This window comes from Janthinobacterium sp. LS2A (assembly GCF_036543145.1).
In the GTDB taxonomy this organism is placed as follows: domain Bacteria; phylum Pseudomonadota; class Gammaproteobacteria; order Burkholderiales; family Burkholderiaceae_D; genus Janthinobacterium; species Janthinobacterium aestuarii.
The window spans coordinates 1-227074 of sequence record NZ_JAZHPB010000009.1 but is presented as its reverse complement, the minus strand read 5'-3'; the positions used below and the strand labels follow the sequence as shown (position 1 = coordinate 227074).

At 62.6% G+C, this 227074-nt stretch carries 215 protein-coding genes, 1 other RNA gene and 2 riboswitches (1 of these 218 cut by a window edge); of the genes, 134 read left to right on the top strand and 82 right to left on the bottom strand.

Annotated features, from left to right (window positions below; genetic code table 11):
• From V3C40_RS23595 to V3C40_RS23570, 6 genes are all read left to right on the top strand, one after another.
• A protein-coding gene (locus V3C40_RS23595) for a sensor histidine kinase (RefSeq protein ID WP_070301613.1) crosses the window boundary here: on the top strand, positions 1–2041 show its 3' portion. The gene continues 257 nt to the left of window position 1, outside the view; 2041 of the gene's 2298 nt are visible here — the last part of the coding sequence; its start codon lies beyond the left edge, outside the window; the stop codon is at positions 2039–2041.
• Between the two features lie 98 nt (positions 2042–2139).
• Positions 2140–2859: a response regulator gene (locus V3C40_RS23590; protein WP_034749318.1), complete on the top strand. Its 720-nt coding sequence runs from the start codon at positions 2140–2142 to the stop codon at positions 2857–2859.
• Positions 2856–3263, top strand: coding sequence for a GTPase (locus V3C40_RS23585; RefSeq protein WP_331778669.1), 408 nt, complete (start codon positions 2856–2858; stop codon positions 3261–3263). Before V3C40_RS23590 ends, V3C40_RS23585 begins: the two co-directional genes overlap by 4 nt.
• Before the next feature lie 150 nt (positions 3264–3413).
• On the top strand, positions 3414–3671 hold the full coding sequence (locus tag V3C40_RS23580; protein WP_034749313.1) for a BTH_I0359 family protein: 258 nt from the start codon (positions 3414–3416) through the stop codon (positions 3669–3671).
• A gap of 77 nt (positions 3672–3748) precedes the next feature.
• The gene (locus V3C40_RS23575; RefSeq protein ID WP_080698502.1) at positions 3749–4528 is read left to right on the top strand and encodes a class II glutamine amidotransferase; all 780 of its coding nucleotides are present in this window, start codon (positions 3749–3751) and stop codon (positions 4526–4528) included.
• Between the two features lie 137 nt (positions 4529–4665).
• The gene (locus V3C40_RS23570; protein ID WP_034749309.1) at positions 4666–5946 is read left to right on the top strand and encodes an EAL and HDOD domain-containing protein; all 1281 of its coding nucleotides are present in this window, start codon (positions 4666–4668) and stop codon (positions 5944–5946) included.
• A 96-nt stretch (positions 5947–6042) separates the two neighbouring features.
• Here the strand turns inward: V3C40_RS23570 and V3C40_RS23565 are convergent, their stop codons facing one another.
• Both V3C40_RS23565 and metH read right to left on the bottom strand, forming a co-directional pair.
• Entirely contained in the window at positions 6043–6414 is a 372-nt protein-coding gene (locus tag V3C40_RS23565) for an SPW repeat protein (protein ID WP_051990989.1), read from the bottom strand.
• A gap of 114 nt (positions 6415–6528) precedes the next feature.
• Complete coding sequence (gene metH, locus V3C40_RS23560; protein WP_331778668.1) at positions 6529–10323, bottom strand: methionine synthase; 3795 nt, start codon at positions 10321–10323, stop codon at positions 6529–6531.
• A gap of 650 nt (positions 10324–10973) precedes the next feature.
• Here metH and V3C40_RS23555 point away from each other — a divergent pair.
• Entirely contained in the window at positions 10974–13451 is a 2478-nt protein-coding gene (locus tag V3C40_RS23555; RefSeq protein WP_219330026.1) for an IPT/TIG domain-containing protein, read from the top strand.
• 159 nt (positions 13452–13610) lie between these two features.
• The gene (locus tag V3C40_RS23550; protein ID WP_072456698.1) at positions 13611–14018 is read left to right on the top strand and encodes a tautomerase family protein; all 408 of its coding nucleotides are present in this window, start codon (positions 13611–13613) and stop codon (positions 14016–14018) included.
• On the opposite strand, the gene V3C40_RS23545 is transcribed toward V3C40_RS23550, so the two are convergent.
• From V3C40_RS23545 to def, 3 genes are all read right to left on the bottom strand, one after another.
• Complete coding sequence (locus V3C40_RS23545) at positions 14019–14921, bottom strand: LysR family transcriptional regulator (RefSeq protein ID WP_072456701.1); 903 nt, start codon at positions 14919–14921, stop codon at positions 14019–14021.
• Between the two features lie 14 nt (positions 14922–14935).
• Positions 14936–15895, bottom strand: coding sequence for a methionyl-tRNA formyltransferase (gene fmt / locus V3C40_RS23540; RefSeq protein WP_219330024.1), 960 nt, complete (start codon positions 15893–15895; stop codon positions 14936–14938).
• 228 nt (positions 15896–16123) lie between these two features.
• Complete coding sequence (def, locus tag V3C40_RS23535; protein WP_034749294.1) at positions 16124–16666, bottom strand: peptide deformylase; 543 nt, start codon at positions 16664–16666, stop codon at positions 16124–16126.
• 306 nt (positions 16667–16972) lie between these two features.
• Between def and dprA the strand changes: the two genes are divergently transcribed.
• The 3 genes from dprA to V3C40_RS23520 all read left to right on the top strand — a co-directional run bounded on the left by dprA (position 16973) and on the right by V3C40_RS23520 (position 21585).
• Complete coding sequence (gene dprA / locus V3C40_RS23530; protein WP_331778667.1) at positions 16973–18076, top strand: DNA-processing protein DprA; 1104 nt, start codon at positions 16973–16975, stop codon at positions 18074–18076.
• A 94-nt stretch (positions 18077–18170) separates the two neighbouring features.
• Positions 18171–18635, top strand: coding sequence for a DUF494 family protein (locus tag V3C40_RS23525; protein ID WP_034749287.1), 465 nt, complete (start codon positions 18171–18173; stop codon positions 18633–18635).
• 283 nt (positions 18636–18918) lie between these two features.
• Complete coding sequence (locus tag V3C40_RS23520; protein WP_072456710.1) at positions 18919–21585, top strand: DNA topoisomerase III; 2667 nt, start codon at positions 18919–18921, stop codon at positions 21583–21585.
• A 78-nt stretch (positions 21586–21663) separates the two neighbouring features.
• On the opposite strand, the gene V3C40_RS23515 is transcribed toward V3C40_RS23520, so the two are convergent.
• The 4 genes from V3C40_RS23515 to V3C40_RS23500 form a co-directional block, all read right to left on the bottom strand.
• On the bottom strand, positions 21664–22383 hold the full coding sequence (locus V3C40_RS23515; RefSeq protein WP_331778666.1) for a hypothetical protein: 720 nt from the start codon (positions 22381–22383) through the stop codon (positions 21664–21666).
• A gap of 74 nt (positions 22384–22457) precedes the next feature.
• The gene (locus V3C40_RS23510) at positions 22458–23855 is read right to left on the bottom strand and encodes an alkaline phosphatase (protein WP_331778665.1); all 1398 of its coding nucleotides are present in this window, start codon (positions 23853–23855) and stop codon (positions 22458–22460) included.
• Between the two features lie 29 nt (positions 23856–23884).
• Entirely contained in the window at positions 23885–25336 is a 1452-nt protein-coding gene (locus V3C40_RS23505) for an alkaline phosphatase (RefSeq protein WP_080698501.1), read from the bottom strand.
• Positions 25337–25449: 113 nt separating this feature from the next.
• Positions 25450–26139, bottom strand: coding sequence for a hypothetical protein (locus V3C40_RS23500; protein ID WP_080698496.1), 690 nt, complete (start codon positions 26137–26139; stop codon positions 25450–25452).
• A gap of 99 nt (positions 26140–26238) precedes the next feature.
• Here V3C40_RS23500 and V3C40_RS23495 point away from each other — a divergent pair, with 99 nt between their 5' ends.
• From V3C40_RS23495 to V3C40_RS23475, 5 genes are all read left to right on the top strand, one after another.
• On the top strand, positions 26239–27156 hold the full coding sequence (locus V3C40_RS23495; protein ID WP_072456983.1) for a LysR family transcriptional regulator: 918 nt from the start codon (positions 26239–26241) through the stop codon (positions 27154–27156).
• A gap of 88 nt (positions 27157–27244) precedes the next feature.
• On the top strand, positions 27245–28114 hold the full coding sequence (locus V3C40_RS23490; protein WP_034749273.1) for an MBL fold metallo-hydrolase: 870 nt from the start codon (positions 27245–27247) through the stop codon (positions 28112–28114).
• 20 nt (positions 28115–28134) lie between these two features.
• Positions 28135–28791, top strand: a complete 657-nt coding sequence (locus tag V3C40_RS23485) for a DsbA family protein (RefSeq protein ID WP_034749270.1) — start codon at positions 28135–28137, stop codon at positions 28789–28791.
• A 93-nt stretch (positions 28792–28884) separates the two neighbouring features.
• Entirely contained in the window at positions 28885–30348 is a 1464-nt protein-coding gene (locus tag V3C40_RS23480) for a catalase (RefSeq protein ID WP_331778664.1), read from the top strand.
• Positions 30349–30490: 142 nt separating this feature from the next.
• A complete protein-coding gene (locus tag V3C40_RS23475) occupies positions 30491–30874 on the top strand; it encodes a hypothetical protein (protein ID WP_072456723.1) in 384 nt (127 codons plus the stop codon).
• A gap of 53 nt (positions 30875–30927) precedes the next feature.
• On the opposite strand, the gene V3C40_RS23470 is transcribed toward V3C40_RS23475, so the two are convergent.
• From V3C40_RS23470 to V3C40_RS23455, 4 genes are all read right to left on the bottom strand, one after another.
• Positions 30928–34506 carry an ABC transporter permease/M1 family aminopeptidase gene (locus V3C40_RS23470; RefSeq protein WP_331778663.1) on the bottom strand — a complete coding sequence of 1193 codons (3579 nt, stop codon included), beginning with the start codon at positions 34504–34506 and terminating at the stop codon, positions 30928–30930.
• Positions 34507–34516: 10 nt separating this feature from the next.
• Positions 34517–35410 (bottom strand): ABC transporter ATP-binding protein, encoded by an 894-nt coding sequence (locus V3C40_RS23465; RefSeq protein WP_034749256.1) that lies wholly within the window; start codon positions 35408–35410, stop codon positions 34517–34519.
• A gap of 170 nt (positions 35411–35580) precedes the next feature.
• Positions 35581–36777 (bottom strand): ABC transporter permease, encoded by a 1197-nt coding sequence (locus tag V3C40_RS23460; protein WP_070301628.1) that lies wholly within the window; start codon positions 36775–36777, stop codon positions 35581–35583.
• A 3-nt stretch (positions 36778–36780) separates the two neighbouring features.
• Complete coding sequence (locus V3C40_RS23455) at positions 36781–37560, bottom strand: ABC transporter ATP-binding protein (RefSeq protein ID WP_331778662.1); 780 nt, start codon at positions 37558–37560, stop codon at positions 36781–36783.
• Between the two features lie 148 nt (positions 37561–37708).
• On the opposite strand from V3C40_RS23455, the gene V3C40_RS23450 reads away from it, so the two are divergent.
• Together V3C40_RS23450 and coq7 are read left to right on the top strand one after the other, a co-directional pair.
• On the top strand, positions 37709–38140 hold the full coding sequence (locus V3C40_RS23450) for a hypothetical protein (protein WP_331778661.1): 432 nt from the start codon (positions 37709–37711) through the stop codon (positions 38138–38140).
• 85 nt (positions 38141–38225) lie between these two features.
• Positions 38226–38870, top strand: coding sequence for a 2-polyprenyl-3-methyl-6-methoxy-1,4-benzoquinone monooxygenase (coq7, locus tag V3C40_RS23445; protein WP_077399524.1), 645 nt, complete (start codon positions 38226–38228; stop codon positions 38868–38870).
• Positions 38871–38987: 117 nt separating this feature from the next.
• On the opposite strand, the gene V3C40_RS23440 is transcribed toward coq7, so the two are convergent.
• Positions 38988–39410, bottom strand: a complete 423-nt coding sequence (locus V3C40_RS23440; protein WP_034749235.1) for an OsmC family protein — start codon at positions 39408–39410, stop codon at positions 38988–38990.
• A 225-nt stretch (positions 39411–39635) separates the two neighbouring features.
• Between V3C40_RS23440 and rplM the strand changes: the two genes are divergently transcribed.
• The 5 genes from rplM (at position 39636) to erpA (ending at position 42615) form a co-directional block, all read left to right on the top strand.
• Positions 39636–40064 carry a 50S ribosomal protein L13 gene (rplM, locus tag V3C40_RS23435; protein ID WP_010393282.1) on the top strand — a complete coding sequence of 143 codons (429 nt, stop codon included), beginning with the start codon at positions 39636–39638 and terminating at the stop codon, positions 40062–40064.
• A gap of 9 nt (positions 40065–40073) precedes the next feature.
• Positions 40074–40466, top strand: a complete 393-nt coding sequence (gene rpsI, locus V3C40_RS23430) for a 30S ribosomal protein S9 (RefSeq protein ID WP_010393285.1) — start codon at positions 40074–40076, stop codon at positions 40464–40466.
• Between the two features lie 170 nt (positions 40467–40636).
• Positions 40637–41674: an N-acetyl-gamma-glutamyl-phosphate reductase gene (argC, locus tag V3C40_RS23425; protein WP_331778660.1), complete on the top strand. Its 1038-nt coding sequence runs from the start codon at positions 40637–40639 to the stop codon at positions 41672–41674.
• 90 nt (positions 41675–41764) lie between these two features.
• Positions 41765–42154 (top strand): bactofilin family protein, encoded by a 390-nt coding sequence (locus V3C40_RS23420; protein WP_034749532.1) that lies wholly within the window; start codon positions 41765–41767, stop codon positions 42152–42154.
• 98 nt (positions 42155–42252) lie between these two features.
• Positions 42253–42615, top strand: a complete 363-nt coding sequence (gene erpA / locus V3C40_RS23415) for an iron-sulfur cluster insertion protein ErpA (RefSeq protein WP_029496047.1) — start codon at positions 42253–42255, stop codon at positions 42613–42615.
• 64 nt (positions 42616–42679) lie between these two features.
• Here erpA and V3C40_RS23410 read toward each other — a convergent pair whose 3' ends face one another.
• Together V3C40_RS23410 and V3C40_RS23405 are read right to left on the bottom strand one after the other, a co-directional pair.
• Positions 42680–43774, bottom strand: a complete 1095-nt coding sequence (locus tag V3C40_RS23410; protein ID WP_331778659.1) for an anhydro-N-acetylmuramic acid kinase — start codon at positions 43772–43774, stop codon at positions 42680–42682.
• 121 nt (positions 43775–43895) lie between these two features.
• Positions 43896–45263: a M23 family metallopeptidase gene (locus V3C40_RS23405; RefSeq protein ID WP_034749221.1), complete on the bottom strand. Its 1368-nt coding sequence runs from the start codon at positions 45261–45263 to the stop codon at positions 43896–43898.
• Between the two features lie 154 nt (positions 45264–45417).
• Between V3C40_RS23405 and tyrS the strand changes: the two genes are divergently transcribed.
• The 11 genes from tyrS (at position 45418) to V3C40_RS23350 (ending at position 54605) form a co-directional block, all read left to right on the top strand.
• Positions 45418–46683, top strand: a complete 1266-nt coding sequence (gene tyrS, locus V3C40_RS23400; RefSeq protein WP_034749219.1) for a tyrosine--tRNA ligase — start codon at positions 45418–45420, stop codon at positions 46681–46683.
• Entirely contained in the window at positions 46680–47129 is a 450-nt protein-coding gene (gene dtd, locus V3C40_RS23395) for a D-aminoacyl-tRNA deacylase (RefSeq protein WP_070301632.1), read from the top strand. Before tyrS ends, dtd begins: the two co-directional genes overlap by 4 nt.
• Before the next feature lie 19 nt (positions 47130–47148).
• On the top strand, positions 47149–47781 hold the full coding sequence (locus V3C40_RS23390; protein ID WP_070301633.1) for a YbhB/YbcL family Raf kinase inhibitor-like protein: 633 nt from the start codon (positions 47149–47151) through the stop codon (positions 47779–47781).
• A gap of 3 nt (positions 47782–47784) precedes the next feature.
• A complete protein-coding gene (locus V3C40_RS23385) occupies positions 47785–48429 on the top strand; it encodes a histidine phosphatase family protein (protein WP_331778658.1) in 645 nt (214 codons plus the stop codon).
• 106 nt (positions 48430–48535) lie between these two features.
• A complete protein-coding gene (gene dusB / locus V3C40_RS23380; RefSeq protein ID WP_072456748.1) occupies positions 48536–49576 on the top strand; it encodes a tRNA dihydrouridine synthase DusB in 1041 nt (346 codons plus the stop codon).
• Between the two features lie 191 nt (positions 49577–49767).
• A complete protein-coding gene (locus tag V3C40_RS23375; RefSeq protein WP_008445162.1) occupies positions 49768–50001 on the top strand; it encodes a helix-turn-helix domain-containing protein in 234 nt (77 codons plus the stop codon).
• Positions 50002–50108: 107 nt separating this feature from the next.
• Entirely contained in the window at positions 50109–51695 is a 1587-nt protein-coding gene (purH, locus tag V3C40_RS23370; protein ID WP_070301635.1) for a bifunctional phosphoribosylaminoimidazolecarboxamide formyltransferase/IMP cyclohydrolase, read from the top strand.
• 184 nt (positions 51696–51879) lie between these two features.
• A complete protein-coding gene (ruvC, locus tag V3C40_RS23365) occupies positions 51880–52419 on the top strand; it encodes a crossover junction endodeoxyribonuclease RuvC (RefSeq protein ID WP_034749205.1) in 540 nt (179 codons plus the stop codon).
• Between the two features lie 54 nt (positions 52420–52473).
• Positions 52474–53052, top strand: coding sequence for a Holliday junction branch migration protein RuvA (gene ruvA, locus V3C40_RS23360; RefSeq protein ID WP_034749203.1), 579 nt, complete (start codon positions 52474–52476; stop codon positions 53050–53052).
• A gap of 6 nt (positions 53053–53058) precedes the next feature.
• Positions 53059–54114, top strand: coding sequence for a Holliday junction branch migration DNA helicase RuvB (gene ruvB, locus V3C40_RS23355; RefSeq protein WP_034749202.1), 1056 nt, complete (start codon positions 53059–53061; stop codon positions 54112–54114).
• Between the two features lie 23 nt (positions 54115–54137).
• Positions 54138–54605 carry a YaiI/YqxD family protein gene (locus tag V3C40_RS23350; RefSeq protein ID WP_034749529.1) on the top strand — a complete coding sequence of 156 codons (468 nt, stop codon included), beginning with the start codon at positions 54138–54140 and terminating at the stop codon, positions 54603–54605.
• 51 nt (positions 54606–54656) lie between these two features.
• Here V3C40_RS23350 and V3C40_RS23345 read toward each other — a convergent pair whose 3' ends face one another.
• From V3C40_RS23345 to V3C40_RS23330, 4 genes are all read right to left on the bottom strand, one after another.
• A complete protein-coding gene (locus V3C40_RS23345) occupies positions 54657–55796 on the bottom strand; it encodes an OmpA family protein (RefSeq protein WP_331778657.1) in 1140 nt (379 codons plus the stop codon).
• A gap of 13 nt (positions 55797–55809) precedes the next feature.
• Positions 55810–57585 carry an ice-binding family protein gene (locus tag V3C40_RS23340; RefSeq protein ID WP_331778656.1) on the bottom strand — a complete coding sequence of 592 codons (1776 nt, stop codon included), beginning with the start codon at positions 57583–57585 and terminating at the stop codon, positions 55810–55812.
• Positions 57586–57858: 273 nt separating this feature from the next.
• On the bottom strand, positions 57859–58314 hold the full coding sequence (locus tag V3C40_RS23335; protein ID WP_331778655.1) for a DUF2147 domain-containing protein: 456 nt from the start codon (positions 58312–58314) through the stop codon (positions 57859–57861).
• Between the two features lie 112 nt (positions 58315–58426).
• Entirely contained in the window at positions 58427–61234 is a 2808-nt protein-coding gene (locus V3C40_RS23330) for a valine--tRNA ligase (protein ID WP_331778654.1), read from the bottom strand.
• A 170-nt stretch (positions 61235–61404) separates the two neighbouring features.
• On the opposite strand from V3C40_RS23330, the gene V3C40_RS23325 reads away from it, so the two are divergent.
• Both V3C40_RS23325 and V3C40_RS23320 read left to right on the top strand, forming a co-directional pair.
• Positions 61405–65226, top strand: a complete 3822-nt coding sequence (locus tag V3C40_RS23325) for a hypothetical protein (protein WP_331778653.1) — start codon at positions 61405–61407, stop codon at positions 65224–65226.
• Positions 65227–65667: 441 nt separating this feature from the next.
• On the top strand, positions 65668–66735 hold the full coding sequence (locus tag V3C40_RS23320; RefSeq protein ID WP_331778652.1) for a porin: 1068 nt from the start codon (positions 65668–65670) through the stop codon (positions 66733–66735).
• Positions 66736–66744: 9 nt separating this feature from the next.
• Here the strand turns inward: V3C40_RS23320 and V3C40_RS23315 are convergent, their stop codons facing one another.
• Positions 66745–68829 carry a putative bifunctional diguanylate cyclase/phosphodiesterase gene (locus V3C40_RS23315; RefSeq protein ID WP_331778651.1) on the bottom strand — a complete coding sequence of 695 codons (2085 nt, stop codon included), beginning with the start codon at positions 68827–68829 and terminating at the stop codon, positions 66745–66747.
• A gap of 235 nt (positions 68830–69064) precedes the next feature.
• On the opposite strand from V3C40_RS23315, the gene V3C40_RS23310 reads away from it, so the two are divergent.
• The 12 genes from V3C40_RS23310 (at position 69065) to V3C40_RS23255 (ending at position 80459) form a co-directional block, all read left to right on the top strand.
• Positions 69065–69805 (top strand): Crp/Fnr family transcriptional regulator, encoded by a 741-nt coding sequence (locus tag V3C40_RS23310; RefSeq protein WP_070305805.1) that lies wholly within the window; start codon positions 69065–69067, stop codon positions 69803–69805.
• A gap of 45 nt (positions 69806–69850) precedes the next feature.
• Positions 69851–71755: a PAS domain-containing hybrid sensor histidine kinase/response regulator gene (locus V3C40_RS23305; RefSeq protein ID WP_331778650.1), complete on the top strand. Its 1905-nt coding sequence runs from the start codon at positions 69851–69853 to the stop codon at positions 71753–71755.
• Positions 71756–71783: 28 nt separating this feature from the next.
• Positions 71784–72590 carry a response regulator gene (locus V3C40_RS23300; protein ID WP_034749183.1) on the top strand — a complete coding sequence of 269 codons (807 nt, stop codon included), beginning with the start codon at positions 71784–71786 and terminating at the stop codon, positions 72588–72590.
• Between the two features lie 38 nt (positions 72591–72628).
• Positions 72629–72886, top strand: a complete 258-nt coding sequence (locus tag V3C40_RS23295; RefSeq protein ID WP_034749180.1) for a hypothetical protein — start codon at positions 72629–72631, stop codon at positions 72884–72886.
• A gap of 83 nt (positions 72887–72969) precedes the next feature.
• Positions 72970–73085, top strand: a riboswitch (TPP riboswitch).
• A gap of 79 nt (positions 73086–73164) precedes the next feature.
• Positions 73165–75078: a phosphomethylpyrimidine synthase ThiC gene (gene thiC, locus V3C40_RS23290; RefSeq protein ID WP_331778649.1), complete on the top strand. Its 1914-nt coding sequence runs from the start codon at positions 73165–73167 to the stop codon at positions 75076–75078.
• 20 nt (positions 75079–75098) lie between these two features.
• On the top strand, positions 75099–75302 hold the full coding sequence (thiS, locus tag V3C40_RS23285) for a sulfur carrier protein ThiS (protein WP_331778693.1): 204 nt from the start codon (positions 75099–75101) through the stop codon (positions 75300–75302).
• Between the two features lie 25 nt (positions 75303–75327).
• Positions 75328–76122: a thiazole synthase gene (locus V3C40_RS23280; protein WP_331778648.1), complete on the top strand. Its 795-nt coding sequence runs from the start codon at positions 75328–75330 to the stop codon at positions 76120–76122.
• Between the two features lie 8 nt (positions 76123–76130).
• Positions 76131–76886 carry a bifunctional hydroxymethylpyrimidine kinase/phosphomethylpyrimidine kinase gene (thiD, locus tag V3C40_RS23275; RefSeq protein WP_331778647.1) on the top strand — a complete coding sequence of 252 codons (756 nt, stop codon included), beginning with the start codon at positions 76131–76133 and terminating at the stop codon, positions 76884–76886.
• Positions 76887–76896: 10 nt separating this feature from the next.
• On the top strand, positions 76897–77508 hold the full coding sequence (gene thiE / locus V3C40_RS23270) for a thiamine phosphate synthase (RefSeq protein ID WP_331778646.1): 612 nt from the start codon (positions 76897–76899) through the stop codon (positions 77506–77508).
• 78 nt (positions 77509–77586) lie between these two features.
• The gene (locus V3C40_RS23265) at positions 77587–78219 is read left to right on the top strand and encodes an ANTAR domain-containing response regulator (RefSeq protein ID WP_034749164.1); all 633 of its coding nucleotides are present in this window, start codon (positions 77587–77589) and stop codon (positions 78217–78219) included.
• Positions 78220–78312: 93 nt separating this feature from the next.
• A complete protein-coding gene (locus V3C40_RS23260) occupies positions 78313–79419 on the top strand; it encodes an S-(hydroxymethyl)glutathione dehydrogenase/class III alcohol dehydrogenase (protein ID WP_034749160.1) in 1107 nt (368 codons plus the stop codon).
• A 185-nt stretch (positions 79420–79604) separates the two neighbouring features.
• A complete protein-coding gene (locus V3C40_RS23255) occupies positions 79605–80459 on the top strand; it encodes a hypothetical protein (protein ID WP_331778645.1) in 855 nt (284 codons plus the stop codon).
• Here V3C40_RS23255 and V3C40_RS23250 read toward each other — a convergent pair.
• Positions 80456–80731 carry a hypothetical protein gene (locus tag V3C40_RS23250; protein WP_070305793.1) on the bottom strand — a complete coding sequence of 92 codons (276 nt, stop codon included), beginning with the start codon at positions 80729–80731 and terminating at the stop codon, positions 80456–80458. The two genes, V3C40_RS23255 and V3C40_RS23250, sit on opposite strands and share 4 nt — an antisense overlap.
• 108 nt (positions 80732–80839) lie before the next feature.
• Between V3C40_RS23250 and V3C40_RS23245 the strand changes: the two genes are divergently transcribed.
• Positions 80840–83143, top strand: coding sequence for a UvrD-helicase domain-containing protein (locus tag V3C40_RS23245; RefSeq protein WP_331778644.1), 2304 nt, complete (start codon positions 80840–80842; stop codon positions 83141–83143).
• Positions 83144–83314: 171 nt separating this feature from the next.
• Here V3C40_RS23245 and V3C40_RS23240 read toward each other — a convergent pair whose 3' ends face one another.
• The 3 genes from V3C40_RS23240 to V3C40_RS23230 all read right to left on the bottom strand — a co-directional run bounded on the left by V3C40_RS23240 (position 83315) and on the right by V3C40_RS23230 (position 85544).
• Entirely contained in the window at positions 83315–84106 is a 792-nt protein-coding gene (locus V3C40_RS23240) for a BPSS1780 family membrane protein (protein WP_331778643.1), read from the bottom strand.
• Between the two features lie 2 nt (positions 84107–84108).
• On the bottom strand, positions 84109–85065 hold the full coding sequence (locus V3C40_RS23235) for a homoserine kinase (protein WP_070305787.1): 957 nt from the start codon (positions 85063–85065) through the stop codon (positions 84109–84111).
• Positions 85066–85148: 83 nt separating this feature from the next.
• On the bottom strand, positions 85149–85544 hold the full coding sequence (locus tag V3C40_RS23230) for a hypothetical protein (protein WP_034749142.1): 396 nt from the start codon (positions 85542–85544) through the stop codon (positions 85149–85151).
• Positions 85545–85835: 291 nt separating this feature from the next.
• Here V3C40_RS23230 and polA point away from each other — a divergent pair, with 291 nt between their 5' ends.
• From polA to V3C40_RS23210, 4 genes are all read left to right on the top strand, one after another.
• On the top strand, positions 85836–88598 hold the full coding sequence (gene polA / locus V3C40_RS23225; RefSeq protein WP_331778642.1) for a DNA polymerase I: 2763 nt from the start codon (positions 85836–85838) through the stop codon (positions 88596–88598).
• Between the two features lie 91 nt (positions 88599–88689).
• Positions 88690–89574, top strand: coding sequence for a dienelactone hydrolase family protein (locus V3C40_RS23220; protein ID WP_219329995.1), 885 nt, complete (start codon positions 88690–88692; stop codon positions 89572–89574).
• Between the two features lie 246 nt (positions 89575–89820).
• Positions 89821–90579, top strand: coding sequence for a ZIP family metal transporter (locus tag V3C40_RS23215; protein ID WP_046683425.1), 759 nt, complete (start codon positions 89821–89823; stop codon positions 90577–90579).
• Positions 90580–90836: 257 nt separating this feature from the next.
• The gene (locus V3C40_RS23210) at positions 90837–92573 is read left to right on the top strand and encodes an ABC-F family ATP-binding cassette domain-containing protein (protein ID WP_331778641.1); all 1737 of its coding nucleotides are present in this window, start codon (positions 90837–90839) and stop codon (positions 92571–92573) included.
• A 45-nt stretch (positions 92574–92618) separates the two neighbouring features.
• Here the strand turns inward: V3C40_RS23210 and V3C40_RS23205 are convergent, their stop codons facing one another.
• From V3C40_RS23205 to V3C40_RS23195, 3 genes are read right to left on the bottom strand one after another with little or no spacing between them, the layout of a single operon-like run.
• Positions 92619–93473: a sulfurtransferase gene (locus tag V3C40_RS23205; protein WP_331778640.1), complete on the bottom strand. Its 855-nt coding sequence runs from the start codon at positions 93471–93473 to the stop codon at positions 92619–92621.
• 13 nt (positions 93474–93486) lie between these two features.
• Entirely contained in the window at positions 93487–94410 is a 924-nt protein-coding gene (locus V3C40_RS23200; protein WP_139091716.1) for a DMT family transporter, read from the bottom strand.
• 54 nt (positions 94411–94464) lie between these two features.
• Positions 94465–95565, bottom strand: a complete 1101-nt coding sequence (locus V3C40_RS23195) for an aromatic ring-hydroxylating oxygenase subunit alpha (protein WP_331778639.1) — start codon at positions 95563–95565, stop codon at positions 94465–94467.
• A gap of 406 nt (positions 95566–95971) precedes the next feature.
• Between V3C40_RS23195 and V3C40_RS23190 the strand changes: the two genes are divergently transcribed.
• Genes V3C40_RS23190 through dxs form a run of 3 tightly spaced genes read left to right on the top strand, consistent with a single transcriptional unit; the run spans position 95972 to position 99000 of the window.
• A complete protein-coding gene (locus V3C40_RS23190) occupies positions 95972–96223 on the top strand; it encodes an exodeoxyribonuclease VII small subunit (RefSeq protein ID WP_046683420.1) in 252 nt (83 codons plus the stop codon).
• Between the two features lie 41 nt (positions 96224–96264).
• Positions 96265–97131, top strand: coding sequence for a polyprenyl synthetase family protein (locus tag V3C40_RS23185; RefSeq protein ID WP_331778692.1), 867 nt, complete (start codon positions 96265–96267; stop codon positions 97129–97131).
• Positions 97132–99000, top strand: a complete 1869-nt coding sequence (gene dxs / locus V3C40_RS23180; RefSeq protein ID WP_219329991.1) for a 1-deoxy-D-xylulose-5-phosphate synthase — start codon at positions 97132–97134, stop codon at positions 98998–99000.
• Between the two features lie 48 nt (positions 99001–99048).
• On the opposite strand, the gene V3C40_RS23175 is transcribed toward dxs, so the two are convergent.
• Positions 99049–100017, bottom strand: coding sequence for an IS1595 family transposase (locus V3C40_RS23175; protein ID WP_331778638.1), 969 nt, complete (start codon positions 100015–100017; stop codon positions 99049–99051).
• 241 nt (positions 100018–100258) lie between these two features.
• Between V3C40_RS23175 and V3C40_RS23170 the strand changes: the two genes are divergently transcribed.
• From V3C40_RS23170 to V3C40_RS23140, 7 genes are all read left to right on the top strand, one after another.
• A complete protein-coding gene (locus V3C40_RS23170; protein WP_319993397.1) occupies positions 100259–102325 on the top strand; it encodes an FUSC family protein in 2067 nt (688 codons plus the stop codon).
• Between the two features lie 293 nt (positions 102326–102618).
• On the top strand, positions 102619–102804 hold the full coding sequence (locus tag V3C40_RS23165; protein WP_219329988.1) for a hypothetical protein: 186 nt from the start codon (positions 102619–102621) through the stop codon (positions 102802–102804).
• 83 nt (positions 102805–102887) lie between these two features.
• The gene (locus V3C40_RS23160; RefSeq protein WP_034749103.1) at positions 102888–103268 is read left to right on the top strand and encodes a glutaredoxin family protein; all 381 of its coding nucleotides are present in this window, start codon (positions 102888–102890) and stop codon (positions 103266–103268) included.
• A 31-nt stretch (positions 103269–103299) separates the two neighbouring features.
• Positions 103300–103479: a hypothetical protein gene (locus V3C40_RS23155; RefSeq protein WP_034749100.1), complete on the top strand. Its 180-nt coding sequence runs from the start codon at positions 103300–103302 to the stop codon at positions 103477–103479.
• A gap of 86 nt (positions 103480–103565) precedes the next feature.
• Complete coding sequence (locus V3C40_RS23150) at positions 103566–103766, top strand: hypothetical protein (protein WP_034749098.1); 201 nt, start codon at positions 103566–103568, stop codon at positions 103764–103766.
• Positions 103767–103867: 101 nt separating this feature from the next.
• Positions 103868–104056: a hypothetical protein gene (locus V3C40_RS23145; RefSeq protein WP_034749095.1), complete on the top strand. Its 189-nt coding sequence runs from the start codon at positions 103868–103870 to the stop codon at positions 104054–104056.
• A gap of 128 nt (positions 104057–104184) precedes the next feature.
• Complete coding sequence (locus V3C40_RS23140) at positions 104185–104397, top strand: hypothetical protein (RefSeq protein ID WP_331778637.1); 213 nt, start codon at positions 104185–104187, stop codon at positions 104395–104397.
• A gap of 20 nt (positions 104398–104417) precedes the next feature.
• On the opposite strand, the gene V3C40_RS23135 is transcribed toward V3C40_RS23140, so the two are convergent.
• Complete coding sequence (locus tag V3C40_RS23135; RefSeq protein WP_331778636.1) at positions 104418–104969, bottom strand: cob(I)yrinic acid a,c-diamide adenosyltransferase; 552 nt, start codon at positions 104967–104969, stop codon at positions 104418–104420.
• A 150-nt stretch (positions 104970–105119) separates the two neighbouring features.
• Here V3C40_RS23135 and V3C40_RS23130 point away from each other — a divergent pair, with 150 nt between their 5' ends.
• From V3C40_RS23130 to glcF, 3 genes are read left to right on the top strand one after another with little or no spacing between them, the layout of a single operon-like run.
• On the top strand, positions 105120–106610 hold the full coding sequence (locus V3C40_RS23130) for an FAD-linked oxidase C-terminal domain-containing protein (RefSeq protein ID WP_331778635.1): 1491 nt from the start codon (positions 105120–105122) through the stop codon (positions 106608–106610).
• A 16-nt stretch (positions 106611–106626) separates the two neighbouring features.
• A complete protein-coding gene (gene glcE, locus V3C40_RS23125; RefSeq protein WP_331778634.1) occupies positions 106627–107697 on the top strand; it encodes a glycolate oxidase subunit GlcE in 1071 nt (356 codons plus the stop codon).
• Between the two features lie 6 nt (positions 107698–107703).
• Positions 107704–108939, top strand: a complete 1236-nt coding sequence (gene glcF / locus V3C40_RS23120; RefSeq protein WP_331778633.1) for a glycolate oxidase subunit GlcF — start codon at positions 107704–107706, stop codon at positions 108937–108939.
• Here the strand turns inward: glcF and V3C40_RS23115 are convergent.
• The 4 genes from V3C40_RS23115 to V3C40_RS23100 all read right to left on the bottom strand — a co-directional run bounded on the left by V3C40_RS23115 (position 108932) and on the right by V3C40_RS23100 (position 113898).
• On the bottom strand, positions 108932–111040 hold the full coding sequence (locus tag V3C40_RS23115; protein WP_331778632.1) for a putative bifunctional diguanylate cyclase/phosphodiesterase: 2109 nt from the start codon (positions 111038–111040) through the stop codon (positions 108932–108934). The genes glcF and V3C40_RS23115 overlap by 8 nt on opposite strands.
• A gap of 184 nt (positions 111041–111224) precedes the next feature.
• The gene (locus tag V3C40_RS23110; protein ID WP_331778631.1) at positions 111225–111710 is read right to left on the bottom strand and encodes a glutathione peroxidase; all 486 of its coding nucleotides are present in this window, start codon (positions 111708–111710) and stop codon (positions 111225–111227) included.
• 1 nt (position 111711) lies between these two features.
• Positions 111712–112851: a PilT/PilU family type 4a pilus ATPase gene (locus V3C40_RS23105; RefSeq protein ID WP_331778630.1), complete on the bottom strand. Its 1140-nt coding sequence runs from the start codon at positions 112849–112851 to the stop codon at positions 111712–111714.
• 3 nt (positions 112852–112854) lie between these two features.
• Complete coding sequence (locus tag V3C40_RS23100; protein WP_139091709.1) at positions 112855–113898, bottom strand: type IV pilus twitching motility protein PilT; 1044 nt, start codon at positions 113896–113898, stop codon at positions 112855–112857.
• 69 nt (positions 113899–113967) lie between these two features.
• Between V3C40_RS23100 and V3C40_RS23095 the strand changes: the two genes are divergently transcribed.
• Both V3C40_RS23095 and proC read left to right on the top strand, forming a co-directional pair.
• Positions 113968–114669 carry a YggS family pyridoxal phosphate-dependent enzyme gene (locus tag V3C40_RS23095; RefSeq protein ID WP_331778629.1) on the top strand — a complete coding sequence of 234 codons (702 nt, stop codon included), beginning with the start codon at positions 113968–113970 and terminating at the stop codon, positions 114667–114669.
• 16 nt (positions 114670–114685) lie between these two features.
• A complete protein-coding gene (proC, locus tag V3C40_RS23090) occupies positions 114686–115516 on the top strand; it encodes a pyrroline-5-carboxylate reductase (protein WP_331778628.1) in 831 nt (276 codons plus the stop codon).
• A gap of 3 nt (positions 115517–115519) precedes the next feature.
• Here the strand turns inward: proC and V3C40_RS23085 are convergent, their stop codons facing one another.
• From V3C40_RS23085 to V3C40_RS23050, 8 genes are all read right to left on the bottom strand, one after another.
• Entirely contained in the window at positions 115520–116236 is a 717-nt protein-coding gene (locus V3C40_RS23085; RefSeq protein ID WP_319993390.1) for an anti-sigma factor, read from the bottom strand.
• Positions 116233–116802: a sigma-70 family RNA polymerase sigma factor gene (locus tag V3C40_RS23080; RefSeq protein WP_374106884.1), complete on the bottom strand. Its 570-nt coding sequence runs from the start codon at positions 116800–116802 to the stop codon at positions 116233–116235. The genes V3C40_RS23085 and V3C40_RS23080 overlap by 4 nt, the downstream gene beginning before the upstream one ends.
• 204 nt (positions 116803–117006) lie before the next feature.
• Positions 117007–117564, bottom strand: coding sequence for a DUF3455 domain-containing protein (locus V3C40_RS23075; protein WP_219329978.1), 558 nt, complete (start codon positions 117562–117564; stop codon positions 117007–117009).
• Positions 117565–117654: 90 nt separating this feature from the next.
• On the bottom strand, positions 117655–118002 hold the full coding sequence (locus V3C40_RS23070; protein WP_070305746.1) for a hypothetical protein: 348 nt from the start codon (positions 118000–118002) through the stop codon (positions 117655–117657).
• Positions 117999–118376 (bottom strand): phage holin family protein, encoded by a 378-nt coding sequence (locus V3C40_RS23065; RefSeq protein ID WP_331778627.1) that lies wholly within the window; start codon positions 118374–118376, stop codon positions 117999–118001. The genes V3C40_RS23070 and V3C40_RS23065 overlap by 4 nt, the downstream gene beginning before the upstream one ends.
• Positions 118377–118441: 65 nt before the next feature.
• Entirely contained in the window at positions 118442–118798 is a 357-nt protein-coding gene (locus V3C40_RS23060; RefSeq protein ID WP_046683402.1) for a glycine zipper domain-containing protein, read from the bottom strand.
• 108 nt (positions 118799–118906) lie between these two features.
• Complete coding sequence (gene ubiA / locus V3C40_RS23055; RefSeq protein ID WP_070305742.1) at positions 118907–119761, bottom strand: 4-hydroxybenzoate octaprenyltransferase; 855 nt, start codon at positions 119759–119761, stop codon at positions 118907–118909.
• 58 nt (positions 119762–119819) lie between these two features.
• Positions 119820–120758, bottom strand: a complete 939-nt coding sequence (locus tag V3C40_RS23050; RefSeq protein WP_034749044.1) for a hydrogen peroxide-inducible genes activator — start codon at positions 120756–120758, stop codon at positions 119820–119822.
• 134 nt (positions 120759–120892) lie between these two features.
• Here V3C40_RS23050 and V3C40_RS23045 point away from each other — a divergent pair, with 134 nt between their 5' ends.
• The 8 genes from V3C40_RS23045 to V3C40_RS23010 all read left to right on the top strand — a co-directional run bounded on the left by V3C40_RS23045 (position 120893) and on the right by V3C40_RS23010 (position 130989).
• The gene (locus V3C40_RS23045; protein ID WP_331778626.1) at positions 120893–121132 is read left to right on the top strand and encodes a DUF3717 domain-containing protein; all 240 of its coding nucleotides are present in this window, start codon (positions 120893–120895) and stop codon (positions 121130–121132) included.
• Positions 121133–121165: 33 nt separating this feature from the next.
• Positions 121166–121648: a D-glycero-beta-D-manno-heptose 1-phosphate adenylyltransferase gene (gene rfaE2, locus V3C40_RS23040; protein ID WP_219329976.1), complete on the top strand. Its 483-nt coding sequence runs from the start codon at positions 121166–121168 to the stop codon at positions 121646–121648.
• 127 nt (positions 121649–121775) lie between these two features.
• The gene (locus tag V3C40_RS23035; RefSeq protein WP_331778625.1) at positions 121776–123260 is read left to right on the top strand and encodes a hypothetical protein; all 1485 of its coding nucleotides are present in this window, start codon (positions 121776–121778) and stop codon (positions 123258–123260) included.
• Entirely contained in the window at positions 123257–124726 is a 1470-nt protein-coding gene (locus V3C40_RS23030; RefSeq protein ID WP_331778624.1) for a hypothetical protein, read from the top strand. The genes V3C40_RS23035 and V3C40_RS23030 overlap by 4 nt, the downstream gene beginning before the upstream one ends.
• A gap of 45 nt (positions 124727–124771) precedes the next feature.
• Positions 124772–125221, top strand: a complete 450-nt coding sequence (locus V3C40_RS23025; RefSeq protein WP_331778623.1) for a hypothetical protein — start codon at positions 124772–124774, stop codon at positions 125219–125221.
• 34 nt (positions 125222–125255) lie between these two features.
• Positions 125256–128954: a tubulin-like doman-containing protein gene (locus V3C40_RS23020; protein WP_331778622.1), complete on the top strand. Its 3699-nt coding sequence runs from the start codon at positions 125256–125258 to the stop codon at positions 128952–128954.
• Between the two features lie 33 nt (positions 128955–128987).
• Positions 128988–130223, top strand: coding sequence for a hypothetical protein (locus V3C40_RS23015; protein WP_331778621.1), 1236 nt, complete (start codon positions 128988–128990; stop codon positions 130221–130223).
• Positions 130224–130239: 16 nt separating this feature from the next.
• Positions 130240–130989: a hypothetical protein gene (locus V3C40_RS23010; protein ID WP_331778620.1), complete on the top strand. Its 750-nt coding sequence runs from the start codon at positions 130240–130242 to the stop codon at positions 130987–130989.
• Positions 130990–131102: 113 nt separating this feature from the next.
• Here V3C40_RS23010 and trmL read toward each other — a convergent pair whose 3' ends face one another.
• Both trmL and V3C40_RS23000 read right to left on the bottom strand, forming a co-directional pair.
• Positions 131103–131573, bottom strand: a complete 471-nt coding sequence (trmL, locus tag V3C40_RS23005; protein ID WP_092716941.1) for a tRNA (uridine(34)/cytosine(34)/5-carboxymethylaminomethyluridine(34)-2'-O)-methyltransferase TrmL — start codon at positions 131571–131573, stop codon at positions 131103–131105.
• A gap of 24 nt (positions 131574–131597) precedes the next feature.
• The gene (locus V3C40_RS23000) at positions 131598–132347 is read right to left on the bottom strand and encodes a ComF family protein (RefSeq protein ID WP_070305725.1); all 750 of its coding nucleotides are present in this window, start codon (positions 132345–132347) and stop codon (positions 131598–131600) included.
• Positions 132348–132404: 57 nt separating this feature from the next.
• Between V3C40_RS23000 and V3C40_RS22995 the strand changes: the two genes are divergently transcribed.
• Positions 132405–133328, top strand: coding sequence for a methyltransferase domain-containing protein (locus V3C40_RS22995; RefSeq protein WP_331778619.1), 924 nt, complete (start codon positions 132405–132407; stop codon positions 133326–133328).
• Positions 133329–133487: 159 nt separating this feature from the next.
• Here the strand turns inward: V3C40_RS22995 and V3C40_RS22990 are convergent, their stop codons facing one another.
• Positions 133488–133715, bottom strand: coding sequence for a hypothetical protein (locus V3C40_RS22990; protein ID WP_128141319.1), 228 nt, complete (start codon positions 133713–133715; stop codon positions 133488–133490).
• Between the two features lie 79 nt (positions 133716–133794).
• Here V3C40_RS22990 and coxB point away from each other — a divergent pair, with 79 nt between their 5' ends.
• From coxB to V3C40_RS22960, 6 genes are read left to right on the top strand one after another with little or no spacing between them, the layout of a single operon-like run.
• A complete protein-coding gene (gene coxB, locus V3C40_RS22985) occupies positions 133795–135003 on the top strand; it encodes a cytochrome c oxidase subunit II (protein WP_034749012.1) in 1209 nt (402 codons plus the stop codon).
• A 13-nt stretch (positions 135004–135016) separates the two neighbouring features.
• A complete protein-coding gene (gene ctaD / locus V3C40_RS22980; protein ID WP_034749009.1) occupies positions 135017–136615 on the top strand; it encodes a cytochrome c oxidase subunit I in 1599 nt (532 codons plus the stop codon).
• 51 nt (positions 136616–136666) lie between these two features.
• Positions 136667–136783 (top strand): cytochrome oxidase small assembly protein, encoded by a 117-nt coding sequence (locus tag V3C40_RS22975; RefSeq protein ID WP_217494662.1) that lies wholly within the window; start codon positions 136667–136669, stop codon positions 136781–136783.
• Position 136784: 1 nt separating this feature from the next.
• Positions 136785–137354 carry a cytochrome c oxidase assembly protein gene (locus V3C40_RS22970; RefSeq protein WP_034749005.1) on the top strand — a complete coding sequence of 190 codons (570 nt, stop codon included), beginning with the start codon at positions 136785–136787 and terminating at the stop codon, positions 137352–137354.
• A 9-nt stretch (positions 137355–137363) separates the two neighbouring features.
• Complete coding sequence (locus V3C40_RS22965) at positions 137364–137570, top strand: DUF2970 domain-containing protein (protein WP_034749002.1); 207 nt, start codon at positions 137364–137366, stop codon at positions 137568–137570.
• Between the two features lie 40 nt (positions 137571–137610).
• Positions 137611–138471 (top strand): cytochrome c oxidase subunit 3, encoded by an 861-nt coding sequence (locus V3C40_RS22960; protein WP_070305721.1) that lies wholly within the window; start codon positions 137611–137613, stop codon positions 138469–138471.
• A 197-nt stretch (positions 138472–138668) separates the two neighbouring features.
• Here the strand turns inward: V3C40_RS22960 and V3C40_RS22955 are convergent, their stop codons facing one another.
• Positions 138669–138869 (bottom strand): twin transmembrane helix small protein, encoded by a 201-nt coding sequence (locus tag V3C40_RS22955; protein ID WP_331778618.1) that lies wholly within the window; start codon positions 138867–138869, stop codon positions 138669–138671.
• Positions 138870–138947: 78 nt separating this feature from the next.
• Between V3C40_RS22955 and V3C40_RS22950 the strand changes: the two genes are divergently transcribed.
• The 6 genes from V3C40_RS22950 to V3C40_RS22925 are packed head-to-tail and all read left to right on the top strand — an operon-like array spanning position 138948 to position 144059.
• Positions 138948–139652 carry an SURF1 family protein gene (locus V3C40_RS22950; RefSeq protein ID WP_331778617.1) on the top strand — a complete coding sequence of 235 codons (705 nt, stop codon included), beginning with the start codon at positions 138948–138950 and terminating at the stop codon, positions 139650–139652.
• The gene (locus V3C40_RS22945; protein WP_331778616.1) at positions 139633–140262 is read left to right on the top strand and encodes an SCO family protein; all 630 of its coding nucleotides are present in this window, start codon (positions 139633–139635) and stop codon (positions 140260–140262) included. The genes V3C40_RS22950 and V3C40_RS22945 overlap by 20 nt, the downstream gene beginning before the upstream one ends.
• A gap of 18 nt (positions 140263–140280) precedes the next feature.
• Positions 140281–141450 (top strand): COX15/CtaA family protein, encoded by a 1170-nt coding sequence (locus tag V3C40_RS22940; RefSeq protein ID WP_331778691.1) that lies wholly within the window; start codon positions 140281–140283, stop codon positions 141448–141450.
• Positions 141451–142350, top strand: coding sequence for a heme o synthase (gene cyoE, locus V3C40_RS22935; protein WP_331778615.1), 900 nt, complete (start codon positions 141451–141453; stop codon positions 142348–142350). It abuts the gene before it with no gap.
• On the top strand, positions 142347–142940 hold the full coding sequence (locus V3C40_RS22930) for an SCO family protein (RefSeq protein ID WP_331778614.1): 594 nt from the start codon (positions 142347–142349) through the stop codon (positions 142938–142940). Before cyoE ends, V3C40_RS22930 begins: the two co-directional genes overlap by 4 nt.
• 42 nt (positions 142941–142982) lie before the next feature.
• Positions 142983–144059 (top strand): AI-2E family transporter, encoded by a 1077-nt coding sequence (locus V3C40_RS22925; protein ID WP_034748981.1) that lies wholly within the window; start codon positions 142983–142985, stop codon positions 144057–144059.
• Here V3C40_RS22925 and V3C40_RS22920 read toward each other — a convergent pair whose 3' ends face one another.
• The 4 genes from V3C40_RS22920 to nhaR form a co-directional block, all read right to left on the bottom strand.
• The gene (locus V3C40_RS22920) at positions 144060–145400 is read right to left on the bottom strand and encodes a hemolysin family protein (protein ID WP_331778613.1); all 1341 of its coding nucleotides are present in this window, start codon (positions 145398–145400) and stop codon (positions 144060–144062) included.
• 87 nt (positions 145401–145487) lie between these two features.
• Entirely contained in the window at positions 145488–146165 is a 678-nt protein-coding gene (locus V3C40_RS22915; protein WP_331778612.1) for a suppressor of fused domain protein, read from the bottom strand.
• 86 nt (positions 146166–146251) lie between these two features.
• Positions 146252–147595 (bottom strand): MFS transporter, encoded by a 1344-nt coding sequence (locus V3C40_RS22910; RefSeq protein WP_331778611.1) that lies wholly within the window; start codon positions 147593–147595, stop codon positions 146252–146254.
• 123 nt (positions 147596–147718) lie between these two features.
• On the bottom strand, positions 147719–148633 hold the full coding sequence (gene nhaR / locus V3C40_RS22905) for a transcriptional activator NhaR (RefSeq protein ID WP_319993375.1): 915 nt from the start codon (positions 148631–148633) through the stop codon (positions 147719–147721).
• 117 nt (positions 148634–148750) lie between these two features.
• Between nhaR and V3C40_RS22900 the strand changes: the two genes are divergently transcribed.
• From V3C40_RS22900 to V3C40_RS22880, 5 genes are all read left to right on the top strand, one after another.
• Positions 148751–149833, top strand: coding sequence for a DUF475 domain-containing protein (locus tag V3C40_RS22900; protein WP_034748969.1), 1083 nt, complete (start codon positions 148751–148753; stop codon positions 149831–149833).
• Between the two features lie 147 nt (positions 149834–149980).
• On the top strand, positions 149981–150556 hold the full coding sequence (locus V3C40_RS22895) for a TerD family protein (protein WP_034748966.1): 576 nt from the start codon (positions 149981–149983) through the stop codon (positions 150554–150556).
• Positions 150557–150711: 155 nt separating this feature from the next.
• Positions 150712–151407 (top strand): TIGR00266 family protein, encoded by a 696-nt coding sequence (locus V3C40_RS22890; RefSeq protein ID WP_070305705.1) that lies wholly within the window; start codon positions 150712–150714, stop codon positions 151405–151407.
• Positions 151408–151446: 39 nt separating this feature from the next.
• Positions 151447–152028, top strand: a complete 582-nt coding sequence (locus V3C40_RS22885; protein WP_034748960.1) for a TerD family protein — start codon at positions 151447–151449, stop codon at positions 152026–152028.
• 80 nt (positions 152029–152108) lie between these two features.
• Positions 152109–152327, top strand: coding sequence for a YqaE/Pmp3 family membrane protein (locus V3C40_RS22880; RefSeq protein ID WP_331778690.1), 219 nt, complete (start codon positions 152109–152111; stop codon positions 152325–152327).
• Positions 152328–152397: 70 nt separating this feature from the next.
• Here the strand turns inward: V3C40_RS22880 and V3C40_RS22875 are convergent, their stop codons facing one another.
• The 4 genes from V3C40_RS22875 to V3C40_RS22860 all read right to left on the bottom strand — a co-directional run bounded on the left by V3C40_RS22875 (position 152398) and on the right by V3C40_RS22860 (position 157882).
• A complete protein-coding gene (locus V3C40_RS22875) occupies positions 152398–154050 on the bottom strand; it encodes a patatin-like phospholipase family protein (protein WP_070305703.1) in 1653 nt (550 codons plus the stop codon).
• 79 nt (positions 154051–154129) lie between these two features.
• Positions 154130–156451 (bottom strand): CPBP family intramembrane glutamic endopeptidase, encoded by a 2322-nt coding sequence (locus V3C40_RS22870; protein ID WP_331778610.1) that lies wholly within the window; start codon positions 156449–156451, stop codon positions 154130–154132.
• On the bottom strand, positions 156448–157179 hold the full coding sequence (locus V3C40_RS22865) for an ABC transporter ATP-binding protein (protein ID WP_331778609.1): 732 nt from the start codon (positions 157177–157179) through the stop codon (positions 156448–156450). The genes V3C40_RS22870 and V3C40_RS22865 overlap by 4 nt, the downstream gene beginning before the upstream one ends.
• 10 nt (positions 157180–157189) lie before the next feature.
• Positions 157190–157882: an ArsR/SmtB family transcription factor gene (locus tag V3C40_RS22860; RefSeq protein WP_331778608.1), complete on the bottom strand. Its 693-nt coding sequence runs from the start codon at positions 157880–157882 to the stop codon at positions 157190–157192.
• Between the two features lie 76 nt (positions 157883–157958).
• Here V3C40_RS22860 and V3C40_RS22855 point away from each other — a divergent pair, with 76 nt between their 5' ends.
• Both V3C40_RS22855 and V3C40_RS22850 read left to right on the top strand, forming a co-directional pair.
• A complete protein-coding gene (locus tag V3C40_RS22855; protein WP_331778607.1) occupies positions 157959–159062 on the top strand; it encodes a cytochrome P450 in 1104 nt (367 codons plus the stop codon).
• Positions 159059–159406: an antibiotic biosynthesis monooxygenase family protein gene (locus V3C40_RS22850; RefSeq protein ID WP_331778606.1), complete on the top strand. Its 348-nt coding sequence runs from the start codon at positions 159059–159061 to the stop codon at positions 159404–159406. Before V3C40_RS22855 ends, V3C40_RS22850 begins: the two co-directional genes overlap by 4 nt.
• Positions 159407–159409: 3 nt before the next feature.
• Here V3C40_RS22850 and V3C40_RS22845 read toward each other — a convergent pair whose 3' ends face one another.
• Complete coding sequence (locus V3C40_RS22845) at positions 159410–159862, bottom strand: hypothetical protein (RefSeq protein WP_331778605.1); 453 nt, start codon at positions 159860–159862, stop codon at positions 159410–159412.
• A gap of 178 nt (positions 159863–160040) precedes the next feature.
• On the opposite strand from V3C40_RS22845, the gene V3C40_RS22840 reads away from it, so the two are divergent.
• The gene (locus V3C40_RS22840; protein WP_034748940.1) at positions 160041–160307 is read left to right on the top strand and encodes a hypothetical protein; all 267 of its coding nucleotides are present in this window, start codon (positions 160041–160043) and stop codon (positions 160305–160307) included.
• A gap of 90 nt (positions 160308–160397) precedes the next feature.
• On the opposite strand, the gene rpoH is transcribed toward V3C40_RS22840, so the two are convergent.
• The 5 genes from rpoH to V3C40_RS22815 all read right to left on the bottom strand — a co-directional run bounded on the left by rpoH (position 160398) and on the right by V3C40_RS22815 (position 165534).
• Positions 160398–161291 (bottom strand): RNA polymerase sigma factor RpoH, encoded by an 894-nt coding sequence (gene rpoH, locus V3C40_RS22835; protein WP_034748938.1) that lies wholly within the window; start codon positions 161289–161291, stop codon positions 160398–160400.
• A gap of 398 nt (positions 161292–161689) precedes the next feature.
• Complete coding sequence (gene ftsX, locus V3C40_RS22830) at positions 161690–162610, bottom strand: permease-like cell division protein FtsX (RefSeq protein WP_034748937.1); 921 nt, start codon at positions 162608–162610, stop codon at positions 161690–161692.
• Entirely contained in the window at positions 162607–163350 is a 744-nt protein-coding gene (locus V3C40_RS22825) for a cell division ATP-binding protein FtsE (RefSeq protein ID WP_319993368.1), read from the bottom strand. Before V3C40_RS22825 ends, ftsX begins: the two co-directional genes overlap by 4 nt.
• Before the next feature lie 10 nt (positions 163351–163360).
• Positions 163361–164428, bottom strand: coding sequence for a signal recognition particle-docking protein FtsY (ftsY, locus tag V3C40_RS22820; RefSeq protein ID WP_331778604.1), 1068 nt, complete (start codon positions 164426–164428; stop codon positions 163361–163363).
• A 164-nt stretch (positions 164429–164592) separates the two neighbouring features.
• Entirely contained in the window at positions 164593–165534 is a 942-nt protein-coding gene (locus tag V3C40_RS22815) for a MerR family transcriptional regulator (protein ID WP_331778603.1), read from the bottom strand.
• Positions 165535–165737: 203 nt separating this feature from the next.
• Here V3C40_RS22815 and V3C40_RS22810 point away from each other — a divergent pair, with 203 nt between their 5' ends.
• The 10 genes from V3C40_RS22810 to V3C40_RS22765 all read left to right on the top strand — a co-directional run bounded on the left by V3C40_RS22810 (position 165738) and on the right by V3C40_RS22765 (position 175410).
• Positions 165738–167048, top strand: a complete 1311-nt coding sequence (locus tag V3C40_RS22810) for an NAD(P)/FAD-dependent oxidoreductase (protein WP_070305684.1) — start codon at positions 165738–165740, stop codon at positions 167046–167048.
• A complete protein-coding gene (locus V3C40_RS22805; RefSeq protein ID WP_331778602.1) occupies positions 167038–167835 on the top strand; it encodes a DUF1365 domain-containing protein in 798 nt (265 codons plus the stop codon). The genes V3C40_RS22810 and V3C40_RS22805 overlap by 11 nt, the downstream gene beginning before the upstream one ends.
• The gene (locus tag V3C40_RS22800) at positions 167832–169079 is read left to right on the top strand and encodes a cyclopropane-fatty-acyl-phospholipid synthase family protein (protein WP_331778601.1); all 1248 of its coding nucleotides are present in this window, start codon (positions 167832–167834) and stop codon (positions 169077–169079) included. Before V3C40_RS22805 ends, V3C40_RS22800 begins: the two co-directional genes overlap by 4 nt.
• Positions 169080–169081: 2 nt before the next feature.
• Positions 169082–169630 carry a chalcone isomerase family protein gene (locus V3C40_RS22795; protein ID WP_128141344.1) on the top strand — a complete coding sequence of 183 codons (549 nt, stop codon included), beginning with the start codon at positions 169082–169084 and terminating at the stop codon, positions 169628–169630.
• Complete coding sequence (locus V3C40_RS22790; protein ID WP_331778600.1) at positions 169627–170907, top strand: MFS transporter; 1281 nt, start codon at positions 169627–169629, stop codon at positions 170905–170907. The genes V3C40_RS22795 and V3C40_RS22790 overlap by 4 nt, the downstream gene beginning before the upstream one ends.
• Positions 170898–171458 carry a DUF3833 domain-containing protein gene (locus V3C40_RS22785; RefSeq protein WP_319993364.1) on the top strand — a complete coding sequence of 187 codons (561 nt, stop codon included), beginning with the start codon at positions 170898–170900 and terminating at the stop codon, positions 171456–171458. The genes V3C40_RS22790 and V3C40_RS22785 overlap by 10 nt, the downstream gene beginning before the upstream one ends.
• Complete coding sequence (locus tag V3C40_RS22780) at positions 171455–172222, top strand: SDR family NAD(P)-dependent oxidoreductase (RefSeq protein ID WP_034748911.1); 768 nt, start codon at positions 171455–171457, stop codon at positions 172220–172222. The genes V3C40_RS22785 and V3C40_RS22780 overlap by 4 nt, the downstream gene beginning before the upstream one ends.
• On the top strand, positions 172219–172677 hold the full coding sequence (locus tag V3C40_RS22775; protein ID WP_331778599.1) for a nuclear transport factor 2 family protein: 459 nt from the start codon (positions 172219–172221) through the stop codon (positions 172675–172677). Before V3C40_RS22780 ends, V3C40_RS22775 begins: the two co-directional genes overlap by 4 nt.
• A gap of 974 nt (positions 172678–173651) precedes the next feature.
• The gene (locus V3C40_RS22770) at positions 173652–174716 is read left to right on the top strand and encodes a porin (protein WP_034748905.1); all 1065 of its coding nucleotides are present in this window, start codon (positions 173652–173654) and stop codon (positions 174714–174716) included.
• Positions 174717–174867: 151 nt separating this feature from the next.
• The gene (locus V3C40_RS22765) at positions 174868–175410 is read left to right on the top strand and encodes a hypothetical protein (protein WP_034748904.1); all 543 of its coding nucleotides are present in this window, start codon (positions 174868–174870) and stop codon (positions 175408–175410) included.
• A gap of 73 nt (positions 175411–175483) precedes the next feature.
• Here the strand turns inward: V3C40_RS22765 and V3C40_RS22760 are convergent, their stop codons facing one another.
• A complete protein-coding gene (locus V3C40_RS22760; RefSeq protein ID WP_331778598.1) occupies positions 175484–177187 on the bottom strand; it encodes a thiamine pyrophosphate-binding protein in 1704 nt (567 codons plus the stop codon).
• A 198-nt stretch (positions 177188–177385) separates the two neighbouring features.
• Between V3C40_RS22760 and rnpB the strand changes: the two genes are divergently transcribed.
• From rnpB to V3C40_RS22675, 17 genes are all read left to right on the top strand, one after another.
• An RNA gene (gene rnpB, locus V3C40_RS22755) (RNase P RNA component class A) lies at positions 177386–177747 on the top strand.
• Between the two features lie 662 nt (positions 177748–178409).
• Positions 178410–178838, top strand: coding sequence for a division/cell wall cluster transcriptional repressor MraZ (gene mraZ, locus V3C40_RS22750; RefSeq protein ID WP_034748899.1), 429 nt, complete (start codon positions 178410–178412; stop codon positions 178836–178838).
• A gap of 9 nt (positions 178839–178847) precedes the next feature.
• Positions 178848–179825 carry a 16S rRNA (cytosine(1402)-N(4))-methyltransferase RsmH gene (gene rsmH, locus V3C40_RS22745; protein WP_331778597.1) on the top strand — a complete coding sequence of 326 codons (978 nt, stop codon included), beginning with the start codon at positions 178848–178850 and terminating at the stop codon, positions 179823–179825.
• The gene (ftsL, locus tag V3C40_RS22740; RefSeq protein WP_034748894.1) at positions 179822–180091 is read left to right on the top strand and encodes a cell division protein FtsL; all 270 of its coding nucleotides are present in this window, start codon (positions 179822–179824) and stop codon (positions 180089–180091) included. Before rsmH ends, ftsL begins: the two co-directional genes overlap by 4 nt.
• On the top strand, positions 180091–181869 hold the full coding sequence (locus tag V3C40_RS22735; protein ID WP_034748891.1) for a peptidoglycan D,D-transpeptidase FtsI family protein: 1779 nt from the start codon (positions 180091–180093) through the stop codon (positions 181867–181869). The genes ftsL and V3C40_RS22735 overlap by 1 nt, the downstream gene beginning before the upstream one ends.
• 8 nt (positions 181870–181877) lie before the next feature.
• Positions 181878–183389 (top strand): UDP-N-acetylmuramoyl-L-alanyl-D-glutamate--2,6-diaminopimelate ligase, encoded by a 1512-nt coding sequence (locus V3C40_RS22730; protein ID WP_070305669.1) that lies wholly within the window; start codon positions 181878–181880, stop codon positions 183387–183389.
• Positions 183390–183400: 11 nt separating this feature from the next.
• Positions 183401–184831: a UDP-N-acetylmuramoyl-tripeptide--D-alanyl-D-alanine ligase gene (locus V3C40_RS22725; protein WP_331778689.1), complete on the top strand. Its 1431-nt coding sequence runs from the start codon at positions 183401–183403 to the stop codon at positions 184829–184831.
• A gap of 2 nt (positions 184832–184833) precedes the next feature.
• Positions 184834–186009, top strand: coding sequence for a phospho-N-acetylmuramoyl-pentapeptide-transferase (gene mraY, locus V3C40_RS22720; protein WP_034748886.1), 1176 nt, complete (start codon positions 184834–184836; stop codon positions 186007–186009).
• Entirely contained in the window at positions 186009–187565 is a 1557-nt protein-coding gene (murD, locus tag V3C40_RS22715; protein WP_331778596.1) for a UDP-N-acetylmuramoyl-L-alanine--D-glutamate ligase, read from the top strand. Before mraY ends, murD begins: the two co-directional genes overlap by 1 nt.
• Complete coding sequence (gene ftsW, locus V3C40_RS22710) at positions 187565–188776, top strand: putative lipid II flippase FtsW (RefSeq protein ID WP_034748882.1); 1212 nt, start codon at positions 187565–187567, stop codon at positions 188774–188776. The genes murD and ftsW overlap by 1 nt, the downstream gene beginning before the upstream one ends.
• Positions 188773–189867 (top strand): undecaprenyldiphospho-muramoylpentapeptide beta-N-acetylglucosaminyltransferase, encoded by a 1095-nt coding sequence (gene murG / locus V3C40_RS22705; protein ID WP_331778595.1) that lies wholly within the window; start codon positions 188773–188775, stop codon positions 189865–189867. Before ftsW ends, murG begins: the two co-directional genes overlap by 4 nt.
• A gap of 10 nt (positions 189868–189877) precedes the next feature.
• Positions 189878–191281, top strand: coding sequence for a UDP-N-acetylmuramate--L-alanine ligase (gene murC, locus V3C40_RS22700; protein WP_058050719.1), 1404 nt, complete (start codon positions 189878–189880; stop codon positions 191279–191281).
• A gap of 1 nt (position 191282) precedes the next feature.
• The gene (locus tag V3C40_RS22695) at positions 191283–192251 is read left to right on the top strand and encodes a D-alanine--D-alanine ligase (RefSeq protein ID WP_331778594.1); all 969 of its coding nucleotides are present in this window, start codon (positions 191283–191285) and stop codon (positions 192249–192251) included.
• Position 192252: 1 nt separating this feature from the next.
• Positions 192253–193065, top strand: coding sequence for a cell division protein FtsQ/DivIB (locus tag V3C40_RS22690; protein ID WP_128141357.1), 813 nt, complete (start codon positions 192253–192255; stop codon positions 193063–193065).
• Positions 193066–193110: 45 nt separating this feature from the next.
• Positions 193111–194343, top strand: a complete 1233-nt coding sequence (gene ftsA, locus V3C40_RS22685; RefSeq protein WP_010394955.1) for a cell division protein FtsA — start codon at positions 193111–193113, stop codon at positions 194341–194343.
• Between the two features lie 154 nt (positions 194344–194497).
• Positions 194498–195706 carry a cell division protein FtsZ gene (gene ftsZ, locus V3C40_RS22680; protein WP_034748865.1) on the top strand — a complete coding sequence of 403 codons (1209 nt, stop codon included), beginning with the start codon at positions 194498–194500 and terminating at the stop codon, positions 195704–195706.
• A gap of 183 nt (positions 195707–195889) precedes the next feature.
• Positions 195890–196396 carry a peroxiredoxin gene (locus V3C40_RS22675; RefSeq protein ID WP_331778593.1) on the top strand — a complete coding sequence of 169 codons (507 nt, stop codon included), beginning with the start codon at positions 195890–195892 and terminating at the stop codon, positions 196394–196396.
• A gap of 139 nt (positions 196397–196535) precedes the next feature.
• Here the strand turns inward: V3C40_RS22675 and V3C40_RS22670 are convergent, their stop codons facing one another.
• The gene (locus tag V3C40_RS22670) at positions 196536–197303 is read right to left on the bottom strand and encodes a class I SAM-dependent methyltransferase (protein ID WP_331778592.1); all 768 of its coding nucleotides are present in this window, start codon (positions 197301–197303) and stop codon (positions 196536–196538) included.
• Positions 197304–197407: 104 nt separating this feature from the next.
• Between V3C40_RS22670 and V3C40_RS22665 the strand changes: the two genes are divergently transcribed.
• The 3 genes from V3C40_RS22665 to lpxC all read left to right on the top strand — a co-directional run bounded on the left by V3C40_RS22665 (position 197408) and on the right by lpxC (position 200197).
• Positions 197408–198178: a helix-turn-helix transcriptional regulator gene (locus tag V3C40_RS22665; RefSeq protein WP_331778591.1), complete on the top strand. Its 771-nt coding sequence runs from the start codon at positions 197408–197410 to the stop codon at positions 198176–198178.
• Between the two features lie 165 nt (positions 198179–198343).
• Positions 198344–199186: a DMT family transporter gene (locus tag V3C40_RS22660; protein ID WP_331778688.1), complete on the top strand. Its 843-nt coding sequence runs from the start codon at positions 198344–198346 to the stop codon at positions 199184–199186.
• A gap of 75 nt (positions 199187–199261) precedes the next feature.
• Positions 199262–200197 carry a UDP-3-O-acyl-N-acetylglucosamine deacetylase gene (gene lpxC, locus V3C40_RS22655; RefSeq protein WP_072456936.1) on the top strand — a complete coding sequence of 312 codons (936 nt, stop codon included), beginning with the start codon at positions 199262–199264 and terminating at the stop codon, positions 200195–200197.
• 70 nt (positions 200198–200267) lie between these two features.
• Here lpxC and V3C40_RS22650 read toward each other — a convergent pair whose 3' ends face one another.
• Positions 200268–200777: a DciA family protein gene (locus V3C40_RS22650; RefSeq protein WP_034748833.1), complete on the bottom strand. Its 510-nt coding sequence runs from the start codon at positions 200775–200777 to the stop codon at positions 200268–200270.
• A gap of 279 nt (positions 200778–201056) precedes the next feature.
• Between V3C40_RS22650 and secA the strand changes: the two genes are divergently transcribed.
• From secA to V3C40_RS22620, 6 genes are all read left to right on the top strand, one after another.
• A complete protein-coding gene (secA, locus tag V3C40_RS22645) occupies positions 201057–203825 on the top strand; it encodes a preprotein translocase subunit SecA (protein ID WP_072456940.1) in 2769 nt (922 codons plus the stop codon).
• A 154-nt stretch (positions 203826–203979) separates the two neighbouring features.
• The gene (argJ, locus tag V3C40_RS22640) at positions 203980–205218 is read left to right on the top strand and encodes a bifunctional glutamate N-acetyltransferase/amino-acid acetyltransferase ArgJ (protein WP_034784989.1); all 1239 of its coding nucleotides are present in this window, start codon (positions 203980–203982) and stop codon (positions 205216–205218) included.
• The gene (locus tag V3C40_RS22635; RefSeq protein ID WP_070305647.1) at positions 205215–206096 is read left to right on the top strand and encodes an ATP-binding protein; all 882 of its coding nucleotides are present in this window, start codon (positions 205215–205217) and stop codon (positions 206094–206096) included. Before argJ ends, V3C40_RS22635 begins: the two co-directional genes overlap by 4 nt.
• A complete protein-coding gene (locus V3C40_RS22630) occupies positions 206093–206515 on the top strand; it encodes an NUDIX domain-containing protein (protein ID WP_070305645.1) in 423 nt (140 codons plus the stop codon). The genes V3C40_RS22635 and V3C40_RS22630 overlap by 4 nt, the downstream gene beginning before the upstream one ends.
• 119 nt (positions 206516–206634) lie before the next feature.
• Positions 206635–206844, top strand: a complete 210-nt coding sequence (locus V3C40_RS22625) for a FitA-like ribbon-helix-helix domain-containing protein (RefSeq protein WP_070305643.1) — start codon at positions 206635–206637, stop codon at positions 206842–206844.
• Positions 206845–206847: 3 nt separating this feature from the next.
• Positions 206848–207264 carry a hypothetical protein gene (locus V3C40_RS22620; RefSeq protein ID WP_070305640.1) on the top strand — a complete coding sequence of 139 codons (417 nt, stop codon included), beginning with the start codon at positions 206848–206850 and terminating at the stop codon, positions 207262–207264.
• A 13-nt stretch (positions 207265–207277) separates the two neighbouring features.
• On the opposite strand, the gene yacG is transcribed toward V3C40_RS22620, so the two are convergent.
• The 6 genes from yacG to V3C40_RS22590 form a co-directional block, all read right to left on the bottom strand.
• On the bottom strand, positions 207278–207469 hold the full coding sequence (gene yacG, locus V3C40_RS22615; protein ID WP_034748814.1) for a DNA gyrase inhibitor YacG: 192 nt from the start codon (positions 207467–207469) through the stop codon (positions 207278–207280).
• Positions 207470–207487: 18 nt separating this feature from the next.
• Positions 207488–208243 carry a cell division protein ZapD gene (gene zapD / locus V3C40_RS22610; protein WP_034748811.1) on the bottom strand — a complete coding sequence of 252 codons (756 nt, stop codon included), beginning with the start codon at positions 208241–208243 and terminating at the stop codon, positions 207488–207490.
• A gap of 62 nt (positions 208244–208305) precedes the next feature.
• Complete coding sequence (gene coaE / locus V3C40_RS22605; RefSeq protein ID WP_331778590.1) at positions 208306–208953, bottom strand: dephospho-CoA kinase; 648 nt, start codon at positions 208951–208953, stop codon at positions 208306–208308.
• 33 nt (positions 208954–208986) lie between these two features.
• Positions 208987–209856 (bottom strand): prepilin peptidase, encoded by an 870-nt coding sequence (locus V3C40_RS22600; RefSeq protein WP_331778687.1) that lies wholly within the window; start codon positions 209854–209856, stop codon positions 208987–208989.
• Between the two features lie 105 nt (positions 209857–209961).
• A complete protein-coding gene (locus V3C40_RS22595) occupies positions 209962–211158 on the bottom strand; it encodes a type II secretion system F family protein (RefSeq protein ID WP_331778589.1) in 1197 nt (398 codons plus the stop codon).
• A gap of 73 nt (positions 211159–211231) precedes the next feature.
• Positions 211232–212704, bottom strand: a complete 1473-nt coding sequence (locus tag V3C40_RS22590) for a DHA2 family efflux MFS transporter permease subunit (protein WP_331778588.1) — start codon at positions 212702–212704, stop codon at positions 211232–211234.
• A gap of 204 nt (positions 212705–212908) precedes the next feature.
• Here V3C40_RS22590 and V3C40_RS22585 point away from each other — a divergent pair, with 204 nt between their 5' ends.
• A complete protein-coding gene (locus V3C40_RS22585) occupies positions 212909–214051 on the top strand; it encodes a hypothetical protein (RefSeq protein WP_331778587.1) in 1143 nt (380 codons plus the stop codon).
• 66 nt (positions 214052–214117) lie between these two features.
• On the opposite strand, the gene V3C40_RS22580 is transcribed toward V3C40_RS22585, so the two are convergent.
• The 13 genes from V3C40_RS22580 to cobT all read right to left on the bottom strand — a co-directional run bounded on the left by V3C40_RS22580 (position 214118) and on the right by cobT (position 226980).
• On the bottom strand, positions 214118–215572 hold the full coding sequence (locus tag V3C40_RS22580; RefSeq protein ID WP_331778586.1) for a cobyric acid synthase: 1455 nt from the start codon (positions 215570–215572) through the stop codon (positions 214118–214120).
• Positions 215569–216366, bottom strand: a complete 798-nt coding sequence (locus V3C40_RS22575) for an ABC transporter substrate-binding protein (RefSeq protein WP_331778585.1) — start codon at positions 216364–216366, stop codon at positions 215569–215571. The genes V3C40_RS22580 and V3C40_RS22575 overlap by 4 nt, the downstream gene beginning before the upstream one ends.
• Positions 216363–217262, bottom strand: a complete 900-nt coding sequence (locus V3C40_RS22570; protein ID WP_034748791.1) for a cobalamin-binding protein — start codon at positions 217260–217262, stop codon at positions 216363–216365. The genes V3C40_RS22575 and V3C40_RS22570 overlap by 4 nt, the downstream gene beginning before the upstream one ends.
• Entirely contained in the window at positions 217259–218245 is a 987-nt protein-coding gene (cobD, locus tag V3C40_RS22565; protein ID WP_331778584.1) for a threonine-phosphate decarboxylase CobD, read from the bottom strand. Before cobD ends, V3C40_RS22570 begins: the two co-directional genes overlap by 4 nt.
• Entirely contained in the window at positions 218238–219191 is a 954-nt protein-coding gene (gene cbiB, locus V3C40_RS22560; protein ID WP_034748785.1) for an adenosylcobinamide-phosphate synthase CbiB, read from the bottom strand. The genes cobD and cbiB overlap by 8 nt, the downstream gene beginning before the upstream one ends.
• Positions 219185–219751 (bottom strand): bifunctional adenosylcobinamide kinase/adenosylcobinamide-phosphate guanylyltransferase, encoded by a 567-nt coding sequence (gene cobU, locus V3C40_RS22555; protein WP_034748782.1) that lies wholly within the window; start codon positions 219749–219751, stop codon positions 219185–219187. Before cobU ends, cbiB begins: the two co-directional genes overlap by 7 nt.
• Before the next feature lie 7 nt (positions 219752–219758).
• Positions 219759–220391, bottom strand: a complete 633-nt coding sequence (cobO, locus tag V3C40_RS22550; protein WP_331778583.1) for a cob(I)yrinic acid a,c-diamide adenosyltransferase — start codon at positions 220389–220391, stop codon at positions 219759–219761.
• A gap of 1 nt (position 220392) precedes the next feature.
• On the bottom strand, positions 220393–221160 hold the full coding sequence (locus V3C40_RS22545; RefSeq protein WP_331778582.1) for an ABC transporter ATP-binding protein: 768 nt from the start codon (positions 221158–221160) through the stop codon (positions 220393–220395).
• Between the two features lie 7 nt (positions 221161–221167).
• Complete coding sequence (locus V3C40_RS22540; RefSeq protein WP_331778581.1) at positions 221168–222193, bottom strand: FecCD family ABC transporter permease; 1026 nt, start codon at positions 222191–222193, stop codon at positions 221168–221170.
• A gap of 89 nt (positions 222194–222282) precedes the next feature.
• The gene (locus V3C40_RS22535; protein WP_331778580.1) at positions 222283–224154 is read right to left on the bottom strand and encodes a TonB-dependent receptor domain-containing protein; all 1872 of its coding nucleotides are present in this window, start codon (positions 224152–224154) and stop codon (positions 222283–222285) included.
• Positions 224155–224281: 127 nt separating this feature from the next.
• Positions 224282–224523: riboswitch (cobalamin riboswitch) on the bottom strand.
• Positions 224524–224567: 44 nt separating this feature from the next.
• The gene (locus V3C40_RS22530) at positions 224568–225122 is read right to left on the bottom strand and encodes a histidine phosphatase family protein (protein WP_034748770.1); all 555 of its coding nucleotides are present in this window, start codon (positions 225120–225122) and stop codon (positions 224568–224570) included.
• 6 nt (positions 225123–225128) lie between these two features.
• On the bottom strand, positions 225129–225935 hold the full coding sequence (locus V3C40_RS22525) for an adenosylcobinamide-GDP ribazoletransferase (RefSeq protein WP_219330145.1): 807 nt from the start codon (positions 225933–225935) through the stop codon (positions 225129–225131).
• A 4-nt stretch (positions 225936–225939) separates the two neighbouring features.
• Positions 225940–226980: a nicotinate-nucleotide--dimethylbenzimidazole phosphoribosyltransferase gene (cobT, locus tag V3C40_RS22520; RefSeq protein WP_331778579.1), complete on the bottom strand. Its 1041-nt coding sequence runs from the start codon at positions 226978–226980 to the stop codon at positions 225940–225942.
• Positions 226981–227074: the final 94 nt, after the last annotated feature.

The window sequence follows — 227074 nt, the reverse complement described above, 5'->3', positions numbered from 1 at the left end:
CGGCATCCTGCCGGGCCTCGTGATTTTCCTTGTCTCCGTGCAATTCGTCTCCCACTCCATCGAATCCTGGTTCAACGTCAAGATCGAAGCGGCGCTGGAATCGGGGATTGAGCTGGGCCGTGCCGGCCTCGATGCGGCCCTGGTCGAGCTCGACCACCGGGGCCACAAGGCCGTCGAAGAAATGGGCGCCGACCCGGTGGCCGGTCCGGCCGTGCTGACCAGCCTGTTGCGCGAGGAGGGCATGCAAAACGCCATGCTCGTCAGCGGCGACGGCGTGTTGCTGGCCAGTGCCGGGCCGCACAGCGCGGCCGACTTGCCGACGCCGGCCATGCTGGTGCAGGCGGCCTCGCCGGCCGGCTATGCCTCGGCCGAAGGGGGCTTGGAATTGCACGATGATGGCACGGAGTCGGGCGGCGGCGGTTTCCGCTCGGGCCTGCCGGCGTCGCTGGAAACGGCGGCCAGCCTGCGCCTGCGCGTGCTGGTGGCCGTGCCGGGCCCCTCCGTCTCGCCCCGCTACCTGCAACTGCTGCAGGCGGTGCCGCCCAAGCTGGCGACGAATGGCGAAGTGCTGCGCGCCGCCTACAGCGAATACAAGGAACGTTTCGTCGCGCGCGTGGGTCTGCGCAAGATGTACATGGAAATCCTCACTTTGACCTTGCTGCTGGCCATCTTTGGCGCCATCGGCAGCGCTTTCCTGATCGCGGGCAACCTGGCCCAGCCCCTGCTGCTGCTGGCCGAAGGCACGCGCGCCGTGGCCGAGGGCGACCTGTCGCCGCGCCCCATCGTCGCCACCAAGGATGAACTGGGCACCCTGACGCAGTCGTTCAACATCATGACGCGCCAGTTGCTCGATGCGCGCACGGCCGTGGAAAGCAACCGCGCCGCGCTGCAAAACGCCAAGGCCCACCTGGAATCGGTGCTGGCGAACATGTCGGCCGGCGTGATGGTGCTCGACGGCGACTTCAAGCTGGTGACCTGCAATGAATCGGTCGAGCGCATCCTCCAGCATTCGGGCACGAGCATGGTGGGCCAGCCGCTGGCGCATATTGCTGGAATGGAAGAATTTGGCGGCGCCATCATCAGCGCCTTCACGGCGCAAAGCGCGCAATCGGCGTCGGGCCGCAACCAGCAGCGTCTGCACTGGCAGCGGCAGATCGAGATTCCACGCCGCCTGGGCAGCAGTGCCGACGAGCATGACATCACCTTGCTGGCGCGCGGTTCGCGCCTGCCGCTGGAGTCCGGCAGCGGCTACATCGTCGTGTTCGATGATATTTCCGACGTCATTTCCGCACAGCGCTCGATCGCCTGGGGCGAGGTGGCACGCCGCCTCGCGCATGAAATCAAGAATCCGCTCACGCCGATCCAGCTGTCGGCCGAGCGCCTGCAGATGAAGCTCGAAGGCAAGCTGGAGCAGCCCGATGCGGATTTGCTCAGCCGCGCCACCACCACCATCGTCAAGCAGGTCGATGCGATGAAGCGCATGGTCGACGACTTCCGCGACTATGCGCGCACGCCGCCGGCCGTGCTCACGCCGCTGCGCCTGAACGAGCTGATCGAAGAGATACTGAACCTGTACCTGCGCGGCGACGATGGCGACATCATCCACCCGCTGCTGGCGCCGAATCTGCCGATGGTGATGGGCGATCCGACCCAGTTGCGCCAGGTGATTCACAACCTGCTGCAGAACGCGCAGGACGCCATGGCCGACCTGCCGCCGGACTCGCCGCATCCGCGGATTGACGTGAGGACGGAAGCAATTCATTATCGCAGTGCGGACGGCGGCGTGAATATCGCCGTGCGGCTGGCCATCACGGACAATGGTCCTGGTTTTGCACCCAAAATCCTGGCGCGCGCGTTCGAGCCGTATGTGACCTCGAAGGCCCGCGGCACGGGATTGGGCCTGGCGATGGTAAAGAAAATTATCGATGAACACGGCGGACGCATCGATATCGAGAACCGGGTCGACGGCAATGGCGCTTCGGTGGTCATTTTGCTGTTAAAGTTAGCTCCCGACGCTCCTGCCCAGGAATTCCTGGCGTGAGGGTCTGGTTTAGTATTTAAAACACTAATAAAATCATAGTTGTCCGCCGCGTGCATCTTGTGCGCGACGGCCGGCGAAATGAGGAAGGCAAGACACGAATGGCAAACATACTCGTAGTGGATGATGAAATGGGTATCCGTGAGTTGCTCTCGGAAATTTTGGGCGACGAAGGACATGCTATCCAGCTGGCCGAAAATGCGCAGCAGGCGCGCGAAGCGCGTGCCGCCGGTGCGCCGGATCTGGTATTGCTGGATATCTGGATGCCCGACACCGATGGCGTCACCTTGCTCAAGGAGTGGCAGCGCGATGGCTTGCTGACCATGCCGGTGATCATGATGTCGGGCCACGCCACCATCGATACGGCGGTCGAGGCGACGCGCATCGGCGCCATGAACTTCCTGGAAAAACCGATTGCCCTGCAAAAACTGCTGAAGGCGGTCCAGCAAGGCTTGACGCGGGCCCAGGAAACCGTGCGCGCGCCGAGCGTGGCGCCGCGTCCCGTGGCGCCCGTGGTGGCCGAGGAAAGCAGCCATCCCGTGCCCAGCTTTGGCGGCAGCGCGCCGCAACAGCTGATGGTGCGCCCAGGCATCGCCGTACCGGCGGTGGCCGAAGGCCATGGCTACAACCTGTCGTTCGACTTGCCGCTGCGCGAGGCGCGCGATGCGTTCGAGCGCATGTATTTCGAACACCACCTGGGCCGCGAAGGCGGCAGCATGACCCGCGTGGCGGAAAAAACGGGCCTGGAACGCACCCATCTGTATCGCAAGCTGAAACAGCTGGGCGTCGAACCGGGCAAGCTGGCCAAGAAAGGCCTGTGACGTCAGCCGTACGGCGTCCGACGCCGCTGACCCTGGTCAGCGGTGGTCGCGCCGCCGAGCGCGAGGCGGCCATCGCGCAGGCCTTGCAGCCTGGCCACGCGACTGCCGTGATCCTCGAGGGGCTCTCCGACGGCAACGCCATCCTGGCCGACCTGGCCGAAGAAATTTCCCCTTCCTCATCGTTTCCATTGCAACTGTTGCGCATCGCGCCCGGTTGCCTGTGCTGCAGCGGCAATCTCGTATTGCGTGTAACATTAAATCGTCTGCTGCGCCATCCACCCGCGCGCCTGTTCATCAGCCTGGCCGACGCCTCGCATATCGAACAGCTGCGCACCTGGCTGACCGCCAGTCCCTACGATGTCCTGCTGGCGCTGGAAGCAGACTTGATTGTTTCTTCAACGTAGCTTCCTGATCGCCTTACCGCAGTCGCAGTTTGCATCTCGTTACAACTCTGTAGCCCGCAGGGTGGCATTGCCGCTTGAAATGGCGGCGTGGGAACCCCACCTCTGTCCTGAAACCGCAAGAGTTTCTCTTGCTTGAGCGAAGGATGCAAAATGAACCTGATCTATAACAGCGAACAATATAGCGTTGTGGAATTCGGCGTCGATGGCGACCTGGAAGCCCTGCGCTTTGGCGGTTATGAAATCGTCGACAAGGGGGGCAAGCGGGAAACGTTTATCGCCGGTATCCTTGCGCAAAACTTCCGCCGCGACGTCACGGAATTGATCGCCAGCGAACCGAGCATGGAAGAGATCGATGAATTCTTGGGTAGCTACGATTCCCTCATGAGCCAGCCCGTCCTGTTGCACTGATGTGATAGCCATCGCCGCCATACCAATCCGCCAGACGGCGTGGTATGGTGGCCGTGTTATCCAGCTGCAAACAGACCATGTGCCAACTTCTCGGAATGAATTGCAATGTCCCCACGGACATTGTCTTTAGTTTTACCGGCTTCGCCATGCGCGGCGGCCATACCGATACCCACCATGATGGCTGGGGCATCGCCTTTTTCGAGGGCGCCGGCGTGCGCCATTTTGTCGACCACCAGGCGGCCATCGCCTCGCCTGTGGCCGAACTGATCAAACGCTACCCGATCAAGTCGCGCAATGTCATCGCGCATATCCGCAAGGCCACGCAAGGCCAGGTGGCGCTGGAAAACTGCCACCCCTTCGTGCGCGAACTGTGGGGCCGCTACTGGGTCTTTGCCCACAATGGCGATTTGAAGGATTTCAACCCCGTGCTGACGGGCAGTTACCGTCCCGTCGGCTGCACCGACAGCGAGCGGGCTTTCTGCTACTTGCTGCAGGAATTGCACGCGCGCTTTGGCGACGCCCCGCCGGCTTTGCCACAACTGCATGCGGCGCTGGCGGACTTGTTGCCCAGCATCGCGGCCCACGGCACGTTCAACATGATGCTGTCGAGCGGCGAGGCGCTGTTTGCCCATTGCTCGACCAGCTTGCACTATCTGGTGCGACAACATCCGTTTCCAACTGCTAAACTCTCCGATGAAGACCTGAGCGTGGACTTTTCCCAGGTGACGACGCCCCAGGACAGAGTGGCCGTGATCGTTACCCAGCCGCTGACGACGAATGAACAATGGACGGCGTTTGTGCCCGGCGAATTGAAATTATTTGTCGACGGGATGGTGCAAGACACGCCAGTGGCCTAATTTGTTGACGACAATACGCTGGATTGCTGCCAAAATACCCACAGCGCGGGCGGAATTCAGCTAAAGTATTGTCAATAGTGAACCTTGATGCGGGCGCGGCGCGGCCGGTGTCACTCGACGTGATTGATGAAGAGTTAATGATCGATATTTCCAGCAACGACATCACCCCGAAACCCTTGCGCGTGCGCGAGTTTTATCTGGGTCGACAACCTATCCTCGACCGCAACCAGGCCCTGTTCGGCTATGAGTTGCTATTCCGCAACGCTCCGGTCGGCCCCGCCAACATTACCAGCGACCTGTCCGCCACGGCGTCCGTCATCGCCCACGCTTCCCAACTGGGCATGGAAAAGGTCATCGGCGACGCGCTCGGTTTCGTCAACGTCGATGCCGACGTGATCATGAGCGACATCTTCGTCTTCCTGCCGCGTGAAAAAGTCGTGCTGGAAATCGTCGAATCGATGCCCGTCACGCCGGAAGTGCGCGCGCGCATCAGCGAACTGGTGGGCCATGGCTTCACCTTCGCGCTGGAAAACGTCGTCTCCGATACGGCGCAAGTGCAGGAACTGTTGCCGCTGGTGCAGTACGTCAAGATGGACATGAGCACGGTCGACCCGAAAGTGCTGGCGGCGCTGGCGCCCCGTTTCAAGCGGGAAAACAAGAAACTGGTGGCGGAAAAGGTCGAGACGCGCGAAGAATTCAAGTCGGGCCTGGACCTGGGCTTCGATTACTTCCAGGGTTATTACTTTGCCAAGCCGGCCATCATGACGGGCAAGAAGTTGTCGCCGTCGCAACTGGCCGTCATGGAACTGATGACCTTGGTGACGTCGGACGCCGACAACATGGACATCGAGCGCGCCATCAAGCGCGACGTGTCCCTGGCCCTGAACCTGCTGCGCCTGGTCAATACGCCGGCCGTGGGCGCGCGCCAGCGCATCGATTCGCTGAGCCAGGCCGTCACCGTATTGGGCCGCCGCCAATTGCAGCGCTGGCTGCAAATCATGCTGTACGCGGAGCCAAGCAAGCGCGGCCATAGCATGACGCCGCTGCTGATGCTGGCCACCACGCGCGGCCGTTTGCTCGAATTGCTCGCACATAAACTGCGCCCGAACCACGCCCACTCGGCCGATATCGCCTTTACGGTCGGCATCATGTCACTGATGGATACCCTGTTCGGCGTGCCGATGTCGGAAATCCTCAGCCAGATCGAAGTGATCGACGAAGTGGCTGAAGCGCTGCTGTCGCGCGAGGGATTCTACGGCGACCTGCTGCGCCTGGCTGAATGTATCGAGCGCATCGAAGACATGGAAGGCGAGATCGTGCCGACCCTGCGCGACCTGGCCATGTCGCCGGACGACCTGGTGGAGCTGGAAATGGCCGCCTACGAATGGAGCGATAACGTCGTCCGCTACGCACTGTAGGTCGGATTAGGCCCAAAGGGCCGTAATCCGACAACATTGTTGGCGCGTTCTCAAAAGCCCTGCACGGCGTCGCCGTAGCAGGGCTTTTTTACGCCATCACGCCGCCGCGCCGGGCCAGTGCTTGTGCAGCTCGGGGTCGGTGCGCAGTTCCCACAGGGCCAGCACGACGACGGCGATACCGACGAGCAGTTCGTTCCACATGACGACGGGCTGATCGGCCAGGCGCAGGATCCACGGCGAGGCGGCGACCCACACGCCGACGAGCAGGTTGACGACGACGGCCCAGAAATAGGTCTTGTACAGGTCGAAGGCGGCCAGCACGGCGATCACCAGGCCCGAGACAAGGGCGTTGATCATCTGCGGCGAGCCTTCGGGATAGGAAAAGGCCCAGGGCGAGACGACCAGCCATAAGCCCAGCAACAGGATCACTTGGTCCTGCCAGCGTTTCAGTTTGAAGTTGGTTGCCATATATCCTCCTTAGCCAGTCAGGGAACGGGCCGGAGCGGGCATGCAGCATGCCGGCCGGCATACTGCGTTAGTGCGCTGCGGCGCGCGGAAAGTTCCGCGCGCCTTGTGCTTAAATTATGACAGATTGGGCGCCAGCCAGCGTTCCACGTCCTCGATATTGGCGCCACGGCGCTTGGCCATGTCTTCCACCTGGTCCATGCCGATCTTGCCGACGACGAAGTATTTCGACTCCGGGTGGGCAAAGTAAAAGCCGGACACGGCCGCGCCGGGGAACATGGCATACGATTCCGTCAGCTGCATGCCGATTTCCTCGGCCTGCATGACCTCGAACATCTGTTTCTTGACCGTGTGCTCGGGGCAGGCCGGGTAGCCGGGCGCCGGGCGGATGCCGACATATTTCTCGGCGATCATGTCGTCGTTGCCCAGGTGCTCGTCCGGCACATAGCCCCACAAATCCTTGCGCACGCGCTCGTGCAGGTATTCGGCAAACGCCTCGGCCAGGCGGTCCGCCAGCGATTTCAACATGATGGACGAGTAATCGTCGTGCGCATCCTCGAAGCGCTTTTCGTACTTTTCAATGCCCAGGCCGGACGTGACGGCGAACATGCCGATGTAATCCTTCACGCCCGATGCTTTCGGCGCAATGAAGTCGGCCAGGCACTGGTTTGGACGCTGCACGCCGTCGACCACGGGTTTGACGCCTTGCTGGCGCATGCCGTAGTACGTAAATGCCACGGTACTGCGCGTATCGTCCGTGTACACCTCGATATCGTCGTCATTGACGCTGTTCGCTGGCAGCAAGGACACGACGCCGTTGGCCGTCAGCCAGCGCCCATCGATGAGTTTTTTCAGCAAGGCCTGGCCTTCCGCGTACACCTTGGTGGCCGCGTCGCCCACCACTTCATCGGTCAAAATGGCGGGGAAGGGGCCGGCCAGGTCCCAGGTCTGGAAGAACGGGCCCCAGTCGATATAGTTGGCCAGGGTGGCCAGGTCGACATTTTTAAAGACGCGCCGGCCGATGAACTTCGGTTTCACGGGTGTGCAGGCGCCGTCGAACGGCACGACCATGCGGTTGGCGCGCGCTTGCGCCAGCGGCAGGATGGGCAGCGCCTTCTTGTTGGCGTGCTGCTCGCGGATGCGTGCATAGTCGAGTTCGATGTCTTCCACGTATTTTTCGCGCTGCTCCGGCGTCAGCAACGATTGCGCGACGGACACGGAACGCGAGGCGTCCGGCACGTAGATCACGGGGCCTTCGTAGTTGTGCGCGATTTTCACGGCCGTGTGGGCGCGGCTGGTGGTAGCGCCGCCGATCAGCAGGGGAATCTTGAGCATGCGGAAATGTTCGTCACGCTGCATTTCCTTGGCGACGTACGCCATTTCTTCCAGCGATGGCGTGATCAGTCCCGAGAGACCGATGATGTCCGCGTTTTCCACCTTGGCGCGAGCGAGGATTTCCGAGCACGGCACCATCACGCCCATGTTCACCACTTCGAAGTTATTGCACTGCAGAACGACGGTGACGATGTTCTTGCCGATGTCATGCACATCGCCTTTGACGGTCGCCATGATGATCTTGCCTTTCGGCTTGGCGACGATGCCCGTGCGTTTTTCTTCCAGCAGCTTTTCTTCCTCGATGAACGGAATCAAGTGGGCCACGGCCTGTTTCATCACGCGCGCCGATTTCACCACTTGCGGCAGGAACATCTTGCCTTGGCCAAACAGGTCGCCGACCACGTCCATGCCGGCCATCAAGGGGCCCTCGATCACGTGGATGGGGCGCCCGCCATTGTGCAGCAGTTCCTGGCGCGCTTCTTCCGTGTCTTCCACGATGAATTGCGTGATGCCGTGCACCAGCGCGTGCGACAGGCGCGCCTGCACCGTGCCTTCGCGCCAGGCCAGGGTTTGCGCTTCGGCCTTGCCGCCCGCCTTCAGGGTGCCGGCAAATTCGATCATGCGTTCAGTTGAGTCTTCGCGGCGGTTCAGCACCACGTCTTCCACGCGCTCGCGCAGTTCCGGGTCGAGGTTGTCGTACACGCCCACCATGCCGGCGTTGACGATGCCCATGGTCATGCCCGCCTTTATGGCGTGGTACAGGAAAACGGTATGGATGGCTTCGCGGGCTGGATCGTTGCCGCGGAAACTGAACGACACGTTTGACACGCCGCCTGAGATCTTCGCGTACGGCAAGTTTTCCTTGATCCAGCGCGTGGCGTTGATGAAGTCGACGGCGTAGTTGTTGTGCTCTTCGATACCGGTGGCGACGGCAAAGATGTTCGGATCGAAAATGATGTCTTCGGGCGGGAAGTCCAGCGCATCGATCAGCAGGTGATACGCGCGCGCGCAAATTTCGATCTTGCGCTCGAAGGTGTCGGCTTGCCCCTTCTCATCGAAAGCCATGACGATGACGGCCGCGCCGTAGCGGCGGCACAGTTTCGCCTGGCGCAGGAATTCCTCTTCGCCTTCCTTCATGGAGATCGAATTGACGATGGCCTTGCCCTGCACGCATTTGAGGCCCGCTTCGATGACCGACCATTTCGACGAGTCGACCATGATGGGCACGCGCGAAATGTCGGGTTCCGAGGCGATCAGGTTCAAAAAGCGCGTCATGGCGGCCAGCGAATCGAGCATCGCTTCGTCCATGTTGATGTCGATCACTTGTGCGCCATTTTCTACCTGCTGGCGGGCAACGGACAGCGCTTCGTCGTATTGCTCGTTGAGGATCATGCGCGCGAACGCTTTCGAGCCCGTGACGTTGGTGCGCTCGCCGACGTTGACGAACAGCGACGCGTCATTGACGACGAACGGTTCCAGGCCGGCCAGGCGCAAGTCGTGCGATGGGGCTGGCACGGCGCGCGGCGTGTTTTTCGACAGCAATTGGCCGATGGCGGCGATGTGCTCGGGCGTGGTGCCGCAGCAGCCGCCCGCCATGTTCAAGAATCCCGCGTCGGCAAATTCACGCAGCAGGGCGGACGTGTCGGCTGGCAACTCGTCGAAACCCGTGTCGCTCATGGGGTTGGGCAAGCCCGCGTTCGGGTAGATGCACACAAAGGTGTCGGCGATCTTGGCCAGCTCTTCCGCGTATGGACGCATCAGGGCGGCGCCCAGTGCGCAGTTCAGGCCGATGGTCAGCGGTTTCGCGTGGCGCACGGAATTCCAGAAGGCGGGCACGGTCTGGCCCGACAAAATGCGGCCCGAGGCGTCCGTGACGGTGCCCGAAATCATCAAAGGCAGGCGCACGACAGTCGGGTTTTGCTCGTAGAACAGGTCGATGGCGAACAGGGCCGCCTTGCAGTTCAAGGTATCGAAAATGGTTTCCACCAGCAGCACGTCGGCGCCGCCTTCCACCAGGCCCTGCGTCTGCTGCAGGTAGGCGGCCACCAGCTGGTCGAAGGTGACGTTGCGCGCGGCCGGGTCGTTCACGTCGGGCGAGATCGACGCCGTCTTTGGCGTCGGTCCCAGGGCACCGGCGACGAAGCGCGGCTTGTCCGGCGTGGAATACTTGTCGCAGGCGGCGCGCGCCAGCTTGGCCGCCTGCACGTTCATTTCATAGGCCAGGTGGGCCATGTGGTAATCGTCTTGCGCGATCGTCGTGGCGCCGAAGGTATTCGTTTCGATCAGGTCGGCGCCGGCCGCCAGGTAGCGCTCGTGGATTTCCTGGATGATGTGCGGCTGCGTCAGGGTCAGCAGCTCATTGTTGCCCTTGACGAACAGTTCGCGCGCGCCACTGTCGGCCGGCGCGGCGAAATCGATGAAGCGGCCGGTGGGACCGCCACGGTACGCTTCTTCGTCGAGCTTGTATTGCTGGATGATCGTGCCCATGGCGCCGTCGAGGATCATGATCCGCTGCGCCAGGATGGCGCGCAAGGTGGCTTCGGTCGGGGACATGGCGGGGATCACGGTATCGTTCATTTCATGCTTTCAATAGGCAAACGGGCGGCGGCGCGGCGACAAGACTGTATGAGGCGGTTGCGGGTCAGCAGGATCAGCTGACGGAGTGTGCCGGCCGGGTAGGGCTGGCAGAAGGTGGCAATCGCCTGATTTCACCGGGTCTAAAATTATACGGCATCAGGCTGCTTTGGTTTTAAGCAAAAGCGGCTGTTCGCCCCACAGCAGGCCAGGTTGCAACACATTGCAACACATCGGCTTGCGCCGCGCCTGCTTCTGAAAATTACATTCCTGAAAATCTTACTCAAAACGTTAATTCTTCCGCCAAACTTGGCAGGAAGGCACGGCGTCTAGGCTGTGGAAAAATTTCCACATTATTTGCGCACTGTCAGAATCTTTTTAATGAATTGAATGGCAATAGCTGCAAAGGAAAATAATTTTGATTTAAGACAAGACAGAGTGAAGCGAATAATTCTTAGAATAAATCTTTCCAAGTCGATACTTTAACTATTATCAAAACCAATTGAATCAAAAGCATTAATAGTTGTCCTTGGGAATCGAATTAACCCATAATATGGGTTCTTCGAAATTACATTCTCACCAAAAGTCACCAATATGTCACATTTCTCCCGTGTCCTCCCCGGCATCGCGCTGCATCAACATGGTTGCCAGCCATGAAAAACCATCTGCTTGTAGCATTGTTTGTCGTGCTGGGCCTGTCCGCTTGCGGCGGAGGCGGCGGTGGCGGTGGTGACACGGTGGTGGCGACCACCTCGGGTACGCCAGTGCTGGTTCCTGCCGTGACGGCCGTCTCGGCGGCGAATGTCGCCGTGGGTGGCAGCTTGGTGGTGACGGGCACGAATCTGAGCCGCGTGACGGCTTTTCAGGTGGGCGGCGTGAACGTTGCCGCCAGCGCCAGCAGCGACAGCAGCGTAACCCTGGCCATGCCGGGCGTGCCCGTTACGGGCGCCTTGAGCCTGGTCAGCGCCAGCGGCACGGCGACCACCAGCTATAACGTGAACGTGTACCTGCCGCTGAGCGTGAGCAGTGTCGCACCGGCAACGGGCGGCGTCGGTTCCAGCGTGACGATCGCGGGCGGCGGCATGGGCGCCGTGACGGCGGTGCAGTTCGGCAATGGCGCGGCGGCAACGCCGCAAAGCCAGACGGCCGGCAGCGTGACGGTGGTGGTGCCTGCGGGCGCGGCGACAGGTGCGCTGACGGTGCGCGGTCCCTACAACGATGTGGCCAGCAGCGACACGTATACAGTCTTGGCAAACGTGGCAGTGACGTCGATCGCGTCGGCCGTCAACGGCGCGACCTTGTCGGTGACGCTGCAGGGCAGCAATCTCGACCAGGTCAGTTCGGCCACGGTGGGCAGTACGCCAGCCGCCATCGTCAGCGCCAGTGCCAGCCAGCTGGTGCTGTCCGCGCCAGCGTCGGCAACGGGCAGCGTGATGCTGTCGGCCGCTTCGCGCATCGCCGTGAATGCGGGCACGGTGTCGGCCTTTACCTTGGGCAGCATTGATTTCGCGCAGGTACTGAATTTGAATGCCAGCGATGCAGCCTTGCGCCTGACGCGCGGCAAGCCGGCCGCCGTGCGCGTGTCCGTGCTGGCCACGCAAACAGGCCAGGCCAGCCCGGCCGTGACCTTGAATGCTACGGCTGCCAATGGCAGCAACCTGGGCAGCATCACCATGAGCGGCCCGTCGGTCTTGCCGACGTCGAAAAGCGATTACAGTTTCAACGGCAATTTCAGCGCCATCCTGCCGTCCGGCTGGGTTCTGCCTGGCGTGCGCGTGCGCGTGACGGCCGTGGGCAATGACGGCGTGCAAGTGAGTCAGGAAGCGGCGCCCGTGGTGGCCAGCCTGGCCAGGATCCGTCTGGTGCTGGTACCGTTGAGCACCGATGATGGCGTGGCGCAACTGCCTGACGCCGAGGTGATCCGTGCCGCGCTGCTGCGCGTGTATCCGTATGCGGCGGAAAATATCAGCATCACCACGCGCGCGGCGCTGAGCATGCCTGGCAGCAGCACGGCCGACAGCTGGTGGAGCGATACCCTGGGCAAGCTGGAAAACCAGCGCGCACTGGAAGACCGCGGCGCCTATTATTATGGTTTCGTGCCGAAAATGTCCTCCACGCGCGCCGCCGGCCTGGCCTACATCAACCAGCGCAGCAGCGGCAACGACTTCACGTCGGCCATCGGCCTGGACGCCCGGTTCAACAGCATTGCCTCCGTCGATCCATTCGGCAATCAATGGCCTGAATGGCTGACTACGCTGGTGCATGAGCTGGGTCACAACCACTCGTTGCAGCACGTTGCCTGTGGCGGTCCGTCCGGTGCCGCTGCCGACTACCCGTATGCGAATGGCGATCTGGGTCCGCAACCGCTGTACAACAGCAGCTATGCGGGCAGCATTGGCCAGTTGAGCAAGGCAGTCTATGGCAGCACGCCGATGAAAGACGTGATGAGCTATTGCAGCGGCGCCTGGTTCTCCGACTACAGCTATGTGCGCGTACAGCAATTCCTGGAGAAGCGCAGCACGCAGGTTACTGGCAGCAATGTGGTGGCCGCCAGCATGTCCGTGGCCGAGAATGGCTATCTGACGATTTCCGGCCGTATCACGCCATCTGGCGTGGGGCTGCGTCCCGCCGTTGCCTCGTCGGTGCGCATCGGCGCAGCGGCCAGCGGCAGCGGCCATGCTTATACCTTGCGCGTGCTGACGGCGTTGGGACAGACTATCGACTTGCCCTTCGATGCCGTCTCCGTGGCCGACCATGGCGGCAACGCCATGAGCCATTTCCGCGTCAGCTTCGCCAACCCGGGCGACATCAGCGACGTGCAAGTGCTGGCAAATGGCAAGGCTTTGGCCAAGTTGGAGCGCCCGGCGCGCCGCAGCAAGGTCGCCGCCAACGATGCCACGTTCGATGCGGTACAAAGCGGCGGCAAGCTGGCGCTGGTCTGGAATGCCGAGGCGGAACCGTACGCCGCCGTGCTGCACGTCGCCGCCGATGGCCGCAAGACGGTGGTCGCCAGTGACTTGACCGGTGGCAAAGCCAGCGTCGACGTCAGCGCCTTGCCGGCCGGTGGCCGCTTCGAGGTCAGCCTGTCGTCGTCCGTGGGCGCACGCCTGATGAAGGTGCAGCGCCGCTAAGCAAGGGCGGTCGATGCAACAAGGGCTTGCCGCGGCAAGCCCTTTTTTTATGCGCGCAGGCATTGGTGCATAAACTGCACAGATCCTGTGCCTGGCGGGGGCTGCCGTTTTATCTCCCGCCTGCCTAGAATGGGGCTTCATCCACTTGCGGAGCATCCCATGCCCATCCTGAACCTGCGTTTATCCACGCCACCCAAGGCGGGCCAGTCGGCCGCCATCGCCGCCACCCTGAGTCAATTGACGGCGCAACTGTTGCACAAGGCGCCCGAGCTGACGTCGGTGGCGATCAGCCATCTTGACGCAGCGCACTGGTTTGTCGGCGGGCCCTCGTTGCAAGCGCAAGGCAAGGCCAGCTTTTTCCTCGATATCCTGATCAGCGATGAAACGAATACGGCGGCGGAAAAGGCCGCGTATATCGCCGCCGTGTTTGCCGCCATGCACGAGTATCTCGGCGCCTTGCACGACGTCAGCTACATCCATGTGCACGATGCGCGCCAGGCGGCCTGGGGCTACGGCGGCTTGACGCAGCAATTCCGCGCCGTGCGCAAGGCGCTGCAGCAGGCCTGATCAATCCCAGCGGCGATTTTGATAGTGTTGCACGGCGAAATCGATGAAGGCCCTGACCTTCGGCGACAACTGTCTGCTGTGCGGATACAGCGCGTACAAGGTGCGTGGACGCAAGGTGTAGCCGGGCAAGACTTCCACCAGCTGGCCGCTGCGCAGCGCATCGCGCACGATGAAGCCGGCCGCGGCGGCAATCCCCATGCCGCCCACGGCCGCTTCACGCAGGGCCACGCTCGTATTGGCTTGCAGGCTGCCGCGTACGGCCACCTTGTGGGCGGCGCCGTCACCATCGGTGAACGACCACTCCGCCGGCTTCTCGCCAGAGGTGTACATCAGGCAATTGTGCTGGACCAGGTCTTGCGGCGTGGCCGGATGGCCATGGCGGGCCAGGTAGGCGGGCGAGGCGACGGCCACCGTGCGGCTGCTGGCCAGCTGGCGCGCCACCAGGGTGGAGTCGGGCAAGCCGCGCGCCAGGCGCAGCGCCACGTCGAAGCCATCGTCGATCAGGTCGACGATGCGGTCATTGCAGACGAGATCGATGTGGATATGCGGATATTGGCGGCTGAAATCGGGCAGCCAGGCGGCCAGCTCCAGGGTGCCGAAAGCCATCGGCGCATTGATGCGCAAGCTGCCGGACGGTTGCGCCTGGTGCATGGCGACGGCGCGGTCGGCCGCGTCAAGGGCGTCGAGGATATCGCGGCTGGCCAAGTAGTATTCCTGGCCGGCGGCCGTCAGGGCGAAGCGGCGCGTGGTGCGGTTGAGTAACTGGGCGCCCAGCTGGCTTTCCAGCTGGCGCACCTGGCGCGAGACGATGGAGTGGGAAATGCCCAGCGCGGCGCCGGCGGCCGTGAAGCTGCCCAGTTCCACGACGCGGCGCAGGGCGCGCAGGGCGGTCAGCTGGTCCATGGGCGCGTGCCGGTTTAAACGAAGCGCTTGCCTTCGAGGGGGAAGCCCTTGATGAACTCGGCCGCAGGCAGGCGCTTGCCGCCCGGCTTTTGCAGTTCCGTCAGGCGCAGCGAGCCATTGCCGCAAGCCACGACGATGCCGTGCTGGGCGTCGGCCGCCAGCACCTGGCCAGGCGCCTCCTTGCTGTCCGCCTCGATTACCTCGGCGGCCCAGATCTTGATGGTGACGCCATCGACCTGGCCGCAGGCGCCGGGAAACGGATTGAAGGCGCGGATTTTCAGGCCCAGTTCCAGCGCCGGCAGGCTGAAATCGAGTGCCGCTTCTTCCTTGGCGATTTTCGCCGCGTAGGTGACGCCCGCTTCCGGCTGAGGCACGGCTTCGAGCGGCTGCTGCTGCTGCATCTTGCGCAGGGTTTCGACGATCATCTTGCCGCCCAGGGTGGCCAGCTTGTCGTGCAAGGTGGCGGTGGAGTCGCCCGCCTCGATGGGCGTGCGCTCGATGGCCAGCATGGGGCCCGTATCGAGGCCTTCTTCCATCTGCATGATGGTCACGCCCGTTTCATCGTCGCCCGCTTCGATGGCGCGGTGAATCGGTGCGGCACCGCGCCAGCGCGGCAGCAGGGAACCATGGATATTGATGCAGGGTTTGATGTCGAGCGTGCTGCGCGGCAAGATCAAGCCGTAGGCCGCCACCACCATGACGTCGTAGTCGGTCGCCAGCAGGCGTTCGTGGGCCGCTTTCGCTTCGGCGGCGCGCTGCGGGTCCTTGCTGTCCATGCGCAAGGACAACGGTTGCAGCACCTCGATGCCGTGCTGCTGGGCATACTGTTTGACGGCCGAGGCGTGCAATTGCATGCCGCGTCCGGCGGGGCGGTCGGGCTGGGTCAGCACCAGCGGAATCTCGAATCCCGCTTCGTGCAAGTCTTTCAGGGCCGTGGCGGCGAATTCAGGCGTGCCTGCGAAGATCACTTTCATATGGTTCCTTGACGTGAGGTGCGCAGGCCCGCGCCGAAGGCGCCAGGCTGGCGTGGTGTAACGACTACTGTTGCTTAGTTTATCAGCTGTACTGCAAAAACTCCTTGAACACCTTACAAAACCGTAGCGAGCGGAAGCGAATTGTGGCTGAGAAGCGGAACTGTGCTTGAGCACAGTGAGCATCGCAGGCCGCAAGTCGCGACGCGCAGTAGGTTTGGTCAGGTGTTTTCAGAAACGGCGGTTCTGCGCGCGCAAGCTCGCTTCGCGCTCGAGACCACGGATTTCCTTGATCATCTTGGTCTTGATGCGGTTGCGCTTGAGCGGCGACAGGTATTCGACGAATACCTTGCCCAGCAAGTGATCCATCTCATGTTGGATGCAGACGGCCAGCAAGCCATCGGCTTCCAGTTCGTACTGCTTGCCGTGGCGGTCCAGGGCGCGCACCTTGATGCGGGCCGGGCGCTCGACGCCATCGTAGACGCCAGGCACGGACAGACAGCCTTCGTCGTAGACCTGCTTTTCTTCGCTGGCCCAGGTGATTTCCGGGTTGATGAAGACTTGCAACTGGTTTTTCTCTTCGGTGGTGTCGATCACCATCATCTGGATATGCTCGTCCACTTGCGACGCGGCCAGGCCGACGCCAGGGGCGTCGTACATGGTTTCGGCCATGTCGTCGATCAGGGTTTGCAGGCGCGCGTCAAATTCGGTGACGGGCTTGGCGATCGTGTGCAGGCGAGGATCGGGGTAACGCAGGATATTTAATATGGACATACGGATTCGACTGGTTAAGGTGGGCGCCGGTGCGCCGGATTATTCATGCCTGGGCCATGCGAACGATGGCAGGGCTATTTTATTTTTGAGTACGCTACGGTTGGGCGCGTGTGGCGCAACGGCGCGGCAGATGCGTTTGCCAGTGCGCTATTCGTTTGCTGCAAAGGGAAATTTTATCACAGACACCCATGGCCCTGTGGGCGGCGGGCCGTTTTGCAGCGCCATTGCACGCATTGTTGCGCGCGTCGGTATCGCGTCCGTGCCATGGCGCTAGCATGGGATGGCACAGTACACAGCGAGGTTGTCATGCATGCAATTGCAACGGCGGCAGACACGGCCACGGACCTGGCGGGCTGGCTGCGCCTGCAGCATCTGCCCGGCGTGGGGCCGGTGGCGGCGCGCGCCTTGCTGGCCCGCTTCGGCTTGCCGCCGCAAATCTTTGCCACGTCGTTCGAGGCCTTGCGCGAAGTGGTGCCGGCCAGCGTGGCGCGCGCCATCGTGCAGCCGCCCAAGCCGGTGGCCAACAGCCAGCTCGCGCTCACCCTGCAGTGGCTGGAGCGGCCCGGCAATGCCGTGCTGACCCTGGCCGATGCCGCGTATCCGCCGCTGCTGCTGGAAATCGCCGATCCGCCGCTCTTGTTATATGTGCGGGGACGGGCGGAACTGCTGTCGCGTCCCGGCGTGGCCATCATCGGCAGCCGCAATGCCAGCGCGCAAGGCATGCAGAATGCGGCTGCCTTCGCGCAAGCCCTCAGCGCGGCAGGCCTGACCATCATTTCCGGGCTGGCGCTGGGCATCGACACGCACGCGCACGAGGGCGGCTTGCGCGGCGAAGGCGCCACCGTCGCCGTGATCGGCACGGGGGCCGATCTGGTGTATCCACGTCGCAACCTTGATCTGGCGCAAAGAATCGCCGAGCAAGGCTGCATCGTCAGCGAGTACGCGCTGGGCTTGCCGGCCATGCCCGGTAACTTTCCGCGCCGCAACCGCCTGATCAGCGGCCTGGCGCGCGGCGTGCTGGTGATCGAGGCGGCGGCCCAGTCGGGCTCATTGATCACGGCGCGCCTGGCCGGCGAGCAGGGGCGCGACGTGTATGCCTTGCCCGGCTCCATCCACGCCACGCTGGCCAAGGGCTGCCATGCGCTGATCAAGCAGGGCGCCAAGCTGGTCGAGTCTGCCGATGACGTGCTGCAAGAGCTGCAGTGGCTGGGCGGCATTCCCAGCGCGCCGGCGGCGGTGGAAGATGAGACGCCGCTGCTGGCCGCGCTGGGCCACGACCCTCTCGATGCCGATACCCTGGCCGCGCGCAGCGGCCTGGCCATGGGCGTGCTGATGGCCGAATTGCTGGCGCTGGAGCTGGCGGGCCGGGTCGAACGCTTGCCGGGAGGACTGTTTCAACGCTGCAAATGACAGCTTGTCACTTGTGTGGCGGCCTTGCCGCACGGGCGCGCTTTGTCTGTGCGCACCCTTGTGTCTTAGCGAGCTTAGCTGCTAGAGTAGAGCCATGTTCGATATCCTGGTGTACCTCTACGAGACTTACTATCGCCCCGATGCCTGCCCCGAGCCGGCAGTCCTGGCGCGCAAACTGTCGGCCGTCGGTTTCGACGACGTGGAGATTTCCGAAGCGCTCGTGTGGCTGACGGACTTGAACGCCATGGCCGGCGTCGAACAAACCCTGACGGCCAGTTCCACGGGCACGCGCTTCTATGTGCAGCAGGAAAGCGACGTGCTGGGCACGGCCGCCATCGGTTTCATCCAGTTCCTCGAAAGCGCCAAGGTGCTTTCGCCGCTGCAGCGCGAAATCGTCATCGAACGGGCGCTGGCGCTCGACGAGGCTCCCGTTTCGCTGGGCAAGCTGAAAGTCATCGTGCTGATGCTGCTGTGGAGCCAGGGCAAGGAACCGGACGCCCTGATGTTCGACGACCTGTTCGTCGACGATGAAGACCTCCCGCCGCGCTTGCTGCACTAATATATACCCATATTCTTCGCTGCCTGTCCGACCCTGGCGCCGCCGCCGCGCCATCCCCTTTACTATGTGCTGCGGCACCGCACACGCCAGGCCCATGTGTTTGCGCCTGCGCATTCTTGCTTGCAGATAACTTGCCGAATTCTTCAATAGGCGCTTATCATTGGCCGCTTGACAAGACCACAAGTCACTGTGCCTTGCGCAGACAAAAGCGTCGGCGCCTGGCAATGCACTGTATGATGCGCATGCTGAAACTATCCTAGAGCATTTTTCGAGACTAAAAAATATGACAAAAACCCTCATCATCGCCGAGAAGCCTTCTGTCGCGAACGATATCGCGAAGACGCTTGGCGGCTTTACCAAGCACGATGAGTACTTTGAATCGGATGAATACGTCCTGTCGTCGGCGGTCGGCCACTTGCTGGAGATCGCCGTACCGGAAGAATTCGACGTGAAGCGCGGCAAATGGAGTTTCGCGCACTTGCCGATGATTCCACCGTATTTCGCGCTGAACCCGATCGCCAAGACGGAAGCGCGCCTCAAAGTATTAAACAAGCTGATCAAACGCAAAGACGTCACCACCCTCATCAACGCATGCGATGCGGGGCGCGAAGGCGAGCTGATTTTCCGCCTGATCGCGCAAAACGCGAAAGCCAAGCAACCGGTCAAGCGTTTGTGGCTGCAGTCGATGACGCCGGGCGCCATCCGCGACGGTTTTTCGCACCTGCGCAGCGACGAAGAAATGCTGCCGCTGGCCGATGCTGCCCGCTGCCGTTCGGAAGCCGATTGGCTGATCGGTATCAATGGCACGCGCGCCATGACGGCGTTCAATTCGAAAGAAGGCGGCTTCTACCTGACGACCGTGGGCCGCGTGCAAACGCCAACCCTGTCCATCGTCGTCGAACGCGAAGACAAGATCAAAAAATTCGTGCCGCGCGACTTCTGGGAAGTGCGCGCCGAATTCGTCTGCGCGGCCGGTATCTATGAAGGCCGCTGGCTCGACACGAAGTTCAAGAAGGACGAGAACGACCCCGAGAAGCGCGCCGAGCGCCTGTGGAGCAAGACGGCTGCCGACTCGATCGCCACCGCCTGCCGCGGCCGCCAAGGCATCGTCACGGAAGAATCGAAGCCGACTACCTCGATGGCGCCGGGCCTGTTCGACCTGACCAGCCTGCAGCGCGAAGCAAACTCGCGTTTCGGTTTCTCCGCTAAAAATACCCTGGGCCTGGCCCAGGCGCTGTACGAAAAGCACAAGGTGCTCACGTATCCGCGTACCGATTCGCGCCACCTGCCGGAAGACTACATGCCGACCGTGCTGCAGGCGCTGGAAACGGTCAAGGAAAACAGCAACTACCACCAGTTCGCCAAGCAGATCATCGACAAGGGCTGGGTCAAGCCGAACAAGCGCATCTTCGACAACACGAAGATCTCGGATCACTTCGCGATCATCCCGACGACGATCGCGCCAAAGAATCTGTCCGAGCCGGAACAAAAATTGTACGACCTCGTCACGCGCCGCTTCATGGCCGTGTTCTTCCCGCCTGCGGAATTCCAGGTCACCACGCGCTACACGGAAGTGTCCGGCCATCAGTTCAAGACTGAAGGCAAGGTCATGACCAATCCGGGCTGGCTGGCCATCTACGGCAAGGAAGCATCGACGGACGCCGACAAGGAAAGCAATGGCAACGGCAACCTGGTGCCCGTCGCCAAGGGCGAGAAAGTGCAGACGGAAAGCGTCAATGCCAACGGCCTGGTGACGAAACCGCCCGCGCGCTTCACGGAGGCGACGTTGCTGTCGGCCATGGAGGGCGCCGGCAAGCTGATCGACGACGACGAGCTGCGCGACGCGATGGCTGGCAAGGGCCTGGGCACGCCAGCGACGCGCGCGGCCACCATCGAGGGCTTGCTGACGGAACGCTATCTGATCCGCGAAGGCCGCGAACTGATTCCAACGGCCAAGGCGTCGCAGCTGATGACTTTGCTCAAAGGCCTGGGCGTCAATGAATTGACGGCGCCGGAGCTGACGGGCGAGTGGGAATACAAGCTGTCGCAGATGGAAAAAGGCAAGATTTCGCGTGAAGAGTTCATGCGCGAAATCGCGCAGATGACGCAAATCATCGTCAAGCGCGCCAAGGAATACGACAACGACACGATCCCCGGCGACTACGCGACGCTGGAAACGCCATGCCCGAATTGCGGCGGCGTGGTGAAGGAAAACTACCGCCGTTTCGCCTGTACCAAGTGCGAATTTTCGATGAGCAAGACGCCGGGCTCGCGCCAGTTTGAAATCGCCGAAGTGGAGCAATTGCTGAAGGACCGCACCATCGGCCCGCTGCAAGGCTTCCGTTCGAAGATGGGCCGTCCGTTCGCCGCCATCCTGCGCATTGTGCGCGATGAAGAGATCAAGAATTTCAAGCTGGAATTCGATTTCGGCCAGAACGACGAGAGCGAAGATGGCGAAGGCGTCGATTTCACGGGCCAGACGCCCGTGGGACCGTGCCCCAAGTGCAACGCCGGCGTGTACGAAATGGGCCTGGCCTATGTGTGCGAACACAGCGTGGCCAAGCCGAAGACGTGCGACTTCCGTAGCGGCCGCATCATCTTGCAGCAGGAAATCTTGCCGGAACAAATGGCAAAACTGCTCAACGATGGCAAGACGGACTTGCTGCCGGGCTTTGTTTCCCAGCGCACGCGTCGTCCGTTCAAGGCATTCCTCGTACGCGGCAAGGATGGCAAGGTGAGCTTCGAGTTTGAAGAGCGCAAGGCCAAGCCGGGCGCCAAGACCAAGGCGGCAGCCGCCGAGGTCGAAGGCGAAGAAGGCGCGGCGCCAGCGAAGAAAACGGCCGTCAAGAAAGCGGCAGCCGTGAAAAAGGCGCCAGCGAAGAAAGCTGCGGCCGTGAAAAAGCCAGCCGCCAAGAAGGCGCCGGCGAAGAAAGCGGCAGCGGCCGAGTAATCGGGCGCCAGCCAAACAAAAGCCAGGGATGTCCCTGGCTTTTTTTACGTCCCGATTTTCTTGGCCTTAGTCTGACGCTTAGTCGAGGTAGTCGGAATACTCGCGCTGCGCATAGTTCTGCAAATTCGCCCATGGCTGCGCCTTGCTGACGGTTGGCTGCAGCTTGACGTCGACCCGGCGGTAGAAGGTATTTGCGCGGTCGCCGCTTTCGATGATCAGCGGAATCTGCTTTTGCTCATCCCATAGAATGCGCTGGAACACGCCATTCTTTTCCACTTCGCGCCAGCGCGCGCCCGTCACGTTCGACGCCTGTTTCGACAGCGGCATGGCGGCCACCAGTTTCGGGTCCAGCAGATAAAAACTGTTTTCCCAGGAGCCGTCGAAATTGACGTTTTCGTACTCGGCTTTCGGGATGGAAACGACGATCTTGTCATGCGCATCAATGTATTCCACGCGCACGGTGTTCTTTTCCAGCATCACGTGGCGGGGGATCAGCACGGGATTGAAGTGCTTGTGCTCATGCTGCGTGGCCTTCAGTGCTACTTTCTTGTTCTCGCCGTGGTTGTGGCCCGCATGCGCGTCCGTCGATGGCGCCAGTACGCGCTCGACCCACACGTGGCCGGGGCGGCGCAGCATCTTTTCTTCGTAGCGGCTCTCGCGCGTCACGCCTTCGGGCGTCAGGACGCGGCTGTAATAGGTGATGCCCAGGTCCAGGTCGGCAGGAGCGGAAAGAGGAGCGGCTTGCGCGCTGGCGGCAAAGCCGGCGGCGAGGAGGACGGCGATCAGGGATGATTTCATGGTGTTGCCTTTACGTGCAGAGGGGCGGAGGGCCTACGCCATCCGCCCCGGTGGGGTTACCGTGTTGATGTGGATCAGAAGCCGAACGCCGCCTTCAGCAAGTCAAACACCTTGGTGTTGTCCAGGGTGCCCTTGAAGGTCTTCGCGCCGGCGCCCGTGGCCAGCAGCTTGACGTCGCCGCCGCCGTGGGTTTCGCTGGCCAGGCGCACACCCGTTTCTTGCAGGTAGTTGTCTTTCAGGGCCGTGGCGCTGTCGACGTTGCTGCGCAGGGCAGGGCGGTTCGGGCCATTGCCGAACACCAGGGTGGTGTAGGTATTGCCATCGGCATCCTTGCTCGGCTGGTTATCCTTGTAGCCGCGATTGATGTCGAGGATATTGTTGCCGCGCTTGCCATAGCCGTTGAAGGCCAGGGTGTGGTCATGGTCGGCCGTGACGACGATCAGGGTATTGGCCAGGGTCGGATCGGTTTCCTTGATCTTGGCGATGGCGGCCTTGATGGCGTCGTCGAAGGCGATGGTGTCCGTCAGCGCGCGCTTGGCGTTGATGCCGTGCAAGGCGTGATCGATGCGGCCGCCTTCGACCATCAGGAAGTAGCCGTTCGTGTTTTTCGACAGCAAGTCGATGGCCTTGAGCGTCATTTCCGACAGGCTAGGCTGGGTCGCGCCTTCACCCAGCGGTGGCGTGGCCGTACGGTCCAGTTCATATTCCAGGTGGCTGCGGGTGCTGTACAGGCCGATGAATTTCTTGCCGCTCGGCGCCGCCGCCATTTCCGCTTTCGTCGCGGCCACGGTGTAGCCCTTGGCGGCAAATTCCGTCAACAGGTTGCGGCCGTCGGCGCGGCCGTATTTGTTGCTGGTCGACCAAGGGGTGAAGTGGTTGCGGCCGCCACCCATCAGCACGTCGACGCCATCGCCCAGCGCCGCGTTGTAGCCCGCGCCGCCTGGCGTCGCTTGCGCGGCGATCGCGTATTGCGCATTGCGGTTGCAGATGTGCGAGAACGTCGTCGCCGGTGTGGCGTGCGTCAGTTCCGTGGTGGTGATGGCACCCACGGCCTTGCCCTTGGCTTTCGCCAATTCCAGGATGGTCGGCACGCTCTTGCCGCCGGCCGGGCAATTGTCCACGCCCAGGTTGCCATTGGCGTCGCGGCCGGGTTCCTTGGCGATCGTGTCCTGGGCCATCGAGATGACTTCATTGTTCATCTTGACGCCGGTCATGTAGGCGGCCATTGATGGCGCGCTGTCCGTCGTCTGCGCATCGTTCGAGAACGTTTTGATGCGCGCCGTGCGCTCCAGCGTGTCCATCGTCAGGCTGCCGTCTTCGCCGTATTTGTAGATGCGCGACGCCGTCACGACGGACGGGCCCATGCCGTCGCCGAGGAAGAAGATGACGTTCTTGGCGTCGGCGGCGTAGGCGCTGGCAACGCTGGCGGCCACGAGCGTGGTCAGCAAGGAGAGTTTAAATGCAAGTTTCATGTGCTTGTCCAATGTTGATGTCTTGGGGATTACAGACCGCCGGCCGTCTTGACCAGGCCGAATACTTTGGTGTTGTCGATGGTGCCCAGGAAGGTTTCCGAACCCTTGCCGATGGCGCCCAGGAAGACGTCGGTGCCGCCGTGGGTTTCATTGCCGGCCGCCGTGCGGATTACCGCCTCCTGGTGGTAGGTGTTGGCGCTGGTGACGGTTTCATCGAGGCTGGCCATGGCGGCGCGGCTCGACTGGGTGCGGTTTTCGCCATTGCCGAAGCCGATGATCGAATACGGTGCGCCATCCAGGTCTTTCTCGACAGCGCCGGTCACGTAGTTCTTCACCACGCCCAGCACGCCAGGGTTGCCGGCAGCCGTCTTGCCCGTGCGCTTGGCGTAGCCGTTCAGCACCAGGGTGTGGTCATGGTCGGCCGTGACGACGATCAGGGTATTGGCCAGGGTCGGATCGGTGAGCTTGGCTTTGTCGATGGCGGCCTTGATGGCGTTGTCGAACGCGACGGTGTCTTGCAGCGCTTTCTTGGCCGTCGTTTCGTGCAGCGCATGGTCGATGCGGCCGCCTTCGACCATCAGGAAGTAACCTTTCTTGTTCTTGGCCAGCACGTCCATGGCCTTGGTGGTCATGTCCGCCAGGCTAGGTTCCTTGGCCGCATCGCGGTCCAGGTCGTAGCTCATGTGGCTGGACGTGAACACGCCGAACAGGCGCTCCGTCTTGGCCGCATCGACGGCCTTGAAGTCGGTGGCGGTGTTGGCGACGGTGTAGCTTTTCGCTTTCAGTTCGGCCAGCAGGTCGCGCCCGTCGGAGCGCTTGCCGCCATCCTTGAACGGCTTGAAGAATTGCGCGCCGCCGCCGAGGACGACGTCCAGGCCAGCCGTGCCCAGCGCGCTGTTGTAGCCCGTGCCACCCGGCACCAGGGCCGCGGCGATATCGTTTTCCAGATCGCGGTGGCAGATGTGCGAATAGGTCGCGGCCGGCGTGGCGTGCGTCACGCGCGCCGTGCTGACGACGCCGGCGGCAAAGCCCTTGGCCTTGGCCAGTTCCAGCAATGTGGTGGCGGGCGTGCCGTTGCCGGTGCCGCATTTGTTGACCAGCTTGTTGCCGTTCGCATCCGTACCCGGATCGATGGCGACCGTGTTGGCCGACATCGAGATGACTTCATTGTTCATCTTTACGCCGGTCATGTAGGCGGCCATCGATGGTGCGCTGTCGGTCACTTGCGCGTCGTTCGAGAACGTCTTGACGAAGGCCGTTTCCGGCAGGGTGTCCATGGTCAGCGCACCTTCTTCGCCCACGGAATAGATGCGCGCGGCCGTCATGGTGGTCAGGCCCATGCCATCGCCGAGGAAGAAGATGACGTTTTTCGGCGGGGCTTCAGCCACTACCTCTTCTTTTTTTGCATCGCTGCCGCAGGCGGCCAGCATCAGGGTGATGGCGACGCTGCAGCCAGCGACGGAAATTTTTCTGCGTGTCATGTGGTTCATCCGGCTAGGTTTGAAAGAGCTAGCAAGATAACAATCCAATGTGACGCCATCATGACGCTGTGACACATTTGACACGTGGATGCGTGTCTGCCCGGCGTGTTGTTTTAGCGCACGTCCTCGGTGGAAAAGTACACCGTGCCGCGCAAGCGGGCCGTTTTTCCCGGTTGTGCGCGCAAGGCAGCTTGCAAGCTGGCGGCAGGAGTTTCCTGCACGCCGGTTTTCGCCACGACGACGTCGTCGTGCGGCGCATCCTGGGGGCTGGTCCAGGCGACGATATGCTCGAAATCGGGGCGGCTGTCGATACGCTTGACGAGGAAGCGCTGCGTGCCGTCGCCCACCTGCAGGTAGCGCGCGCTGGCGTGCGTGGCGGGGGCCGGCGACAGCTGGCGCATCAGCAGGACGCGCTCGACGATGATGGCGGCAGCGCCGTAGCCGGGTTCGGCTTTTCCATCCTTCTCGAAGTGTCCGCGCACCACCGTCGCCTGGAACTGGCGCAGCGGCAGCGGCGCGGCCGGCAGCAAGCGCGCCAGCTCGAAGTGTTCCGGTTCGAGGGTCCATAGCGCCGTATGGCCATCGAGCTGCTGGCGCAGCCGCGCATCGAGGACGGGGTCGGCCAGCCGCACTTGCAGCACCGCCTGGTAATCGTGCGGCGCATGGAACATCGGCAGGTGCGAGGCATACAGCCCTTGCTTGCCGCCAAACAGCACCATGCCGTGCAGGCCCCAGGTCAGGGGCGCGGCGTGGGCGAGGCCGGAGGCGAGCAGGAACAGAGAAAGGAAGAGGGTGCGCAGCATGGGTTTCATCGATGAGTTGGAATGCCAGGATGATAGGGCCGGTATCATGGACAGTACAGCAACCATTTTTCACTTTTTGTGTCCTGTCTGGAAATCATCATGAACATGAGCCTTGCCGACCTGCGCGTGTTTTGCAGCGCCGCGCGCCAGCCAACCCTGGGCGCGGCGGCGCTGGAACTGCACCTGACGCCATCGGCCGTGTCGAAAGCCTTGCGCCGTCTGGAGGGGGACATGGGCGCGCCCCTGTTTGACCGGAGCGGCAAGCAATTGCTGCTCAACGATAGCGGCCGTTTGCTGCTCGAGCGTGCGCGCACCTTGCTGGCGCTGGCCGAACAGGCGCGCCTGGACGTGATGGGCGAGCGGGGCGCCATCGATGGCCGCATCGCCGGCCCCGCCCTGCTGCTGTGGCGCCACGCGGATACCCTGGCGGCGGCGCTGGACGCCTATCCGCAGGCCAGCGTGCGTTTGCAACCGGCTTTCGAGGATGCGGCGCTGGCGGCCCTGGCGCGTGGCGATTGCCATGCGGCACTGGTAACGCAGGACGCCATCGCCCAGCGCGGCGCCGACTGGCCCGCCACCTGGCACAGCACGGCGCTGGGCAGCATGCGCATGCTGCTGGCGGCCGGGCGCGGCCATGTGCTGGCGCGCGGCGTGCCGGCAGCCTGCGCCTCCGTGCGCTGCGGCATGCGGGACGTCTTGCCGCACGCCTTCGCCAGCCCGACGCACTCTTTGCTGTGCGGCGAGGAGCGTGGCCGCCATGCCGATGGCTGGCGCGGCGTGGCCGGGCGCACCATCCGCTACTGGAGCGACGATGTGCAGTTGCTGTTGGGCTATGTGCAGTCCGGCCGGGCGCTGGCCTACCTGCCCGACTTCGCCGTGCGTGCGCACGATTTGCTGCAGGTCGAACTGGCTGGCAGCGTCGATTGCAGCGAACAAATCCTGCTCGTGTGGGATGGTGCGCTGGCAGGGCAGTGGCTGCACGCCTTGGCGCGGCAGTTGTCAATTCATCCGAATTGAGCAACAAACTATTGCGCTTTAACGGGTTTTTCTACCGAATCAAGCAACGTAAGATGCAGTCATCCCAATCATCTTGTGAAGGCAGATCATGTTCTCCAAAACCATCAGCAGCGTTCTTGTTTCCACCGTGTTTGCCGCCGGTGCCGCCTCGGCCGCCGCCAGCGCACCCCTGACCCTGGAAGTATTCAACCCGGGTGAAGAGGCCATCTTCCCCGTCGCTTCCGTGCTGGTCGCGGGCAAGCATGACGCCGTGCTGATCGATGCGCAATTCTCGCGCGCCGAAGCGCAAAAGCTGGTGGAGAAGATCCGCGCCAGCGGCAAGAAACTGACGACCGTGTACATCAGCCACAGCGATCCCGATTTCTACTTTGGCCTCGACGTGATCAAGGCCGCGTTCCCGCAGGCGAAAATCGTTGCCACGCCGGAAACGGTCGCCGAGATCCGCCGCAAGGCTGACGCCAAGGTCGCCTACTGGGGCCCGATCCTGAAGGACAATGCGCCGAAAAGCATCGTCATTCCGGAAGCGTTGAAAGGCAAGCACATCGCCCTGGAAGGCCAGTCGCTGGACATCGCCGGCCCGACGCCAGCGCGCACCTATGTGTGGATTCCATCGATCAAGGCCGTCGTCGGCGGCGTAGTGCTGTTTGGTAACTTGCACGTGTGGACGGCCGATACGCAAAGCGCGCAATCGCGCCAGGACTGGCTCAAGACCCTGGACGGCATCGCCGCCCTGAAACCGGTGACCGTCGTGCCTGGCCACTTCAAGGTCGGCTCGCCCCTGACGCCGGACAGCATCGGTTTTACGCGCGACTACCTGGTAACGTTTGAAGAAGAAACGGCCAAGGCCGCCAATTCGGCCGCCCTGATCGAGGCGATGAAAATGCGCTATCCGAAGCTGGGCCTCGATGGCGCTTTAGAAACCAGCGCGAAGGTAGCCAAAGGCGAAATGAAATGGTAAGCGGCAACAAGGAGGCTCTCATGCCCACACTGCACTACATTTTCGACCCGCTGTGCGGCTGGTGCTACGGCGCCGCGCCGCTGGTCGAGGCGGCGCGCGCCGTGCCTGGCCTGACGGTGGCGTTCCACGGCGGCGGCATGATGACGGGTAGCAATCGCCGCCAGATCACGCCCGAATGGCGTGGCTATGTGCTGCCGCATGACCGGCGCATCGAGCAAATGTCTGGCCAGCCCTTCGGCGACGCTTATATCAACGGCTTGCTGAACGACACGACGGCCATGATGGATTCCGAACCGCCGATCACGGCCATCCTGGCGGCTGAAGTCCTGGCCGGCAAGGGCCTGGACATGCTGCAGCGCGTGCAGCGCGCCCATTACGTGGACGGCTTGCGCATCGCCGACGTCCCCGTGCTGGTGACCTTGGCGCAAGAGCTGGGCATGGACGGGGCGGCATTCCAGGCCGAGTATGCGCGGCAGGCGGGCGCCGCCACGCAGCGGCACATCGACGCCAGCCGCGCCTTGCTGGCGCAGGTGGGCGGCCAGGGTTTTCCTACCTTCGTGCTCGACGATGGCAGCGGCAAGCTGTCCGTGATCGATATCGGCGGCTTCCTTGGCCAGCCGGAGAAATTGCAGGCGCAACTGGGCGGCGTGTGCGATGCACAAGGGTGTGCATTGTAAATAGCTATCGATTCGATAAAATCAATTAGCTTTTCCTTTGTTGTTGACCTCGTTACACTGCTTCCATTAGTCAACAACGAAGGAAAAGCAGCCATGAGCCAACAGCCGCCATTCAGTACCGCCTCGGGCATCCCCGTCGCCGACAACCAGAATTCCATCAGCGCCGGCCCCCGCGGCCCGCTGCTGCTGCAAGACTTCCACCTGATCGAAAAACTCCAGCATTTCAACCGCGAGCGCATTCCCGAGCGCGTCGTGCACGCGAAAGGCTCGGGCGCCTACGGCACCTTTACCGTCACGCACGACATCTCGCGCTACACCAAGGCCAAATTGTTTGCCGAAGTAGGCAAGCAGACGGCGACCTTCGCGCGCTTTTCCACGGTCGGCGGCGAACGCGGCAGTGCAGACACGGAACGCGACCCGCGCGGTTTCGCCGTACGTTTCTACACGGAAGAAGGTAACTGGGATTTGGTTGGCAACAACACGCCGATGTTCTTCATCAAGGACCCGATCAAGTTCCCCGATTTCGTCCACACGCAAAAGCGCGATCCGCAAAGCAATCTGAAATCGGCCGAAATGATGTTCGATTTCTGGAGCCATGCGCCGGAAAGCTTGCACCAGGTCACCATGCTGTTCTCGGACCGGGGCACGCCGGACGGCTACCGCCACATGGATGGCTTCGGCAGTCACACGTATAGCCTGATCAATGCCGACGGCCAGCGCGTGTACGTGAAATGGCACTTCAAGACGCGCCAGGGCATCAAGAATCTGCCTGCCGCGGAAGCGGGCCGCCTGGCCGGCGCTGACCCCGACTACGCGCAGCGCGACCTGTTCGGCGCCATCGCACGCGGCGATTTTCCACAGTGGGAAGTCAAGCTGCAGGTGGCGACGCAGGAGCAACTCGATGCATGGGAACAGCGCACGGGCTGGAACCCGTTCGATCTGACGAAAGTGTGGCCGCACGCGGACTTCCCGCTGCTGCCGGTCGGTATTTTCGAGCTGAACCGCAACCCGGACAATTACCATGCGGAAGTCGAGCAGGCCGCGTTTTCGCCGGCCAACGCCGTGCCCGGCATGGGTTACTCGCCGGACAAGATGCTGCAAGGCCGATTGTTCGCCTACCACGACGCCCAGCTGTACCGGGTCGGCACGAACCACCAGCATCTACCCGTGAATGCGGCCCGCTGCCCCTTCCACAACCAGCAGCGCGACGGTGGCATGGCGATCCACAATGGCGGCGCGGCACAGAATTACGCGAACGTGGCGGCGGCAGGCAGCGCGCCGCAAGGGCTGGGCCATGGCGAGGGGGCGCTGGCGCTCGACGGCGGTGCGGCGCGCTACGATGGGCGCGGCGTGGAAGACGACTTTACGCAAGCCGGCAATCTGTTCCGCCTGATGTCAGCGCAGGCGAAGCAAAACCTGTTCGACAACCTGGCCGGTCCCTTGAGTCTGGTGCGGCCGGAAACCTTGCAGCGTCAACTCGGTCACTTCGACCGGGCCGATGCCGCCTACGGCGCCGGCGTGCGGGCCGCCTTGCAGGCGCGCGGCGCGGCGTTGTAAGCGTGTGGCAGGCGGAACAAGCTTGTTCCGCCTGTTGTTGATGCAGCACAAATTAGAGACGGATACTAAATATTGCCGTATGGACATACTTGCCGTCCATGCGTAGACTTGTCGGTCTGATCTGACTAGAAAGTCTTGCAATATGAATATCGCGAAGCTGTCGGTGCATGGGGACGACCCCACGCTCAAATCCATCCTCGAAGTCTTGCCCACCGATCCTGAACGGCAATGGCGCAAGGGCGAGGCGAAGGGCGCGAATCGCGTGCATCTCGATTCCGGCTTTGAAGTGCTGATCGCGCAGGCGCCCAAATCGCAAGTGTTGCCCTCGCGCATACGCAGCTATCTGGCCGAATGCCGTTCGCGTGGCGTCACGTTCACGATGCCGCGCATCGTGGCCGAGCTGCAACTGGAGCTGAACGGCGATGACACGGTCGATGCGCCGCTCGACCTGTCGTTGGCCGACATGCAGCACCTGACGGAAATGGGTATCAGCCTGAGCCTGGTGACGCGTTCCGCCGCAGCCTGACTCCCCAGTGATACCGAAGTGGCCGCCCTGAACGCACGGGCGGCCATTGTTCGTCACGGCTCTTCGAGCTCGACGGTGACCATATTGTCGTCCGGCTTGCGGTCAATCAGCTTGTTGTCGGGATCGATGCCCGCCTTGCCGGGCCGGCTGCCGACGATGACGGTGTAGCTCGCCTGACGGGCCGTCATGCGCAGGCGCTCGCGCAGCAGCGGATGGCCATTTGCATCGTCGACGCCGATCTCGATCCAGTCGTGCAGCGGCGCGTCGTGTTCCTCTCCCTGTTCGCCAGCCGTCAATTTGCCCGCCTGCACCTTGATGGTGACGGCGTACTTGCCATCGCCGCGCCTGGTGGCCGTGGCTGACAGGGCGCGGTTGTCGAACAGCACGATTTTCTCGAACAGGTCGTCGATCAGATAAGCCTGCTCGGGCGGCGTGACCTGGCGCAAGCCGGCAATCAGGGCCGTCACGCTCGCATACGGCGGGCCTTTCTGGCCATGGGTTCTGAGCAGGTCGCGCAGCACGCCGTTGACCTTGTCTTCGCCGATGATATCTTGCAGCAAGTACATGGCCAGGCTGCCCTTGTGGTAGTGGATGTAGGCCTGGTTTTCATTCTCGGCCAGCGGCAATTCCTTCTTGCGCTCTTCGCTGCGTCCCATCAGGTATTGATTCAGGTCATAGCGCAGGAAGCGGCGCATCTTGGCCGGCCCCGCGGTTTTCTTCATCACCATCAGCGCCGAGTATTCGGCCAGGGTTTCGCTGAGCACGGTGGCGCCGCGCGTGTTGCCACCCACCAATTGATGCGCCCACCACTGGTGCGCCACTTCATGCGCCGTGACGTAGAACGGATAGTCGATGTCTTTCGGGTTCTTGTCGTCCACCTTGGCGATGAAACCGAGGCCTTCCGAGTACGGAATCGTGTTCGGGAACGATTGCGCGAACGTGGCGTAGCGGGGGAACTCGACGATGCGCAGGATCTTGTGCTGGTAGGGGCCGAAGTTCTTCGTGTAGTACTCGAGCGCTTCCTTGCTGCCGCGCACGAAACGATCGAGGTTGTATTCATGTCCCGGCTGGTAATACACGTCGATGGCCACATCTTGCCAGCGCTCGTGCTTGACGGCGTAGCGGGCCGACTGGAACGCGTAGAAATTCAGGATGGGCTGGTCCATCGTGTAGTGGAAGTAATGGCGGCCCTTGGCGATCCAGTCGTTGTCCAGCATGCCCGGCGCGATGGCCGTCTGGCCGTCGACGGTGCTGACGGTGGCGTCAAAGTTGATGCGGTCGGCGTCGTTGCTGACGTAATTGTCGGCCAAGCCCTTCGCATCGTCGCGCGGCAAGGCCCGTTCGCGCGCCGGCAAGCCGTGTTTCTTGCGGTCGCGCGGGTCCGTCAATTCCTGCTGCGGCTGGTAGCCGATGTGCGGCAGCACGGCGTTCGTGAAGAAGGTGCCGTTGGCGACCACGGGCGTGTCCTGGCCCAGGCCGAAGATGCCGCGCGGCGCATAGCGGATGTCGAAATCGAGGCCCAAGGTGGCGCCCGGCGCCAGCGGCGCGGCCAGGCGGTAGCTGTAGAAGCCCAGCTTGCCGTCGTCGAGGCCGGGATGCACGCGCGCGTCAAAACGCAGGCGCATGGTGGCGGTCGGGTCTTGCTGCACAAAAATGTGGCTGATCGGCAGGCTGGTCTTGTTTTGCAACAGATAGCGGCCCGTGACGATGAGGCTGCGCTGTGCCGGGTAGATGGCCACGTCGAGTTTCACGTCGGTGATTCTCGGCTGCGGCGTGGCGGCAAACTTGCGGTACTGGCGCTCGATGCTGGCGCGGTCCGCATCGCGGGAAAACTCGGATTGGTAATCGTTGGCCACGTGGAAAACATAGAACAGCACGCCGCCGGCGAAGACGAAGATCAGGGCGCCGCCGGCAAAGCTGGCCAGCACGCCATGCGTGAGGCCATGGCGGGCCAGGCGCAGGCGGATGCGCCAGCTGTCCTGTGCGCCGCGGGGCCAGAACAGCAGCGACAGCACCGTCAGCATGACGGCCGCGCCGCTCCAGTACAGCAAGTACCAGCGCTCGCGCAACACAAAGTGGCCGGCGCCGTTCATGGCCGAATACACGACTTCCGGCGTGCTGCCGTACAGCAGCAGCGGGTCGCCCAGGCCCAGCGAAGAAAAACTGATGCTGGCGATGTGGTACAGAATCATGGCGAAATACGCGAGGTATTTCTGATTGATTAGCACCTGCACGAAGATGGCCAGCACGGCCACCAGCGCATAGTAGGGCAGGTGCGACAGGAACAGCGATTCCAGGTACAGGCCGGGGTCGAGGCGGTAATAGCCTTTGAAGACCTGGATCGACATGCCGCACAGCATGATGACCAGGCTCAGCAAGGCTTGCAGGCCGACCAGCGCCAACAGCTTCGACAGTAGGGGCAGCCAGTTCGGCACGGGCAGGGCGTCGAGCATCAGATACGTGCCCGCTTCCCGTTCACGCCACACCAGCTCGCCCGCGTAGAAGGTGGTAATGATCAGCATGAACAGGGCGAACGAGGCGCTGACCATGTCCAGCACCTTTTCCGTCACGGGATAGGTATTCGTGCCGTACATGGAACCCATGTCCAGCGCGCCCGCGTACATGGTCAGCACGCCGGCCAGCACGATGACGACAAAATAGATATTCTTGATGGTTTCGCGCAGGTTCAGCCAGCTCATCTTGAGAAGCAGGGCGGCCAGGTTGCGTTGCGCGAAGTCGGGCGTTTCCTGCGTGGACAGCGAGGCGTTCGACAGGCGCTGCGGCGCCTCGCCCTCGCTGCGGCGCCTGGCGGCGCCCGCGTCCGTTGTCGCATGGAACTGGAAGCGCCAGTAGCCGAGCAGCAAGGCCACGAGGGCGAAGCCGGACCAGATGGCGCGGTTCAGCAGGTACACGCCTTCCAGGGTCACCAGGCGCGTGTTGCGCTCCGCGTTCGGCCAGTATTCCGTCAGGCGTATCAGCGCCGTGGTGCCGAAGGGGTCGATCAGGGCGGCCAGGGTCTTGTAGTCGAGGTCGCGCGCCAGCGACGGCGCCACCAGGTAGCCGATCAGCATCACCACCGAGCTGATGTACACCGGCAGCATGCGCCGCGTGAGTGCCGCGATGACGAAGAAGATGGCGCCGAAGATGAACAGGTTCGGCAGCAGGGTAAATACATACGGCATCAGGTAGGCGAGCGCCCGTTGCGGCCCCAGCCGTTCCGGGTCGATGCCGGGCAGCCAGGCGCCCAGCCAGGCACCGATGACGATGCTGGAAAACACCACGGCCAGCACCAGATAGGCGCCGAGGAAGCGGCCGAATACGTACTGGTATTTCTTGATCGGCGCGCTGAAGAAGAAATGCTGCATGCCGTATTCGAAATCCTGCTGCACCGAGCGGCCCATCATGGCGGCCACCACCACGGCGCCGAAGCAGCCGAGCAGGCTGCACGTGAACGCCAGCGAGCGCGGCGCGTTGATCAGGAACTTGCCGCCGAAACTGATGCTCGCTTCTTTGAAGACGCCGCCGGCCGCCGCCATCCACAGCATGGCCAGCGCCAGGAACATGGCGAAATACACCCAGGTGGACAGCAGCTTGAGCCGCTGTCGCGCTTCAAAGCGGGCGATGGCAAACATGGCCGTCCCCTCAGTCGCACTGCTGGGCGACGCGGTGGCGCCCGGCAATGGTGGCGAAATACAGGTCTTCGAGGTCGCCGATGGCTTCCTCGAAGCCGTCGCCCGGGTCGTCGTCGCTGTAGACGTGGATCAGGGTACGGCCCGACAGCAAGCGCGTGGAAATGACGGCGTGGCGCTGCTGGAAGCTGGCTAGCTCTTTCTTGTCGACAAAGCGCGCCCAGATCTTGCAGCTGACTTCGTCGATCAGTTCCTGGGTCTTGCCGCACAGCAGCAAATGGCCCTTGTTGATGATGGCCATGTTGGCGCACAGGTCGGCCACGTCGGACACGATGTGGGTCGACAGGATCACCGTCTTGTCTTCGCCGATGTCGGACAGCAAGTTGTGGAAGCGCACGCGCTCCTGCGGGTCGAGGCCGGCCGTCGGCTCGTCGACGATGATCAGCTTCGGGTCGCCCAGCAGCGCTTGCGCGATGCCGAAGCGCTGGCGCATGCCGCCGGAAAAGCCGCCCAGGCGCTGGTGGCGCACGTCGAACAGATTGGTTTGCTGCAACAGCCCGTCGACGACTTCGCGCCGGCGCGCCCGCTGCGACAAGCCTTTTAACATGGCGAAGTGGTCGAGCAGCTCATAGGCCGTCACTTTCGGGTACAGGCCGAAGTCTTGCGGCAGGTAGCCGAGCATGCGGCGGATCTCGTCCTTGTCGTCGAGCACGTCGTAGTCGCCGAAGAAGATCGAGCCGGAATCGCATTCCTGCAAGGTGGCCAGGGTGCGCATCAGGGTCGACTTGCCGGCGCCGTTCGGGCCCAGCAAGCCGAACATGCCCGGCGGTATCGTCAGCGAAACATTGTCCAGCGCCACCACGCCATTCGCGTAGGTCTTCGACAATTTGCGGATCTGCAATTCCATACAACTCCTAACTCATGCGTTGCTGCCCGATGCGACAGGGCTACTCTATGCTGGCATTGTATTGAATTTAAGACGTACTGGGCAGTTGCATGCGATACACGGCATTTTCGCGTGCCCAGAGTGCAGCCGGGCGGGGCGGATGGCGCCCCGCCGCGAGTCACATGGCAAGTTTAATTGCGGAATAACACCGATTCGCGATTGAACCACCAGCGGCACAGGGCCAGCAGCGCACCCGCGATCACCGTGGTCGAGGCCAGGATCACGCCGAACATGCGGTAATCCATGGTGCCCTTGACCAGTTCCTTCATGGCCAGCGACACATTCGTCAGCGGCACCATGGCCCACATCCAGTTCAGTTCGACGCCGGGCAGCATGGCCGCCACCGTGGGCAGGATGACGAACAGCATCAATGGCGTGATCATGCCGGCCGCTTCCTTGTAGCTTTTCGCGTAGATCGAGATCGACAGCAGCAGCGAGGCGAAGATGGCGGCCGTCGGCACCAGCATCAGGGTCACCATGGCCAGGTCGGGCAAGCCGATGCTGCGTACCATGACGGCCATGTTGCCTTCGAGCGAACTGCCGAAGATGGCCAGCAGGGCGCCCATGCTGCCCACCATCAGCACGGCCGAGGTCATGCCGACGGTAAACAGCACGAGGAACTTGGCCACCACGATGGCGCTGCGCGGCACGGGCGCCAGCAGCAGGGTTTCCAGGGTGCCCCGTTCCTTTTCGCCCGCGCCCAGGTCGATGGCCGGATACATGGCCGCCGTCAGGCACACCATCAGCAGCAGATACGGCAGCATGCCGCCGACGATGGCGCCCATCTGCTCGCGCTCGTTGGCCGTCGATTGCTTGTCGAGCACGATGGGGTGCAGGGCAAAGGCCAGCTGGGCCGGGCTCAGATTCAGGGCCGACAGCGCGCTTTCGCGCAGGCTGGCGTTGTAGGCCTCGACGATCTCGCGCACCCGCTGCTGGGTCACGTCGACCGTGCTGGCGCTGTTGTAGTGCAGGGTGACCTTGGCTTGCTGCTGTTGCTGCAGCGTCTCTTCAAACCGGGGCGGGATGACGACGGCGAACTTGATGCTGTCGTCGCCGATGGCGCGGCGAATGTCTCCCTCGCTGGCCAGCGGCACTTCGCGCAGGTTGTGCTGCTGCGCAAAACGCGCGCTCAAGCCCGGTGAATGGTCCTTGCCGAACAGCGCGTAGCGCATTTCCGCCGTTTTCGCGTTCTTGAACATATTGCTGGAAACATAAGCGAAGCCGCCAAAGATCAGCGGCATGGCAAAGATGGGGATGAGGATGGTGAAGATCAGCGTCTTGCGGTCGCGCGTGAGTTCCAGCAACTCTTTCAGATAAATGGTCCACATGGCTCAGGCTCCCTGGTTGATGACGCTGACAAAGGCGTCGTACAAGTCCGCGCTGCCGCCCAGGTGGCGCAGTTCGTTGACCGTGCCATTGAAGGCGGTGGTGCCGCGGTTGATGATGCAGACGCGGTCGCACAGCTTTTCCACCTCGTGCAGGTGGTGCGTGGAAAAGATCAGCGGCACGCGCAGCGCCTTGTAGCTGGCGATGAAGTCGAGCAGGATCTTGGCCGACATTACGTCGAGGCCCGTCGTCGGCTCGTCAAGGATCACCACCTGCGGCTCGTGCACGACGGTGCGGGCGATCGCGCACTTCTGTTTCATGCCCGTCGACAGCTGATCGGCCCGCTTGCCGCCGTACTCTTCCATTTGCAGCAGGGCAAACAGCTCGTCGCAGCGGCGTTTCAGCTTGTCGGCCGGCATGCCATGCAGGCGGCCAAAGTACTCGACGTTTTCGCGCGCCGTCAAGCGGCCGTACAATCCCGTCGAACCGGACAGGAAGCCGATGCTCTGGCGCGCCACCAGCGGTTGCTGCAAGACATCGACGCCGTTGACGAGGGCGCTGCCCGCGTCCGCCTGCAAGGCCGTCGACAGCAGGCGCAGGGTGGTCGTCTTGCCAGCCCCATTCGGGCCCAGCAGGCCCAGCACTTCGCCGGGAGCGCAACTGAAACTGACGTCGCGCACGGCGTGGAACCAGCCCTCATGTTCGCGCGGATCGCTAACGTGCACGCCCTTACCCTTGTGGGGCGGCATGCGGAAACGTTTTGCCAGGTGTTTGACCTCAATCATGTGCTTCATCCATTCAATGGTGAAGAACGAGAGTAGCATGCAAAAAATGTAACTTGCAAGGTGGAAATATCGTTTGGTCTATTGAAAAAAACAGCATCTTCATGCAAGCTGGCCCGGTGGGCGCCGGCGGACGGCGCGGGAGAGCGCAATGCAAACGATCGATCAGGCGATGCAGGACAAGGTACTGGCCGTGGCCCGTGCCGGCATGACCAGTGCCGAAGCCATCGGTTTCTTCCGCGTCAGCCTGGGGCTGTACTACCTGGCCGGCCTGATGACGGAGGAAACCCTCGATTTCAAGCAGATCGACGCGAAGTACAACCGTTTTATCTACCACTCCATAGGTGGCGGCCACAGCATCGCCAGCGTGCTGCAGTTCATGAGCGGCGAGAAAGTCTTGCGCGTGCTGCAATCGGAGCGTTTTCGCGCCGCGTTCGCCCAGCACTGCCTGGATATTCCCGTCGACAGTATTTCTTTCTTGATTTCATTGAACCTGGGCGTGGCGAAAAGCCTGTCCGGCCTGGACGCCGTCGGCCCCGTGGTGGACTGGATCGAGCAGGAAAAAGCGCGCACAAGTCAATAAAGCCCCGATCCCCCTGCGCGCGGCGTGGGGACGGCTGGCCGCTATCGTCCTATAATTCATGTTTTCCCTGACATGAATAGCCACGATGACCGCAAACCGCCATTTTGACCCCCTGGATCGTTTGATTGTTGGCGCCGACAAGGCCTTGCGCGTCATGGCGGGCGTGGCCTCGGCCTCGCGCCCCACGCCAGCCGCGCATGCGCCCGATGCGGAGCTAAGCCCGGCCGAACAGCGCCACAGCGCCGGCTTGATGCGCGTCAACCATGTGGGCGAAGTGTGCGCGCAAGCCCTGTACAACTCGCAGGCGCGCTATGCGCACAGCCCGGCCATCCGCGCCCAGTTCGACGAAGCGGGACGCGAAGAGGAAGACCACCTGGCCTGGACGGCCCAGCGCCTGACGGAGCTGGGCTCGCGTCTGAGCCTGCTCAATCCCCTGTGGTACGCCGGTTCGTTTGCGCTGGGCACCATTGCCGCGCGCATGGGCGACGGCCGCAGCCTGGGTTTTGTAGTGGAAACGGAACGCCAGGTGGAAGCGCATTTGGCTAGCCACTTGCAGGAATTACCGCCGCAGGACGCCAAGTCGCGCGCCATCGTCAAGCAAATGGCCATCGACGAAGTGGAACACGGCGCCGCCGCCCAGAGACTGGGCGCCATCGATACCCCGGCGCCCGTGAAGGCGCTGATGGGGTTGATGGGTAAAGTGATGACAAAAACAGCGTATTACATCTGATACTTCTGCGTAGGTCGGGTAGGTCGGCTTAGCGCGCAGCGCGTAAGCCGACAACATTGTTGGCGTCGGTAGTGTCGTCGGATTACGCGGGGCCTTGCCCCGCTAATCCGACCTACATCATTCCTCGATGATTTCGAAGGAATGCGTAATCTCGGCCGTCTTGGCCAGCATGATCGACGCCGAGCAATATTTGTCATGCGACAAGGCCACGGCCCGTTCCACAGCCGTCGGTTTCAGGGCCTTGCCCCGCACCGTGAAATGGAAGTGGATCTTGGTGAATACTTTCGGATCGGTGTCGGCGCGGTCGGCCTTCAGGGTCACTTCGCAGCCACTGACGGCTTCGCGTCCCCGCTTCAGGATCAGCACCACGTCATAGGCGGTGCAGCCGCCTGTGCCCAGCAAGACCATTTCCATGGGGCGCGGCGCCAGGTTGTGGCCGCCGCCATCGGGCGCGCCATCCATGGTCACCAGGTGGCCGGAACCCGTTTCTGCCCGAAAACTCATGCCCGACGGGCCATTCCAGCTGACTTTGCATTCCATCGTACTCTCCGAAAATTGTAAGCGTTTTGTATTGTAATAGAGGAATGCCCATCCATGTGCCGGCCGCCGGGCCGCAGCCGGCCTCGATTGCGGCTTGACGCGGCAAGGCAAAGCCGCTTATACTTGTCGGCTTTCCGTTCGCTCAGGAAAAGTAAATAAGGCAGAGTCCGAACGGCAACATCGTCGGAACCACCATTTGAGCGTGTAATCTATTAGGAAGTCAACATGAAAACATTTTCCGCTAAAGGACATGAAGTCCAGCGCGATTGGTTCGTGGTTGACGCGACGGACAAAGTCCTCGGACGTGTTGCCAGCGAAGTGGCACTCCGACTGCGCGGCAAACACAAACCAGAATTTACTCCTCACGTCGATACCGGCGACTTTATCGTCGTCATCAACGCAGGCAAACTGCGTGTGACCGGTACCAAAGCTACTGAGAAAATTTACTACCGTCACTCTGGCTATCCAGGCGGCATCTACGAAACCAACTTCCAGAAAATGCAACAGCGTTTTCCAGGTCGCGCGCTTGAGAAAGCGGTCAAAGGCATGCTGCCTAAAGGCCCACTCGGCTACGCAATGATCAAGAAGCTGAAAGTGTACGCGGAAGGTTCCCATCCGCACGCTGCTCAGCAACCTAAAGCACTTGTTCTCTAAGGAACTGACATGATCGGTAATTACAATTATGGAACCGGCCGTCGCAAAAGTGCAGTGGCTCGGGTTTTTATCAAAGTTGGCACAGGCTTGATCGTTGTTAACGGCAAACCAGCAAACGAATACTTTTCGCGCGAAACGGGTCTGATGGTCATCCGTCAACCACTGGAACTGACCGGCAATGTCGAGCGTTTCGACATCAAAGTCAACGTCCATGGCGGCGGTGAGTCGGGCCAGGCTGGTGCAGTTCGTCACGGCATCACCCGCGCTCTGATCGACTACGATGCAGCGTTGAAACCGGAACTGGCGAAAGCCGGCTTCGTTACCCGCGATGCACGTGAAGTCGAGCGTAAAAAAGTTGGTCTGCGCAAAGCACGTCGCGCAAAGCAATTCTCGAAGCGTTAATTTCTACGCTACAGCACCTTCCGGGGTGCTGGTCGAAAAGCCGCTGGACTTCGGTCCCGCGGCTTTTTTGCATTTCAGCGTGACTCGGCGTTGCGCTGTAAAATACGCGGAAAACCCGCAGGGGTAGCGTTTCCCCTCATCTTTATGCAATCTATACACAAGGAAAGAACATGATCAAAGTTGGCATCGTCGGCGGCACTGGATACACGGGCGTGGAATTGCTGCGCTTGCTCGCTACCCATCCAGATGTCGAGTTGACGGCGATTACCTCGCGCAAGGAAGATGGCTTGCCCGTTGCTGACATGTATCCTTCCCTGCGCGGCCATGTCAAACTGGCGTTTTCCTCGCCGGACAAGGCGAACCTGGAACAGTGCGACGTGGTCTTCTTTGCGACCCCGCATGGCGTTGCCATGGCGCAAGCACCAGCCCTGCTGGCCGCCGGCGTGAAAGTCATCGACCTGGCCGCCGACTTCCGCCTGAAAGACCAGGCCAAGTTCGAGCAGTGGTACAAGATTCCCCACACGGCCCCTGAGTTGATCGAGCAGGCCGTGTACGGCTTGCCGGAACTGAATCGTGAAGACATCAAGCAAGCCACGCTGATCGCCAACCCCGGTTGCTATCCGACCACCATGCAGCTGGGCTTTTACCCGCTGCTGAAAGCTGGCATGGTCAACGCGGGCGGCTTGATCGCCGACTGCAAGTCGGGCGTGTCCGGCGCTGGCCGCAAGGCGGAGATCGGCATCCTGTTCTCGGAAAGCAGCGACAGCTTCAAAGCCTACGGCGTGGCCGGCCACCGCCACCTGCCGGAAACGACGGCGCAACTGCAGCGTTTCACGGACGAGAAAGTGGCGCTGACCTTCACGCCGCACCTGGTGCCGATGATCCGCGGCATGCATTCGACCCTGTACGCGCAGCTGAACAAGGATGTCAGCAATGAAGAGCTGCAATCCTTATTCGAAGAGCAATACAAGGACGAGCCTTTCGTCGACGTGATGCCATTCGGCTCGCACCCGGAAACCCGCTCCACGCGTGGCTCGAACATGCTGCGCCTGGCCTTGCACCGTCCCGAAGGCGGCAACACCGTCATCGTGCTGGTGGTGCAGGACAATCTGGTCAAGGGCGCGTCGGGCCAGGCCGTGCAATGCATGAACTTGATGTTTGGCTTGAAAGAAACGGCCGGTTTGCAACACATCGCCGTGATGCCGTAACGATCGGCGACTGGGCTTGCGCGGGTCCGGCGCCTTTTTGCCGGACCTGTGATAAATTGGACTGCCACCTACCCCGACAGGATGACGTTCATGTTCGAGCGCAACGCGAAAAATCCCATCGACACCTTGATCGGCGCTTCCACGCGGATCGAGGGCGACTTGCTGTTTTGCGGCGGCTTGCGCATCGATGGCCATGTGCGCGGCAACGTCACGGGTGAGCCGGGCGAGCCCACATATATAGTGCTGGGCGAAGCGGGCCGCATCGATGGCGAAGTGCGCTGCTCGAGCCTGGTCGTCAGCGGCGAGATCAATGGCCCCGTGTATGTGTCTGAAATGCTTGAAATCCAGCCAAAAGCCCGCATTGTAGGAGAGGTCTATTACAAGGTGCTGGAAATGCACAGCGGTGCATTGGTGCAAGGCAAGCTCAGTCGGCACGACAGCGCCGACCCCGTGCTGCACCTGGCCGTGTCGGAAATGTGAGCAGGAACAACACCGTCCAGCCGCATCAGCGGCGGCCGCAGCGCGACTTGCGCCAACAGTCTATAATGACTTAATGTTTTCTAGTAGGAGTGCCTGATATGAATGCCGTCGCTGAAATGCAAGATGTGATCCCTTCCCCTATTATCTTTACCGATAGCGCCGCTGAAAAAGTCGCGCAGCTGATCGAAGAAGAAGGCAATCCCGACCTGAAATTGCGCGTCTTCGTGCAGGGCGGCGGCTGCTCCGGTTTCCAGTATGGCTTCACCTTCGACGAAATCGTCAACGAAGATGACACCACCATGGTCAAGAACGGCGTCCAGCTGTTGATCGATTCCATGAGCTACCAGTACTTGGTCGGCGCGGAAATCGACTACAAGGATGACCTGGAAGGCGCACAGTTCGTGATCAAGAATCCTACCGCTACTTCTACCTGCGGTTGCGGTTCATCGTTCTCGGTATAAAGTAGTTTTATCGGAATGTAAAAATAGCGGATCATCGATCCGCTATTTGTGTTTCTGCGCCCGCTTAGCTCGGATATAAGGCGCCCAGTACCCTCAGCCCCTGCGCTCCTGTTACGGCCGGCAAGTTGCCCGGCTTGCGCTGCGTAAAGCGCCAAGCCAGCCACGCAAAGGCCAGCGCCTCGACCTGGCTGGGCGCCACGCCCAGCGCTTCTGACGATTCCACTGCCATGCCCGGCAATGCACGGGCCAGCGCCGCCATCAGGCTGGCGTTCTGCGCGCCACCGCCACACACGTATACCGTTTCCGCCTGCGCACCGTCGCGTAGGATGGCGTGCGCCAGGCTGGCGGCCGTCAGCTGTGTCAACGTCGCCTGCACGTCGGCAGGATTGGCTTGCGGGTAGTTGCTCAGCTTGTCCTGCAACCAGTCGGCATGGAACAGGTCGCGTCCCGTGCTTTTCGGCGCCGGCAAGTCAAAATACGGTTCATTGAGCAAGTCTGCCAGCAAGCCGGGGATGACCTGGCCCGTGGCGGCCCAGGCGCCGTTGGCGTCGTAGGGCTGGCCCAGGTGCTGCAGGACCCAGCCATCCATCAGCGCATTGCCAGGGCCCGTGTCGTAGCCCGTCACCGTGCCGTCCGCGTGCAGCACGCTGATATTGCTGATGCCGCCGATATTGGCCAGCACGCGCGTCTGGCCGGGCACATTGAAAATCGCCTGGTGAAAGGCTGGCACCAGGGGCGCGCCCTGGCCGCCGGCCGCCACGTCGCGGCTGCGCAAGTCGGCGATGACGTCGATACCCGTCAGTTCGGCCAGCAGGGCGGGGTTGTTCAATTGGCGCGTAAAACCCAGCTCGGGGCGGTGGCGGATGGTCTGGCCATGCGCGCCGATGGCGGTGACGGCATCCGGGCCGATGCCCGCGTTGCTCAGGAGCTGGGCGACGCAGTCGGCGTAATGGCGCACGAGCTGGTTTGCCGCCAGCGCTTCGCGTTCGATTTCATTCTGGCCGGCACTTTGTAGCGCCATCAGATCGTCGCGCAGGCTGGCGGGGAAGGGAATGTAGGCATCGCCGAGGCTGCGTGTGCCGCCATCATCGGAAAAGTCGACCAGCGCGCCGTCAACGCCGTCCAGGCTGGTGCCAGACATCAGACCGATATACAGCATGGGTATTCCTTGAGTGCGTAAGTGATGGGGTGCATTGTGCCGCATTTTCCTGTTCAAAAAATAAAGGCACCGGCCATCTGCATGGGCGGTGCCTTTATATATTGCCCGAAGGCAGTGTTGCTTAGCGCGAAGCCAGTGCCGTGTCGTTCGGACGCAGCAGGGTGAAGCGGTGCATCATGTCAGCCGACACCATGCGGAAGCGGCTCAGCTCGGCGGCCGTCAATGGCGCCTGGGCTTGTACGTTCAGCTTGCTTGGATCTTGTGCCACGCCGCCGACGCGGAATTCATAGTGCAAATGCGCGCCCGTGGACCAGCCGGTGGTGCCGACGTAGCCGATCACATCGCCCTGGCTGACTTTTTGACCTTTTTTCAGGCCCGAAGCGAAGCGGCTCATGTGGGCGTAGGCGGTACTGTAGTTGGCCCAGTGTTTCAGGACAACAACATTGCCATAGCCGTTTTGGCTGCCGACGGAGTCGACCACGCCATCGCCCGAAGCGCGGATAGGCGTACCCGTTGCTGCAGCGAAATCGATGCCCTTGTGCGCTTTCCAGTTGCCGGAAATCGGGTGCACGCGCATGGAGAAGCCGGACGAGATACGGGAGAATTCGAGGGGGGATTTCAGGAAGGCTTTTTTGAGGGACTTGCCGTCGAAGCTGTAGTAACCGCCGCCTTGCTTGCTGGCTGGGTCTTCGAACCAAACGGACTGGTAAGTCGTGCCGCGGTTGGTGAATTCACCGGCCAGGATGCGGCCCGCTCGGACAAATTCGCCATCTTGCCAGAATGTCTCGTAGACAACATTGAACGAGTCGCCGCGTTTCAGGTCGGAGCGGAAGTCGATATTGGTGGAGAACATTTCCACGATTTGCGCGGAAATCGAGTCTGGCAGGCGGGTGCCGTCCAGGCTGGAATCGGTAGCGGCAAACAGGGTGGAGGTAATCTTGCGCGCGTGCATTTCAACGCGGCGTTCCAGCTGGGCTGCCACTTCCGTAGCCACGAACTTGTCGCCCTTGCGGGTGATCAGGATGTTCTTGACCGATTTGTCCGTGCCGTCGACGAGGGTGGCGCGCATCCAGTTGAGGTCGCCGTTTTCGGTCGTTTGCGCTTGCACGCGCTTGCCCGATTTCAGCAACATCACGCCGCGCGCGATCTTGTCGGTTTTAATGAAATTGGCGGCCGCCTGATCATCCACGCCGAGACGGGTCAGCAGAGTGGCGAGGGTATCGCCAGCGCGGACTTTTTCTTCGTGGGTGAAATTCTGGTCTACCTGTTCCATCGCGGAAATTTGCGAGGCGAGATCAGGCATTTCCAGGTTTTGGGCGATGGACGTGACCGGCAAGTCCGATGCGTCGGGCGCCATGGGCGACACAGCGACCGCGCCGAAGGCGGCCACGGCGAGCAGCACCGCGGACGCACCAATAATGCGTGCCTTGCGGGTCGTCGTCAGCTGTGTGTACAAGCGTGAGCCTGTGATTTTATGTATAGGGTTCATGCAATCAGTTAAAATTTGCCCTTGAACGTGACCTGAGCTAGCGCTCTTTGTTATTGTTATTTTGATTCGTTTTCATACGGCAAGATTGATGGGATCGAGCATTATAACAAACTCCGCAAACCTACTACCATTTTGAGATCTACAGTCAAATTTTATGGAAATCAACACCACCGCATCGCCTACAAAGGCTAACGCCGCTCAGACCGCGCTTCCGCTGTCTGACAGAGTACAAGAAGCCCTCGCGATTACCAAGCGTGGCGTCGACGAACTATTGATCGAAAGCGAATTTGCGCAAAAATTAGCACGCTCCGAGAAAACCGGTGTTCCGCTGCGCATCAAACTGGGCCTGGACCCGACCGCACCCGACTTGCATCTGGGCCACACTGTCGTCCTGAACAAGATGCGCCAGCTGCAAAACCTCGGCCATCAAGTCATTTTCCTCATTGGCGACTTCACGTCCATGATCGGCGACCCTTCGGGCCGCAACGTCACGCGCCCGCCGCTGACCAAGGAACAGATCGAGATTAACGCGATGACGTATTTCGCGCAAGCATCTTTAGTGTTGGACGCCAGCAAGACTGAAATCCGCTATAACTCCGAATGGTGCGATCCGCTGGGCGCGCGCGGCATCATCCAGCTCGCTTCCCACTACACGGTGGCGCGCATGATCGAGCGCGACGATTTCACCAAGCGCTTCCAGGGCGGCATTCCTATTTCCGTCCATGAATTCCTGTACCCGCTGATGCAAGGCTACGACTCGGTGGCCCTGAAATCGGACCTGGAACTGGGCGGCACGGACCAGAAGTTCAACCTGCTGGTGGGCCGCGAACTGCAAAAGCAGTACGGACAGGAGCAGCAGTGTATTTTGACCATGCCGCTGCTGGAAGGTTTGGACGGCGTGGAAAAAATGTCCAAGTCGAAGAATAACTACATCGGCATCACGGAACCGGGCAACACCATGTTCGCCAAGCTGATGAGCATTTCCGACGTCATGATGTGGCGCTACTACGAGCTGCTGTCGTGGCGCTCGATCGCCGAACTGGCCCAGCTGAAGCGCGAAGTCGAGGAAGGCCGCAACCCGCGTGACGCCAAGGTTGCGCTGGCGCAAGAGATCGTCGCCCGCTTCCACTCGCAGCAGGCGGCCGAAGATGCGCTGGCCGACTTCGTCAACCGCTCGAAGGGCGGCATCCCCGACGATATCCCGGAAGTGAGCCTCGCTGGCGCACCGCTGGGCATCCCGCAATTGCTCAAGCAAGCCGGTCTGTGCCCATCCACGTCGGAAGCCATGCGCAAGATCGACCAGGGCGGCGTGCGCATCGACGGCACCGTCATCAGCGACAAGGGCTTGCAAGTGGAAGCCGGTCAGTTCGTGTTGCAAGTTGGCAAGCGCAGCTTTGCGCGCGTCACCTTGACGGCATGATCGCGCTGCTGCAAAGAGTCACGCAGGCGAAGGTGGATGTCGATGGCGCCACCATCGGCGCCATCGACGCCGGGCTGATGGTGCTCGTGTGCGCCGAGCGGGGGGATACGGAGAAGGAAGCGGACGCCCTGCTGACAAAACTGCTCGGCTACCGCGTGTTTGCCGACGAGGCGGGCAAGATGAACCGCAGCGTGACGGACGTGGCCGGCGGCTTGCTGCTGGTGCCGCAGTTTACGCTGGCGGCCGACACCAAGTCCGGCACGCGCCCGTCGTTTACGCCGGCCGCCGCGCCGCAGGACGGCTTGCGCCTGTTCACGCATTTCGTGGACCAGGCGCGCAGCCGCCATGCAGGCGTGCAAACGGGGCAGTTCGGTGCCGACATGCAGGTGTCGCTCACCAATGACGGCCCCGTCACGTTCTGGCTACAAGTGAACGCAAAGCAATAACTATAAAGAGGAGCAAGCGATGAAATTGTGGAGCGAGACGTTTCGTGATGGAGGCCTGATGCCGGCCGACTATGCTTTTGCCGAGATCGATCCGGCCAGCCGCGTGCGCCTCGCCGGCAACCGCAATCCCCATCTGGCCTGGGACGACGTGCCCAACGGCACCGAGTCGCTGGCCCTGTTCTGCATCGACCCCGATGCGCCGCAAGATGCCAGCCTGGCCAACCGCGATGACCAGGCCCTGTCGCTGACGGCGCTGCGCGGCGACTTTTATCACTGGAGCTTGCTCGACTTGCCTCCGGCCATGCGGGTTATTGCCGCCGGAGAATTTTCCAGCGGCATCACTCCCCGTGGCAAGGCGGCAGGTCCCGGGTTGCGCCAGGGCATCAACGATTACACGGGCTGGTTTGCCGGCGATGCCGCCATGGCCGGCGATTACTACGGCTATGATGGTCCGTGCCCGCCGTGGAATGACGAGCGCATCCACCACTATATTTTCCGCCTGTACGCGCTCGACGTGCCGCAACTGGCTTTGCCCGAGCGTTTCACGGGGCAGCAAGCCCATGCCGCCCTGTACGGCCACATCCTCGATGAAGCCCAGCTCGTCGTCGCCTATTCGCTCAATCCCGAGTTGGCACTTACTCTGAAGAAATAACGCATGAGCACCACGATTTTATTGATACGCCATGGCGAGACGGCCTGGAATGCGGGCCGTCGCCTGCAGGGCCATATCGACATCGCCTTGAACGAGGCGGGCCTGGCGCAAGCGGTCGCGCTGGGGCAGGCGCTGGCGGACGAACCGCTGGCCGCCATCATCGCCAGCGACCTGCAGCGCGCGCGGCAGACGGCGCAAGCCGTGGCCGACGTGAACAAGCTGCCAGTGCAGATTGACCCCTTGCTGCGCGAGCGCTGCTATGGCGCTTTCGAAGGCTTGCTGTATGCGGACATCGCCGCGCGCTATCCGCACGAGTATGCGCAATGGCAATCGCGCCAGATCGACGCCGTGATGCCGTCGGGCGAGCGCCAGGCCGAAAGTTTCCGCCAGTTCTATGCGCGCGCAAACGGCGCCATCGCCCGCTGGGCCGAGCAATATGACGGCCAGACGATTGCCATCGTGGCCCACGGCGGCGTGCTCGAGTGCGCTTACCGCGAGGCGGTCGGCATGACGCTCGACAGTCCGCGCGACTTCCAGGTCAAAAATGCCAGCGTCAACCGGTTTTCTTACGCCGACGGCAAGCTGCATTTAGTGCACTGGGGAAATATCGAGCACCTGAGCGCACCCGCGATGGACGAGCTGGGCTAAGCGGCCCCATCCTCACTCTGACGCACTGAGCTAAAAAATAGTGCTTATTAAATAGGCAGGGAATCGGTTAAAATAGCAGGTTCCTCCGTCCATTCCAGGTTCCTCAGTGCAAATCGGCCCTCACATTCTGCGCAACAACGTTTTCGTCGCTCCCATGGCGGGCGTGACGGATCGGCCTTTCCGCCAGTTGTGCAAGCAGTTGGGTGCCGGCTACGCCGTGTCGGAGATGGCGGCGTCGAATCCGCGCCTGTGGGCGACGGAAAAAAGCGCGCGGCGCACGGACCACGAAGGCGAAATGGAGCCGAAAGCCGTGCAGATCGCCGGCGCCGATCCGCAAGACCTGGCCGATTGCGCCAAGTTCAACGTGGACCGGGGCGCGCAGATCATCGACATCAACATGGGTTGCCCTGTGAAAAAGGTGTGCAACAGCTGGTGCGGTTCGGCCCTGTTGCAAGATGAAAGCCTGGTCGAAAAGATATTGCACGCCGTCGTCAACGCCGTCGACGTGCCCGTCACCCTGAAATTTCGCACGGGCTGGAACCGTTCCAACAAGAATGCCCTGACCATCGCCCGCATCGCCGAGCAAGCCGGCATCCAGATGTTGACCTTGCACGGACGCACGCGTGCCGATGGCTACAAGGGCGATGCCGAATATGAAACCATTGCCGCCGTGAAAGCATCAGTGGGCATCCCCGTGGTGGCCAATGGCGACATTACCAGTCCGGAAAAGGCCCGCTTTGTGCTCGATCAAACGGGCGCCGATGCCGTCATGATCGGCCGCGCGGCGCAGGGGCGGCCGTGGATTTGCCGCGAGATCGACCATTTTTTGCGCACGGGCACCTTGCTGCCGGCGCCGTACGTGGATGAAGTGCGCACGCTGATGGACGAGCATTTGCGCGCCCATTACGCGTTTTACGGTGAATTTCTCGGCGTGCGCACGGCGCGCAAGCACATCGGCTGGTACGTCAAGGATCTGGAGGGCGGCGAAGCGTTCCGCCAGCAAATGAACTTGCTGGAATCGACGGATGCGCAATTGCTGGCCGTTGATCAATTTTTTGAGTCGCAATGGAAATTTGGCGAACGGTTACAATACCGCCTCTCCGAATCCAGTGAAAGTGGCCTGATAGAAGCGGCCACGGCAGCATGAGCAGATAGCAAGGTAGTGGCATAAGTTATAAGCAATAGTGATCAGTACGAGTGATAAGAAGTACAAGGGCGAGCGCCTATACAGAGCGTCATGCAATATTAATTACAACACCGAGGCAAGAGGGCAGCACGCGGACCGCATGAGCGACGCGGCGCCGGATGGCCAGGTGTTCAGCCGGTTGAAGCATACAAATGAGCAAAGAAAGCATTCAGGAAGTCGTACAGAAAAGTCTAGAAGATTACTTCAATGACCTGGGCGAACAGCAAGCATCGAATATCTACGACATGGTCGTGTTGACCGTCGAAAAGCCCATCCTGGAAGTCGTGATGACACGCGCCGATGGCAACCAGTCGCACGCCGCGCAGATGCTGGGCATCAACCGCAATACCCTGCGAAAGAAATTGCAGGAGCACGGTTTGCTGTAATGCCGGCATGCAAGTGACGCCAAGATTTGAATCCGCCGCAGCGGGCCCAGCTTCATAGCTGACCGCTGCGCCATTCGCCAAGAACACTTAACCACCTAGCCACAGCCATGATCAAACAAGCTCTCCTCTCCGTTTCCGACAAGACCGGCGTTCTCGAATTCGCCCGCGCCCTGTCCGCCCTCGGCGTCAACCTCCTGTCCACGGGCGGCACCGCCAAACTGCTGGCAGACAACGGTGTTCCTGTCACGGAAGTGGCCGATTACACGGGTTTCCCGGAGATGCTCGATGGCCGTGTGAAAACCCTGCACCCGAAAGTGCACGGCGGTATCCTGGCGCGCCGTGATTTCCCTGAGCATATGTCGAAACTGGTCGAGCACGACATGCCGACTATCGACATGGTGGTGGTCAACCTGTACCCGTTCCAAGGCACGGTCGCCAAGGCTGATTGCACCCTGGAAGACGCGATCGAAAACATCGATATCGGCGGCCCGACCATGCTGCGTTCGGCGGCCAAGAACCACAAGGACGTGGTTGTCATCTGCGACCCGACCGACTACGACGTGGTACTGGCGGAAATGCGTGCGGCCGATGGCAAGGCAGGCGACGTCAGCTACGACACCAAATTCATGCTGGCGAAAAAAGTCTTTGCGCACACGGCGCAATACGATGGCGCCATCACCAACTACCTGACGAGCCTGGGCCCGACGAAAGTGCACGCCGAGCGCGGCACCTATCCGCAAATCCTGAACGTGGCCTTTGAAAAAGTGCAAGACATGCGCTACGGTGAAAACCCGCACCAGAGCGCCGCCTTCTACCGCGACCTCGTCACCACCGACGGCGCGCTGGCCAACTACCGCCAGCTGCAAGGCAAGGAATTGTCGTACAACAACATCGCCGACGCTGATGCTGCCTGGGAATGCGTGAAGAGCATGGGCGGCTTCGAGCAAAGCGCCGCGTGCGTCATCGTCAAGCACGCGAACCCATGCGGCGTGGCCCTGGGCAAGAATGCGGCGGAAGCGTATGCGCGCGCCCTGCAGACGGACCCGACCTCGGCATTCGGCGGCATCATCGCCTTCAACACGGAACTCGACGGCGCCACCGCCGGCGAAATCGCCAAGCTGTTCGTCGAAGTGCTGATCGCCCCGTCGTTCTCCGCCGAAGCGAAACAGATTCTGTCGAGCAAGCAAAACGTGCGCATGCTGGAAATCCCGCTGGGCAGCGGCGTGCACGCCATGGACTTCAAGCGCGTCGGTGGCGGTCTGCTGGTGCAATCGCCTGACGCTAAAAACGTCGGCATCGGCGACTTGCGCGTGGTCAGCAAGCTGCAGCCAACGCCGCAGCAACTGGCCGACCTGATGTTCGCCTGGAAAGTGGCGAAATTCGTCAAGTCGAACGCCATCGTCTTCTGCGGCAATAACATGACCCTGGGCGTGGGCGCTGGCCAGATGAGCCGTATCGATTCGGCCCGCATCGCTTCCATCAAGGCGCAAAACGCGGGCCTGTCGCTGACGGGCTCCGTCGTGGCGTCGGACGCCTTCTTCCCGTTCCGCGACGGCCTCGACGTCGTCGTCGACGCGGGCGCGACCTGCGTCATCCACCCGGGCGGCTCGATGCGCGACCAGGAAGTGATCGATGCGGCGGACGAGCGCGGCGTGGTCATGCTGTACACGGGCACGCGTCACTTCCGTCATTGATATCGATAGAGAGAGTAGGTCGGATTAGCGGGGCCGAAGGCCGCGCGTAATCCGACAAGCGCAGTTGGCAACGCATGTCGGATTACGCGTACCGCTAATCCGACCTACAGCTACTCGATAAAGTACTCAGCGGCAGGCACCGGTTATTCACCGGTGCCTGCCGTATTCATTATAGAATCTGGCGATGATTATTCTTGGCATCGATCCTGGCCTGCGCACGACCGGCTTTGGGGTCATTGAAAAACACGGCAACAAGCTGCGCTATATCGCGTCGGGGACCGTCAAGACGGGTTCCGAAGGGGAATTACCGCCGCGCCTGAAGGTCATCCTGCGGGGCGTGAGCGAGATCGTCGGCACCTACCAGCCCGATTGCGCGGCCATCGAAAAAGTGTTTGTCAACGTCAATCCCCAATCGACCTTGCTGCTGGGCCAGGCGCGCGGCGCGGCCATTTGCGCGCTCGTCCATGCCGATTTGTCGGTGGCCGAATACACGGCGCTGCAAGTGAAACAGGCTGTCACGGGCCACGGCAAGGCGGCCAAGGAGCAGGTACAGGAAATGGTGTCGCGGCTGCTGTCCTTGCCCGGCTTGCCCGGCACGGATGCGGCCGATGCCCTGGGCGTGGCCATTTGCCATGCCAACAGCATCGACGCGCTGGCCATGATCGGCGCGCTGGCGCCCCAGCTACAGGGCTTGCGTATGAAGCGCGGCCGTTTAGTAGGGTAGGCGCATGGCCCTCATATCAATAGAAACAACGATACACAACATTAGGAACACGCGATGATAGGCCGTCTCTCCGGTATTTTGCTTGAAAAGAATCCGCCACAATTGCTGGTCGATTGCCAGGGCGTCGGCTATGAAGTCGACGTGCCGATGAGCACCTTTTACAACTTGCCCCACGTGGGCGAAAAAGTCGTGCTGTTTACGCACCAGGCCATCCGCGAAGACGCGCATTTGCTGTTTGGCTTCGGCAATGCGGCCGAGCGCGCCGTGTTCCGCCAGTTGATCAAGATCACGGGCGTGGGCGCGCGCATGGCGCTGTCGATTCTTTCCGGTATGACGATTGCCGATCTGGCGCAGGCGATTACCCTGCAGGATTCCGGCCGCCTGGTGAAAGTGCCGGGCATCGGCAAGAAGACGGCCGAGCGCCTGTTGCTGGAATTGAAGGGCAAGCTGGGTGCCGATATCGGCGCCGGCGGCGCGCATGCGGCGCCCGACGCGCAATCGGATATCCTCAACGCGCTGGTCGCGCTCGGTTATTCGGACAAGGAAGCGCTGGCCGCCGTGAAGAACGTGCCGGCTGGTACCGGTGTGTCAGACGGCATCAAACTGGCGCTGAAAGCGCTGTCGAAAGGCTGATAGGGCATGAGCATCCAGACCGACAGCTTCACGGAACAGCGCATCATCGACGCGGCGCCCATCTCGCACAACGAAGAGGCGATCGAACGGGCCTTGCGTCCCAAGCAGCTCGACGAGTATGTAGGGCAGGAAAAGATCCGCGACCAGCTGGAAATCTTCATCACGGCCGCGCGCCAGCGCAAGGAAGCGCTCGATCACACCTTGCTGTTCGGCCCGCCGGGCCTGGGCAAGACCACCCTGGCGCACATCATCGCGCGCGAAATGGGCGTCAATTTGCGCCAGACCTCGGGCCCCGTGCTCGAGCGCCCGGGCGACCTGGCGGCGATTTTGACGAACCTGGAAGCGAACGACGTCCTGTTCATCGATGAAATCCACCGGTTGTCGCCGGTCGTTGAGGAAATTTTATATCCGGCGCTCGAGGATTATCAAATCGATATCATGATCGGCGAAGGCCCGGCCGCCCGTTCCGTGAAGCTCGATCTGCAACCGTTTACCCTGGTCGGCGCCACCACGCGCGCCGGCATGCTGACCAATCCGCTGCGCGACCGCTTCGGCATCGTCGCGCGCCTGGAGTTCTACAACACGGGCGAATTGACGAAGATCGTCACGCGCAGCGCCGCCTTGCTGAAAGCCCCGATCGACCCGGAAGGCGCGCACGAAATCGCCCAGCGCGCCCGCGGCACGCCCCGCATCGCCAACCGTCTGTTGCGCCGCGTGCGCGATTTCGCGGAAGTCAAAAGCAATGGAGAGATCACCAAGGTGGTGGCCGACCGCGCGCTGGCCATGCTTGACGTCGATTCCGCCGGCTTCGACGTGATGGACCGCAAGCTGCTCGAAGCCGTGCTGTTCAAGTTCGGCGGCGGCCCCGTCGGCATCGGCAACCTGGCGGCGGCCATCGGCGAAGCGGCCGATACCATCGAAGACGTGCTGGAACCGTATCTGATACAGCAAGGTTTCCTGCAGCGCACACCCCGTGGCCGTGTCGCTACACCGGCTGCCTATTTGCACTTCGGCGTCAGCGCGCCGCGCATGGGCCCGGGCGGCGAAGCGTGGGAACTGTGATGGCGCAAGAGGGTATGCCAGGCATGCAAATCTGGATCGACGCGGATGCCTGTCCCGTCGTCATCAAGGAAATTTTGTACCGTGTGGCCGACCGCCTGGAGCTGCCGCTCATCCTGGTCGCTAACCAGGGCTTGCGCGTGCCGCCCTCGCGTTTCATCCGCACCGTGCAAGTGCCGTCCGGCGCCGACGTGGCCGACCAGGAAATCGTGCGTTTGTTGAATCCCGGCGACCTCGTCATCACGGGCGACATCCCGCTGGCGGCCGACGTCCTGACCAAGGGCGGTTTCGCGCTGAACCCGCGCGGCGAGTTCTACACGAAGGATAATATCGCCCAGCAACTGACGATGCGCGCCTTCATGGAAGAATTGCGCAGTGGCGGCGTGGACACGGGCGGCCCGGCCGCCTTCAGCCAGTCCGACCGACAACAGTTCGCCAATAGTCTGGACCGGCATTTGAGCAAGCATCACCGCAAGCCGGCCCCGGCGCAGTAATTCGCGGACGAAAAAAAACCGGCGCAAGCCGGTTTTTTACGTGCATGTAACTTAGCGTGCAACTTTGCGCGTGCCCACCACTTCCACCGTCACACGGCGGTTCTTGGCGCGCCCGGCGGCACTTGTGTTGTCGGCCACCGGCTGCGTTTCTCCCTTGCCTTCCGTGTAGACACGGTTCGTTTCCACGCCTTGCGCCACCAGATAGGCCTTGACGGCTTCGGCGCGGCGTTGCGACAGTTTCTGGTTGTAGGCGTCAGGGCCGACGGCATCCGTATGGCCGACCGTGACGATCACTTCCAAGTCCATGCCCGTCAATTGGCCGAGCAGCTGGTCCAGCGCGGCCTTGCCTTGCGGCTTGAGCGCCGATTGATCGAAATCAAACAACGCTTCCGAGGCAAACGACACTTTTTCCGACACGGGCGCTGGCGCCGGTGCGGCCACGATGACGGGGGCCGGCATCGCGACGGCCGGGGCGACTTCTGGCGCCGGCTGGTAGGCGGGCGTGGCGCTGGCCGGGCGGCCCAGTTTATACACGAGGCTGACGGAATACAGGTCCGCATCGCCACGGTTGCCGACGGCGTCGTTTAAGCGATAACGCTCGACTTCGCCGCGCAGGGCCAGCGCTTCGCTGAACTTGTATTCGAGGCCCAGGCCCATCTTGGCATTGAGCTTGCGCTCGCTGGCATGGGTATTGGTCGAACCCAGCAGACGGTTGCCGCTGAATTCCGTGTTGGTCTTGGTGTAGTGCATGCCGACACGGCCCAGCAAGGACAGGCGCTGCGACAGCGGCAGCTGGCCCAGCAAGTCCAGGTTCACGCCGCGAAAGGCCGCTTGCCCGTTCAGTACGCCGTTGCCGCTGGTGGTCGACTTGAAATCGAACTTGCCCAGGTCAAAGTAACCGGCTTCCACGGCGACATACTGGTTCAGCTGGCGGCCGACAAACAGTTTATAGCCGGTGTCGCGCTGGTCCTTGCTGAAGCCGGTGACGCTTTCGCCGTTGGCGGCCAGGCTGGCGCGCAAGCGCGGCTCGTCGATGTTGGCGCGCGACTGGCCCACGCCCGCGCCGATGTACCAGGCGCTGTTGGCCCAGTCCGGGTTGATGAACGTATTGTCCTGCGCCTGCGCCGATTGTGCCGCCAGCAAGGCGCCGGTCATGACGCTCAGGGCGCCCAGTGTGTGTGCGATAGTCATGGTCATGTCCCGGTTATTTGGTGATCTGGTTGTTGCGCAGGGTAACGGCGGCGGCCGTCAGCACGCGGCCATTGAGCAGGTTCGTGTTGTCGCCCACCGTGATGGCGGCCGACTGGCCCAGGATATTGCCCTTGAAGACGCTGTTGGCGGCCAGGGTGGTCGGGCCGACGGGCAGCCAGCTGACGTTGTCGGCCGTGGCGCCATTGTTCAGGGCAACCACCGAGTTGACGGTCGAGTTCAAGGTCAGCGCCGTGCGGAAGATGTACACGCCGGGACCGTTCAGGGTCAAGGTACCCGTGATGCTGATGGCGCCCGCATAGCAATACACGCCGGGGCCGAAGGTCTGGCCGCCGAGGTCTATGCCGCCGGCAAAGCTGACGTCGCAAGTGCGGCTGTTGCCGTCCGTGATCGCCGTTTGCAAATCCGTCATCGCGCCGGCCAGGATGGCGCCCGACTTGTAGTTGGTAAAACCAGCTGCCTGGGTCGGATCGACCGTTTGCGAAGGCGAACCCACGTCGCCCGTGATCAGGGTCGTGCCGCCCGAATTGTTCGTGATCGAGGTGCCGGCCAGCACGCCGAACGATGCGGCGCGGCCCAGGATGATCGGATTGAGGACGGGCGGGATGGCGACGGCAGTTACGGTCAGCAGCGCGCTGCCCGACTGGCCGCCGGCCGTGGCCGTGATGCTGCTGGTGCCGGCGGCGATGCCGGTGGCGACGCCCGTGTTCAGCACGCTGGCATTGGCAACGGTGCCCGACGTCCAGGCGGCGCTGTTGGTGATGATGGCGTTCGAGCTGTCCGAGTACGTTGCGGTGGCAATGAATTGCTGCGTGGCACCGACAACGATGCTGGCGGTGGCCGGCGTGACGGCGATGCTGGCCAGGGTAATGGTCGGCACGGTGACGGTGGTGCTGGCCGTCTTGCCGTTGAAGCTGGCGTTCATGACGCTGGTACCAAAGGCAACGCCGGTGACGAGGCCACCGCTGGCGACAGTGGCCGAGGCTGGCGTGGCGGACACGAAGCTGCTACCGGAGGTGACGTCAGCGCTGCTGCCATCCGAATACGTGGCAAGGACGGCCAACTGGCGCGTCGCGGCGACGGGGATGATCGGGTTTTGCGGCGTGACGGCGATCGACAACAAGGTCGCTGGCGTGACGGTCAGCACGGTGCTGGCCGTGAGCGCGCCCGTGGTGGCCGTAATCTGCGTCGTGCCGGCAACCTTGCCCAGCGCCAGGCCGCCCGCGGCGATGCTGGCCGTGGCGGGATTGGCCGAGGCAAATGCCGACACGGCCGTGACGTCGCGCGTGGCGCCGTCGCTGAAGCTGCCCGTCACCGTGAATTGCTGCGTTGCTGCGATGGTGATCGATGGCGCGAGCGGCGTGATGGCAATTGCCGTCAAAGTGGCGGGCGAGACGGTCAACTGGGCCGCTGCGCTCTTGCCGCCAAATGCGGCGCTGATGCTGCTGCTGCCGGCAGCGATGCCGGTGCTCAAGCCTGTGGCGGCATTGACTGTCGCGCTGGCTGGCGTGGCCGACGTCCAGGCCGACCTGGCGCTGACATCTTGCGAGGAGCCGTCGCTATACGTGGCGATGGCCGTGAATTGCTGGCCCGCACCGATAGCGACCGTGGCCGTGGCTGGCGTGACGGCCAGGCTGGATAGGGTGGCAGCCGGCAAGCCGAGGATAGGATCGCGTCCCTGGTCGCCGCCGCCGCAGCCGGCCAGGGCGGTCATGGCCAGCAGGCCTGCCGAGACGATCAGCGGGTTCAGATATCGCTTGAAGAGATTCATAGTGTTCCTTTGTGCATGGCAGTCATTGCCGGTCATCCGCGGATGAGGTCATCCGGCAGAGCCATGCCGCCTGTCGCTACAGGGCGATGGCGTCACAGGCATGCACTATTTCATTTAGGAAACTTCAAGTATGTTCGGTGGCGCGCATAGGCCCCTGGCGTTCGGAGATAGGGTCAAAAAAACGCGATTCGGCCTGGAAAACAACGGCCGTGTGCGGAAAACAGACGCAAAAAAGCCGGCGCTAAGGCCGGCTTCATCAGGGCAGGGGGGAGCTTACTCTTCGCGCACCCACGTCTGCGAGCGGCCAAACATCGGCACGCCGACATAGCCGCGAACTTGCAGCTTGGTGCCGCCTTCCGTCAGTTCCGCCTTGCTCTTGTAGGTCTTGCCATTGGCCGGGTCCGTGATTTCGCCGCCCGTCCATTCCTTGCCGTCATATTTCAGGCCGGACAGGATCACCATGCCGACGATGGGCTGGTCTTTCTTGGCGCCTGTGCACTTGTCGCACTTGGGATTCTGGTCTTCGTCCGGGCCGCGGAACAGCTTGTCGATCTTGCCTTGCAAGACGCCGTTGCTTTCCGTGATGACGATGAGGGATTTTGGCTTGCCGCTGGCGTCGTCGATGGTTTTCCACGTGCCGACGGGGGTAAAGTTGCCGTCGCGCGCGGTGGCGCTGCTGGCGATGGCCAGGGCGGCCACCAGTACGCTTGCTTTGAATACTTTATGCATCGCTAGTCTCCATTGGTTTTTTGATCGTGTCACGAACAGTTATATACCAAGGCAAGACCAGCAGTGCTGCGCGGCGTCACGGATGACACCGCGCAATCCTTCCAAACTTGCCTTATGCGCTGGCTAGTTTAGCAAACTGTTCGCGCAGTTTTTCAATTGTCGCCGAAAAACTGAGCAAGCGCTCGTTTTCTTGCGCAACGATGGCGGCAGGGGCACGCGCGACAAAGCTTTCATTGCCCAATTTGCTGTTGACTTTGGCAATTTCCGCTTCGATACGGGCGATTTCCTTGCCCAGACGCTCGCGTTCGGCAGCCACGTCGATTTCCACTTTCAGCATCAGCTTGGTGGTGCCGACGATGGCGACGGCCGCTGGCGAGTCCGGCAGCGCATCGACGATCTGCACGTCGGCCAGCTTGCCCAGCGACTGGATGTACGGTGCGTACGATGCCAACGCTTCTTTCTCGCTGGCATTGCCGGCTTCGACGATCAGCGGCACGCGCACGGAAGGCGAGATCTGCATTTCGCCGCGCAGGTTGCGCGTCGCGTCCGTCAAGGCTTTCAGCTGCTGCATCCACGCTTCGGCCGACTCGTCGATCTTGTCGGTGTTGGCGATCGGATACGGCTGCATCATGATCGAATCACCCTCGGCCTTCAAGGTTTTGCCAGCCAAAGGCGCCACCGTCTGCCACAGGGCTTCCGTGACGAACGGAATGATCGGGTGGGCCAGGCGCAGTACCACTTCCAGTACGCGCAGCAGGGTGTGGCGGGTGGCGCGCTGCTGGCCTTCCGTTCCTTGCTGAACTTGCACCTTGGCGACTTCCAGGTACCAGTCGCAATACTCGTCCCAGACGAATTTGTAGATGGTGGCGGCGATATTGTCGAAACGGAAGTCTTCAAAGCCCTTGGCCACGTCCAGTTCCGCCTTCTGCAGCAGCGAGATGATCCACTTGTCCGCTTGCGACAGGTCGGCGTCGTTCGGCGTGCAGTCCTTGCCTTCCGTATTCATCATGACGAAACGGGTGGCGTTCCACATCTTGTTGCAGAAGTTGCGGTAGCCTTCGCAGCGGCCCAGGTCGAAATTGATGTTGCGGCCCAGCGAAGCGTAGCTGGCCATGGTGAAGCGCACGGCGTCCGTGCCGTAGGCGGAAATGCCTTCCGGGAATTCCTTGCGCGTTGCCTTGGTGATCTTTTCCGCGTCGCGCGGGTTCATCAGGCCCGTCGTGCGCTTGACGATCAGGTTTTCCAGGTCGATGCCGTCGATCAGGTCGATCGGGTCCAGGGTGTTACCTTTCGACTTCGACATTTTCTGCCCCGTCGAATCGCGCACGAGGCCGTGCACGTAGACGGTTTCAAACGGCACCTTGCCCGTGAAGTGCGCCGTCATCATGACCATGCGCGCCACCCAGAAGAAGATGATGTCGAAACCGGTGACCAGCACGGACGATGGCAGGAAGGCCTTCATGTCCGGCGTTTCTTCCGGCCAACCCATGGTCGAGAACGGCACCAGGGCGGACGAGAACCACGTGTCGAGCACGTCGTCATCGCGCTTCAAAGGGCCGGTGCTGCCGGCGGCCTGCGCCTTGGCGATGGCTTCCGCTTCCGTCTTGGCAACGAAGATATTGCCCTTGTCGTCGTACCACGCCGGGATTTGATGGCCCCACCACAGCTGGCGCGAGATACACCAGTCCTGGATGTTGTTGAGCCACTGGTTGTAGGTGGTGCTCCAGTTTTCTGGCACGAACTTGATTTCGCCATTGGCGACCTTGTCCAGCGCCGTCTCGGCGATCGACTTGCCCGGGAAGAAGGTGCCTTCCGGGGCCGGCTTGCTCATGGCGACAAACCACTGGTCCGTCAGCATCGGCTCGATGACAACGCCCGTGCGGTCGCCGCGCGGCACCATCAGTTTGTGCGGCTTGACTTGCTCCAGCAAGCCTTGCGCGTCGAGGTCGGCGACGATCTGCTTGCGCGCGGCGAAACGGTCCATGCCACGGTAAGCCTCGGGCGCGTCGTCCGTGATCTTCGCGTCCAGCGTCAGGATGACGATCTGCGCCAGTTTGTGGCGCTGGCCCACGGCGTAATCGTTCATGTCGTGCGCGGGGGTGATCTTGACACAGCCCGTGCCGAATTCCTTGTCGACGTATTCGTCGGCGATGATGGGGATTTCGCGGTCGGTCAACGGCAGTTTCAGCATCTTGCCCACCAGCGGCAGGTAGCGCTCGTCCGTCGGATCGACGGCCACGGCCACGTCGCCCAGCATGGTTTCAGGACGGGTGGTAGCCACCGTCAGGAAGCCGCTGCCGTCGGCCAGCGGGTACTTGATGTACCACATGGAGCCGTCTTCTTCCTCGGACACCACTTCCAGGTCGGACACCGCCGTGCCCAGCACGGGGTCCCAGTTGACCAGGCGCTTGCCACGGTAGATCAGGCCCTGCTCGAACAGGCGCACGAAGACGTCGGTGACGACTTTCGAGCGCGGCTCGTCCATCGTGAAGTATTCGCGCTGCCAGTCGGCCGAAGCACCCAGGCGGCGCATCTGGCCGGTGATGATGGAACCCGATTTTTCTTTCCATTCCCACACTTTTTCCACGAATTTCTCGCGGCCCAGGTCATGGCGCGAAATCTTTTGCGCGTCCAGCTGGCGCTGCACGACGATTTGCGTGGCGATGCCCGCATGGTCGGTACCGGGAATCCAGGCTGTGTTGTGGCCCAGCATGCGGTGGTAGCGGGTCAGGCCATCCATGATGGTCTGGTTGAACGCATGGCCCATGTGCAGGGTGCCGGTGACGTTCGGCGGCGGCAACTGGATGCTGAAGGAAGGTTTTCCGGCATCGAGGGTGGCGGTGAAGTAACCGCGCTGTTCCCACTCGGTGCGCCAGAATTGTTCAATGTCGGCGGGCTCGAAAGACTTGGCTAATTCCATGATTTGGCGTGTGATTGGCAAAAGGAACCATTATAAGGGGTGCATAAAGCATGCGCAGCAAATAGCGGGCCTGGATGGCCTGAAAAGCCGCGCACGATTGCGCAATATTGCCCTATTGTATTTTTTTCAAGCTATCATCTTTGCAACATTATTTGAAAGCTTAGGCAATCATGAAAAAATTGTGGCAATTGGCCGTGCTCGGCGCCGGATGGGCTGCCGGTGGCGCGTGCGCCGGCGTCCCGGAAGGAATGGCGTCTTTCCAGCGCGGGCGCTGCGTTGACGCCGTGGCCCAATTGCGCGGACCTGCGCTGGGCGGCAATATCAAGGCGCAAAAGGTTCTCGGCGATATCTACGCGGGCGCGGAGCGGTGTTCGGACGTGGCGCGCAGCGATGCCGATGCCGGGCGCTGGTATCTGCTGGCGGCCAAGCGTGGCGACCGCGTTGCTCAGGAAGAACTTGTTTCTCTGTATACGAGCTGGTCGGGCAGCATGCGCAATCCCGCGCGCGCGCTGCCCTGGCTGCGCAGCCAGGCGTCGCAGGGCGCCGGCGGACCGATGGCGCAACTGGCGAAAATGTATGAAGAGGGAAAAGGCGTGCCGGCCGACAAGGTGTTGTCGTATGCGCTCAGACTGCTGGCGCTGCAGGACAAGGAATGGAGCGGCGCGGCCGAGCTGGAGACGTATCTGCCGGCGCACCGCAGCGCGATGTCGCCGGACCAGGTCGACGAAGCCGTGCGCCTGGCCGGCCTTTGGCGGCGCGGCGCGCCCTTGCCGGCGACGTCGCTGACGGGGCGGCGCTCGCCGCAGGACTGGTACCTCCGCGCCGCCGAGGGCGGCGACATGGACGCCGCCTACCAGCTGGGCATGCGGTGTTGCAACGGAGCAGACGGCCTGGATGAAAGGCAGGCCGTCCGCTGGCTGCGCAAGGCGGCCGAAAGCGGCAACGCCAAGGCCCAGCTGCAACTGGTCAAGGTGTACGGCATGGGTTGGGGCGTGCCGCAGGACTATGTGCTCGCCTCCATGCTGAGCCAGCTGGCGGCGGCGGGTGGGGAGCCGGAGGCCGCCGCCAGCGTGGCGGGCTGGGCAAGGGCGATGAACGCGGCGCAAAACGCCGAGGCGGATCAGCTGGCGCGGGCGTGGAAGGTGGGCATGCCGCTGCCACAGGTCTCGGTGCACGGCATGGAACGCATGATCCATTATGTGCGCGAGGCGCGCGACAAGCTGCCGCCGACGCCCGAAGTGCGGGCGCTGTTCGATGCCGCCAGCGAGGGCGATGAAGCGGCCTTCGGCCAGCTGCTCGCCGGCGTCGCCCTGCCGGGCGCCTACCGAAGCGGCTCGAACACCCTGCTGCACACCTTGATCTTGCCCGCGTACAGCCTGGTCGAAGCCGAATCGGCATGGCAGAAGGCGCAGCCGCGTCTGGACGACCCTTTGCTGCAACAGATGCAGCAAAGGGCGCACCGCCAGGCGCAACGCGAGCGGCACGCCGCGCTGCTGCCGGCCAGGCTGCGCATGATGACGCTGCTGTTGCAGCGCGGCGTGCCGGTCGGCGAAGGTACCGGGGGCAGTAGCGTCGCGCCCCTGCATCTGGCGGCCATGTACGGCAACGCCGCGATGGCGCGCCTGTTGCTGGCCCATGGCGCCGATGTGCGGCACTACGGCGCCGGAAATGAAACGCTGGCGCCGCTGGAATACGCGCTGCAGCAGGAAGACGCGGGCATGCTGCCGGAATTGCTCGACGCGGATGAACGCACGGCAAACATGATCGCCTTGCTGGACGCTGGTTCGGGCCTGCCCTACCTGGTGGGCGACCAGCGCATGGCAGAGCTGCGCCAGGCAGAGAAAAAGACGGCGAAAGACGGCGCGGCGCCGCCAGCCGAACGGCCGCTGGCCGATCACATGCTCTGGAGCCGTTTGCTGGGCCTGACGCGCGGCACCGAAGTGCTCGATAAAATGCTGGCCACCGGCACCGCGCCCGACATCGACGACGAGGGCAAGTCGCTGTACGCCTACGCCGCCGAAGCGGGCAACGCCGGCGCGCTGGACTGGCTCAAGCAGCGCGTGCCCCGGCATGACGCGAAGGGAAAGGACCGCTGGCTCGACGCCGCGATGCGCGCCATGTACAACCATCAGCCGGCGTCCGAGGACGTGCTGCGCCAACTGGTAGTGCCCGGAATGCCCTGGAAGCAAGCCGGCCCCGCAGCCGAAGAGTTGCACATGAGAAAACGAACGACGCTCGACGCGCTGCACCTGGAAACGGAGACCCTGCTGTGGCATGCGGTGCGCAGCCAGCGGCCGGACTGGGTCACCCGCCTGGCCGCGATGGGTGCGCCCGTCGTCAGCGACGGCTATCGTCCGCCCTTGCTGGCGGCCGTCGAAAATAGTGACGCGGCGATGGTCAAGCTGCTGCTGGGCCTGGGCGCCGACCCGCTGGGCGGCGAGTTCCCCGTCTTGAGGATGGCGCTGAAACTGAAGCCGACGCCGGAAAACAATAACGTGCTGACCTTGCTGCTGGCAGCCGTCGCGGCGCGCCAGCCGCTGGCAGACATCAAGTGGTCGCCGCTGGACGAAGCGCTGCGTTCCGTGCGCGATGCGGCCGGCGTCGAACGGGTAAGCCTGATGCTGGCGGCCGGCCTGCCGGCCAGCCAGTTGGGCAACAACGCCGCCGTGCTCGCCGTGCAGTCGCCGCAGCGTGCATTGGCGCCGCTGTTGCTGGAACACGGCATGTTGCGGCGCGCCGACGGTGTGCGGCGCGCACCGGGCGATGCGGTGGTGCTGCGGCAGGCGTTGCGGGCGCAGCGCGGCGATCTGCTGCCGCGTCTGCTGGACCTGGGGCTGGACCCGAACTGGCGCGGCGCCAATCAGAAGAGCGCGCTGGAGCAGGCTATTCTCAATGGCAATACCGAGGCCGTGCGCCTGTTCCTCGCGCGCGGCGCGAGGATCGATGACGGCACGGAGCACCCATGGGGTGGCGCGCTGGACCTGGCCGCCGCCAGTCTCAATACCGATATGCTGGCGCTCGTCACGCGCGACTGGACGCTGTCGCTGGACAAGGTCTGCCTGCCGGACACGCCGAACCTGATCGATATCGTCATGAACGCGTCCGATGCGTATTGGGACTTGCTGCTCAAGCATGGATTTTCCAGCGCGCCGCCACAGTGCGAGCACGCCATGGCGCCGCGCCTGATCACCGCCTTTGCCGAGGAACCGGGGCTGATCCTGGCCGGCTGGCTGGGCCAGCGCTTCGCTGCGCGCCTGCCGCGCCTGGCTGGCGGCCTGCGGCAACTCGCACCGGAGGACTGGAGCGCGCTGCGCGCCGCGGGACGCGCCGACATGCTGGCCATCCTGGCGGCCGGCGGCTGGCGGGTGCCGCCTGCGCAGGTTGCGGCTGCACCCGCACACAAGGACAAGGCTGCCGACCTGGCGCTGCAACAGCGCTTGCCGGGACGCTACACCATGGGGCGCCGGACCGAGGTCGCGTCGCAGATCGTGCTGCGCGCCGGCGGGCGTTTCAGTTACCAGATGGTGTACGGCGCCGATGAGCAAGCGGCACAGGGACGCTGGTCGGTGCTGGATGGCGAGCTGCTGCTGCAGGGCGATGGGAAGTCGCCCGATGCACCGTTTGCGCTGTTGCCGCCGCGGCCCGGCGACGCCACCACGGGCCCGGCCCGCATCATCGTCGAATATCGCAACGAGGCCGTGCCCGATATCGGCCTGGCGGCGCTCGGCGATGCGCCCGCGTTTGCCAAAGGCGTCAGCGGCACGCAGCCGTGGCAGGTGCCGTTTGCCGGGCCGCTGCGCCATCTGGCTCTGTCCCATCCGGAAGCGGGCTTTGCCACGGTGGCGCTGCCGGCCCGGCAAGGCCTGTTGCGCTTTGCGCTGTATCCGCCGCGCTCGGGCATGCGGGACTTTCACGCCGTCATCGGCATCGGGGATGACACACTGGCCTGGGATCGCGATGGGCAAATGCTGTCGTACGACAAGGTGAAATAAACGCGGCCATATGGCCGTGTTTGGCGGCCTGGTGAGTCGTTTTCCTGCAACAGAACGGGGGGTAGAGGCGCTGCCGATGCTATAATGCCGGCCTCGGCGCCTCCTGCCCCATCCTTGCGGACGGCGCCAGCAGACGCGGTTGTATCAACGTTTCATATCCAACACTCGTCCGCGTCTCAAGGCCAGCGCATCTGCGATGCCAGCCACTTTCAGAGCGTCCCCTTCGGGCCGGGCGCCTGAGCCACGCGCACCGCCAGCGGTGCACCATTCACGGCGGAATCAACGCGGCTCATTGCACGTCGCTGCCGCCACAGCTTAGCCAGGAATCTTACTGCCTGGCCCGTCGTCTTTCGATACGGCACTCCCCAGCGCGCCTTTTGGCGCCTGTGGCCGCGCCATGGCCGCGCGCTTTCCCGGTTTCGCTTATACAAGGAAACCCGCATGAAAAAAATCTCGATCACGATGGCACTCGCCACCCTGGGCGCCTTGCCTGCCGCCCACGCACAGTCGTCCGTTGACCCGTCGTCAGTCACCCCGTCGTCAGTCACCTTGTACGGCTTGATGGACGCGGGCCTGGTACAGGAAGGCGGCATCAGCAAGCTCACCAGCGGCATATCGGCCGGCTCGCGCCTGGGCTTGCGCGGCACCGAGTCCCTGGGCAATGGTCTGCAAGCCGTGTTCACGCTGGAAGCGGGTGTCCTGAGCGACACGGGCCGCTCCGACCAGGCGGGGCAACTGTTCGGCCGCCAGGCTTTCGTCGGCATCGACAGCCCGCTGGGCATGCTGACCGTGGGGCGCCAGTACAACCTGCAAAGCCAGGCCTTGACCGACGTGGCCGACCCGTTCGAAGGCGGCTTTGCCGGCGCGGCAACCAACCTGGCCGGTTATTCTGCCACGCGCATCGACAATACCGTGCGCTACACCTCGCCTGAAATGCGCGGCGTGACGGCCACGGTCATATACGGCTTTGGCGAACATACGGGTGTGGCGGCCGACCAGCGCTCGCTGGGCCTGGCCCTCGGCTATGTCAACGGTCCCTTGACCTTGCGCCTGGCGCGCCAGAGCCGTGCCGGCGAGCCGGGCAAGGCCGACGTGAACAACACGATTTTGGCGGGTAACTACAACTTCGGCGTGGCCACCGCGTTTGCCGGTTATGGCCGCAACACGGGCGACGGCAGCACTATGTTCTTTGGGGAAAACCCGTATGGCGCGGCGCAGGCGCCGGCCCAGTCCACGGACAGCCGCGACGCCATCGTCGGTGTGTCCGTGCCGTTTGGCGCGACCACCTTGCTGGCCTCGTACGTCCACAAGGATGACCGCGACGCTGCCAACCGCGATGCGCGGCAACTGGCCATCGGCGCCACGTATGCCTTGTCCAAGCGCAGCAAGGTGTATGTTGCTTACGCGCATATCCGCAACCGCAACGACGCCGCCTACATGGTGGGCAATGCCACGGAAGTGGGCACGGGCAACCGCGCCTTCAACGTGGGCCTGCGCCACGCGTTTTAAGGCTTTGCGCTAAGCGGGCAGCATGTTGCCTTCGAGCAGCAATGTTTCGAAGGCGGCGGCGGCCAGCGGGCGGCTGAACAGGTAGCCCTGCATCTGGTCGCAGCCGTGCTGGCGCAGGAAGGCCAGCTGCTGCGCCGTTTCCACGCCTTCGGCGATGACTTTCAGGCGCAGGCTGTGCGCCAGCGAAATGATGGCGCGCACGATGGCCGCGTCGTCGTCGCTGTGCGTGATGTCGCTGACGAAGGTTTTGTCGATTTTCAGCACGTCGATGGGGAAGTGGCGCAGGTAGGCCAGGCTGGAATAGCCGGTACCGAAGTCGTCGATCGACAATTGCACGCCCAGCGCCTTCAGCTTGGCCATGATGGCCGTGGCTTGCTCCACGTCATGCATGACCATGCTTTCCGTCAATTCCAGTTCCAGATGGGCCGCATCGAGTCCCGTGTCCGCCAGCACCTGCGCCACCGCGCGCAGCAAATTCTTTTGCTTGAATTGCCGCGCCGACAGGTTGACGGCCAGGCGCAGCGGGCCATGGCCTGCCATTTGCCAGGCGCGCGTCTGGGCGCATGCCGTGCGCAGCACCCAGTCGCCGATGGGCGTGATCAAACCCATTTCCTCGGCCAGGCCGATGAAGCTGGCAGGTGGAATACGCCCCAGTTGCGGATGTTGCCAGCGCAGCAGCGCTTCCATGCCCACCACCGTGCCGCTGGCCAGATCCAGCTGGGGCTGGTATTCGAGGTGGAACTGCCCCCGCTCCAGCGCGTGGCGCAATTCGCTCTCCAGTCCCAGCCGCTCCAGGGTGCCCGCATTCATGCCCGAGGCATAGAATTGCCAGTGGCCCCGTCCCTGTTCCTTGGCGCGGTACATGGCGATGTCGGCGTGCTTGATCAGGGTGTCGGCATTCTGGCCGTCGTCGGGATATACGGCCACGCCCATGCAGCAGCTGAGAAAAAATTCATATTCGCCCAGTTGCAGCGGCTGCGTCACGGCGTCCTGGATGCGCTGCAGGATGGCCACGCCCGGTTCGCCATTGCCATGCTGGGGCAGCAGCAGCACGAATTCGTCGCCGCCCAGGCGCGCCACCGTGTCGACTTCGCGCGTGGCGTCGCGCAGGCGCTCGGCCACGTTTTTCAGTACCAGGTCGCCCGCATCATGGCCCAGGGTATCGTTGACGAATTTAAAGCGGTCGAGGTCGATGAAGACCACCCACAGGGGCTGACCGCTGCGCCGCGTCACGGCCATCGCCTGCTCCAGCCGTTCGCGCAGCAGGGCACGGTTGGCCAGGCCCGTCAGGATATCGTGCCTCGCCTGAAATTCCAGTTCCTGTTCGAAGCGCATGACGCTACTGATGTCGTATTGCGCCACGACAAAGTGGCTGACGGGGCCATCGCCATCGTCGCGCACGGGCGCGACGAACAGCTCGCTCCAGTAGCAGCTGCCATCTTTGCGGAAATTGCGCACGATGGCCTTGCCTTCGCGCTGTTCACGCAGGGCCGCCGTAATGGCGTGCATGTCTTGCCGTCCTTGCTCGGGACCCTGCAAGTCTTCCAGGCGCTGGCCGATGACTTCGCCGGCCGCATAGCCGGTGATGCGTTCGAAGGCGGGGTTGACGTACTCGATCAGGTAGCCTGGCGCGTCGGCGCTGCACAGGATGATGGCGTTGGCCGACACTTCGATGATGCGTTCACGCAAACGCAGCGACTTTTCATTGTGCATGCGCGCGGCGATGTCTTCTGACAGGCGCAAATTGGCAAACTGCAGCGCCGCCGTGCGTTCGCCCGTGATGCGGGCAATCACGGAATTGCGCGACACCAGCTGATACACGTATGCGGCTGCCAGCAGGCTCGACAGTAATCCACCCAGCAGCACATACAGCGAGCCGCGATGGCTGGCGTCCAGGCCCATGCCTTTGGCCGGCAGCAGGGCGGCGCCCAAGGTGTGTCCGCTGGCGTGGTACTGCAGCAGCAGCCGGGCGCTTTCCGCCTCGATCTGGCGCGCCGAGGCGTAGCACAGGGCCGTCAGGCACAGTCCGAACGCGAGCGTGAGCAGGGCCGAGGTGGAAACGGAAATGGAGATGCGTTTGAAGAATGATTGCATGGTGGTCCCGTGGCAGCGCCGGTGCCGATCCATGATCAGGCAGGCCGGGCAGTGACTGACTGTAGGGTGCACGGCGAAATGCCGTCCGTTCGCTACCGAACGGACGGCAATGCCGACAAGAAATATAGTCGGGTCACTGTGCCAGCGCTGTGTTACGCTGCACCACATGGCGCCCCTCGTTCGGACGCTTTTCATCGATCCCCTAGCTGACGACTGGAAAACAGGAAACCTGCCCATGTCGAGTCCGCATGCCCAGCTGCACAACCCGAATCAAAACCATTTGCTCGCCGCCATGCTCGACGCCGATTTCGCGCGCCTGGCCCCCCACCTGGAGCAAGTGCCGATGCTGCTCGGTGACGTGATCTACGATTCGGGCGACAAGCTGCAGCATGTGTATTTCCCCACCACGGCCATCGTTTCCATTCACTACCTGCTGGAAAACGGCGGTTCGTCGGAAATTGCCGGCGTCGGCAATGAGGGCGTCGTGGGCGTGTCGCTGTTCATGGGCGGCAATTCGACGCCGAGCCGCGCCGTCGTGCAGACGGGCGGCGTCGGCTACCGGCTGAAGGCGCATTTGCTGATGGAAGAATTCGACCGCGCCGGTCCCGTCATGCGTTTGCTGCTGCGCTATACGCAAGCCTTGATCACGCAAATGTCGCAGACGGCCGTGTGCAACCGCCACCATACGGTGGAACAGCAGCTGTGCCGCTGGCTGCTGCTGACCATGGACCGCCTGCCGAACCGCGAGCTGACCATGACACAGGAGTTGATTGCCAACATGCTGGGCGTGCGCCGCGAAGGCGTGACGGAAGCGGCCGGGCGTTTGCAGACGCGCGGCTTCATCAGCTACCGGCGCGGCCATATTTCCGTGCTGGACCGCGCCGGCCTCGAAGGCCATGTGTGCGAATGCTATGGCGTGGTGAAGAAGGAATTCACGCGCCTGCTGTCGGACGTGCGCCAGCGCCAGACGCGCTGAACACCGCATCCTCTCTTTTATCGTTGTCACAGTCCGGGCTACCTCATGCAATCTGTTGAAAACATTCCCCCGCGCGCACCGTCGCGCTGGCCCATGGCGCTGGCGTTTTCGTTCAGCGCCATCGTGCTGCTGGCCATCGGCCTGCTGGCCTGGCGCGCGCCGTTCGAGACGGCATGCGCCATCGATGCGCTGATCTTCTTGCTGCTGATGCTGCTCGTGGCGCTGTACCGGCGCACCCTGGCGGCCAGCCTGCCGCGCCAGCTGCTCAAGGCGGGCGCCTTGCAGGATGCGATTTTCAACAGCGCCAATTTCTCATGCATCGCCACCGATGCGCAGGGCGTGATCCAGATTTTCAACGTGGGCGCAGAACGCATGCTGGGCTATGCGGCGAGCGACGTGGTCGACAAGCTGACGCCGGCCGGTATTTCTGATGCGCAGGAAATCGTTGCGCGCGCCGCCGCCCTCAGTGCCGAACTCGACACCGTCATCACGCCTGGCGTGGAAGCGCTCGTGTTCAAGGCCACGCGCGGCATCGAAGACATCTATGAACTGACCTACATCCGCAAGGATGGCAGCCGTTTCCCCGCCATCGTCTCCGTGACGGCCTTGCGCGATGCGCAAAGCAAGGTCATCGGTTACTTGCTGATCGGCACGGACAACACGGCTCGCAAGCAGGTCGAGGCGGAACAGGCCTTGCTGGACCAGCGCCTGCAGGAGCAGCAGGCGTACACGCGCTCGCTGGTCGAGACCAACAATGCTGAGTTGAAGAAGGCGCGCCAGGTGGCGGAAAAGGCCAACCGCGCCAAGTCCGAATTTCTGTCGAGCATGAGCCACGAATTGCGCACGCCGCTGAATGCCGTGCTGGGCTTTGCGCAGCTGATGGCGTCCGACGTGCCGCCACCGAGCCCGCCGCAGCAGCGCTCGATCGAGCAAATCCTCAAGGGCGGCTGGTATCTGTTACGCCTGATTAATGAAATCCTCGACCTGGCCATGATCGAATCGGGCAAGGTCACCTTGTCGCAGGAAGCGATGTCGCTGCTCGACGTGTTGCAGGATTGCCAGGCAATGATCGCGCCGCAGGCGGAAAAGCGCGGCATCCGCATGCATTTCCCCCGCTGCGGCCAGGCCTTCTATGTGCATGCGGACCGCACGCGCGTGAAACAGGTTATGGTCAACCTGCTGTCGAACGCCATCAAGTACAACCAGGGCGGCGGCGCCGTCACCGTCGAATGCAGCCGCCATGGCGAGCGTGTGCGCGTGAGCGTGCGCGACAGTGGCGCCGGTCTCGATGCGGGCCAGGTGGCCCAGCTGTTCCAGCCCTTCAACCGCCTGGGCCAGGAAAACAGCACGGAAGAGGGCACGGGTATCGGCCTCGTCGTCACCAAGCAGCTGGTCGAATTGATGGGCGGCACTATCGGCGTCGACAGCACGGTCGGCGTGGGCACCACGTTCTGGTTCGAGCTGGCCGCCAGCAGTGCGCCGGCCCTGGTGCTGGGCGATGGCGACGCGCTGCCGCAGGTGCAGGAGCCGCAGGAAAGCCAGCGCACCTTGCTGTACGTGGAAGACAATCCCGCCAACCTGGCGCTGGTGGAGCAATTGATCGCCCGCCGCAGCGATTTGAAACTGCTCACGGCCATCGATGCGCACCTGGGCATCGACCTGGCGCGCACGTATCAGCCGGACGTCATCCTGATGGACATCAACTTGCCCGGCATCAGCGGCTTTGGCGCCCTGCATATCCTGCATGACGACCCGCTCACGAGCCATATTCCCGTGATGGCCCTGTCGGCCAACGCCGTGCCGCGCGACATCGAGAAGGGCCTGGAAGCGGGCTTCTTCCGCTACCTGACCAAGCCGATCAAGGTCGTCGAATTCATGGATGCGCTCGACGTGGCCCTGCACCATGCGGCCGCGCACGGCCTGGCCGACGACATTCACGCAGTACGCTAATTCAGCATTTATTTTTAGGAATACCGCCATGCTTCAAGCCACCGAGATCCTGAACGCCAGCATCCTCATCGTTGATGACCAGGAGGCGAACGTCATGCTGCTGGAACAGGTGCTGCGCAATGCCGGTTATACGCGCATCACGTCCACCATGGACCCGCAAGCCGTGCGCGCGCTGCACCAGCAGCACCGCTACGACCTGATCCTGCTCGACTTGCAGATGCCGGAAATGGATGGCTTCGAGGTGATGGAAGGCTTGCGCGACATCGAGGCGGGCAGCTATCTGCCCGTGCTGGTGATCACGGCCCAGCCCGGCCACAAGCTGCGCGCGCTGCAAGCGGGCGCCAAGGACTTCGTCAGCAAGCCGTTCGACCTGGTGGAAGTCAAGACGCGCATCCACAACATGCTCGAAGTGCGCCTGCTGTACCAGAAGCTGGCCGAATACAACAAGTCGCTGGAACAGATGGTGGAAGAGCGCACGGCGGAACTGCGCGAAAGCGAAGCGCGCTTCCAGCGCTTCACGGAACTGTCGTCCGACTGGTACTGGGAACAGGATGCGCAGGGCAATCTGACGCGCTTTTCCGGCCCCGTGGCTGAAATGCTGGGCATCGGCAGCGAGCAGGAGCCGCAGCGCTGGAATGCCACCGAGCGCGCCTTGCTCGACGCAAAAATTGCCGCGCGCGAACCGTTTCTCGATTTCATCTACAGCCGCGCCAATCTCGACGGCAGCACGCAGTACCTGCAAGTGAGCGGCGAACCGATGTTCGACAATGGCAGCCGCTTCATCGGCTACCGCGGCATCGGCCTCGATGTCACGGAGCGCCATCGCATTGCCTGATTTATACTGGGTGCTATCGATACTGACCAGGAAAAATCATGACTGACAAATCAACGCCGCAATACTGGTTCCCCGCCAAGACCTATGGCTGGGGCTGGGGCTTGCCCATCACCTGGCAGGGCTGGCTGGTGTTCCTGGCCGCGCTGGCGCTGTTCGCCTGCGGCGCTTTCCTGTTCCCGCCGCAAACCATGCTGGTCGGTTACATCGTGTATGAAGTGGCCATCGTTGCCGTGCTCATTTTCATCTGTCAGCTGAAGGGCGAACCGACCAGCTGGCGCTGGGGCAAGAAGAAGTAGAGCGATGTACAAAGACGACACCTGCAAGAAATCATCTGGCCGCGCGGCGTGAACCGCGTATAATTGGCTCGCTGCCGCAAGGCGGCAAACGCTAGGGGTCCTGCCTTTCGCTGTGGAAACACAGTGCAAGCGCGGGTGAGAAATACCCTCCGAACCTGATCTGGATAATGCCAGCGAAGGGAAGCTTTAGGATGAACGCACCCCGCCTTTCCGCGTGCGTGATTCCGAACCTCCTTAGCTGGCTCCAGGCTTAAAAATAGTCTAGCCAAGGAGCCAAAATGAACGCCAACCCGAAATTCCTCTCCGCCACCGCCACGGTCGACGAAGCCGCCATCGCGCCGCTGCCCAATTCGCGCAAGATCTATGTTGAAGGCAGCCGCCCCGACATCCGCGTGCCCATGCGCGAGATCAGCCAGTCCGATACGGAAGCATCGTTCGGCGGCGAAAAGAATCCGCCGATCTACGTCTATGACACTTCCGGCCCGTACACGGACCCGGACGTGCAGATCGACATCCGCTCGGGCCTCGATACGCCGCGCCTGCCGTGGATCGTCGAACGTGCCGATACGGAAGAATTGCCGGGCCCGACCTCCGACTACGGCATCGCCCGCCTGGCGGACCCGAAGCTGGCCGAACTGCGTTTCAACCTGCACCGCAAGCCGCGCCGCGCCATCGCCGGCAAGAACGTGACGCAAATGCACTACGCGCGCCAGGGCATCATCACGCCGGAAATGGAATTCGTGGCCATCCGCGAAAACATGCGCCGCCAGGAGTATTTGCGCGAGCTAAAAGCGTCCGGCCCCATGGGCGAGCGCCTGGCCGACCTGATGGGCCGCCAGCATCCGGGCCAGTCGTTTGGCGCCAGCATCCCGGCCGAGATCACGCCGGAATTCGTGCGCGAGGAAATCGCCCGCGGCCGCGCCATCATCCCCGCCAACATCAACCATACGGAAGTCGAGCCGATGATTATCGGCCGCAATTTCCTCGTGAAAATCAACGCGAATATCGGCAACTCGGCCGTCACCTCGTCGATCGGCGAGGAAGTGGAAAAGATGACCTGGGCCATCCGCTGGGGCGGCGACAACGTGATGGATCTGTCCACCGGTAAACATATCCACGAGACGCGCGAATGGATCGTGCGCAACAGCCCCGTGCCGATCGGCACCGTGCCCATTTACCAGGCACTGGAAAAGGTCAATGGCAAGGCCGAAGATTTAACTTGGGAAATCTTCCGCGACACCCTGATCGAGCAGGCCGAGCAGGGCGTCGATTACTTCACCATCCACGCGGGCGTGCTGCTGCGCTATGTGCCGATGACAGCCAAGCGCCTGACGGGCATCGTGTCGCGCGGCGGCTCCATCATGGCGAAATGGTGTCTGGCACACCACCAGGAATCATTCCTGTACACGCATTTCGAAGAGATTTGCGAAATCATGAAAGCGTACGACGTGTCGTTCTCGCTGGGCGACGGCTTGCGCCCGGGTTCCATCTACGACGCCAACGACGAGGCGCAGCTGGGCGAACTGAAAACCCTGGGTGAGCTGACGCAAGTCGCCTGGAAGCACGACGTGCAAGTGATGATCGAGGGGCCTGGCCACGTACCGATGCAGCTGATCAAGGAAAACATGGACTTGCAGCTGGAACAGTGCGGCGAAGCGCCGTTCTATACGCTGGGGCCATTGACGACCGATATCGCGCCCGGCTACGACCACATCACTTCGGGCATCGGCGCGGCCATGATCGGCTGGTATGGCACGGCCATGCTGTGCTACGTGACGCCGAAGGAACACCTGGGCCTGCCCAACAAGGCGGACGTCAAGGACGGCATCATTACCTACAAGATTGCGGCGCACGCGGCCGACCTGGCCAAGGGCCATCCGGGCGCGCAAATCCGCGACAACGCCCTGTCGAAAGCCCGCTTCGAATTCCGCTGGGACGACCAGTTCAACATCGGCCTGGATCCGGACAAGGCGCGTGAATTCCACGATGAAACCCTGCCCAAGGATTCGGCCAAGGTGGCGCATTTCTGCTCCATGTGCGGCCCCCATTTCTGCTCGATGAAGATCACGCAGGAAGTGCGCGAATACGCGGCCGGCATGGGCATCGCGGAAGACAAGGCGCTCAAGCAGGGCATGGAAATCAAGGCCATCGAATTCATCAAGAACGGCGCCGAGCTGTACCGCAAGGTCTGAGGGAGGGCGTGATGACTGCAATGATCAACATCACGCTCAACGGCGCACCGCACCAGGTGCCGCCGGGGCAAACCCTCGATCAACTGATCGCCGCGCTGTCGCTGGAAAACCAGGCGCTGGCGCTGGCCGTCAACCGCAATGTCGTGCCGCGCAAGGCGTGGCAGGGGCAGGTCTTGCAAGTACAAGACCAGGTTGAAATAGTACGCGCGATTGGCGGCGGCTAAGTTCAGAATAGACAAGGAAATGCACATGAATACCGCAACACATAAGGATCTGCTGACCATCGCAGGCAAACAGTATCAATCGCGCTTGCTGGTCGGTAGCGGCAAGTACAAGGATTTGCCGCAGACGCGCGAAGCGACGGATGCGGCCGAGGCGCAGATCATCACGGTGGCGATCCGGCGCGTGAATATCGGGCAAGACCCGAACGCGCCCAGTCTGCTCGATGTCGTGCCGCCCGACCAGTACACGATTTTGCCGAACACGGCCGGCTGCTACAACGCCAAGGACGCCGTCTACACCCTGCAACTGGCGCGCGAGCTTCTGGGCGGACGCAATCTGGTGAAACTGGAAGTGCTGGGCGATGAAAAGACCCTGTTCCCGCACATGCCGGAAACCTTGATCGCGGCCGAAGCGCTGGTCAAGGATGGCTTTGACGTGATGGTCTACTGCAGTGACGACCCGATCCAGGCGAAGATTCTGGAAGATATCGGCTGCGTGGCCGTCATGCCGCTCGCGTCCCTGATCGGCTCGGGCATGGGCATTTTGAATCCGTGGAATTTGTCGCTGATCATCGACCAGGCGAAAGTGCCCGTGCTCGTCGATGCCGGCGTGGGCACGGCGTCGGATGCGGCCATCGCCATGGAACTCGGCTGCGATGGCGTGCTGATGAATACGGCCATTGCCGGCGCGCGCGACCCCGTGCGCATGGCCCACGCGATGAAGCTGGCCGTGCGGGCCGGACGCGAAGCGTTTCTGGCGGGACGCATGCCCCGTAAATTTGCCGCGTCGCCATCGTCGCCGATGGCGGGCCGTCTGGCGTGACGGTGCCGATGCGCCGCACTGTGCTCGTGTTTGCCGGCGCCGATCCGTCGGGCGGCGCCGGCATCGCCGCCGATATCGTGGCCATTGCGGCGCAGGGCGCGCATGCCTTGCCCGTCATCACGGCGCTGACGGTGCAGGACAACGACAGGGTCTTCGGCGTCGAGCCGGTGGCGCCGGAATTGCTGCGCCGTCAGGCACAGGCGCTGATCGACAAGATCAGCATCGATGCCGTGAAGATCGGCATTCCCGGCAGCGCCGCGAATGCGGCCGTCATCGCGCAACTGATCGCGCAATTGCGGCTGATTCGCCCAAGCTTGCCTGTCGTGCTAGACCCCGTGCTGGCCAGCGGCCATGGCGACGTGCTCAGCCGGGGCGATGCCGTGCTGGCGCTGGCGCCCTTGCTGCCGGTGACGACCGTCATCGTACCGAACGGGCCGGAAGCGCTGGCCCTCGGTGGCGCAGACAATTTACTTGCGCAAGGCTGCCGGAACGTGCTGGTGACGGGCGGCCATGGCGAAGGCGAGGTGATCGTCAACCGCTGGCTCGATGGCGCTGGCAGCGAGCGTGAGTGGCGCTGGCCGCGCTTGCCCGGCGAATTTCACGGCAGCGGCTGCACTTTGGCGTCCGCCATCGCGGCGCGCCTGGCGCAAGGCATGCCGATGCAAGAGGCACTCGATGGCGCGCAACGTTATTGCCATGCGGCCCTGGCCGGCGCCTATGCGATTGCGCCAGGCCAGCTGATGCTGCAACGATTCATTCAATAAGGAAAATATCATGCGTGGACTGTATCTGGTCACCCCGAACTGGGACGACACCGACCGCCTGCTCGACGTGAGCGAGCAAGCCTTGCAGGAGGGCGTGGCCTTGCTGCAATACCGCCACAAGAGCGCGGAAGCGGATCAGCGGCGCGAGCAGGCGGGCGCCTTGCTGGCGCTGGCCCGCAAGTATGGCGTGCCTTTCATCATCAACGACTTCATCGAGCTGTGCGAAGAGCTCGACGCGGACGGCGTGCACGTGGGCGGCACGGATGCGTCCGTCGCGCAGGTGCGTACGCGCCTGGGCAAGGACAAGATCGTCGGTGCCTCGTGCTATGGCGACATGGCCTTGGCACGAACGGCTGAGGCGGGCGGCGCCAGCTATGTGGCCTTCGGCGGCTTTTATCCGTCGCTGGTGAAAAAGTATCCGGTCACGACACCGCTCGACATCGTGCTGCAGGCCAAGCGCGAGATCGCCTTGCCGTGCGTGGTGATTGGCGGCATGACGCCGGAGAACGCCGCGCCGCTGGCCGCGCGCGGTGCCGACATGGTGGCGGCCATCAGCAGCGTCTACCAGGCGGACGATGTGGATATTGCGGTGCAGCAATTCAATCACTTGTTTGCGGCGTGAGCATGGACGTGCGGGGCTGGTTTGGGGGAATAATCGGCATATAATAAGAACATCATTCATTACCGAGGTCCCCCACCCATGAGCCAGCCAGCCGCCGCGAAACGCCTTATCCTGATCGTTGACGATGACCAGCTCCTGTTGGAGTTCCTCGGCGAAGTCCTGCGCCATGCCGGCTACGAAACAGCCTTGGCCCATTCGGCCGAAGTGGCGCTGCAGCTGATCGCCCAGCGCGAGCCGGACCTGGCCTTGCTCGACATCCACATGCCGGGCATGTCCGGCCTGGAACTGGCCAAGCGTCTGCATGGCGAGACGGCCGTGCCGTTCATGTTCCTGTCCGGCAGCGGCGACAGCGAGTCGGGCAAGCAGGCGGCCGCCTACGGCGCCGTCGGCTATGTGGTGAAACCCGTCGACGAAGGCCGCTTGATGCCCGCGTTCGAAGCGGGCCTGGCCCGTGCGGACGAAATCCGCCAGCTGCGCCGCACCGAGCTGAACCTGAACGCGGCGCTGGCGGCCGGCCGCGAAACGAGCCTGGCAGTCGGTTTACTGATGGGAAAATTCCAGACGGACCGCAACACGGCCTTCGAAGTGTTGCGCGACCACGCCCGTTCCAGCCGCCGCAAGATCAATGAAATTGCCAGCCAGCTGCTGCTGGCCGAGGAAACCCTGAACGGCTTGCACGGCGCCTTTTTGAACCGCGCGAAAACCAAGTAAGCGTTTTACTGGCGCCTGCTTTGCTATGATGTGGCGATACGGCGCGCTGGCGCGCCCGGTTCAACCATACTCAGCACACACCACAGGACACACATGAAAACCAAAGCAGCGATTGCATGGAAGGCGGGCGCGCCTTTGACCATCGAAGAAGTCGACCTGGCCGGCCCGCGCGAGGGCGAGGTACTGGTCGAGATCAAGGCCACCGGTATTTGCCATACCGATTACTACACCTTGTCGGGCGCCGATCCGGAAGGCATCTTCCCGTCCATCCTGGGCCATGAAGGCGCCGGCATCGTCGTCGACGTGGGCCCGGGCGTGAAAAGCCTGAAAAAGGATGACCACGTCATTCCCCTGTACACGCCGGAATGCCGCCAGTGCAAATTCTGCCTGTCGCAAAAAACCAACTTGTGCCAGTCGATCCGCTCGACCCAGGGCCGCGGCCTGATGCCGGACGCCACCTCGCGCTTTTCCATCGACGGCAAGCCCATCTTCCACTACATGGGTACGTCCACGTTCTCGAATTACATCGTCGTGCCGGAAATCGCTCTGGCGAAGATCCGCGAAGACGCGCCATTCGACAAGGTCTGCTACATTGGCTGCGGCGTCACCACCGGCGTGGGCGCCGTGTTGTTTACGGCCAAGGTCGAGGCGGGCGCCAACGTGGTCGTGTTCGGTCTGGGCGGCATTGGCTTGAACGTGATCCAGGCGGCCAAGATGGTCGGCGCGGACAAGATCATCGGCGTCGACATCAACCCGGCCCGTCAGGCCATCGCGCGCAAGTTCGGCATGACGCATTTCGTCAACGCCAACGAGGTGGAAAATGTGGTCGACACCATCGTGCAGCTGACGGACGGCGGCGCCGACTATTCGTTTGAATGCATCGGCAACACCACCACCATGCGCCAGTCGCTCGAGTGCTGCCACAAGGGCTGGGGCCAGTCCATCATCATCGGCGTGGCGGCGGCCGGCCAGGAAATTTCCACCCGTCCATTCCAGCTGGTGACGGGGCGTGTGTGGAAAGGTTCCGCCTTCGGCGGCGCACGGGGACGCACGGACGTGCCGAAGATCGTCGACTGGTATATGGAAGGCAAGCTCAACATCGACGATTTGATCACGCACCGCCTGAAGCTCGACGACATCAACCAGGGCTTCGACCTGATGAAGAGCGGTGAATCGATCCGCTCCGTCGTGCTGTACTAATACATTACGCCGTACCACGGCGTTTTTGCGGGGGCTGCGGCCTCCGTTTTTTTTTGCCCGGCGTTCCATCCATCGTCCGTGTCTGCCATCCAGGCAGGTCTTTTTGCAGCCTGTCGCACCGCGCTGGAGCCGTGCTCCATCCGCCGCTAAAGTCAATGCTCCACTACTTTTGCGACGAGGCAGCCATGTCCACTTCCTACCGTTTGATCCTCAGCCTGGCCGGTATCCTGCTTGGCGGCAGCGCGCTGGCCGTGCAGCCGCCGCAGCCGCCCACGCCGCCTGTCCCGCCGGCCGCACCCAGCGTGCAGGTCAGCCGTTCGATCGACAAGGGCGAAAGCTATGCGCTCGTCGATGGCGCCACGGATAGCGAGGGCATCATCGTCGTCGACAGTGATATTCACTCGCAGCAGGTGGAAAAGCTCAAGCGCTCGATCAAGGGGCCGTTCCTGTGGTTCCGCGACCAGGGGCAGGCCTATGTGCTGCAGGATGCGGCCTTGCTGGGCAAGGTGCGCACGGCATGGCAGCCTTCGAAACAGCTCGGCAAGGAGATGAGCGCGCTCGGCGATCAAATGGGCGCGCATGGCAAGGCCATGGGCGAAATGGGCCGCAAGATGGGTGCCCGCAGCCTGGAAAAAGGCAGCGCGCGCGAGTCGGAACAGCTGCGCGCGCTGGGCCGCCAGCAGCAGGAGCTGGGCCGCAAGCTCGGTGACGCCTCGCGCCGCCAGGCGCTGGCGACGAGCGACACGGCGCGCCGCGCGGCCGAGCGCGACGTGGAACACCTGCAGCAGCAGATGGAAGATGCGCAGGAAGAGATGGAAGAGATCAACGACCGCATCGCCGACGTGCACGAGCGCGAGGCCGAGAAAGCGGAGCAGATGTCGCGCCAGATGGAGCAGCGCAGCAAGCCGATGGAAGCGCTGGGCAAGCAAATGGGCGACCTGGGCCGCCAGCAGGAAAAAGTCGTCAAGATCGCCGACAAGACCACGCGCCAGGTAATCGCCCAGGCGCTCAGCGAAGGCAAGGCGAAGCTGGTGCGCTAAGCAAGATTCCAGGTGGCGGCCACGGCGCGGTATTGCGCCGGCAACTGCTTCCTGGCGTCGTCCTCGCTGGCATACACGTCATCCTGCACCGTTTCCCACTGCGCATCGCAGCTGAAACGGTAGACGCGCGCTTCGTCTGCGTAGCGGCACACGGCCAGGCCGTGGATGGCGGTGGGGGCGCCACCATGCTCGTTGGTGATGTGGCCGAAGGGCAGGTCGGACCAGGCCCAGGCCAGTACGCGGGCGCCGTCGAGGTGGGTCGGTGGTGTCATGGTATGCAGGCTGCGGTGTCGGGATGGCGATTGTAGCGCGCGTGGGTAAAATGCCGCGACCGCTGGACAAATGCACAGTATTTTTAGCCATGCCGGTATAATCACGGGATGCAAAATCTTCTTCACAACCTCAATCCCGAACAATTGGCTGCCGTCACCTTGCCGGCGCAGCATGCGCTGATCCTGGCGGGCGCTGGTTCAGGCAAGACCCGCGTGCTGACCACCCGCATCGCGTGGCTGATCCAGACCCAGCAGGTATCGCCACCCGGCATCCTGGCCGTGACGTTTACCAATAAAGCCGCCAAGGAAATGCTCACGCGCCTGTCGGCCATGTTGCCGATCAATACGCGCGGCATGTGGATCGGCACTTTCCACGGCCTGTGCAACCGCTTGCTGCGCACGCACTACCGCGACGCGGCCTTGCCGCAAACGTTCCAGATCCTCGACTCACAGGATCAATTGTCGGTGATCAAGCGCTTGTTGAAGGCAAACAACATCGATGATGAAAAATTCCCGCCGAAGACGGTGATGTATTTCATCAACAATGCCAAGGACCAGGGCTTGCGCGCCACGGATGTGGAAGCGTACGACGCGCACGAGCGCAAGATGGTCGAGCTGTACCAGCTGTACGACGACCAGTGCCAGCGCGAAGGCGTCGTCGATTTTGCGGAATTGCTGCTGCGCACGTATGAATTGCTGAGCCGCAACCAGCCGCTGCGCGAACACTACCAGGCCCGTTTCCGCCATATTCTCGTGGACGAGTTCCAGGATACGAACAACCTGCAATACAACTGGCTCAAATTGCTGGCCGGCCACGGCAGCCGCGATGGCGGCGCCCTGTTCGCCGTCGGCGACGATGACCAGAGCATCTACGCGTTCCGTGGCGCCAACGTGGGCAATATGAGCGCCTTCGAGCACGAGTTCCAGGTCAAGAACTTGATCAAGCTCGAGCAGAACTACCGCTCGCACGGCCACATCCTCGACAGCGCCAACGTGCTGATCGCGAACAACAGCAAGCGCCTGGGCAAGAATCTGCGCACGGACGCGGGCCATGGCGAGCAGGTGCGCGTGTATGAGGCCAGTTCCGACTTGCAGGAAGCGCAGTGGATCATCGAAGAGGCGAAAAGCCTGATCGCCGATGGCGCTTCGCGCAGCGAAATCGCGATCTTGTACCGCTCGAATGCGCAGTCGCGCGTGATCGAACACGCGCTGTTTTCGGCCGCGATTCCGTATCACGTGTATGGCGGTCAGCGCTACTTCCAGCGCGCCGAGGTCAAGCACGCGATTGCCTATTTGCAGTTGATGGACAATCCGCACAACGATTCGGCCTTCTTGCGCGTGGTCAATTTCCCTACGCGCGGCATCGGCATGCGCTCGATCGAGCAATTGCAGGCCGCCTCGGAACAGTACGGTATTTCGCTGTACGCCTCCGTGCCGTATGTGGCGGGCAAGGCGGGCAGCGTGCTGGCCGGCTTCGTCAAGCTGATCGAAGGCGTGCGCTTTGAAACGCAGCAATTGTCTCTGCCGGAAATGGTCAGAGTGGTGCTGGAATCCAGTACCTTGCTCCAGCATTACCAGAACGAAAAAGAAGGCGCCGACCGCATCGAGAACTTGGAACAGATGGTCAGCGCGGCCAGCCAGTTCATTTCCGAGGAAGGTTTCGGCCAGGGCGCGCCGGCCCACTTGGGCCCTGCCGCCCAGGCGCAGTCGGGCGCGCCCGTCGTCAACCAGGATGGCATCGAAATCCTGGACGCGGACGCGCCGCTGCCGGCCGTGATGTCGCCGCTGTCCGCTTTCCTGTCGCACGCGTCGCTGGAAGCGGGTGACAACCAGGCGCAGGCGGGCCAGGATGCGCTGCAGATGATGACGGTGCACTCGGCCAAGGGCCTGGAATTCGACAACGTGTTCATTACCGGCCTGGAAGAGGGCCTGTTCCCGCACGAAAGCAGTTCGAAGGAAGACAATGGCGTGGAAGAGGAACGCCGGCTGATGTACGTGGCCATCACACGCGCGCGCAAGCGGCTGTACATGAGCTTTTCGCAGACGCGCATGCTGCATGGCCAGACACGCTACAACATGAAATCGCGCTTCTTCGACGAATTGCCGGAAGAATCCTTGAAATGGCTGTCGCCGAAGGTGCAGGCAAACTGGTTCGGCAACCGCAAGTCGGCCTGGGACGAGGCGCCGCGTGTGGTCAGCCTCGGTTCGGACAATGCGATTGCGCAAAAGATCGCGCAAAAAGCCACGGGCGGCGGCTGGCGCATCGGCGAATCCGTGGCGCACGCCAAGTTCGGCGAAGGCGTGATCGTCAATATCGAAGGCGGCGGCGGCAATGCGCGCGCGCAAATCAACTTTGGACAGCACGGCATGAAGGTGCTGGACCTGGGGATTGCGAAGCTGGAACGGCTGTGAAGGTCACCCGGCACCACCGCGGGCGCTAACAATGTTGTCGGATTACGCGTGGCCTTCGGCCCCGCTAATCCGACCTACTGGCCGGTCGCGTAGGTCGGATTAGCGAAGCGTAATCCGACACCATTGCTGGCCTCGCAGCGTCGGATTACGCGGCCGACCGGTGTCTGACGATCACTCGCCGGTCTTGTCCAGCGACACCGTCTTGCTGTCATCGACGGGCAGGCCGAAGATCTGGCGGTAGGCGGCGTAGAACGAGCAATGCATGATGATGGTCAAGATCATCGACAGCGGCATCATCAGTTGCATCATCAGCTGCGTGCGGCCAAAGATGACGGCCAGCAACTGGCTGGTGACGATGCTGATGGCGAACCAGGTGGCGGCGAAGACGATGAAGGCCGACAGCGAACGCCAGACGGCGAAAAAGCTGAAGAACAGCGCCTTGCCCAGGCTGATGCGTTGCCAGTAGATCAGCGGTGCGGCAAAGCAGAAGGCCATGGCGGCAGGCACGTACATCGCGATGGCCAGCAGGATGCCGAGGCCCAGGCGCGATTCGGGGATGGCGGCGCGTGCCGCTTCTTCCGTCAGTTGCCCGGTGACCAGTTTCCACAGCAAACCGTCGTCCACCAGGGTCGAGGCGCCGATGGCGACGATGGCCATCAGGATGTACAGCACGCCCAGGCCGAACAGGGAAGGAAAAGCGGGCTTGCGGAAGCCCGAGATCAAGAGGCTGGGCAGGACGCGCTTGCCCTGGTCGATATTCAGGCAGCCTTGCACGAAGGCGACGGAAAACACGGGGACCAGGATGACGGGCAGCAATTGGCCGAGCACAGGCACGATGCTGACGGCCAGCATGCAGAACATATAGCCGAGAAACAACATCGACATGCCGCCAGGTTGCTTGCGAAACAGGGCAAAGCCTTGTTTCACCCATTGCCAACCTGTACTTGCAGGTAATTTTTCCATTTTTAAAACAGTTCCGGAGCAGGTGTGGCAATACGTTCGCGCAGAATGCGTTCGAAATGCGTGGGATCGTGCGGGGTCAGCATTTCCGCTTCGCGCGGCTGGTAATAATCGTACAGGCGCGACAGCCAGAAGCGCAGTGCGGCGGCGCGCAGCATCGGTTGCCATGCCGTTTGTTCTTCATGCGTAAACGGGCGCACGGCCTGGTAGGCGTCGAGCAGGGCGCGCACTCTTTCGGTATCGAGCACCCCCGTGGCCAAGTCCACGCACCAGTCGTTGACGGTGACGGCCACGTCGAACAGCCACGTGTCGCAGCCGGCAAAGTAAAAGTCGAAAAAGCCTGTCAGTTGCTCGCCGTCAAACATGACGTTGTTGCGGAACAAGTCGGCATGCACGGGGCCGCGCGGGATGGCTTTATAGGTATCGCAGGCAGCAAAGGCGTCCTGGAAATGGATTTCCGCGCGCAGCAAGTGCGCTTTGGCATCGTCGAGGTGATGCAAGACCAAAGGCGTGGTGGCGTTCCACCAGTCCAGTCCCCGCAAATTCGGCTGCTGCAGGGGGAAATCCTGCGCCGCCAGATGCATCTTCGCCAGCATGGCGCCGACGGCCGCGCAATGCACGGCTTGCGGCGCCATCTGCGAGCTGCCGTCGAGTTTGCTGACGATGGCGGCCGGCTTGCCTTGCAGGGCCGTCACCAGTTCGCCATCGGCATTGGCGATCGGCGCCGGCACCAGTACGCCCCGGTCCGCCAAATGGCGCATCAGTTGCAGATAGAACGGCAATTGCTCGAAGCTGAGGTTTTCAAAGATCGTCAGCACATACTCGCCGCGCTCCGTGCTCAGGAAAAAATTGCTGTTTTCGATGCCGGACGCGATGCCCTTGAGCGCCAGAGGTTTGCCGAGTGGAAACTGCGTGATCCACTGGCCGATATCGTCCAGGTGTAGCGCGGTAAAAACTGCCATGGGAAAGAGGGGAATGGTCTAAAAGGTCAAAAAAAGCCGGCTGCCCCGCAGATGGCCGGGGCAGGGCAGAAGAGAGTGGCTGCTTACTTCGCTGGTGCGGGTGGTGCTGGCGCGTCCGCTGCCTCTTCATCGCGTTGTTTCTGTTTCTTCTTGCCCAGGTCAAATTCCAGCACTTTCCATTGCGGGCCGCGCAAGGCGTTGCCGTTGGCCTGGTCGCCACCGGCGGCCGGCTTCATGTAATAGGTGCTGCCGCCGCTCGTGACTTTGACTTCGGACGTCACGCCCGCTTCGCGTTTTTCGGTGATTTGCTGCTTGGCCGCCGCTGGCGCCACGGTGATCGGTGCTTCGCCCATTTCCTCGATACGTTCGAGCTGTGGCGGCGCGTCGCTCGGTTTGGCCGGCGTCTGGGCGCTGGCAATGGCCGAACATGCCAGCAGGGGCAGGGCGAGGAATGTCCAGAGTGTCGATGTACGCATCATGATGGGTTCGCTTCCATGTGTGGGACTGCAGCGCGTGCAGTGTGTAATGCCGTCAATTTATCTATAAGGCATTGTAACAAACTGGTAGGCAATGCTGTTTAAATGTGCCGAAATGGCTGGCAACGGCAGCCCGCCCGCACGCACGGGGCCGCCAGCTTGCTAAAAACGCCAGGAACGGCAAGAGTTGCGGCCGGTGGCGCGGCCCTAAACTCTGCGATAATTGTGCGATATTCCGCCCGTCCGCCGCTGTTTCTTCCCGGCTGGCGCGGCTCACCTTATTTTATTGGCATTATGCAAAACACCCTGCTGTTAGTCGACGGTTCCAGTTACCTTTATCGTGCCTTCCATGCGCTGCCCGACTTGCGCAGCCCGGACGGCTATCCCACAGGCGCCATGCACGGCATGGTCAACATGCTGCGCCGTTTGCGCGCCGATTACCCGGCCGCCTACATCGCCTGCGTGTTCGATGCCAAGGGTAAAACTTTCCGCGACGACATGTATCCAGAGTACAAGGCGACGCGCGCCTCGATGCCGGACGACCTGCGCTTGCAGATCGAACCGATCCACGAAGCCGTGCGCGCCATGGGCTGGCCGATTTTGATGGTCGACGGCGTGGAAGCGGACGACGTGATTGGGACCCTGGCCGTGCAGGCGGCCGCCGCCGGCATGAACGTGGTGGTGTCGACGGGCGACAAGGACCTGGCGCAGCTGGTCAACAGCCAGGTGACCCTGATCAATACCATGAGCAATGAAAAGCTCGACGAAGCAGCCGTGCTGGTCAAATTCGGCGTGCCGCCGAACCGCATCATCGATTATCTGTCGCTGATCGGCGATACGGTCGACAACGTGCCGGGCGTATCGAAATGCGGTCCGAAGACAGCCGTCAAATGGCTGACCTTGTACGACAGCCTGGAAGGCGTGATGGAAAACGCGGCCAGTGTGGGCGGCGCCGTCGGGGAAAACCTGCGCACGGCCCTGCCATGGCTGCCGCAAGCGCGCGCCTTGATCACCGTCAAGACCGATTGCGATTTGTCCGGGCACATGACAACGATCGCCGACTCGCTGGTGGCGAAACACGAAGACAAGGAAGCGCTGCTGGCCTTCTTCAACCGCTACGGCTTCAAGGCCCTGCTGCGCGAACTGGGCGCGGCGCCGCCGCCGATGTCTCCCGTTGGCGCACCGACAGTTGCCGGTGCCACCATCGCGAATACGACGGGCGACATGTTCGCCGATGCCTCGCCGGCAGTGGAAGCCGTGTATGAAACCGTGCTGACGGATGAACAGCTCGACAAATGGATCGCGCTGATCGATGCGGCGCCCCTGACGGCTGTCGACACGGAAACCACGTCGCTGGAACCGATGACGGCGCAAATGGTCGGCATTTCCCTGTCCGTTGCCGAACACAGCGCCTGCTACATCCCGCTGGCCCACGATTACGCGGGCGCGCCGGAACAGTTGACGCGCGAACACGTGCTGGCGAAACTGCGCCCGTGGCTGGAAGATGCCAACAAGCCCAAGCTGGGCCAGAACCTGAAATACGACAGCCACATCTTCGCCAACCACGGCGTGACCCTGCGCGGCATCGCCCACGATACCCTGCTCGAATCGTATGTGTTCGAGTCGCACAAGAAACACGACATGGACAGCCTGGCCCTGCGCCACCTGAACTATACGACGATCCCGTTCGAGGACGTGTGCGGCAAAGGCGCCAAGCAGATCACGTTCAACCAGGTGGAAGTGGAACAGGCGGCGAAATACGCGGCCGAGGATGCCGACGTCACCTTGCGCCTGCACAATGCCATGTGGGGCAATGTGGCGGGCGATGACAAGCTGACCTTCATCTATGAAAAGATCGAGATGCCGACGGCCGTGGTCTTGCAAAAGATCGAGCGCAACGGCGTGCTGATCGATGACGAATTGCTCAACATCCAGTCGGCCGAGCTGGCCGTGAAAATCCTGGAACTGGAAAAGAAGGCGTATGAACTGGCCGAGCAGCCGTTCAACCTCGGTTCGCCCAAGCAGATCGGCGAGATTTTCTTTGAAAAGCTGAAACTGCCGGTGGTCAAGAAAACCCCGACGGGCGCGCCTTCGACGGATGAAGAAGTCTTGCAAAAGCTGGCCGAGGATTATCCATTGCCCAAAGTGCTGCTTGAATACCGCGGCATGGCCAAGCTGAAGTCGACCTACACGGACAAATTGCCGAAGATGATCAACGTCACGACGGGCCGCGTGCATACGAACTATGCGCAAGCCGTGGCCGTGACGGGGCGATTGGCATCGAACGACCCGAACTTGCAGAATATTCCCATCCGCAGCGCGGAAGGCCGCCGCATCCGCGAAGCCTTTATTGCGCCGCCCGGCAGCCACATCGTCTCGGCCGACTATTCGCAAATTGAATTGCGCATCATGGCGCATATCTCGGGCGACGAAGCCATGCTGCGCGCGTTTGCCGACGGCATCGACATTCACCGCGCCACGGCCGCCGAGATCTTTGGCGTGCCAGCTGCGGAAGTGCAGAGCGAGCAGCGCCGCTATGCCAAGGTCATCAATTTCGGCCTGATCTACGGCATGAGCGCGTTCGGCCTGGCCGGTAACCTGGGCGTGGACCGTACAGCCGCGCAAAGCTATATCGACCGTTACTTCGCCCGTTTTTCCGGCGTGAAACAGTACATGGAAGACACGCGCCAGCAAGCAAAGGCGCGCGGCTACGTGGAAACCGTGTTCGGCCGCCGTTTGTGGCTGCCGGAAATCAATTCGCCAAACGGCCCGCGCCGCCAAGGCGCCGAACGGGCGGCGATCAACGCGCCGATGCAGGGCACGGCCGCCGACCTGATCAAGCTGGCCATGATCGCAGTGCAAGGCTGGCTGGAAACGGACAACTTGCAGACGAAGATGATCATGCAGGTGCACGATGAACTGGTGCTGGAAGTGCCTGACGCCGAGCTCGAGCTGGTCAAGCGCAAGCTGCCGGAACTGATGGCCAGCGTGGCCGCGCTGAAGGTGCCGCTGACGGCGGAAGTGGGCGTCGGTAAAAATTGGGACGAAGCGCATTAACAATGTGGCATAGCAGCAATGACCGTAGGTCGGCTTAGCGCGCAGCGCGTAAGCCGACATTTTTTGTCAACACATCTTTCAGGAGAAACGCATGAGCGACATGATCACCGATTGTGAAAGTTTGCTGGGCCAGAGCAGCTTGTCCGGGCCGGATGGCCGGCGTGGTTTCCTGAAGGTGGCGCTGGGCACGGGCTTTGCCGTGGCCGTGCTGCCCGTGGCGGCGCAAAACGTCATCAAGACGGATTCCGCCGGGCTCGTCACGGGCAGCATGTCGGTGATGGTCGATGGCCAGGCCGTGCCCGTGTATGCGGCGCAGCCGGAGGGTAAAACGGGTTTGCCCGTGGTACTGGTCATTTCGGAAATCTTTGGCGTGCATGAACATATCGCCGACATGGCGCGCCGTTTCGCCAAGCAGGGTTATCTGGCGCTGGCGCCCGATCTGTTCGTGCGCCAGGGCGACCCGACCAAAGTGGGCAGCATCCCGGAGTTGATGAAAGGCATCATCGCCAAGACGCCGGACGCGCAGGTGATGGCGGACCTCGATGCGGTGGTGGCGTGGGCGAAACAGAATGGCGGCGACACGAGTCGCCTGGGCATCACGGGTTTCTGCTGGGGCGGGCGCATCACGTGGCTGTACGCGGCGCACAATCCGGCCGTCAAGGCGGGCGTGGCCTGGTATGGCCGCCTCGTGGGCGAGCCCAATCCCTTGCAGCCAAGCAACCCCATCGATATCGCCGCCACCTTGAAGGTCCCCGTGCTGGGCTTGTATGGCGGCAAGGATACGGGCATCAGCCAGGAATCGATCGCGAAGATGAAGGAGGCGCTGGCCAAGGGCGGCAACAAATCGGAGTTTGTCGTGTACCCCGATGCGGGCCACGCCTTCAATGCCGATTACCGTCCCAGCTACGTGGCGGCCGATGCGAAAGACGGCTATGCGCGCTGCCTGGCCTGGTTCAAGCAGCACGGCGTGGCGTGATGCCGCAACAGAAAAACACCGCATTTCCCAGAAGTTGGCGCGAAAGGCGCACCGGGCTGTAAAATGCCCGCTGCGCGCCAATGCAGTACAATTGCATCTTCATCGCGCGACGCTGCCGCCAAACGCGCAAAAAATTAAACAATAGATAACAACGCATTCATCAGGCCAGACGCCAGCATCGCGGGCGCCAGTGACCCGGCGCCATTTTGAGGTAAGAAAATCATCGATCCCGTCCTTATATCCATTTTGCTCGCGACCACGATCGCGGGCGTGTTGAGCATTACCGCGGCGGCGATCTTTTCGTTTGCATTCCTGTCCAAAGTGGTCGAGCGTATGGTCAGCTTGTCCGTCGGCATCATGTTGTCGACGTCCTTGCTGCACGCCTTGCCCGAAGCGTTCGAATCGCAGGCGGATCCGCGCACCCTGTTCGCCACCCTGCTGGCCGGCTTGCTGGCCTTTTTCATGCTGGAAAAATTCGCCATCCTGCGCCATTCGCACCACCACGAAGGCGATGGCCACCACCATGCGCACGGCCACGACAAGCACGAGGCGGGCAAGGCCGGCTGGATGATACTCGTCGGCGACGGCATGCACAATTTTACGGACGGCATCCTGATCGCGGCCGCCTTCCTGGCCGACCCGAAGCTGGGCCTGGTGACGGGCCTGGCCATCATCGCGCATGAAATCCCGCAGGAAATCGGCGATTTCATCGTGTTGCTCAACGCCGGTTTCTCGCGCCTGCGCGCCTACATCTTCAACCTGCTGTGCAGCCTGATGGCGGTGGCGGGCGGCCTGCTCGGCTATTTCACCCTGGACCGCGCCAGCAATCTGATTCCTTACGTGCTCGTGTTCGCCTCGTCCGGCTTCATCTATATCGCCTTGTCCGACCTGATGCCGCAGATGCAGCGCCGCGCCACCTTGCGCGAAACCATTCCGCAAGTGCTCTTGATCGCGCTGGGCGTGTGCATCGTGCTGTTCCTGACGCACAAGCGCCACGGCGGTTGATGTACTGACTGTGTGGGTGTAGTATTGCCTTTCTGACTAACTTGCACAGAAAGGAGGAAAATATGGAAATTTTTATGCTCGCCCTATGGGATGCGCGTTCTTTAAGCACATTTGCCAGCTCTTGCCCACGTTCTATCGCGCTGCGATAACCTGGCCAGAGCAAAGTTACCCTCCTCCACGAGTCCTTTCCTGGTACTCCGTTGTCGTTAGCGCTCCTGTTAACGCGGATGCTTGCATCCCGAACAAAGACAAGAGCCATGACTACCCTTATCTCGACACAAGCTTTACAGCTGGATACCCACGACGGTTTCCTGTTCAACGAACTCGCCTTTACCTTGCGCCAGGGCGACCGTATCGGCCTGATCGGCCACAATGGCTGCGGTAAGTCCACCTTGCTGGGCTTGCTCAGCGGCACGCGGGAAGCGACGTCCGGCACCATCCATGTCGCCCGTGCCTGCCGCTTGCAGCACGTGGAGCAGCATTTGCCAGCCGAACTTGCCAGCCTGAGCCTGTACGACGCCTTGCTGGCGCCCGTGCTGGATCAGCCTGAGCTGCATTGGCGGGTCGACAGCCTGCTGGCCGAGCTGGGTTTCGACCAGGAAACCGCGCAAGTGCCCGTGCATTCTTTATCCGGCGGCCAGCACACGCGATTGCTGCTGGGGCGCGCCCTGCTGCAGGAACCGAACGTGCTGCTGCTCGACGAACCGAGCAATCACCTGGACTTGCCGTCGCTGCTGTGGCTCGAGCAATTCCTGCTGGCTTGGCGCGGCGCCTTCATCCTCGTCTCGCACGACCAGCGCCTGCTCGACAACGTGGCCACGCGCAGCTGGATCTTGCGCGATAGCCGCCTGTACGATTTCGACTTGCCGTGCGGCCCCGCGCTGGCGGCGCTGGCCGAAGCGGACATGGCCGCTGCCGCCCGGCATGCGGCCGAACAGAAGGAAATCGACCGCCTGGCCGTCAGCAGCACCCGCCTGGCCATGTGGGGCAAGGTCTACGATAACGTCGGCATGGCGCGCAAGGCCAAAAACATGCAGCGGCGCATCGACAAACTGCAGGATGAACAGTCGTTCGTCAGCGAGGGCGCACCGTGGCGCTTGAGCTTGCGCGGCAAGGCGCTGGCGGCCGACCAGCTGCTGGCGCTCGATGGCCTGGACGTGCGCGCCGTGCTCGCCTCGCCGCTGTTGTTCCACGTCGGCCAGCTGTGGCTGAAACCGGGCGACCGCATCGCCTTGCTGGGCGCCAACGGCAGCGGCAAGTCGTCCTTGCTGCGCCTGTGCTGGCAAGCGATACAGGCGCAGGAGGAGCGCAGTGACCTGCGCTACCACCACGCCGCCAACATCGGTTACTACGACCAGTCGCTCAAGCAGCTGTCCGATGACGCCGACCTGTCCGACGCCCTGTATCCGTTTGCCGTGCAGAACGAGGCCGCGCGCAGCCAGGTGGCGCGCAAGCAGGCCTTGATCTCGGCAGGTTTTCCCTATGCGCGCCATGGCCAGACGGTGGCGACCCTGAGCGGCGGCGAACGGGCGCGGCTGTTGTTCCTGGGCTTGTCGCTGGCCAGCTACCACTTGCTGCTGCTGGACGAGCCGAGCAATCACCTGGACATGCAGGGCAAGGCGGAACTGGGACAAGCCTTGCACGGCTTTGCGGGTGGCTGTTTATTGGTATCGCACGACCGCGACCTGATCGAGACGGCGTGCAACCGTTTTTGGGTGGTGGCCGATGGCCAGCTGGAAGAGTGGCCCGATGCGGCCAGCGCGTATGCACGGCTGAGTGTGGAAGATGGGCAGGCGTTGACGCCCGTGCCGCGCGTGGAGCATGCATCTGCGGTACTGGCGGATGTCGACGTGCAGCTGGAACGCTTGTGCGAACTGGAGCAATTGCTGGCGGAGGACCTGGCCCGCAAGCCGCGCCACCAGAAGCCGGCCAGCCAGCAGGCGTGGCTGGCGGAACTGGAACGCTTGAATCAAGTGCTGGGGATAACGTCGTAGTTATCCACTGGTAAAAGGTGGCGGACCAGTTGGTCCGCCATTTTTTTATTCAGTGCCCGTCGCCACAGGCCGCGCCGGATCGGCACACCATTCGCTCCACGAGCCTGGATACAGGGCCGCCCCCGGCAAGCCAGCCACTTCCAGGGCCAGCAAGTTGTGGCAAGCCGTGACGCCGGAGCCGCACTGCAGGACGGCCGCTTGCGGTGAGTCTATCAATGCGCTGAAGTCGCGTTGCAGTTCGTCCGCGCTCTTGAAACGGCCGTCGGCTTGCAAGTTATCCTTGAAGAAACGGTTTTTCGCGCCGGGGATGTGGCCGCCCACGGGGTCGATGGTTTCGTTTTCGCCGCGATAGCGGTCGGGTGCACGCGCGTCGATGACGGTCAGTGCCTGTGTTTCCAGGTTGGCGATGACGTCCTGCACGCTGACCGTGCGCGTCAGGCTGGTTTTTTCCGTGATGTTGCCGACAGGGCGGGGCGCTACCGGCGTGACCAGGGGCAAGCCTTGCGCCTGCCAGGCGGCCAGGCCGCCGTCGAGCACGGCGACGGCCGGATGGCCGAGCCAGCGCAGCAGCCACCATAAACGGGCGGCGAACATGCCGCCCTGGCCGTCATAGGCGACCACTTGCGTGTCGTCATTGATGCCCCAGCCGCGCAAGGTGGCCAGCAGGGCGTTGCGGTCGGGCAAAGGATGGCGTCCCGTAAAGTCCGCGCCGCGCGCCGTCTTGGGACCGGACAGGGCCGTGTCGATATCGGCGAACTGCGCGTTCTGGATGTGCCCGGCGGCAAACGCGTCGCTGCCCGCATTGGGGTTAAGCAAGTCGTGGCGGCAATCGAGGATCACCCAGTTGCTGTCGTTCAGGTGGCTGGCCAGTTCGCTGGCCTGGATCAAGGTGGTGTACATCGGAAACGCTCCTTTACACTTCGCTGGCAATCGGATCCGTGCGCGCGATCGCCGCGCCACGGGCCGTGTTGCGGGTATTGTAATAGGTTGCTGCGATGCCCGAAGCGAGAATGATGCCGATGCCGGTCCAGCCGTGCCAGTCGAACAGGTCGCCGAAGATCACCACGCCCCAGAAGCTGGAAAAGACGATGCCCGTGTATTGCAGATTTGCCACCACGAGGGTCTTGCCCAGGCGATAGGCGCGCGTCATGGCCATCTGCGCCATGGTGGCGCACAGGCCGATGGCGGCCAGCAAGCCGATGCCGTAGGCGCTTGTGTGCGCATGCCAGACGACGGGGCCGCCGCCGGCACTGGCCACGTGGCCGATCACGCCGGCGAGGAAATTAACGACCGAGAAATAAAATACGACCCGGTATTCGGGTTCGCCCAGCAAGCCCAGCTTGCGCACCTGCAAATAGGCGAGGGCAGACAGCATGCCGGAAATCAAGGCCGTAATGGCGCCGGCCAGCTGGTCCGTTTCGAACACGGGCTGCAGCAGCAGGGTCACGCCGACAAAGCTCATGGCGATGGCCGCCACGAGCGGCCACTCGACCTGTTTCATGCCTTTCCAGAAGCCGCCGGCCAGCAGGATCACGGCGATCCAGATGGGCGCCATGTAATTCAAGGTCATGGCCGTGGCCAGCGGCAGGATGGCGATCGCGTAAAACCACAGCCACAGGGCGATCACGCCCACCACACCGCGCCACAGATGCTGGCCCGGCATCGTGGTTTTAAAACTGCCGCCCTGGTAGAGGATGGTGCAGCTCATGACGATCATGCCGATGATGCCGCGGTACATGACGATTTCGGACGTCGAATACATATCCGACGCCAGCTTGACGCACACGCCCATGATGGCGAACATGAAACTGGCAAATAGCATCCAAAGCGATTGCATGAGAAATCCTGACGATGAAAAAGAAAAGGCCGCGCAATGCGGCCCTGGAGGGAATTACAGTTCGATATTATTGCGGTACCACTCGTGGAAATGCTGCATGCCATCTTCCATGGGCGACTGGTAAGGGCCCACTTCGCTGACACCGCGCGCCATCAGGGCCTTGCGGCCCGCATCCATGCGCAGGGCGATTTCATCGTCCTCGACGCAGGTTTCCATGTAGGCAACCCGTTCCGCTTCGACGAAGTCGCGCTCGAAGAGCACGATTTCTTCCGGATAATAGAACTCCACCACGTTGCGCGTCTTTTGCGGACCATCGGGCCACAGGGTCGAGACGACCAGCACGTGCGGATACCATTCGACCATGATGTTCGGATACAGGGTCAGCCAGATGGCGCCATACGGCGGCGCTTCACCGCCACGGAATTGCAACACCTGCTCTTGCCATTTCTTGTAGGCGGGCGAACCGGCCTGCTGCAAGCCGCGGTGCACGCCCACCGTTTGCACGCTGTAATCCTTGCCGAATTCCCAGCGCAGGTCGTCGCAGCTGACGAAGCTGCCCAGGCCCGGGTGGAACGGTTCGACGTGATAATCCTCGAGGTACACTTCGATGAAAGTCTTCCAGTTGTAGTCGCACTCGTGGATTTCCACGTGGTCGAACATGTAGCCGGAAAAATCGAGGTCTTTCGAGACGGACAAATCTTTCAATTTTTCCATCACGTTGTAGCCATTCTGTTCGAACAGCAAGCCATTCCAGCTTTGCAGCGGCGTTTTCGACAGGTTCAGGCACGGCGTCTCGGGGAAATGCGGCGCGCCGATCAGTTCACCCTTGAGGTCGTACGTCCAGCGGTGCAGCGGGCAGACGATATGGTTCGCGTTGCCGCGGCCGTTGAACATCAGCGCCTGCCGGTGGCGGCATACGTTGGACAGCACTTCGATGCCGTTGGCGTTGCGCACGAGCATACGCCCTTCGTTCTCAGACGCCAGGGTCGCAAAATCGCCGGTTTCCGGCACCATCAGCTCGTGCCCGACATAGCGCGGGCCGGCTTGGAACAATTGCTGCATTTCACGCTGCAACAGCGTTTCGTCAAAATAGACGTGGACCGGAAGTTGCGCGTTTGAGCGCGCCAGCTTGGCGTGAGTAGCCAGATCGGACATCCCAACCCCCCATAAATGTACAACGGTCAGCAGTGCCCCAGGCCATTCCCTGGGCAACCGCTACAGAGAGAAAGAATCCGCAAAGACCTGAATTCAAATTTGTTGAAACGGTATTTCGGACAGAACCGGCGATTATAGCGCGTATCGGCCTCGGCATTGCCAAAACCCCCCCGGTAAATAGTCTATTAATGAGAAACATTGTCATTTGGCGCGCAATTTCCGGTAGATGGGGACGATTGCGCTAAAATCCACTGACAAGCTGGCAACGCTATTGACTTTGAGCGCGCCGATTGCGCTTTAGTTTTCACTTAATAGTGTGGTTTGTTCTAAAATAACGCTTCTATGCTGGCCGGGAATCCCCGGCGTCTCCCTACAAGCCCCTCGTGCCACGAAGAGATCTGAGTCTATGTCGAAGAAATTAACTGCCGCTGCCGCAGCGCCGGCCTCGTTTGAAGAGGCGATGGCGGAACTGGCGCAGCTGGTAACGCAAATGGAAGCGGGCCAGTTGCCGCTGGAAGCATCGGTCGCGGCGTATCAGCGCGGCTCGGAACTGGTCAAGTATTGCGCTACCCAGCTCGACAGCGTTGAAGCGCAGGTGAAAGTTTTGGAAGGCGACATGTTGAAACCGTTCGTGGATGCCGGCGAGGCCGCCCAATGATGGCCAGCGTGCAACAAGACGGCGTCACCTTCGGCGACTGGATGCAATCGACCCAGTCCGGCGTGGAAGGCCGGCTCGACCAGTTCCTGCCGGCGGCAGATGTCGTGCCGCACAAGCTGCACGCGGCCATGCGCTATGCGCTGTTGGGCGGCGGCAAACGCGTGCGCCCGCTGCTGGTGATGGCGGCGGGTGAATTGTTTGATGCCGATCAAGATACCCTCGCGCGAGCAGCTTGCGCGCTAGAAATGATTCACGTGTATTCGCTCGTGCATGACGACATGCCATGCATGGATGACGATGCCTTGCGCCGTGGCAAGCCCACCGTGCACATCGCCTACGATGAAGCGACGGCCCTGCTGGTCGGCGACGCGCTGCAATCGCAGGCCTTCATGCTGCTGGCCGACGACGCGGCCATTCCTCCGGCGCGGCAGATGGCCATGCTCAAGCTGCTGGCGCACGCCTCGGGTTCGGCAGGCATGTGCGGCGGCCAGGCGATCGATCTCGACAGCGTCGGCCTGGCCTTGACCTTGCCGCAGCTGGAACAGATGCATCAGTTGAAAACGGGCGCCTTGCTGCGTGCGGCCGTGATCCTCGGCGCGCTGGCCGGCAAGGATTTGACGCCAGACGAGATGACGGCGCTGAACGCGTATGCGCGCGCCGTCGGGCTGGCGTTCCAGGTGGTCGACGATGTGCTCGACGCCACGGCCGACTCGGCCACCCTGGGCAAGACGGCAGGCAAGGATGCGGCTGCCAACAAGCCGACTTACGTATCGATACTGGGGCTGGAACCATCGAGAGCCCTGGCAGAACAATTGCGGTGCGACGCCCATGCGGCGCTGGCGCCATTCGGGGACAAGGCACGCCGTCTGCGCGAGCTGGCGGACCTGGTCGTGCAGCGGAAGGCATAAATGAAACTGTTAGAAACCATCAATGAACCAGCGCAAGTGCGCAAGCTGGCCCGCTCGCAACTGGTGCCGCTGGCCCAGGAACTGCGCAGCTTCTTGCTCGACTCCGTCTCCAAGACGGGCGGCCACCTGTCGTCCAACCTGGGTACGGTCGAGCTGACCGTCGCGCTGCATTACGTGTTCAACACGCCGCATGACCGCATCGTCTGGGACGTGGGCCACCAGACTTATTCGCACAAGATACTGACGGGCCGCCGCGAGCGCATGCATACCTTGCGCCAGAAAGACGGCATTTCCGGCTTCCCGAAGCGCGACGAAAGCGAATACGACACCTTCGGCACGGCGCACTCGTCGACGTCGATCTCGGCCGCGCTGGGCATGGCGCAGGCGGCCAAGATCAAGGGCGACCCGCTGCACGCGATCGCCGTGATCGGCGACGGTTCGATGACGGCCGGCATGGCGTTCGAGGCGATGAACAATGCGGGCGTGCAGGAAGACGTCAACCTGCTGGTGATTTTGAACGACAACGATATGTCGATCTCGCCGCCCGTGGGCGCGCTGAACCGCCACCTGGCGCGACTGATGTCGGGCCAGTTCTACGCGGCGGCGAAAAATGTCGGCAAGTCGGTGTTGCCCGGCCCCGTGCTGGAACTGGCGAAGCGCTTTGAGGAGCACGCCAAGGGCATGGTTGTGCCGGCCACCATGTTCGAGGAATTCGGTTTCAATTACATCGGTCCCATCGATGGCCACGACCTCGATTCGCTGATCCCGACCTTGCAAAATATCAAGCAGTTGAAGGGCCCGCAATTCCTGCACGTGGTCACCAAGAAGGGCCAAGGCTACAAGCTGGCCGAGGCGGAACCGATTTTGTACCACGGCACGCCGAAGTTCAATCCGGCCGAGGGTATCAAGCCGGCCACGGCGCCGGGCAAGATGACGTACACGGAAGTGTTCGGCAACTGGCTGTGCGACATGGCCGCGCACGACAAGCGCCTGGTGGGCATCACGCCGGCCATGCGCGAAGGCTCGGGCATGGTGAAATTTGAACAGCAATTCCCCAACCGCTATTTCGACGTCGGCATCGCCGAACAGCATTCCGTGACCTTCGGCGCCGGTCTGGCCTGCGAAGGCTTGAAACCCGTCGTGGCCATCTATTCGACCTTCCTGCAGCGCGCCTACGATCAATTGATCCATGACGTGGCCCTGCAAAACTTGGACGTGACGTTCGCGCTGGACCGGGCCGGCCTGGTGGGTGCCGATGGCGCCACGCACGCGGGCAACTACGACATGGCGTTCTTGCGCTGCATCCCGAACATGGTCGTCATGGCCGCGTCCGACGAAAACGAATGCCGCCAAATGCTGACGACGGGCTACCATTATCCGGGCCCGGCCGCCATCCGCTATCCGCGCGGCGCCGGTGCCGGCGTGGCCATCGTGCCGGAACTGACCAGCATTGAAATCGGCAAGGGCGAGCTCAAGCGCCACGGCAAGCGCATTGCCATCCTGGCCTTCGGTTCCATGGTGGCGCCGAGTGTCGCGGCAGGCGACAAGCTCGACGCGACGGTCGCCAACATGCGCTTCGTCAAGCCGCTCGACGTGGCGCTGGTGAAACAGCTGGCCGCGGAACACGATTACCTGGTGACGGTGGAAGAGGGCTGCATCATGGGCGGCGCCGGTTCGGCCGTGGCCGAAGCGCTGGCGGCGGAAGGCATCGTCAAGCCGATCCTGATGCTGGGCTTGCCCGACACCTTCATCGACCATGGCGACCCCGTGCAGTTGCTGAAAAGCGTGGGCCTGGACGCCACCGGCATCGCCGCCTCGATCGAGCAGCGTTTTGGCGGCACGCAGCCGCGCCTGGCTGTCGTCAGCTAAATTTATCTGTCGACAGGAAAAGCGGCACTGCGGTGCCGCTTTTTTTGGCTATGTCACCGTCAGATGTGGGAACGCGCCCAGCGTTGCTCTCAATAACGTTTCCGGTGAACGGATGCGCCCGGCGTCGAGTATCCAGCGCCACCCCAGATAATTTGGCAGGTAGCGCGTCGCCACGCCGTGAAACGGACCTAGCCATTGCCGCAAACGGCTGTGATAAGCATTGACGTTCTGCACGTGGGCGGCGCCCTGTACGCGGATGCCTGCGCGCAAGTTGACGGCCTGGTGGCTGATGCCCGCTTCCCGAGCAAAAGCCCGGTAGGCAGCATGGCCATCGGTGACCAGCAAGACATCCTTGTCGATCATGGGTAGCAAACAATGGTGTAACTGCGCCTTGGTCAGCGCCCCTTTGCCCGTGACGAAATCGAGGGTCTGGCCCGTGCGGTCGCGCGCCACCAGGATGCAGACCTGTTCATTGGATATGCCGCGTTTGTGAGCATGGTCGCCACGGCGGCGTGGCGGACGCGTCATGTTTCTGGATCCCTTTTCCGATTCCAGCAGATATAACTCGTCGGCTTCGGCGATGCCATGCAGGCCATGCGGCCGATCCGTCTTTGCCAGCGATAAAAACCGGTGACGCCAGCGAAACGTGGTGTTGCGGTGCACACCCAATTGGCTGGCAGCCTGGCGCACCGAAGATGAGTCGAGCAGGCAATCGGCATACTCGAGCCACAGCGCCTTGTGGCGCAAGCGGGCCAGCGGCGTGCCGGTGAGCGCATTGAAGGTGCGGCCGCAGGGAACGCAGCGGTAGCGCTGCAAGCCGTGCGCATGGCCGTGCCGGTGCAGGTGTGCCGAGTGACAGGCGGGGCAGGCCAATCGCGGCTGGGCCACACTTTCCAGCAGCGCGACGGTCGCGTCGTGTGGCGCGTTGCCACGCAGCAGGGCCATTCCTGCCTGGCGCTGGCGTTGGTTCAAACGAGCAAACTGCGCAATCAAGGTGATCCATTCGGCTGACCGCATGATCTGCTCCTGCAGGGTGAATATACAGAGTCAGACAGCACAGACAAGGGAAGATTCCGGAATTTCCCCTACTTGCCGATGACAGAGCCCTTTTTTTTGTCGACAGGAATTTACGCTGCACTGCAACATTTTTCGCTGGGGAATGCTACGATGACGCTTTGATACCCTTTCAAAGTCCAACTTGCATTTCAGGAAACTTCACCGCCGTTCGCGCGCACTGGCCGGCCGCTGGCTGACGGGCATGCATGCCTATACCGACAAGCTGGCGCAGCGCCGTCCCCTGTGGATGGTCAGCCTGGCCATCGACGAAACGAATCTGTCCGAGGGCTTGCGGGCCGCGTGCGCCTCGAGCGCCATGCTGCTGCTGGGCCTGCTGTTCGACCACCCCGATTTTTCCTGGGCTGCCATCGGCGCCTTCTGGACCTGCCTGGCGGACGCGGCCGGCACGCGGCGCATGCGCTTCGTCTCGATGGTGGGCTTCGGCTTGCTGTCGACGGTCGCTGGCGGCTTGACGGCGCTGGCGGCCGGCCATGGCGTGGTGGCGGCGGCCATCGCCGTGCTGCTGTTTTCCTGGGCCGGCGCGCTGGCGCGCATCTGGGGTGCGGCCACGGCGCAAGTGGCCATCCTGGCGGCCACGGCCTGCGTGGTGATGGTCACGCATCCGTTGGAATCGATGACGCAGACAGCGCCTTTCCTGGGCTTGTACATGTTCGGCTGCCTGTTTGCCACCGTGCTCAGTTTTACCGTCTGGCGCATCCACCCGTTCAGCCCGGCCAGGCGCGCCATCCGTGCCGCGTACTCGCGCCTGGCCGGCATCGCGCGCGACAATGCGCGCTTCCTGGAACAGGGCCCGGCGCTGCCGGACGCCACCGCGCATGGCGCCAGCTACCGCTCGCAGGCGCGTGCAGCGCTGGAAGCGGCGCGCGTGGCGCTGGCCGCCGTGCCGCCCGCGCGCGCGGGACGCAGCGCCCTGTACGACAACCTGCTGCTGGCGCTCAGCGACGCCGAGCGCATCTTCGCCTATCTGATCGCCGTCACGCATACGTGCGAGCGCGAGCAGCAGCGCCTGCGCCAGGATCCGCGCGCGCGGCGCAGCCTGGAAGTGATGGCCGTGCTGCTGCGCCGCCTGGGACAGGCCGTACAGCGCCAGCCGGAAACGCCGCCTTTGGCATTGCAGCGCCGCCTGGCGGGCTGCGGACGGCGCCTGGAAGCGGCGCTGGGCGCCTTGCTGCCGCTGCGACTGAACGTGGACTTCATGGAACTGGGCTTGCCGCGCGCGACGCAGCTGCCGTGGCGCGAGGCGGCTTTCCTGGCGCTGGGGCAGGCATGGCAAACGGCGAAGGTCAACGCCACGCCGCAATCGTTGAGCTGGCGCCATGCGGCGCGCGTGTCGCTGGCGACGACGGCCGGCTTCCTCTTGGTCGAAGCCTTGCAGATTCCGTTCGGCTACTGGGCCACGATGGCGACCTTATTGATCTTGCAGCCATCCGTATCGACGACCTGGCCGCGCGGCATCGAGCGGGTCGCTGGCAGCGTGCTGGGCGCCGTGCTGGCCGTGCTGATCGGCCTGGTCATTTACACGCCGCTGGGCATCTCGCTGGTGGTGTTTCCCCTGATTGTCGCCACCATGGCCTTGCGCCGTGTCAGCTACAGCCTGCACGTGCTGTTCATGACGCCCGCCTTCGTGCTGGTGGCCGACTATGCGGCGCCGGCCAGCGAGATGGTGTATGCGATGAGCCGCCTGGGCAACAACGTGCTCGGTTGCGTGCTGGCTCTGCTGGCCACGTTTTTCCTGTGGCCGGACCGCGAGGCGGACGACCTCGACCAGCGCCTGGCGAAAGCCGTGTCGGCCAACCTGAAATACCTGCTGGCCGTGCTGGCGGCGGGCGGACGCTGGGATAGCGCGATTGCGCGCCTGCGCCGCGAGGCGGGGCTGGCCAGCAATAACGCGGAGCAAGTGCTGCAGCGCCTGCGCATCGAGCGCCGCCTGGACCGCAGCAGCGGCGTGGGCCTGGCGGCGCTGCGCACCTTGCCGCTGCTGCGCCGCGTGGCGGGCAGCACGGCGCGCATCAGTTTGAGTCCCCAGGCCGAGCCGGCGCCGCCCGAATTGCAACGGTGGATTGCCGCCGTCAGCGGGGAAATCGATGCGCTGCTGCGTGGTGCAGCCGATGCCAGTGCGCCGGGTCCGTGCGCGGCCGAAGGTTTGACAGTCCTGCAAGCCGATGCGGTGGCGCAGGTGCAGTTGTTGCGCGGCTTGCTGCGCGAGCATGTGCAGGCCGTCGATAGCGCGGTGGCATCCTCGCGTTGAAGCGTAGCCGCTCGGCCGGTTGCGCCCGCAACCGGCCTTTTCCTGCTTGCGGCGCCAATATTGTATAGACGTTTGGCGCTTGCCAATCTCTCCAAATTCCACATTTCATGGGCTTTCCCGATATATTTTCCAAACCGGAAATTTATCGAAAGGAAACGTTGACTCTAAAATAAGTGCGGTCTATATTCGTTTTCGTAGCAAGCAAAAATGAAATTCATATGGATTTTTTTTACGACTGGTCTGACGCGATTGCCAGGTTTGCCTGGCGCAATCGCTAACATGGAGAGTAGTAAATGAAAAAGATTGCAGTATTTATTTTTACCCTGGGGCTGAGCGCTTCCTACGCCATCGCTTCCGATATCGGCTGCTCCAGCTGCGAGGAGGAGCTGCGGGAATGCACGATGATGAATGGTGACAGATCCCCATTTTGCATCGGCAGTTACAAAGCCTGCCTGAAAGTCTGCCAAATCGGCGCCTGATATCCGTTTTTTGCATTGCGAGGCGGCCGGTCATCGCCTGCTGCGCTGGCCGCCCATCGATCCTCTACGCCTCTAAGAAACTTATGATGCAAAAGAAAATTAAAACCATTGCCATGTATGGCTTGATCCTGGCCGCCGGCCTGGGCAGCGGTTATGGCCTGTCCTTGTTGCCCGGCTTGCTCAAGTCGAATTACACCGAGGGCAATTACGCCGCGTATTTCCCGAATGCCCAGACGAAAGTGGTGCTGTACGGCACGGATTGGTGCGGCTATTGCGCCAAGACGCGCGCCTACTTCAAGGAAAACAAGATCGAATTCGTCGATCTCGATATCGAGAAATCCCCGGAAGCAAGAAAAGCCCATGAAGCACTGGGTGGCGGCGGCGTACCGGTGGTGTTGATCGGCAACCGCAAGATCCAGGGTTTCAATGCAGGCGCGCTGGAAGCGGCGCTGAAGAAAATCTGACGCTTCAACTTGTTAACTTGAAAGGCTGACCATGTTCAAAAAGATTGCCGCTTTCCTGTTTGCCGCCGGCACGGCCCTGTCCTTCAGTGTGCACGCGGGCAGCCCCGATTGCACCTTTGTCTGCGAACGCAACATGCTCGATTGCGTGGAGTTCGACCAGCCAGCTTGCATGCAGCAGTACAAGGAATGCCTGAACCAGTGCCTGCGCTAGGAACGCGCTGACGCAGTGTGGATGGCGCGTAAGAGACGGCGTGCCATGGATGTCAGTGATCGTCTGTCAATTCAACAGGAGTGCTTATGTTCAAAAAACTGGGTTTCTTTTTGTTTGCCATGGGCGTCAGCGCCTCGTATGCGATTGCCGGCGGCGGCGAGCCGGAATGCTATTCGCAATGCGATGACAGGCTGGACCAGTGCATGACGGACCATCCGACCGCGCCTGGCGCCTGCACCAAGATTCATCAGATGTGCTACGACCGCTGCGATCCATACTTGCCGTAAATGTGCCGTCCATGATGGTTGCCGGCCTGCCCGTATCGTGGCCAAGCCGGCTGAATCACCTTATCCGTCCTGCCATCCCGCATTTCCACCAAGGAGTACGTATGTTCAAAAAGCTCGGTTTCTTTTTGTTTGCCATGGGCGTCAGCGCCTCGTATGCGATGGCCAGCAGTACCGCTGACATTTCGGAATGCCAATCCGAGTGTTATATGGCGCTCGATGCCTGTGTCATGGAGTTCAGTGTTCCTTCATGCGTCCGCGCCAATAAAGTGTGTCTTCAGGCCTGCGGCTAGGAAAATCCAATAACTATTCTGGCCGGTGCTGAAGAAAGGCGCTAGCCGATTCTATCCCTTGTCTTTGGGCGCAACATGAAACTGTGACATGTTGCGTGTTTACTTCACGTCGCTCACTAAGGAACAGCATGTTTAAAAAAATCGCTTTTTTTCTTTTAGTTGCAGGTGCCAGCCTGTCGTTCAACAAGGCGGCAAACAGCACTCCAAGCTGTGGTTTCCAGTGCGCCCAATTAAGGGGAATTTGTCTCGACGAAGGCCGGGGTGACGCTTCCTGCCGCGACAACTACAATTTCTGCGTTGAAAACTGCCGTAATGGCATCTATCCCGAGATGCCGGAATAAGCAACACGTGCATGGCCGCGTCATCTGGCGCGGTCATGCCGCCACAGCACGTCGCTGCCGCCGGCAAAGCGGTTCAGTACGCGCGACAGCACGAACAGCAGGTCGGACAGGCGGTTCACGTACTGGCGCGGATGCTCGTGGATGGTTTCCGCATTGGCCAGCGCGACGATGCTGCGTTCGGCGCGGCGGCACACGGTGCGGCACACATGCGCGAGCGAGGCGGCGCGCGAGCCGGCCGGCAGGATGAATTCGGAAAGGGCCGGCAAGTCCGCATTGTATTTCGCCAGCAGGTCATCGAGGCGCAGCACGTGTTCTTCCTTGATCAGCTGGTAGCCGGGGATGCAGATTTCTCCGCCCAGGTCGAACAGGTCGTGCTGGATGGCCACCAGCTCGTCGCTCAAGGCGTCGGGCATGGCTTCGCACAGCAGCAAGCCGATATTGGAATTGAGTTCGTCCACGTCGCCCATGGCGTGGATGCGGGCGCTGTCCTTGCTGGTGCGGCTGCCGTCGCCCAGGCCGGTGCTGCCATTGTCGCCCGTGCGCGTGGCGATTTTCGAAAGTCGGTTGCCCATGATGCTGATCCTGTAAAGAAGAATGGGGGCAGCATACGACACTGCGCGCCGCCTGGCCGCGGATTTGCGGGCAAATCGGACAAAAAATGCGGTGCGCGCCACTTTTGTGCTTACAATCGTTGCACGCCCCTGTCCATTTGTCCCCATCTTATGCTCAATGCCGCTCCTGAACCTGGATTGACCGCCGCGCGCCAGCAAGCAGTCGTCGCGGCCCTGCTGGCCGTGCTGCCGGCCCGTTGCGTGCTGTCCGACGCCGAAGATACGCGCCCGTATGAATGCGATGGCCTGGCCGCCTACCGCCAGTTGCCGATGGTGGTGACCTTGCCGGACACGGAAGAGCAGGTCATCGCCATCCTCGGCGTCTGCCGCGAACTTGGCGTGCCGATCGTGCCGCGCGGCGCCGGTACGGGCTTGTCGGGCGGTGCCTTGCCGATCGCCGATGGCGTGGTGCTGTCGACGGCGCGTCTGAACCGCATCGTGCGCCTCGATGCCTACGCGCGCACGGCCGTGGTGCAGCCGGGCGTGCGCAACCTGGCCATCTCCGAAGCGGCCGCGCAATATGCCTTGTATTACGCGCCCGATCCCTCGTCGCAGATCGCCTGCAGCATCGGCGGCAACGTGGCGGAAAACTCGGGCGGCGTGCATTGCCTCAAATACGGGCTGACCGTGCACAATGTGCTGCGCGTGCGCATCGTTACCATCGATGGCGATGTGCTGGAGCTGGGCGGCGAATGCCTGGACTCTCCCGGTCTCGACCTGCTGGCCGTCTTCATCGGCTCCGAAGGCATGCTGGGCATCGTCACGGAAGTGACCGTGAAACTGATACCGAAGCCGGCCACGGCGCGTGTCATCATGGCGTCGTTCGGCGACGTCGTCACGGGCGGCAATGCCGTGGCCAACGTGATCGCCGCCGGCATCATCCCTGCCGGCCTGGAAATGATGGACCAGACGTCTTCGCGCATGGTCGAACCGTTCGTCAAGGCCGGCTACGACATCGACGCGGCCGCCATTTTGTTGTGCGAGGCGGATGGCACGCACGAGGAAGTGGAAGAGGAAATCGCGCGCATGACGGCCGTGCTGGAAGGGGCGGGCGCCAGTGCCATCGCCGTTTCGCAGTCGGAAGCGGAGCGCATGAAATTCTGGTCCGGTCGCAAGAACGCCTTTCCCGCCGCCGGGCGCATCTCGCCCGATTACTACTGCATGGACGGCACCATCCCGCGCAAAAAACTGGCGGAAGTGCTGACGGGTATCGCCGCCATGGAAACGACGCATGGCTTGCGCTGCGCGAACGTGTTCCACGCGGGCGACGGCAATCTGCACCCATTGATCCTGTTCGACGCCAACATGCCCGGCGAATTCGAGCGCGCCGAAGCGTTTGGCGCCGATATCCTGGCCCTGTGCGTGGCCGTCGGCGGCACCATCACGGGCGAACATGGCGTGGGCATGGAAAAGATCAATTCCATGTGCGTGCAGTTTACGCGCGCCGAACTCGATGCCTTCTTTGCCGTCAAGCGTGCCTTCGATCCCCACACCTTGCTGAACCCGGACAAGGCGATTCCCACCTTGAACCGCTGCGCCGAATTCGGCAAGATGCATGTGACGGCGGGACGTCTGCCGTTTGCCAACCTGCCTCGTTTTTAATTTTCCGGAGACCCCTTTGCAAGCGATAGCGGAACAATTCAGGCAGCAGATACTGGCGGCCAGCGCGGCGGGCAAGCCCTTGCGCCTGCGCGGCGGCGGCACGAAGGACTGGTATGGTCAGCAGCTGACAGGCGAGGTGCTCGACACGCGCGCATATACAGGCATCATCGACTATGAACCGACGGAGCTGGTGATCACGGCCCGTTGCGGTACGCCGCTGGCCGAGATCGAGGCGGCGCTGGCCGCGCGCAACCAGATGCTGGCGTTCGAACCGCCCCACTTTGGCCCCGGCGCCACGGTGGGCGGCGTCGTCGCCAGTGCCTTGTCCGGCCCGCGCCGGGCCAGCGCGGGCGCCTTGCGTGATTTCGTGCTGGGCGCCGTGCTGATGGATGGCCATGGTGAACGCCTGGCCTTCGGCGGGCAAGTCATGAAGAACGTGGCCGGCTACGATGTCTCGCGCCTGCTGGCGGGGTCCTTGGGCACCCTGGGTCTGATCCTGGAAGTGTCGCTGAAGGTGCTGCCCTTGCCGCTGCGCGAAGCAACGTTTCGCGTGGCCTGCGCGGAAATCGCCGCCTTGCGCATACTCAATGAATGGGCGGGCAAGCCGCTGCCGATATCGGCCAGCTGCTGGCATGACGGTGTATTGACGGTGCGCCTGTCCGGCGCCGAGGCGGCCGTGTCGGCGGCCCTGCAATCATTGAATGGCGAAGTGCTGGCAGCAGAAGAAGCATCCGCCTTCTGGCTGTCCGTGCGCGAGCAAACGCACGCATTCTTTGCTGGCGCGGGCAGCCTGTGGCGCTTGTCGCTGCCGCCGCACGCCAGCGCCATGATTTTAAAAGGGCGCCAGCTGTTCGAGTGGGGCGGGGCGCAGCGCTGGCTCAAGCTCGACGGCGACGCCGATGCCGCCAGCAGCGTGCACATCCGCCAGGCCGTGGCGGCCGCCGGCGGCCATGCGACGCTGTTTCGCGGCGGCGACAAGACCGTGGGCGTATTCCATCCGCTGGCGCCGGCCGTGGCCACCATCCACCAGCGTCTGCGGCAGGCTTTCGACCCAGCCGGCATCTTCAACCCGCACAGAATGTATTGAGCGCGCATGCAAACCAATCTCGCCGATTTCATCAAGAATACGCCGGCAGGCGACGAAGCCGAAGCCATCTTGCGCGCCTGCGTGCATTGCGGCTTTTGCACGGCCACCTGTCCCACTTATCAGCTGCTGGGCGACGAACTCGATGGCCCGCGCGGACGCATCTACCTGATCAAGCAAGTGCTCGAAGGCGCGCCCGTCACGGCCAAGACGCAGACGCACCTGGACCGCTGCCTGACGTGCCGTAACTGCGAGTCGACCTGTCCCTCGGGCGTGCAGTACGGGCGCCTGGTCGACATCGGCCGCAACGTCGTCGAGCAGCGCGTGCAGCGCCCCTTGCGCGAACGTGCCTTGCGCTTCGCGTTGAAGGAAGCCTTGCCGCGCCGCTGGTTGTTTACGCCCGTGTACAAGGCGGGGCAGGCGCTGCGCCCGCTGCTCTCAAAAAGCTTGCAGGACAAATTGCGCCCCGGCGCCGACGCCGGTGCATGGCCCGCGCGCCAGCACGCGCGCAGCATGCTGCTGCTCGATGGCTGCGTGCAGCCGGCCATGTCGCCGAACATCAACGCGGCCACGGCGCGCGTGCTCGACGCCTTGGGCGTGCAATTGATCGTCGCGCCCAAGGCCGGCTGCTGCGGCGCCTTGCGCCATCACCTGAATGACCAGGAAGCGGCGCTGGACGACATGCGCCGCAATATCGACGCCTGGTGGCCTTACGTAGACAGCGTGGACAGTGTGGAAACCATCGTCATGACGGCGTCCGGCTGCGGTGCCACCGTCAAGGAATACGGCCATTTGCTGGCGCATGATGCGCAGTATGCGGACAAGGCGCGGCGCATCGCGGCGCTGACGCGCGATCTGTCCGAGATCATGCCGACGTTTGAAAACGAGCTGGCAGCGCTGCTGCAAGGGCGCATCGGAAAAAGGGTGGCGTATCACCCGCCGTGCACCCTGCAGCACGGCCAGCAGGTGCGCGGCAAGGTGGAGCAGGTGCTGCGTGCCGTCGGCGTCGACGTGCGCCTGTGCGCGGACAGCCATTTGTGCTGCGGTTCGGCGGGCACGTATTCGATTTTGCAGCCGGAACTGTCGCAGCAGCTGCGCGACAACAAGGTGGCGAACCTGGAAGCGTGCGAGCCGGAGATGATCGTGTCGGCCAATATCGGCTGCCTGAGCCACCTGCAGTCGGGTACGGAGACGCCCGTGCGGCACTGGATCGAGCTGATCGACTCGGCCTTGGCGCCTATATAGGCACTTCGCTGTACTGCGCGATGCGCCATTGGGGCGCCGGCACGAAGTTGGCGGCCCACTCCAGCACGGCGTCGGCCGGCATGGGGCGGGCGATGCCGTAGCCTTGCGCCAGGTCGCAGCCCAGCTGGATCAAACGCGCGCCATGTTCGACGCTTTCCACGCCTTCGGCGATCACCGTCAGGCTGAAGGAGCGGGCCAGGCCGATGACGGCGCGCACCAGGTGCAGGTCGTCGCGGTCGTTGAGCATATTGCGCACGAAGCTCTGGTCGATCTTGACGATATTCGCCGGCAGGCGTTTCAGGTATGACATCGACGAGTAGCCGGTGCCGAAATCGTCGAGCGCGAACGTGATGCCCAGCGCCTGGCAGGCGCGGATGATGCGGCGCACGTCTTCGATGTCGTGCAGGGCCGACGATTCGAGGATTTCCAATTCCAGCATGCTGGCGCGCACGCCGGGAAATTCGCCGAGGATGGTTTCCAGGCGCGAGACGAAATCCGGTTGCTGGAAATGGCGCGCCGCGATATTCACGCTGACCACCCAGTGCTTGCCACTGGCCACCCAGCGCTGCATCTGCCACAGGGCCTGGCGCAGCACCCATTCGCCGATGTCGATGATCAAATCCGTCTGTTCCACCAGCGGCAGGAATTGCGCGGGCGCCAGCACGCCGCGGCGCGGATGCTGCCAGCGCAGCAGCGCTTCCATGCCCACCACGGTACCGGCGCGCATGTTCACCTTGGGCTGGTAGTACAGCCGCAGTTCGCCATTGATCAGGGCATGGCGCACTTCCGTGCGCTGGTTGTGGTGGGTGCGCACTTCTTCATCGAGATTGGTGTCGAAGAAATGGTACTGGTTGCGCCCCGTCAGCTTGGCCTGGTAGACGGCGTGGTCGGCGTGGCGCAGCAGGCTTTCCGTATTCAAGTCCTTGCCCGCGTAGACGGCGATGCCGGCGCTGGCCGTCATGTGCAGCGCCTGCTGGTCGCACTGGTAGGGGCGGCCCAGTTCCGCCATCAGCTGCGTGACGTTCTGTTCGATGCTGGCGATGCTGGCCTGGCCGCACAGCAGCAAGACGAATTCATCGCCGCCCAGGCGCGCCGCGTAGTGGACCTGGCCCGTAAAGCCGTGCAGGCGGCCGGCCACCTGCTTGAGGATTTCATCGCCGGCCTCGGCGCCGTAGCGGTCGTTGATGGCCTGGAAGTGGTCGAGGTCGAACAGGCAGACAGCCAGCAGGCGCTGGCGTTCGCGCGCGAGGAACAGTTCCTGTTCGAAGCGGGCGGCCAGCGCGGCACGGTTGGGCAGACCCGTCAGCACATCATTGTAGTTTTGCCACGACAGCTTTTGCAGCGCCTGCTGCATGTGCACGGTTTCGTTCAATTGCTCGCCCAGCTGGCGCTGGCTGGTCTTCAGCGTGGTCAGCAGTGCTTCGATATCGCCGGCCATGCCGTTGAACGACTGCGACACGGCTTGCGCCTCGGGCGTGGCGCCAGCCGCCAAGCGCACGGCGAAGTTGCCGTCGCGGAAGCGGTCGGTCGCTTGCACGAAGCGCGCCAGCAGCTTGCGGTGGGTGGCCAGGATCAAGCCCAGCAGCACGAAGACGAGCACGATATTGATGCTGCTGAGGACGGCCTGCTCGCGTACCCTGAGCCACACCTGCGCCAGGGGCAGGCCCGGCGTGTAGTGCAGGTCGAGGATGCCGTCGCCGCCGTCCGGCAGCGCCACCGTCAGGCGGCTGCGGATGGCCGTGATGCCGGCCAGGCGCACGAACCACGCCGGCACCGTGGCCAGCGTGCCGGCCAACTTGCTGTCGGCCAGCACCTCGACATGTCCGCCAGCCGTGTCCCAGCGCGCGGAAACGAGGCTGCGGTTCAGCGGCAGGGCGCTGCGCAGCACCTTGCGCACGCTGTCGTGCATCGCGTGACTGTCCGCGTGCACGGCCAGCGGCAGCACGCTATTGGCGAGGAACAGGTCGAGTTGCCGCGCATCGCTCTGGTAGCGCGCATTGGCCAGCGCCGTTTCCGTGCCGAGCAGGGCGTGATAGCGAACGGCGGAAACGGCGAGTATCAGGAAGAAAATAGGAAGAAAGAGGCGGGAATAAATTCCCATCCGCATCCATGAAGATAATATTTTCCCAAAGACTGGCATCGTTTTTTGATCGATATCTGCGAATAATTATGCAAACATTATCACCGAAATTTGCTATTGGAAACACAATATTGATATCAAGCATGAAATAAGTGCGGATTGATTGATTTCAGCAATTATTGTTTTTAATCAAACCACCAAATCGCTATTCCTGTAGCAATTGCCGGATGTCGTCCGCCAGGCTGGCCGGTTTGCTGGCCGTCGCATAACGGCGAAATACACGGCCATCCTTGCGCACCAAAAACTTGGTGAAATTCCATTTGATCGATTGCGTGCCCAATATGCCGGGCGCCGCCTGTTTTAATTGCGCAAATACGGGATGCGTATGCGGGCCATTCACGTCGACCTTGGCAAACAGGGGAAAGGTGACGCCGAAGTTTTTCTCGCAAAAGGCGCCGATTTCCGCATTCGATCCCGGTTCCTGCTGGCGGAATTGATTGCAGGGAAAACCCAGCACGACCAGCCCCTGCGCGTGGAATTCGCGGTACAGCGCTTCGAGTCCCTGGTATTGCGGCGTGAAACCGCAGGCGCTGGCCGTGTTGACGACTAGTAAAACCTTGCCTTTGTATTGCGCCAGGTCGACCGGCGTGCCGTCCAGCGCATCGGCCTGGAAATCGTGGATGCTGGTCATGTCAGAGGAGTCCCAGTTTGGTGGCGCCCGTTTGCGGGGCGGGTTCCGGCGCCGTTGCGCCCTTGAGTTTGATCGTCAGGCGCAGGTCGTTGACGGAGTCCGCATTGCGTAGCGCGTCTTCATAGCTGATGGCGCCCGCTTCGTGCAGGTCGAACAGGGCCTGGTCGAACGTCTGCATACCGTGTTCGCGCGATTTTTTCATCAATTCCTTGATCTCGTGCACTTGGCCCTTGAAGATCAGGTCGCTCATCAGCGGCGAGTTGAGCAGGATTTCCAGCGCCGCCTTGCGTCCGCCGCCTTCCTTGTTGGGAATCAGGCGCTGCGAAATCATGCCCTTCAAATTCAGTGACAGGTCCATCAGCAGCTGCTGGCGCCGTTCTTCGGGGAAGAAATTGATGATGCGGTCCAGCGCCTGGTTGGCATTGTTCGCATGCAGGGTGGCCAGGCACAGATGGCCCGTCTCGGCAAACGCGATGGCGTGGTCCATCGTGTCACGGTCGCGGATCTCGCCGATCTGGATCACGTCGGGCGCCTGGCGCAGGCTGTTTTTCAGGGCCGTGGCCCAGTCGTCCGTATCGACGCCCACTTCGCGCTGGGTGACGATGCAGTTGCCGTGCGGATGGATGAATTCCACGGGGTCTTCGATGGTGATGATGTGGCCATGGCTGTGCGCGTTGCGGTGGCCGACCATGGCGGCCAGGGTGGTCGACTTGCCGCAGCCTGTGGCGCCCACCATGATGACGAGGCCCCGCTTGCTCATGACGATGTCTTGCAGGATGGCCGGTAAACCGAGCCCATCGAGTGTGGGGATGGCGGTATTGATCAAGCGCAAGACCATGCCTGCCTGGCCCATCTGCACGAAGGCGGACACGCGGAAACGTCCGAGTCCGTCCGGGCTGATGGCGAAATTGGCTTCGCGGCTGGATTCGAACTCGGCCGCCTGGCGTTCGTTCATGACGGCGCGCACGTAGCCGGCCGCCTGCTGCGCGTCGAGCACGCCGCCCGCCAGCGGCGTCAGCTTGCCGTCGAGCTTGATGGCGGCAGGAAAACCGGCCGTGATGAACAGGTCCGAGCCGCCCCGTGCGCGCATCTGCGCCAGCAGCGCGTGCATGGCGCCATAGTGTTCGTGCGTCGTGTGCATGGCTTATCCGGGGAAGTTTTCAGGGGCCTTGGCGGCCGAGCGGGCCGTCTCGGCCGAGATCGTGCCGCGCCGCACCAGGTCGGACAGGCACTGGTCCAAGGTTTGCATGCCCACGTTGCTGCCTGTCTGGATGGCCGAATACATTTGCGCCACTTTCGCTTCGCGGATCAGGTTGCGCACGGCCGGCGTGGCCAGCATGATTTCATGCGCGGCCACGCGGCCCATGCCATCTTTGGTTTTCAGCAGGTTTTGCGAAATGACGGCTTGCAAGGATTCGGACAGCATGGCGCGCACCATTTCCTTTTCCTCGGCAGGGAAGACGTCGATGATGCGGTCGATCGATTTCGCCGCCGACGAGGTGTGCAGGGTGCCGAACACCAGGTGGCCCGTTTCGGCCGCCGTCAGCGCCAGGCGGATGGTTTCCAGGTCGCGCAATTCGCCCACTAAAATCACGTCCGGGTCTTCGCGCAGGGCCGAGCGCAGTGCATTGCTGAATGAATGCGTGTGCGAACCGACTTCGCGCTGGTTGATCAGGCATTTCTTTGGTTCGTGCACGAATTCGATCGGGTCTTCGATGGTCAATATATGGTGGTTCAGGCGCTCGTTGACGTGGTTCACCATGGCCGCCAGGGTGGTCGACTTGCCCGAACCGGTCGGCCCCGTCACCAGCACGAGGCCGCGTGGGCGCATGGCCAGTTCGCCGAAGATGCGCGGCGCGTTCAGGTCTTCCAGGGTCAGCACTTTTGACGGAATCGTGCGCAGCACGGCCGAGGCGCCCCTTTCCTGGTTGTAGGCGTTGACGCGGAAGCGGGCCAGGCCGGGAATCTCGAACGAGAAATCGCATTCCAGCGCTTCTTCATACGCCTTGCGCTGGCTGTCGTTCATGATGTCGTAGATCATGCTGTGCACTTCCTTGTGCTCGAGCGGGGGCACGTTCAGGCGGCGCACGTCGCCGTTGACCCGTATCATCGGCGGCAGGCCGGAAGACAGGTGCAGGTCGGAAGCCTTGTTGCTGACGGAGAAAGCGAGTAGTTCGGAGATGTCCATTTATAATCCCTGTGCCGCATTGATGGGCTGGCGCACTGTGCCGCCGCCCCTATACACTAGAAAATGATTATGTCCACAATCGAACAGAACTTGCAAGCCGTGCGCGAGAGTATTGCGCAGGCCGCCGCTGACGCGCAGCGCGCCCCTGGCGACGTGACCCTGCTGGCCGTCTCGAAAACCTTCGGCGCGGACGCCGTGCTGGACGCCATGCGCGCGGGCCAGGCGGCGTTCGGCGAAAACTATCTGCAGGAAGCGCTCGACAAGATCGCCTTTGTGAAGGAAGCTGCGCCGCAGCACGTTCCGGCATGGCATTTCATCGGTCCCATCCAGAGCAACAAGACGCGCCCCATCGCCGAGCACTTCGACTGGGTGCACACGGTGGAACGGGAAAAGATCGCCACGCGCCTGTCCGAGCAGCGCCCGGCCGGCTTGCCGGACCTGAATATCTGTCTGCAAGTCAATATCAGCGGCGAAGCGAGCAAGAGCGGCGTGACGCCAGCCGAACTGCCGGCACTGGCGCATGCCGTGGCGCGACTGCCGCGCCTGCGTTTGCGCGGCCTGATGGCCATCCCCGAGCCGGAAACGGAGCTCACGCTTCAGCGCGCTGCCTTTGCGCAATTGCGCGCGCTGTACGAACAATTGAAGGCGGACGGGCTGGCGCTCGACACCTTGTCGATGGGCATGTCGGCCGACTTGCGCGCCGCCGTGCTCGAGGGCGCCACCATCGTGCGCGTGGGCAGCGCCATCTTTGGTTCCCGCAACTATTCCTGATGAAGAGAGAACAAGCATGACGACAGAATTGAATATCGCCTTTGTAGGCGGCGGCAATATGGCCGCGGCCCTGATCGCCGGCCTGGCAGGTAAATTGACCCTGGGCGGCAACATCCACGTGATCGACCCGCACGCGCCGGCGCTGGAAAAACTGCAGGCGCAATTCGGCGTCACGACGGCCACTGCCGCTGGTGACGCGCTGCGCGGCGTGGATGTGATCGTGCTGGCCGTGAAACCGCAAAGCATGCGCGAGGTGGCGGCGCAATTGCTGCCCTTCCTCGACGGGGAGCGTGCGCCATTGATCCTGTCGATCGCGGCCGGCATCCGCGCGCAAGACCTGTCGCGCTGGCTCGGCGATTACCGGGCCATCGTGCGTTGCATGCCGAACACGCCTGCCCTGATCGGCATGGGCATCACGGGCATGGTGGCCAGCAGCGGCGTCAGCGAAGAACAGAAAAAGACGGCGGACGCCATCCTGCGCGCCGTCGGCCAGACGGTCTGGCTCGATGATGAAGCGAAGATCGACCCTGTCACGGCCGTGTCCGGCAGTGGTCCCGCCTATGTGTTTTACTTTATCGAAGCGATGCAGCAGGCGGCGGCCGAACTGGGCTTGACGCCCGAGCAGGGCACGCAACTGGCGATTGCCACGTTTACGGGGGCGGCGCAGCTGGCGGCGAACTCCAGCGACCCCGTGTCCTTGCTGCGCGAGAGGGTCACGTCGAAAGGCGGCACGACCTACGCGGCCCTCAGCAGTATGGAAGAGAGCGGCGTGAAGGCGGCCATCGTCAAGGGCATCAAGGCGGCCGCGCAGCGCGGACGCGAGATGGGGGACGAGCTGGGCAAATAAACGCTACATCACCTTGACGGCGCGGCCGATATACAGGATCGGCCCAGTCGGCCTGCCTGTCGGCGAGCCCGTTTGCGGCTCCAGGGTGATTTCAAACAATTGATCGGGCTGCAGCGGCGGCAGCTTATCCAGGGTCAACTTGAGGCTTTGCCCCGGCTTGACCAGGCCCAGCGAGACGGGCGCGCCCCAGTCCTTGCCCTTGGTCCAGAATTGCAGGGCTTTTTGCTGCGGCACGGCAGTCGGGCCCAGCGGGATCAGGCTCAGGTCGCGGTTCTTGCCGCCGCGTCCGCCCGCCTGCACGATCCAGCCCGGCGATTTATCCTGCGGCGCCACCAGCACCACCAGATAGCCGGGTCCGCTGGGCGCTTGCAATTGCGTAGTGACCAGCACGGCCAGCGCGGCCGTAGCCGCCAGGCCACCACCGGCCAGCACTCGCCAGAAGGCCAGGCTGTTCCACCACGCTTGCCAGCCGCCCGCTTGCCGCACGGCTTTCGGCGTGAACAGGCTGGCGCTGATGCGCGGCCACAGCTGTGCTGAAGGTACTTCGGGCGGCGCCAGCGTGGTCAAGGGCAGCAGACGCTGTTCCCAGGCATCGACGGCGTCGCGCAGGGCTGGTTCGCGCGGCAAACGCTGTTCCACTGCCGCCCGTTCGGCCAGCGCCAATGTTCCCAGCACGTATTCGCTGGCCAGCCTGTGCAATTCCTCGTCGCTGTTGATCATTGCATGCACTCCCGCAAGGCGGCCAGGCCCCGCTTGACCCAGGCCTTGACGGTCCCCAGCGGCGCTTGCAGGCGCTGCGCGATTTCGCTATGGGAACAGCCATCGACGTAGGCGTACAGGATGCTATTGCGTTTGGGCTCGTCCAGGTGGCCGAGGCAATCGTGCAGCTTGCCCAGGTCCGCCTGGTCGGCATAGGCCTCGCCCGTATCATGGCTTTGGCGTTCGTGCAGCAGGGTTTCCACGGTATCCTCGTCGGCTGACAGTTCATGGGCGCGGGCACGCGCCACGTCCAGCGCCTGGTGCCGCACCACCACATAGATCCAGCCCTTGCCGCTGCCGCGCGTGGCGTCGAAACTGCCGGCGCGGCGCCAGATATTCAGGAAGGCGTCGTGCAGCACGTCTTCGGCCAAGGCCCGCTGGCGCACGATGCGCAGGGCCACGCCCAGCAGGTAGCGGCTTTCCTGCTGGTACAGGCCGTGCAATGCCTGCTGCTCGCCCCTGGCGCAGGCGCGCAGGGCGGCATCGTAATCGTAAGGGGCGGCGTGGGCTGGCAAGGTTGGGGCAATCGTCAAGGTTTAACGGTTAGCAAGTTTTCAAGGCCGAGTATAGGCCAGAAACCAGCTTGCCAACCGTTACCTCAATGTTTTACAACACCTAACAAAACCGTAGCGAGCGGAAGGGAGAGGTGGCTAAGAAGCGCAACCGTACTTTAGTACGGTGAGCATCGCAGGCCGCCTATCCCGACGCGCAGCAGGTTTTGATAGGTGTTTTTAGGCGGCTTTCCAGAAGATATAGTCAGCCTGGTAGGGCACCCATTGCTTGGCGCCGATGGACTCCATGCCGCAGGGGCTGCTTGGCGCCACGCCGCCGCTGGTGGCTACGCGCTGGATGTAGCTGACGCCCTGCATGGCGCCGCTGCCCGTGGCCGGGTTGGCTTTCACCAGTTGATACGGGATGTTGCCCGCGCCGGCCGGCGCCACGGCCACTTGCGTCGCCGTCACTTTCGAGCCATCGAGGTTGGCCCAGGTGGCAGGAGGACCGACATACGTGCCGACCTGCATGCCACCGCGGTCGTTCAGAGCCGCGTCCGGGCCCACGAAGACCCATTCATGGCCCGTCATGTCTTTCTTGGCCTTGCATTCGTAGGCGATCTTGCCCACGCCCACCGTCTGCATGGCAACCTGGTGGCCATCGGGCACTTTCACGGCGTTGGGCAATTGTTCCTGCGAATAGCGCGCGCTCATGGGGGCGCAGGCGGCCATCAGCAGGGCGGCGCACAGCACGGTGAGGGAAGGGGCGGTATGGCGTGGGGCGATGGTGGCAAGCATGGCAAACTCCTGGTAGTTGGCTCAACCGGCTGGTTGATACCATTACTACGCAGGGGTTTGCTATTTGGATGCAGCCAGGAAAAAAATAATTTATTCCGGCGTTTCTTTCTTGCTGAAACGCTGCGCCAGCGCCAGCACGACGGGCATGGCGGTGGTCGCGTGCTTGAGCAGCGCGCCGCTGGCCCGCAGCAGCGGCAGGAAACGGCGCGGCCGCACGAGCAGCAGGCCCAGCACGGCACCGCCTATCATCAGGGGAATTTTGAAGCGCGTGGCCAGGGTGTGGCGCAGATTGCCGCCGGTGAGCGGTTCCAGCAATTGCCGCGTCTGCACGCCGAGGGCCAGGCGCTGCAGCGCGCATTCGGCCAGCAGCGCATCGCGCCGCTGCGCCAGGCTGGCGGCCGTATGGACATGCGACAACTTGGTGGGATGCGTGGTCATGGCCGCTCCGATCCCCGGCGGGCCAGCAGTTGCAGCTCGTCCAGGTCTTTGTTCAGTTCGGAAAGTGTGAAGGACAGCAGTTTCGGCTTGCTGCGGAAACTGGCGCGCACGCCCAGCAGGGTGGTGATGGCGGCAACGATGAAGACGGCGGCCGTGATGGCGATGGCGGCGATGCGATGCGTGTCCCAAAATAATACGATGACGAGGAACACGATCAATACCAGGCCGACGAACAGGCACAGCAGTGCCAGCATGGCCAGGGCCAGATAGGACAGGAAGCGCAGCGACTCTTCTTCCATTTCCACTGCCGCCAGGGCCAGACGGGTCTGGACGATGGCGGCGAGGGTCGCTGCGACTTGGGCGACATGGTGCATGATAGCCATATGCTGCCTTTCGCGTCAGGAGACGGCCTATGCCGTCGGTGCTGCGTCGATACTAACTAGCGGCGTGACGAGGAAAGCAGCAGGCCAAACAGTACGCCCACGACGGCGCCCGCGCCCACGGCTTTCCATGGATTGTCCTGCACGTACTCGTCGGTGGCCTTGGCCGCCTTCTTGGTCCGTTCGAGCAAGTCTTCTTCCAGCTTGATCAAGTCTTTCTTGGCCGTTTCCAGGGTGGCGATGAACTTGTCCTTGACGGCTTTCACATTCTCGCCCGTCTGATCCTTTGCGCCGTCGAGCCAGCCTTCCGCTTCATTGATGACGGTTTTCAGGTCGCCGACCAGTTTGTCGCGCGCCTTGTCGGCGTCGGCGAGGATGCTGTCGCTGCTGGATTTTCCGGTATGTATCGAGCTCATGTATTACCTCATGGAAGTGAAACTGCACAGTGAAATACCAGTGTAGGCAGCTGCGGCCAGGCTTGTCTTGCGCCGCCTCAAGGGCTACTGCGGCGCAAGGGGTATTGCTTAACGGAAAGCAAAGTCCAGCACCACGCCCGCAAACACCGCTGCTCCTAGCCAGTTATTATGCCGGAATGCCGCAAAACACGGCATACGCTCGCGTGCGCGGATCAGGGTGTAGTGGTAAACGGCGCAGCCGGCCGCAACTACCAAGCCCGCGACGAACCAATAACGCAAGCCCAGGTACCAGCCGCAGCCCAGCCACAGCAGCAGGAAAACGGCATAGCAGAACATGACGATGGCCACGTCGTAGCGGCCGAAGGTGATGGCCGACGTCTTGATGCCGATTTTTAAATCGTCGTCGCGGTCGACCATCGCGTATTCCGTATCGTAGGCCACGGCCCAGAAAACATTACCGAGCAGCAGCAGCCAGGCGACGACGGGCACGGAATCCGTGATGGCGGCAAAGCCCATGGGAATGCCGAAACCGAAGGCGATACCGAGATACGCTTGCGGAATGGCAAAGAAGCGCTTGAAGTAGGGATAGGTGCCGGCGATGATGACGGCGGCCACGGACAGTTGCTTGGTCAGCGCATTCAAGGGCAGGATCAGGCAAAAGGCCAGCACGGTCAGCACGCCGGCCACGGCCAGCGCTTCCTTGCCGCTGATGCGTCCGCTGGTGATGGGGCGCTCCGCCGTACGCTTGACGAATTTGTCGATATCCTGGTCGGCGTAGTCGTTGATGGCGCAGCCTGCCGAACGCATCAGGAAAGTGCCGAGAGTAAAGATGAGCAGCAGCCGCCAGTCCGGCACGCCCTGCTGCGCCAGCCACAGCGCGCACAGGGTAGGCCACAGCAGCAATACGGTACCGATAGGCTTGTCCAGCCGTATCAGGCGGAAATACAGCGCCAGCTTGTTCATGGAAGACTCGATCTTGTTGAAGAGAAAGGTCGATTATCGCAAATAGTATGTAAATGTACTATTCGTCGTCTTCGCACAAGGGGGTGATGCCAGGCAAGTTGCAGCTGGCGATGGCCGCGCACAGGGCGTCGATGGCGGCCTTGCGCGTAAAACTCTTACGCCACAGCATCACCACCCGGCGCGATGGCACGGGTTCCGCGAACGGCCGGTATTCGAGCATGCCGTCGGTGGCGTGCATATTGGTGACGGAGGCGCGCGGCAAGACCGTCAGGCCGATGCCGCTGGCCACCATGTGGCGGATGGTTTCCAGTGAAGAACCTTCAAACGTGCGTTGCATGCCGTTGCCAGGCGAGGAAAAACGCGCCATTTCGGGGCACACTTCCAGCACCTGGTCGCGGAAGCAGTGGCCATTGCCCAGCAGTAGCATGGTTTCCGATTTCAAATCCTGCGCGGCGATTTTGTCACGCGCCGTCCACGGATGCTGGCGCGGCATGGCGACGACGAAGGGTTCGTCATACAGTTCCTGCATCGCCATGCCGTGGTCGGGCAGGGGCAGGGCCATGATGGCCACGTCCAGTTCGCCCTGGCGCAGCAATTCGAGCAAGCGAACCGTGAAGTTTTCCTGCAAGATCAAAGGCATCTGCGGTACCTGGTCTATCATGGCCTTGACCAGGGGCGGCAGCAGGTAGGGGCCGATCGTGTAGATCACGCCCAGGCGCAGGGGGCCAGCCAGTGGATCCTTGTTTTGCTTGGCGAGTTCCTTGATGGCGGCCGTCTGTTCCAGCACGCGCTCGGCTTGCGCAATGATTTGGGCGCCCAGCGGCGTGACGGAGATTTCCGCGCCGCCCCGTTCGAACAGGACCACGCCCAATTCGTCTTCGAGTTTTTTGATGGCCACTGACAGGGTGGGCTGGGCAACGAAGCAAGCTTCGGCGGCATGGCCGAAGTGCTTCGCTCGCGCGACTGCAACGATATATTTCAGTTCAGTCAGTGTCATAGGTTGATTGAAACACAGGAAGTACTTACTTGCAATGAATGAAAGGTGGCGCAAACGTGAAACTGTGGCGCCGATGGCGTATTGTAGCGGATCGCCCCCTATAATGCGGGACCGGGCGGCGGAGGGAGAGGGCGATGGAACTGCGGATGCAGGCGCTGGAAGCGGCGATCAATTACTGGCGCGCCAGGCAACCGGCGCGCGGCAATGAATATGCGCTGTCGCCGCCCGTCAGCCGCCTGGCCGGCGTGTATGCGCTGATGATTTACAACCGGCAAGATCGCATCGCCGAAGAGAACCTGGAACCGGCGATTCTGGCCTTGATCGATGCCTGGCGCCGCGATGCCGGCGGCATCCAAAGCGATAGCCACGCCTGAGCGTGACCATAATTAACCCAACAAGAGATATCCATGCCTGACTTTGAAAACAAACTGTGCGGCCGTGACGAACTGCGCGCCCGCGCCGCGGCCCTGCCGAAACCGGTGGTGGTGACGAACGGCGTGTTCGACATTTTGCACCGCGGCCACGTGACCTATCTGGCGCAGGCGCGCGCGCTGGGCGCTTCGCTGATCGTTGCCGTGAATACTGATGCTTCAGTGAAACGTCTGGGCAAAGGCGACGACCGTCCCCTGAACAACTGCGAAGACCGCATGGCCGTGCTGGCCGCGCTGGAAGCGGTGAGCCTGGTCGTGCCATTCTCGGAAGACAGCGCGCTGGAAGTGGTGCAGGACATTCAACCGGAAATCTATGCCAAGGGCGGCGACTACGACATGGCGGCCATTCCGGAAGGCAAGGCCGTGCTCGCGTATGGCGGCCAGGCCGTGGCCATCGATTTCGAGCATGACCGCTCGACCACCAAGCTGTTGACGAAAGTGCGGACGCAGCAGGGCTGAGGAAGCTCGTCAATGTTTCCATACAGATAAAAAGACGTTACTATGAGAACTGCCAGGGCTGCGACTTCGTTTCGACCGCCCCAGCACGTTACACCGTCTGATATGCATTGCTTGTCATAGAAAATAAATGGATCATAAAACTTCTGGGGATTGGCCACTGCCCTCCGGCGCCTGGTACGTCGATGACGAGGGCGCGTGGAGCATGCAGCGCAGCGCGGACGGCCAAAACGTCTCGCCCTTGGTGAGCCATGCCGATATCGGCAAGCTGATGCTGGCGCGGCGCCTGCCTACGGCCGCCGACGCGCCCGTGCGGCAGTTTCCGCCCGAATTCTCGTTCGACCCCGTTTCGGGTGCGGCCTTGCAAGTGCCGCCCGATACTTCTATTACCCCGCCGTGGGTGCCGCCCTACGGTGCACACCCCGTCAGCGACGTGCCGCCGGCTGGCCCGGCCGGCTTGCGCCAGGCCAGCGTGCCCCTGAAACTGGCCGACCAGCGCGTCCGCGAAGAGCATGCGCAGGCCGATGCCTCGCTGCCCATGCCGCCGCCCGGCGAATATGAATTCTTTTCCGCCCAGTTCGGCACCAGCGCGCCCGCGCTGCTGGCGCTCGACCCGCGCAAGGCCGTCTTGCACGCGTGGCTGCCCGCTTCGAAACGCTGGCTGGCGCTGGACCCCGATTATGGCAGCCTGCTGGCCGAATCGGACTTGGCCCACGGCGCCTGGCGCGCCGAGCTGGTGCCGGAATTCAATAGCGTGCTGGTCTTGCCGACCAGCCACGGCCTCGCCTGCATCCGTCCCGACGTGCCATCGCTGACCTACGTGGTCGAGCACGTGGGCGGCGCGCCGTGCATCGCCAGCCCCGTCTGGTTCCAGAACCGGTTGTGGGCACCGCTGCGCGACGACGATGGCCGCATCCGCTTCGTCAACCTTGACGCCGCGCAAAAGCCGGGCAGCGACGTGCTGCTCGACGGCATGGTCGACCTGGGTAGCGTCAGCGCGCCCGTCGCCTACAACCGCATGGCCGTGTGGCCGTGCGCCAACGGCCAGCTGCGCTTGCAGTTGCAGCCGGACGGCAACGTGGCCGCGTCGTTCACCCCGTGGCCCGAAGGGCTGGTGCCGCATTTCGAATTCGGCAGCCCCTACGTGTCGCGCGACGGCGGCCTATGGCAGCTGTGCTTCGAGCGCAGCCGTGGCACCTATGTCTACGTGAAACTGGGCGCGCAGGCCGAACGGGCCGATGCGCTGGCGCCGCGCCTGTGTTCGGGCAGCTTCAATTACCGCTTCGCCACCAAGCTGAAAACGGCGCCGTGGGAAGAGCCGGAACACGGCGACGATGGCGGCAAGAACCAGGCCGTCATGCCGCTGCTGGAATCGAGCGTTGGCAACAGCGTCTTTGGCGTCAAGTTTGCCACCAGTGCCGGCCTGTCGAGCGTGCTGCGCTCGAACGAGCGCCTGGCGGCCCAGCTGGTGCAGGACGACGAGTTGCGCGAAACCGTGTTTCACACGTTCGCCGTCAGCGAGCCGTGGCGTGTGCGCCTGTTTGTCCATGAAGGCATGCTGTGGGCGTATCACCCGCTGCTGTCGCGCATCGATGGCTGGGCCTTGCAGGCATGAAAGCGCGCGTCCTGATCGCGGCCTGCGCCGCCTTTTTCGCCACCGCCAGCGTGCAGGCGGCCGGCATCCAGCAAGCGTTTCTCGTGCAAAACTCGGGCTGGATGGAGCCGTTCTACACGGATGAACAGTCGCAGCTGAAAGCCCTCGTGGGCGCTGTGGCGCAGGCCGCCACGAACCCGTCCGATAAAGTTTATACGCTGGCCTTCAGCCAGAGCAGCGGCAGCAATGTGTCGCCCGCACTGATCGGGCAAGGGCAGGGCGGCGCCGGCGTGGCTGGCCAGCTGGCCAATCTCGGTCTGGCGCGCAAGAGCGCCGGTGGCGCGCTGGCCGACACGGATTTCCAGGAAGCCGTCACCAAGACCATCACGGGCCCGTTCCAGTCCGCCTCCGGCATCGTGTGGATTTTTACGAACAACAAGAATAGCCCGAACAACGACAGCCAGACGGCCGAGCGCAACCGCGACTTTTACCGTCTGCTGCACTTGGAACCGTCGATCACCAAGACGGTGGTGTTTCCGCTGCGTATGCCCGTGCAGGGCAAGCTGTACAGCGCCAAGGGCTTGATGGTGTATGCGCTCGCGTATGGCCAGCCCGCGTCCGAGGCGTTGAACCGCATCCTGGCCGAAGGGCGTTTGTCGCAAGTGCTGACGCGCCCGCCCGCGCGCCTGAAACCGGTGGACCAGGATGCCGTGCGCATCGTGCCCCAGTCCGTCAAGAACAGCGCCAATGTGCATGCCAGCCTGGGCCGCGACGGGCGCACCATCGTGCTCGACGTCGATGCGGCGAAGCTGCTGCCGCAAGTGGTGCTGCAGGCGTCGCTGCAAAACATGTTTTTCCCGTACGTGATCGATAGCGCCAAAGTGCACGCTAACCTGGCGGGACAGAACGCGCCGCTGCACGTTGCGCCGGATCAAATCCGCCAGCTGCAACCGGGCGCCAGCCAGTCCGTGCAGGTACAGTTCGCGCTGCCGATGGCGCAGATTCCATCGCCGTGGTCGGCGCAGGCGATCGCCGCCATGGGCAAGCAGGTGATGCTGCCCATGCAGGCGCAAGTGGGCCTGTCGGAACAGCGGCTGGCGCTGGCGTCCAGCTTTGGCAAGGATTTGCAGGAACTGTTCCCCGGCGACCCGATCTCGGATATGTTTACGCCGCCCGACAGCGTGCGCGCCTCGCAGGCAACGATACCGCTGCTGGTGCGCATACAGTATCCGCTGCTGCCCGTGCTGGTGATACTGGGCGGCGTCCTCGCGCTGGTGCTGGGCTTGCTGGCGCTGGGTTTGCTTGGCACGCGCGCCACGCGCTACAAGGTGATGGCCGATGGCGTGCAGCGGCAAGTGCTGTTGAAACCGTTCAAGAGCGTGCAGATCCGCGATGATGACGGCCGAGATATCGGCGAACTCAAACGTGGCCTGGGCAAGCCGGCCGTCGTGCGCGTGGCCGAGGGCCACACCCTGAGCCTGGCCTGAACACAGATTCCTTTTTAAACTAGTCAAATCCACCTGAGGCATACCATGGCGCAAGACACTCCCAAAGACAACGCAGGTTTTACTTTGCCAGTTCCGGCGTCCGCGCCGCCTGCCGCCGATGCACCGGCTGCCGGCGCAGCCGCCACCACGGCCACCACGTCCACCACCGAGCCAGCGCCCGCGCTCGATCCCGTCAGCACGACCGATACCTCGTCGCGCGATACCTTGATCGGCGGCGTCGTGCTGTTGCTGCTGTTCATCGCCTTTTTCTTTGCCAAGAATGCCTATGCGAATGGCCTGGTCGCCAAGCGCGTGCCGCCGAACAAGGCCAATGCCTCGGGCTGGTGGCTGTTCATCTTCCTGGCCAGCCTGGCGACCGGCGTCGTGCTGGCGGCCGTGAACGCGCATAAATTCCTCGCGCCACTGTTCATGGGGCCGCTGGTGCTGGTGGGCCTGGTCGCCCTGTTGTTGACATTTACCTCGAGCCGCCGTTAAGCACGCCGTAACACGCTTTATCCAAGGAATCACCATGGCAGAGAACCTGAACCAAACCATCACCGGCGGCGCCAGCGAGCGCAAGCAGGACAAGATCATCGAACTGCGCCCGACCCTGTTCATCGGTATCGGTGGCACGGGCATGCAGGTGCTGATGCGCGTGCGCCGGCGCGTCCTCAACACCCTGTGGGGTGGCGCGGGCAACCGCACGCGCATCGAGGGCTTGGCCGACTTTCCCATCGCGCAATTCATCCATTTCGACCTCGACAATGGCGCCGTGATCGAAAGCGGCGAATCGCAGGCGAAGGACTTGCAGTTCGACCAAGTGAAGTTCACGGACGATGACAAGGTGGTCGAATCGTTCGACATGGACAAGTACAGCCGTGATGAAGATTCCCTGGAAAAATATCCGCACATCAAGGAGTGGCTGCCTTTGACGCCGCAGCGCATCCGCGAATTGCGTTTCGACATGAGCAGTGGCGCCGGCCAGATCCGCGCCGTCTCGCGCCTGTATTTCTTCGACAAGTACGCGAAGATCCGCGACAAGATCCGCTTGAAGTTGAAAGCGCTGAAGGCGGGCCTGTCGCACGAGCGCCAGCTGGCCGAGCTGGGCTTGCGCATGGAAACGAACCGTTTCCGCATCGTCATCGTCGGTTCCGTGGCGGGCGGCACGGGTTCCGGTTCCTTCCTCGACATGGGCTTGCTGGCGCGCTGGCTGGCGCGCAGCGAAGTGGGCGCGGCCGACGTCGAGCTGATGCTGTTCTTGCCGACCGGCTACACCAAGGCCAACAAGGACCGGGTCGAGGCGAACGGCTATGCGGCGCTGATGGAGCTGGAATCGGCCATGATGGGCAACAAGGGCTATGTTGGCCGCTGGGATGCGTACGACCGCCCGGAACTGACGCGCGAGCCGTACAGCGAGGTCTACCTGATCGACTCGGGCAACCTGGCGCAGCAGCACACCAAGGATGTCAGCGACGTCTACCACATGGTGGCCGATTCGCTGTTCGAGGATTTCGCCTCGGCCGACTTCGCACGCGCCAAGCGTTCGATCGCCGTCAACCAGGCGCAGCACAAGAACTCGCTGTACAACGCGCCCGTGCCGCAAGACCGCTTCGGCGACATGCGCCTGTATTTCTCCAAGCGCTTTTCCTCGTTCGGCATGGCCGTGCTCGATACGCGCCAGGAAGCGGCGCGCGACGAGCGGGCCCACCGCTGGGCCGGCGCCATGCTGCAAGCGTTCTTTGGCGTGGGCGGCACGGATGCGGGCGCCAACCGGGCCACGGATACGCAGCGCGATAACTTCCTCGCTGCCAATATGTTCCTGAAGGGCACGCCGTTCAGCGATTTCCCCGAGTTTTCCGACAAGAGCATCGAACTGAAGCGCTCGAGCGGCGACTTCATCGATTTCCGCGTCGTCGACGAATTGCTGGAAGACCGCCACGGCCACTTGCTGGCCGGCGTGGAAAACCGGGTCAACACGCGCATCAACGATATCCGCACGGGCTTTGACCGCAGCGAATGGCCGGCGCAAGTGCGCGATGCCATGAAGCACCTGGAACGCGACGCCGTGCGCGACCAGGATTCCACGGCCGACACGACGGAAGACCGCATCAGCAAGCGCCGCCGCGAAGTGCTGGAAGACGTCAAGAAAGTCGTGCGCGACCAGCTGTATGGCTACCTGGACAACAAGGAATTCGGCGGCCTCGAATACGTGCTGTCCTTGGTGGAACAGATCAAGGATCGCATCGAGGCGCCGGGCAGCGGACTGACGGCGCAGATCGGTAACAATGCCGAGCGCTACCGCGAAATCAAGGAAGCCGTGCGCTCGCGCGAATACGAACGCCTGCTGAACAATCTGGAACAGACGCGCAGCACCTTCGGTTTCCTCAGCAACGGTGAAAAGCAGGCCGGCGTGGTGATGGACCATTTGCGCACGGAAATGGCGAATGCCCTGAAATTCCATCTGCGCGCCAAGGCGGCGGACGAGTCCGTCATCCTGCTGGGCGAACTGTCGCGCTGGCTGGGCAACCGGGTCGGCGTCGACGCGCAAGGCCGCGCGCAGTGGAATGGCCTGGTGGGCGAGCTGCAAACGGGCCGCGAAGGCGTGCTGGCCATGCTGGCGGAACTCAAAACGGCGAATACGATTTTGCAGAAGGACCTGGACAAGGAACACGCAACCCTGATCGTCATTCCCGTCACAGAAAATGACATCGCGCTGCCATCGGCGGCCACCTTGCGCCAGTGGGCCGATGAAGCGTTCAAGGACATGGGCGGCTCGAAAGCGCTGTTCCCCATGCTGGGCGAACCGGCGCAACGGGGCTTGATCCTGGCCAAAGTCACGCGCATGGCCGAGAACATGATCGCCACGACGAGCCTGGTGGAAGGCGCGACAAGCACGCCCGACCCCCTGTTCGAGGCGCTGGAACAGATGGATGTGTCCGAACGCCTGGACCGCTTCCGCAAGCTGCTGGCCTGTTCGATGCCGTGGATCGACGCCAATATGGCGGGCGACTTCACGGTCGTGTCGGACCAGTTCAAATGCGTGATCGGCGTGGCCAACGCGGCCGCCTTCAAGGCGAAATTCGGCGCCGAGCTCGAATCTTGCGTGCCGACCCAGGTGGGCATCACGGTGAGCCAGCTGGAAATCGTCGAGACCGGCATCCGCGGGCGTGCCGTCTGCTATTGCGAACTGGCCGGCGTGCCGATGACGGTGCTGCGCGGCCTGGAAGGCTGGCGCACCAGTTACCGCAAGGAAGGCGACAACGACAAGGCGCCGACCCACACGCACATCGATCCGACGCAATTCACGCACCCGATCGCACCGAACACGGACGAGATGAAACGCCTGGCGGAAGACTTCGGCGAATTCCTGCAAGCGATCATGCTGGGCGTGCTGACACGCCACACGGGCCGGGTCGTGCCGCCGGGCCAGTACCAGTTTGCCGTCGAGCCGGGCGACTTGCGCCGCATCGGCAACGAGCGGGCCATTCGCCAGAACGGCATGCCCGCCTCGTACGAGAAAAATATCGCCCTGCGCATCGAGGAAAAATTGACGGCGCTTGACGCCGTGCAGACGGCCGCCATGGCGGCGCTGGCAAAATACTATGAACGCACCGTGTATGCGCCCAAGCTGGTGGCGCAGGCCGATGGTTCGCAACTGCCCTACGTCGGTTTTGGCAGCGCCATTTCCGCCGAAGTGGGCGCGCGTCTGCGCGAATCGGCGCGCCGCAAGGGCATGGCCAGCGATGAGCTCGACCGCACGGTGCAAACCTTGCTGGGCCGCCTGAAGGAATGGGCGAACGTCATCGGCGACTCCGACAGCGACGCCTACGACTGGGAAGTGCGCGAGCCGGAAGCGGACGGCCAACCTCGTTTGAAATATGCGATCAAGGCGGAAATGCTGGAAGCGGGGCGCCTCGAACAATTGCTGCGCCCGGCCGGCGCGGCCGCTGCCCCGGCGGCAGCCGTGTTCGGCATGGCGCCACCACCGCTGGGCGGCATGCCGCCGCCGCTGGTGGAATACCAGTATTTCCTGGGTATTAATGGCCAGCAGCAGGGACCGTTCACGGCCCAGCAGATCGTGCAATACGTGCAGGCAGGACAGGTAGCGCCAGGCACCACCAAGGTGTGGCGCGCGGGCTTGCCGGCCTGGGCCGACCTGGCCCAGTTCCCCGAACTGGCGCCCTTGTTCCTTAGCGCGCCGCCACCGTTGATGCCGCCGCCACTGTGAACGCTGGAATGACGTTGGAATGAAGGATTAGTTTTGGATATCTGTAACAAATGCAAGACGGGCCTGTGGACCGTTGTCAGCCATTGCCCGTATTGCGGTCACGTGGTGGCTGGTGCTACCCAGCCGGCTGCGGCCGTGCCGCCGCCGCTGCCTGTGCCAGCACCGGTGCCAGTGCCGCCGCCGGTAGCGCCCAAGCCGCCGCCCGTGCCGGTGGCGCCGACGCCTGCGCCCGCACCGAAAGCGCCGCCGAAGCCGGCACCGGTACCGGTACCGCCGCCAGCGCCGCCGAAGCCGGCCCAGCCGCAAGCCGTGCCCAAGCCCGCGCCCGTGCCGCCATCGGTGCCACCCGTGTCGCCACCACCGCGCAAGTGGCTGCGCTGGCTTGGCGGCATTGCCGTGCTGGCAGCCGTGATCGTCTATATGAATGGCAAGCCGGGTGGCAAGAATGAATCGGCTTGCAACGACGCCATCGACAGCGGCCTCAAGTTGGTTGCGAATGGCAGCCTGGACGGTGCCCGCCAGAAGCTGGCGACGGCGAAGAATGTGTGTACGGGCAAGTCCAGCGCCAAGGCCGACGATTTGCAGGCGGCCATCGGCAAGGCCGGTGCCGCATCCAGCGGTTGTCAGCGCAGCGTGCGCGCCATCGAGCGCGCGATCGATGGCCATCAATTGCAAAGCGCGGCCAAGGGCATCGCCGGGCTCGACATCGATTGCGCGGGGGCATCGAGCGTCGATTCCTTGCGCAAGCAGCTGGCGCGTCAGCAGGCGGCAGCCGCGTCCGTGCTGGTGGGCGTGCGTCAGGCGCTCGACGGCAAGGATGCGGTGGCGGCACGCAATAGCATCGCCAGGCTGGAAGCGATCGACCGCGAAGCGGTGGAATTGTCGCAGTTGAAGGCCGACGTGCAGGCGCTGTCGGCGGCCGCGGCGCCGGCGCCCGTTGCAGCTCCGGTTGCGGTCCCGGCGCCCGTGCCGACGTCGGCACAGCAGGAACCGGCGCCCGTGCGCGCGGTCGAACGTTCGGTGGTGACCGAACGCCGTCCGCTGGAAACGTCGCCCGTCGATAGCGGCGCGGCCATGCGCAACGAAATGGCGCAATCGTTCTTGCGCGATGCCGAGCGTTCTTTGCTGGAAGGCAAGTTCGATGCGGCCAAGACGTATCTGGAAAGCGCGCGCCGCGTCGATCCGGGCAATGCGCGCATCGACAATCTGTCGCGCCGCATCCGCGAGCGTGAACGGCAAGTGCTGCAGACGGAAACAACGATCAATTAGCTATCTGGGAGCCACCATGCTGAATCACACCACCTTGCGCGCCGCCGCTGCGCTGACCATCGCGGCCATGCTGGCTGGCTGCGCCACGGCGCCGATGAATCCGAACGGCGTGCGCCAGGACGGTTCCTATCCGCAAGGTGGAAGCCAGGCGGCCACGGATGAGGACCCGTGCAGCGTGGGCACGTCGGCCGCTGCCGGTGCGGCCGTGGGAGCGCTGCTGGGTGCGCTGGCGGGCGGCAAGAGTGGCGCGCTCAAAGGGGCTGCCATTGGCGGCGGCCTGGCGGCGGCCGGTTGCCTGGCCATCAATGTCAATTCGCGCCAGACCAAGACGGCGGCGCAGGCAGACCGCGACTACATCCGCACGCGCGGCGCGTTGCCGCGCGAGCCGCAAGTGGTGTCGTACACGCCGCAGCTGAGTGCCTCGACTGTCAAGCGCGGCCAGCCGTTCAAGGTCAATTCCGTGGTGGAGCTGGTCAATGGCAGCGCGCAAAGCGTCAATGACGTGCGTGAAGAGCTGGTGGTGCTCGACCCGCAAGGCCAGCCATTCAAGTCCGGCTCGAAAGCCCTGGCCAGCAACAACAAGTCGGGCGGGCGCTTTGAAAACTCGTTCGAGCTGACCTTGCCGGCCGGCGTGTCGCAAGGCGTGTATGGCGTCAAGACGAATCTGTACGTGAATGGTAAGCTGGCCGCCACGCGCGACCTGCGCACGCAGCTGGTGATGCTGGATGTGGATACGCGCGTTGACGCGCAGCTGGCGCTGCGCTGATCGCCGTATGCAAACGGGTAGGTCGGATTAGCGGGGTAAAGCCCCGCGTAATCCTACAACACCACTAACGCCAACAATGTTGTCGGATTACGGCCCCTTGGGCCTAATCCGACCTACGCGCCGCCCTGGTAGCCATGCTGGCGCCACGCTTCATACACGACGACGGCCACCGTATTCGACAGATTCAAACTGCGGTTGTCCGGGCGCATCGGCAGGCGGATGCGTTGCTCCGCTGGAAAACCGTCGCGCAGGGCCGGGTCCAGGCCTTTCGTTTCCGAACCGAACACGAACACGTCGCCCGGCAGGAAGGCCACGTCGCCGAACGGGCGCGAGCCGCGCGTCGTCATGGCGAACATGCGGGATGGGTCGGGTTGGGTGTCGGCCAGGAACGCGTCCCAATTCTTGTGCACCTTCATGTTGGCGTAATCGTGGTAATCGAGGCCGGCGCGCTTCATCTTGGCATCGTCGAGCGGAAAGCCCAGCGGTTCGACCAGGTGCAGCTGCGCGCCCGTGTTCGCGCACAAGCGGATGACGTTACCCGTATTGGGCGGGATTTCAGGTTCTACCAAAACAACGTGAAACAAAATGCTCTCCTTATATAAGTGATGCTAGCGTGGCGGCGTGCGCGCCACCACCAATATGCTGACCCTGGCCGCGCCTTCGCTCTTGCAGGCGGCGGCCAGGGCGTTGACGGTATGGCCGCTGCTCATCACGTCGTCGACGATGCCGACATGACACCCTTGCAATAGCGGTGCGTGTTCGGGCGCGATGGCGAACGCGTGCGCCAGGTTGGCTTGCCGTTCCTGCGGCGCCACGCCGCTTTGCGCCCTGGTTTCGCGTACCCGCAGCGCCAGGCGGGGCTGTAAAGCTACGTCCAGCAGGCGCGCCAGCGGACGGGCAATTTCCAGCGCCTGGTTAAAACCCCGCTCGGCCAGCCGGGCCGGGCCAAGAGGCACTGGGCACAGCAGATGCGGCGCTTCCCACTCTGGTTGTTGCTGAATGGCAACGTGCAGCAGTTCTGCCAACAGGGGCGCCAGCGCCAGGCGCGCACCGAATTTCAGCTGCAGCAACAACTGGTCGACGGGCGCCGCATAATCGAACGCCGTGATCGTGGCGTCATACGCGGGCCGCTGGCGCAAACAGCGTCCGCACAGTGTTGCCACATCGTCGAGCGGATTGGCGCACTGGCGGCAGCGGTGGCGCAGTTGCCCCAGATACTGAGCGCGGCAGGGCGGGCACAGTACTTGCGGGCAGCCGATGCCGCACAGCGCGCACTGGGCCGGCAACACCGTGGCGCCCAGCCACTGGCGCAGCGCCTGCCACGCGGCATCAAGGCGGTGCCGGCTGGCGGTTCGCATCGCGATGGCGTCGTTCCATGTACACTGCCGACATTATCTCACCTCACCCGATTCAACATGCCAGTTCCCACCAGTCCGCCCAAAATGAGTGCGCCCATCGATGCGGTGCAAGTACGCGATTTCTTTTCCCGTCCGGCGCGCGTCGCGCCATCGGACTTCCTGCGCCGCGAAGTGTCGGCACGCATGCACGAGCGCCTGGAGCTGGTGAAAATCACGCCGCACCGTGTGCTTGACGCCGGCTGCGGTCCGGGTGCGGACCTGGCGCAGCTGCACAAGGATTATCCCGCCGCGCAGATTATCGGTCTCGATGCAGCGCAAGCGATGATGCAGGCGGCGCGCGCGCCCGCGTCGAAACTGGCCAGCCTGAACCAGTTCCTCAGCAAACTCTTGCCGGCCAAGGCTGGCGTGGATTTGCTGTGCGGCGACCTCGGCGACTTGCCGCTGGCGCAGGGCAGCATCGACCTCGTGTGGTCCAACCTGGCGCTGCACTGGCATGCCCAGCCCGACCGCGTGTTTGCCGAATGGCGGCGCGCGCTGCGCCTCGATGGCTTGCTGATGTTTTCCTGTTTCGGTCCCGACACCTTCCGCGAAGTGCGCGACGCCTTTGCCGAGGCGGACTTGTATCCGCACGCCTTGCCCTTTGTCGACATGCACGACTTTGGCGACATGCTCGTCGAGACGGGTTTTTCCACGCCCGTGCTGGATATGGAGATCATCACGGTGACCTACGACACGGCGGAAAAACTGCTGGCGGACGTGCGTGCTTTTGGCGGTAACCCGCTGACCACGCGCCGGCGCGGCCTGATGGGCAAGACGGCCTGGCAGCGCATGCTGGCCGCGCTGGAAAAAACGCGCCGTCCCGACGGCAAGCTGGGCCTGAGTTTCGAGGTGATCTATGGCCACGCCTTCCGTCCCGCACCGCGCGTGACGCGCAACGGGGAAGCCATCATTCGATTCGACTTGCCGCGCAAACCCAAATAAAAGCGTAAAGAAACCGACACTTGGTCGGCATCCGCGCGTTAATGTTGCAGCAAGCGTTGCAAAGCGCGCGGCGGCCGGGAGAAGGGCGCGCACAAAGCCGATTATTGCTTGATGGATTCAAGTTTACTTGATTATAATCGTTGATTGTTTGTCAGCTTGTTAAGTAGAAAAAACAAGGGCTGCATACAAAATAAAAAAAACAAAGCGAGACGAATTCGAAGTTACTGCATTAGTATAGTAACCATCTTCCACACGAGGCCATTTCGATGTGGGGAAGAAAAACAGGGTTCCAGCATGGTTGCGCGCCGCCGTTTTTGCTGCGGCAGCCAGCATGGAATTCGCTGGTGCTTGACGCACATGGCCGCATTCTGGCCGTGTTGCTTTCATGGAGGAGCGGCAGCGGTCCAGTACGGAGAAGTCCGCAGCCGTTTAAAATATCATTATTTTTTGGGTGGTTGGGGAAAACATGACACATGCAAAGCGACTTCAATCGTTGCTGCTCGGGCTGTCTTTGACAGCGTTTGGCATCGGGCGATGGGCCACGGCGGCACCGGCTGCCGGCACCTATCCCGGCACCGGCGGTCCCGTGCCGTTCGAAATGAATCTGCAACCGCCGGCGACACAGATCGCCCATGAAATCTACGATTTGCACACCCTGATGATGATCATCTGCCTGGTGATCTTCGTGGCCGTGTTCGGCGTCATGTTTTATTCCATCTTCAAGCACCGCAAGTCCCTGGGCCACAAACCGGCCACTTTCCACGAAAGCACCACCGTCGAGATCGCCTGGACCGTCGTGCCTTTCCTGATCGTCATCGGCATGGCCCTGCCTGCCACGCGCACCGTCGTCGGCATGAAGGATACCTCGAACGCCGACATCACCATCAAGGCCACCGGCATGCAGTGGAAATGGGGCTATGACTACCTGAAAGGCGAGGGCGAAGGCATTTCCTTCCTCTCCAACCTGGCCACGCCGCGCTCGCAAGTGGGTGCGCCAGGTGCGCCGCCGACGGAAAAACGCGGTGAGAACTACCTGATCGAAGTCGATAACGAAGTCGTCGTGCCGGTCAACAAGAAGATCCGCGTGGTGCTGACGGCCAACGACGTCATCCACGCCTGGTCCGTGCCCGCCTTTGGCGTCAAGCAGGATGCGATTCCCGGTTTCGTGCGCGACACCTGGTTCAAGTCTGACCATATCGGCACCTTCCGCGGCAATTGCGCCGAGCTGTGCGGCAAGGAACACGCGTTCATGCCCATCGTCGTCAAGGTCGTATCAGCCGATGACTACAAGGCCTGGGTTGATGTAAAACAAAAGGAAATGGCGGCATTGGCTGATGATCCTAGCAAGGTGTGGACCATCGACGAATTGAAAGTCAAGGGCGAGAAAGTGTATGCGGCCAACTGCGTGGTCTGCCACCAGGCGACAGGCAAGGGCGTGCCCGGTGCGTTTGCGCCGCTGGACGGCTCGGCGGTGGTGAACGGTCCGAAAGCGGATCAGATCCACGTCTTGCTGAACGGGCAAAAGAGCGGCAAGTATCCCGCTGAAATGCCAGCCTGGAAACAGCTGTCCGACACGGAAATTGCCGCAGTGATCACTTACACGCGCAATACCTGGTCGAACAAGGCCGCAGAGAACATCGTTCAACCAGCCGAAATCGTGGCTGCACGCAAGTAATTAGGAGCCGCATATGAGTACTAGCACGAGCACCTTGGACCACGCCGGTCACGATCACGACCATGCCCACGACCACCCCACCGGCTACCGCCGCTGGCTGTTTGCCACCAACCACAAGGATATCGGTACCCTGTACCTGTGGTTCTCGTTCATCATGCTGCTGTCGGGCGGCGTGCTGGCCCTGATGATCCGTACGGAACTGTTTCACCCAGGCCTGCAATTCTTCCACCCTGAATTTTTTAATCAACTGACCACCATGCACGGCCTGGTGATGGTGTTTGGCGCCATCATGCCGGCCTTCGTCGGCTACGCCAACTGGATGATCCCGCTGCAAGTGGGCGCGTCCGACATGGCGTTTGCCCGCATGAACAACTTCTCGTTCTGGCTGCTGCCGCCGGCCGCGCTGCTGCTGGCCACGTCCTTCCTCGTGCCGGGCGGCGCCACGGCTGCCGGCTGGACCCTGTATGCGCCGCTGTCGACGCAGATGGGCCCTGGCATGGACATGGCCATTTTCGCCATGCACCTGATGGGCGCCTCGTCCATCATGGGTTCGATCAACATCATCGTCACCATCCTGAACATGCGCGCGCCGGGCATGACCCTGATGAAAATGCCGATGTTCTGCTGGACCTGGCTCATTACCGCGTATCTGCTGATCGCCGTGATGCCCGTGCTGGCCGGCGCCATTACCATGACGCTGACGGACCGCCATTTCGGCACCTCGTTCTTTAATGCGGCAGGCGGCGGCGACCCCGTCATGTACCAGCACATCTTCTGGTTCTTCGGCCACCCCGAGGTCTACATCATGATTCTGCCGGCCTTCGGCATCGTCTCGCAGATCCTGCCCGCGTTTGCCCGCAAGCCCTTGTTCGGCTACGCCTCGATGGTCTACGCCACGGCGTCCATCGCGATTCTGTCCTTCATCGTCTGGGCGCACCACATGTTTACCACCGGCATGCCGGTGACGAGCCAGCTGTTCTTCATGTACGCGACCATGCTGATCGCCGTGCCGACGGGCGTGAAAGTGTTCAACTGGATCGCCACGATGTGGAAGGGCTCGATGACGTTCGAGACGCCGATGCTGTTTTCGGTCGGTTTCATCTTCGTGTTTACCATGGGCGGCTTCACGGGCCTGATCCTGGCCGTCACGCCGATCGACATCCAGTTGCAGGATACCTATTATGTGGTGGCGCATTTCCACTACGTGCTGGTGGCCGGTTCGCTGTTTGCCCTGTTCGCCGGCTTCTACTACTGGTCGCCGAAATGGACGGGCCACATGTACAACGAAACGCGCGGCAAGATCCACTTCTGGCTGTCCCTGATCACGTTCAACGTGACCTTCTTCCCGATGCACTTCCTGGGCCTGGCCGGCATGCCGCGCCGCTACGCCGACTATCCGGCGCAGTTCACGGACTTCAACATGATCGCCTCGATCGGCGGCTTCGGTTTTGGCCTGATGCAGGTGTACTTCCTGTTCTTCGTGGTCTTGCCGACCATCCGCGGCGGCAAGGCTGCGCCAGCGAAACCATGGGAAGGCGCGGAAGGCCTGGAATGGACCGTGCCGAGCCCGGCGCCTTTCCACACGTTTGAAACGCCGCCGACCGTGAAATAAGGTATTCCGGGCCGGCGTGTTGCGCGGCCCGTCTTGAATAAAGTGCCTGTCATGACCGAAGTGAAAACTGAGCGTAAAAAACCGAACAACCTGCGTACCGGACTGATACTGGGGGGCCTGGCGGCCTTCTTCTTCCTGTCCGTGTTCGTCAAGCGCATGTGGCTCTGACGTGACGCCCCATCAACAGGAAACACGCGGCCTGAACCGCAAGATGCTGGGCAAGCTGCTCGTCATTGCCGTGCTGATGTTCGGCTTTGGCTATGCCCTGATTCCCGTCTACAAGCAGATTTGCGAAGTGATGGGCATTAACGTGCTGACGCAAAAAGATGGCACGGTGGCTTACGACAACAATACGCAGGTCGACACGACGCGCAGCATCACCGTCGAGTTCGACGGCAATGCGCAGGGGCCATGGCGCTTCCGCCCGACCGTCTCGAGCATGCAGGTGCATCCGGGCGAACTGGTGACCGTCATGTACGAAGTGGTCAATACGCAAAACCGCGTCGTCAACGCGCAAGCGATCCCCAGCTACGCGCCGCAGAGCGCCACGCCGCATTTCAAGAAGGTCGAATGCTTCTGCTTCAAGCAGCAGACCCTGAAGGCCAAGGAAGCGCGGCAGATGCCGGTGGTGTTCTTCCTCGATCCGGCCCTGCCGAAAGAGGTCAAAACCATCACGCTGTCGTACACGTTTTTCGAGATTGCCGGTCTGAGCCAGGCTCAGACGCCGGCCGTCCAATAGGAGAGTGGCATGGGCGAATCCAAGCAGCCTGAAAAAGCGTCGTTCCTGTATTCGCTGCGGGCCGTCGTGTGGTCGTTCACGGGCTTGCGCCGCAAGAGCGATTTCGACACGGATTCGGCCAAGCTCAATCCCGTGCACATCGTCATCGCCGGCTTCCTGGTGGTGGCTTGCCTGATCGGCATCCTGATTTCAATTGTTAAATTCGTCGTTTTATAAATTATAAAAAACCACCCTATAAGTTTTTGAGGAGATGATGATGAGTTCCAACCACGCCGCCGTACCCTATTATTTCGTGCCCGGCCCGTCGCGCTGGCCCATGCTGGGCGGCGCCAGCCTGCTGCTGACCATGATCGGCGCCTCGGCCTGGGTCAACGACGTCTCCTGGGGCCCGTACGTCAATTACCTGGGCCTGGCTGGCATCCTGCTGGTGCTGTATTTCTGGTTCGGCGACGCCATCAGCGAGTCCGAGCAGGGCCTGTACAGCGAGCGCATCGACCATTCGTTCCGCTGGAGCATGAGCTGGTTCATCTTTTCCGAAGTCATGTTCTTTGCCGCCTTCTTCGGCGCCCTGTTCTATGCGCGCAGCATCTCGATGCCATGGCTGGCCGACCTCGACCACAAGGTGATCTGGCCCGATTTCGCCGCCCAGTGGGGCAATACGGGCCCGGCCGGCACGGTGCAGGAATTCACCACCATGACGCCGTTCTGGATTCCGACCATCAATACGGCCTTGCTGCTGCTGTCGGGCGTCACCCTGACCATCTCGCACCATGCGCTGCGCGCCGGCCACCGCGGCATGACGGCCCTGTTCCTGTTCGCCACGATCTTGCTGGGCGCCATCTTCATGGGCTTCCAGGTCTACGAATACATGCACGCCTACAGCGAACTGAACTTGAAATTGACGTCCGGCATCTACGGCGCCACCTTCTTCATGCTGACCGGCTTCCACGGCTTCCACGTGACGCTGGGCGCCATCATGCTGTCCGTCATCCTGTACCGCGTGCTGAAAGGCCACTTCACGCCGGAACACCACTTCGGTTTCGAAGGCGCCGCCTGGTACTGGCACTTTGTCGACGTCGTCTGGCTGGGCCTGTACGTGGTCGTGTATTGGTTATAATGGCGGGGCAGGGCGCGCGTCGTTGATGCGTGCGCCGGCACCATAAAAAAAGCCGTACCGGGACATCCTGGGTACGGCTTTTTTCTTAGTTTAAGAATTTTGCTAACCAAGCAACGTCGTTAGCACCGGGGTCAGACCCTGCGGGATCGGAATCCGCCCCATTGAGGCGCATTCCCCCGCGGGTCTGACCCCAGCATTTAATGTATGCCCGTCGGCTGGATGTAGCCGAGCTTGTGCGCCAGCAGGATCAGCAGGAACAGAGTGATCGACAAGCCCACGCGCATGGCCAGCGCCTGCACGGTGCGGTTGCTCTTGCCCTTGTCGCGCATGAGGAAGAACAGGGCCGAGCCCAGGCTGCCCAGGATCAGGATGAAGGCAATGGCAACGAGGATTTTCATGGATGGTAGCGCCAGGCTTGAGGAGGTTTCATTGTAATGCGTATCCGCTTCCATTTTAGATGGATTCCATTTGTTGTAATGCTGCTACTGGTGGCCTTGGGCGTGTCGCTGGCGCAATGGCAGCAGCGCCGTGGCGACGAGAAAGTCGCGCGCGCCGCCAAGCTCGAGGCGGGCAACCAGGCCGCGCCCCTGGCATTGACGGCCGCCCCCATGTTGCCGAGCGACGCGCAAGCGATCGAATATCGCAGGATCACCGTCACGGGCCATTTCGTGCCCGCCTGGACGGTGTACCTGGACAACCGCCCCTACAAGGGCCAGGCCGGTTTTCACGTGCTCACGCCATTCCGGATCGACGGTTCAGCCATGCACGTTCTCGTGGCGCAAGGCTGGCTGCCGCGCAACAATGCCGAGCGTACGCGCATTCCCGACTACTCGACACCGGCCGGTACGGTGACGATTTCCGGCATCGCGCGCCTGAACGCGGGCCATGTGATGGAGCTGGGCACGGCGCCGGCCCTGGCGCCGCACGCCATCGTGCAAAATGCCGATATCGGCCAGCTGACCCAGGCCAGTGGCCTGGCCTTGCAACCATTCATCGTTGAACAAACAGTCGACCCAGCAGCGGCGCCAGCGTCCAGCCAGCTTCCCGTGCGCGACTGGCCGGCGCCGGACCTGGGCGCCGACAAGCACCGCGGCTATGCATTCCAGTGGTACGCACTGGCACTGATGGCTTTTCTATTTTTTGTCTTTACAGGATTTCGACGTGCAAACAAACAACCCTGAAGCAACGCAAGACAGCAGCAATAAACAGGCACAGAATACGGGACGCTGGAAACTGCTGGCCGTCGTGGCCGTGTGCGCGTTTCCCATCATCGCCTCGTATTTCACGTATTACATCATCAAACCCACGGGCCGCAACAACTATGGCGCCCTGATCGACCCGCGTTTGTACCCGATACCCGAGGCAGCGCTGCAGGTGACGGAACTGGACGGCAAGGCGTCGCCGCTGGCGCAATTCAAGGGCAAGTGGGTGCTGCTGCAGACAGGGCCGTCCGATTGCCAGGAAGCATGCAAGAAGCAATTGTTTGACATGCAACAACTGCGCCTCATGCAAGGCAAGGAACGCGAACGCCTGGAACGGGTCTGGCTGGTGACGGATGCCCAGCCGCTCGACACCCTGGTGATGCGCGAATTCGACGGCACCAGCATGCTGCGGGTCAATAACGACGCCCTGAAAGCGTGGCTGCCCGTGGAGCCGGGCGGCAAGACCAGCGACCATTTGTATTTGATCGATCCGCTGGGCAATCTGATGATGCGCTTCCCGAAAGACGCGGACCCGAACAAGATCAAGAAAGACATCGCCAAGCTGCTCAAAGCTTCGGCGATCGGTTGAGGGGTCTGCATGCCGACGATGCATCTCTCCGCGCTCGCCCAGCTGGGCTTGACGGGTCTGCTGGTGGCGCTGCTGCCGCTGACCATGGTCTGGGTGTCCGCGGACGCCAATAAATACCGCAAGCTCGTGTGGATCGCCGTCTTTTTGACGGTCGACCTGATCATGTTTGGCGGTTTTACGCGCCTGTCCGATTCCGGCCTCGGCTGCCCGGACTGGCCCGGCTGCTATGGCTCGGCCAATCCTTTCCTCGCGCACGAGCACATCGTGGCGGCGGAAACGCTGATGCCGACGGGCCCCGTGACGGTGGTGAAAGCGTGGATCGAAATGACCCACCGCTACCTGGCCATGGCCATAGGCGTCTTGATCGTGGCGATGATGGTGCAGGCGTGGCGCCAGTGGAAGAAAAGCAAACGCGAGGAATTCGCGCCCGCGCTGCCCACGGCGCTGTTTTTGTTCGTCTGCCTGCAGGGCGCGTTCGGGGCCTGGACCGTGACCTTGAAACTGCAGCCCGTGATCGTCACCATCCACTTGCTGCTGGGCATGGGCTTGCTGGCCATGCTGACATGGCTGGGCGGGCGCCAGGACCATGCCGTCCAACCCTTGCTGCGCGCCGATGCGGACGCTGCCGTGCTGCGCCCCGTGCGCGTTCTGGCCATCTTTTCGCTGGTGCTGTTGACCGTGCAGATCGCGCTGGGCGGTTGGGTGAGCACCAACTACGCCACCCTGGCCTGCACGGATTTCCCCCTGTGCGGCGGCAAGGTCATTCCGGAGATGGATTTCGAGCATGGTTTCCATCTGTGGCGCGAACTGGGCAAGACGGCCGCCGGCCATTATTTACCGTTTTCCGCGCTGACGGCCATCCACTGGGTGCACCGCAATTTCGCCTTCATCGTGCTGGCCGGCATCGGCTACACGGTGTTTCGCGCTTGGAAGCTGCCGTCCTTGCGCGGCACGGCACGCTGGGTGGCGCTGGTGCTGGTTCTGCAGGCGGCCACGGGGCTGGCGACGATCTACCTGAGCTGGCCATTGTCGATTGCCGTCATGCATAACGGCGGGGCGGCGCTGCTCGTGTTATTGCTGACCATGTTAAACTACAAGGCTAAATTCCAACTCGATGTAGCGCGGAAATCTGCTTCCGCCTCCGCGCCAGTGCCCTCGGCACCAGCCAGTCCTTCCCGTATCGCATAAATGACTACTCAGACCATCAGCCGTAAACCATCCCCCCGCATCGCCCAGTATTGGGCGCTGACCAAGCCCCGCGTGACGCAACTGGCCGTGTTTTGCGCCGTCATCGGCATGTTCCTGGCCAGCGAGGAGTTGCCTGACTGGCGCGCGGTGGTGTTCGGCACCATCGGTATCTGGCTGCTGGCCGGCGCCGCGTTTGCCGTCAATTGCCTGGCCGAGCGCGAGATCGATGCGCGCATGGCCCGCACGGCGCGCCGTCCGATGGCCATGGGCGACATCACGGTGAAACAGACGGTGGTATTCGCGCTGGTGATCGGCGGCCTGGGCATGGCGATTCTGTATCACCTCGTCAATCCGCTGACCATGTGGCTGACCTTTGTCACCTTTGTCGGCTATGCGCTGATCTACACCATGGTGCTGAAACCGGCCACGCCACAGAACATCGTCATCGGCGGCCTGTCCGGCGCCATGCCGCCCGCACTGGGCTGGGCGGCCGTCGCCAACGACGTGCCGATGCAGGCGTGGTTGCTGGTCCTGATCATTTTTGTCTGGACGCCGCCGCACTTCTGGGCCCTGGCCATGTACCGCCGCGACGATTACGCGCGCTCGGGCCTGCCCATGCTGCCCGTCACGCACGGCATGCAATTCACGCAATTCCACGTCTGGCTGTACTCGATCGCGCTGGCCGCCACCACCTTGCTGCCATACGCCGTGCGCATGAGCGGCCTGATCTACCTGGCCTCGGCCGTGGTGCTCAACGCCGGCTTCCTGTACTACGCGTGGAAGATGTACCGCCACTACACGGACTTGATCGCGCGCAAGGCGTTTACGTTTTCCATCATCTACCTGGCCTTGCTGTTCGCGGCCTTGCTGGTCGACCACTACATTCCCCTCGGCACATGAAAAAAACCCTGACCCTGTTGTTGGCGGCCGCGCTGGTCGCCGTCCTGGCCGGCTGCGGCAAGCCTGCCGCGACCAAGCTGGCATTCAAGAACACGGACGTGACGGGCCTCGGCTATGCGCGCGAGTTCGCGCTGACGGACCACACGGGCCACCCGCGCACCCTGGCCGACTACAAGGGCAAGCTGGTGCTGGTGTTCTTCGGCTACACGCAATGCCCGGACGTGTGCCCTACCACCATGGCCGACATGGCCCAGGTGATGCGGGAGATGGGCCCGCAGGCGGATAAAGTGCAAGTGCTGTTTGTCACCGTCGACCCCGAGCGCGACACGCAAGCCTTGCTGGCGCAATATGTGCCGGCCTTCGACAAGCGTTTCGTCGGCCTGTATGGCGACGCGGCCGCGACGGCCAGGGTGGCCAAGGAATTCAAGGTGTATTACGCCAAGGTCGAGGGCGAGACGGACAGTAGCTACACGGTCGACCACACGGCCGGCACCTATGTGTTCGACCGCGAAGGCAAGATCCGCCTGTTCGTGCGCCACGGCGAAAAGCCCGCCGCCATCGCGCACGATCTTAAACTTCTGCTATCCTGATCCGGTCGCGCCGCTAGGCGCCATCTTCAGGACATGCAGTACATGGACAAACGTTTCGAGCCCCACGCCCGCCTGGCAGCCATCATCTTCCTGTTGATCGGCTGCTTTTTCGTCTTGCGGCCCTTCCTCGCTGCCATGCTGTTTGCCGCCTGCGTGGGCATTTCCAGCTGGCCTTTGTACCTGCTGCTGCTCGAACGCCTGAAAGGCCGGCGCAACTGGGCGGCCGCCATCATGACCCTGTCGCTGCTGCTCGTCATCGTGCTGCCACTGGCCCTCGTCACCTACAACCTGGCCGACAATGTGTCGCGCATCTATGAACAGCTGCGCGCGGCACTGGAAACGGGCAGCCTGCATCCACCGGCCTGGCTGGCCAGCATTCCCGTGGTGGGCGAAACCATCGCCGGCTACGTGGATCGCCTGCTCGCTGACCGCGAGGAATTGCTCAATTTAGGCAAGACGATGCTGGAACCGGCGCGCCACTTCCTCGCTTCCGGCGGCATCCTGCTGGGTACGGGCCTGGCGCAGACCAGCCTGGCCGTCTTCGTCAGCTTCTTCCTCTACCGCGACGGCCAGCAGCTGAGCCGCGCCCTGATGACGGGCGCCGGCCGCATCATCGGCGACAGCGCGCCGGGCGTGGGCCTGACCATCAGCCGCACCGTGCGCGGCGTCATGTACGGCTTGCTGGGGACGGCGCTGGCGCAGGCGCTGGTGGCTGTGGTGGGCTTTTTGATCGCCGGCGTGCCGGCCGTGGCCCTCTTGGGCGTGGCCACCTTCATCTTTTCGCTGATCCCCGTGGGACCGCCCTTGATCTGGGGCGGCGCCGCCATCTGGCTGTTCAATGACGGCCAGACGGGCTGGGGCATCTTCATGCTGGTGTGGGGCGGATTGCTGATCAGCGGCGTGGATAACGTGGTGAAACCCATGCTGATCAGCCGCGGCAGCAGCCTGCCGTTTTTGCTCGTGCTGCTAGGTGTGCTGGGCGGCGTGCTGGCCTTCGGCTTCGTCGGCATCTTTATCGGGCCGACCCTGCTGGCGGTGCTGTACAGCTTGCTGCAAACATGGACGGTGGGCGAGACCACCGTGCCGCAGGGCAAAGATACCCTGACGAGCAAGAAGTAGTTAATCTCTTAAATCCGCATCCAGGTCCCGCTCCTGCTTCGGGATCACTTTAATGAGCACGATGCGGGGCCCGTTCATCTTCTTGACGACGATGTCGAAGTCGACAAAGGTGATGCGCTGGCCCTGCTTCGGAATGTCGCCGAGCTTGACCATGATCAAGCCGCCCACCGATTCCACGTCGTCCAGCCCCAGTTCCTCGTTTTCGATATCGATGCCGAGGATGCGTTCGAGCGAGAAGATCGGCAGGCTGGCCTTGCCGATCAGGGTGCCGTCACTTTGCTTGAGCCAGTCGTTTTCATTGCGGCGGAATTCATCGCGGATTTCGCCGACCATGGCGCCGAGCAAGTTATCCAGCGTGATGAAGCCCAGCGGGCGCTTGCCCTTTTCGCCGATCAGGGCAAAGTGCGGTGCGCCGTCGCGAAAGCGCCGGAACAGTTCCAGTGCCGGCGTGCGCGCGGAAATGATGTCCACGGGACGCAGGAACGGCGTGAGCGAGGTGATCGGCTTGCCCGCCTGCTGGGCAAAGAACAGATCCTTCAGGTGCACGACGCCGAGCACGTCGTCTTCATTCATGTCGAAATACGGGTAGCGGCTGAAGCGGTTACGCAGCACCGTGTCGAGGTTTTCTTCCAAGGTATTCGACGCGTGCAGGGCGATCACTTCATTGATCGGGCGCATCAGGTCCGATACCGTCATCTGTTCGAAATCGAGCGACTGCGCCAGGATGTTGCGCTCGTCGCGCGTAAACTTTTCGCCGGGCTGGCTGGTGCGCAGGATCAGTTTCAGTTCTTCGGACGAGTAATGGGCGTCGTGGCCGCCCTTGCCGGACAGGCCCGCCAGGCGCAGCACCCAGTTGGCGCTGGCGTTGAGCAGGTAGATGGCCGGATACATGGTCCAGTAAAAGCCGTACAGAGGAATCGCGCTCCACAGGCCGACGGCTTCCGGGTTGCGGATGGCCATCGATTTGGGCGCCAGTTCGCCCACGACGATGTGCAGGAAGGAAATCACGCTGAAGGCGACGACGAAGGAGACGCCATGGATCAGCTCTTGCGACGTGACGCCGATGGCGCCGAACAGCGGCTCAAGCAGGCCGGCGAACGCCGGTTCGCCGACCCAGCCCAGGCCCAGCGACGCCAGGGTGATACCCAGCTGGCAGGCGGACAGATAGGCGTCCAGCTGGCCATGCACCTTGGCCAGGATGCGGCCCCGCAGTCCCTGCGTCTTGGCGATGGCGCGGATGCGCGTGCGCCGCAATGTGACGATGCCAAACTCGGCGGCAACAAAAAAACCGTTCAGCGCGACCAGGAAGAGGGCGAGCAGGACTAGCAAGACATTGTGCATGGGGGCGCTGAAGATGGGCTGGTAAAACGTCATCTTAAACGACGAAGGGCGCAGTATCCTAATTTCCGGCGAATCGGCCCTGCGGTTTTACACGATGCTGCGGCGTGCGGCGTCGACCAGCGGCGCGGCGCCCTGTTCGCCCAGCTTCTGCAACAAGTCCTCGAAGTCGTGCGCGCGGCCATGCGCCAGCTCGGCAGCGCTGAGCCCGATAATCTGCAGGAAGGCAAATTTTCCCGAGACCAGTGCATATTCTTCCGGGTAATGTTTGCTGGGCACCATGATGATGGCGCTCAGCGCGGACTGCTGGCCATCGATGGGGCCGCCAACCGACATGCGGTCCCAGGCGTCCAGCGGTTCCTGGTCGCCGAAGCGGCCAGCCGCCAGCAGCATCTGATACGCGGCGAACCTGCGCACCAGCGCCAGCGCCCATGGCGACTGCTGCGGGCATTCCAGCAGCAGTTCGCGGCCCAGTCCCGTCCACTCTTCCTCCACATCGGGTTCATCGTCCCATGGATTGGACAGGCCCGACGACACGTAGAGCCAGTGCGGCCGCTCGGGTGTCGGCGGGCATTCGAACACGCCGATATGCAGCCAGCGCGGGTCGACTTGCGTGCAGTTGAACAGCTGTTCGAACAGGGACAGGTCGAGCGGGTAGATGCCCGGTCCCAGGTTCCCGAACAGGGCTGTATAGAGCGTTTCTTCGCGCTGGGTCCAGGCTGCTTCCAGAAGGCTGCTTGCGGCGCCGTCATTGCTAATGTTGGTCATGTCGGTTCACTGAAATGGATGAGCATTTGAGTATAAAACATGCAACTTTATGACGGCGTACGGTTCAATCGGCCGATGCACCGGCCTCAGGCCGCTACCTTGGCGGGAGCCGTTTGCGGTCCGCCGCGCATGGCAAAGACCATGACGGCAGAGACGATGGCCGGGATGGCGACGACGAGGAAAATCGTGCTGTTGGGCCAGTTCAGGCGGATCAGCTCGCCACCGAGCACGGGGCCGATGATGGAGCCGATGCGCCCGATGCCCAGGCTCCAGCCGATGCCCGTCGAGCGCAGGGTGGTCGGATAGTAGCTGGCCGCCAGGGCGTTGACGGCAGGCTGGCCGCCCACCACGCAAAAGCCGGCGATGAAAATCGTGATGAACAGGAAGGCCAGCGACACGTCCGGACGGCCGATCAGGGCAATGGCCACGGCGGCGACCAGGAAGCACGGCAGCAGGATGCGGCGGAAGCTCGAGCGGTCGATCAGCTGGCCCATGACGAGGGTGCCGATGGTGCCGCCCACTTGCAGGGCCGTGCCGGCCAACACGGCGTTGGCCGTCGACAGGCCCGCTTCCTTGGCGATGGTCGGCAGCCAGTTTGACAGGAAATACAGGTTCAGCAAGTTCATGAAGTTGATGACCCACAGCAGTATCGTCATCTTGGCGCGGCCGCCCGTAAACAATTGCAGCACGGGCGCGCCCTTGTGTTCCTTCTCATGCACGACGTATTGCGTGTCGGCCGTGATGGTCACCGTCGGGTCGATGCGTTTGAGCCACTTGGCGACCTTGTCCAGCTTGCGTTTCTTGAGCACGAGGAATTGCATCGACTCCGGCAGCAGGAAGAACATCAGCACGCCGATGACCAGCGGCACCACGCCGCCCACGTAAAACACGGATTGCCAGCCGAAGGCGGGAATCAGCGCGGCGGACAATAGCCCGCCCAGCACGGCGCCCAGGGTAAAGCCGCACGAGACCAGCATCATCAGCGTGACTTTCTTGCGCAGGGGGCTGTATTCGCCAGCCAGGGCCATGGCGTTCGGCATCACGGCGCCCAGGCCCAGTCCCGTGATGAAACGGATCAGCTGCAATTGCTCGATGGTCGTTGCCAGCGGCGTGACCAGCATGCACAGCGAAAAGAAGATGGTCGAGCCGATCAGCACGGGACGGCGGCCGAATTTGTCGGCCGTGATGCTGAAGACGAGCGAGCCGACCAGCATGCCCAGCAGGCCCGCGCCAAACACGGGGCCCAGGTTGGCCTTGCTCACATGCCAGTCGGCAATGATGGCGGGCGCCACATAGCCCATCGCCTGCACGTCGAAGCCATCCATGATGACGCACAGCCCGCACAGGATCAGCATGCCGATCTGGAAGGAGCCGATCTTGTTGTTATTGATGAGATCGGGAATATCGATCGTCTTGCCTGCCGTGGACATGGTGCCGCTCCTGTTTTTTATGGTGATCGCGCCCTTCCGGCGAGGGCTGGGCGCGTGTTTGTCTCAGGCTTTATTACAATCGCTTTTGATTGATTATTCAAACGTTATTTTCGAATGGATTTATCAGCTTTCCTTGTGAATCTTTGTCGTCCCCTGGATGGCCGCCAGGATCACGTCGAGCGCCGGGTGCATGATCTTGCGCTCGTTCGAGATGACGTAAAACTGTTCGCGCAGGGATGAGGCGTCGCCGACCAGCACGGCGCCGAATTGCTCCTCGATATCGGCCGCCAGGCTGGCGGACGCGAAGAACAGGCCCAGGCCCTTGCGGCCAAACGCGTTGAGCATGGCGTTGTCCTCGAATTCGCCGACCACGTCCGGGCGCACGCCCTGCTGCACCATCCATTCGTCGATGCGCCCGCGCAAGGCGTTGTTGCGCGCGGGCAGCAGGAATGGCGCGCCGTGCAGGCTGTGCGGGAAATTGTCGCGGTATTGTTCGGCCAGCGCGGGGATGCCGAACAGCTTCATGGCGCTCTCGCCCCACAGGTGGCTGGACACGCGCAGGCTGGCGCCGGCCGGTACGGCACGGTCTGTCAGCACCAGATCCAGCTTGTGCAGGGCCAAGTCGGCCAGCAGGGATTCGAATTCGTCTTCCAGGCACACGAGCTTGATGGGCTGGTCCAGGCTGCGCGTGGCGTCGAGCATGCGGTACGCCATCAGTTTCGGCAGGGAATCGGAAATGCCCACCGTCAGGCGCATCTTTTCCGCGTCCGCATCGGCCAGCGCGTCCTGCATCTGTTCGCCCAGCAGGAAAATCTGGTCCGCATAGCCGAGCGCCAGGCGGCCCGCTTCCGTCGGCACCAAGCGTCGTCCCTGCGGCTGCAGCAGGGATTTGCCCAATTCCTTTTCCAGCAGAGCCAGCTGCGTGCTGATGGTTTGCACGGCCAGTCCCAGCCGTTCAGCCGCGCGCGTCACGCCGCCTTCCTTGGCGACCACCCAAAAGAAGTACAAATGGCGGTAATTGAAGCCCGTGGTTTTCATCGCTGCATCCTCTATCTTCTGTTTTTACGAAGTAATACTTCCATTATCTTCTATTTTTAAATGTGTCACACATCCCTATACTACGTTCCATTGAATTTGGATAAAGGGGAACTATCGATGAAACATTTCAGAGTGTCATTTCTAGTGACATTTATCTGCCTGGGCATTTCCGCCTGGTGGGGTTACACGCACGGTGGCGTGCAGACGATGCTCGCGGCGCTCGGTATCGCGGTGATCCTGGGCGTGATGGAAGTCTCGCTGTCGTTCGACAATGCGGTGGTCAACGCCTCGGTGCTGAAGAACTGGGACAAGTTCTGGCAGGGCCTGTTCCTGGGCGTCGGCATCATCATCGCCGTCTTCGGCATGCGTTTGCTGTTCCCGCTGGTCATCGTGGCGCAAGCGGCGGACCTGGGCTTGATGGAAGTCTGGAATCTGGCACTGAGCAATCCTGAACAGTACTCGATGCACCTGACGAATCACCATGCGGAAGTGGCGGCTTTCGGCGGCATCTTCCTGCTGCTGGTGTTCCTGAACTTCCTGCTGGACGACGAAAAAGAAACGCACTGGCTGGGCCGTATTGAAGAAAAACTGGGCGCGCTGGGCAAGGTATCGTCGATTTCCGTGATGATCGCGCTGGGCACCCTGATGGCCAGCCTGTCGATGATCGAAGAAGGCCAGAAACTGGTGGTCCTGACGGCCGGCCTGTGGGGTATCCTGACCTATGTGGGCGTCGATGTGATCAGTGGCTTGCTGGAAGGCGATAACGGCGACGGCAACATGGGCGACATCGTCAAGCGCGGCGGTATTGGCGGCTTCCTGTATCTGGAAGTGCTCGATGCTTCGTTCAGCTTTGACGGCGTGATCGGCGCGTTTGCCATCACCAAGGATGTCGTGATCATCATGCTGGGCCTGGCTATCGGCGCGATGTTCGTGCGTTCGATGACGGTGTTCCTGGTGCGCAAGGGTACGCTCGACGAGTTTGTTTATCTGGAGCACGGCGCGCACTATGCGATCGGTATCCTGGCCGTGATCATGTTGGTCAGCATGAAGTTCCACATTCCCGAGATCTTCACGGGTCTGATCGGCGTGGCCTTCATTCTCGCCTCGCTGTGGTCGTCGATCCGTTACAAGCGACGCATGGCCTTGCTGGAAGGCACGGAAGATAAACAGCCTGAGCTGGAAGCAGCAGCCAAGGCGTAAGAGATACGCGGCAAACGTCTACACCCGTTTGCCAGCGTGATGCAGCAAGCGCCGCCGCCGGCCTGGGGAGTCGGGCCGGTGGAGGGCGCCAGGTGTTTTGCAAGTTAATTATCGCTGGACTTTTATTTCACATAGGAGAAATACATCATGGCAATCAGTCTGCAAAAAGGCGGCAACGTCAACCTGAGCAAAGAAGCTCCTGGCATCTCGAAGATGATCATCGGCCTGGGCTGGGATGCCCGCGCCACCGATGGCGCCGCGTTCGACATCGACGGTTCCGTATTCCTGTTGAAGGCCGACGGCAAGGTACGCGCCGACGTCGACATGATTTTCTACAACAACCTGAAATCGAGCGACGGTTCCGTCACCCACTCGGGCGACAACACCACCGGCGCCGGCGATGGCGATGATGAAACCGTCATGGTCGACCTGGCCACGGTGCCAGCCGAGATCGACAAGATCGCCGTCTGCGTCACGATTCACGATGCCGAAGCGCGCAAGCAAAACTTTGGTATGGTATCGAAGGCGTACGTACGCTGCGTGAATGCCAACGGCAACACGGAAATCGCCCGCTTCGACCTGTCGGAAGACGGCTCGGCCGAAACGGCGATGGTCTTCGGCGAAATCTACCGCAATGGCGCCGATTGGAAATTCAAGGCCATCGGCCAGGGCTACAAAGGCGGTCTGGGCCCACTCGCCGCCTCTTTTGGTGTAGGTGTATAAGATTTGATTTAAAAGTCACAACGCCTGACAAAACCGTAGCGAGCGGAAGGGAGAGGTGGCTAAGAAGCGCAACCGTACTCGAGTACGGTGAGCATCGCAGGCCGCCTATACCGACGCGCAGTAGGTTTAGTCAGGTGTTCCGCGGAGGAACAGGTATGCCAGTTTTTACTATTACCGGGGACGTCGACCCGTTCCTGCATGTGTCGCTTGCCAAGGGTGAGAAGATTTATTGCGAATCCAATGCGATGGTGATGATGGAAACCAATCTTGAGCTGAAAGGCAAGATGACTGGCGGCATAGGCGCCGCGCTGATGCGCACCTTTGCCAACGGGGAATCGTTCTTTCAGCAGCATATCGAAGCCATGCGGGGCGACGGCGACTGTCTGCTGTCGCCGACTCTGCCTGGCGCGATGCGGGTGCTCGAGGTGGGCGCCCAACAATACATGATCAGCGACGGCGCCTTCGTGGCGGCCAGTTCTGGCGTGGAATTGAAGGTGCGCACGCAGAGCCTTGGCAATGCGCTGTTTGCCCAGAGCGGTGGTTTTTTCATTACCGAGACGGCAGGCAGCGGCCAGTTGGCGGTGTCCGGTTTTGGCGCGATGTCGATACTGGAAGTGACGCCGGGCAAGGACGTGGTGATCGATAACTCGCACGTCGTGTGCTGGGATAACCGCCTGCAATACGAAATTTCCATGACGACCGGCAGCAGCGGCGGCTTTCTGGGCAATTTGATCAATAGCCAGACCAGCGGCGAGGGCATGGTATTGAAGTTTTCAGGCACGGGAAAAATCCTCGTGTGCTCGCGCAACCGCGCGGCCTTCCTCGCCTGGACCCAAAGCAAGCCGGCGTAACTAATATTTGATGTAACCAAGCAAACAGGAGCTATGCGTATGTCTGTCAATTTGAGCAAAGGCCAGAAGATTTCTCTGGACAAAGAAGCTGGTACCACCCTGACCCGTATCACCATGGGCCTGGGCTGGGATGCGGCCAAGACCAAGGGTTTCCTCGGTTTCGGTTCGAAGACGGAAGCCGTCGACCTGGACGCGTCGTGCGTCATGTTCGATGAAAACAAGAGCACGTCCGACATCGTCTGGTTCCGCCAGCTGAAAAGCAAGGACGGCAGCATTGTCCACACGGGCGACAACCGTACGGGCGCGGGCGATGGCGACGACGAACAGATCAATGTCGATCTGTCGAAAGTGCCGGCGCACGTGAAAAGCCTGGTCTTTACCGTCAACAGCTTTACTGGCCAGAACTTCTCGCAGGTGGAAAACGCCTATTGCCGCATCTTGAATGCTAGCAATAACCAGGAAGTCGCGCGTTTCAACCTGTCTGTGCAAGGTACCCACACGGCACAGATCATGGCCAAGCTGTACCGCCATAACGGCGAATGGAAGATGCACGCCATCGGCGAAAACGGCAACGGTCGCACGTTTGACGACCTGATGCCGCAGATAGCCGTGCATCTATAAGGAGCAGTACGCAGCGGGCGGGGGACGGACCGGATACCGGCCCTTGTCCGCTGCTCTATTTTGAAGGAGAGTATGTCGTGATGCGATTGCTGATAGCCTTGCTACTTCCGTGTCTCACGTTTTTCATGCTGGGGCGCCCGCTGGCCGGTGCCGCCGCCTTGATCTTGCAGTGCACTGTGATCGGCTGGGTGCCGGCGGCCCTGTTGGCCCTGTACACGGTGAACCAGCATAAATCGGAGCAGGAACTGGAAGGTGCGTTAAGCCGCAGCTACATGCGCAGGCGTAGTCGGTTGATCTAAATCAACCGGGCGCTTGGTATCCTTGCGCTAAAGCCCGCACGAGCGATCGTGCGGGCTTTTTCGTGCCCGCTCACTTCTTGCAGCGTATCGGTACGTTCACGGAATTGCCGTCCGAACTCAAGTTGCGGTACTGCAAATCTTCGCTTTCGATGGCAAAGCGGGGCACGGCATGCACATAGCGCTGCTTGCAGACGGTGTCGTCATTGATCAGCTGGCCCGCCAGCATGTAGTCGCACAGGGCGAAGCGCGATTCCTCGTCGTCGAGGATCAGCACACGCGCCGCGCTGTACAGCGCCGATTGCAGCACTTCCGGGCTGCAATTTTCCGGGCCCGTCAGCTTCAGATGGGTTTTCGTCTGCGTGGCCAGGCGTTGCAGCTTGACGAGGGCGGCGCGCTCTTCCTTGCGGGCACTGTCGACTTGCGCATCGCCGCTGGCCAGGCGCAGCGCCAGCGAGGCGATCTGGTCGATGGAAATATGCCAGGCAAAGCCTTCGAGCCGCGTGCGGATCTGGCCCGGTAGCGGATCGGCCGCGTCGACTTCGCAGCGGTACTGGCCCAGATGGGGACGGCACAGCACGGGGATGGCAAAGGCCGAGGTACGTTTGCCCTTGACGAATTTCTGGCTCAGGTCGCCAAAATTTTCATGCGTGATGGTATCGAAGCGGGCTTGCCCAAAGCCCATCTTGACGAGGTTTTCCTTGCGCTGGCGCGAAAACAGGGCATCGACGGCATCGTAGATATTCTTGTTGAAGATGCGGTCCAGCGGCTGGCGCTCGTCCGACATCTTTTCGAAGACGGCACTGGAATTGGGCGCGTTGGCATCGATGGAAATGAGGATGAAGGGCTTGCTGTTCAGGCGCGGCGGCACGACGGCCATGTCGTTGCCGTACAGCTGCGTCAGGGCCACGTCCCACAGGGTTTCCACGCCCAGGTTGTCGGCCGCGCCGCCATCGAACAGGTGCACGTACGACGGCGATTCGCGCGACTCGGAACCGAGCTCCGGCACGAAGGTGTTTTTCGGGCGGAAACGCTCGAAGGTGACGGAATCGAACACGCCGGGAAAGGCGGCCGAGGTGGCCACGGCCGTGGCCAGGCGGATATCCTGGATCGGCGAATGCAGGGTGCCGTAAAAATACTCGTAGGAAAACACCACGCGCTTGCCGCCATCGGTGGCGTCCGTCGCGTTGGCCAGGAAGATGGGGCCGTCGTGCGGCAAGTCCTCGTAGGTTTTCTTGTCGTACAGCACATCGTCAAACACGTCGGACAGGAACGAGGTACGCGTCTTGTTCGTCAACAACATCGTCGTCAGGTTGGCCGGTTTCAAAATGGTCTGGCCGAAGAAATCCGTTTTCAGCTTGCTGCGCAGCAAGGGCCAATCCGTTTGCTTGCCATGCAGCGCATAGTAGCCGCCCGCGATGGCGCCGCCCGAGACGCCGGAGATGGCCGAGGCGCCGCTGACGAGGCCGAACTGTTCCAGCTGCTCCAAGGAGGCGGCCGAGAAATTGGCTGCGCGGCTGCCCCCGCCGGACAGGGCGATGCCGATGAAGTGGTCGTTGGGCATGGGATTCTGGATGCGCGCCTTGGGCGCGTCGATGCGCAGGCGCGGGGTTTCCTGCACGGTGAACGTGCGGTTTTCGACGCCGCTGTTGGGGCGCAGGGCGAGTACCGTGCAGCCGCTCAGCAGCGCAACGAGGATACATGGTGCAAACAGGCGTGGATTCATGCGTGATCTGTGCGTAGTCATTGGTTGGGATACGGACGGAAATCGTGTGCGATTCTAGCAAACTTGTCTGTGCCTGTATCTATCCTTGCAACTGGTACGCGAGGAGGGCGGCGTTGTAGCCGGCATGCACCAGCATGGGCGCCAGCAGCGCGCCGCTGCGCTCGTATGCGATGCCCGTGCACAGGCCCAGCGCGAAGGCGGGCAGCATGGCGGCCGGTGGATGCACGATGGCAAACAGCGCGGCGGCGACAGTGACCGCCTGCCACGCCGGCAGCGAGCGGCGCAAGCCGCCCTGGAGCAAGCCGCGGAAGATGAATTCCTCGCACAGGGGCGCGGCCAGCACGCCCAGGGCCAGCAGCCACAGCCCGTTGCCATTGAGATGCATCAATGGTGATGATGGTGGCGGCAACAGGGCCACGTAGCCGAGGCCGAACAGCGTCGCGACCAGGGCACCTGCGCTTCCCCAGCGCCATGGCTGGCGGCCTGTTGCCATGCGCGGCACGCCGGCCGTCTTGCTGCGCCAGTAGACCAGGCGCACCAGCGCGTACGTGAGCGCGCCGGCGCCGCCGAAGGCGATGGCCACTTGCGCCAGCGGCTCGGCCACCTTGCCCTTAAGCAGGAGCAAGGCCAGGGTTTGCAGGGTGAAGAACAGCATGGCGGCGATCAGGCCGTCCGACGCGGAAACTCTGGCTGGCGGCGAGGCGGCCGGATCGAGCAGGTAGGGTATTTCATCGCGCGCTTTTTGCCACAGGGCCACTGCCAGCGCCGCCGTCAGTACGACGAAGGCCAGCTGCTGCGCCAGGCTGCCGGCCGCCAGGGCGGCGATGTACAGGCCCGTCAGCAGCAGGTACAGATACGTGTAGGCAGGCCGTATTTTTGACGTCGCCTCGGTCGCCAGAGGATCGCTGGCAAACACGCCCAGCGCCACGGCGATCAGCGAATACAGGGGGATGCCGGCCAGCGCCAGCAGCATCAAACCCGCCATTTCCCAGCGCCAGGCGTCTTGCCAGGCCAGCGCCGCACCAAACAGGATCAATGGATACAGCAGGGCCAGCGCGGCCCACAGCTGTGCCTTTTGCCGCAGTGCCTGTTCGACGGAAACGGGAAACGTGTACAGCAGCCACAGCGCGCCGCCTTCCTTGTTGAGGGTCTGGAAGGCCGACATCATCAGCACATACGTGCCGAGGAAAAAGCCGGTGGAGGCCAGCAAGGCGGGGCTGGACAGCAATTCGTGCAGGTCGCGCGCCTGACCCGAGAATACGGCCTGACCGCCGAGGATCAGCAAGGGCAGCAGCAGGGTTTGCACGAGAAAATTGCGGTCGCGCAGCAGCAAGGTCAGTTCGCGGCGCTGGATCACCGTGCCGATGCTGGCGTGCCACTTGCCTGTGGGCGGTGCCGCCGGGAACGGCTTGCGGCTGGCCTCGCGCTGGCTCGCGCCCACCACGCCGTGGCGCAGCTGGTGGCGTAGCAGTGCCATGCCCAACAGCATCAAGCACAAGCATTGCGCCAGCAGCAGGATGGCCGGCAAGGCCGCTGTCGCACCTCGGGCATTGAGCAAACTCACCAGCAGGCCGGGTGGTGTCCAGGCGCTCCAGGCGGGCATGGCGGCGGCCCAGGCATACGCGAAGCCGCCCGTGCCCATGCCGAACGACATGCCCATATACATGGGAAACAGGCCGGCCACCGACAGCAGCGCCTGCAGGTTGCCCAGCTGCGCGGGACTGAGTGATAGGCGCAAGCCCGTGTCGACCAGGGTACGCAGCATGGCCGCCAGGGCCAGCAGGAGCAGGCAGGCAAGGAGACCCGACAGCGGCGAAAACCAGCCTTGGCCCGAATACCAGGCGATCATGGTGGTGCAGGGCCACAGCACCAGCAGGCCGAGCGGGTTGACCAGCGTGCGTTCGAGCACGCGCGCCCACAGCAAATTGCTTTTCTCGACGGGCAGGGTGACCAGCCATTCCAGGTCCCAGTCCGGCTTCGACAGTTCTCCCATGCCCAGCGGCAGCAGAACGCTGACCAGCCACAGCAGGGCCAATTGCAGGGTCAGGGCGCCCGCCAGCGCCGTACTGAAGGGTTGCTCGATCAAGTGGGCGATGACGGGCGCCAGCACGCGCTCGCCCGCGTTCATGCTGCCCTTGGCCTGGCAAACGGCCACCTGGTCGAGCAGGCAATGCATGTTCAGCAGGTTGTGGCGGGCGATATTGCCGGAGGAAAACAGCATGGGCAAGAGCAGCAGCGCGCCCAGCAGCCAGCGTCCCCGTTTCTTGCCTGGCGTGGCGGGCCGGCTCTTGCCCCCCCGATTGAACGCCAAGCCCCGGCCGCTGACGTTGAGCAGGCGCTGCAGGCGCAAGCGGGTCAGCAGCCAGACGGCGCGCCAGGCTGTGGGTGGCGCCGGTGTCATGCCGTCGACGTTTCATCGGTCAGTTGCAAGAAGATGTCTTCCAGGCTGCCGTCGCTGGACAACTGCTGGCGGATATCGTCGAGGCTGCCCGTGGCGACCAGGGCGCCCCGGTGGATGATGGCAACGCGGCTGCACAGTTTTTGCGCCATATCGAGCAAATGCGTGGAAACGAAGATCGTGGTGCCGGCCGCGGCGATGCGCAGCAAGCGTTCCTGCACGTCGCGCGAAGCACGCGGGTCGAGGCCGTTGATTGGTTCATCGAGGATCAGCACGGCCGGATCGTGTATCAGCGCACAAGCCAGGCCCAGTTTCTTTTTCATGCCCAGCGAGTAATTGACGGCGAAATCCTCGCTCGCTTCATCGAGGCCGAATTCCGCCAGCAGACGCGCGGCGCGGGCGGCCGCTTCCATGCGTGAAAAACCATGCATTTCGGCCACGAATTGCAGGATTTCGCGGCCCCGCAAATAATCGTAAAAGATGGGATTGTCGGGTAAATAGCCCACCTTGCGCTTGACGGCGGCGCCGTCGCGGTGGCAATCGAGGCCGTCGACCAGCACGCGCCCGCTGCTGGGCACGAGGATGCCCATCAGCATGCGGATGGTGGTGGTCTTGCCCGCCCCGTTCGGGCCCAGGAAGCCGAAGACTTCTCCTTTGCCCACTTGCAAGGTCAGCGGCTTGACGGCTTCGAAGCTGCCGTATTGTTTTGCCAGGTCTTGGAACGCGATCATCGTGTGTCCCTCAGCAAGCGCCGAAGGCGGCCAGCAGGCGCCGCTCGCCGGCCGGCGTGATGCGCAGGGCGCGGCTGTCGAGCTCGCGCTCGGCCCAGCGCTGGCGCAGGGCCAGTTGCAGCAGTGCGGCTCCCAGCGCGCCGCCCAGGTGGGCGCGCCGTTCGCTCCAGTCCAGGCAGGCACAGGCGAAGCGGCGGCGCTGGCGCTGCAATTGCGGCACGTCGATGCCCAGGGCCGCCATGCCGGCCGCGCCCGCTTCCGACAGACGATATTCTCCGCCGTCGTCCAGCAGCCAGCCCTGTGCGTGCAACTGGTCGTGCAGGGCGACGGCGACGGTGCCGGCCATGTGGTCGTAGCAGGTGCGCGCATGGCGCAAGCGGTCCGGTGTCGAGGGCGTAAACGGCGTTGCCGGCACGCCGGCCACCACCAGCAGCGCTTCGAGCGCCCGCGCCACCTCCGTGCTGGCCAGGCGGTAATAGCGGTGCTTGCCCTGCGCCACCATCGACAGCAAGCCATCGTCGCGCAAGCGGCTCAAATGGGCGCTGGCCGTCGAGGCGCCCACTTCGGCCAGCGTCGACAATTCCGTGGCCGTGCGCGCATGGCCATCGAGCAGGCTGCACAGCATGCGCGCGCGGGCCGGTTCGGCGATGGCGCCGGCCAGTTGCGCCAGGCCCATGTCGGCCGAGGGAAGTTTGTCATCCATGATTCGTTCGCTGGCGAAGTGTTGTGGTGGAAGGACCAGCATACTCGTGTCCCCACTTCACTGCAATGGAATGCGCATGCATCTCGCCGCCCCCGCCGACCCTTTTTCCGCCGTCACCCATGCGGCGCCGTATGACTACTATCGCCGCCTGGCGGACGGCCCGCCGCTGCGTTTCGATGCGGCACTCGATTGCTGGTTGGCGACGGGCGCGGCCGGCGTGCAGGCCGTGCTCGAGCATCCCGCTTGCCGCGTGCGCCCGCCGGGACTGGCCGTGCCGCAGAATCTGGCTGGCACGCCGTGCGGTACGATTTTTGCCGAACTGGTGCGCATGAACGATGGCGAGCGGCATGCCGTGCCGAAACAGGTGCTGGCGCGCGCCTTGGCCCAGGTGGACCTGGCGCGGCTGCAGCGGCAGGTCGCACATCTCGCTGGTGACCGCGTTCCCGCCAGCGCCGCCCAGCTCAACGAGGCGATTTTTCAACTGCCCCTGTTCGCCATGGCCCAATTGCTGGGCTTTGCGCCAGCGCAATGGCCGGCGCTGGCCGCCTGGACGCGTGATTTTGTTGCCTGCCTATCGCCGCTGAGCAATGGTGAACAACTGGCCGGCGCGCAGGAGGCGGCCGATTCCCTGCTGCAAGGTTTTGGCCACTTGCTGCGCGAGGGCAACGCGAGGCCGGGCAGCCTGCTGGCCAGTATCGTGACAGAGACCGATGTCATGGGGAGCGGCCTGTTGGCCAACCTCGTGGGCTTGTTGTCGCAGACGTGCGACGCCACGGCCGGCTTGCTGGGCAATGCCATCGTTGCCTTGCACGCGCAGCCGGAGTTGCTGCCGCAACTGTGCGCATCGCCTGAGCGGTGGCCGGCCATGCTGCGCGAAGTCAGCCGCCATGATCCCTCGATCCACAACACGCGCCGCTACATGGCGCAAGACGTGGAGTTCGATGGCGTGCACGTGCCGGCCGGGCAGATGATCGTCGTCGTGCTGGCCAGCGCCGGCCATGCGAATTTGGGCTTTGGCCATGGCCGCCACCTCTGCCCTGGTCAGTCCATCGCGCACGCCATCGCCATGGCTTGTTTGCAGGCGTGGGCCGACGGGCTGGAAGACATGGCGTTGGCGTGGCGTTATCAAGCGTCGCTGAACGCCCGCATCCCCGTGTTTACGCAAGGAGCCAGCGCATGATCGCCGTGATTTTTGAAGTCTGGCCCAGCGCCGAAGGTCGCCAGCAGTATCTGGACCTGGCGGCCGCGCTGCGGCCATTGCTTGATGAAGTCGATGGTTTCATTTCCATCGAGCGCTTCAGCAGCTTGAGCGATCCAGGAAAATTGCTGTCGCTGTCTTTCTTTCGCGACGAGGCGGCGCTGGCGCAGTGGCGGCAGCTGGAAGCGCACCGCGCGGCGCAAGCGGCTGGCCGGCAGGGCGTATTTGACGATTACCGGCTGCGCATCGCCGCCGTCGTGCGCGATTACGGCATGCTGGACCGGCAACAGGCGCCGACCGACAGCCGCCAGCGCCACGATGCCTAGCGCTTAGCGGGGCAGGGCGCCCTGCGTGATCTTGACCTTTACCCGGTAGGTGGGCTGTTCTGCGTTCAGGGCTGGCGGCGTGGCCGGATCGACGTCGAGCAAGGTAAACGTCAGGTGGTTGACGGTGACGGAACTGGAAGCGCCGGGCATGGAATCGGACAGGACGATGTCCGTGGCGCCCGCACTGTTGAGCAAACTGAAACTGTAGCTGACGTAGCCTTTCCATACGCACACAGCGCCCTTGCGGCAGCGGCTGTCGTTGACGCGTTCGAGTTTCAGGGTATCGGTGGCGGTGATGGCGACCTGTTCGCCCGGCGACAGCACGTGGGTGACGCTGCGCGGCGTGTTTTCCGCGTCGCCGGCGCTGCCGGCCGCGCCGCAGCCGGCCAGCACGGCCAGGCAGGCGAAGAACAGGGGAAGCAGCATGGTGCGGTAAGAGCGGGTCAGAGAATGCATGTTTTTCCTTTCAGGTAGAGCGTCCCGGGCGTGCCTGTGCACGCGTGGGATAAAATGATAGTAACAAAATGATATTTTTCTGGCGCACTATTGGCGTGCTGCCGATGAATTGACGCGCCAGCCACGCGGCGCGCCGATTACTGCGTAAAATGGCTGTTTTGAAAATCAGGAAACAACCATGAAAAAAACCGACCTGGCCAAAAGCGATGCCAAGAAACTGATGGGAAAGATGAATGTTCCCGGCGCCGGTGCATTCGGTAAGGAAGCGGTGGTCGTCGACCGCCGCGAGCAGCGCAAGCGCGACCAGGCCCTGGGCCTGGTGCCATTCGCCGTCAAGCTGAACAGCGATCTGGTCTTGCAATTGCAGACCCTGGCCAAGGAGCGCGGCGCGGATCTGAATGAATTGGTCGCCGAAGTCCTCGTCAAGGGCTTGGCCGCAGCTTAATGGGCTGCCATGTTTATCTGTTGATAAACATCAACTTGTAAAACTAAAAGGCGCCTTGCGGCGCCTTTTGCATTGCGGCATTGCTTGCGATTACACCCAGGCGGCCAGGGCGCCCTTCATTTTTTTCAGCGCCGCCACTTCGATCTGGCGGATGCGTTCGGCCGATACACCGAACTCTTCCGCCAGCGCGTGCAGGGTAGCGCCGGAACCGTCGTCGTTGGCCAGCCAGCGCGCTTCGATGATGCGGCGCGAACGGGCGTCGAGCTTGCTCAAGGCCGTTTCCAGGCCTTCCGATTGCAAACGCGTCACTTGTTCCGCTTCCAGCACCTTGGTCGGCTCGCTTTGCTCCGACGACAGGTAGGCGATCGGCGAAAACTTGTCGTCTTCATCGTCGGTCGGCGATTCCAGCGCGATGTCGCGGCCGCTCAAGCGCGTTTCCATCTCGATCACTTCTTCGCGCTTCACGTCGAGCAGCTTGGCCAGCGCATCGATCTGCTTCGGCGTCATCGCGTCCAGGCCCGTCTTGTGGCTGCGCAGGTTGAAGAACAGCTTGCGCTGTGCCTTCGTCGTCGCGACCTTGACCAGGCGCCAGTTTTTCAGGATGTACTCATGCATCTCGGCTTTCACCCAATGCATGGCGTACGACACCAGGCGCACGCCCTGGTCCGGATCGAAACGTTTCACGGCTTTCATCAAGCCGATATTGCCTTCCTGAATCAGGTCGGCATGCGGCAAGCCATAGCCCAGATAGCCGCGGGCAATCGAGACCACCAGGCGCAGGTGCGACAGCACCAGCTCTTGCGCGGCGGCCAGGTCATTTTTTTCGCGCAGGCGTTTCGCCAGCGAAATTTCTTCGTCGTGGGTCAACATGGGCAGGCGGTTCACGGCCGAAATATAGGCGTCGATATTGCCCAGATTGCCAGTGAAACCGAGGCCCAGCGCATTACTTTTGGTCGGAACCAATGCGGACGTTGCGGACATCATAGTCATGTTTTCTCCCTCGTAGTCTTGCTTTGTTCCAGTTGGCCACGTCACGCGACGTGGTCCTGTTGTCTGTTCGTTTTTGCGTATCCGGTCTTGCACTTGCAGAGCGCGGCACCATCTTCATCTGGCGTCCATGGCGCTACTGCCTTTGGTATGTCCCTATATTAGCACTCTCTGCCTGAGAGTGCCAATCAGCACATTTAATCGTCCTGATAGCCTAAATACTATGGCGGATTAATGCTTGATATATATCTCTGAACAGCGATTTGACCACGTAGCTAGTCTACGGCCTCTGGCTGAAGCGAGCCTTAAGAATACTTGCTTAATATCAAGATAACAGCAGACGGGGGAGGGTGACGCGCATGGCGGCGCCAGGAGCGCCGCCATGGAAGGGATGGTCAGTTCAGGCGCGCCAGGTGGCGCTGCACGCAGAGGAAGGCGCCGATCAGGCCCAGGCCGGCGCTGACGGCCAGCAAGCCCGCCATCGGCAGCGGCGCCAGCGGCACCAGTTGGAATTCGGACGCATACAGGCGCGCAAACTCGGCAATCGCGGTATTCAGCGGTTGCAAGGCCAGCGCCACGGCGCCCAGGGCCAGCGCGCCGGCGCACAGGCCCAGCAGGGCGCCCGTGTAATAGAAGGGGCGATGGATGAAGGTGTCCGTCGCGCCGATCAGTTTCGAGATGCTGATTTCATCGCGCTGCTGCATCACTTGCAGGCGGATGGTGTTGAAGACCACGGCGATCACGGCCACGCCCAGGGTGATGGCCAGCAGCAGCAGCACCAGGCGCAGCACGCCCAGCAGGGCCGCCAGGCGCTTGACCCAGGCCGAATCGACTTGCGCCGATTCCACGCCGGGCAAGTGGCGCAGCTGTTCCGCCACGGCATCGACGTCCTGCGCTTCACTGGCGCTGCTGAAGGCGTCGAGTTTCAGCACATAGCTGTCGGGCAAGGGATTGTCGCCCAGGGTACTCAGCACATCGGCCAGGCCATTCTTGTTTTTCAGCGTGTCGAGCGCCTGTTCGCGCGGGATGAAGACGATCTTTGCCTTTTGCTCGCCCACGATCTTGCGCATGGCGCTGGCCAGGGCCACTGCTTGCTCGCGCGGCGTGTCAATCTTCAGGAAGACGCTGATTTCCGGGTCGACCGACATCTGTTCCGACATCGGGCGCACATTGTCGAGCATGGTCAAGCCGGCGAACGGCAGCGACAGGGCAATGGCGACGACGACGACGTTCAACAGAAAGCCGCCTGGCGACTTGCGTAAATGAATCAGCGCCGAGCCCAGCGCGAAGCGGTGTTGACGGAACCAGCCTCTCATGGCTGTTCTCCCTGCGCGTCGTCCAGGCCGGGGGGCGGTGCAAAATCGGGATCGGGCGGGGCGAAGACGGGCGCTTGCGTGGCCTTGTCGATGGCGACCAGCTGGCCGTTTTTCAGGTGGATCACGCGGGCGGCGGCGTCGAGCATCTGTTCGTCATGGCTGGAAATGAGGCAGGTCACGCCCACCGAGTGGAAGGCTTTCAGGGCGTCGAGCACCTTGTTGGCGCTGGCGCGGTCCAGGTTGGCCGTCGGTTCGTCGGCCAGGATGATCTGCGGCCGGTTGACGATGGCGCGCGCGATCGACACGCGCTGCTGCTCGCCGCCCGACAGCGACAGCGGCCGCGCCATGGCGCGGTCCAGCAAGCCCACCTTGTCGAGTGCGGCGCGCGCGCGCTGCTCGGCGGCCGCCTTGTGGGCGCCCACGACGAGCAGCGGCAGCATGACGTTGGCCAGGATGGAGCGGTCGTTCAATAACTTTTGCTGCTGGAAGATCAGGCCCATGTTGCGACGCAGGAAGGGCACGCCGGCCGGCTTGATCTTTGCCATGTCCTGGCCATTGACGATCAGCTTGCCCGAAGTGGGGCGTTCCATGGCGGCGATCATTTTCAGCAGGGTGGATTTGCCGGCGCCGGACGGGCCGGCCAGGAACACCAGCTCGCCCTTGGCAATACTGAGCGAAATGTCGCTGAGCGCCACGGCATCGGGGGAGTATTGCTTGGAGACGTGCTGAAATTCAATCATGTAGGTAGGCTTATCCGAGCAGCGCTTCGACAAATTCGGCAGCCACGAACGGCTGCAAGTCTTCAATTTTCTCACCGATGCCGATGAAGTACACGGGCACGGGACGCACGCGGGCTATCGCCGCCAGCACGCCGCCCTTGGCGGTGCCGTCCAGCTTGGTGATCACCAGGCCGCTCAACTGCAGGGCATCGTCGAACGCCTTCACTTGCGTGAGGGCGTTCTGGCCCGTGTTGCCGTCGATGACGAGCAGGGTTTCATGCGGCGCGCCATCCATGCCCTTGCCGATCACGCGCTTGATTTTCTTCAATTCTTCCATCAGGTGCAACTGCGTCGGCAAGCGGCCCGCCGTGTCGACCATCACCACGTCGATGCCGCGCGCTTTCGCCGACTGCACGGAGTCGTAGGCCACGGCGGCCGGGTCGCCCGATTCCTGCGAAATCACGGTAACGTTGTTGCGCTCGCCCCAGACCATCAGCTGTTCGCGCGCGGCGGCACGGAAGGTGTCGCCCGCAGCCAGCAGCACGGACTGGTTGTTCGACTGCATGTGCTTGGCCAGCTTGCCGATGGTGGTGGTCTTGCCGGCGCCATTCACGCCGGAAATCATCATCACCAGCGGCTTGTGGCGGCCCAGCTCGAAGCGCTTTTCCAGTGGCGAGAGCAGCTCGATCAGCAGCACTTTCAGCGCGGCCTTGACGGCGGCGGCGTCGAGCAGCTTGTCTTCCTTGACCTTTTTCTTCAATTCCGTGAGCAGGAATTCCGTGGCGTCGATGCCGGCGTCCGACATCAGCAGGGCCGCTTCCAGCTCTTCGTACAGGGCGTCGTCGATCTTTGCGCCGACGAACAGCACGGACAAGGTGTTCGAGGTTTTCGACAAGCCGGCCTTCAGGCGCGTCATCCACGATTTTTTCTCGGGTTCGGCGGCCACGATCACGGGCACGAGCTCGGCCGGCGCGCCGCTCAGCGGTTCAGCGGACGGGGCTGCTGCTGGCGCGGCAGGCGGCGTGGCGGCGGGAAGGACGAGAGGCTCGGCTGGCGCAGCCTCGGGAGCGATGGGTTTTTTCTTGAAGAAACTAAACATGGATGTGTGGTGGCGGGTGCTGACCTAAGGCCCGGCGGCGCCGGACACTGTTGATCCGGCTATTCTACCAGAGCGCGCCCGGCCCTTCATGCTTTACTGTTCGATTGGCAACATTGTGCGGCTATCCACGGAGATCGCCGCAATTGCCGCGCTTTCCAGCCGGTTCAGTGGGTTTGCAGGGCGAGCGCCTGATGGCGGCGGCGCCAGTCGGCGATGCTTTCGTCGACTTGCCGCAAGTCCAGCACATGCAAAAACGGTGGCGGCTGCTTGTACAGCACGGGACTACGTCCGCCGGCCCACAATTCCATCTCTGGCGGCAAGCTTGCATGCAGCTGCTGCAGGCTGTCGCGCGTCTGCCGTTGCTTGCTGGCGCTGGAAAACGACAGCGCGACGATGTCGGCCCGCTGCGCGCGGGCGGCCGCGACGATGTCCGTCAGCGGCGTTTCCACGCCCAGCGACATGCAATGGGCGCCGGCCGCCGCGCACAGCGCCTCGGCCATCAGCAGCCCCAGGCCATGGCGCTCCTGCGGCAAGGTGCTGAGGACGATGCGCGGCGTGCGCGTGGACGGGCTGCTTGCTTGCGGCAGGGAAAAGATGGCGTGGCGCATCACCGTTTGCAAGGTTTCGCTATACAGATGCTCTTCATACACGGCCAGGTCGCCGCAAGCCCACGCTTCGCCCACCATGCCCGTGAGGGGGGCGATCACGTCGATGGTGAACGCTTTCAAACCCAGCACGGCCAGCGCCTGGCGCAGGGCGTCGCCCAGTTCCGCCATCTGGTGGCCACGGCACAGCGACAGGTAGTGTTCGAGCTGGGGTGCTGGCGTGGACGCCGCCGCACTGCCGGCGCTGGCCAGCTGCTGCAATTGCACGGTGCTGTGTTGCATGATTTTTCCCGGACGAAATCCGAGGTCCAGCAGGCGCTTAACCATGCGCAACTTCTGCACTTGCTCGGCCGGATAGCTGCGTTCGCCAAAGGCGTCGCGCTGGGGCTGGGGAAAGGCGTAGCGGCGCTCCCACACACGCAAGGTTTCCTTGGCCAGCCCGGTATCGCGCTCGACATCGCTGATGCTGAAGGCGGAAGTAGGTTGCAGGTCAGTATCCATACCAGGGGGCTTGCTCGCATGCCAAAAGAACGTGGAGTGCATTTTACGCCTTCCGCCGCCCCGGACCAAATAGCTGAATCCGATTGAAAATTGCCGACGTATAAGTTTCTGAACGGCTGAGAGTGCTCATTGACATAAATCAATATTTCATCGATTATCCATGAGGCTCATTTGTCCAGGACAAACTTAACACAGGTGCACTCATGAAAATTGCCGTCGTCGGAGCAGGAATCGCAGGATTGTCGTGTGCCTATCGCCTGGCGCAAGCGGGCCAGGACGTCACCTTGTACGAGGCGGGCGACTATTTTGGCGGCCACAGCCATACGGTGGACGTCACGCTCGATGGCGTCACGCATGGCGTCGACACGGGTTTTCTCGTGTTTAACCACGCCACCTACCCGAACCTGGTGCAGCTGTTTGACGAACTCGGTGTCGAGGCGGCCGACAGCGATATGTCGTTTTCCGTCAAAATGCCGCTGGGCACGGCATCCGATGCGCGCGTGCTGGAATGGGCGGGCGCCAATCTCGATACCGTGTTTACCCAGCGCAGCAATCTGCTGCGCCCCGCCTTTTTGCGCATGCTGCGCGACATTGTGCGCTTCAACCGCCAGGCCAGCGCCCTGGCCACGGCCAGCGTGCCGGCGCCGGCCATGTCGCTGGGCGAATACCTTGACCTGCACAACTATGGCGACGAGTTCCGCCACTGGTATCTGCTGCCGATGGCCGCCTGCATCTGGTCGTGCCCGGCGCGCCAGATGCTGGCTTTTCCCTTGGCCACGTTCATCCGTTTCTGCCACAACCATGGCTTGCTGCAAGTGAGTGACCGTCCGCAATGGCGCACGGTGCGGGGCGGATCGCGCGTGTACGTGGAAAAACTGCTGGCCGGCATCCCGCAGCAGCGCCTCGCTTGCCCCGTGCTGGCCGTGCGCCGCCAGCCGCACGGTGGCGCGCGCATGGTCGAGCTGCATACGGCCGCCGGCGTCGAGCATGTCGATCATGTCGTGCTCGCTTGCCACAGCGACCAGTCGCTGGCCCTGCTGGGAGATATCCGCGACGATGAGCGCTCCGTGCTCGAAGCCGTGCGTTACCAGCCGAATCGAGCTGTGCTGCATACGGATGCGTCCTGCCTGCCGCAGCGCCGCAAGGCATGGTCGGCCTGGAATTACCAGGGCAGGCCGGCCGCGCAAGGCGATGCGCCGCAAGTGTGCGTGCATTATTTGCTGAACCAGCTGCAACCCTTGCCCTTTACCACGCCCGTTATCGTGTCGCTTAACCCGCTCGACGAGCCCGCTCCGGCGAGCATCATCGACGAATTTTCGTATGCCCACCCCGTGTTCGATGGCGCGGCCATTGCCGCCCAGGCGCGCCTGGCCGGTTTCCAGGGCGCGCAGCATACGTGGTTCGCGGGCGCCTGGACGGGTTATGGTTTCCACGAGGACGGCTTGAAGTCGGGCCTGGCCGTGGCGCAAATACTCAATGGCATGGCGGCGGCGGAGCTCGGCCATGCCGCGTGATCCATCGCCGCCCGTGGCACCGCAGCCCCAGCTGTGCCTGGGACAGGTGCGCCATGCGCGGCTGCGCCCACGCGCACATGCTTTTGCTTACGGCATGTTTTATCTGCGCCTGCCCTTGCGCAGCATGGGGGCGCGCGATTTTCCTGCCCGGCTGATGTCGCGCAACGGCGCCAATGTGCTGTCCTTCCGCGACAGCGACCACGGCGATGGCGCGACGCCGCTGCTGGACTGGATCGACGGCTTGCTGCGTGAACATGGCGTGGCGGATGCGGGTGGTGAAATCTGGCTGCAAACCATGCCGCGCATGTTCGGTTATGTCTTCAATCCCGTCAGCTTCTGGTTTTGCCACCGCCCGGATGGCGCGCTGCGCGCCGTGGTCTGCGATGTGCGCAATACCTTTGGCGAGCGCCATCTGTACCTGCTCGAGCAGGGCGGCGCCATCGCGTATGGCAGCGAGCTGCGCGCCAATAAAATTTTCCACGTCTCGCCGTTTTGCAAGGTGGAGGGAAATTATCGTTTCCATTTCCTGCGTAACAGCGAACAGGGCGGCGAGCGCCACCTGGCCCGGGTCGACTATGACGACCTCGACGGCCCGCTGCTGCAGACGAGCTTGTCCGGCACGGCGCAGCCGCTGCGCGATGGCGCCATCGCCTGGGCCCTGCTGCGCTATCCGTTGATGACGTTAGGCGTGATGGCGCGCATTCATTGGCAAGCCTTGCGCCTGTGGCTGCGCCGCGTGCCGTTTTTCAGCAAACCCCTTCCACCACAAGAAAAGGTGTCCCGATGAGCTCCGATTTCCTGCCGACCGGCCTGCAGGCGCGCGCCTGCGTCCGTCCCGACCACACGGCCGATCACACGCACCTGGACGTGCCCGCCTCCGGGCGCGTGATCTTGCGCTTGCTGGAAAAACTGCAGCATGGCGCCCTGCGCCTGCGCACGCCTGACGGCAGTATCTTGCTGTATGGCGACGGCAGCCACCCCGTCACCCTGGACTTGCACAATTGGCGTTTGTGCTCGGCCGTGCTGCGCTCGGGCGATATCGGCTTTGCGGAAACGTTTATCGCCGGCGACTGGCGCACGGACAATTTGCCGGGCCTGATCGAGCTGATGATACGCAACCGCGCGCAGATCGAATCGCTGATCTATGGCAACTGGTGGGGCAACCTCGTCTACAAGCTGCGGCACTTGCTCAACCGCAATTCGCGGGCCGGCAGCAAGAAGAATATCCACGCCCATTACGACATCGGCAACGCCTTTTATCAGTTGTGGCTGGATCCGTCGATGACGTATTCGAGCGCGCTGTTCAGCGAAGGCGCCAGCCTGGAGCAGGCGCAAGGTGCGAAATACCGGCGCATCGCCGACCAGCTGCAGCTGCAGCCGGGCGCCAAGGTGCTGGAAATCGGCTGCGGCTGGGGCGGCTTTGCGGAAACGGCGGCGCGCAGCTACGGCGCCCACGTGACGGGTTTGACTCTATCTACGGAGCAACTTGCCTATGCGCGCCAGCGCCTGCAGGACGCGGGGCTGGCGCAGCAGGCTGATTTGCAACTGTGCGACTACCGCGACAGCGCCGGCCAGTACGACGCCATCGCCTCGATCGAGATGTTCGAAGCCGTGGGGCAAAGCTACTGGCCCGGCTATTTCGAGTGCGTGGCGCGCAACCTGAAGCAGGGCGGACGCGCCTGCATCCAGACCATCGTCATTGCCGACGACTTGTTCGAGCGCTACAGCAAGAGCACGGATTTTATTCAACAGTACATTTTCCCGGGCGGCATGCTGCCGTCGCCGGCCGAGTTTCGCCGCGCCGCCGAGGCGCAGGGTTTGCGCGTGGAAGACGCCTTCAGCTTCGGCCTCGATTACGCGGAAACCTTGCGCCAGTGGCGCGCCAGCTTCCTGGTCCAGCGCACGGCGCTGGAAAAGCAGGGTTTCGATGGCCGTTTCCTGCTGACCTGGGAGTTTTACCTCGCGTATTGCGAGGCCGCCTTCCAGGCGCACAACACGGATGTGATGCAATTTACCCTGATCAAGGACTGACCATGCGCCGCCTGCTTGCCACTATTGTGCTGTCATTGACCGTGTTGGGTGCCGCGGCCGCGCCGCCGGCCTTTATCGCTGCCGACGTGCCCGAAGCCCGGCTGGCGGGCGAGGGCGAATACACGTGGTTCGGCATGCGTATTTATCGGGCGCAACTGTGGGTGGGCCCGCAAGGCTACCAGGGCGCGGCGTCCGAAACGGCGCCGTTTGTGCTGGAACTGCGCTACGCACGCGCGCTCGACGGCAAGAAGATCGCCGAAGCCAGTCATGAACAGATGCAAAAGTTGGGCGTGGGCACGGAAGCGCAGCGCCTGGCCTGGCTGTCCACCATGCAGCGCATCTTTCCTGACGTTAAGGAAGACCAGCGCATCGCGGGCGTCTACCGGGCCGGCATCGCGCCCGGCGTACGCTTTTACCTCGACGGCAAGGTACTGGCGGACGTGACGGATGGCGACTTCGCGCGTGCGTTCTTTGCCATCTGGCTGTCGCCATCGACGACGGCGCCGAAGCTGCGCGCGGCCTTGCTGCAGAGTGCGGCGCCGCTGCCATGAATGCCGTGGGCGGCGCCTTGAGCTTGCAAGCCTTGTTCAGTTATGGCCTGTTCGGCTTGCCGCTGGCCATGCTGGCGCTGCCCATCTATATATATGTAGCGCCGTTTTATGCGCAGCGCAGCAGCCTGGATCTGGCGCAGATCGGCGCCGTGCTGCTGGCGGCCCGCATCGCCGCCGCCTTCATCGATCCGGCCCTCGGTGCCTGGATGGCGCGTGGCGGGCGCAGCTATGCTGTATATGTCGGCGCCTCCTTGCCCTTGCTGCTGCTGGGCTTTGGCGCCCTGTTCCATCCACCGGCCATGCGGGAAACGGCGACCCTGGCCTGGTTCCTGGCTGCCTTGCTGCTCGTCTACACCGCCTATGGCCTTGCCGGCATCGCGCACCAGAGCTGGGGTGCGGCCCTGAGCCAGCTGCGCGCGCAGCGGGCGCGGGTGACGGCCGTGCGCGAAGGCTGCGGCTTGTTCGGTGTGATCCTGGCGGCGGGCCTCACTTCCGTGTTCGGCTATGACGGCTTGTCGCTGGCCTTTGCCGTCTGCCTGCTGGCGGCGGGCGCGCTGCTGCTGGCGCGCGCGCCGCGTCCCGCCTTGCGCAGTGCCGCAGAAGCGGTTTCCGGCAACGGCTGGAAGCTGCCGTTTCGCCAGCGCGCGTTTCGCTGGCTGTTTGCCGTTTTGCTCGTCAATGGCGTGGCGGCCGCCATCCCCGCCACCCTGTTCCTGTTCTTTGCCACCGACTACTTGCGCCTCGGCCATTACGCCGGACCGTTTTTGATCGTCTACTTTTGCGCGGCGGCAGCCTCGATGCCCGCGTGGGTAGCCCTGGCGCGGCGCTTTGGCGAGGCGCGCGCCTGGGGCGGCGCCATGCTGCTGGCAGCTTGCGTGTTTGTCTGGGCGTATGGCCTGGGCGCGGGCGCCGCCTGGGGTTTTGCCACGATCTGCCTGCTGTCGGGCCTGGCGCTGGGCGCCGACCTGGCCTTGCCTCCGGCCCTGTTGGCAGGACTGATCGGCGCGGCTGGCCATGCCGGGCGGCACGAAGCCGCGTATTTCGGCTGGTGGAACTGGGGCGTACAGATGAGCCTGGCGCTGGCGGCCGGCATCGCCTTGCCCCTGCTGGCCTGGCTCGGCTATGTGCCTGGCAACAGCGGCGGCGGCTTGCCGGCCCTGTCCGCCGCCTATGCCTTGCTGCCCTGCGCCCTGAAACTGCTGGCCGCGCTGCTGCTGTGGCGCGCGCCTCTACAACATATATATAGTGAAACCGGGGAGTATCGACCATGTATCTGATGAAATGTTGCCGGCGCGGCATGACGGCAGCCGCCTTGCTGCTGGCGCTGGCCGCCTGTTCCACGCCGCCCACGCCTGCCACCTACGCGCAGGAAACACCCAAGCTGGACTTGCAGCAGTACTTCAACGGCACGCTGGACGCCCACGGCATCTTCCAGGACCGCGCCGGCAAGGTGGTCAAGCGCTTCACCGTCGTGATGCGGGCCAGCTGGACGGGCGAGATTGGCACCCTGGACGAGGATTTCACGTATTCCGACGGCAGCAAACAACGGCGCGTGTGGACCTTGCGCAAGACGGCGCCCGGGCGCTTCATCGGCACGGCGCCCGACGTGATCGGGGAAGCCGTCGGCGAAGTGGCCGGCAATGCGCTGCGCTGGCAATACGTGCTGGCGCTGCCCGTCGATGGCACGGTCTACCACGTCGACTTCGAGGACTGGATGTTCCTGATGGATGACAAGGTCATGCTGAACCGCGCCGCCATGAGCAAGTTCGGTTTCAGCCTGGGCGCCGTCACCTTGTCGTTCAGCAAGCGTCCGCAGGCGGTCCCATGAACCGCAAGATCACCAGCTGGGCCGGCAAACATGTGTGGATCATCGGCGCTTCCAGCGGCATCGGCGCCGCGTGCGCGACCTTGCTGCTGGAGCAGGGCGCGAGCGTAGCCTTGTCGGCACGTCACCGCGCCAGCCTCGAGCGACTGTGCGAGGGGCAGCCGCTGGCGCAGGCATTGCCGCTCGATATCACGCAGCACGCGCAGCTGCGGGCCGTCTGCGCGCAATTGCAGCAGCAATGGACGCATATCGACCTGATACTGGTCGTCGCTGGCGGCTATCAGGCCATGCGTGCCGATAGCTTCGACCTTGAGGCGGCCCAGGGCTTGCTGGCGCTGAATGTGGGCGGCGTCTTCAATTGCCTGGACCAGGCCTTGCCGTGGCTATTGCGCCAGGGCAGCGGCGGCATCGGCATCGTCGCCTCGGTGGCCGGTTATGGCGGTTTGCCGAAAGCCCTCGCGTACGGCGCCAGCAAGGCGGCGCTGATCAACCTGACAGAGTCGCTGTATCTGGATCTGCATGCACGCGGAATTGATGTGTATCAAATCAACCCCGGTTTTGTCGCCACGCCTTTGACGGCGGACAACGATTTCACGATGCCAGCTCTGATGACGGCGCAGGACGCGGCCGCCGCCATGCTCGACGGCATCGAGCGGGGCCAGTTCCACATCCACTTTCCCAAACGCTTTACCAATACCATGCGCCTGGCGCGGCTGTTGCCGTACCGCGCCTATTTCTGGCTGATCCGCAAGGTGACGGGCGTATGAGCACAAGTATGCTGGACACGACGGAAGGCGTGGAAGCGGCGCTGGCGCGCCTGGTGGGGTTTTACGAGCACCTGAGCCTGGAAAGCCTGGCCCAGCTGGGCGCCGTGTATGCGCCAGGCGCCCAGTTCAAGGACCCGTTCAACGAGGTGGTGGGGCATGCCGCCATCCTGGCCATCTTCGAGCACATGTTCGTGCAAGTCGATACGCCCCGGTTTGTCGTGCTGGAAAGCGTGGGGCAGGGGCAGCAAGCGTTCCTGACGTGGGAGTTTCGCTTCCGCATGAAACGACTGGTATCTGGCGAACAGTGCATTCGTGGCGCAACCCATGTGCGTTTCGATACGCAGGGACGGGTGGTCGTGCATCGCGATTATTGGGATGCGGCGGAAGAATTGTATGAAAAACTGCCGTTGCTGGGCGGTTTCATGCGCATGCTGCGGCGGGCAAGCCAGCGCTAAGGTGGTTTCTTGATGCTTTTAAGCAAAAAATGCAAAAAAGAAAAAGTAAATTGTGCGGAATGGGTCAGGCGAAAACTTGATTTCGATCAAAGTGTCGTTTTTTAGACACAAATATATCAAAATATTGAGAAGGCAACATTGTAAGAAATTGTTTCAAGTGATGCGCAATTTGCAAGCAAGAGTCGTCCTCATCCGTTCCAATCGGATAACTGAAGCGTAGTCCGGAAAACACGGAAAACATTTCTATGTGAGCAATTTAAATTACCGGAAAGTCAGTAATTCCGTTGCTACTCTGGCTATTTTTCCGACGCGCGCGCCGACGTCGAAAATGGCGCCTACGCCCCTGAATAATGCGGCAACGCACCAAAAACGGGCGCTTTATTTCCCATTTTTGTGCGTTCGGCAGCAAACATTGGCGATGCCGTGTATGCTTCGTCCCGTTTATCCATTATCGCCTGACAAATTGTGCGCTTTGTCGCGTAAATCTTGGAGGGCAAATGACGGGTAAAGCATGTTGACGTTTTAATCACTCGCCTGATACTGTTGCACTAATACAACGGGTGTCGACAAGGCATGCGCTATGATGGAATGGTCAATCAGGCCAATGCATTGGTTGGCAAGGGGCACTGGCTCTGTCGCGTAGTACGGTTGGCGATGGTCGGGATGCCTGAAAAAGCCCTCGGCCTGGTACCGGAAGTAACATGTTGGAACTTGATGGAATGTGAAACGGTCGTTATAGTGCCGCTTCCGGTGCCGTTTGAGCACCGAACCGGCGCACGAATGACGGTCGTTATGCAGCCTTCAAGCTTATCGGTGCAATAGCGTGCCGATACCGATATGAATGTTCCCCTGACCGGAACAGCAATGTGGCAGGTGGAGACCTTGCCCTCACTCATAAAAAGCGCTCTGCTAGAGCGCAGCTCGAGATGCATAGGCTGTATTACTTTTTGCTTCAAAAATTAAAGGAAATCGCAATGAAAAAAACTCTGATCACCCTGGCAGTTCTGGCAGCAGCCACTGGCGTAGCCCAAGCTCAATCGAGCGTTGTCATCTACGGTACCGTTGACGCTGGTTTCGTCAGCGAGCGCGGCGGTGTTAACGGCAACGTTAACAAACTGGACAGCGGCATTGCTTCGGCTTCCCGTATCGGCTTCAAAGGCACCGAAGATCTGGGCAGCGGCCTGTCGGCACTGTTCGTTCTGGAATCGGGCTTCGGCGTTGACAACGGTCAACAAGACGTTGCTGGTACCTTGTTCAATCGTCAAGCTTACGTTGGTCTGAGCAGCAAAACGACCGGTACCTTGACCCTGGGTCGTCAATACACCCCTTGGTACAACACCCTGTCGAAAGTTGCTGATCCATTCGCAGCTGGCTACGCTGGTTCCGCTAAAAACTTGTTCCCAGCGAACACCCGCACCAGCAACACCGTGCTGTACACCTCGCCAAACTTCAACGGCTTTGACGCTGACGTGGCTTACACCTTCGGCGAAAACGCTGAGTCGAACAAAATCGGCCGCAAAATCGGCGCGTCGGCTGGCTACTCGAACGGTCCTCTGAACGCTCGTATCGCTTACAACAACACCAGCAACGACACCGCGCTGACCGAAACCGGTAGCGGCCGTAACTGGTTGGCTGCAGCTAACTACGACTTCGCAGTTGCTAAAGCTTACGTCGCATACGGCGTGAACAAAGGCCAAAACAGCGCCATCCGCAACAACGGCAACGTTAACGCGTTTGACTACACTTCGGCTGGCTTCAGCACCGACAGCACCACCGCCCTGATCGGCGCAACGGTACCAGTTGGTCCAGCAGGCACCGTGATGGCTTCGATCATCCACGTGAACGACAAAAACAGCGCAAACGCCGATGCTAACCAGTTCTCGCTGGGCTACTCGTACGCTCTGTCGAAGCGCACCAGCACCTACGCTTCGTACGCTAAAATCTCGAACAAAAACAACGCTGGCTACACCGTTGGTAACAACAGCAATGTTGGTACGGGCGACAAAGCCTTCAACGTTGGCGTTCGTCACTCGTTCTAATATTCGCGCAAGCGAAGCTTAGTTCCGCTGCCAGCATCCCTTCGGGGATGCTGATAAGCAAGGAAACGCGTCTCCAGGCTAGTCCTGGCGGCGCGTTTTTGCATTGGCGGCGCCAGTTATAATGGCGCCGTTACTCAAGTAAAGGAATGCCATGTATTCATACCCATCGCCGCGTCTGGCTGCCATGCTGGCCGCGCTGCTGCTGGCTGGCGCCACGGGCGCCGCTGCCGCTGCCGTCAAGGGCAAGAAGCCGGCCGGACTGGAGCGCTACGGCGTGGCCGTCTACTCCGACCTGTGCCTGCAAAAGGATAGCGGCGAAATCGGCGGCCAGCGCGTCACCTTGCACCGCTTTGCCGAGGCCGATTCCGTCATCTATGAATTCACGGCCGGCGCGCTGAGCTGGCCCATCGTGGCCAACGACGTCAACCTGGACGCCGCCACGGGCGTTTTCGACTTCACCATCGCCGGCGCCGACAGCGAAGAGCGCACCATCGTCGGCAAGTTTTCCAAGGATGGCCAGACCCTGACCCTGGAAGGCGATTACTGCGGCGGCAACGTGCGCATGCCGATGAAATTGAGCCGCGTGCGCGATTTCGGCCGTCCCCTGAAAAACTGCACGCCATGCCCGCCGATGCCGCAAGCGCCGGCCGAGCCAGTGCCTGCCGAGGAAAGCGCGACTGTGCCCGCAGCCTGAGCGATTGCCGCTGTCAAAAAGAAAAAGGCCCGGTATCGACCGGGCCTTTGTTATTTGCAGCGTTGCAAGGAGCTTATTTGGCCGCCTGCGCCTTTTCCGCCGTGGCGCGGATGGTGGCCAGGGTCGCGTTCGGCGTGATCAGGTTGCCGTCGTAGCGCAGCTCGATCAGGGCCGGCAAGTTGTGCGCCTTGGCGTGCGCCAGCGCCCGTTGCAGGGCCGGGGCGAACTCTTCCGTCGTATTCACCACTTCGCCATGCGCGCCGTACGCTTGCGCCAGTGCCGCGAAATCCGGGTTGTGCAGGGTCGTGCCCGACACGCGGCCCGGGTAATCGCGCTCCTGGTGCATGCGGATGGTGCCGAACATCTGGTTATTGAAGACGATGATGACCACGCCCGCCTGGTATTGCACGGCCGTGGCCAGTTCCTGGCCATTCATCATGTATTCGCCATCGCCGGCAAACGTGATCACGGTGCGTTCCGGATGGACGATCTTGGCCGCCACGCCTGACGGCACGCCGTAGCCCATGGCGCCGTTGGTTGGCGCCAACTGGGTGCGCATGCCGCCGTAGCGGTAGAAACGGTGGGCCCACGAAGCGTAGTTGCCGGCGCCATTCGTCAGGATGGTGTCGGGCGGCACTTGCGCCATGATCTCCTGCGTCACTTGCCACAGGTCCAGCGGCGCCTGGCCATCCTGGAAGATGGGCGGGCGCTCCTGGTAGGCGGCCAGCTCGGCCTTGGCTTCGGCCGGCGTATGTTTCCATGCGGAAGCATCGACGGGGGCCATGGCGGCCAGCATGGCGCACACTTGCGGCATGCCGCTGTTGATCATCAGCTCAGCTTGGTAGACGCTGCCCAGTTCCTCTGCATCCGTATGGATGTGCACGAGGCGCTGGCGCGGCACGGGCGAATCGAACAGGGTGTAGCCGCCCGTCGTCATCTCGCCCAGGCGCGGGCCGATGGCGATCACCAGGTCGGCATTTTTCACGCGCGCGGCCAGTTTCGGGTTGATGCCGATGCCGACGTCGCCGATGTAGTTCGGGTGCGCATTGTCGAGCAAGTCCTGGAAGCGGAAGGCGCAGGCGACGGGCAGCTGATTGTTTTCCGCGAACTGCTGCAGGTCGGCGCACGCTTGCGGCGTCCAGGTGGTGCCGCCCAGCAAGACCAGCGGCTGCTTCGCGGTGGCCAGCATGCCGCGCAACTGCTGCAATTGGGCGCCGGACGGCGCCGCTTGCACCGGCTGGTAGGCGCGCGTGTCGGCCACGGTGGCCAGCGAGATCAGCATGTCTTCCGGCAGGGCCAGCACGACGGGACCGGGACGCCCGCTGGTGGCCACCTGGAAGGCGCGCGCCAGGTATTCGGGGATGCGTTCGGCGCGGTCGATCTGCGCCACCCACTTGGCCATCTGGCCATACATGCGGCGGTAGTCGATTTCCTGGAACGCTTCGCGGTCGACGAAATCGTTGCCCACCTGGCCGATGAACAGGATCATCGGCGTGGAATCCTGGTAAGCCGTGTGCACGCCGATCGAGGCATTGGTGGCGCCCGGTCCGCGCGTGACGAAGCAGATACCCGGCTTGCCCGTCAGCTTGCCGTAGGCTTCGGCCATGAAGGCGGCGCCGCCTTCCTGGCGGTTGATGATGAAGCGGATGCCCGAGTCGTGCAGGGCGTCGAGCACGTCCAGGTAGCTTTCGCCTGGCACGCCAAAAGCGGTGTCGACACCGTGGATCTGCAGGGCATCGACCAGGATCTGGCCGCCGGTACGGGATTGTTGCGTCATGTTCGGCTCTTTATATTCTAGTGGGTGGCAAAGAAATGGGGCAAGCGGTACGCATGCGCCTGCATGCAAGCAGCTTGCCTCATTCTATGTGAGCCGATTTGGCCCGGCTTTTGAAATGGCGACACCGAATTACACAATCCCCCGGCCGGTGCGGCGCGCTTTTGCAGAAACATGCTGCGGCGCGGTACAATGACGGGTGAAGCAGGCCAGACAGTCGCTGGCCGGCGCAGCAATGCGCTGGCGGGAGGAAGGTCCGGACTCCATAGAGCGGGGTGACGGTTAACGGCCGTCCGCTGAAAGCCTACTCGACGTACTTGTACGGAGAGGGGGTATAAGGCGAGGAATAGGGCCACAGAGACGAGCGTATTAAGTTACGGTGAAACGCGGTAACCTCCACCTGGTGCAATTTCAAATAGGCACGCGATGATGCTGCTCGCGGAGCGTGCGGGTAGAAAGCTTGAGCGCCCGAGTAATCTGGCGCCTAGAGGAATGACTGTCATAGCGCCGACCTGCAAGGGAAGGCGCCGTAACAAAATCCGGCCTATCGGCCTGCTTCACTTGAATTCCTGCTCCCTGGTCTGCCAGGGAGCATCTCGGACGCAGCAGCTTTGCCTGCTGCGCGCCAACCAAAAAGCCCCCGCAACGGGGCTTTTTTTGTTTCTAAAAATAGTGCGGCGAAGATAAAGTTGTATATACAACTAAAGTGAACAATTGGTTAAAGTTTCTTGGTTCTAATTAATTGCCGCATTGCAAAAATAGTTTTCCCGCATCAGGTCAACCCCGTAAAACAGGGCCGGTACGCGCCGTGGACGATTATTTTTTGCTTTAAACCAAGTCTTTCACTGCGCTGGATTGCTGTTGTGCCTGGATGAGGAAATTATTGTCATGTGTCAACTAACTGTAAAAAATTCAATTATTTGATTTCGTTTTTTTCGATGTTTACGGTAGGAAAACACATGTGTGCAGATGAGGTAGCACATTCACTATCTTTCATAAGTATCTAATTTATCGATATATTTTTATTTGAGACTCCTTCAACGATATGCGCTAAGTCCTTAATTTCATTAATAAAATTCCTGTTTTGCCAATCGGAAACCGCTTGACCACTATCTTTGCTTCCTCTAAAGTGGGCAACTGTGTGAAAAAGTGTGTTTTTGTGGGAAATTTTCCCTTTTTATCGTGATGCGCAAGCATCGCAACCCAAGCTCAAAAAAGGTCTTCCGTGTTTCAAGGCGCGTCCGCAATCAATCTCGATGCCAAAGGCAGGATGTCTATCCCTGCCAAGCACCGTGACGCGCTGGCGATTCAATGCGAAGGCCGTTTGACCCTGACCAAACACCCCGATGGCTGCCTGCTGTTTTTCCCCCGTCCCGTGTGGGAAAGCCACCGCCAGCAAATCGCCGCCTGGCCCATGTCGGCGCGCGCCTGGCAGCGCATCTTCCTCGGCAACGCCGTCGACGTCGAGCTGGACTCGGCCGGCCGCGTGCTGATCTCACCCGAATTGCGCAACGCCGTCGGGCTGGCGCGCGAAGTGATGATGATCGGCATGGGCAGCCACTTTGAAATATGGGATGCCGCCAAATTGGCCGACAAAGAACAGCAGGCGATCGATGCCGGCACCCCCGATGTACTTTCCAATTTTTCTTTCTAAGGCTCCGTAATGACACAACTCACGGTGCCGGAATTTCAGCATCGCACGGTGCTGCTCGATGAAGCGGTCGATGCCCTCGACCTGACGGGCGACCGCGCGCACGGCGTTTACGTCGATGGCACGTTTGGCCGCGGCGGCCATAGCCGCTTGATTTTGTCGCGCCTGGCCAATGACGCGCGCCTGATCGGCTTCGACAAGGATTTGCAAGCGATTGCCACGGCCGAGCAGATCGCCGACCCCCGTTTCCAGATCGTCCATGACAGCTTTGCCACCATGACGGCCAGCCTGGCCGAACGCGGCGTGCGGCAGGTGGACGGCATTTTGCTCGACCTGGGCATCTCGTCGCCGCAGGTCGACGACGCGGCGCGCGGTTTCAGCTTCCGCAACGACGGACCGCTGGACATGCGCATGGATACCACGCGCGGCATCTCCGCAGCCGAATGGCTGGCGGTGGAAACCGAGCAGAATTTAGAGAAAGTGATACGCGATTATGGGGAAGAACGGTTTGCTTTTCAGATTGCAAAGGCGATTGTTGCTGGCCGGGCAGTCCAGCCAATTTCAAGCACACGACAGCTTGCCGGCATCGTGGCAGGCGCCGTCAAGACCCGCGAGAAGGGTAAGGACCCCGCTACCCGCACCTTTCAGGCCATACGCATTTTCATTAACAAAGAGCTCGAGGATCTCGAGATCGGCCTGAACCAGGCGTATGCCTGCCTGGCGCCCGGCGCGCGCATGGCCGTGATCAGCTTTCACTCGCTGGAAGACCGCATGGTCAAGCGCTTCTTCGCCTCGAAGGCGAACGTGGAGCAGCCTGACCGCCGCCTGCCGATCCGCGCGGTCGACTTGCCGCAGCCGGAAATGAAGCTGATTTCGAAGATGAAGCCGTCCGACGCCGAGATCGAGGGCAATCCGCGCTCGCGTTCGGCCGTGATGCGCGTGGCGCAGCGTTTGCCGCTGGCCTCCACTGCAAATGGCGGCGCCCGATGACTGGCAAGCTGTGTGTCGTGCTGTCGGCCCTGCTGGTGTGCTGCGGCCTGTCGCTGGTGAACGCGCAGTATCAGTCGCGCCACCTGCTGATCGACCTGGAACGCGCGCAAGCGCTGTCGCGCCAGCTCGACATCGACTGGGCGCAACTGCAGCTGGACCAGTCCACTTTGGGCAAGCATGAACGCATCGAATCGATCGCGCGGCGCGACCTGAGCATGACGCCGCTGACGGCGGCGCGTACGCAATACCTGACGGAGGGCGAATAATGAAGTTGGGCGGTAATAGCAACGGCCGGGTGGCGGCATCGAAAGGCGTGCCATTCTCGAAGAACCCCGTACTGGCGGTGCGTCTGCCCGTCTGGCGTTCGCGCGTCGTGCTGTTCCTGCTGTTCTTCGCTTTCGCCGGCCTGGGCGCGCGCGCGCTGTGGCTGCAGGGCGTGTCGACGCAGTTCCTGCAAAAGCAGGGCAAGGCGCGCTATGAGCGCACGCTGGAATTGCCGGCCACGCGCGGCAAGATCACCGACCGCAATGGCCAGGTGCTCGCTTCGTCCGTGCCCGTGAAAGCCATCTGGGCCATTCCCGACGACGTGCTGCAGGCATCGCCCGAAAAAATCAATGCGCTGGCCGGCCTGCTGGAAATGAACGTCAACGAATTGCGCAAGAAGCTCGATTCGGACCGCAGCTTCGTTTACCTGAAACGCCAGGTCGAGATGGACGTGGCGGACAAGATCTCCAAGCTGGGCATCGACGGCATCGACGAGCGCAAGGAATACAAGCGCTTCTATCCGCAGGGCGAAGTGATGACCCACGTGGTCGGCTTTACCAACGTGGAAGACGTGGGCCAGGAAAGCATGGAACTGGCGCAGCAAAAAACCCTCGTCGGCACCACCGGCAGCCGCCGCGTGATCAAGGACCGCCTGGGCCACATCGTCGAAGACATCGGCTTCATCCACGAACCGCATGACGGCAAGGACCTGACCCTGTCCGTCGACAGCAAGATCCAGTACATCGCCTTCACGCAGCTGAAGGAAGCGGTGGAGAAATTCAATGCCAAGGCCGGCGGCGCCGTGGTGCTCGACGTGCACACGGGAGAAGTGCTGGCCCTGGCCAATTATCCGAGCTACGACCCGAACGACCGCCGCAAGCTCACGGGCCAGCAGCTGCGCAACCGCGTCATGACCGATACCTTCGAACCCGGTTCGACCCTGAAGCCGATCACGGTCTCGCTGGCGCTCGACACGGGCCGGGTCAAGCCGGGTACCCTGATCGACACGGGCCCGGGCCGCTATACCATCGCCGACCGCACGATCACCGACACCAAGCCGCACGGCGTGATCAATGTCTCGGAAATCATCGAGATGTCGTCGAACATCGGTACCTCGAAAATCGCGCTGGGCATGCCGTCGCAGGAAATGTGGGAAATGTTTACCAAGGTGGGCTTCGGCCAGCAGCCGAAATGGGGTTTCCCCGGCGCCGTGGCCGGCCGTGTGCGTCCATACAAATCGTGGCGTCCGGTGGAACAGGCCACCATGAGCTACGGTAACGGCATTTCCGTCTCGCTGATCCAGTTGGCGCGCTCTTACATGATGTTCGCGCGCGACGGCGACACGATTCCCCTGTCGTTCCAGAAGGTCAATGAACTGCCCGTGGGCCAGCAGGTGATCAAGCCGAAGACGGCCGCCGAAATGCGCGCCATGCTCGAACTCGTCGTCTCCGGCGCGCACGGCTCGGCCAAGCGCGCCCAGGTCGCCGGTTACCGCGTGGGCGGCAAGACGGGTACCGCCTATAAAGTGGAAAATGGCCGTTATGCGATGCCGCGCAAATACATCGGCTCTTTCGTGGGCATGGTGCCTATGTCGGCGCCGCGCTTCATCATTGCCGTGATGATCGATGAACCGACCGGCCCAGCCCACTATGGCGGCCAGGTTGCCGCTCCCGCTTTCGCGGCGATTGCGACCAACGCGCTGCGCGCGATGAACGTACCGCCCGATTCCTCCGTTACCGAAATCGTGGTCCCGGCCAATGCCGGCCCGGAGGCCATGTGAAGTCGCTCATGACCATACAAGACATCAGTTTGTGGATCAAAACGGCTGCCCCGTCCGGGCAGCTTACGTCCGATTCGCGCCGCGTGCAGCGCGGCGACGTGTTTTTCGCCTATGCGGGCGCCACCGATTTCATCGCCGCCGCCATCGAGCAGGGCGCCGCCGCCATCGTGCATGACGCCGTGGAATGGAACGCCGCATGGAGCCAAGTGCCGCACCTGCTGGTCAGCGACCTGAAACGCCTGGCCGGCCCCGTGGCGCATGCTTTTTACGGCATGCCCGACAGCGCCATGTTCAGCGCCGGCGTGACGGGCACGAATGGCAAGACCTCGTGCGCGCTGTGGCTGGCGCAAGCGCTGGCGCGCCTGGGTGAAACATCGTCCGTCATCGGGACGTTGGGCGTCGGCCTGTGCAAGCCGCGCGGCGCCATCGAATTCGACGTCACCGGCTACACGACGCCGGACGCCGTGCTGCTGGCGCGCAAACTGGCCGCGATGCGCGACGCCGGCGCCAAGGCCGTTGCCATCGAAGTGTCGTCGATCGGCCTGGACCAGGACCGCGCGGCCGGCATGCATTTCGACGTGGCCATGTTTACCAATCTGACGCGCGACCACCTCGACTACCATGGCGACATGGCGGCTTACGAGGCGGCCAAAGTCAAACTGTTCGACTGGCCCGGCCTGAAAACGGCCGTCATCAACCTGGACGACCCCATGGGCCTGCGCCTGGTGCGCCACGTGGATGGCAAGCTGTCCGGCGAATATCCGGTCATCGGCTACACCTTGCAGGATGCGGCAGCCTTGCCCGACTTGCCGGGTGTGCTGATGCTGCGCGCCAGCCAGTTCCGCAGCCGCAATGCCGGCACCGACTTCCATCTGGAATGCGCGCTCGGTGTGGCGCTGGTCAAGACGCAGCTGGTGGGCCACTTCAATATCAGCAACGCGCTGGCCGTGCTGGGCGCCTTGCTGGCGCACGGCACCGGCCTGCGCGCGGCCATCGACGGCATCGAATCGCTGCAGCCGGCCCCGGGCCGCATGCAGCAGGTGGGCGGCCAGGAAGCGCCGATGGTCGTCATCGATTACGCGCATACGCCGGACGCATTGGAAAAAACCCTGGCTGCCTTGCGCCAGGTGGCGCAGGAGCGTGGCGGCCAGCTGTGGTGCGTGTTCGGCTGCGGCGGCGACCGCGATCCGGGCAAGCGTCCGCAGATGGGCGCCATCGCGCAGCTGGCCGATCACGTGCTGGTCACCAGCGACAATCCGCGCAGTGAAGATCCGCACGCGATCATCGCGCAGATCGTCGCCGGCATGCGCGCAGACGGCCCGCAGCCGCAAGCCATCGAAGACCGCGCCGCCGCGATCCTGTCTGCCATCAAGCACGCGGCAAAGCCGGACGTGATCCTGTTGGCGGGCAAGGGCCATGAGCCGTACCAGGAAATCAAGGGCAAGAAACTGCCGTTCTCCGACGCCGACCATGCGCAGCTGGCCCTGTCCGCGCGCCTGACGATGATGAGGACGAACTGATGGATCGCCTGATGCACGCAAGCCTGACGGAACTGATGCGATCGCTGCAAGGTGCGCAGCTGACGGGCGACGCCGTTTTTGACGGCGTCTCGACCGACAGCCGCAGCGCCCCTGCCGGCTCGCTGTTCGTCGCCCTGCGCGGCGAGAGTTTCGACGCCCACGACTTCCTCGACCAGGTGGCCGCGCGCGGCGTCGCCGCCGTGGTGGTCGAGCGCCTGCCTGATGGCTGGGACAGCGGCAAGGTGCCGGCCATCGTGGTGGCCGATACCCTGGTCGCGCTGGGCCGCATCGCCAACCATTGGCGCGGCCGCTTCAATGTACCCGTCATCGGCGTCACCGGCAGCAATGGCAAGACCACCGTCAAGGAGATGATTTCGTCCATCCTGGCCGCGGCCTTCGGCGAAGAAGCGCGTCTGGCTACGCGCGGCAACCTGAATAACGAGATCGGCGTGCCACTGACCCTGTTCCGCCTGAGCGAGCATCACAAGGCGGCCGTCATCGAGATGGGCATGAACCATCCGGGAGAAATTGCCCGCCTGGCCGCGATTGCCGCGCCGACCCTGGCGATGGTCAACAACGCGCAGCGCGAACACCAGGAATTCATGCATACGGTGGAAGCCGTGGCGCGCGAGAACGGCGCCGCGCTGGCGGCCCTGGCAGACGACGGCGTGGCCGTCTTCCCGCATGGCGACGAATTCACGCCACTGTGGCGCGAACTGGCCGGTGCACGCGCCGCCATCACGTTCGGCCTGTCGAAAGAGGCCGACGTCAGCTGCACGCACCGCGCGGCCGAGGATTTTGGCAGCGACCTGTTCGTCAGCGTGCGCGCGCAGGACGGCAGTCTGCGCCAGTTCTTTGTCGGCTTGCAGGCGGCCGGTGAACACAATGTGCGCAATGCGCTGGCGGCCGTGGCATGCGCCGTCGGCGCCGGCATCGCCATCGAACATATCAAGCAGGGCCTGGAGGCGTTTTCTCCCGTGAATGGCCGTCTGCAGAAAAAACGTGCCGCCAATGGCGCCACCATCATCGACGACACATATAACGCCAATCCGGATTCAGCGCGCGCGGCCATCGATGTGCTGGCGCAGGCCGCGGCACCGCGCATCCTGGTGCTGGGCGAGATGGGCGAAGTCGGCACGCAGGGGCAGCAGTTCCACGAAGAGATCGGCGCCTACGCCGCCGCCAAAGGCATCGAACACGTGCTGGCGACGGGCGGCCTGGCGCGCCATCTGGTCAATCCGGCGCAAGCTGCCGCGAGCCAGGAATCGGGCACGGTCGTGGAGTATTTCGAACAGTTCGACGGTTTGCTGGCGGCGCTCGATGCGCATTTGTCCGGCCGTTCGGATGCAACAGTATTAATCAAGGGCTCCCGTTTCATGAAGATGGAACGGGCCGTGCAGCATTTGATTGGTTCAAACAACAATAACAAGGAAGCTCACTAATCATGCTGCTCTGGCTCGCTCATTATTTCCAGGACGACATTGGCCCATTGCGGGTCTTTAACTTCATCACGTTCCGCGCCGTCTTCGCCACCTTGACGGCGATTTTGATCGGCCTGTGCGCCGGTCCCGCCGTGATCCGCATGCTCACGCGCATGAAGGTCGGCCAGGCCGTGCGTACGGACGGCCCGCAAACGCATCTGAAAAAACACGGCACGCCCACCATGGGCGGTGTGCTGATCCTCATCGCCATCGGCATTTCCACCCTGCTGTGGGCCGACCTGTCGAACCGTTTCATCTGGCCGGTCTTGATCGTCACCCTGGGCTTTGGCGCCGTCGGCTGGGCCGACGACTACCGCAAGGTGGTGCACCAGGATCCGGAAGGCATGCGCTCGCGCGAAAAATACTTCTGGCAGTCGCTGATCGGCATCGTCGCCGCGTTTTACCTGGCGTTTTCCGTCTCCGTGTCGGAACCCGACGCGGGCCACGTGTGGAATCTGATCTACGCCTGGGTGCAGTCGGGCTTCGCCATGGACCTGCCGCCGAAGGCCGACCTGATCGTACCGTTCTTCAAGACCATCAGCTATCCGCTGGGCGTGTGGGGCTTCATCGCGCTGACCTATTGCGTCATCGTCGGCACCAGCAACGCCGTCAATTTTACCGACGGTCTCGATGGCCTGGCCATCATGCCGACCGTGATGGTCGGCACGGCCCTGGGCCTGTTCGCTTACCTGACGGGTAACGCCACGTATGCGCGCTACCTGTTCATCCCGCACATCCCGGGCGCCGGCGAACTGGTGATCTTCTGCGGCGCGCTGGCCGGTTCCGGCCTGGCTTTCCTCTGGTATAACACGCACCCCGCGAAAGTGTTCATGGGCGACGTGGGCGCGCTGGCACTGGGCGGCGCACTGGGCACCATTGCCGTCATCGTGCGCCAGGAAATCGTCCTGTTCATCATGGGCGGCATCTTCGTCGTCGAAACGCTGTCCGTGATCATCCAGGTCGTCTGGTTCAAGTACACCAAGAAGCGCTATGGCGCCGGCCGCCGCGTCTTCCTGATGGCGCCTTTGCATCACCATTTTGAACAAAAAGGCTGGAAGGAGACGCAGGTTGTCGTGCGTTTCTGGATCATCACCATGATGCTGGTGCTGCTCGGCCTGACCACCTTGAAGCTGCGCTGATGATGTACGACGCTAAAACCGCACTGGTACTGGGCCTCGGCGAATCGGGGCTGGCCATGGCCCTGTGGCTGGCCCGCAGCGGTGCGACCGTGCGCGTGGCAGATACAAGGGAAACCCCTGAGCGCCTGGCCGTGTTGCAGGCTGCCGTGCCGCAGGCGCAGTTCATTGCCGGCGCCTTCACGGCCGACCTGCTTGATGGCGTCGATTTCGTCGCCGTCAGCCCTGGCCTGGCGCCGGGCCGCGAACTGGCGCACATTGCGCCGGCCGCTGCTGAAAAAAATATCCCCGTGTGGGGCGAGATCGAACTGTTCGCACAGGCGCTGGCCGCCTTGAAGGCGGAACGCGGCTATGCGCCGAAAGTCATCGCCATTACGGGCACGAATGGCAAGACGACGGTCACCAGCCTGGTAGGGCTGCTGTGCGAGCGCGCGGGCCTGGCCACGCGCGTGGCCGGCAATATCAGCCCGGCCGCGCTCGACGTGTTGCGCGAAGTGCTCGACGCCGAACCGGCGCCGCAGCCTGTGGCTGAAGGAGAAGAAGCGGCGGAACCCGTCGCCAGCAGCTTGCCGCAAGCGTGGATCCTGGAATTGTCCAGCTTCCAGCTGCACACGACGTTCAGCCTGCAGGCCGATGCGGCCACGGTCTTGAACCTGTCGCAGGACCACCTGGACTGGCATGGCGACATGGCCGCCTACGCTGCCGACAAGGCGCGCATCTTCGGCGAGCAGACCGTGCGCATATTGAACCGCGACGATGCGGCCGTCATGCACATGGCCGATCCGCTGGCCGGGACGATCACCTTCGGCACGGGCGAACCGGTGGACGTGGACAGCTTTGGCCTCGTCAATGAACGCGGCATCTTCTGGCTGGCGCAAGCCGTGCCCAGCGAAGAAGTGATCGAGAAAAAGCGCAAGAAGAACGATCCGGCACCGGAACCGGTGCCGACGATGGCGAAAAAACTGATGCCGGCCGATGCGCTGAAAATCCGCGGCCAGCACAATGCGTCGAATGCGCTGGCGGCGCTGGCCCTGTGCCGCGCCATCGGCTTGCCATTCGCGCCGCTGCTGCACGGCTTGCGCGAATACCAGGGCGAGCCGCACCGCGTGGAGCTGATCACGGCCGTCAATGAAGTCGAATACTACGACGACAGCAAGGGCACGAACGTGGGCGCGACGGTGGCGGCCCTGTTCGGCCTGGGCAAGGCGTTTGGCGGCGCGGAACAGCGTTTGGTGCTGATCGCCGGCGGCGACGGCAAGGGACAGGATTTCTCGCCGCTGGCCGAACCCGTGTCGCGCTACGTGCGCGCCGTGGTGCTGATCGGGCGCGATGCGCCTGCGCTGCGCGCGGCCCTCGAGCCGGCCGGCGTGGACATCGTCGACTGCGCCACCTTGCCGGAAGCCGTCAAGCGCGCCAGCAGCCTGGCGCTGGCCGGCGATGCCGTGCTGCTGTCGCCCGCGTGCGCCAGCCTGGACATGTTCAAGAACTATGCGCACCGCGCGCAGGTGTTTGTCGACGCCGTGCGCGACATCGCCCTGGAAAACGGACAGGATATCTGATGGCCTTCCAACTGCCCTTCAGCTTTGGTTCCGGCTCGGCTGCCAAGCCGCTGGATAGCCGCGCGCGGCAGTCGAAGATGATGGACTACGACAAGCCGCTGGTGTGGGTAGTCCTGCTGCTCATGTTGCTGGGCATGGTGATGGTGTATTCGGCGTCGATCTCGCTGTCGGACGCGCGCAAGTTTGCCGCCTATACGAACAATTACTTTGTCGTGCGCCAGGCGCTGTTCATCGGTATTTCGATCATCGTTGGCGCGCTGGTGTTCCGCATCCCCGTCGCCACCTGGCAAAAGATCGCGCCGTGGCTGTTCATCGGCACCCTGGTGCTGCTGGTGATGGTGCTGATACCGGGCCTGGGCGTGTCGGTCAACGGCGGTCGCCGCTGGCTGAACCTGCCGGGCCTGCGGCCGCAGCCGTCCGAGCTGATGAAGGTGGTGATGGTGCTGTACGCGGCCGACTACACGGTGCGCAAGCAGGAATACATGCACAAGCTGACCAAGGGCTTCATGCCGATGGCGCTGGCCGTTAGCTTCGTCGGCCTGCTGCTGCTGATGGAGCCCGACCTGGGCGCCTTCGGCGTGATCGTCTGCATCGCCATGGGCATTCTGTTTTTGGGCGGCGTCAACGCCATCTGGTTCGGCGGCATCGGCGCCATGCTGACGGCGATCTTCGTCACCATCATCGCCTTGTCGAAATTCCGCCGCGAGCGGTTTTTTGCGTATCTCGATCCGTGGCAGGAAGACAATGCGCTGAACAAGGCTTACCAGCTGACGCATTCCTTGATCGCCTTCGGGCGCGGCGAACTGTTTGGCGTGGGCCTGGGCGGCAGCGTGGAAAAACTGCATTACCTGCCCGAAGCGCATACGGACTTCTTGCTGGCCGTGATCGGCGAGGAACTGGGCCTGGTTGGCGTGCTGATCGTGATCGGCATGTTCTACTGGATTATCAAGCGCGCGTTCGACATCGGCCGCCAGGCGATCGCCATCGACCAGACCTTTGCCGGCCTGACTGCGAAGGGCATCGCCATCTGGATCGGTGTGCAGACCTTCATCAACATGGGCGTGAACCTGGGCCTGCTGCCGACCAAGGGCTTGACCTTGCCTTTGATGAGTTATGGCGGCACGGGCGTACTGATTAACTGTATCGGCCTGGCGATTTTGCTGCGCATCGATTACGAAAACCGGATCCTGATGCGCGGAGGCCGGCTATGAACAACGTGACGAACTTGAAGACGACGAAAAGACTGATGATCATGGCGGCCGGCACCGGCGGCCATATCTTCCCGGGCCTGGCGATTGCGCAGACGATGCGCGCACGCGGCTGGGAAGTGAGCTGGCTGGGCACGACCCACGGCATGGAACAGGACCTGGTGCCGAAGAGCGGCATTCCCATGGACGCCATTGCGTTCTCGGGCATGCGCGGCAAGGGCCTGGCGCACACGGTCAAAGGCGGCTTCAAGATGCTGGCCAGCTTCTTTGCCATCCGCCGCTTCATCGCGCGCCGCAAGCCGGACGTGGTGATGGGCATGGGCGGCTACGTGACCGTGCCGGGCGGCCTGATGGCGCGCCTCAAGGGGGTGCCGCTGGTGCTGGTCAATGCCGACGCTGCGCTGCTGTTGTCGAACAAGACCCTGGTACCGCTGGCGCAGCAGGTGTGCTTTGGTTTCCCTGCCGATTTCGGCAGCGCCGCCGGCAAGGCCGTCGTCACGGGCAATCCCGTGCGCACCGAGATCCTTGCCATGGCGCCGCCGGCGCTTCGCTTCGCGGGCCGCAACGGACCGCTGCGCATCCTCGTGGTGGGCGGCAGCCTGGGCGCGAAAGCGCTGAACGACAATCTGCCCGCCGCGCTGGCGCTGATGCCGGAGGGCGAACGCCCGCTGGTGACGCACCAGTCGGGCAAGAAGAATATCGACGCCCTGCATGCAGCATATGCGCAGGCGGGCGTGCAAGCCAATGTGGTCGACTTCATCGACGACATGGCCAGGGCATATACCGAGGCCGACCTGGTGATTTGCCGCGCAGGCGCCATCACCCTGTCGGAATTGACGGCGGCCGGTGTGGCCAGCGTGCTCGTGCCGCTGGTAGCGTCGACCACCAGCCACCAGCGCGACAACGCGCAATGGATGGCGAAACAAGGTGCGGCGATTCATCTGCCGCAAACGGAAATGAGTGCGGCGTCGCTGAGCACATTGCTGGCGTCCTTGACGCGCGATACCTGCCAGCACATGGCGCAAGCGGCACTGGCAGCAGGCAAGCGCGACGCCAATGAGGCGATCGCACACGTATTGGAAAAACTGGCATGAGGTTAGCTCTGTGAAGCATAAAGTAAACAATATCCACTTTGTCGGCATTGGCGGCAGCGGCATGAGCGGCATCGCCGAAGTGCTGGTCAACCTCGGCTACAAGGTGTCGGGCTCCGACCTGGGCAGCAATGCGGCGACGCAGCGCCTGGCGAGCCTGGGCGCGACCGTCATGCTCGGCCACGCAGCGGAAAATATCGGCGACGCCGATGCGGTGGTGACGTCGGGCGCCGTCCCGCAAGACAATCCGGAAGTGGCGGCCGCGCGCGCGCGCAAGATTCCGCTGGTGCCGCGCGCCGTGATGCTGGGTGAGTTGATGCGCCTGAAGCGCGGCATTGCGATTGCCGGCACCCACGGCAAGACGACGACCACCAGCCTGGTCGCTTCGGTGCTGGCGCAGGGCGGTCTCGATCCGACCTTCGTCATCGGCGGCCGTTTGACCAGCGCCGGCGCGAACGCCAAGCTGGGCTCGGGCGACTACCTGGTGGCCGAAGCCGATGAATCGGACGCCTCGTTCCTGAACCTGACGCCGATGATCGAAGTGATCACGAATATCGACGCCGATCACATGGACACCTACGAGCACGATTTCGAAAAGCTCAAGCAGGCTTTCGTGCAGTTCACGCACCGCTTGCCATTCTATGGCCGCGCCATGCTGTGCATCGACGATCCGCACGTGCGCGCCATCATCCCGTTCGTCACCAAGCCCGTCACCACCTACGGTTTCGCGGAAGACGCGCAAGTGCGCGCCATCAATGCGCGCGCCGTGGGCCTGGAAATGCACTTCACCGTGCTGCAGGAAGGCTATCCGGACCTGGACGTGGTGCTGAACCAGCCCGGCATGCACAATGTGCAGAATGCCTGCTCGGCGATCGCCATCGCGCGCGAAATCGGCATCGCCGACAGCGCCACGCAGCAAGGCCTGGCGGAGTTCTCCGGCGTGGGCCGCCGCTTCACGCGCTATGGCGACGTGGCGCTGCCGAACGGCGGCAGCTTCGCGCTGGTCGACGATTTCGGCCATCACCCTGTGGAAACGGAAGTGACCCTGGCCGCCGCGCGCGCCGCCTATCCTGGCCGCCGCCTCGTGCTGGCGTTCCAGCCGCACCGCTACAGCCGCACGCGCGACCTGTTCGAGGACTTCGTCAAGGTGCTGGGCGCGCCCGACGTGCTGCTCTTGTCGGAGGTGTATGCGGCGGGCGAAGCGCCTATCGTCGCCGCCGACGGCCGCGCCCTGGCGCATGCGCTGCGCGCGCGCGGCAAGATCGAACCGATTTTCGTCGAGTCCATGAAGGACATGGCCGACACCATCATGAGCGTGGCGCGCGACGGCGACGTCGTGCTGACCATGGGCGCGGGCTCCATCAGCGGCATCCCGCAACAACTGACTACGTATCCATCCAACACTGTAAAGGCCTGATGTGAACCAAGCTTCAGCTATCGATGTAAAACAATTGGGCAAGGTCGGCGTCCTGTTCGGCGGCAGCTCGGCCGAGCGCGAAGTGTCGCTGATGTCCGGCACGGGCGTGTTGGCCGCGTTGACAAGCCGCGGCGTGGACGCGCACGCGTTCGACACGGGCGAACGCAGCCTGGCCGAACTGGCCGCTGAAAAATTCGACCGCGTCTTCATCGCGCTGCACGGCCGCTTCGGCGAAGACGGCAGCCTGCAGGGCGCGCTGGAACAGCTGGGCATTCCCTACACGGGCAGCGGCGTGATGGCTTGCGCGGTGGGCATGGACAAGATTTACACCAAGATGATCTGGCTGATGCATCAACTGCCTACGCCGAAGTACGCGGTGCTCGATGACAGCTCCGACCTGGCCAAGATCGCCGCGGAACTGGGCTTGCCGCTGATCGTCAAACCGCCGCATGAAGGTTCGAGCATCGGCATCACCACGGTCAACGAGGCGGGCGCCTTCCAGGCCGCCTACGACATCGCCGCCGGCCTCGATGATTCGGTGCTGGCCGAGGAATTCGTCAAGGGCCGCGAATTCACCGTCGCGATCCTGGGCAAGGGCGCCACGGCGCGCGCGCTGCCGCCGATCGAGATCGTCGCGCCGCAAGGCAATTACGATTACCAGAACAAGTACTTCACGGACGACACGCAGTATTTCTGCCCGCCGCAGCTGGACCCGGCGATCGTGGCGGAGATGGAACGCATCGCCGTGGCGGCCTACCGCGCCCTCGGCTGCGAAGGCTGGGGACGGGTCGATGTGCTGATGCGTGCGGCCGACAGCAAGCTGTTCCTGCTGGAGGTGAATACCTCGCCCGGCATGACGGGGCACTCGCTCGTGCCGATGGCGGCGCGCGCGGTGGGCATCAGTTATGAAGACCTGTGCCTGGAAATCGTCGCTGGCGCGCGTCTGAAAATGCACAAGGGACAGCACTGATATGTGGCATGACGCTAAAAGCCTCAATACGACTGCCAACGGCTTGCTGGCCGCGGTTCTGGTCGTGTGCGTGGCCGCCGGCGTCTGGTGGGTGTCGCAGCGTCCCATGTTCGACCTGCGCACGATCAAGGTGGAAAGCGCGGACGACAAGGGCCTGCGCCACGTGAATTACCTGACCCTGCGCAGCGGTACTTTGGGCCGCATCAAGGGCAATTTTTTCACGACCAACCTGGAAAGCGTGCGCGGCGTGTTTGAATCGGTGCCTTGGGTGCGCCGTGCCAGCGTACGGCGCGAGTGGCCGAACCAGCTGATCGTGGCGCTGGAAGAACACGAAGCGCTGGGCACCTGGGGCGAGGATGGACGCCTGCTGTCGGTCAAGGGCGACGTGTTTACGGCGAATGTGGCCGAAGCCGAAGACGACCATGAATTGCCTGCGTTTGCCGGTCCCGATGGCAGCGAAAAAGAAGTATTGGCCACCTATGTGCAGCTGGCAAAGTGGTTTGCGCCGCTGAAGATGGTGCCGGAAACCCTGTCGCTGTCGAGCCGCTATGCGTGGACCGTGAAACTGAATAACGGCATGAGCGTGGCGCTGGGACGCGAGCAGAATCATACGACCCTGAAGGCGCGGGTCGACCGGCTGGTGGGCATCTACCCGCAGCTGGCGAGCCGGCTGGAAAATATCGACACGATCGATATGCGCTACCAGAATGGCCTGGCACTCAGTTCCGCCGGTCTGGTGATACCGGCCGAAGGCAAGGATGGCAAGCCAGTGATCAAGAAGAAAAACAGCAGTCCGATTAAAAAACCGGCTTAACCGAATACCCAATTAATTAATAGCCCAAAAAACTAGGCGAAAGAAATGACAAAAGACGCGAAAAACCTGATCGTCGGCCTCGACATCGGCACCTCGAAAGTGGTGGCGGTGGTAGCCGAAGTGATGTCCGACGGGCGCCACGAAGTGATCGGGCTGGGCCAGCACGAATCGAAGGGCCTGAAAAAGGGCGTGGTGGTCAATATCGAGGCGACGGTGGAGTCCATCCAGCGCGCGCTGGAAGAGGCCGAGCTGATGGCCGACTGCAAGATCCGCAATGTGTACGCGGGCATTGCGGGCAGCCATATCCGCAGCTTCAATTCCAGCGGCATGGTGGCCATCAAGGACAAGGAAGTGACGGCGACCGACGTGGCGCGCGTCATCGAGACGGCAAAAGCGGTTAACATTCCGACCGATCAGCAATTGCTGCACACGGTGCCGCAAGAGTTCATCGTCGACAGCCAGGAAGATGTGCGCGAGCCTATCGGCATGAGCGGCATCCGCCTGGAGGTGAAGGTGCATATCGTCACCGGCGCCGTGTCGGCGGTGCAGAACATCGTCAAGTGCGTGCGCCGCTGCGGCCTGGAAGTGTCGGACCTGATCCTGCAGCCGATGGCGTCCGCCGATGCCGTGCTCACGCCCGACGAGAAGGAACTGGGCGTGGTGCTGATCGACATCGGCGGCGGCACGACCGATGTGGCGGTATTCTCCGATGGCGCGATCCGCCATACGGCAGTCATTCCCATCGCCGGCGACCAGATCACCAACGACATCGCCATGGCCTTGCGCACCCCGACCGCGGAAGCGGAAGAAATCAAGATCCGCTATGGCGTGGCCAAGCAGGTCCTGGCCGACCCCGGCGAATCGCTGGAAGTGCCTGGCCTGGGCGACCGCGGCCCGCGCAACCTGTCGCGCCAGGCGCTGGCGGCAGTGATCGAACCGCGCGTCGAAGAGCTGTTCGCCATGGTGCACCAGGTGGTGCGCGAATCCGGTTACGAAGGCGTGCTGTCCTCGGGCATCGTGCTCACGGGCGGCACGTCCATCATGCCCGGCATGGTGGAAATGGCGGAAGATATTTTCCTGAAACCGGCGCGCCTTGGCACGCCCGAGTATCGGGGCCAGCTGGCCGACGTGGTGCGCAGTCCGCGCTATGCCACGGTATTGGGTCTGCTGCTGGAAGCGAAGAAGCAATACCTGCGCGGCCACATCGTGACGCGTCAGGACGGCTCGGTGAAGGCAGTCTGGCAGCGCATGAAGGAATGGTTTTTAGGGAATTTTTAAGGGCATGATTTACGCCCGGCAGTACAGGTTTTTTAGCAGCATCGCAGGTACACACACATAACTTAATTTTATATTTAACCGCAGTTTTCAATCTCCAGTTCTCCTACCAATATGAGGCCTGGCGCTTGGAAACCGCATCTGATAGGAGCACATCATGGAGTTCGATATGGTCGATAACACAGCTTTAGGTACCGTCATCAAGGTCGTCGGCGTCGGCGGTGCGGGTGGCAATGCAGTCCAACACATGATCAACAAAGGCATGTCGGGCGTGGAATTCATTGCCGCCAACACCGACGCACAGGCCCTGTCGACATCGAAGGCCCACAACATCATCCAGATCGGCGATACCGGTCTGGGCGCAGGCATGAAGCCTGCCGTCGGCCGCCAGCTGGCCGAAGAGTCGCGCACGCGCATCGCCGATTCGCTGCGCGGCGCGCACATGGTCTTCATCGCCGCCGGCATGGGCGGCGGCACGGGTACGGGCGCCGCTCCCATCGTGGCCGAAGTGGCCAAGGAACTGGGCGCGCTGACGGTGGCCGTGGTCTCCAAGCCATTCTCGTACGAAGGCCAGAAGTGCATGGACATCGCCGACGAAGGCCTGGAGCAGCTGTCCCTGCACGTCGATTCGCTGATCATCATCCTCAACGAAAAGCTGGAAGAGATCTACGAAGACGAAAGCATGCTGGAATGGATGCAGCACGCCGATGATGTGCTCAACAACGCGGTGGCCGGCATTGCCGAGATCATCAACGTGCCTGGCCATATCAACGTCGACTTCAACGACGTGAAAACCATCATGGGCGAGCAGGGCAAGGCCATGATGGGCACGGCGACGGCTTCCGGCGTCGACCGCGCGCGTATCGCCGCCGAACAGGCTGTCGCTTCGCCGCTGTTGGACGGCATCGATCTGTCGGGCGCGCGCGGCGTGCTGGTCAACGTCACGGCCAGCCGTGGCTTGAAAGGTAAAGAGATCAAGGAAGTCATGGCTGCCGTGCGCGCGTTTGCCGCGCCGGACGCGTCGATCGCGCAAGGTATCGCCTACGACGACGCCATGGGCGACGACATCCGCGTGACCGTGGTGGCCACGGGCCTGGGCCGCGCCAAGAAAAACATCCAGCTGGTACCGCAGCAAGTGCTGCGCACCGGCACCCACAACAGCCCGCTGACCCCGTCGGCTGCCATGGGTAGCGCGCAAGCGGCGACGACGACGGTTGGCGTGGCCACGCCGGCCGCCGGTTTCGACGGCATGAAGGCGCCGGCAGTATGGCGCCGCGAATCGGCTTCCGAGCAAGTGCGCGCGATGGAAAAGAATGGTATGGAGACCTACGACATTCCAGCGTTCCTGCGCAAGCAAGCGGATTAAGGTGATCTGATGTCAGTAAAGATGACGGCGGCCTGAGGGCCGCCGTTTTTTTTGCCGGCTTTTGACTTTTGACTTTGCCTTTCCGGCCATTTTCTGCACAAATACGGCAAGTCAGGCATACTATCGCGCAGTGTCGGCATCATGCCGGCAGAACCCTCAACCGACAGTACACAAGGAGTCAACATGACCATCAAGATCGGCGACACCCTGCCAGAAGGCACCCTGGCCGAATTCATCGAAAGCGAAACCGAAGGTTGCGCACTGGGCCCGAACACGTTCAACGTGCAAGACCTGGTCAAGGGCAAGAAGATCGCCATCTTCGGCCTGCCAGGCGCCTACACCCCGACCTGCTCCGCACAGCACGTGCCAGGCTACGTGCAGCACGCTGCCGAACTGAAAGCCAAGGGCGTCGATGAAATCTGGTGCATCTCCGTCAACGATGCGTTCGTGATGGGCGCTTGGGGCCGCGACCAGAAAGCCACCGGCGTCGTGCGCATGATGGCTGACGGCAATGCCGCTTACAGCAAGGCACTGGGCCTGGACGCCGATTTCTCCAAGCACGGCATGGGCACGCGCTCGCAGCGCTACTCGATGCTGGTCGACAATGGCGTCGTGACGCAATTGAACGTCGAGCAGGGCGGCAAGTTTGAAGTGTCGAATGCCGAGACGCTGCTGGGCCAGCTGAAATAATCGTGGCGTAGGTCGGATTAGGCGCAAAGCGCCGTAATCCGACAATATTGTTGACGCCTTCGTGGTGTTGTCGGATTACGCGCTACGCGCTAATCCGACCTACGATGTAAAAAAACGGCGCCATGTTGGCGCCGTTTTTTTATTGCACCACCGGTTTTGTCGCCTCGAACATGGCCGCGTCGATATCGAAGGAATAATCGTCCTGCAGCGCGAAATATCTTCTCGCTTCCTCGGGCGCGCCATCGAACAGGTTGCGGATGGCTGCCACTCTTTCGCTTGGTGTGCGCATGCGCGCCACCCATTCGTCGAACTGCATCGTCAGTTTCCACACGCTGCGCAAGCTGTGCGTGAATCCCGCGTTGTTGAATTTGGCGCCCCATTCGCACGTGCGGTAGTCGCGCACGTGGGAAGCATCGCGCAGCATTTCCACCGCCTGCAAGGTGCTGTCGTACAGGGCCGTTTTCGGCGCGACGATGTCGACCACCAGCAAGGTGCCGTTCGGACGCAGCACGCGCCACGCTTCCGCGAGGGCCGCAGCCACGTCGTTCCAGTGGTGCGCGGAAAAGCGCGTGACGACCATGTCGAAGCTGGCGTCGGCAAACGGCAGGCGCGCCACGTCGCCCTGTTGCGTGCTGATGTTGTGCAAGCCGCGCTGCACCTTCGCGTGGTCGACGACGTCGAGCATGGGCTGCGCCAGGTCGTAGGCGACGACCGATTGCGCCACGGGGGCGACGGCAAAGCTGGCGTGGCCGGCGCCGCAGCCCAGGTCCAGGACGACGGGCTTGCCGTGGCGGCGCGCGCATTCCTGCATCAGCACCAGGTCGGCGCCTTGCGCGTGGACGGCGCTGCTCAGGTAGGCGTTGGCCGTTTTGCCAAACTGTTCGGTAACGACATCGTGCTGCTGCATGGTTTTCTCCTGTTGATGGGTGAGTTCCTGCAGAATAAGGATAAAATTATCCTGTAACAAGACCATAACTTATACTGGTATATTCACTACCATGCATCCATGTCATGTCGAATAAACTTGCTGAATTCATCCGCGCCAGGCGCGAAGCCGTCACCCCCGTCATGGCTGGCTTGCCCGGCGGCGGGAGGCGGCGCACGCCGGGCTTGCGGCGCGAAGAGTTGGCGCAGCTGTGCGACGTCAGTCCCACGTGGCTGACGTGGCTGGAGCAGGGGCGGCCCGTGTCGGCGTCGGCCAAGATGCTGGCCCGCCTGGCGCAGGTGCTGCAGCTGAGCGCGGCCGAGCGCGCCTATCTGTTCGAGGTGGCCGACAAGCATGACCCCAGCCACGCGACAGGCGAGGGCGGTGGGCCTGCCAGCGCCGAACTGGCCGCCATCGTGTCCGCCATTGACGCGCCCGCCTACATCCTCGACCGCGCATGGAACGCCGTGGCGTGGAACGGCGCGGCGTCCACCTTGTTTGCGGGCTGGCTGCAGGCCGGGGACGGCGCACCGAACCAGTTGCGCTTCATGTTCCTGGAGCCTGGAGCGCGCGACCTGGTCGTCGGCTGGCCCGAGCGGGCACAGCGGCTGGTGGCGGAGTTCCGCGCCGATATCGGCCGGCAGGCGGACCAGGCGCCGCTGGCCGGCCTGATCGCGGAACTGGCCGGCGCCAGTGCGGATTTTCGCCAGTGGTGGGGCGCGCAGCAGGTGCAGGGCCGCGATGGCGGCTTGCGCCAGTTTCAGCATGCGCAACAGGGGCTGCTGGCATTCAACCAGGTGACCTTGCACCTGGCGCGCCAGCATGACTTGAAACTGGTGATGCTGTTGCCTGTGTAGTTGCTCCTTTGAAAATGTAAAACGGCCGCGCTTGTTATAATCGGCTTGATGGTGTGGCCTTGCCATGCCGTCCTGGCTCCGGCCGTCGCCATGATGACGGTCCCGCTCTTTCGCCAGGAGTCTGTCCTGCTACCCCACAATCCCAACCTGCGCAGCATCTATGTGATGCTGGTCGCCGTCGCCATGTTTTCCCTGATGGACACGGCCATGAAGCTGTTGTCCGCCCATTATCCCGCCATGCAGGTGACGGCCTTGCGCGCGCTGTCGTCCCTGCCGCTTGTGTGCCTGTACCTGTTGTATCGCGGCGCTTTCAAGAACGTACTGAAGGTGCGCTGGCCGCTGCACGTGCTGCGCGGCGCCCTGGGCGTGATGATGATCACCCTGTTCGCGTATGGCTTGAAGCGCATGTCGCTGGCCGAGGCGTATTCGCTGTTCTTCGTCGCGCCCTTGCTGATCACGGTGCTGTCGGTCTTTATCCTGAAGGAAAAAGTCGACGTCGCGCGCTGGTGCGCCATCGCCGTGGGACTGATGGGCGTGCTGGTGGCGCTGCGCCCCGACGGCTCGGGATTCTTTTCGCTGGCGGGACTGGCCGTGCTGGGCTCGGCCGCCTGCTATGCCATTTCCGCCGTCACGGGCCGTATCCTGAGCCGCACGGACGCCAGCGAAAGCATGGTCTTCTGGCTGATGGTGATGATGGCCGCTGGCGGCGTGGCCCTGTCGGCGCACGAATGGGTGAGCATCCGCCGCGAAGACTGGTGGCTGCTGGCGGGCTTGTCATTGAGCGGCTTCCTGGGGCAGCTGGCGATTACGGAGGCGTTTCGCCATGGCAAGGCGTCCAGCGTGGCGCCGTTCGAATACTCGGCCCTGGCCTGGGGCATGGCCCTGGACTGGATGCTGTGGCGCGCCTTGCCCGACGAATACACCTTGATCGGCGCGGCCATCATCATCGGCAGCGGGATTTACCTGGTGCGCCGCGAAGCCGTGCATGCGGAAAGCGAACATCCGTAAGGAACGGTTGTGGTATTTCTGGCGTGATCCATGCCGCACCGCAACGAAAATCCGGCAAATAGATATAATCGACAGATGTTAAAACAACGCACCATCAAACAACAGGTCCGCACCATCGGTGTCGGTTTGCATTCCGGCACCAAGGTCGAGCTGATCCTGCGTCCTGCCGCGATCGACACGGGCATCGTGTTTCGCCGCATCGACCTCGATCCAATCGTCGAGTTCCCCGCCAGCGCAATGGCCGTGGGCGACACGCGCATGGCTTCCGTGCTGATCAAGGATGGCGCCAGGGTGTCCACCGTGGAACATCTGATGTCGGCGGCGGCGGGCCTGGGGATCGACAATATGTATATCGACGTGAATGCGGAAGAAATTCCCATCATGGACGGTTCCGCCTCGTCCTTCGTCTACCTGCTGCAGCAGGCTGGCGTGGAAGAGCAGCAGGCGGCGAAGAAATTCATCAAGGTCATCAAGCCCGTGGAAGTGCGTCACGGCAAGGGTGACGCGGAGAAATGGGCGCGCTTGTCGCCATACGACGGTTTCAAGCTTGATTTCTTCATCGAATTCAACCATCCGGCCGTCGATGGCACGATGCAGCGCGCCTCGGTCGACTTTGGCGACGTGTCGTATGTGCACGACGTGGCGCGCGCGCGCACCTTCGGTTTCATGCAGGACGTGGAAAGCTTGCGCGGCATGGGCCTGGCCCGTGGCGGTTCGCTGGAAAACGCCATCGTCATGGACGAGTACCGCATCCTCAACGCGGATGGCTTGCGCTATGAAGACGAGTTCGTGCGCCACAAGATCCTCGACGCCATTGGCGACCTGTACCTGGTCGGCCACCCCTTGCTCGCCTACTACACGGCGCACAAGTCCGGCCACGCGCTGAACAACCAGCTGCTGCTGGCGCTGCTGGAGCAGCCCGATGCGTATGAAATCGTCTCGTTCGACACGAACGAGGCGGCGCCGCAATCCTACCTGCGCCAGATGGAGCGCGAGTGGTCGCTGACGTAGGTCGGATTAGCGGGGCGACGCCCCGCGTAATCCGACATACGCGATATGCGTTAATTTAGCGCCGTTATTCTCAGTCCTTCGGTTCGCGGTGGTGGCGCACCATATTGCGCAGCGCCGCGATCAATTGCTCGTTCTGTTTCGACGCGGGCAGGGCCGTGCTCAGCTCTTCCAGGGCCGACATGGCTTTTTCCGGCAAGACCAGCGCCCGCGTATGCACGATGGGCGCGATGCTCTTGATGACTTGCACTTTCAGCTTGATGCCTGAAATCTGCCAGCCCTTTCTTTCCAGTTCCCCTTGCAACTTCGGCAATTGCTGCTTGAGCTTGGCCGCCAGCGCCGCGTTCGGCGTGGCCAGCACCAGTTGGCCGCCTTCGAATTGCAGGATGTCGCAGTGCTCGAACATGGCCGGCAAGGCCTTGGCGCAGTCTTTTTGCAAGGCGGCCAGGCGCGTGACGGTAGGCATCAATGAGGCCATCGTCGCGTTGCCGCGCAGAAAATCGGTTGCGCCCGTGACGGCCGGGCCTGAACGGGCAAAGCCGTAGCCGCGGCGCGGCGCCGGAGAATAAGTGGGAGTTCGCATGGCCGAAACATAGCACACTCGCCCGTGCATGACGAGTGCTGCGGCGGGTGCGGCGCAGGCGGGTGGGCCGTATTGCCTTACAGTATGGAAAATGTCCGCAATTTCTGCCATTTGTTTGTCATTAAGCTATTGTTATATGGCGCATTACCCCAACCATGTCGGGAACGCATGATAAAATCATCGTCTTTTGCCATAGTCGAACTCCGTGCGGTGACGCGATACCTACCTCGTTGTTCCCTACCGAGCTTTTTTTAACGGCGTTTTTTCAAGAATTCAAGCATGTCATTACTGACCCAGATTTTCGGTAGCCGCAACCAGCGGCTGCTCAAGCAATACCAAAAAACGGTACGCGAGATCAATGCGCTCGAGCCGGCCATCGAAAAGCTGTCGGATGCCGAGCTGCAAGCGAAAACGCCTGCCTTCAAGGAACGTATCGCCGCTGGCGAATCGCTCGATGCCTTGTTGCCGGAAGCATTTGCCGTCTGCCGCGAGGCCAGCAAGCGCGTCCTGCGCATGCGCCATTTCGATGTGCAGATGATCGGCGGCATGGTCTTGCATTTCGGTAAGATCGCGGAAATGGGCACGGGCGAGGGCAAGACCCTGATGGCAACCTTGCCAGCCTACCTGAATGCCCTGTCGGGCAAGGGCGTGCATATCGTCACCGTCAATGATTACCTGGCGCAGCGCGATGCCGAGACCATGGGCCGCCTGTATGCATGGCTGGGCCTGTCGACTGGCGTGAACATGTCGCAGATGGAGCACAGCGCCAAGCAGCAGGCGTACAACTCCGACATCACGTATGGCACCAACAATGAATTCGGTTTCGACTTCTTGCGCGACAATATGGTCTACGAAGCGCGCGAACGCGTGCAGCGCAGCCTGAACTTCGGCATCGTCGATGAGGTCGACTCGATCCTGATCGATGAGGCGCGTACGCCGCTGATCATTTCGGGCCAGGCCGAGAACCATACGGACCTGTATCACAAGATCAATGAAGTGCCTGCGCGCCTGACTTTGCAGATCGGCGAAGAAACGCCGGACGGCAAGGGCAAGGTTGAAGTACCGGGCGACTACACCAAGGATGAAAAAGCGCACCAGGTGCTGCTGACGGAAGCCGGCCACGAAAAGGCCGAAGGCATCCTGATGGAGATGGGCCTGCTGCCGGAAGGCGCGTCGCTGTACGATTCGGCCAACATCACCCTCGTGCACCACCTGTATGCGGCCCTGCGCGCGCATGCGCTGTACTTCAAGGATCAGCACTATGTGGTGCAGAACAATGAAGTGGTGATCGTCGATGAATTCACGGGCCGTCTGATGACGGGCCGCCGCTGGTCCGATGGCCTGCACCAGGCCGTCGAAGCGAAAGAAGGCGTCAAGATCCAGAACGAGAACCAGACCCTGGCCTCGATCACCTTCCAGAACTACTTCCGCATGTACGCCAAGCTGGCCGGCATGACCGGTACGGCCGATACCGAAGCGTACGAATTCCAGGAAATCTACGGCCTGGAAACGGTCGTGATCCCGCAAAACCGTCCGCTGCAGCGCAAGGACCGCCAGGATCAGGTCTACAAATCGTCGGCGGAAAAATACAACGCGATGTTGAACGACATCCGCGACTGCTACGAGCGCGGCCAGCCCGTGCTGGTCGGTACGACCTCGATCGAGAACTCGGAACTGCTGTCGGGCATCCTGACTAAGGCCGGTTTGCCGCACAACGTGCTGAACGCGAAGCAGCATGCGCGCGAAGCGGAAATCATCGCCCAGGCAGGCCGTCCGAAAGCCATCACCATCGCCACCAACATGGCCGGTCGCGGTACGGACATCGTATTGGGTGGTAACGTCGAGAACCAGATCAAATTCATCGAAGCCAATGCTGAACTGAGCGACGCCGACAAGGCAGCCCAGTCGCAGACCTTGCGCGATGAATGGCAATCCCTGCACGACCACGTGGTCAATGCGGGCGGCTTGCACATCATCGGCACCGAACGCCACGAATCGCGCCGCGTCGACAATCAGCTGCGTGGCCGTGCCGGCCGCCAGGGCGATCCTGGTTCGTCGCGCTTCTATTTGTCGCTCGACGACGCGCTGCTGCGCATCTTCGCCGGCGACCGCGTGCGCGCCGTGATGGACCGTTTGAAAATGCCGGAAGGCGAACCGATCGAGGCAGGCATCGTCTCGCGTTCGATCGAATCGGCCCAGCGCAAGGTCGAAGCGCGCAACTTCGACATCCGCAAGCAATTGCTGGAATACGATGACGTCGCCAACGACCAGCGTAAAGTCATCTACCAGCAGCGCAACGAGCTGCTGGAAACGACCGACATCTCGGACATGATCGCTTCCCTGCGCCACGGCGTGTTCACCGACCTGGTGCACGAGTACGTGCCGCACGAATCGGTGGAAGAGCAGTGGGATATCAAGGGCCTGGAAAACACCCTGGCCAGCGAATGGCAGCTCGACTTGCCGCTGCAGCAATTGCTGGAAGCTGATTCGACCCTGACGGACGAAGAGATCCTGGAAAAAGTGCTGGCCGCGGCCGATGCCGTGTACCAGTCGAAGATCGATATCGTCGGCAAGGAATCGTTTGGCGGCTTTGAGCGCAATGTCATGCTGCAAAGCGTGGACAGCCACTGGCGCGAACACCTGGCGGCACTCGATCACCTGCGCCAGGGTATTCACCTGCGCGGCTATGCGCAGAAGAACCCGAAACAGGAATACAAGCGCGAAGCGTTTGAACTGTTTGGCCAGATGCTCGACATGATCAAGAACGACGTCACGAAACACGTGATGACGGTACGCATCCAGTCGCGCGAAGAAGTCGATGCGGCCGAACAGGCGATGCAGCAGTCGCACGTGGAAAACGTGCACTACCAGCACGCCGAATTCGACCCGAACGCGGCGCCGGAAGAACTGCTGGCGCCTGCGGCCGGTGGCAATATGGACAACGTTGACGACATGAGCGTGAGCATGGGCGTCAAAGTGGGCCGTAACGACCCATGCCCTTGCGGCAGCGGTAAAAAATACAAAGCTTGCCACGGCAAGCTGGCATAAGGCGGTTTGACAGCCTGAACAAAAACGGAGACTGCGGTCTCCGTTTTTTTATGCCTTTTCAATTTGCGGGCGCGCATGTGTGGGCACGCATGTTCACCAGCGCCGCGAAGGCGCTACAATAGCGCTTCCATTTTCCCTCGCAGAAGAACTCACCATGGCCGTCAATTCTCCCAAGCCCGTCGCCGCCGACTTGAAAGCCGTCGCCGGCATTGAAATCGGTGTTGCCGAAGCCGGCATCAAGAAACCCAACCGCAAGGATTTGCTGGTATTGAAACTGGCGCCGACGGCCACCGTGGCCGGCGTGTTCACATTGAACCGCTTCTGCGCCGCGCCCGTGCAAATCTCGAAAGCCAACCTGGCGGCCGTGACGGCCGGCGCCGCGCCGATCCGCGCGCTGCTGGTCAATACGGGCAACGCGAATGCGGGCACGGGCGAATCGGGTCTGGCCGACGCGCAGGCCAGCTGCGCCGCGCTGGCCGAGCTGCTGGGCTGCACGCCGCAGCAGATTTTGCCGTTTTCCACTGGCGTGATCCTGGAACCCTTGCCCGTGCAGCGCCTCGTCGCCGGCTTGCCGCAAGCCGTGGCCGCGCTGACCTCGGATAACTGGTTCTCGGCCGCCGAAGCCATCATGACCACCGACACGCAGCCGAAAGCCGGTTCGCGCACGGTCACCATCGGTGGCCACGCGGTGACCCTGACGGGCATCAGCAAGGGCGCCGGCATGATCAAGCCGAACATGGCCACCATGCTCGGTTTCCTCGCGTTCGACGCCACCGTGGCGCAACCGGTGCTGGACCAACTGGTGAAACAGGCGGCCGATAAATCGTTCAACTGCATCACCATCGACGGCGACACGTCCACCAATGACTCGTTCATGCTGGTCGCCACGGGCGCCGGCAGCCTGGTCATCGATTCCATCGACTCGCCGCACTATGCGGAACTGGCCGCAGCCGTCACCGAGCTGTCGACCTTTCTGGCACAAGCCATCGTGCGCGATGGCGAAGGCGCGACCAAGTTCATGACCGTGACCGTGGAAGACGGCCGCAACGTGGAAGAGTGCCGCAAGATCGCCTATTCCATCGCCCATTCGCCGCTGGTGAAAACGGCGTTCTTCGCGTCCGACCCGAACCTGGGCCGCATCCTGGCCGCCATCGGCTATGCGGGCGTGGACGATCTGGACGTGGGCCAATTGAATCTGTACCTGGACGACGTGTGGGTGGCCAAGAATGGCGGCCGCAACCCCGACTACCAGGAACAGGATGGCCAGCGCGTGATGCAGCAAAGCGAAATCACCATCCGCGTCAAGCTGGCGCGCGGCGATGCCACGGCCACCCTGTGGACGTGCGACCTGTCGCATGACTACGTGTCGATCAACGCCGACTACCGCTCATGACCGGCCTCGATCAATTCCTGATCCGCGCCGAGCGGGTGCTGGCGCGCCTCGAGTCGATCTTGCCGCCGGCCTTGCCGGCAACCGACTGGAACAGCTTTGCGTTCCGCTGGCGCCGGCGCCAGGGCGCGCTGCCTTATTTGCAGGCCGTGGCCCACGTGTCGAACATCGCGTTGGACGACTTGCACAATATCGGCACGCAAAAAGCGCAGATCGAGCAGAACACGCGCCAGTTCGTCGCTAAGCGTCCGGCCAACAACGTGCTGCTGACGGGCGCGCGCGGCACGGGCAAGTCGTCGCTGATCAAGGCATGCCTGAACCAGTTCGCCGACCAGGGCCTGCGCCTGATCGAAGTCGACAAGGCGGACCTGGCCGACTTGCCCGACATCGTCGACCTGGTGGCGGCACGCCCCGAGCGCTTTATCATCTTTTGCGACGACCTGTCGTTCGAAGAGGGCGAGAGCGGCTACAAGGCGCTGAAAGTGGCGCTCGACGGCAGCATCGCCGCGCAATCGGACAACGTGCTGATCTACGCCACCTCGAACCGCCGTCACCTGATGCCGGAACGGATGTCGGACAACACGAGCTACAAGACGGACGACGATGGCGATCTGCACCCGGGCGAGACGGTGGAAGAGAAAATCTCGCTGTCCGAACGCTTCGGCCTGTGGCTGTCGTTCTATCCGTTCAAGCAGGATGATTACCTCGATATCGCGGCCCATTGGCTCGCCTCGTTCGGTTGCACGCCGGAGCAGATCGCGGCAGCGCGTGGCGATGCCCTGCGCTGGGCCTTGCAGCGCGGTTCCCGGTCGGGCCGGGTGGCGTGGCAATTTGCGCGAGATTATGCGGGGAAACTTCCTGCGGGAAAGTTGCCGCAATGAGCGAAGTGAAAATCAAACCGGTCGACGTCGCCGTCGGCATCCTGATGAAGCCGAATGGCGACGTGCTGCTGGGCCAGCGTCCGGCCGGTAAGCCGTATGACGGCTATTGGGAATTTCCTGGCGGTAAAGTCGAGCCTGGCGAAGCCATTTTTGATGCCTTGAAACGTGAGTTTGTCGAGGAACTGGGCTTGCATATCGACAGTGCCGAAGCCTGGTGCGGCGTCGAATATGTGTATCCGCACGCCCATGTGCGCCTGCATTTCTATATCAGCCGCGAATGGCGGGGCGAGCCGCAAAGCCTGGAAGGACAGGCGTTCGCCTGGCAGGGCACGGTCGGCGTGGAACCCTTGCTGCCGGCCACCATTCCCCTGCTGGAATGGTTAAATGAGGTACGCCGGGAATCGCTGGCACCTGCTTAATCCTTACTTGTGCCAGCGGGCAGCAGCATGCTGCGTGCTGGCGCAAGCTTTGCTGTGACTCTCCTTGTATAGTCGGCGCTTTGCGCTACAGTGCTTTCATCAAGCACCGGGAGTTTCGCATGCCGCTGACACTGACCTTTACCGATACCGATGAATTGCTGATTGCCGCCTTGCACAAGCGTGCCCGCGCGCATGGGCGCAGCATCGAAGACGAGCACCGCGACATCTTGCGCAGCGCCTTGCGGCCGCTGCCGAAGCGTCCGCTCGACGATATTTTGCGCGGCATGCCCGACGTGGGCTTCGATGCGGATTTCGAGCGCCGCCCCTGAGCCATGCCGGCTTACCTGGTCGATACGGATGTAATCGTTGCGGCGCGCAAGGGCAGCGCCGCGCCGGCGGGAGTGGCCGATTTTTTCGAGCGGGTGGCGCCCGAGGCGCGTTATGTGCCGGTGCAGGTGATCGCCCAATTGCGTGCAGGCATACAGTGCTGCTGGCGGCGCGAAGCGGCGCTGGAAGCACTGGCGCTGGAAGGCTGGCTGGAAGCCGTGCTGGCGGAATATGCGCCGCGGCTGCTGGAATTCGACCTCGATTGTGCGCTCGTATGCGCGCGTCTGCATGGCCGCGGCCACGCACATGGCGTCGATGGGCAGATCGCGGCGATGGGCATCGCCTATGGCTTGACGGTGGTCAGTGGCAGGCTCGACAGTTTCGTGGCGCAGGGGCTGCGCCTGGAAAATCCGTTTAGTTGAGGCTCATTGCGGCTTACTGTGGCTTGTTGTCTTCATCCGCAAGGGGATCTTCAAACGGGTCGGCGGCGGGGATCGTGTATTTCTCTTCGGCCCAGGCACCCAGGTCGATCTGCTTGCAGCGTTCCGAGCAGAAGGGGCGGAATTTGTTGGCTTCAGTCCATTCGACTTTGGCGGCACAGGTAGGGCAGTTAACGACGGTCATGATGGGGCAAATAAGTAACAGTTAAAAATTACAGAGCGTGAGCTCGAACGGGACATCTTCTTCCAGCGGCTTGGGTTTCAAGTCGCCGCCTTGGGTAGTGAAGCGTACCCACAGCATGTATTTGTTGGCGGAAATTTCCGGGATGGCGCCGCTGTTTTCATCAAGGCTCAGGCGCAGCATCTGGTACACCTTGCCTTGCAGCATTTGCTGGTAGCTGCCGCCATTGGCGATCAGTTTAACGGGTCCGCCGGAATCGCGCAGCAGGCGCAAGACGAGGGCCAGCGCATCGAACAGCGGCGCCAGCGGGGCGAACCACGCGTGAATGTCGGTCAGGCGCTGTTCGGAGCTGCGTTTTTGCCAGGCAAAATACGACGGCAAGTCGAATTCGCAGGCGCCGCCCGGGATGATGGTGCGGCCGCGGATGCTCATCAGCCATTCATTGTCGCGGATATTCTGGCCTGTCTTGCCTTGCGCCGCCACAAGGGCGCCGCTGACACTGTCGAGTTCACCGAGGATGGCATCGAGGGTTTCCGGCTCCACATTCGGATTGCTGCGGTAACCGAGCAGGCTTTGGCGCTGGCGCTCGAGTTCCTGCAGCAGGTCGGACTTCAGGTCGGCGCGGCCCGCCACTTCGAGCATATCGAAAATGGTTGCCAAGGCAACATGGTGCTGCATTGCATGCTCTTGCTGGATGAAGAACTTGAATTTGTCGTACAGGTCTTCCAGCCGCAACAAGGTACGTATGCGTTCGTTGAAAGGGTATTCGTAGACAATCAAAATAATTCCCTTAAGTAAGGACCTGCAAACAATCCCGTGATTTTGAACCAAGCGTCGACAAATTACAAACGTTGCGGGGCCATTCCAGCCATTCTTTTTGAAAATGCCAGATATAAATCGTGCAACTGGGCAATCTGCGGTGCCAAGGACGCCAAATCGCCGTTGTTGTCGATCACATCGTCCGCCGCCGCCAGGCGCATGGCGCGCGTGGCCTGCGTGGCCATGATGGCTTTGACTTGTTCTTCAGATAAGCCATTGCGCGCCATCACGCGCGACACTTGCAAACTTTCCACGCAATCGATGACCAGTACCCGGTTGACCCGTTCCACCCAGCCGCCGGACTCGACCAGCAGGGGCACGGCAAAGATCACGTAGCTGCCCGTCGCTGCTTCGGCCGCCGCCAGGGTGGCCTGGCGAATGCGCGGGTGCAGGATGGCTTCCAGTCTCGCCTTGGCGGCGGCGTCGGAAAACACGAGGTTGCGCATTTTGGTGCGGTCGAGGGCGCCACGCGCATCGGCGTAGCCGGCGCCAAATTCCGCCACCAGGGCCGGCATGGCCGCACCATTGGGCGCCGTCAGGCTGTGGGCGATCTGGTCGGTGTCGACGATGGAGGCGCCGCGCGCGGCGAACATGTCTGCCACCGTGCTCTTGCCGCAACCGATGCCGCCGGTGAGGCCGACGCTGAAATACGGGGCGTTTTGTCGTTGCATGTATTTATCCATAGGGGCGCAGTGCAGCGCCGGTCAGCCGGTCAGGCCCAGTGTAAGCCGCGACAGGGGTGCGCCGTACAGCAGCGCGATCAGGCCCGCCGCCGCCAGGTAGGGGCCGAACGGAATCGGCTTGTCGCGCCCGCGCTTGGCAAACACGATCAGGCCGATGCCGACCACGGCACCCACCAGCGATGACAACAGGATGATCGTCGGCAGCATGGTCCAGCCCAGCCACGCACCGAGCGCAGCCAGCAATTTGAAGTCACCATAGCCCATTCCCTCCTTGCCTGTCGCCAGCTTGAAGGCCCAGTACACGGCCCACAAGGCCAGGTAGCCGGCGGCCGCGCCGATGACGGCCTCTTGCAGGGGCACGAAAGTACCGTTGATATTGACCAGCAGTCCTGCCCACAGCAGGGGGAAGGTGAGGTCGTCTGGCAGCATTTGCGTATCGGCATCGATGAAGGTCATGGCGATCAGCAAATACGCAAACAGGAGCGTGGCCAGGCCCGTCCAGCCGCTGCCGAAGTGCCAGATTAACAGGGCCGACAGCGCGCCCGTCAGCAGCTCGACGAGCGGGTAGCGCACGGAGATGGGCGCCTTGCAGGCGCTGCACTTGCCACGCAGCAGCAGGTAGCTGAGGACGGGAATGTTTTCCATGGCCGTGATGCGGTGGCCGCAGGCGGTGCAGTTCGAGTGTGGCAGCATCAGGTTGTAGCGGTCCGTGTGCGGCAAGGGCAAGCCGCTTTCTTCCGCCACGTAATTGTCGGAGTCGCGCTGCATCATTTTCGGCACGCGGTGGATCACCACGTTGAGGAAGCTGCCGACGATCAGGCCGAACAGGGCGGCGACGAGGGCGACGGGCAGGTTGCCGGGCGCGGCGAACAGCAGGGTATCTTGCAGCATGGTGGAGTGGTCTGAGGTGATGATGTTGCCGCGCAAACATTGCCTGGCACTGCCGCAGTGTAAAACATCTGCCGGTGCATGGGGACGTTTTGCGTGGCTTCACCTTTAAATCACGGCGCCCAGCTTGAAAATCGGCAAATACAGGGCGATCACGAGGGAGCCGACGAGCACGCCCAGCACGACCATCAGCGCCGGTTCCAGCAGGGCCGAGAGGGTGGCCACGGTGACGTCGATGTCGGCCTCGACGATGTCGGCCGCGCGCGACAGCATGGCGTCGAGGGCGCCCGATTCCTCGCCGATCAGGGCCAGTTGTGTGAGCAGCGGGGGAAACACGCCGCTGTGTTCCATGGCCAGGGCCAGGCTGCCGCCGGCCCGGATTTCACGCTCGATGCGCGTTGTCGCTTCCTGGTACAGCGCGTGGCCGGAGGCGGCGCCTACCAGGCCGAGCGAGTCGAGCAGCGGCACGCCGGCGGCGAACATGGCGGCCAGGGTGCGTGTCCAGCGGGCGATCGCCGCCTTGCGCAGAAGCGGGCCGAACACGGGCAGGCGCAGCGCCCGCAGTTGTGTGTTGCGCCGCAAGGCGGGCCAGCGGCGCCAGGCCAGGCGCAGCAGCACGCAAGCGAACACGAGCGCCGCCAGCAAGGCCAGCCAGTAATGGACGAGGAAGGCGGACACGCCCATGACGACGAGGGTGGGCAGCGGCAAGGGCGCGCCGAAGCTGTCGAAGACCTGGCGGAAGGCGGGCACGACCACGCTCATGATGATGGCCGTGACGACGATGGCGACAAGCACGATGACCAGCGGATACATCAGCGCGCCGCGCACTTGCCGCCGCAGGGCGATGGCCTTTTCCTGGTGGGTGGCCAGGCGCGCCAGCAAGTCCTGCACGATGCCGGCCTGTTCGCCCGCCGCCAGCAGGTTGCAATACAGCTCGTCAAACAGCAGGGGGAACTGGCGGAAGGCCTGCTGCAGGCTGCTGCCCGCTTCGATGTCGTGGCGCAAGTCGCGCATCAGCTCCGTGACGGCCGGTTTGGCATGGCCCTTGCCGGCGATGTCGAAGGCGTGCAGCAGCGGCACGCCGGCCGCCATCATGGTCGACAGCTGGCGCGTGAACAGGGCGATATCCTTGTGTGTGATGGCCTTGCCGGGCGCGGCGCGCGGGGCTTTTACCTTGCTGGCAAGGATGCCCTGGCGTCTGAGCGCGGCCTTGGCCGTGGTGGTGTCGGTCGCGCGCAAGATGCCATCGACCGCCTTGCCATGGCGATCCGTGCCTTTCCACGCAAAGCGCCGCTCGGCCGCCATGTGCACCTCCTGCCGTCACAGTAGCAGCGCCGGGCCAAAGCGCCAGCGGCGCTGGCGGCAAGCTTGATGTGGCTCAGCCTTTCTTGGTTTGCACTTCCGTCTGCACAACGGCCTGGGCCTTCACGTCGGCCGCATCTTCCTCGTCGTTGTCCGTGCCCTTGCTGATGCTTTCGCCATCGTCGCGGCGCAAGGTCCAGAACGTCAGCGAGGACAGCACCGTCAGGGCGGCCAGGGTCAGGAAGGCGTGGTGCAGCGCCGTGCTGAGCATGGCGCGGTCCGACTGCGGCATGTCGCCCAGGTACCAGCCCGTGATCAGCGAACCGAAGGCGAGGCCAAAGCTCATCGACAGTTGCTGCATCGAACTGGCGATGGTGCTGGCCATGCTGGAATCGGCCTTGTCGACGTCGGCATACGCGATGGTGTTCATGCTGGAAAACTGCAGCGAATTGAAAAAGCCCATGCACAGGCTGATGGCGACGATCACGTACAGGGGCGTGCCCACGCCCACCTGCGAAAACATGGCGATGGTGACGCCGATCAGTACGGTGTTGACGATCAGCACCTGGCGGTAGCCGAAGCGGGCCAGCACGCGCGCGGAAATGAATTTCATGCCCATGGCTGCCGCGGCCGACGGCATCATCAGCAAGCCCGACTGCCAGGCGGGCAAGCCCAGGCCCAGCTGGTATAGCAGCGGCAACAGGAAGGGCAGGCCGCCCACGCCCAGGCGCGTGACGAAGCCGCCCACCACGGAGACGCGGAAGGTGCGGATCTTGAACAGGGTCAGGCGCAGCAGCGGGTGCAGCACTTCGCTCGAATGCCAGGCATACGCGGCCAGCAGGCTGATGGAAATGAACAGCAGCACGGCAAACGAGGTGCCGTCGATGCGGTGTTCGCCGAAGATTTCCAGCAGCCACGACAGCAGTGCGATGCCCGTGCCGAACAGGACCAGGCCGATCAGGTCCAGTGGACGGGGCTTGTCGCCATAGTAATCGGGCATGTAGCGGTGCGCCAGGTACAAGGCCACCAGGCCGACAGGCACGTTGACGAAGAAAATCTCGCGCCACGACAGCCAGTGCACGATCAGCCCGCCCACCGTGGGGCCCAGCAGGGGGCCGATCAGGGCGGGGATGATGACGAAATTCATGGCCGCCAGCAATTGCGACTTGGGAAAGGTGCGGATGATGGTGAGCCTGCCCACTGGCATCATCATGGCCGCGCCCACCCCTTGCAGCAGGCGCGCGGCCACCAGCATGGGGGCATTCACGGACAGGCCGCACAGGATGGAAGCGATGGTAAAGATGGCAACGGCGGCGGAAAACACGCGCCGCGTGCCGAAGCGGTCGGCCATCCAGCCGCTGATGGGAATGCACACGGCCAGGCTCAGGATGTAGCTGGTGACGACGGCCTTCAGGCTCAGCGGCGTCACGTTGAGGCTGGCGGCCATGGCGGGGATGGCGGTGTTGACGATGGTGGAGTCGAGTTGCTCCATGAACAGGGCGGTGGCGACCACCCAGGGAAGGTAGCTTTTAATCGGGGAACTGGTCATGGATGCGAGCCTGAGGAGGAAAAACGGAGCCGACAGTACGACGAATTGTCACATAAATGACGCAGGCGTGCCGCCCGCGCCTTTCATTTTGGCAGCGTGCCGGGGCAGAGTCCATGGAACATTTGTTCCATGGCAATAGATTGTGGGCAAGGCTAGCATGTGTTTCAGGCAGCTCCCTCTCTATTTCCCCGAAAGTCACACCACATGAAAAATGCACTTACCTTCCTTGTCCTGGGCGCGGTCCTGTCCGCATGCGGTGGCGGCACGCCGGCAGCACCGGTCACGCCGCCCGTCGTGGTGACGCCGCCCGTCGTTTCCGCCGACAGCGTGGCCGTGGCGTCAGCCGCCGTGGCCAAGGAGGCTGGCCTGGCCGTGATCGCCGGCGCCAATGGGGATGAGACGGTGTATGACGTGGCGGCCGATATCGGCGACACGTGGCGCATCACGTTCGACAGCGCGAAGAAAACCTACGCCATCCGCGTGCTGTCGACGCAGTTCGGCCTGGCCGACCGCAGCGGCACGTTCAGCGCTGCCACCATCGGCCATCTCACCACTTACACGGGAACGGATTTCAGCGTCACCGTCGATGCGCGTACGCGCTTGCTGACGGGGACCGTGAAACTGGGCAACATGCATTCCAACGTCAGCGGCACCGGCTATGCCGTCACGGACGTGGCCAAGCTGGCCGGCAACTATATCTTCCTCGGTGCCATGCGCAATGCTTCGAACGGCGGCGACCGTTTCAATCCGAAAGGCAGCCTCAAGGTGGCGACCGATGGCAGCGCGCAGTTGTGCAATGGCGGTGTGTTCAATGCGCAAGGCGTGTGCTCCGCGGTATCGCCGCAGCTGGAAGCGGAAAATGCCAGCCTGACCCTGGTCCGTGACGCGGCGCATGGTCTGATCATCGCCCGCCAGGGTGACCAGGACTTCGGCATCGTGCACGTGCACGCCGGGGACCGGGGGCTGGCGCTGTTCATCGACCGCTACAGCCGCAACCAGCAGAACGTGCTGCGCGTGGGCACCATCGTCGCCGCCAAACAGCAAAAGATCGGCGCCGAAATCGCCGGCAGCTACGCCTGCGCGGCGCCGGGCATCAGCGCGAAGATCATGGTGGCCGGCAGCACCGCCACCATCACCAACAACACCGCCGGCAAGACGCATGCGGAAACCATCACCATCAACAAGCTGGGCCTGGGCGCGCAGGCCGTCGATTTCGATGGCATCGCCGTGTTCAAGGACCCGGCCGACGTGCCGGCGGATTACTCGATGTTCATGCCGGTGTCGTCGAGCATGGCGGTCGAATTCTCGACCGACCGCTCGTATATGGGCGCGTGCCTGAAAAATTAAGAGGTGCCGCCACGTGCCTGTGTGAGTAGGTCGGGTTAGCCGGTACGGCGTAACCCGACACCACCATCAGCGTGGCAGACGTTCCAGTGCATCCATCAACGGTATCGCCGCATCGGCAATCCGCTCCAGGCTGGCCTCGCGCAGGGCGGCGGTATCCACCGTGTGGCCGGAGTCCAGCCCGGCCCAGCGCAGCAGCGCCGAACACGCGGCGGGTGTGTCGAACATGCCATGCAAATAGCTGCCGAGGATTTGCCCGTCGCCCGACACGGCGCCTTCCGGGCGGCCATCGATGACAAAGGCCGGCTGCGCCAGCGCCGCGCCATGCGAGAGTCCCATATGGATTTCATAGCCTGCCACGCGCGCATCGGCCGCGCCGTCAAACGCGCAGTGGCCGCTCACATGTTCCAGCCGTTTTTCGCTTGTCAGTTCCGTCACCATGTCGAGCAGTCCCAGTGCCTTTGACTCGCCCGCCGCGCCTTCCACGCCCAGCGGATCGCGCACGCTTTGCCCCAGCATCTGGAAGCCGCCGCAAATGCCCAGCACCTTGCCGCCGTAGCGCAGGTGTTTTGCCATGTAGGCGGGCCAGCCTTGCTGTTGCAGCCAGGCCAGGTCGCCGCGCGTGTTTTTACTGCCGGGCAGGATCACCAGGTCGGCCGCTGGAATCGGCTGCCCCTGCTGGATGAATTGCAGGTCGACCTCGGGGTGGGCGCGCAGCGCATCGAAGTCCGTGTGGTTGCTGATGCGCGGCAGTTGCGGCACCACCACCTTGAAGGCGCCCCGCTCGGCCTGCATTGCTTCGACGGCGTCTTCCGCGTCGAGGAACAGGCCTTGCAGATAGGGCAGCACGGCCAGCACGGGTTTGCCCGTCTGCTGTTCGAGCCACTCGATGCCCGGTTGCAGCAGCGAGATGTCGCCGCGGAAGCGGTTGATGACGAAACCGACGATGCGCATCCGCTCGCTGTCGGACAGGCATGCCAGGGTGCCGATGATGTGCGCGAAGACGCCGCCCCGGTCGATGTCGGCCACCAGGATCACGGGGCAGTCGACGGCTTCGGCAAAGCCCATGTTGGCGATGTCGCGCGCGCGCAGGTTGACTTCGGCCGGGCTGCCCGCGCCTTCGACGACGACGGCATCGTACTGCTGGCGCAAGCGCGCGTACGATTCCAGCACGGCGCCCATGGCGATGGTTTTATATTGCTGGTAGTCGCGCGCATCCATCTCGGCGCGCACCTTGCCGTGGATGATCACCTGTGCGCCCGTGTTCGACGACGGTTTCAAGAGCACCGGATTCATGTCCGTGTGCGGCGCGATACCGCAAGCCAGCGCCTGCAAGGCTTGCGCGCGGCCGATTTCGCCGCCGTCGCTCGTCACGGCGCTATTCAAGGCCATGTTCTGCGGCTTGAACGGCGCTACGGTCACGCCACGGCGCTTTAACAATCGGCACAGGGCCGCGACGACGGTGCTCTTGCCCGCGTCGGATGTTGTGCCTTGCACCATCAGGGCGGGGAAGGGACTCTTCATGCCTGCCGCTCCTGCCACTGCGCGATGATGTCGCTGATCTGGCGCAGCCCTTCGGTAATCGCCGCCGGGCCAGGCGACAGAATGTCGGGCGACTTGATCTCGAACAGCATGTCATTGCGTACGGCGGGAATGGCCTCCCAGCCCGGGCGTGTCGCCAGTTGTGCTGGCTGGAATTTCTTGCCGCACCAGCTGGCGAGGATGATGTCGGGCGCGCGTGCCACCACGCTCAACGGATCGGCGATGATGCGTTCCTTCGCGCCGGGATGCGCGGACAGTTCCGGGAAAGCGTCCGTGCCGCCGGCGATCCCGATCAGTTCCGCCGCCCAGCCGATGCCGCTCATCAGGGGATCGTTCCACTCTTCAAAGTAAATCACGGGCTTGCGCGTCCAGGCGGCGGCGCGGGCTCGGGCAGTGGCGATGTCCGCGCGCAGGCTGGCGATCAATGCGTTGCCCGCTTCCTCGCGCCGCACCAGCGCGGCCAGCACGGCGATCATGCGCAGGATGCCGTCCACCGTGCGCTGGTTGAACTGGTGCACTTCGATGCCGGCCTTGACGAGGTCGCGGCAGATATCGGCCTGCATGTCGCAAAAACCGATCACGAGGTCCGGTTTCACTGCCAGGATGCGTTCCAGGTTCGTGGACGAAAAGCCGCTGATCTTGGTCTTTTCCTCGCGTGCGCGAGGAGGGCGCACGGTAAAGCCGGAGATTCCGGCGATGACGTCTTCGGCGCCCAGCGCGTACAACGTCTCCACGGCTTCCGTCGACAAACAGGCGATGCGCTGGTAGTGACTCATTGAGCAGCCTTGGTGCGGCGCTGGCGGGCCATTTCCAGCTGTTCGCACATGGCGGCCGTGCCTTCGATCATGCGCGGGCCGGCGCGGTTCAGCAGGTCGCCATTCAGGCGGAACAGATTATTTTTGCGCACGGCCGTCATCGACGGGAAGGCGCGCCACATGGCCAGACCGCCTTCGCTGCGCGGATCGCTTTTTTCGCTGGTGCCGAAGATGACTTCCGGGTCTTCCTGCAACACGCCTTCCGGCGTGACGACGGGCGCCACCACCTTCATCGCGGCGAACACATTCTGGCCGCCGCATACACGCATCGAATCGCTGATGATGCTCGCGCCGCTCAAGGTGTACAAGGGCTTATCCCACACCTGGTAAAACACGCGCACGGGCGGGCGCTGCGCATATTGCGCCGTCAAGCTGGCCAGTTTGGCGCGCAGCTGGGCGGCGGCCGGCTTGGCGGTCTTTTCCGTGCCCATCAGCTGCCCCAGGCGCTCCATGCTGTCGGGGATATCGGCCAGCTTGCGCGGTTCGCTGTGATAGATCGGCACCTTCAACTGGCGCAGCATGGCGATCTGGCGCTCGGCGCTGCCATGCATCCACACGACGATCAGGTCCGGCTTCATGGCGATGATGCGTTCCATGTCGTACTGGCGGTTATCGCCCACCTGCGGAATCTTCTTGGCCGCTTCCGGGTAGTCGCTATAGCTGACGACACCGGCGATCTTCTCGCCGCCACCGGCTGCGAACAGCAGTTCCGTCACATGCGGGGCCAGCGCCAGGATGCGCTGCGCCGGTTTTTCCACGGTGACGGTATTGCCGTCGTCGTCGCGCACGGTGATGGCGGCATGCGTTTGCAGCGAGACCAGTCCGGCCAGCAGCAGCGATATGTTCAGGATTTTCATGTGTGCTTCCATGCGGTGAGGGCCTGCTGCAGGCGCAGCCAGGCGTGTTCGTCGGGGGGCAGGCCCAGGCGGATGCCGTGGGCGGCGTGGCGGAACAGGCGCACCCAGATGCCCGATTCCGCCATGTGGCGCCAGAACGCTTCGGCGCGATCTTCGGGCCACCACTGAAACAGCGCCGTGCCGCTGCTGGCGATGCCGTGCGCGGCCAACAGCTGATGCAAGCGGTCGCCTTGGCCGCGCAGGCGTTCGCGCATCGCGTTTTGCCAGTGCGTATCGGTAAGCGCCGCCAGTGCCACCTGCTGCGCCGGGCCGCTGACGGCCCACGGGCCCAGCATGTCGGCCAGCTGTCCCAGCAGCGCGGGATGGGCGGCGACAAAGCCCAGGCGCAGTCCCGCCAGGCCAAAGAATTTGCCGATGGAGCGCAGCACGATCAGGCCCGGCTGGCCCGAGTGCGGACCGAGACTGGCGTGGGCTTCCGTGTCGCCAAACGCTTCATCGACCACCAGCCAGCCGCCGCGCGCGGCCAGCTTGCCCGCCCATTCCAGCAGCAGTGCGGGGGAGATGCGTTCGCCCGTGGGATTGTTCGGATTGCAGACGACCAGCACGTCGCAGCTGTCCACCGCATCGGCCAGTTGCGCATACGGCACTTGGCGCAATTGGTGGCCTTGCTGGCCCCAGTGGTGTGCGTGTTCCGCATACGAGGGCGCGGCCACCACCACGCGCGACGGCGCGCGCAGCCGGGGCAGGGCCTGGATGGCGGCCTGCGTGCCCGCCACGGGCAGCATGGCTGGCGCGTCATAGTAGCTGCAGGCGGCTGCGGCCAGCGCAGGATCGGACTCCGGCAGCCGGTGCCAGGCATTGGCGTCGGGTGCTGGCGCTGCATACCAGTGCGGGTTGATGCCGGTCGACAGGTCGATCCAGTCGGCCAGCGGTCTGCCATATTCGCGCGCGGCGTCGCGCAGGTTGCCGCCATGTTCAAGCAAGGTATTTCCCCTTCAGGTAGAACAGGCCCGCCAGCAGCGCCACCCAGATCAGCCACAGGACGGCCGTTTCCGCCACCAGGCGCCAGGCGCGGTCGATATCGCGCGCTTCGGCCGGGCGGCCGGCACCCAGCGGCGGACGGCGTTCCAGTTCACCGTCGTAGATGGCGTCACCGCCAAGGGCCAGGCCCAGGGCGCCGGCGCCGCTGGCCATCACGGGACCCGCATTCGGGCTGCCCCAGTTGGGGGCCTGGCTACGCCAGCAGTGCCAGGCGCGCTGTTTGTCGGCCATGGTTTTGCCCAGCAAGACATACGACAGGGCCGTCAGGCGCGCCGGAAGATAGTTCAGAACATCGTCGATGCGCGCGGCGCAGCAGCCGAACCAGTCGTAGCGCTCGTTCCGATAGCCCCACATGGCGTCGAGCGTATTGGCCAGCCTGAATAGCACGGCGCCGGGGCCGCCCGCCACGGCAAACCAGAACAGGGTGCCGAAGACGGCGTCGTTGCCGTTTTCCAGCAAGGATTCTGTGCTGGCCTTGGCCAGGCTGGCCGCGTCGGCATTGGCCGTGTCGCGGCTGACGATGCGCGCCGTCAGCAGGCGCGCGTTGTCCAGGTCATCGATGGCCAGGGCATCGGCGATCGGTTGATTGTGGTCGCGCAGGCTGCGCAGGCCCAGGCAAAGATAGAGCAGGAAGACGTGGAGCGCTGCGCCCGCCAGGCCGCACAGCCAGTAGGCCGCATAGCTGATGGGCAGCACGGCCAGCGACCACGCCAGCGCGCCGCGCAGCAAACGCCCGCGGCCCCGGTTCAGCAGGCGTTCCAGTACGTTGGCGATGCGCCCAAATCCGACCAGCGGATGCCAGCGGCGCGTTTCTCCCAGCAGCATGTCGAGCAGCACGCCGGCCGTCATCAAGGCGGCCAGCATGGGTAGCGACAGGCCGCTCAGCATGGGCCGCCTTTCAGGTACAGCGGCAGGCCGGCGGCGACAAAGACAGCCTTGTCGCACACGGCCGCCACGGCCTGGTTCAAGCGGCCCGCTTCATCGGTGAAGCAGCGCGAGATGGCGCCGTAGGGCACGATGCCCATGCCTACTTCGTTCGAGACCAGTACAAGATCACAGCCGGTGTCTTCGACTTCGGCCAGCGCGTACAGCAGGTGGGCGCGCTCGCTGTGGAATAGTTCTGGCAGGGCGATGTCGCCCACGTCCGGGTACGTCTCGCCAGTGGAAAACATCAGGTTCGTCAGCCACAGGGTCAGGCAGTCGACCAGCAGCAGGCGGCCGGGCCGTGCTTCCCGCAGGATGGCGTCGCCCAGGCGCAGCGGTTCTTCCAAGGTGGCCCACTCGGCCGGGCGCTGCGCACGGTGATGCGCGATGCGCGTGGCCATTTCGCCATCGCCCGCCTGCGCGGTGGCGATGTAGAGTACTTCCCTGCCGGACTCGCGGGCCAGCTTTTCTGCATGGGCGCTCTTGCCGGAACGGGCGCCGCCGAAGACCAGGGTGCGCGTCATGGCGCTGTTACCACTCGGTGCCGATTTGTGCGCCGATGCCGGCCGCATACGCATGCTTGACGACGGCCATTTCGGTGACGGTGTCGGCGATCGCGATCAGTTCGTCCGGTGCGCCGCGGCCCGTGATGACCACGTGCTGCATGGCCGGGCGTTCCAGCAGGTCGGTGATGACCTTGTGCACGTCGAGGTAGTTGTACTTGAGGGCGATATTGAGTTCGTCAAACAGCACCAGGCCATAGCTTGGGTCGGCCAGGAAGGTCTTCGCCTGTTCCCATGCCAGTTCAGCCTTTTCGATGTCGCGCTCGCGGTTCTGCGTTTCCCATGTATAGCCTTCGCCCATCGCATGAAAACTGATTTCGTCGGGGAAGCGGCGCAGGAATTTTTCTTCGCCCGTCGACATGGCGCCCTTGATGAACTGCACCACGCCCACTTTCATGCCGTGGCCCATGGCGCGGATGGCCATGCCGAAGCCGCTCGAACTCTTGCCCTTGCCATTGCCCGTGTTGACGATGATGATGCCGATTTCCTTGTCGGCCTTGGCGATGGCCGCGTCGATGATGGCCTTCTTGCGTTCCATGCGCACGCGGTGGCGCTCGTTGATGGCGGCGGTGTCCGCATCGATGTTTTTGTTTTCGCTCATGTCAGTCCTCTTTTGGTATGAATATCTTGCGTTTGCCGTGCTCGATGATCTCGATAGGGTGGCCCAGGTAGTCGCCCAGGATGGACGCCTGCATCACGTCGGCCACGGGGCCAGCCAGCCAGCCGCCATCGCCCATCAGCAGCAGCGCATGGGTCGAGACGCTGTGCGCCAGGTTCAGGTCATGCCCCACCATGACCACGGTTTTATTCTGTTCGCGGCACAGTCTGGCCAGCAGGCCCATGACGCTGACCTGGTGCGCCAGGTCCAGCGCGTTGGCCGGTTCATCGAGCAGCAGCAAGGGCGTATCTTGCGCCAGCATGGCGGCGATCGCCACGCGCTGGCGTTCGCCGCCGGACAGGCTGCGCACGTCGCGCTCGGCCAGGTGTTCCACTTCCATCGAGGCCAGCGCCGCCAGGGCGATGCGCTGGTCGTCGCTGCCTTCCCAATAGTGATTGTCGTGATACGGGTGGCGCGCCGACAGCACCGTTTCGATCACGCGGTACGAGAACGCGTCGTGGCGCGCCTGCGCCAGGAAAGCCCGTTCGCGCGCCAGCTCTTCCAATGGCCAGTCGATCAGGGCGCGGCCCTGTATCGTCACGTGGCCGGCATCCGGTTCGCGCAAGCCGGCCAGGGTGCGCAGCAAGGTGCTTTTGCCAGCGCCGTTGCGGCCGATCACGCTCCAGCATTCGCCATCCCTGATTTGCCAGATGAGGTTTTCCACGAGGGAGCGTGTGCCCGCTTTCAGGCCGAGTTGGTAGGTGCGTATCATGCTTGTTTCATCGCCTGCGCAAACGGTGCAATTGGTACAGGAAGACGGGCGCACCGATCATGGCTGTCACCACGCCGACGGGCAGCTGCAAGGGTGCCAGCACGGTGCGCGCCAAGGTATCGGCCAGTACGAGGAAGGTGCCGCCAGCCAGCGCGGCGGCCGGTATCAGCAGGCGGTGGTCGGGGCCGCAGGCAAAGCGCAGCGCATGCGGCACGATCAGACCGACGAAGCCCACGCTGCCGGCGCTGGTGACGGCGCTGGCCGTAAGCAGGCCGGAACAGAAAAACAGGCCCTTGCGCAGCGCGCCCACGCGCACGCCCAGGGTGCTGGCCGCTTCCGCGTGCAGCGCCATGACGTTCAGCGAGCGCGCGCAGCGCAAGGCGAAGACGAGGGCGCCGGCCAGGACCAGCCACGGCATCAGCCGCGCAGGTGCGCCGGACAGGTCGCCGATCATCCAGAACACCATGCTGCGCAAGCGGCTTTCCGGGGCGATGGACAGCATCAGGGTGACGATGGCCATGCAGGCCGAAGCCAGGATCACGCCCGTCAGCAGCAAGAGCGAGGCGCCGCCTTCGGCCGCCGTGCCACCGCGCAGGTCGCGCCGGGCAAAGAAGTACAGCAGCATGGAGACGCCGACGGCGCCGGCAAAGGCGGCCGCATCGACCACCCACAGCGCGCACATGAACAGCAGCGCGGCCAGCGCACCGACGGAAGCGCCGGCGGAAATGCCCAGTACATACGGGTCCGCCAGGGGATTGCGCAGCAACGCCTGCATCATCAGGCCCGCCAGCGACAGCGCCGCGCCGGTGACAAAGGCAGTCAGCGCGCGGCCTAGGCGCAGGTCGAGCAGGGTGGAGGCGAGGGTGTCGGTCTTGCCCTGTACGACATGGAACAGGGCGGAAGGCAGGTCGGCGAACGGGATCGCGATCGAGCCGATCATGCCGGAGAAAATCAGGCTGGCAATCGCGCACACGATCAGCACCGTGAGGATCACGGTGGCGCGGTGGCGCATATTGCGGAAAAATGGGTGCATGTACTGCCTTAAAAACGGGGACTGCAGAACTGCATCTGCGGGCGATGACAACAATGCCATCGCCCGCAGCTTACATCATTACTACGTGCTTATTTCATGCCGTAGCGCACACCGACGAAGACTTTCGAACCTGGTGTCGCGTAGAAGCGGGCCAGTTCGTAGTCCTTGTTGGCGATATTGTTCCAGCGTGCCAGCACCGACCAGTCGCGGGCGAACTGGTAGGTGGCGTACAGATTGACCAGGCCATAGCCGCCCAGGACGTTCTTGTTGGCGGCATCGTCGAAACGCTTGCCCGACAGCTGCCATTCGGCGCCCGAGGTCAGCGCGCCCAACGTGTAGTCGACGGCGAAGTTGGCGTGTTTCTTGGCGCGGCGTACCAGTTGCTTGTCCTTGGTTTCATCGCGTGGATCTTGCAGATCGATGTTGCCGCTGACGTTGAACGCGCCGAACTTGCGTGCACCCGCGATCGTCAGGCCTTCCAGCAGCGCCTTGTTGACGTTGTAGGCGCAGCCGTAGCCGGTGAACAGCGGATCGGGACAAGGCGAGGTATTGACCAGCAGGTCGGTGACCTTGTTGTGGTAGTAGCTGGCGCTCAGTTTCGACACGCCGTCGTCGTAACGCAGACCCACTTCGACGTTGCGGCCCTGTTCCGGTTTGTTCGTCGCCAGGCCATAGCCCGGGTAGTACAGTTCATTGAAGGTCGGTGCGCGGAAGCTGGTGCCGTAGCTGGCGCTGGCGCGCAATGCGTTGGTGATGCGGTAGCCGTAGGCGACGCTGCCCGTGTTGTGCGTGCCGAATGCGGAACTGTCGTCACTGCGGCCGCTGATGTTGAACAGATGCGCGCCGCGCACCATGTTGTACGCCGCTGCGAAGGACTTGGTATGGCGTGCGCCCGTGACTTCCGGCGTGCTGCTCGACGTGACGTCTTCATCGCGGTAGCTGGCCAGCAGCTGCAGGTTGTCGCGCCCGATGCGGATGTCGTTCTGCCAGGTTATATCGGTCTGCTTGGTGTCGATCTGGCTCTTGCCCCACGAGCCGGCGCTGCTGTCGTCGCCCGACTTGTCGCGTGCTTCCGCATAACGCAGTTCGCTGGTCCAGTTGGGCAGGAATTCGTTCTTCGTGAAGACCGAAATGTTTTCCAGTTTCTGGTTGCTGCGCGCATCGTAGCCAGGACCGGCGTCGTACTGGGCTTTCAGCTTGCTGTTCAACAGGACCAGGCCGACTTCATGGCCCTTGGCCATCTGGTAGCCGAACTGGCCGCTGAAGCTTTCCTTGTCGTAGCCGTCTTTGTCCGGATTGTAGGTGTACTCAGGCGATGCACCGATCTTCGAAGCCGAGAAGCCATCCGATTTTTCCTTGCCAGCCGCCAGCGCATAGCTGAAGCTGTTCGGACCGCCGGTGGAACCTGCCACCTGGGCTTCGACCTGGCGCGTGTTGTTACTGCCGTAACCGGCGAAAGCAGAGACGCGCGCGGCGCCGTCGCCTTTCTTCGTGAAGATCTGGATCACGCCACCGATGGCGTCCGCACCGTACATGGTACTCAGTGGGCCGTAGACGATTTCAATGTGGTCGATGCTGGAAAGGGGCAGGGCGCTCCAGTTGGCCGTACCCAGGGTGGACGAACCAATGCGCACGCCGTCAACCAGCACGATATTCTGGTTGCTGTTCGCGCCGCGAATGAAGACGCTGGCCGCGGTGCCTGCGCCGCCGTTGCGCGCCACTTCGATGCCGCGTTGTTTTTGCAGCAGGTCGACAATCGAGCTGGCGCCCGAGCGCGCGATGTCGTCCGAGCTGATGGTCTGCGTATCGCTCAATACTTCGCTCAGGTGTTGCGGGTAGCGGCTGGCGGTGACGACGACGGGATCGAAGGTGTCTGGCGTGGCTTGGGCGAAAGCGGCAGGCGCGGCAATGGCTAGCGCGAGCGACGTGAGCGCCGCGTGGCGGGAAACAGCATGGGTCATGATAGTTTTCAGTAAGTAATATGCAACCAGCCGACGTCCCCGTAGGCCAGATTGAACAGAAGTGGGAACTGAAGATGACGATCGAAGATGGCCATGGGCCATTCGGATCGCGAACATCCCCGTTCGCACACTTCCACCTGTCCTGGCCGGTATCCGGGCTGGCAAGTGCGGCTATCCCACCTTCCCATGCTCGATGATTGCAAGCACAGTGGTTGTCAGAGATAGCTTGTCGCCCGCGTCCTGTTGGGAGGGGCGACACTTGCTTACCGTTGCGGGGGCAGCACACGTTCGCCGCGAGCGCGGCATCGTGTTTCCCGTTTAACTGCGCTCATGGACATGAACGCGGGCACCAAAACCCCGCCATTATACGTGCAGTGGGCGTGGACTGAAATGGCTGGCTGGGCGCTTCGATATCAGAAATCGACGACGACCGTCGCACCGTAGGCGATTTTATGGGCGGAACGGGCGGCCAGCAGGGCAGTTTCCTCCAATGGCAGCCGGGCTTGCAATGCCGACAGCAGGCGGATGGTGCCCGCATGGCAGATGATGATGGCCGTTTCGTGTTGTTCGCGCAACAGATCGCCTAAAAACGCATCGACGCGGGCAGCCATCGCCAGCACGTTCTCGCCGCCGCCGGGCCGGTACCAGGCCAGGTCGGCCGCCCAGGCATCGATGTCCGCGCGCGCAATCGCGTGCCAGGGCTGCATTTCCCAGGCGCCGAAATCCATTTCGACCAGCCGCGCATCAAGGTGCAGGGCGCTGGAGGGCAAGTCTTGCGCCAATGCTGACGCCAGGCCGGCGCAGCGGCGCAGCGGACTGGCGTAGAGCGGCACGCCGGCCGGCAAAGTCGCTTGCAGGCTGGCGCGCACCGTGGCCATTTCGTGCGGCGCCACCGCCACGTCGCTGCGGCCATAGCAGGTGCCGCTGGTCACCTGCGGCGTGGGGTGGCGAACGAGGATCAGGCGCATGCTTGTTCAGTAGAAGCGCAATGGAGGCTGGAAGCTGGAAAGGATTGCCAGGTAAATCGCCACTTCCGCCACCTGCTGTACGGCGCCCAGGCAGTCGCCCGTATAGCCTTGCAGGCGGCGCTGGCATTTGCGGCCCAGCCAGAATGCGGCAGCCGCCGCCGCCACGATAGCAAAGACCAGCGTGGCCCAATAGAATATTCCCAGCAGGCCGCAGGCGATGGCAGGTAGCAGACCGCAGACGGCGGCGATGATGAATTCTCCCGTAGTCATCTCCTGCGCCATCGGCTTGGCCTTGCCTTCATCGCGTGCATAATCCATGGCCCAGATCAGCGAGACGGCGGCCAGGCGCGAGAGTGGATGAGCGATGAATAAGGTGGCTACCACCGTGGCAGGCGGCAGCGAAACGAGCGCCGCGCATTTGATTGCCAGCAGGCACAGGATGCCGATCGCGCCATACGCGCCGATGCGCGAATCCTTCATGATTTCCAGCACCCGTTCGCGCGTCAGGCCGCCGCCGAAACCGTCGCACATGTCGGCAAAGCCGTCTTCATGGAAAGCGCCCGTCAGGTAAATGCCGGCGGCGACGGCCAGCAGCACGGCCACCGCCGAAGGCAGGAGCCAGCTTGCCAGCAGATACACGACGCCACTGATGGCGGCCACCACGACGCCCACCAATGGAAAGTAGCGCGAAGCGTGCTGCAGCCATGCTGGCTCGAAACCCACCCAGCGAGGGATGGGCAGGCGCGTGAAGAACTGCAGCGCGATGAAGAATAATCGGCATTGATGGATGGCGGCGGAAACGGGATTGGCCATCGTCTTAGTCTGGCGTGGACTTTTCGCTGACCTGGGCCGAGGCAAACGTCGCCATCTCGCGCATGAAGTTGACGGCCGCGTGCAGCAGCGGCAAGGCCAGCGCCGAACCCGTGCCTTCACCGAGGCGCAAATCGAGCTGCAACAGCGGACGTGCTTCCAGGCTGGCCAGCAACTGGCGGTGGCCATTTTCATCGGAGCAGTGCGAAAACACGCAGTAATCGAGAATGGCCGGCTGCAAACGGGCTGCCACCAGCAGGGCGCTGCTGACGATAAAGCCGTCGATCAGCAAGATCATGCGCCGTTCGGCCGCTTTGAGCATGGCGCCGGCCATCATGGCGATTTCGAAGCCGCCAAAGGTGGCCAGCACGTCGAGTGGCGCATTGACTGCCGCATGATGGGCGACGGCCGCTTCGATCACCTGCTGTTTGTGCAGTATCCCTTCCTTCGACAGGCCGGTGCCGGCGCCCACGCAGTCGGCGATGAGTGTGCCGGTCAGCTTGTGCATCAGTGCGGCGGCGGCCGTGGTGTTGCCGATACCCATTTCGCCAAAGCCCAGCACATTGCCATCCAGTGTGGCGACCAGGTCCATTCCCGCTTGCATGGCGGCCAGGCATTGCTCCTCGCTCATGGCGGGCTCTTTGGCAAAGTTGCGGGTGCCTGGGCCTTGCTTGCGGTCGAGCAAGCCGTCGCGTGAGCCAAAGTCATGGTTCACGCCGGCGTCTACTATATAGAGGGCGCAATCGCTCTGGCGGGCGAAGACATTGATAGCGGCGCCGTTGCCGAGGAAGTTCTCCACCATTTGCCACGTCACGCTTTGCGGATAGGCGGAAATGCCTTCGGCGACGACACCATGGTCGGCCGCGAAAACGATGATGGCGGGCTGGCGCAATGCCAGTTGCGTGCTTTGCTGGATCAGGCCGATCTGGCGGGCCAGGGTTTCCAGCATGCCGAGACTGCCCAGCGGCTTGGTCTTGCTATTGATGGCGTGTTCGAGGGCGCTGGACAGGGTGGGATTGGCGGTAGAGGTAATGTGTGGGATAGGCATGGGAATCTATATGGATGAGGCAGGGTATGGTTGGCACTACGATATCACACAGCAATATTTGCCCAGATGCAAATTAGCGCTTGCGGGGAGTTCG

Excerpts from the sequence above, each read along its gene's own strand:
- V3C40_RS23160 (WP_034749103.1), top strand. The coding sequence starts at position 102,888 with ATGATGCAAAAGAAAATTAAAACCATTGCCATGTATGGCTTGATCCTG.
- V3C40_RS23450 (WP_331778661.1), top strand. The coding sequence starts at position 37,709 with ATGCAAACGATCGATCAGGCGATGCAGGACAAGGTACTGGCCGTGGCC.
- V3C40_RS23030 (WP_331778624.1), top strand. The coding sequence starts at position 123,257 with ATGAAAGCGCGCGTCCTGATCGCGGCCTGCGCCGCCTTTTTCGCCACC.
- V3C40_RS23440 (WP_034749235.1), bottom strand. The coding sequence starts at position 39,410 with ATGGAATGCAAAGTCAGCTGGAATGGCCCGTCGGGCATGAGTTTTCGG.
- V3C40_RS22545 (WP_331778582.1), bottom strand. The coding sequence starts at position 221,160 with ATGATACGCACCTACCAACTCGGCCTGAAAGCGGGCACACGCTCCCTC.
- proC (WP_331778628.1), top strand. The coding sequence starts at position 114,686 with ATGACGACAGAATTGAATATCGCCTTTGTAGGCGGCGGCAATATGGCC.
- ftsA (WP_010394955.1), top strand. The coding sequence starts at position 193,111 with ATGACAAAAGACGCGAAAAACCTGATCGTCGGCCTCGACATCGGCACC.
- V3C40_RS23505 (WP_080698501.1), bottom strand. The coding sequence starts at position 25,336 with ATGACACGCAGAAAAATTTCCGTCGCTGGCTGCAGCGTCGCCATCACC.
- V3C40_RS23300 (WP_034749183.1), top strand. The coding sequence starts at position 71,784 with ATGCTTCAAGCCACCGAGATCCTGAACGCCAGCATCCTCATCGTTGAT.
- V3C40_RS22845 (WP_331778605.1), bottom strand. The coding sequence starts at position 159,862 with ATGCATTCTCTGACCCGCTCTTACCGCACCATGCTGCTTCCCCTGTTC.
- coxB (WP_034749012.1), top strand. The coding sequence starts at position 133,795 with ATGACACATGCAAAGCGACTTCAATCGTTGCTGCTCGGGCTGTCTTTG.
- V3C40_RS22880 (WP_331778690.1), top strand. The coding sequence starts at position 152,109 with ATGCGATTGCTGATAGCCTTGCTACTTCCGTGTCTCACGTTTTTCATG.
- V3C40_RS23210 (WP_331778641.1), top strand. The coding sequence starts at position 90,837 with ATGACTACCCTTATCTCGACACAAGCTTTACAGCTGGATACCCACGAC.
- V3C40_RS23110 (WP_331778631.1), bottom strand. The coding sequence starts at position 111,710 with ATGACCAGCATCCACGATTTCCAGGCCGATGCGCTGGACGGCACGCCG.
- V3C40_RS22975 (WP_217494662.1), top strand. The coding sequence starts at position 136,667 with ATGACCGAAGTGAAAACTGAGCGTAAAAAACCGAACAACCTGCGTACC.
- glcF (WP_331778633.1), top strand. The coding sequence starts at position 107,704 with ATGCAAACCAATCTCGCCGATTTCATCAAGAATACGCCGGCAGGCGAC.
- V3C40_RS23170 (WP_319993397.1), top strand. The coding sequence starts at position 100,259 with ATGCATGCCTATACCGACAAGCTGGCGCAGCGCCGTCCCCTGTGGATG.
- V3C40_RS23295 (WP_034749180.1), top strand. The coding sequence starts at position 72,629 with ATGACTGACAAATCAACGCCGCAATACTGGTTCCCCGCCAAGACCTAT.
- V3C40_RS23100 (WP_139091709.1), bottom strand. The coding sequence starts at position 113,898 with ATGGACATCTCCGAACTACTCGCTTTCTCCGTCAGCAACAAGGCTTCC.
- V3C40_RS22825 (WP_319993368.1), bottom strand. The coding sequence starts at position 163,350 with ATGATTGAATTTCAGCACGTCTCCAAGCAATACTCCCCCGATGCCGTG.
- ftsX (WP_034748937.1), bottom strand. The coding sequence starts at position 162,610 with ATGAGAGGCTGGTTCCGTCAACACCGCTTCGCGCTGGGCTCGGCGCTG.
- V3C40_RS23470 (WP_331778663.1), bottom strand. The coding sequence starts at position 34,506 with ATGTTTGCCATCGCCCGCTTTGAAGCGCGACAGCGGCTCAAGCTGCTG.
- thiD (WP_331778647.1), top strand. The coding sequence starts at position 76,131 with ATGCGCCGCACTGTGCTCGTGTTTGCCGGCGCCGATCCGTCGGGCGGC.
- V3C40_RS23325 (WP_331778653.1), top strand. The coding sequence starts at position 61,405 with ATGAAAAAATTGTGGCAATTGGCCGTGCTCGGCGCCGGATGGGCTGCC.
- thiE (WP_331778646.1), top strand. The coding sequence starts at position 76,897 with ATGCGTGGACTGTATCTGGTCACCCCGAACTGGGACGACACCGACCGC.
- V3C40_RS22570 (WP_034748791.1), bottom strand. The coding sequence starts at position 217,262 with ATGAAAATCCTGAACATATCGCTGCTGCTGGCCGGACTGGTCTCGCTG.
- V3C40_RS22620 (WP_070305640.1), top strand. The coding sequence starts at position 206,848 with ATGCCGGCTTACCTGGTCGATACGGATGTAATCGTTGCGGCGCGCAAG.
- V3C40_RS23320 (WP_331778652.1), top strand. The coding sequence starts at position 65,668 with ATGAAAAAAATCTCGATCACGATGGCACTCGCCACCCTGGGCGCCTTG.
- V3C40_RS22775 (WP_331778599.1), top strand. The coding sequence starts at position 172,219 with ATGAGCACAAGTATGCTGGACACGACGGAAGGCGTGGAAGCGGCGCTG.
- V3C40_RS22915 (WP_331778612.1), bottom strand. The coding sequence starts at position 146,165 with ATGACCAACATTAGCAATGACGGCGCCGCAAGCAGCCTTCTGGAAGCA.
- V3C40_RS23500 (WP_080698496.1), bottom strand. The coding sequence starts at position 26,139 with ATGCTGCGCACCCTCTTCCTTTCTCTGTTCCTGCTCGCCTCCGGCCTC.
- rpoH (WP_034748938.1), bottom strand. The coding sequence starts at position 161,291 with ATGATGTCCGCAACGTCCGCATTGGTTCCGACCAAAAGTAATGCGCTG.
- V3C40_RS23590 (WP_034749318.1), top strand. The coding sequence starts at position 2,140 with ATGGCAAACATACTCGTAGTGGATGATGAAATGGGTATCCGTGAGTTG.
- dprA (WP_331778667.1), top strand. The coding sequence starts at position 16,973 with ATGCATGCAATTGCAACGGCGGCAGACACGGCCACGGACCTGGCGGGC.
- V3C40_RS22930 (WP_331778614.1), top strand. The coding sequence starts at position 142,347 with ATGAAAAAAACCCTGACCCTGTTGTTGGCGGCCGCGCTGGTCGCCGTC.
- V3C40_RS22890 (WP_070305705.1), top strand. The coding sequence starts at position 150,712 with ATGCCAGTTTTTACTATTACCGGGGACGTCGACCCGTTCCTGCATGTG.
- thiC (WP_331778649.1), top strand. The coding sequence starts at position 73,165 with ATGAACGCCAACCCGAAATTCCTCTCCGCCACCGCCACGGTCGACGAA.
- V3C40_RS23515 (WP_331778666.1), bottom strand. The coding sequence starts at position 22,383 with ATGAAATCATCCCTGATCGCCGTCCTCCTCGCCGCCGGCTTTGCCGCC.
- V3C40_RS22635 (WP_070305647.1), top strand. The coding sequence starts at position 205,215 with ATGACCGGCCTCGATCAATTCCTGATCCGCGCCGAGCGGGTGCTGGCG.
- V3C40_RS22870 (WP_331778610.1), bottom strand. The coding sequence starts at position 156,451 with ATGACACCGGCGCCACCCACAGCCTGGCGCGCCGTCTGGCTGCTGACC.
- rfaE2 (WP_219329976.1), top strand. The coding sequence starts at position 121,166 with ATGCCTGACTTTGAAAACAAACTGTGCGGCCGTGACGAACTGCGCGCC.
- V3C40_RS23045 (WP_331778626.1), top strand. The coding sequence starts at position 120,893 with ATGGAACTGCGGATGCAGGCGCTGGAAGCGGCGATCAATTACTGGCGC.
- V3C40_RS22950 (WP_331778617.1), top strand. The coding sequence starts at position 138,948 with ATGCTGCTACTGGTGGCCTTGGGCGTGTCGCTGGCGCAATGGCAGCAG.
- murG (WP_331778595.1), top strand. The coding sequence starts at position 188,773 with ATGAACAACGTGACGAACTTGAAGACGACGAAAAGACTGATGATCATG.
- V3C40_RS23340 (WP_331778656.1), bottom strand. The coding sequence starts at position 57,585 with ATGAATCTCTTCAAGCGATATCTGAACCCGCTGATCGTCTCGGCAGGC.
- V3C40_RS22625 (WP_070305643.1), top strand. The coding sequence starts at position 206,635 with ATGCCGCTGACACTGACCTTTACCGATACCGATGAATTGCTGATTGCC.
- erpA (WP_029496047.1), top strand. The coding sequence starts at position 42,253 with ATGAATGCCGTCGCTGAAATGCAAGATGTGATCCCTTCCCCTATTATC.
- dtd (WP_070301632.1), top strand. The coding sequence starts at position 46,680 with ATGATCGCGCTGCTGCAAAGAGTCACGCAGGCGAAGGTGGATGTCGAT.
- V3C40_RS23260 (WP_034749160.1), top strand. The coding sequence starts at position 78,313 with ATGAAAACCAAAGCAGCGATTGCATGGAAGGCGGGCGCGCCTTTGACC.
- V3C40_RS22805 (WP_331778602.1), top strand. The coding sequence starts at position 167,038 with ATGCCGCGTGATCCATCGCCGCCCGTGGCACCGCAGCCCCAGCTGTGC.
- murD (WP_331778596.1), top strand. The coding sequence starts at position 186,009 with ATGATGTACGACGCTAAAACCGCACTGGTACTGGGCCTCGGCGAATCG.
- V3C40_RS23350 (WP_034749529.1), top strand. The coding sequence starts at position 54,138 with ATGCAAATCTGGATCGACGCGGATGCCTGTCCCGTCGTCATCAAGGAA.
- V3C40_RS22965 (WP_034749002.1), top strand. The coding sequence starts at position 137,364 with ATGGGCGAATCCAAGCAGCCTGAAAAAGCGTCGTTCCTGTATTCGCTG.
- V3C40_RS22770 (WP_034748905.1), top strand. The coding sequence starts at position 173,652 with ATGAAAAAAACTCTGATCACCCTGGCAGTTCTGGCAGCAGCCACTGGC.
- V3C40_RS22900 (WP_034748969.1), top strand. The coding sequence starts at position 148,751 with ATGAAACATTTCAGAGTGTCATTTCTAGTGACATTTATCTGCCTGGGC.
- V3C40_RS23385 (WP_331778658.1), top strand. The coding sequence starts at position 47,785 with ATGAGCACCACGATTTTATTGATACGCCATGGCGAGACGGCCTGGAAT.
- ubiA (WP_070305742.1), bottom strand. The coding sequence starts at position 119,761 with ATGAACAAGCTGGCGCTGTATTTCCGCCTGATACGGCTGGACAAGCCT.
- V3C40_RS23465 (WP_034749256.1), bottom strand. The coding sequence starts at position 35,410 with ATGGAATTGCAGATCCGCAAATTGTCGAAGACCTACGCGAATGGCGTG.
- V3C40_RS23205 (WP_331778640.1), bottom strand. The coding sequence starts at position 93,473 with ATGTACACCACCTTGATCCAGGCCAGCGAACTGGCCAGCCACCTGAAC.
- def (WP_034749294.1), bottom strand. The coding sequence starts at position 16,666 with ATGTCCATATTAAATATCCTGCGTTACCCCGATCCTCGCCTGCACACG.
- V3C40_RS23545 (WP_072456701.1), bottom strand. The coding sequence starts at position 14,921 with ATGGACCAGCTGACCGCCCTGCGCGCCCTGCGCCGCGTCGTGGAACTG.
- V3C40_RS23480 (WP_331778664.1), top strand. The coding sequence starts at position 28,885 with ATGAGCCAACAGCCGCCATTCAGTACCGCCTCGGGCATCCCCGTCGCC.
- V3C40_RS22810 (WP_070305684.1), top strand. The coding sequence starts at position 165,738 with ATGAAAATTGCCGTCGTCGGAGCAGGAATCGCAGGATTGTCGTGTGCC.
- V3C40_RS22535 (WP_331778580.1), bottom strand. The coding sequence starts at position 224,154 with ATGACCCATGCTGTTTCCCGCCACGCGGCGCTCACGTCGCTCGCGCTA.
- V3C40_RS23025 (WP_331778623.1), top strand. The coding sequence starts at position 124,772 with ATGGCGCAAGACACTCCCAAAGACAACGCAGGTTTTACTTTGCCAGTT.
- V3C40_RS22865 (WP_331778609.1), bottom strand. The coding sequence starts at position 157,179 with ATGATCGCGTTCCAAGACCTGGCAAAACAATACGGCAGCTTCGAAGCC.
- V3C40_RS23455 (WP_331778662.1), bottom strand. The coding sequence starts at position 37,560 with ATGATTGAGGTCAAACACCTGGCAAAACGTTTCCGCATGCCGCCCCAC.
- V3C40_RS22925 (WP_034748981.1), top strand. The coding sequence starts at position 142,983 with ATGGACAAACGTTTCGAGCCCCACGCCCGCCTGGCAGCCATCATCTTC.
- V3C40_RS23085 (WP_319993390.1), bottom strand. The coding sequence starts at position 116,236 with ATGATCAACAGCGACGAGGAATTGCACAGGCTGGCCAGCGAATACGTG.
- V3C40_RS23150 (WP_034749098.1), top strand. The coding sequence starts at position 103,566 with ATGTTCAAAAAACTGGGTTTCTTTTTGTTTGCCATGGGCGTCAGCGCC.
- V3C40_RS23145 (WP_034749095.1), top strand. The coding sequence starts at position 103,868 with ATGTTCAAAAAGCTCGGTTTCTTTTTGTTTGCCATGGGCGTCAGCGCC.
- ftsZ (WP_034748865.1), top strand. The coding sequence starts at position 194,498 with ATGGAGTTCGATATGGTCGATAACACAGCTTTAGGTACCGTCATCAAG.
- V3C40_RS23565 (WP_051990989.1), bottom strand. The coding sequence starts at position 6,414 with ATGGCAACCAACTTCAAACTGAAACGCTGGCAGGACCAAGTGATCCTG.
- V3C40_RS23140 (WP_331778637.1), top strand. The coding sequence starts at position 104,185 with ATGTTTAAAAAAATCGCTTTTTTTCTTTTAGTTGCAGGTGCCAGCCTG.
- argJ (WP_034784989.1), top strand. The coding sequence starts at position 203,980 with ATGGCCGTCAATTCTCCCAAGCCCGTCGCCGCCGACTTGAAAGCCGTC.
- V3C40_RS22955 (WP_331778618.1), bottom strand. The coding sequence starts at position 138,869 with ATGAAAATCCTCGTTGCCATTGCCTTCATCCTGATCCTGGGCAGCCTG.
- cyoE (WP_331778615.1), top strand. The coding sequence starts at position 141,451 with ATGACTACTCAGACCATCAGCCGTAAACCATCCCCCCGCATCGCCCAG.
- V3C40_RS22600 (WP_331778687.1), bottom strand. The coding sequence starts at position 209,856 with ATGCTGCAAGATACCCTGCTGTTCGCCGCGCCCGGCAACCTGCCCGTC.
- V3C40_RS23420 (WP_034749532.1), top strand. The coding sequence starts at position 41,765 with ATGTTCGAGCGCAACGCGAAAAATCCCATCGACACCTTGATCGGCGCT.
- V3C40_RS23060 (WP_046683402.1), bottom strand. The coding sequence starts at position 118,798 with ATGAGCTCGATACATACCGGAAAATCCAGCAGCGACAGCATCCTCGCC.
- coq7 (WP_077399524.1), top strand. The coding sequence starts at position 38,226 with ATGACCGCAAACCGCCATTTTGACCCCCTGGATCGTTTGATTGTTGGC.
- V3C40_RS23335 (WP_331778655.1), bottom strand. The coding sequence starts at position 58,314 with ATGCATAAAGTATTCAAAGCAAGCGTACTGGTGGCCGCCCTGGCCATC.
- V3C40_RS23580 (WP_034749313.1), top strand. The coding sequence starts at position 3,414 with ATGAACCTGATCTATAACAGCGAACAATATAGCGTTGTGGAATTCGGC.
- cobO (WP_331778583.1), bottom strand. The coding sequence starts at position 220,391 with ATGAGCGAAAACAAAAACATCGATGCGGACACCGCCGCCATCAACGAG.
- ctaD (WP_034749009.1), top strand. The coding sequence starts at position 135,017 with ATGAGTACTAGCACGAGCACCTTGGACCACGCCGGTCACGATCACGAC.
- V3C40_RS23130 (WP_331778635.1), top strand. The coding sequence starts at position 105,120 with ATGCTCAATGCCGCTCCTGAACCTGGATTGACCGCCGCGCGCCAGCAA.
- V3C40_RS23200 (WP_139091716.1), bottom strand. The coding sequence starts at position 94,410 with ATGCAATCGCTTTGGATGCTATTTGCCAGTTTCATGTTCGCCATCATG.
- V3C40_RS22910 (WP_331778611.1), bottom strand. The coding sequence starts at position 147,595 with ATGTCCACGGCAGGCAAGACGATCGATATTCCCGATCTCATCAATAAC.
- nhaR (WP_319993375.1), bottom strand. The coding sequence starts at position 148,633 with ATGAAAACCACGGGCTTCAATTACCGCCATTTGTACTTCTTTTGGGTG.
- V3C40_RS22630 (WP_070305645.1), top strand. The coding sequence starts at position 206,093 with ATGAGCGAAGTGAAAATCAAACCGGTCGACGTCGCCGTCGGCATCCTG.
- thiS (WP_331778693.1), top strand. The coding sequence starts at position 75,099 with ATGATCAACATCACGCTCAACGGCGCACCGCACCAGGTGCCGCCGGGG.
- V3C40_RS23095 (WP_331778629.1), top strand. The coding sequence starts at position 113,968 with ATGTCCACAATCGAACAGAACTTGCAAGCCGTGCGCGAGAGTATTGCG.
- V3C40_RS23020 (WP_331778622.1), top strand. The coding sequence starts at position 125,256 with ATGGCAGAGAACCTGAACCAAACCATCACCGGCGGCGCCAGCGAGCGC.
- ruvC (WP_034749205.1), top strand. The coding sequence starts at position 51,880 with ATGATTATTCTTGGCATCGATCCTGGCCTGCGCACGACCGGCTTTGGG.
- rpsI (WP_010393285.1), top strand. The coding sequence starts at position 40,074 with ATGATCGGTAATTACAATTATGGAACCGGCCGTCGCAAAAGTGCAGTG.
- V3C40_RS22540 (WP_331778581.1), bottom strand. The coding sequence starts at position 222,193 with ATGCACCCATTTTTCCGCAATATGCGCCACCGCGCCACCGTGATCCTC.
- ftsY (WP_331778604.1), bottom strand. The coding sequence starts at position 164,428 with ATGTTTAGTTTCTTCAAGAAAAAACCCATCGCTCCCGAGGCTGCGCCA.
- V3C40_RS23235 (WP_070305787.1), bottom strand. The coding sequence starts at position 85,065 with ATGGCAGTTTTTACCGCGCTACACCTGGACGATATCGGCCAGTGGATC.
- metH (WP_331778668.1), bottom strand. The coding sequence starts at position 10,323 with ATGAACGATACCGTGATCCCCGCCATGTCCCCGACCGAAGCCACCTTG.
- V3C40_RS22575 (WP_331778585.1), bottom strand. The coding sequence starts at position 216,366 with ATGAGTCACTACCAGCGCATCGCCTGTTTGTCGACGGAAGCCGTGGAG.
- lpxC (WP_072456936.1), top strand. The coding sequence starts at position 199,262 with ATGTTAAAACAACGCACCATCAAACAACAGGTCCGCACCATCGGTGTC.
- V3C40_RS22525 (WP_219330145.1), bottom strand. The coding sequence starts at position 225,935 with ATGGCCAATCCCGTTTCCGCCGCCATCCATCAATGCCGATTATTCTTC.
- rplM (WP_010393282.1), top strand. The coding sequence starts at position 39,636 with ATGAAAACATTTTCCGCTAAAGGACATGAAGTCCAGCGCGATTGGTTC.
- mraY (WP_034748886.1), top strand. The coding sequence starts at position 184,834 with ATGCTGCTCTGGCTCGCTCATTATTTCCAGGACGACATTGGCCCATTG.
- V3C40_RS23555 (WP_219330026.1), top strand. The coding sequence starts at position 10,974 with ATGAAAAACCATCTGCTTGTAGCATTGTTTGTCGTGCTGGGCCTGTCC.
- V3C40_RS23050 (WP_034749044.1), bottom strand. The coding sequence starts at position 120,758 with ATGACACTGACTGAACTGAAATATATCGTTGCAGTCGCGCGAGCGAAG.
- V3C40_RS23495 (WP_072456983.1), top strand. The coding sequence starts at position 26,239 with ATGAACATGAGCCTTGCCGACCTGCGCGTGTTTTGCAGCGCCGCGCGC.
- V3C40_RS23345 (WP_331778657.1), bottom strand. The coding sequence starts at position 55,796 with ATGACTATCGCACACACACTGGGCGCCCTGAGCGTCATGACCGGCGCC.
- V3C40_RS22995 (WP_331778619.1), top strand. The coding sequence starts at position 132,405 with ATGCCAGTTCCCACCAGTCCGCCCAAAATGAGTGCGCCCATCGATGCG.
- cobU (WP_034748782.1), bottom strand. The coding sequence starts at position 219,751 with ATGACGCGCACCCTGGTCTTCGGCGGCGCCCGTTCCGGCAAGAGCGCC.
- tyrS (WP_034749219.1), top strand. The coding sequence starts at position 45,418 with ATGGAAATCAACACCACCGCATCGCCTACAAAGGCTAACGCCGCTCAG.
- V3C40_RS22760 (WP_331778598.1), bottom strand. The coding sequence starts at position 177,187 with ATGACGCAACAATCCCGTACCGGCGGCCAGATCCTGGTCGATGCCCTG.
- V3C40_RS22850 (WP_331778606.1), top strand. The coding sequence starts at position 159,059 with ATGATCGCCGTGATTTTTGAAGTCTGGCCCAGCGCCGAAGGTCGCCAG.
- V3C40_RS22940 (WP_331778691.1), top strand. The coding sequence starts at position 140,281 with ATGCATCTCTCCGCGCTCGCCCAGCTGGGCTTGACGGGTCTGCTGGTG.
- fmt (WP_219330024.1), bottom strand. The coding sequence starts at position 15,895 with ATGAAAGTGATCTTCGCAGGCACGCCTGAATTCGCCGCCACGGCCCTG.
- V3C40_RS23035 (WP_331778625.1), top strand. The coding sequence starts at position 121,776 with ATGGATCATAAAACTTCTGGGGATTGGCCACTGCCCTCCGGCGCCTGG.
- V3C40_RS23460 (WP_070301628.1), bottom strand. The coding sequence starts at position 36,777 with ATGTGGACCATTTATCTGAAAGAGTTGCTGGAACTCACGCGCGACCGC.
- V3C40_RS22730 (WP_070305669.1), top strand. The coding sequence starts at position 181,878 with ATGACCATACAAGACATCAGTTTGTGGATCAAAACGGCTGCCCCGTCC.
- V3C40_RS22875 (WP_070305703.1), bottom strand. The coding sequence starts at position 154,050 with ATGAATCCACGCCTGTTTGCACCATGTATCCTCGTTGCGCTGCTGAGC.
- V3C40_RS23010 (WP_331778620.1), top strand. The coding sequence starts at position 130,240 with ATGCTGAATCACACCACCTTGCGCGCCGCCGCTGCGCTGACCATCGCG.
- V3C40_RS23220 (WP_219329995.1), top strand. The coding sequence starts at position 88,690 with ATGAGCGACATGATCACCGATTGTGAAAGTTTGCTGGGCCAGAGCAGC.
- V3C40_RS22690 (WP_128141357.1), top strand. The coding sequence starts at position 192,253 with ATGTGGCATGACGCTAAAAGCCTCAATACGACTGCCAACGGCTTGCTG.
- V3C40_RS23195 (WP_331778639.1), bottom strand. The coding sequence starts at position 95,565 with ATGTCCGATCTGGCTACTCACGCCAAGCTGGCGCGCTCAAACGCGCAA.
- V3C40_RS22885 (WP_034748960.1), top strand. The coding sequence starts at position 151,447 with ATGTCTGTCAATTTGAGCAAAGGCCAGAAGATTTCTCTGGACAAAGAA.
- V3C40_RS22840 (WP_034748940.1), top strand. The coding sequence starts at position 160,041 with ATGAAAAAAACCGACCTGGCCAAAAGCGATGCCAAGAAACTGATGGGA.
- V3C40_RS23330 (WP_331778654.1), bottom strand. The coding sequence starts at position 61,234 with ATGGAATTAGCCAAGTCTTTCGAGCCCGCCGACATTGAACAATTCTGG.
- V3C40_RS23135 (WP_331778636.1), bottom strand. The coding sequence starts at position 104,969 with ATGGGCAACCGACTTTCGAAAATCGCCACGCGCACGGGCGACAATGGC.
- V3C40_RS23070 (WP_070305746.1), bottom strand. The coding sequence starts at position 118,002 with ATGACCACGCATCCCACCAAGTTGTCGCATGTCCATACGGCCGCCAGC.
- V3C40_RS22765 (WP_034748904.1), top strand. The coding sequence starts at position 174,868 with ATGTATTCATACCCATCGCCGCGTCTGGCTGCCATGCTGGCCGCGCTG.
- V3C40_RS23310 (WP_070305805.1), top strand. The coding sequence starts at position 69,065 with ATGTCGAGTCCGCATGCCCAGCTGCACAACCCGAATCAAAACCATTTG.
- V3C40_RS23065 (WP_331778627.1), bottom strand. The coding sequence starts at position 118,376 with ATGCACCATGTCGCCCAAGTCGCAGCGACCCTCGCCGCCATCGTCCAG.
- V3C40_RS23315 (WP_331778651.1), bottom strand. The coding sequence starts at position 68,829 with ATGCAATCATTCTTCAAACGCATCTCCATTTCCGTTTCCACCTCGGCC.
- V3C40_RS23075 (WP_219329978.1), bottom strand. The coding sequence starts at position 117,564 with ATGCTTGCCACCATCGCCCCACGCCATACCGCCCCTTCCCTCACCGTG.
- secA (WP_072456940.1), top strand. The coding sequence starts at position 201,057 with ATGTCATTACTGACCCAGATTTTCGGTAGCCGCAACCAGCGGCTGCTC.
- V3C40_RS23265 (WP_034749164.1), top strand. The coding sequence starts at position 77,587 with ATGAGCCAGCCAGCCGCCGCGAAACGCCTTATCCTGATCGTTGACGAT.
- rsmH (WP_331778597.1), top strand. The coding sequence starts at position 178,848 with ATGACACAACTCACGGTGCCGGAATTTCAGCATCGCACGGTGCTGCTC.
- argC (WP_331778660.1), top strand. The coding sequence starts at position 40,637 with ATGATCAAAGTTGGCATCGTCGGCGGCACTGGATACACGGGCGTGGAA.
- V3C40_RS22855 (WP_331778607.1), top strand. The coding sequence starts at position 157,959 with ATGCATCTCGCCGCCCCCGCCGACCCTTTTTCCGCCGTCACCCATGCG.
- V3C40_RS22815 (WP_331778603.1), bottom strand. The coding sequence starts at position 165,534 with ATGGATACTGACCTGCAACCTACTTCCGCCTTCAGCATCAGCGATGTC.
- V3C40_RS23520 (WP_072456710.1), top strand. The coding sequence starts at position 18,919 with ATGACAAAAACCCTCATCATCGCCGAGAAGCCTTCTGTCGCGAACGAT.
- V3C40_RS23375 (WP_008445162.1), top strand. The coding sequence starts at position 49,768 with ATGAGCAAAGAAAGCATTCAGGAAGTCGTACAGAAAAGTCTAGAAGAT.
- V3C40_RS23510 (WP_331778665.1), bottom strand. The coding sequence starts at position 23,855 with ATGAAACTTGCATTTAAACTCTCCTTGCTGACCACGCTCGTGGCCGCC.
- V3C40_RS23485 (WP_034749270.1), top strand. The coding sequence starts at position 28,135 with ATGCCCACACTGCACTACATTTTCGACCCGCTGTGCGGCTGGTGCTAC.
- V3C40_RS23280 (WP_331778648.1), top strand. The coding sequence starts at position 75,328 with ATGAATACCGCAACACATAAGGATCTGCTGACCATCGCAGGCAAACAG.
- V3C40_RS22785 (WP_319993364.1), top strand. The coding sequence starts at position 170,898 with ATGTATCTGATGAAATGTTGCCGGCGCGGCATGACGGCAGCCGCCTTG.
- V3C40_RS23575 (WP_080698502.1), top strand. The coding sequence starts at position 3,749 with ATGTGCCAACTTCTCGGAATGAATTGCAATGTCCCCACGGACATTGTC.
- V3C40_RS23240 (WP_331778643.1), bottom strand. The coding sequence starts at position 84,106 with ATGGAAAAATTACCTGCAAGTACAGGTTGGCAATGGGTGAAACAAGGC.
- V3C40_RS23250 (WP_070305793.1), bottom strand. The coding sequence starts at position 80,731 with ATGACACCACCGACCCACCTCGACGGCGCCCGCGTACTGGCCTGGGCC.
- V3C40_RS23255 (WP_331778645.1), top strand. The coding sequence starts at position 79,605 with ATGTCCACTTCCTACCGTTTGATCCTCAGCCTGGCCGGTATCCTGCTT.
- V3C40_RS23230 (WP_034749142.1), bottom strand. The coding sequence starts at position 85,544 with ATGATGCGTACATCGACACTCTGGACATTCCTCGCCCTGCCCCTGCTG.
- ftsL (WP_034748894.1), top strand. The coding sequence starts at position 179,822 with ATGACTGGCAAGCTGTGTGTCGTGCTGTCGGCCCTGCTGGTGTGCTGC.
- V3C40_RS22990 (WP_128141319.1), bottom strand. The coding sequence starts at position 133,715 with ATGAAAGCAACACGGCCAGAATGCGGCCATGTGCGTCAAGCACCAGCG.
- V3C40_RS23570 (WP_034749309.1), top strand. The coding sequence starts at position 4,666 with ATGATCGATATTTCCAGCAACGACATCACCCCGAAACCCTTGCGCGTG.
- V3C40_RS22735 (WP_034748891.1), top strand. The coding sequence starts at position 180,091 with ATGAAGTTGGGCGGTAATAGCAACGGCCGGGTGGCGGCATCGAAAGGC.
- ruvA (WP_034749203.1), top strand. The coding sequence starts at position 52,474 with ATGATAGGCCGTCTCTCCGGTATTTTGCTTGAAAAGAATCCGCCACAA.
- V3C40_RS23245 (WP_331778644.1), top strand. The coding sequence starts at position 80,840 with ATGCAAAATCTTCTTCACAACCTCAATCCCGAACAATTGGCTGCCGTC.
- V3C40_RS22530 (WP_034748770.1), bottom strand. The coding sequence starts at position 225,122 with ATGCGCCTGATCCTCGTTCGCCACCCCACGCCGCAGGTGACCAGCGGC.
- V3C40_RS22790 (WP_331778600.1), top strand. The coding sequence starts at position 169,627 with ATGAATGCCGTGGGCGGCGCCTTGAGCTTGCAAGCCTTGTTCAGTTAT.
- V3C40_RS22795 (WP_128141344.1), top strand. The coding sequence starts at position 169,082 with ATGCGCCGCCTGCTTGCCACTATTGTGCTGTCATTGACCGTGTTGGGT.
- V3C40_RS22670 (WP_331778592.1), bottom strand. The coding sequence starts at position 197,303 with ATGCAGCAGCACGATGTCGTTACCGAACAGTTTGGCAAAACGGCCAAC.
- V3C40_RS22725 (WP_331778689.1), top strand. The coding sequence starts at position 183,401 with ATGCACGCAAGCCTGACGGAACTGATGCGATCGCTGCAAGGTGCGCAG.
- polA (WP_331778642.1), top strand. The coding sequence starts at position 85,836 with ATGCAAAACACCCTGCTGTTAGTCGACGGTTCCAGTTACCTTTATCGT.
- V3C40_RS22665 (WP_331778591.1), top strand. The coding sequence starts at position 197,408 with ATGTCGAATAAACTTGCTGAATTCATCCGCGCCAGGCGCGAAGCCGTC.
- V3C40_RS23190 (WP_046683420.1), top strand. The coding sequence starts at position 95,972 with ATGTCGAAGAAATTAACTGCCGCTGCCGCAGCGCCGGCCTCGTTTGAA.
- V3C40_RS22650 (WP_034748833.1), bottom strand. The coding sequence starts at position 200,777 with ATGCGAACTCCCACTTATTCTCCGGCGCCGCGCCGCGGCTACGGCTTT.
- ftsW (WP_034748882.1), top strand. The coding sequence starts at position 187,565 with ATGGCCTTCCAACTGCCCTTCAGCTTTGGTTCCGGCTCGGCTGCCAAG.
- V3C40_RS23490 (WP_034749273.1), top strand. The coding sequence starts at position 27,245 with ATGTTCTCCAAAACCATCAGCAGCGTTCTTGTTTCCACCGTGTTTGCC.
- V3C40_RS23405 (WP_034749221.1), bottom strand. The coding sequence starts at position 45,263 with ATGAACCCTATACATAAAATCACAGGCTCACGCTTGTACACACAGCTG.
- V3C40_RS22780 (WP_034748911.1), top strand. The coding sequence starts at position 171,455 with ATGAACCGCAAGATCACCAGCTGGGCCGGCAAACATGTGTGGATCATC.
- V3C40_RS23165 (WP_219329988.1), top strand. The coding sequence starts at position 102,619 with ATGAAAAAGATTGCAGTATTTATTTTTACCCTGGGGCTGAGCGCTTCC.
- V3C40_RS22860 (WP_331778608.1), bottom strand. The coding sequence starts at position 157,882 with ATGGATGACAAACTTCCCTCGGCCGACATGGGCCTGGCGCAACTGGCC.
- dxs (WP_219329991.1), top strand. The coding sequence starts at position 97,132 with ATGAAACTGTTAGAAACCATCAATGAACCAGCGCAAGTGCGCAAGCTG.
- cobT (WP_331778579.1), bottom strand. The coding sequence starts at position 226,980 with ATGCCTATCCCACACATTACCTCTACCGCCAATCCCACCCTGTCCAGC.
- V3C40_RS23410 (WP_331778659.1), bottom strand. The coding sequence starts at position 43,774 with ATGCTGTATATCGGTCTGATGTCTGGCACCAGCCTGGACGGCGTTGAC.
- V3C40_RS22660 (WP_331778688.1), top strand. The coding sequence starts at position 198,344 with ATGCTGGTCGCCGTCGCCATGTTTTCCCTGATGGACACGGCCATGAAG.
- V3C40_RS23000 (WP_070305725.1), bottom strand. The coding sequence starts at position 132,347 with ATGCGAACCGCCAGCCGGCACCGCCTTGATGCCGCGTGGCAGGCGCTG.
- V3C40_RS23525 (WP_034749287.1), top strand. The coding sequence starts at position 18,171 with ATGTTCGATATCCTGGTGTACCTCTACGAGACTTACTATCGCCCCGAT.
- V3C40_RS22675 (WP_331778593.1), top strand. The coding sequence starts at position 195,890 with ATGACCATCAAGATCGGCGACACCCTGCCAGAAGGCACCCTGGCCGAA.
- V3C40_RS22595 (WP_331778589.1), bottom strand. The coding sequence starts at position 211,158 with ATGGCGGCCGAGCGGCGCTTTGCGTGGAAAGGCACGGATCGCCATGGC.
- V3C40_RS22580 (WP_331778586.1), bottom strand. The coding sequence starts at position 215,572 with ATGAAGAGTCCCTTCCCCGCCCTGATGGTGCAAGGCACAACATCCGAC.
- V3C40_RS23175 (WP_331778638.1), bottom strand. The coding sequence starts at position 100,017 with ATGCGGTCAGCCGAATGGATCACCTTGATTGCGCAGTTTGCTCGTTTG.
- V3C40_RS22960 (WP_070305721.1), top strand. The coding sequence starts at position 137,611 with ATGAGTTCCAACCACGCCGCCGTACCCTATTATTTCGTGCCCGGCCCG.
- V3C40_RS23550 (WP_072456698.1), top strand. The coding sequence starts at position 13,611 with ATGCCCATCCTGAACCTGCGTTTATCCACGCCACCCAAGGCGGGCCAG.
- V3C40_RS22920 (WP_331778613.1), bottom strand. The coding sequence starts at position 145,400 with ATGCACAATGTCTTGCTAGTCCTGCTCGCCCTCTTCCTGGTCGCGCTG.
- coaE (WP_331778590.1), bottom strand. The coding sequence starts at position 208,953 with ATGCAACGACAAAACGCCCCGTATTTCAGCGTCGGCCTCACCGGCGGC.
- V3C40_RS22590 (WP_331778588.1), bottom strand. The coding sequence starts at position 212,704 with ATGACCAGTTCCCCGATTAAAAGCTACCTTCCCTGGGTGGTCGCCACC.
- cbiB (WP_034748785.1), bottom strand. The coding sequence starts at position 219,191 with ATGCTGAGCGGCCTGTCGCTACCCATGCTGGCCGCCTTGATGACGGCC.
- V3C40_RS23155 (WP_034749100.1), top strand. The coding sequence starts at position 103,300 with ATGTTCAAAAAGATTGCCGCTTTCCTGTTTGCCGCCGGCACGGCCCTG.
- V3C40_RS23115 (WP_331778632.1), bottom strand. The coding sequence starts at position 111,040 with ATGGGAATTTATTCCCGCCTCTTTCTTCCTATTTTCTTCCTGATACTC.
- V3C40_RS22800 (WP_331778601.1), top strand. The coding sequence starts at position 167,832 with ATGAGCTCCGATTTCCTGCCGACCGGCCTGCAGGCGCGCGCCTGCGTC.
- V3C40_RS22585 (WP_331778587.1), top strand. The coding sequence starts at position 212,909 with ATGAAAAATGCACTTACCTTCCTTGTCCTGGGCGCGGTCCTGTCCGCA.
- V3C40_RS23185 (WP_331778692.1), top strand. The coding sequence starts at position 96,265 with ATGCAATCGACCCAGTCCGGCGTGGAAGGCCGGCTCGACCAGTTCCTG.
- ruvB (WP_034749202.1), top strand. The coding sequence starts at position 53,059 with ATGAGCATCCAGACCGACAGCTTCACGGAACAGCGCATCATCGACGCG.
- V3C40_RS23105 (WP_331778630.1), bottom strand. The coding sequence starts at position 112,851 with ATGCACACGACGCACGAACACTATGGCGCCATGCACGCGCTGCTGGCG.
- V3C40_RS23475 (WP_072456723.1), top strand. The coding sequence starts at position 30,491 with ATGAATATCGCGAAGCTGTCGGTGCATGGGGACGACCCCACGCTCAAA.
- V3C40_RS23305 (WP_331778650.1), top strand. The coding sequence starts at position 69,851 with ATGCAATCTGTTGAAAACATTCCCCCGCGCGCACCGTCGCGCTGGCCC.
- purH (WP_070301635.1), top strand. The coding sequence starts at position 50,109 with ATGATCAAACAAGCTCTCCTCTCCGTTTCCGACAAGACCGGCGTTCTC.
- V3C40_RS23390 (WP_070301633.1), top strand. The coding sequence starts at position 47,149 with ATGAAATTGTGGAGCGAGACGTTTCGTGATGGAGGCCTGATGCCGGCC.
- V3C40_RS22895 (WP_034748966.1), top strand. The coding sequence starts at position 149,981 with ATGGCAATCAGTCTGCAAAAAGGCGGCAACGTCAACCTGAGCAAAGAA.